Genomic DNA, 225691 nt, shown 5'->3' on the forward strand with positions numbered 1-225691 from the left:
CGGCTGTGAACAGCTCGGTGCCCCCAGCTGGGGGCACCGAGCTGTTCACAGCCGCCTCAGTTCGTCGCGCAGGCCGTCCCAGTGCTTGTCGTCGTCGACGCGCGCCGGCCTTTGCCGATTCGAGCCGCGGGTGCCCGGTCGGTACCGTGGACACGTTGCCGACCGCGGCAGTGGTAGTTGTCCCAGACTTCGTGGTCCTGGACCCGCGGTCAGGTGCCGGGGAACGCTCCCTGGGATCGGCGTCGAATGCTTCGGGTGAGGACGACGAGGCAGTCGTTGCGAACGCGGCGTCCGTCCTCATGAGGAGGGAGAAGCCAGGCCGGCCGGGCGCGGCCGCGGACAGTGTCGACCTGCCGCTCGAAGCGGCCTTTGCAGGTGGGCGGTAGACGGGCCTGTACGTCGAAGTCCGTGTCAGCCGCTGTGCGCCTTTTGGCGCCTTCGTGCTTGCGTACCCAGACGCCGGGCGGCCTGCTCGTAGACGGACACTGGCAAGACTCTTCTCGCGACCGTCGTGGACCAGACGTATGGTGGCCGGTGGAGCCCGAGCCGGTAGCGCCACGCTGCCTGCATACCGGTCCGCCTCGGAGTGGTCTCCATCGTCAGCCACTTGCGCATCGCGGCGCTCCCACCTGGGGCGCCCAGTGTGTCAGGGGTGACGAAGTGAACATGCTGCTCGCGCAGTTGCTGTTCGACCAGCTCCTGACGATGATTCTGACTCGGGATCTTCCTTACGTCGAAGTCGACGTAAACGCTTGTCAGTCGGCTGATCGCGCCACTGTCGAGCAGGTCCTCGAGCACATCGCACTCACTTCCCTCACAGTTGAGTTTCGCGAAGATCTCGTCGTCGGCCGAGGTGTTCGCCAGCAACCAGTCGGTCGCCCGTAGCAGTTCGACGGTCTCCTGCTGGGGGCACGCATCGGACTGCGTCTTGTCCGCGTAGACACTCGCTCCGAGGAGGCCACTGCCGTAGAGCGTCGTCGTTGCCTGCTTGTTGGAAAGCCCCGCAGGGACAACGGTCAGCCGCGAGTCCCGGAAGCTTCGGAGCAGGCGCTGGCAGGTGCGGGAGGGTTCGAACGAGTAGAGCGTGTCGAATCCCCACCGCGGGTCCAGGGCGATGTCCAGCGACTCCCCGTAGTGCCCGCCCACGTCGAGAAAGATTCGCACGGTGGTTTCCCTCCACGGATCTCATGCTGACTGGACGGAACCTCTGTCCATCCCAGAGGACAAGTCTTACGGCCTGCGGCCGAGAAGGTGGGTCAGACACGCCCCAGGCTCAGGAGCAGTGCCTCTGCGCATGTCGAGCGGTTCGCCTCACCGGCCACACAGGGCGCGAGAACACGGCCGGAGCCGGGAGCGGACCACGAGTTCGTCCTGCTGTCCGTCCTAGCGGTTGTCCCACCGGAAGGAGGGTCTCCTCGTGCCGAGAACGTCGTCGCGTGCCGCGGGCAGTCGCTGAGTGCTCGGTGGGATGCGAGGAGCCGGCGTCGATCGCGCAGGGGCCCGGTGCCACCAGCGTCACGAGGGCCTTGACCTGCTTCTGCCAGCCATGGCCAGGACGTCCCCGTGGACGTCGATCAGCAGCGGACACCTCCTGGCGCGTGCGACGATCCAGGCGTACGGCCCCCACTGTTCCGCTCCGTTCACCACGACGACCGGCGGCCCGCGCGGCGACGAGCGGCACCGGGGCCGGTCCACCCTCCGGCGGACCTCGGCGCGTGGCTCCACGGGCGATGGGGACATTTTCCCTGGAACTCGTCCGGCGCGGTGTGTCTCCACTTCGAGAACCAGCCCGGAGGTTACACATGGACGAGGCGTGCGGCTGAGCGCCGGGAACGCATCGAGCACGTGCGGGCCACCGGCCGCCACGTCGGTCCATCTCCTACCCGCAGGCGCGTACCGATCGTCTTTCAGGAATGGGCCGACCATCAACTACTAGTCATGCGAAGGCGGACGGTGGATGGACGTCATGACGCTCGACCGCGCGGCGGTCGCACCAAAGATGTACGGGGTTGTTGGGGCGTACCCCCGTATCTGGCACGGCAACGTGGTCGACATTGGCTGCAGAACGCGCGATCTCGAGCAGGCACTGAAACTCAAGGGACACGAGGTGCACTACATTGGGGTGGACGTGGACCCCGATGCCGAAGTGGTCGCTGATCTCGGTAAGCAGCTCCCCTTCGACGACGACTACGCGAACGTCATCACCGCGTTCGATGTGCTGGAACACACTGACGACATCCATCATGCTTTCTCGGAGCTCTGCCGAGTTGCTCGGGAGCACATCGTCATCACTCTTCCCAACTGCTACGAAGTGCGTATCCGCGTGCGGCACCTGCGGGGCAAACCCATCTCGGGGAAGTACGGGCTGCCTACTGTGGCGCCGAAGGACCGGCACCGCTGGTTCTTCTCGTTGGACGAAGCGCGGGTTTTCGTGAGAGAGGCAAGCCGTGAGCAGGGCTGGGAGGTGGCGGACGAGCGGGCGCTGGCGGGCCCCGGCAACGAACTCGTTCGCTCTGCCGTCCACCGGTGGCCCAACCTTCTCTCCCCGACGTACCTTGCGCTGCTGCGGCCGTCAGGGAGCTTGGGCGCCTGAGGCAGTCTCGAGGGGCACAGCCCTCGCCCTACGCCGCGGACTGGCACCACAGATCCGATCTGCCGACGCGTACGACAGATCGCGCATGCCCGATGGCGGCCGACCAACCGCGGAGGCGAAGCAAAACCATGCGAAACCCACTGGGGATGACTCCCCTTGTCGTCGCCGTCGCCATGGCTTGCTCGGGGCTTCTGGCGGTGGCGGCGGTCGCCGGTCCCTACCCGGCTCCCGGCGTCCTCCTGCTTGCCGGGGCAGTGCTGTTCGTCTGCCTTGCTCCCCGGGGACTCATCGTGGTGGTCACGACGATTGCTGCGGTCATCCATCAGGCGGCGTGGCCACAGCTCGGTACGTTCTTGGGAGGAACCCTCCACACGGGGGACGCTGTCTTTGTTGCCGTGTGCGTCGCCGCGCTGCTGAGGTGCTCATCGGCACCTCGGACACCGGTCCTGAAGTTCCTGGTGGTCTTTCTCCTGTTCGGAGTGGCGCGAACAGTTTTGAACAACGGCGCTGAGTCGACATTGAGTTTCGTCCGGGTGATGCAGCCGGTTGTCGCGGGGGCCGTGGTCGGTCTCGTGCTCCACCGCGACTTCGACCTGTGGCGCTTCGTGCGTTGGGGACTCCTGGCAGTTCTGGTCACGGTACCTCTCTTCGGCGATACGACGGGCCGTTGGTCCGGCCTCCCCGGCGGCCCCAACGAGGTGGCACTGGTCGCCGCGGTACTGGTGGTTCTCGGTGCGGCGGACTCGAGCAGAGCAGCGAGAGCCCTGTTTGTTCTGAGCGGGTTGGTCGGATTGTTCGGCTCACGAGGGATCGGCGCCTCGGCGGGCGCGCTGGCCGGGCTGGCCGTGCTGGCTCTCGGTCGGAGGCAGTGGAATCGGGCCGCAGGCACTCACCGGGGCGTCAACATCCTGGTCGTTCTCGTCGCGGCGGCATCCGCTGTCGTGCTCATCCCGCAGGTCCGCCCGGACCTGCACGTCACTCTTTGGGTTCACACCGTACAGGCCGAGTCCTTCTGGGGAGCTTTCGAGGCGACGAACCCGCTACTTGGCAGCGGTTGGTCACAGGTCGACCCCAGCGCACTCGTGGACGCCTACCGAAGTACGCACATCGAAGGTCTCCACAACGTCTACTTGGACATTGCTGTCTATCTGGGTGCCGTGGGAGCGAGTCTGTTCCTCGTGATTCTGTGGCACGCATGGCGCCCCCGCGACATGGCGACGCGTGCGGTTCTGGTGACAACGCTCGTGTGGTTCAACACCACCGGTGCCTACCCTTGCGCGGGCTGGGGAATTCTCGGCCTGGTCGTGGCGGCCTCAGCATGTCAGGCTTCGGCCTCCGTACAGCCGCTCGGCCACCGAGCAATGCCCGGGACGTGCGGCTCGGATCCCTGGGAGCCCACGAGGGGCCTGCCTTCCCGGGTGATTGACCGACAAGTCACCAAGTAGGGCCGCGTTCAGCGTGGGTCGGGAAGATACGCCCGTGCTCAGCGTAGTGAACACCGACGGTTCGACCGAGTCCGACTTCGTGCCCGCGCTGGAGCAGTTCCTCGGCTCGGTGGCCAACGACAGCCGGCCACCGAGCCGGCTGAGCGTTGGCTTGGCGTGTCCAGATGTGCACTTCATCTGCGACCGCAATAATGGGGCCTTCGATCGCGGAAAGTGACTCTCAACAGCAAACACGATGGCAAGCAACCGTGTGGAGGAACAACCGCGATGAGTGGCGCGTAGTCCGTCGACGCCGCACGGTGGACCGGAGCATGACTCCGTTGGCTACATGGTCGAGCTTCTCCTCGCGTCCTCTCCGGACATGAACCTCTGCCACGCTGGCCCTGGAGCGTTGCGCTACCGTCTCAGCCTCCACCGGCCCCCGTACGCCTGGGCGGTCTCAAGTTGAGAGGGCAGCCCTGCCGGGGTCCATGTACACGCAGGCCGTGCGCCGTCTCGGCACCCAGGCGCGACAGCGCTCCAAGGCACACAGAGGCTGATCCGCACCGGGAGGGACGACTGTGGCGATTCGAAGGGAGTGTCGAGAGCGATGAGGTGGCTACGGGCATGGGTGAACGTGCCTCAGAGGTTGCGCGGGGCGCGCATCGGAACCCGCTCGTACATTTCGCCACGCGCCGTGCTCCAGGAGCATGCACACATCGCCGTCGGGCAGCGAACCCTGGTCGGCCGCCATGTGGAGCTGGTCCCACAGGGCGGCTTCATCACGATTGGAAGCGATTGCACCCTGAATAACTACGTCGTCCTGTACGGCGCCGGTGGCATCACCGTGCATGACGGGTGCCGTATCGCGACCGGTGTCGTCATCGTCGCCTTCAATCACGAGTTCGGAGACCTCACACGCCCCATTCACCGCCAGCCGATCACCGCTCGGGGAATCGTCGTCGAGTCCGATGTGTGGATCGGGGCGCGCGCGATCTTGCTGGACGGGGTGACCGTCGGCCGGGGGAGTGTCATCGGGGCGGGGTCGGTCGTTACGCGCGACGTCCCGGAGTACACCGTTGTTGCGGGCAATCCGGCGCGCGTGGTGCGCCACCGAGACTCCTCGGGGGACCACGCAGCCGGCTCTACCGTCTGCTTGCGGCATCCTTGACCAGCATGCGGCGGTAGAGGCCGCCGAGTTCGTCGAGGTTGGTGGAGAAGCCGTACGTCGCGAGGACCCTTCGCCGCACTGCGGCAAGTTGCCCGGGTCCGGGCGAGGACGCCAGAGCCTCGCGCAGACCCGTTGCGAGCGAGACGCTGTCAGCCGGTACCAGCGAGACGCTGGGCCAGCCCGATGCGGCGGCCGGAATCCCACCGACGGAGGTCGCCACGACGGGGACGCCGGCGGCCGCTGCTTCCAGAAGCGTCCTCGGCAGCCCCTCGTCCCTCGACGAGATGACGAAGAGATCGGCACGTGCGAGTTCTTTCCTCACCTCATCCAGGCCGCGGGCTCCGAGGAATTCGACATGCCCCGACAGCCCCAGCCGATCGGCCTGGCGGAGGAGCTTCGCTTTCTCCGGACCGTCACCCACGATGCGCAGGCGTGTCGTCGGCACCGTCTCGACGAGCGTGGCCATTGCTGTCAGCAGCATGTCGTAGCCCTTGGACGCAACGAGCCGGCCGACAGTGAGGAGCGACGCAGTGGGCCCGGCCAGCGGAGCCCGGGTGCGCTCCAGTGGCTCCTCCCATACCGGCAGGAGCCGCGGCGGCACGAGATCGGACAGGATGCCGCGACGGGCCAGCGCGTCGGCCATCGACTGGGCGACGACTCTGCGTGCAGTGGCGCGACGGGCGAACGCGACAACGGCCCGCTCGAGCACGGCCCTGCGCCAGCGGCCGAGCGAGGCGGCCGGCAGCGCGAGATAGTCGGCGTGGATGTCCATGAGCCATGGACGCCGGACGATCAGCGATACGATCGAGGCTGACAGCCAGCCCCATGGCTCCGCTCCGTTGACGAGGACGGTCTCGCCCCTGCGCGCGGCCGCTCGGGCGAGGCGCACCCCGATCCGGACCGATCCGGCGGCCCAGAGCAGAGATCGCGGACCCGTATGGCGCGGGCGCCGCACGACGTGCATCGAGCCCCGGTCGGTCTCAAGATGTGGTCCCGCCCAGACGCACCAGGCGTGGCCGAGTCTGTCTGCCAGCGCGTTCCACGCGCGGAAGTCCGCGGAATCCTCGACGGCGGTCTGCCGGTGCCCGGAGATCGTCACGACGGTGATGCGAGACGGCGCCACGGCGGCTGCGGGTGAGTGCGGCGCGTCCATCAGTTGTCTCCTAGTCGGTAGCTGGAGAGCAGCGCGGGGAGTTCGGCCGGTGCAAGCCGGGACCAGGCATCGACTGCGGAGAGGCAGGGCACGAAGGGTCCGTCTTGAAGGTACGTCGGATGGTCGAATTCGAAGAACCGGACCTTGATGTCATGGTCGGCGAAGGCCGGCAGGTTCAGGTAGTCGCGTCCGGAAGGGCCGGCGATGTACTCGTCGGCGCCCGCCGCCTTGCACAGATCCAGGATCAGTTCGCTCTTGCTCCCCGTGGGAGCGAGCTCGCTCGCGCGGATCCGCGGCACCGTGACGCCGAACTGCGAGAGAAGCCAGTCCGCGAGGTCCAGGTTGAGATCTGCCAGCAGGGAGCCAGGTGACGCGTCGTCGATCGCCGTGAGCAGCGCTTCGAGGCGGTTCGCGCCCGGTGTACCGGACACGGCCTGGGTCAGGCGCCCGCGGTAGCGCCGTCGCCAATGGGGCGTGTCGGAGACTCGCACCTCACGGATCAGGGTGCCGAAGGGGGCGTGCACCGGGACGGTGAGCCATGTCTCCTGCCCGGCCAGCAGCACCCGGTTGCGGTTCTGGAAGTAGTTCTTCCGGTACGGGACCGAGTCGAGGACGATCCACAAGTCCGACGCCGCGACCTTGGCCAGCAGGCCCAGCCACGGCAGGTGCTCGGGCTGATGAATCGTGACCCTCACGCGAGCACTGCTTCCAGCCGCGAGACCTCGAACGCTTCGCCGTACTGTGCGCGCATCTCGTAGCCGCGGTACCGCGAGCGGGCCTCGACGCCCTCGATCCACTGCTCTCCGTACTTCTCGAGTTCTGAACGGTGGCAGCGCAGAGCCTGCAGCTTCGGCTTGATGGTGTCGTCGATGTTCATGTAGAGCTGTGGGCGGAAGCCGACGTAGCTGCGTCCGGATGGTGTGATCGGTTCGTACATGAGCACCGAGTTGTAGTACCGGCTCGCCGCGATGGTCGCGAGGGCCGTGTTCGCATGGGACCGATGGGTGTCGAACGGCCAGTGGGTGAACACCATCGTCGGACGGAAGTCGTCGACGATCTCGTTGATCGCCTCCACCACGGTCGAGTGGTTCTCCACGTCCTTCGCCGGGAACTGCAGGATATCGAGGTCCTTGACCCCGAGCGTCGCGGCGGCTTCGTACCCTTCCTCCGTCGCGACGCCGGCATCCCGGAAATGGCTGCCGTTGTAACTGGTGTACTCGGAGGTGCTCATCACGAGAAAGCGCACTTGCGCTCCGGCCAGCACCAGCCTGGCAGCGGTGCCGCCGGCTGCGAGTTCGATGTCGTCGAGGTGGGCCCCGACGAACAGGCTGCGCTCAAACATTGGATTGCTGCACAACATCAGGTCTTCCTCCTGGAGAACGTCGGCCGCCACAGCGACCGCGACAGCCACGCAGCCGGAGCGGCACCATGGAACTTGAGACAACGCAGCGTCGCGGCGAGGGCCAAGGCGACAGGTTCTGTGTCGAAATCCGCGGCTCGCTGCACGAGTTCGGATCGGGGTGTGCCGGCATCCGGCAGGCGCGCGGCGGCTACGGCCAGAGCTGCCATCCGCTCGAGATCCCCGTCGGGTGCGACGTAGCGGTCACGCAACTCGCCTGCGATGTCCGAGCAGCCGCCGACGTCGAACGAGACCCAAGGGATCCCGAGCGCCAAGGCCTCGAGTACGACTCGGGGGAAGCCCTCCTGACGTGAGGGAACGAGCACGCAGTGCGCTTGCGCCATCGCCCAGGCGGCGTCGGAGTTCGGGACTCGCCCGGCCATGAGCAGGGGCTCGGTGGTGAGTTGCGCACTCAGCGGCCCGTCTCCCAGGACCAAGAGCTCCGCCGCGGGCAGCTCCTTGCGGATCTCTGTCAGCAGGTGCGGCAGGCTGTCTGCGCCGCGGATGATGTCGAGACCATGCACATAGACGAACCGGTGAGGAGACGTGAGCCAACGCCGAACGACCTCCTGCGAAGAGAGCTCGGGCTCGACGGCCGCGAGGGCGCGCCATGCCTCCTGGTTGACGTCGTTGGCGGCGAGCAGGAGCCGGTCCTGCTCGATCCCGTACCGGTCGGCGTACTCACCGAGGAGGCGTGGCGGGCCGGTGACGACCGCGTCTACCACCCGGCGCAGCACGAAGCGATGAAGGACCCGGCCCGCGCGCGCACGAAGACCGAGGCGGCGGACGCCCGGCGGGAGGCCGGTGCCGCCCGACGACCACAATGCGACGCGCCATCCGCCCCCCAGCCGACCTGCCAGTGCCAGGAGCGCGGCCAACTTCCAGTGGATACGCACGAAGATGACGTCGACCCGTTCTCGCCGTGCCCGTGCGACAAGGCGGACGAACGCGCGTGTCCAACCGACGCTCAGCTGAAGGGCCGGCAGGTCTGCGGGGTCGCCGTACCGTACGGCGGTTGCCCGGGTCATACGCGACAGGGCGTCCACGAGGCCCGGCACATGCGCGGCGTGTCCGCTCCGCATGCCCGCCGTGGTGAAGACGTACCATATACGTAGTTCCCCGATCGGGGGCAGTGGGTCGGTCGAGAGCAGCAACTTGCCGGCTGGAGTGGTCCCACTGACATGGAAGCCCGCGCGAGTGTACAGCGCGAGGGCCGGCCCGTTCTGCGGGTCGCAGTTGATCGTGACGACACCGCACGACTGCGCGAAAAGCCGGGCGAGCATCCAGGACGCGATACCGGTGCCCCAGTGCTCGGGATGAACGGCGACGCGGTTCACATGCACACCGGTCGGCCGGCTGGAGGCAATGAGGAAGCCGACCGGCTTCCCCGCCGCCATAGCCACGAGGCTCAGTTCTGCCTTGCCGGGAAGCGCGCGCGTGAAGTTCTCGAGCTCCCACGGTTCGTCGTCGTAGTGCGCGCTGGCCAGGTGCACCCGCCGTTCCAGTTCGACGAGCGCACCGAGGGCATCGTCCGGCAAGTCTCCCAGGCGACAGAGTACTTGTTTGTGGTGACCGGCCGAGGCCGTCCCCGCCGTGCCGTGCATCGTGGGTCTCCTGATCGAGTTGTGGCTCCGCTTGCCAGACTGGCACGGCACAACGCGATGACCTGGCCCGACGAGCCGTCCGCGGAAGCCAGTGCACCCCGACGGCGTACCCATTCGGAGGGGAGTACTGCGGCGGAAAGCCGGGTGGGGCGGGAGACCCAGCAGTGCTCGGGACTTGTGGATCGGCTCTGGGGGAGCGCATGAGGGGCGTACCTTCGCGGGTGATTGATCGACACGTCACCGAGTGGGCCCGCGTTCGCAGCGTGGGACGGGAGGCAGGCCCGTGCTCGGCGTAGTGAACGGCGACCGTTCGACCGAGTCCGGCTTCCTGATCGACGAGATCGTCGGCGAGGGCAGCCGGATGCTCGCCGCCGTGTTGGAGGTCGATGGCAACCGGTACGTATCCGAGTTGGCTGCCGAGACGGACCAGGCCGGTGCTGCCTGGTGGTCCGCAACGGCCGCCACCTGCCTCGCACCGTGACCACCGCGGCAGGCCCCGTTGTGCCCGCGCTGGAGCAGTTCCTCGGCTCGGCGGCCGGGCTGTCGCCGGCCACCGTGTCCCGGCTGACGAAGCGGTGGCAGGACGACCACACCGCCTTCCAGCAGCGCGACCTCGCAGCGGCGACAACGTGCACGCGTCGGCGGAGGGTGTGCACCCCAACGTTCGGCTCGGACCGGCGCGCTTCTGCGTCCTGGTGCTGATGGGTGTGCGCCTGGACGGCACCCAGAAGCTGATCGAGTCGACCTTCTCCACCTTCAAGCTCCGCACCAAGGTCCCCCGCGGCACCGGCAGCCCGGCCGCAGCCCTCGCGAGGGTGTTCAAGCTCGTCGAGTCCGCCCAGGCCCGCTGGCGCGCGGTCACTGGATCCCCACTTCGTCGCCCTGGTCCGCGCGGGCGCCAAGTTCGAGAACGGCGTCCTGGTCGAGCGTGCAGAAGCCGCGACTGCCTGATCATGTGTCACCCGAACCCCGTCTCTAGGCAATTGCCATCGGCCGCACGAGCGGACCGCCTTACGGCGAGGTGATTCCCGCTTGCTCCGGAAGCGGCTCTGCCGTGGAAACCGCATGAGGCAGCGACCGGACGAGCGCCCGCAACACGAGGAACCAGCACGCCGTGCTCAACGCCAGCAGGCACAGCGAACCCGTGGCGTAAGCCAGTGCCATGCGTTCCGGGCCCGCCCAGAGCTGGGTCACGGCGACCAGCACGGCCAGCTGGCAGACACCCTCGGCCGTCAGGAACGCCAGCCGGACGCCGGGGAACCCCAGGGCCGTCGGCAGCACCTTGCCCCAGATCACCGTGCCGCGCAGCGCGGCCCCGGCCAGAAGTACCACCGCCGCCGTCGACAGCATCGTGTACTCGGCGCCGTACACCAGGCCCAGGAGCAGTCCGGTGAGGGGAGCCGCGACCGCCACCGCCAGCGCCCCGACTGCTCCGGTCAGCGCACTGGAGCGGAGGGCGTCCTTCATCACCGCCGTACGGCATCCATGGGCTCCGGCCAGCGCCAGGCGCGGATAGAGCTGCGCTGCCACAGGGCTGACGAAAGTGATGAAGAGACGGGCCATCGACGTGGCCACCTTCAGATACGTCACCAGTGTGGGGCCCCCGAACACCCCGGCGAGCACGGAAACGCCACTCTCCGAAGCAGCGGAGACCGATCCGGTCGCCGATGTCTTCACCAGGAACGGCATGAGGCCCGGTGGCAGGGGGACGGGCTCGACGGCAGGCGGACCGCATGCTTCGCGCACCTGCCGGACAGCGCCGGTGGTGAGCACGACCGTGGAGACCAGACCGGTCACCACGGTCGCCGTCAGGTAGCCCACCGGGCCGGCCATCAGCAGCCCGGTCAGCGTGACCAGACACCCGAACACGGCGAGCGCGAGCCGGACAGTGCCCAGCCGGAACAACTTGCCGGTGAGCGCGTAGCCGACCGAGGCGCTTCCCGCGGGTGTCGCGACACCGGCTCCGAGCACGGCGGGAACGAGCAGCCAGAGCAACTCGGACGAGAGCCATCCGGTGGCAGCGGCGGCGAAGGCCACCAGCACGCCCCCGATCGTCGCCAGCAGCCCGGAGGCGAAGTCCAGCCGGACGAGCCGGTGGTACAGCTGAGTACCGCGGCCCGCACCGCGCAATTGCTCTGCCGGCACAAAGCGCTGCTGCGCGTCCTCCAGGCGCGGGTCCCACACGACGAACCAGACCGTTGCCAGGGACTGCACGAAAAGCACCTGTCCCGCCTCGGCGCCGCCCACCTGCCGCACCAGCGCGGCGGTGGTCGCCAACGAGAGTGCCGCCTCCACCTGGCCGGCGACGGTGAGCGAGCCGAAGGTTCGCAGGTGGCGTTTCCAAGCGCGGCTCCTGCCGACCGGCCGCGACGGGTTCACGGGCTCACGGCGAGCGTGCGACCAACGGTGAGCAGGCCGGCGGCGACGAGCCCTACGGCCACCACAGTTCGCGATTCACTGCATGTGCCTCGTCCCACCTTCAGCACTCCGAACGCTCCTCAATGCCTCTGCCGGGTCATTGACGCATGCCCTCAGGGCTCTCATCCCGACTGCTTGTGTGTGTCTGTCCTTCACCACTCTGATGCAGCAACACCACGCCGGTGCGGTGCCTTCACATCGGAGCGCCCGGCAGGTGGGCTCTTACGCCATCCGGTGGTTTCGGGCAGGCGGACCGCTCGGGCACCTCACGAGGGTTATGTATGCATCTGTCGGCCCGAAAAGGTTGCGATGCGCAAGGGACGACCGAACTGACCTGAGGAGCGTGAAGAGATGACGGCCCCGTCGAGATGGCGTTCCGCCTCGCTCACTTTTTGCGAGGCGTCGTCGGACCTGCCCCGGCCGCTCCGGTGAGGACTCTTCGTCCGCGCTTCTGGGTGGAGCGAAAGGGCTGGATCCGCTTCGGCCGGCCGGCCGAAGCGGATCCAGCAGAGCCGTCGCTCCGGAGGCGGATCGCCTACGTCGTCGGGGTGGCCGCGTTGGTGTGTCTGGCCGGGGTCGGATGGATCGTGGTCACCGGCCTGATCGCCCGTTCCGAACTCCTCGCCGCGCAGCGCTCCCTGGAGGCGCTGCGGCAATCGGTCTCCGGGGCTGCGCCGAGCGCCGCACAGGCGACCGGTGCGCATGCGTCGGCGGATCCGAAGGCGGCGATGCGATCCGCGGCAGGGCATGCCGCCCGCGCTCATCGCCTCACTTCGGGTCCCGCCTGGTACGTCGCCGCGCAGGTACCTGTCCTCGGTCGGCCCCTCACCACGGTGCGCGGTGTGACGCATGCCGCCCACCGTTTGACGCACGATGTACTCCCGCCGGTGGTCAGTATGGCGACGGGAGGCAAGGACGCTCGCGACGGCGGCCTACAGGGCATGCTGTCCCGACTGGACGAGAAGGCCCCGGACTTCGAGCGGGCGGCACAGGTGGCCGCCGACACGAGAAACGACACTCATGAACTGCCCTCCCGCACATGGGTGGGGGCGGCTGACCAGGCACGGGCCCAGTTGGTGCGCCAACTGGACCGGATCGCCCCGGCAATGACCGACGCCGCCTTGGCGGCACGTGTGGTGCCGCCCATGCTGGGCGCGGACGGTCCGCGGCGCTATCTCGTGGTCTTCCAGAACACCGCGGAGGCGCGCGGCACGGGCGGGCTGCCGGGAGCGTTCGCCGTGCTCACGGTCGAGCAGGGGCAACCGCGCTTCGAGACCTTCGGCACCGACACGATGCTGGCCGAGGCCGACCCCTCGATCGATCTGGGTGCCGAGTACACGGCCCAGTACGCGCGTATGGACCCCGTCGGCACGTGGGCCAACTCCAACATCAGCCCGCATTTTCCCCATGCCGCCCGCATCTGGGCTGCAGCCTGGTACGACCACAGCGGAGAACGGGTGGACGGCGCGATCGCCCTCGACCCCAGCGGACTCGCGAGGCTGCTGCGGGCGACCGGCCCCGCCCGGATGCCCGACGGTACGGTGCTCACTGCCGACAACGCCCTGGACCTCGCGGAGCGGGACGGCTACGCACGTTATCCGGACAGCGTTCAACGCAAGTCGTTCCTCCTGAATGTGGCGCGCACGGCCGCCACATCGCTCTTGGAGGCTCTTGGCGACCCGCAGCGGCTTCCCGCACTGCTCAGGGGCACGTACGACATCATGACCGAGGAACGCCTCAAGGTGTGGAGTGCCCGGCCCGACGAGCAACGGTTGCTGATGACCAGCCCCTTGAGCGGTGCGCTTCCGGCGACGCCGGGCCCCTTCGCCGGCGTGGTGGTCAACAACGCAGCAGGTGGAAAGCTCGACTACTACCTGGACCGCGAGCTGCGCTGGATCCCCGGCCGCTGCACCCGGGAAGGGCGGCTGGTCACCGCGCAGATCACGCTCACCAACCGTGCCCCCGTCACGGGGCTTCCCGCGTACGTCACCCAGCGCGGCGACAAACCGCCCTACCCGACGCAACCCGGTGACAACAGGCTGCTGGTCTCCTACTACGCCAGCAAGGGCGCACTACTGACCGCTCTGACCGTCGACGGCCGTCCCGCGATGCTGCACAGCGGTGTCGAGCGGGGGCACCCGGTCTACACCGCCGACCTGGAACTGCCGGCGCAGAGCAGCCGCACCCTGACGTTCCGGCTCGTGGAGCCGGTCAGCCACCGCCCGCCGGTGCTCCTGCGCCAGCCGCTGGTCACGCCGTTGCGGACCCATGTGGAGCCCCACCCGGACTGCGGTGCCTGAGCGGCCCCCTCTCAGCCGACGCCCATCGCCACGGCGATACGTTCCACCGACTCCTCGATACGCCGCACGCACTCCCGCACCACTGCCTCACTGCCCCCGAGCGGGTCGGCCACGTCGTCATCGGCCGCGTCCGCCGGGGCCGCACCGCGCCGCGCGGCGGCTCCCACGACGAGAGCGGTGAACCGGGCAGCCGGATCCGCCACATCCGCGCCGTCCTCCGCCCTCACCAGCCGGGCGAACTCGCGCAGGCTGAAGGCCCGGGACAGGGCCCGGACAGGCGCCAGGCGCACGGCCGCCTCACGATGCTCCAACGCCGCCCCGAGCACCAGATCCGCACGTTCGACCAGTCCGGCCGTCAGCCGGCGGGCCCCCGTCCCCGACGGGTTCCCGCCCCGTGCGACGACCGCGGATGCGGCCGCGGCCTCCATCGGCGTGCCGGTGACAGCCCGTGTGCCTGCGCTGCTGAGATGGATCGCCTCCCGCACCGCGGCCAGCCGCTTCCTCAGCAGGCATTCGGCGAGCGGGGAGCGGTACAGATTGGCGGTGCACACGGTGAGCACACGGAATTCCGGCACGCGCGGCGTGCCGGAAGGAGAGTCACTGCCGAGCATCACGCCCGCACGTTCTGCCATGAGATCACCGTCCACTAATCGCGCACCCCGCCGGCTGCGGCGGCGTACAAATCGTCGAACCACGCTGTCGTGGCCCGCACGTCCACTGTCTCGGCGCCGGCGCGTGCCCCGGCGGCGAGCGCCGCGTGCACATCGGGTCGCATGGCCCGCAGCATGGCCTCGGCCAGCCGCCGCGACGAACCGTGCGGCACGAGAATGCCGTTCTCGCCGTCGCACACCAGGTCGGGCACTCCGCCGACGGCGGTGGACACCACTGGTACGCCCGCCGCGATCGCTTCCATGACGACCACGGGAAGGCCCTCGTACGAGGAGGACAGCACCAGTGCGTCCGAGGCGGCGACCAGACGGTTGGCCCCCGCGACCGCACCCAGGTACCGCACCTGCTTCTGCAGCCCCCGCCGGTCGACCTCGGCGAGCACTTGCTGCCGCAGGGGGCCGTCGCCGGCGAGGACCAGGAGCGCCTCGGCGTGCCGGGCGAGCACCTGTTCCGCTGCCTCGATCAGCAGCATGTGGTTCTTGGGCGTACGGAAGTTCGCCACGCACGCGAAGACGAAGGAGTCCAGGGGGATTCCGAACTCTGACCGCACCTGCTCTGCCCGCTGCGCCCAGGAGCGCTGTGCGGCCACGTCCACGCCGTGGATCCGGGTCCGTACCCGGCGCGCTCCCCGCACCGTACGCGCCTGCGCCACCTGGGGTGACACGGCGACCGTGACGTCGTCCAGCCAGCGAGTCGACCGGTCGAGCAGCATGGTGAGCGGGCGGTACCACACCGAGTGGACCGTGGACACCAACAGGGGACGGTGGCGCATCAGACGCAGGAACGGGCGCAGCAGAGCCGCCGGCGCGGGGGAGTGGACGTTGACGACGTCGGGCGACTGCCTGCGTACGACACGGACCAGCTCGGCGTAGCGCAACCACCGCGGGCAGGACCGCAGATCGACGACGTTCACCCCGCAGGCACGCAGCTCATCGGCGAGCGTCTCGGTGGAGGCACGGAGGAACACCACGGTGTAGGCGTGGTTGTCGCGAGGTGCGCCACGCAGCCGTTCCACCAGAAGGACCTCGGCGCCACCGACGTCGAGTGACTTGATGACCTCGCAGATCCGGGCCGTCGTCACCGTGCAACCCGCCGTGCGCCGCGTCTGCCCGCCCGGGACGAGAACGGGCCGGTTTCCCGCTCGCGGCTCTCGCGCAGCCGGGCCTCGACCTCCGCGAGGCGTTCCCGCGAGACCGCGAAGACGTCCGGCCCGACGGCCCCCGGGCCGGGAACCAACCGGTCCAGCTGGGGCTCGTAGTGCATGAAGTCGTATCCGTGGTCCCCGAGCCATCGGCGTACCTCGTGGACCGACGAGCCGAACCGTGCGAGGAAGGGATCGACGAGTTCGAGGAACCACACCGGCGGGTCGGCACGGGACAGCAGCTTCTCCGCTCCGCGCAACGCACAGTGTTCCGCGCCCTCGATGTCGAGCTTGCCCATGGCCCAGGAGCGGTCGGGCAGCGTTTCGCCGAGGCGTACGACCCGCGCGGACACGACCTCGCCGACGTCCTCCGGGGTCCGGATCCGGGAACCGGTGCCGCGCAGCACGAAGGGCAGCGTGCCGGGACTTTCTCCGACCGCCAACTCGTGCACCGACACGGAACTCAGCCGATTCTTTTCCAGGTTCTCGCGCAGCCTCTGCACATAGACCGGGTGAGCCTCAAATGCGTGCACCTCTCCCCGGTCCGACACGAGTTTGGCCGCCAGAAGAGTGAAAATTCCCTCGTTGGCGCCTCCGTCGATGAAACCGTCCCCGGGACGCAGATAGCGCTTCATGAAGGTCATGGCCTCGAAGTCGGGCAGACCGCCGAAATAGAGCAGGCGCCCCACCTGAGTGCTGTCAGGATGGGCCCGGAACCGCATGCCGTCGTAGACCTTCAGGTCGAAGGGCCTGCCCACCAGGCGTTTGTACGCCTGCCACAGCGCCATGCGCGCGTAAGCCCCGGGACGGTGGCCCCGGTTGGCCGGGTGGTTCCAGATCAGTCTGAGCATTTCCTGCACGGTAGTCGGCATGGGCTCCTGCTTCCGACGCAAATGGCAGTGCATTTGCCGTCCGTCTCCTGAACGAGGAGACCCGGCTGGGTCTGTGCCGTTTATATCCGGCACGACCGGGCGCGCCGGAGGCCGCCACGCGGGCTTCTCATGCCCTTGACAGAAAGTGGGCCGTGCTCCGCCTAATATCGGGTACATGTCGACCGCCATGCAGCGAATCAGCGGTTCCGAAATTCCTCGCCTGCGCGTGATGAGAGTGATCGCGCGAATGAACATCGGTGGTCCGGCCGTCCAGGTCTCGGCACTCATGCGTGGTATGGATCCCGAGCGGTTCGAGCATCGTCTGGTCACCGGATTCGTGAGTCCGGGAGAGGCCGACCACCTGGATCAGCGTGCGCCCGGCCTCCCGGTGCACCGGATCAACGGCCTGGGGCGTGCTGTGCGGCCCTCGGACGACGCACGCTGCCTCGCCGAACTCGTGGCGGCCATGCGTCGGTTCCGGCCCCACATCGTCCATACGCACACGGCGAAGGCCGGCGCGCTCGGCCGGACCGCGGCCGTGCTGGCCCGGGTGCCCTCACGAGTGCACACCTTTCACGGCCATCTCCTGCACGGCTATTTCTCCCCGGCGAAGACCAAGGTCGTGGTGACCGCCGAACGTGGGCTCGCGGCCCTCACGGACCGTCTGGTCGCCGTGGGCGGGCGGGTACGCGACGATCTCGTCGCCGCGGGTATCGGAAAGGCCGGCCAGTACACGGTGGTTCCGCCCGGCACCAGTCTCGCCCCCGCGCCCGACCCCGCGAAGGCCAGGAGCATCCTGGGACTCCCGCAGGGGGGCCCGGTCGTCGCGTACGTGGGGCGCATCACCGGGATCAAGCGTCCCGACCGTCTCCTTGCAGTCGCCCGCGAGGTGTACCGAGCCGTCCCGGAAGCCCACTTCGTGGTGTGCGGAGCAGGAGACCTCCGCCCGGACCCGGAAGCCGTCGCCGAACTCGGCGACTCTCTGCATCAGCTGGGGTGGCGCGCGGACGTCGAGACCGTGTACGCCGCCGCGGACATGGTGCTGCTGACGTCGGACAACGAAGGCATGCCGGTGAGTCTGATCGAAGCGGGCCTCGCCGGGCTGCCGAGCGTGGCCACCGACGTCGGCAGTGTCGCGGAGGTCGTGCGGGACGGAACGACAGGATTCCTGGCCGCGCCGAGGACCGCCGACCTCGCACGCCACACAGTGACCCTTCTGCGCAATCCGCAGCTGCGCGGGGAGATGGGGGCGCAGGCGCGAGCGTTCGCCACCCGGCGCTTCGGCGAGGAACGCCTGGTGGCCGACACGCAGGCCCTCTACACCTCCATCGCCGTCGCCCGCGGCTGGTGGACCGCACCCTCGTCCGAAAGGTGAGCACAGTGAACGTCCTAGTTACCGGAGGTGCCGGGTTCATCGGCGCCAACCTGTGCCGAGAGCTCGTGTCGCGTCCGAACGTGGGCAAGGTCATCGCCCTGGACGACCTGAGCACGGGCTCTGCGGCCAACCTCGCGGGAACCGACGTGGAACTGGTCGAGGGCAGCATCCTCGACGCCGGACTCCTCGACAATTTCGTGCCCGGAATGGACGCCGTCGTGCATCTCGCGGCGCGACCGTCCGTACCTCGCTCGCTGGCCGACCCGGTCGCCAGTCATCACGTCAACGCGACGGGCACGGTCGCCGTCCTCGAGGCATGCCGGCGCGCGGGCGTCCCCGTGGTCGCGGCCTCGTCCTCGTCGGTCTACGGAGCCACCGACGTCCTGCCGAAGCACGAGGATCTGGCGACTCGGCCACTGAGCCCCTACGCCGCGAGCAAGCTCGCCACCGAGGCGTATGTCCTCGCCTACGGCGCCTCGTTCGGCCTGCCCACCCTGGCGTTCCGTTTCTTCAACGTCTACGGGCCGCTGCAGCCGGCCGGCCATGCGTACGCCGCCGTGGTCCCGGCCTTCATCGACGCCATGCTGCGCGGCGCCCCGGTGCGGATCTTCGGCGACGGACTGCAGAGCCGGGACTTCACCTATGTCGGAACCGTCGTCCGGGTGCTGGCCGACGCGGTGATGCGCAAGGTCTCCTGCGACCGTCCGGTGAACCTCGCCTTCGGCACCCGGGTCACCGTTCTCGACCTCGCCCGGGACCTCATGGCCATCACCGGACTGCCGGCCGACATCCGGCACGAACAGCCGAGGGCGGGGGACGTCCGCGATTCCCAGGCGGCGGACGACCTGCTGCGCGAACTCTTCCCCGACGTCGTCCAGGTGCCTTTGGAGGAGGGACTCGCGAAGACGGTGAACTGGTTCCGCACCCTCCCCGACTATGCGGTGCGGCAGCCCGCGGAGACTGTTTCGGTGGACGTGGGCTGACGGTCGGCGTGGGTCCGGTGGATCCGGGCGCGCGGGTCGTGCCGGGAGGTGGCGAGACCGACGATCGCCACGGCGACCGACCCGAACAGGTCCGTCAGGGCACCGGCGAGTGTCGTCGACGCTGCCGGTCCCGGCGGGCTCGCGCAGGGCGGCGGCTCGGTTGTCGATTCGGGGCGATGCCCTGCACGAGCGTGGACGGGGTCGTCGCCGCCGGCCCTGGCTCCGACGTTCTCGAGGTCGGCCATGGGGCCGGCTCGCGTCCCGGCAGTTCGAATCGGCGCTGCAGGGCCCTGGGGGTCGACGCCGACGCGCGGTAGCCCGGCCTGGCGCGGCAGCACGTGCTCGACGCCGATGGGGGACGTTCGAGGCCTCGGGATGCGGCTGGAAGTTCGAGGCGGTCGTCTTCGGGCAGAGCCGCACTCGGTGGAGCCGGTGGCGGGAGCGGCCGAGGCGGCGCAGGCGCTGCGGTCCGGCAGCGGGCCGACCGTGGTGAACCCGGCCGACCCCTGACCGAACTGGCGGAGTCCTTCACCGACGTCTATCGCCGGGTGATGCCCGACTGAACGCTGCCTGTCAATGGACGACACCGGCGGCGGACAGGTGCTCGGTGCCGGCACCAGGGCGGCCGACGGGACACGGGAGGCAGGGCGTGCGGTGACCCGGAGGAGTGGGGATTCGACAGGGAGCGGTTCTACATCGGGGGCGAGTGCCTGGGACCGGCTGCCACTGTCGGCTGGCAGGCCCGGCCCCCGCCCACCGAGTGCGATGAGGTGCCGGGCCTGCGCGGCTCACCCCTCCTTGTGCTCGCGAACGTGGGTCGTGGCCGGGTCACGGAGGGCCGCAGGTCGCCACCGAGGCCGGTCACGCCGCCTCGCTGTGGCTGCTCTGAGTGGTGTTCGTCGGAACCGCGCTGTACACGGGGACTCGCAGAAGCCGGAGCCATACGACGGCGGTCACCGCGACAACCGTGATCAGCACGACCAGTTGCGGGACGGCCTTGAGCATGACCAGGACGGCTGTCAGGCTCGTCATCGCCGCGAAGCCTCCGATGGCGACCGCCACCTGCCGAACCGTCAGCCCGAGCTGCCGGAGCCGGTGTGCGATGTGGTCCTTGCCTCCCTGCAGCACAGGCCGCCCCTCCCTGCGCCGCGCCACCATGACCAATCCGGTGTCCGCGGTGACCACCAGCGTGATGAGCAGCAGACTGCCGTACCCGGAGAGAGCGGTGCTGTCCTTGTGCAGGGTCATGCTCGCGGACGACACCAGGAAACCCACGAAGAGCGCGCCCGCGTCACCGAGGAAGATGCGCGCCGGGTGCCAGTTGTGGAAGAGGAACCCGGCGCAGGCCCCGGCGAGGGCGGCGGTGACCGCGGCGGTGCCGACCAGCCCGGCGGACAGCGCGGCGCAGCAGAGGAACGCCGCGATGACCGCGGTCACGGTGGACACCACGCCATCCATGTTGTCCAGCAGATTGAACGCATTGGTGGTGAAGAGGATCCACATCACCGCGAGGACCGCGTCGACCCACGTGCCGAAGAGCACGGGATGGCCGCACCACACGACGACGACGAGCGCTGCGGCCGCCTCGACGGAGAGCCGCACCCGGATACTGAGCGGACGCAGGTCGTCGGCGAGGCCGAGCACGGCGATCACAGCGGCACATCCGAGCACGACGCCGAGGGTGGAGTCACTTCCGCCCGCGAAGTACATCACCAGACTCGCGGAGCCCGCCGTCGCCACTGCGACGGCCATGCCGCCTAGATAGGGCGTGGGGGCGACATGCACCTTACGTGCCGCGGGCTGGTCGGTGTATCCGCGCCGCACGGCGAGGAGACGCAGGGGCTCGGTCAGCAGAGCGGCGACGGCCAGAGCCACCAGCCCCGCGAGTGCCGTCACCATCCACGGACTCAGACCGGACATGGACGCGCCGCCGTCGGCCGGCCGTCGGTGGGGTCGCCGGTGTGTCCCTCGTCCGTGCGACGGGAAGCCGCCCCGGGCTCCTGCTGCGGCATTTCGCCGCGGGCGTCCGCCACGGCATCCGCGAGGATGTCGTCGAGGTTCCGCCGTGGCTGCCAGGCGGTGAGGGCCCTCAGTTTCGTCGTGTCCGGGACCCGGCGGTCCATGTCCTCGAATCCCGGTCCGTACGCCTCGTTGTAGGAGACACGCTCCACGGTCGAAGCGCTCTTCGCGCACGTGATGACGCGTGCGGCGAGATCGAGGACGCTGATTTCCTCGTTGCTTCCGATGTTGAACGTCTCTCCCTCGGCCTCCGGACGGTCGATCAGCGAGACGAGTGCAGCGATCACGTCGGTGACATGGAGGAAGCAGCGACTCTGCCGACCGGTGCCGTAGACGGTGAGCGGCTTCCCCTGTACCGCCTGTCGGGCGAATCTCGGAATCACCATGCCGTAGGCCGGGCTCTGCCGGGGGCCGACGGTGTTGAAGAAGCGCACGATCGTCGAACGCAGTCCGTACTCGCGGCGATACAGCTCGGCGAGGATCTCGTCCACCGCTTTGGCCGTGCTGTAGGACCATCGCGGCACGGAGGGACTTCCCAGAATGCGGTCGGACATTTCGGTCAGTGGCCCCGAGGAGTTCTTGCCGTAGATCTCCGATGTGCTGGCAAGAATGACCGGCCTGCCGTGGCGGTACGCCGCTTCGATGACTGTTTCGGTTCCCTTGGTATTGATGGTGAAGGACCTCAGTGGTTGCTCCATGATGAGCTTCACCCCGACTGCTGCAGCCAAGTGAATGACCCGGTCGCATTCACCTACCAGCTTTTCGACCAGCGGCGCGTCCAGCACGGAGCCGTGGATGAACTGGAAGTGTCCGTGATTGCGTGCTCCGGCAAGGTTCTGCAGGCGTCCAGTGCTGAGATCGTCGAGTGCGACGACCGGCTCGCCACGGGCCAGCAGTGCATCGACGAGATGGGAGCCGATGAATCCGGCTCCTCCAGTAACCAGGTACTTCGGATGGTCCGTCACGCCGTCACTCCATGTCTGTGGGTGGGGCATTGCCAGGGTCATGTCCACCGGCGACGCAGGGCAACGATAGCCCGGAACGGCACGAACAGCCTGAATTGATAGATCGGTTAGTCCACTTGCCCCGCCGCTCAGAGGACAAGATGACTCTGTTTGCCTGAAGCGGTGTCACTCTGCCGACACATGGTGGGGTGAGCCTGGCATACATGGCGCGTATTCCACCGCAGCATTCAGCAGGGCAGGCGAGAGGAGAGTCAGAAGTGTCGTTGTCAGTGAAAAGGGTGGTCGTTGTCGGCCAGGGGTACGTAGGTCTTCCACTCGCCATTCGTGTGGTCGAGGCCGGGCACAACGTCGTGGGTCTCGACCTGGACGAGATGCGAGTCAAGCGACTGGCGGCCGGAGAATCGTTCGCCGAGGACGTCACGTCCCCCCGCCTCCTGGCCGCCCTGAACTCGGGCCGCTACCTCCTCAGTACCGACTATGCGGATGCCGCGGGCTTCGACGTGTGTGTCATCACGGTGCCCACACCGCTGAAGAACGGCGCGCCCGACCTGAGTTTCGTGGAGAGCGCCGCAGAGGCAGTCGCACCCCACCTCCGGGCGAATGCCACGGTGATCCTCGAGTCCACCACGTACCCGTGCACGACCGAACACGTCGTGCGCCCGCTTCTGGAGGCTCACAGCGGACTTCGGGCCGGCGAGGACTTCTTCCTGGGATACAGTCCGGAACGGATCGACCCGGGAAACCCGACCTGGCGGCTGGAGAACACACCCAAGGTGGTCTCCGGGATCGATGACTCCTCCCTGCGGCATGTCCAGGACTTCTACAACGATGTGGTGGACCGTACCGTCCCGGTGAGTTCACCGCGCACCGCGGAGCTGACGAAGCTCCTGGAAAACACGTTCCGCCATGTGAACATCGCCCTGGTCAATGAGCTGGCGATGTTCTGCAGGCCGCTCGGCATCGACATCTGGGAAGTGATCGACGCGGCGTCGACCAAGCCTTTCGGATTCATGCGCTTTCTGCCCGGGCCCGGCGTCGGCGGTCACTGCCTGCCCATCGATCCTTCGTATCTCTCGTGGCAGGTCAAACAGGCGCTGCAGCACGAATTCCGCTTCGTGTCGCTCGCCAACGACATCAACAGCCATATGCCCGACCATGTGGTTCTCCGGGTGGCCAGAGGACTCAACGCGCGGCGCAAGCCGGTCAACGGCAGCCAGATCCTGGTCCTCGGGCTCGCCTACAAGAGGAACACCGGCGACGTCCGGGAATCCCCTTCCGTCGCCGTCGCCCAGGGTCTCCAGAAACTCGGCGCGCACGTCCTCGCGGTGGAACCGTATGTCGACCCGTCGCAGCTGCCCCAGGACATTCTGTGTGTCGACCTCACAGAGGAGCAGGTCGCGTCAGCCGACGCAGTGGTCGTAGCCACCGATCACGACGCCTTCGACTACGCAATGGTGGAGCGTGTCGCCGACTACGTGTTCGACGCCTGCAATCGTTGCCGTTCAGGCGCCGCCGAGCGCCTCTGAGAAGGCGCCGATGCACTCCGCCGAGGAGTATTGAGGGTAAACCGAGTGGCCGAACACGCATGCCGTGTGACCGAAATTCTCGATGTGGACCCTAAGGTGACTGTCCAAATTACTCGCTCTGATCGGGGAAGACCTTGGATTTGCACCAATACCTACGAGTCCTTTCCCGCCGATGGCGCGTCATCGCCCTGGTGGCGTTGCTGGGGACGGCGACAGGTGTCTTCACCAGTGTTGTCGCCACTCCCGAGTACCAGGCAACGAGCACACTTTTCGCCTCCCTCCAAGGTGGCGACGACACGTCCCAGCTCAACCAGGGGAACGCGTTCACCCAGGCAAGAGTCCAGTCCTACGCCGACATCGTGGCCAGCCCAGAGGTGACCAGGCCGGTCGTGAAAGCCCTCAGGCTGAACATGACGCCGAGCGAACTGGGCGAGAGGGTCTCGGCCGAGGCTCCGGTCAACACGGTGCTGGTCCGTCTGACCGTCACCGACACCCGCGCGGCACGAGCCGCCCGGATCAGCAATGCCGTCGCCGACCGGTTCGCCCGGGTGATCAGGGAGCTGGAGAGCCCCGACGGGGACATGGCCGAGTCACCGGTGCGGCTCACCGTCATCCAGCCCGCGACCGTGCCGTCCTCCCCCTCGTCACCGAAGACGACGCTCAACGTCGCACTCGGCCTGGCCGTGGGCCTGGTCCTCGGGCTGGCGATCGGCGTCGCACTGGAGACGGTGGACACGTCGATGCGGGACTCCAAGGCCCTGGCCGAGTGCCTGGCGGCCGCTGGGGGGCCACCTGTGCTGTCGAGCATCGTGCACGACTCGCGAGCCTCACGACGCCCGGTCTCCCTGCGCGACGACACGCACAGCACCCGTGCGGAGGGATTCCGGAAGCTGCGGGTCAATCTCCAGTTCGCCGAAGTGGGCAAACCGCCGAAGGTCATTGCCGTCACGAGCCCGCTGCCGCGTGAGGGCAAGAGCAGCGTATCGGTCAACCTGGCCGCCACACTCGCGGAGGAAGGGTCCAGGGTATGCCTGATCGACTGCGACCTGCGCCGCCCTTCCGTCCACTCGGCCCTCGGCCTGGTCAGGGACGCCGGGCTGACCACTGTTCTGGTGGGCAAGGCCGGGGTGCGTGAGGTGCTGCAGTCGGCGGGGTCCTTCTCGGTGCTCACCAGCGGGATGATTCCGCCGAACCCGACCCAGATCCTCGGCAGTGCCCAATTCGCGTCCGTGCTGCAGGACCTCGCCGAGGACTTCGACCACATCGTCGTGGACACCGCTCCGGTGCTTCCGTTCGCCGACACCCCGGCGATGGCGCAGGCCGTCGACGGTTACCTGCTCGTCGCACGTGCCGGACGGACGAGCAGGGGCCAGGTCCTCGACGCCCTGCGCATCCTCGAACGCGTCAACGTGCCTGTACTGGGAGCCGTCCTGAACGGGGCTCCGGCACGAGGCGACGGTGAGGCGCACGGCTACGTGTACCGGTACCAGCCGAAGCCGGAATCGAAAGGCCGCCTCTCGGCACTCGTCTCGACGCGCCTGGCGTCTGTGGGTCCCCGCCGTGGATCGTCCGCCAACGGTCACACGGCGGAGGCGCCGGCCAAGACGCGGTCGTAGAACCGGACGGCCACGGCCGGCCGTCGTGCCAGGTCCGGCGATGCCCCGACAGGGCGTCGCCGGACTTTGGCGTTTCGGGGGTGCTGGGCCGGGGTGCCACCTGCCCTTTTGGGCATGCGGCGGGGAGCCGCGCGCGGCGGTGGCACCCGGGCGGCTGCGCCATTGGGACGACCGTCGCGATTCGGTCGGGCGGGCACGCCCGATCCCGCCGGACCCGTGTGCCAGTGTGCAGCCATGCGGCTTGCGTACGTGGTCACTGTGGCGATCGTCGCTCTGGTCGGCGGGATGCTCGTCGGCTCGTGCGACACGGGCGACGGAGCCGTGGATCGCGGACGCGGCATGCCCGGGCAGACAGCGGCACGAGTCGAGCCGTTGACGGTCCGGGTCGTCGAGACCCTGCCTCATGATCCGACGGCTTTCACCCAGGGCCTGGAGATGGCCCACGGCAGGCTCTACGAGAGTACAGGCCTGGCCGGCCGCTCGACGCTCAGGGCAGGCCGGCCCGGCGCCCCGCCGGCGCAGCGCGCCGAACTGCCCCCGCCTTTGTTCGCCGAGGGAATCACCGTCGTGGGACCGACGCTCTGGCAGCTCACCTGGCAGGACGGCATCGCCATCGAGCGGGATGCCGGAACGCTGGCGGAACTGCGCCGGGTGCCGTACGAGGGGGAAGGCTGGGGGGTGTGCCACCAGCGACACCGCGGTCGGCTCGTGACGACCCACGGCACCTCCCGGCTCGTCTTCCGGGACATCCGAACGCTTGAGAAACGGGGCGAGGTCGCCGTCACCGCCGAGGGACAGCCCGTGGGACGGCTGAACGAGCTGGAATGCGTCGGCGACGCCGTGTACGCGAACGTCTGGCCCACCGATCGGATCGTGCGCATCGACGCCGACTCCGGTGAGGTGACCGGTGACATCGCCGTACCGTCACTGCTCAGCGAAGGCGAGCGACGGCACGCGGACGTCCTGAACGGCATCGCTGCGGTTCCGGGGACCGAGCAGTTCCTGCTGACGGGCAAGTGGTGGCCCAGGATGTTCCGGGTTCAGTTCGTCCCCCGCGGCGGTCGGTGAGGGGGAGTCGGGTGCCGGCGAGGGCGATGAAGGTGGGGCGTCTGCCCGCCCGGCCGCGCGGTGGTCAGCTGTTCAGCGCCGTCGCCAGTTGGGCCCGTGAGCGGACGTCCAGTTTCTGGTAGATGCGGGTCAGCCTCGCCTCGACCGTCTTCACACTCAGGTACAGCTTCGCCGCCGCCTCCTGGTTGCTCGCTCCCTGACCCACCAGCCGCGCCAGTCGCAGCTCCGCGTCCGTGAGGGCCGACAGGGCGCCGCCCCGCGTGGTGGGCACCGGCTCCGCCGGGGGAGTGGGGCTCTCCGTTGCGAGTGCCAGCCACGGTGTGGCACCCGCCCGTTCGAAGACCGCGGCCGCCGCCTGCAACGCGCTCGCGGCCGCCGACCGCCTGCGGCGGCGGCGTTCGACACGGGCCAGTGTGATCAGCGCCCGGCCGCGCTCCAGCGGCAGGCCCGCCGTGCCGTACCGTTCGGCGACCTCCGTCAGCAGCGACACCGCCTCGTCCGGGCAGCCGCTCGCGGCGAGGTGGACGGCACGCGCCCGGTCGCAGCCGAGCAGCACCGTCGTGCGGCCGAGCCGGTCGGCCACCGGGCGGACGTCCGCGAGCAGCGCCTCCGCCTCCTCCAGGGCGTCGACTGCGACCAGGGCCTCGGCGAGCTCCTCGTGCCAGCGCAGCATCGACGGATCGACGGTCGCCTGGGCACGCTCGCCGGCCTGCACCCGACGGAGGGTCTCCAGCGCGGTGGCGACGTCACCGCAGAGCAACTGGACCCGGCCGAGCGCGTAGAGGCTGCGGGACAGGAAGACGTGGTCGCCCTCCTCCTCCGACGCCTGCGCGCTGCGCCGCGCGTAACTGGCGGCACGCGCGAAACTTCCGCCGGCCGTCTCGGCGAGGGCCAGCGCGTACCAGGCGGGTCCCGGCGAGAGCCCGGCCTCCAGCGTCAGGGCGAGCGACCGGCCGGCGTGCCCGAGCGCGGCGGCGCACTGGCCCTGGCGCGCCTCGACCTCCGCGAGCGTGCGGAACAGTTCGATGGCGTCCTCCACCGAACCGCGGCGTTCGACGAGCGGCAGCAGCGCCCCCAGCTGGTCGCGGGCCTCGGTGAGGCGGTCGTCGAACATCGCATGGCGGATCGTGAGGATCTGGGCGGCGTTGCGGATGCCGAGCGGGCGCTCCACCCTTTCGAGGGCGCGCGCCTCGGCGAGTACGCGCTCCGCGTCCGGCGATCCGAGCACCCGGTCCATGCGTGCCTGCACCGTCAGTGCCTTGGCCGCCGTGCCGCGGTCGCCCACCGACGCCGCGAGCGCAGCCGACTCCACGGCCGCCGCGCGCGAACGCACCGGATCGCCGTCCGCCAGCACGTACTTGACCGCCAGCCGCAGCTGTACGGCGGCCCGCAGCGCCGTGTCGCCCTCCGAGTCCTCCATGGCGTGGACATAGATCTCGTCGAGGTCCGTCAGTCCTTGACCCGCGGTGTCCAGCACCGCGAGCCGGGCCCGCACCCGGTCGGCCGGGGACGCGTCCCGTGCCAGCAGGTCCGTCGCCGCGCGCATCGCCAGATCGGCGCGGGCCGCGCGGGCCGCCTCCTCCGCCGCGTCGACGAGCCGCGCGATGCGCTGCGGGCCGTTGAGGCCCGGAGTGGACTCGGCGGCGAGCAGGGCGAGTTCCGCGGCGAGCGTGCTGTTGCCGCGACGCCGGGCCGTCTCCGCGGCGGCCGACACCTCCGCGGCCAGCTCCTCGTCGGGGACGTCGGTGGCCAGTGCCCGGTGGCGTACGGCCTCGACCGGGTCGTCGGCGACCCCGGCGAGCGCCGCGTGGCCCGAGCTGCGCTCGGTCCAGCAGGCGTCGTGCACGAGGGTCGAGGGCAGGACGCCGGCCGAGAAGGCGACCGTGCCGTCCTCCGTGAGCCGTATCAGCGACGCGCGTTCAGCTGCCGCCAGATCCGCCTCGGCGGTCGGCCGCCCGGCCCGGCGGATCAGCGAGGCCGACGGCCGCAGGGCGAGCGCCGCGAGCAGGAGGGTCGCGCGGACGTCCGGCGGGACGGCGCCGAGCAGCGCGCGGGCGAGGTCCCGGGCGCGGCCCGACAGTGACAGGGACTCGGCGTGGTGCACCGGTGTGCGTGCGTCCGCGAGGGAGCGGCCGACGGCCAGCGCGAGCCGCGGGTTGCCGCCGCTGGCCTTGTGGATGCGGCCCGCCATGCGGGCGGGCAGGCGGTGGTGGATGAGGAGCTCGGCGATCTCGTCGGCCTGCAGGGGCGGCACGTTCAGCACGTCGGCCTCGGACGGCTCCCAGAGCGGCTCCGCCGTCGCTCGTGGTGCGGTCCGCCCGCCGGACGGGTCGCCGCCCGTGCCGTACGCGGCCGGGGTGTCGACGGCGACGGCCCGCAGTTCGGGGGGCGCCAGCCGGAGCGCGAACCGGAGCAGGTCGGCGCTCGCCGGGTCGATGCACTGGACGCCGTCGAGCACCAGCAGGGCGGGCCCGCGCGCGGCCAGGGCGCGCAGGATGCGGGCGAGGGCCAGACGCAGGGCGACCGGGTCCCAGCCGCCGTCGGGCATCGGCGCCTCACGGCACAGCATGGCGACGGCGGCGCGTTGCGGGCCGGGCAGGTCCGCGAGGACGTCCCCCTCGCCGCCCGGACCCTGCGCGGGCTGGGCGGCCGCGGCGACGGAGGCGATGAGCGCGGCCGCGGCCGCACCCGGGATGGCGCGGTCGGCGGGCAGCGCGGCCAGCCAGAGCACGGTCTCGCCCCGTGCCTCGGCGCGCGCGGCGGCGGACAGCGCGACCTCGGTCTTGCCGACTCCCGGGGGACCGGTGAGCAGCGCACGGCCGCCGGTGCTCAGCACACGGTCCAGGCGGGCGAGCAGTTCCGCGCGGCCGACCGGCTCGGCGCGGTATGCGGCCGATGTCATGAGCCCACCACCACCCTCCGGCGTGTGCGGGCCCCCTGCCCGTTCGAGCAGAGGATACGAACCCTGTCCCCTCCGTCCAGGCCCGTCGTCCGGCATACGGACAGGTCTGGACTTATGCAGCCGGACGGCGCGCTCCTGGCAGAAGCCAGGAACGCGCCGTGACCTGCGGTGATACGTCCGATCGGGTGGATCAGAAGGTGAGGCTCCAGGAGTCGATGTAGCCGGTGTCACCCGAGGCCACATCGCGGACCTGGAGCTTCCAGGTGCCGCCCGCGAGCTCGGTGGAGGCGTCGACGGTGTAGGTCGCGAGGACGTTGTCGGCGCTGTCCGAGCCGGAGGACGCCTTGAGGTTGCGCACCGTGCCGTCCGGGGCGACCAGGTCGATCACCAGGTCGCCGCGCCAGGTGTGCTTGATGTCCACACCGACCTTGAGGGCGGCGGGGGCGTTGCCGGTGCGGTCCGTGACCGCGATCGACGATGTGACGGTCGAATTGTCCGAGATCGTCACGTTGTTCGTGTTGCTGTAGACCGAACCGCCGGGGGTGGTGCCGGAGACGGCGTTCACCGTCTTGGTCGCGTCCGCGATGCCGGCGCCGCAGCCGCCCGTGCAAGTGCCGGGCAGCGGCCTGGCGTTCGCCTTGATGGCGGACTCGATGTCGGCCGGGGTCAGCGTGGGCTTGGCGGACTCCAGCAGCGCGGCGAGGCCGGCGATGTGCGGGGCGGCCATCGACGTGCCCTGGTAGGGCTTGTAGTTCTCGGTCGACTGGGTGGTGGTACCCGAGTTGAGCGTCGAGAGGATGCCGTTCTCCGGGGTGGTCACCGTGCCGGGGGTGTCCGTGGCGCGGCGGGTCTCGCCGCCGGGTGCGGAGACGTCGACGATGGTGCCGTAGTTCGAGTAGTACGACCGGTTGCCCTCGCGGCTGGTGGACGCCACGTTGATGATGTTCGCGCAGTTGGCGGGCGTGAAACCGGAGGCGTTGGTGTTGCTGTTGCCCGCCGCGACGACCACGGTGGTGCCGCGGGAGACGGCGCCGTTGATGGCGTTCTGGTAGACGCTCGGGCAGGTGCTGCTGGCGCCGCCCAGGCTCAGGTTGATGACCTTCGCCGGGGTCGCGTTGGCCGGGATGCCCGGCACGGAGCCGCCGGAGGCCCAGGTGATGGCGTCGGCGATGTCCGAGGAGGAACCGCCGCACTTGCCGAGGACGCGGACGTGCTGGACCTTCGAGCCGTACGCGATACCCGCGACGCCCTTGGCGTTGTTCGTCGTGGCCGCGATGGTGCCCGCGACGTGCGTGCCGTGCCAGGAGGAGTTGCCGGCCCGTGAACCGACGCCGCACTCGCCGTCGGTGGCGTTCCAGTCGCCCTCGTCCTTCGGGTTGCTGTCGCGGCCGCCGCCGTCACGGGCGTCGGTGGAGCTGGAGATGAAGTCGTAGCCGGCGACGGTGTTCGCGGCGAGGTCGGTGTGCGCCGCGTACCCGGTGTCGATGACGGCGACGGTCACGCCGCTGCCGGTGGTCTTGTCCCAGGCGCCGGGCACGTTCATGCCGCCGGTGGCCTCGAAGAGGTCCCACTGCTTGGCGTACTCGGTGTCGTCGGGAGTGAGGGCCATCGCGTAGGCACGGATGTCCGCCTCCACGGAGGCGACCTGCGGGTCGGCGCGGAAGGCGTCCAGGACCTCGGCCAGGTCCTTCGTGGACGCCTCGCCCCCGAGGTCGACCAGGGCCGAGCCGCCGGCGAGCCGGCGCTCGAAGGACAGGCTCTCGCCGGTCTTCCCGGCCTTCTCGGCCGCGTCGCTCCTGGCCGCCGTGTTGGACGTGGCCTCGGCGGCCTTGGACTTGTAGGTGACGATGACCTTCTCCACCGGCGCGGCCGGAGGGGTGGACATCGCCTGCGACGCCGGGGCGGGCTTCGGCGCGGGATTCGCTGGCGTTGCGGCAAACGCCACGGAAGTCGTCGCGGCAACGCCGGCGAGCGTGGCGCTCGCTGCCGCGACGGCTATGAGTCTCCGCCTGGAACCGTTCAAGGTGTTCCTCTCGAATGACGGTTTCTTTCGCCGAGCAGGCGGCGCGGGAACCGCGGTCGCGGTGTGGGGGTTGCTCCCCGCGGTTCCCCGGGCCGGGTAGCCCGCGCGCCGCCGCCGGCACGACGGCCCCCCTCTTCGGGGCCGCACCTGCAGAGCCCGATCTGCATGCACCTGACAGGCGAGACATGGAGCTCGCGAGTCAGGGGGCGGGATCTGCCGGTGCGGCAGACAGTAGGAAAAGCTGAGGTGAACGCGATACGGGGAAAACCCTTGTCCCCCTCGCCGCTCCCGGGAGGGAGAGAGGGGGACGAGGCGTCAAGGGCGGGAAACTCCCGGGGAAAGGGCGAGCCGCCCGCGGCCTGTGGCCGACGGGCGGCTCGCCCTTTCCTGCCCTGCCCGAGCGGAGGAGCGTCGGCTCCTCACCTCCACCCCGGCGACATCGTCGGTCGGGAGGCGGCTCAGACCTCGCCGAGGTCCGAGCTCAGCCAGCGCTGCGGCCGCATATGGACAACCACCTGATCACCGTGGTTCTTCCAGGCGAAGTCGACGTAACCCTCGACCTTCTCGGCCGGAAGGTAGCGGGCGGAGATCTCCACCAGCTGCTCCCGCGTGGCCGGCACGGTGTCGATGACAGGGCCTTCGACCGATACGTACCGGATGGTGGGCTCCACACGGTCGACCATGAGGCTGAACCGCCCCGCCTCCGCGATCAGCTGCCCCTTGCGGGAGTCGCGGCTCGTCATGATCCATATGTCGCCGCCCGGGGCGTACTGGTACCAGATGGGCACCGTGAGCGGCGCCCGCCCGCCGTCGTCGCCCGACTCGACCGCGAGCGCGGCGATATGGGGCTCGGCGAGGAACTGCTCACGCTCGTCACGGGAGAGGGCCACGACACACTCACTCCTTCGGTAGGCGCAACACGCAAGACGTCGGACTCCGGCAACGGAGCGCCTTGAGCCCCAACACCGTTGCCACGCCTGTCATTCCGGCGCACGTGGTCGGCCGGGCGTCAGACGATGTTCTCCGCGATCTCCGCCTGCTCGCGGGCGTTCCCGTACGCGGCGGGCGTGCTGTACGTGCGCCGCGCGACGAACCACCACACGGTGGCAAGGACCAGCACGGCCACCAGCGCGATCGAGGCGTAGTTCATCGAGCCGACCGTCACCGGGCTCGACTGCGGCAGGCAGAACAGGACCGTCACACACACCACCCACACGACGGCGACCCAGCCGATCGGCCTGCTCCAGCGGCCCAGGCTCCACGGCCCCGGACGGAAGCGGTCACCCGCCCGCAGCCGCAGGTAGACCGGGATCGCGTACGCCGGGGTGATGCCGATGACGTTGATCGCCGTGACGGCGCCGTACGCGGTCGCCGAGTACAGCGACGGCAGCGCCAGCACGCAGGCGAAGCCCACGGACAGCCACACCGCGGGCACCGGCGTCTGCGTACGGCTGCTGACCTTGCGCCACAGTGCGGAGCCCGGCAGGGCGTTGTCCCTGCTGAACGCGAACACCATGCGGCTCGCCGCCGCCACCTCCGCGTTGCCGCAGAACAGCTGCGCGACGATCACCACGAGCAGCAGGGCGGACGCGGCGCCGTTGCCGAGCGCGTCGATCAGGATCTGCGCCGGCGGCACGCCGGTCGCGGTCTCCTGCGTGCCCGCGTAGTCCTGGATGGCGAAGGTCAGGCCCGCCAGCAGCGCGAAGCCCGCGATCCACGACACCCAGATGGAACGGACGATGCCCTTGGCCGCGCTGACCGAGGCGTTCGACGTCTCCTCCGACAGATGCGCGGAGGCGTCGTAGCCGGAGAACGTGTACTGCGCCAGCAGCAGGCCGATCGCGGCCACGTAGAGCGGGTTGTCCCAGCCGGTGTCGTTCACGAACTCGCCGAAGACGAACTCGGGCGACTGGTGGTCGGACGGGACGATCGCCAGTGCGCCGACGATCAGTGCGACACCGGCCAGGTGCCACCACACACTGATGGAGTTGAGCAGGCTCACCAGCCGCACGCCGAACAGGTTCAGCGTCGCGTGCAGCAGCAGGATGCACATGAAGATGAGCATCGTGGAGCCGGGTGTCGGCTCGAAGCCCCACTGCAGATTGAGGAAGGCGCCCGTGAACAGGGCGCAGCCGTAGTCGATGCCGGCTATCGCGCCCAGCAGGCCGAGCAGGTTCAACCAGCCCGTGTACCAGCCCCACTTGCGGCCGCCGAGCCGGTCCGCCATGTAGTACAGCGCGCCCGAGGTCGGGTACGCGCTCGTGACCTCGGCCAGCGCCATGCCGACGCACAGCACGAAGAGACCGACGCCGGCCCAGCCCCAGAGCATCACCGCGGGGCCGCCGGTGCCCAGGCCGAAGCCGTAGAGCGTCATGCAGCCCGACAGGATGGAGATCACCGAGAAGCTGATGGCGAAGTTGCCGAAGCCGCCCATGCGGCGGGCGAGGACCGGCTGGTAGCCGAGTTCCCGCAGCCGCTCCTCCTCGTCCCTGGGCGGGACCTGGCCGGAGCCGGGCTGGTCCGTCGCGGGCGGTGGCGACGGCGGGGACGGCGGGGACAGGGACAACGGAAAACACCTCCGGGGAAAGGCGATGCAGGGAGCGGACGCGGACGGGACCGAACGGGCGGAAGGAAACGGGGGCGGAAGCGGACGGGGACGAGAAGCGGATGGGGACGAGAAGCGGATGGGGACGAGAAGCGGACGGGGCCGGAGCGGGGGACGGCCTCGTCAAGGACGGGCGACGCTTGCGGAAGCGGCCCTAGGGGCCGGAGCGCGCCTCCCGGGCCGCGGTGAGACACCGGGACCGGGCGCGCAGGAACACCTCCTTCGCCAGCGAGGCGTCCTGGGGATCACGAGTGCGGTACGACCACGGCGGCGGCGTGTAGTACGGGCCGAGCGCCTCGAACACCCGGCCCGCGTCGGCGAACTGCTGCGCACCCCACAGCGCGTGCGCCAGATGGCCGAGGTCCAGCAGTGAACGGCCAGCCGGATCCGCCGCGTCGAACCATCCGGCCAGCGCGCTCCGCGCCTCACGCGTCGCGTCGTCGGTCACCCAGTGCAGGTCGAGCGCCTTCTCGTGGCCGTGCTCACGGCGGTAGCGCTCCACCCGCACGTACAGCGGGAGCACCTTCACCGCCGACCCGGGCGGAGCCGAGGACGACGCCCACTGGACGAAGTTGAACGCGTCCGACAGATGCCCGCCGACCCGTCGGCCGTACACGAACTGCAGCATCCGGTGGTACGCCTCGCGGTTGTACGGATCGCGCTTGTCCGCCTGGGCCAGCAGGCCCCACGGCCCAGGGAAGAGCATCGGACCCGGCGGCGCCGCGCGGTGCTCCTCCAGCCGCTGCCCCTCGTCGAGCTGCGCCAGGGCCAGCAGGCACACCCAGGGCACCGGGTCCTCGGGAGCCGCGTGCGCCGCCGCACGGCACGCCTCCCAGCCCTCCTGCCACAGTTCGCCGGTGCGGTGATGCCCCTCGCGGTGCGCCCGCAGAGCGCGCTCCACGACCACACGGCAGTGCATGACGGCCGCCGCGGGACTCGCCGGCTCCTCCGCGCGCCATGCCTGGACCGTGTCCGATCCGGCGGCGACCGCGGCCAGCACCTGGGTCCGCTGCGTCCACACCGCCCAGTCCGTCGTGTCCGCCAGCAGATTCCGCATCGCCAGCCACCGGCCGGTGCGCAGGTCCTGGAGGGCGGCCCGGAGTTCGCCGTCGTGACCGGCCGGGTGGTACACCGGCCTGAAGGCGTCCTGCGCCATCAGCCGGCCCTCCCGTGCCGGGCCGTGCGGGGCTCGGCAGTCACGGCCCGGACCCCTCCGATCCCCTCGGTCCGTGGCAGTGCTGGGGCGGTGAGCTTAAGGTCATGGGGCCTCTTGGGAGATGGGAGGGTGAGGCGTGCGATTCCGTCCGGCGGGTGTCGGCGTCCACCGGGCCAGGGACGTGCGGGGTGGCCGACCGCCGTGGGCGAGGAGCCGGACGCCCGGCAGCGCACCGGCCGTCCGTCGTGCGGGGGCAGACGTCCGGTGGTCGACCGGACGCCGGCAGGCGATGTCACACCGACGGTGAGCTGCGCGGGCCCCCGTTCCGCTTGCCGTGACGCGCCGATCTTACTCAACCACTCGAACAGATCAAGGAGTTGCTTGATGTATCAGTGGGAAGGCAGGCCGGTCGGGCCTTGACGCGGACGGCGGTCTGCACCACGCTCGTCGGCAGCGATCAAGACTTCGATCAAGGTTTCTTCGAGCGGAGAACGGGGTGGCCGTGACAGGCCCTGTACTTGCCGTCGACCAGGGCACGTCCGGGACGAAGGCGCTGGTCGTCTGCCCCGAGCGGGGCGTCATCGGCAGCGGCTTCGCGCGCGTCGCGCCTCGCTACCGGCCCGGCGGCCGTGTCGAGGTGGACCCCCGCGCGCTGCTCTCCTCCGTCGTCGACGCCGGGCGCCAGGCGCTCGCCCGCGCGGGCGAACCGGTCATGGCCGTCGGCCTCGCGAACCAGGGCGAGACCGTCCTTGCCTGGGACCCCGCCAGCGGCGAGCCGCTCACCGACGCCATCGTCTGGCAGGACCGCCGCGCCGCACCCGTGTGCGACGAACTCGCGCCACACGCAGGCGAGTTGACCCAGCTGACCGGACTGCCGCTCGACCCGTACTTCGCCGCCCCGAAGATGGCCTGGATCCGCCGCGAGCTCACCCGCGACGGCGTCGTCACGACCAGCGACTCGTGGCTCGTGCACCGGCTCACCGGAGCGTTCGTCACCGACGCGGCCACCGCGGGCCGGACCCAGCTCCTCGACCTCGACACCACCGACTGGTCACCCCGAGCCCTCGACCTCTTCGGTCTCACGGGCGAGCGCCTCCCCGACGTCGTCGACGCCGACGGGCCGGTCGGCGTCACGACCGCGTTCGGCCCCGGCATCGCCCTCACCGGCCTGCTCGTCGACCAGCAGGCCGCGCTGCTCGCCCAGAGCGTCACGGAAGCGGGCACCGCCAAGTGCACCTACGGCACGGGCGCGTTCCTGCTGGCGCAGACCGGACCGACACCCCGTCGTGCCACGACCGGCCTCGTCAGCTGCGTCGCCTGGCGGCTCGGCGGGAACACCAGCTACTGCCTCGACGGCCAGGTGTACACGGCCGCGTCCGCCGTGCGCTGGCTCACCGACCTCGGCGTCATCTCCGGAGCGGCCGACCTCGACCCCGTCGGCTCCGCCGTCCCCGACAGCGGCGGCGTCACCTTCGTCCCCGCGCTCGCCGGGCTCGCGGCCCCCTGGTGGCGCGGCGATGTGCGCGGATCGGTCACCGGACTGGGTCTGGACACCGGACCCGGGCACCTCGTCCGCGCCCTGTGCGAGGGCATCGCCGCCCAGGTGGCGGGGCTCACCGACGCCGTGGCCGCCGACCTCGGCACCCCTCTCACCTCGCTGCGCGTGGACGGCGGGCTCACTCGCTCCGCGCTGCTCATGCAGACCCAGGCCAACCTGCTCCAACTGCCCGTGGAGGTATCGGCGTTGCCCGACGCGACCGCGCTCGGCGTCGGCGCCGTGGCCCGGCTCGGCACGGACCCGGCACTGTCACCGGAGCAGGCCGTCCCGCAGTGGGCGCCGTCCGCCGTCTACGAGCCGCGGATCGGCGCCGACCAGGCCGCCGAGCGGCTTGCGCGCTTCCGCGCCGAGGTGGACGCCCTGCTGGAGCGCTCGCCCGCGACGGCACCCGCCGTATGACCGTCACGACCAGCGGCGAGCTGCCCGGCGGCCTGCACGACGTCGTCGTCGTGGGCGCCGGTGTCGTCGGCGCCGCCATCGCCCGTGAACTGGCCCGGTACCGGCTGCGCACCGCGCTCGTCGACGCGAGCGACGACGTGGGCAACGGCACGTCCAAGGCCAACACCGCCATCCTCCACACCGGTTTCGACGCAATCCCCGGCTCTCTGGAGGCCCGGCTCGTACGCGAGGGACAGCGCCGCCTGGCCGCCTACGCCGCCGAGAGCGGCATCCCCGTCGAACCCGTCGGCGCGCTCCTCGTGGCCTGGGACGAGGAGCAGCTCACCGCCCTGCCCCGGCTCGCCGACAAGGCCGTGCGCAACGGCTGCCACGACACCCGCCTGCTGGACGCGGCCGAGACCTACCGCCGTGAACCGCGCCTCGGTCCCGGCGCGCTCGGCGCCCTGGAGGTCCCCGGAGAGTCGGTGATCTGCCCCTGGACCACGACGCTCGCGTACGCCACCCAGGCCGTACGCGCCGGAGTCGCTCTCCACCTCAACTGCCGGGTCGAGTCCGTCACCGGGGGAGCGGTCCACGAACTGTCCACGGACCGCGGCCTGTTGCGCACCCGCTACCTCGTCAACGCGGCCGGGCTCCACGCTGACGAGATCGACCGCCTGCTCGGCCACGACGACTTCACCGTCACCCCGCGCCGCGGCCAGCTGATCGTCTACGACAAGCTCGCCCGCCCCCTCGTCCGCCATATCCTGCTGCCCGTGCCGACGGCGCTCGGCAAGGGCGTGCTCGTCGCGCCGACGGTGTACGGCAACGTGCTGCTCGGCCCCACCGCCGAGGACCTCGACGACAAACGGGCGACCGGGTCCACGGCGCAGGGACTCGAATTCCTCCGCGAGAAGGGCCGGCGCATCCTGCCCGACCTGATCGACGAGGAGGTCACCGCCGTCTACGCCGGACTGCGCGCCGCCACCGGGCACGAGGACTACCGCATCCGCTCCCGTCCCGCGCAGCGGTACGTCACCGTCGGCGGCATCCGCTCCACCGGGCTGACCGCCTCGATGGCCATCGCCGCGTACGTCGGGGGGCTGCTCCGCGACGCGGGACTCGATCCCGGGCCCGCCGGGCCCCTGGAGCCCGTGCGCATGCCCAACATCGGCGAGGCGTTCCAGCGCCCGTACCAGCGGGCCGACCTGATCGCCGCCGACCCCGAGTACGGCACGATCGTCTGCCACTGCGAGCGCGTCACCCGCGGCGAGATCCGCGACGCCCTCACCGGCACACTGCCTCCCGCATCACTCGACGGTCTGCGGCGCCGCACGCGTGCCCGCGGCGGCCGCTGCCAGGGGTTCTTCTGCAGCGCCGCCGTCCGCGACCTCTTCGACGCCCACCGCGCCGGGGAGCCGGCGGGCGGAGACGCACGATGAGCCGACGTGACCCCCGGGGCGGGGGCGCCCGATGAGCCGACGTGACCTCTCCGGTGATGCGGCCGGCCCGCAGCCGCGCCGGGAACGCGCCGTCGACGTGCTCGTCGTCGGCACCGGCCCGGCGGGCCTCGCCGCGGCCGCCCGGCTCGCCGCCCACGGCGCGGGCAGGGTCGAAGCCGTCGAACGCGAACAGGAGCCCGGCGGCATTCCCCGCCACTCGCCCCACCGGGGCTTCGGCCCCCGCCACCGCCCCCTCGACGGCCCCTCCTACGCCCGCGGGCTCGTCGACGCCGCCACAGCGGCCGGAGCCGTCCTGCGCACCTCCGCCACCGTCACCGACTGGGCCGGGCCGCTCACCGTCGACCTCACCACCCCCGCGGGACTGGAACGGGTCACCGCGCGGGCCGTCGTCCTCGCCACCGGCGCCCGCGAACGTCCCCGCAGCGCCCGCCTCGTCCCCGGCACCCGGCCGGACGGCGTGCTCACCACCGGTGAACTCCTGCGGTCCGCGCACCGGTTCGGGCGCCGCGCCGGCGGCCGCGCCGTCGTCGTCGGCTCCGAGCCCGTCGCGCTCACCGCCGTCCGCACCCTGCGCGGGACCGGCGCCGAGGTCGTCGCGCTCGTCACCGACCGGGCGCACGGCCCGCTGCAGTCGCCGCACCATCGCGTCCCGGTGCTGACCGGCACCACGGTCGCCGAGCTGACCGGACGCGGCCGGCTCACCGGCGTACGGCTGCTCGGCCCGGACGGCGTCCTGCGCCTGATCGCCTGCGACACGGTCGTCTTCACCGGCGACTGGATCCCCGACCACGAACTGGCCAGGCACGGCGGCGTACCGCTCGATCCCGCCACCCGCGGCCCGGCCGTCGACACCGCCCTGCGCACGGCACGGCCCGGCGTCTTCGCCGCGGGCAACCTGCTGCGCGGGGCCGAACCCGCCGCCACGGCCGCCGACGAGGGACGGCACGCCGCAGCGGCCGTTCTGCGCCACCTCGGCGGCTCACCCTGGCCCGGTGAGGGCCTGCCCGTCCGGTGCGAGCCGCCGCTGCTGCGGATCACCCCGAACGTCGTCACCCCCGCCGCCCCTCCGCCTCCGCACGGCCGCTTCCTGCTGCGCACGGCGGAACGGCTGCCGCACGCGGTCCTCCTCGTGGAACAGGACGGCCGGCTTCTGCACCGGCAGCCGCTGCCCGGCACCGCCGTGCCCGACCGGGCTGTCCAACTGTGGCCGGGCTGGCTCGGCGGCGCGGACCGGGACGGCGGCGCGGTCCGCATCAGCGTCATGTCCGATTTCCGCCAGCCGGGCACCGTGGAGCCTCCGATACTGGCCCTATGACCATCGACGGCAGCCGGACGTCCGACGGGCGCCCCGCGCGGACACGGTCCGAGGACGTCCTCACCGGGACTCTGACCGAGGACAGCAGGTACCAGGCGGTGACCAGCCGCGACGCCCGCTTCGACGGCGTCTTCTTCTTCGCCGTCTCCACCACCGGCATCTACTGCCGCCCCAGCTGCCCGGCGGTCACGCCCAAACGCCGGAACGTCTCCTTCTACCGCACCGCCGCTGCCGCCCAGAGCGCCGGATACCGCGCCTGCCGCCGCTGCCGCCCCGACGCCGTGCCGGGCTCCGCCGAATGGAACGTCCGCGCGGACGTCGTCGGCCGCGCCATGCGGCTCATCGGCGACGGCGTCGTGGACCGCGAGGGCGTCGCTGGACTCGCCACCCGCCTCGGCTACAGCGCCCGCCAGGTGCAGCGCCAGCTCAACGCCGAGCTGGGCGCGGGGCCCATCGCGCTGGCACGCGCGCAGCGCGGTCACACCGCACGCGTCCTGCTGCAGACGACGACGCTTCAGGCCGCGGAGATCGCGTTCGCGGCCGGGTTCGCGAGCGTACGGCAGTTCAACGACACCATCCGCGAGATCTACGCCGCCACCCCCAGCGAGCTGCGTTCCGCCCGCCCGGGACGCGCCCTCGCGCAGGGCGGGGGCGCGGGCGTCCCGCTGCGGCTCGCCTACCGGGGCCCGTACGCCGCCCGCGACATGGTCGACCACCTGGCGGCCCGCGCGATCCCGGGCGTCGAGGAAGTCGTCGGCGACGACGGCTCGCGCACCTACCGGCGCACCCTGCGCCTGCCCGGCGGCGCCGGAGTCGCCGAGGTGTCCGAACGGCCGGGTCCCGGTGGCTGGCTGGAGTGCCGCCTGCACCTCGCCGACCTGCGCGATCTGACCACGGCGACGCAGCGCGTGCGCCGCTTGTTCGACCTGGACGCCGACCCCTGCGCGGTGGCGGACCGCCTCGGCGCCGACCCCGTCCTCGCCCCGCTGGTCGCGGCCCGCCCCGGCCTGCGCGTCCCGGGCGCGGCGGACCCGCACGAGGCCGCGATCCGGGCGGTGGCCGACGGATCCGCGGCGGATCTCGTGGCGGCGTACGGAGAGGAGCTGTGCGTCCCCAGCGGCGACCTCACCTGCCTCTTCCCACGCGCCGAGAGCCTGACGGAGGCCGGTACGCCGGCGCTGCGTTCCCTGGCGACCGCTCTCGCCTCCGGCGACCTGACGCTGGACCCGGGCGCGGACCGCGAGGAGACCGAGCGCCGTCTGCTCGCCCTCCCCGGCATCGACGCCGCGACGGCCGCCCGCATCCGCATGCACGCCCTCGGCGACCCGGACGTACTGCCGCCCGACGACCCGGCGCTGCCGGCCGGCGCCGACCCGGAACGCTGGCGTCCGTGGCGCTCGTACGCCCTGCAGCATCTGCGGCGAGCAGAGGACGACCGTCAGTAGACGGAGTCCAGCGGCAGCCGCACGGACACCGTGGCATCAACAGGCGGACGGGTGAACGCCGTTGCCCCCAGAACCGCCGCCCGGAACGCATTCTCGGCACGCTTAGGGGCGCCTCATCCGCCAGGGCGCAGCCGCGTTGCTCGTCACTCGTACGGACCAGCAACGCAGCGGCCCGGACGCCCGGCAGGCCGAGAGTGGAGGGCGTCGCCCATGTCGTCCGCACCGGGAGCAGCCATGACCACATTCAACCGCCGCGACGTCGGACTCAACCGCCGCGACGTCGGACTCTTCGTCCTGCGGGTCGGTACCGGCGCCGTGCTCGCCGCCCACGGCACGCAGAAGCTCTTCGGCTGGTTCGGGGGAGGCGGCCTGGAGGGAACCAGCAAGGGGATGGAGGCCATGGGGTTCCACCCGCCCAAGGGGAGCGCCCTCGCCGCCGGCCTAGCCGAGACGGGCGGAGGTGTGCTGCTGGCCCTGGGGCTCGCGACTCCGGCCGCCGGCGCCGCGGCGGCGGGCAACATGGCCGGAGCCGTCTCCGTCCACGCGCCGGCCGGCTTCTTCGCGCAGTCGGGCGGTTTCGAGTACCCGGCGTTCCTCGGATTCTCGGCGGCGGCTCTCGGCGTCGCCGGTCCCGGCCGGTACTCGCTCGACCACCTCACCGGCCACCGCTTCGACCAGCCGTGGACGGTCGCCGCCGCCTTCCTCGCCAGCGCGCTCGCGGCGGCAGCCGTCGTCGGCAAGCGCGCCAAGGACCAGGCGGAGCCGGACCCGGACGCGGAGTTCGAGGACCCCTTCGACGAGTGACCCGCGGTCCGCCGCACCGACGTCCCGTGGCCGCTCCCGCCCGTCAGGACAGGCTCGCCACCACGTCCCGTACCCGGGCGGCCAGCGCCGGCGGCAAGGGGGCGTAGTGCAGCTTCGCCAGGTGGTTCTGGCCCTCCTCGCCCGCCGTGTACGTGAGGAAGGACTTGAGGGCCGGGAGCGCCGCGGCCGGTGTGCCCCTGTCGCAGACGACCTCGTACGTGACCTGGACCAGCGGGTACGCCCCCGGGGCCTTGGTCGCGTAGTCGAACTCCACCGTCAGGTCCTTGCCCCCGCCGGCACCCACCTCGGCGGCGGCGATGCCCGCCGACGCCGCCTTCGCCGAGACGGCGACAGGCTCCGGCGCACCGGTGTCCAGCCTGACCGTGGGAATCCTCTCCTCCGCGGCGGAGGACAACTCGAAGTACCCGATGGCACCGTCCGTGGTGTACACCTGCGAGGCCACGCCGTCGGAACCCGCCGCCGAATGGCCCCCCTTGGCCTGCCACGCCTTCTCCGCCTCGTAGGGCCAGTCCTCGGGGGCCGCGGCGCCCAGATAGGCGTTGAAGTTCTGCGTGGTGCCCGAACCGTCGGAGCGGTGCACCGCGCTGATGGGGGTCGGCGGCAGCGCGACGCCGGGATTCAGCCGCCGGATCTCCGGGGCGTCCCACGTGGTGATCTCCGAGTCGAAGATCTTGGCGAGCGTCGGCGCGTCGAGGACCAGGTCCTCCACACCGTCGACGTTGTAGCCGACGGCGATCGGCCCGCCCACCATGGGCAGGTCTATGGCCCGGCCGCCGGGGCAGGACTGGCGGGACGCCTCGACCTCGTCCGGCTTCAGCGCGCTGTCCGTGCCGGCCAGCACCGTCGCACCCCGCAGGAACTGGGCGACACCGCCGCCCGAACCGATGGCCACATAGCGGATCTGCACCCCGGGGCACGCCTGCTGGTACTCCCGCATCCAGTGCCTCATCGCGTTCTGCTGGGCTGTGGAACCCGACGCCGCGAGCCGCCCCTTCTGTGCGCAGACGATGTCACTCGGCACTTTGGCGGCGGCCTGCTCGCCGTCGCCGGTCGCACCGGTCCCGCATGCGGACAGCGACGCGGCGCCTGCCAAGGCTGCCAGCCCCGCGCCGAGCCGACGCAGCCGATTGATCCGTCCCTGCCGCACGTGCGTTCCCTCCCTGAGCCAGGGACAGATGTTTTCCGACATGGATGCTCGTTCGGTGACGCCCAGGCAAACGGCGGGCGTCGTTCAGGTGTTCTTCGGTCCCGCAGTCGACACCGCGGCCTGCTGTGCCGTGGGGCGAGAGCCACTGGAGCGCCTCGCGGTCGGGGTCGGGGGCCGTCGGCGGTCAGGCCGGCGACCCCCAGGCCGTTGTCAGCCCGTCCAGCCACGCGGGCGGCAGTTCGGCGGCGTCCCACTCCTCCCGTAGCGCAGACGGCGCCGTGGCGAGTCGCTCCAGCACGGCGACGCTGGTGGGGGAGTGGATGAGGGAGTAGCGGCCGTGGATCGCGATGCTGCTGCCGGGCCCGTAGCCCGCGTAGAGCCGCTCCAGGCGTGCCCGATGGGCTGAGGCGAATTCCGCCAGCAGCCCGGCGTAAGCGGCCCGTTGCCTGGAGGTCATCGTGCCGAGGACGGCGGTGAGCACCTGTTCGGTGACCTCGGGATCGAGGTCGGAGGCTGCGGTGAACGACAGGTAGAGGGGCGTGACCGCCACCTTCGCCCGCTCCACCTCCATCCTCCGGACGGGAGGACGATGGTCGGAAGAGCCGGCCGACGGGTCGGAGCCGACGACGTGTTGCAGCGCTCGTTCGGCGATGGCGCCGAGTGCGTCGACGACGGCCTGGGCGCCGTCGAGCCGGCCGGACTCGTAGAGCTCGCCCTTGTCCCCCGGCGCGCTCCGCCCGATTCCGCTGAGCTCCCTGTGCGCGAGGGCGAGGGCACCGGCCTCGACGAGTCCGATCAGCTCCTCCGCGTCCCCGGAGTAGACGCCCGCCCGCGCGAGGAGCTGGAGGAGCGTCGTCCTGGCGTTGAGAACGCTGACCGCGTCCAGCTGTTGCCGTCCTTCACCGGCGGCATTCATCAGGTCCTCCTCATCGCATGGGCGGTGCGGTGCGCATACGTTCCCGCTTCACGGTCCTCGGCTGTCGATGCTCTCAGCTCGGTGCGGCCGTCGTTCCGCCGACTGCCCGGAGACACGAGGCGGGCTTCCCTCCCACATCTCGCGGTACCGCTTCGCCGCGGCCGGCGCGGAGCGCAGCGTGTCCGGTTGACGGGCTGTGCCGGGCCGGGGTCGGCATCCTGCTCGCTCGCGGTCAGGACGTGGCCGTCGCTGGAGTACGGCTCGCGGTGCGCACCGGGCAGGGCAGGTGTAGAGAGGAGGGGTGTTCCTGCGCCTCGTCGGTCTTCGCCGGTCGGCGCGAGGGGGCCATGCCATGGTGGCCGTCCCGATCGCGCTCATGGTGGCGGTTGTCGTGATCGACGTTCTTGCGCCGCCCGACATTCACCTGGGCCCCTTGCTGGTCGCCGCCCCGGCGATCACCGCGTCGTTCGCCGGCCCCAGGCTGACGGGGCTCATCGCCGTCCTCGCGGTGGTGGCTCAAGCGATCATCGCGGTGCTGCGCGATCCGGACGAGTTGTTCTCGGCGAACCACCAGGCACAGATCGCCGCCCTGGTCCTGGTCGGAGCGAGCCTCGTGATCTTCTGCGTACTGCGGGAGCGCCGTGCCAATGAGCTGTCGCAAGTGAGGTACGTGTCCGAGACCGCCCAGCGCGTCGTCCTGCGGCCGCTGCCCAAGCAGATCGGAGCGCTGCGGGTCGCCTCCCTCTACCTTGCTGCCGAGGCCGAGGCCCAGATCGGCGGCGACCTGTATGCAGCCGTACGCACCGGCTCCGGTACCCGGTTGATCATCGGCGACGTACGGGGCAAAGGCATGACCGCCGTCGGTGACGCCGCCCTGCTGCTCGGCGCGTTCCGGGCCGCCGCCCACCGCCAGGCGACGCTGGTCGAACTGGTCACGTATCTCGACGGCAGCGTGTGCTGGGGCTTGGCCGAGCCCGGCGAGACGGACCAGACCGGGGAGACCTTCATCACCGCCGCCATTCTGGACATCCCCGACCAGGGCGGCGTGGTTCATATGATCGACTGCGGCCACCCGCCGCCCGTTGTGCTGCGAAACGGCCGTGCCACGACGATCGATGCCTACCAGCCCGCGCCTCCGCTGGGCCTCGGTGAACTCGCGCGCCCTCGATACCAGATCGACGCATTCAAGTTCGAGGCGGGAGACCTCCTGCTGCTCTACACGGACGGGGTTGTCGAGGCCCGCGACTCCACCGGTGTCTTCTACCCGCTCACCGAGCGGATCACGGGCTGGACCGAGAGCAACCCCGACGCTTTCCTGCGTCGCCTCCGGCGTGATCTGCTCGACCACGTCGGGGGACGGCTGGGCGACGACGCCGTCATGATCGCGATCGAGCGCCATCCACACCCAGGCGATGGGGATCGCGACTGAAGATCCGGCTCGACGAGCCCGGCTCGGGCCGGCCCGGGGCACGCTGGTGGGCACGTGTCAGCGCCGACGCGTCCACGCCGATGCGCGCCGGCTTGGTCCCTCAGACGGACGCAGAGGTCTTTGCCTTGGTGATGAGCAGGTCGAGGAGCGAGAGCAGGGCGTCACGGGCGTCGTGACGGGAGCGGGCGTCGAGCATGAGGATGGGCGTGTTCGGGTCACGCAGATGCAGCGCCGCCCCGATCTCCTCCGCGGTGTACAGCTGCTCGCCGTTGAAGCAGTTCGCGGCGACCACGAACGGAAGCCCGCGGTTCTCGAAGAAGTCGACGGCCGGGAAGCTGCGGTCCAGGCGCCGGGTGTCGACCAGCACGATCGCTCCGAGAGCTCCGTTCAGCAGGTCGTCCCACATGAACCAGAAGCGTTCCTGGCCCGGCGTACCGAACAGGTACAGGACGACCCCGGCGTCGGTGAGGGTGATACGGCCGAAGTCCATCGCGACGGTGGTCACCGTCTTGGACTCGATTCCGTCGAGGTCGTCCACGCCGACGCCCGCGGCCGTCAGCCGCTCCTCCGTACGCAGCGGCTCGATCTCGGAGACTGCCTCGACCAGCGTCGTCTTGCCGACGCCGAATCCCCCGGCGATCAGGATCTTGACGGGGGCCGCTTCCCGGGCAGGGGAGTCATATACGGGCAAGGCTGTCCCTGATTCTCATGAGCAGGTGGACATTGGTGGTCTCGGCCTCCTCCAGGGGCGGCCGGTGGTGGATCAGCCCGCGGTCCGCGAGTTCGCCGAGCAGGACCGTCATCGGAGTGAGGCGCATGTGCATCCGGGCCGCGATCTCGGCGACCGCGCGCCCGTCCGGAGCCGGGCACATGGAGAGGATGGCCTGCCACTCGGTGGGCAGGCCACCGCAGGCGTCCGCGGCGACCGCCGCCGTGATCGTGGTGTCCATGGTCAGGACGGTGTGCGGGGCGGCTGTACGGCCATCGGTCAGCGCGTACAGCCGAGTCCGGCGGCGGCCTCTGTGCTGCGGGTCGTCCGGCATTACGACGTGGGCGCCTGAGTGCGTTCAGGTGTGCCCAGCCACTCACCGAGCGCCTGCGCCGTCCGCACCGCCTCGCCGCCCAGCTCCCCGAGCCGTGCCTTGCGGGAGGTCACGACGATGAGCGTGCTGCCCTCGCCGCACCCGACGATGCAGAGATACCTGTCGTCCATCTCGACCAGCTGGCGGATCACCCGGCCGCCGTCGACCTCCCTGGATATCGCCTTCATCGTGGCCGCGATCCCGGAAGACGCCGCGGCTATGCGCTCCGCCTGCGGCCTCTCCAGCAGGTAGGCGCTGAGCTTGATCCCGTCGTTGGAGAGGAGCACGGCTCCCTGGACACCGGCGATCCTGCTCAGATTGTTGTCCAGGATGCTGTAGATCATGTCGTTCGTTGTCGTCGTCATGGCTGATCCTGTCGGAGCTCTTCTTCTGCTGTCTGGGTTCCGTGTTCGTAGTCCGCCCAGGCGTCGGCCACCTCTTCGGGTGTCGCCGCGTTCTGGCCGACCACGGGTTCCGGTGCGCGTGGCTCGCGCAGTTGCTCGGCGATATGGGTCTGCGGGACCCGCTCGGGCAGGACGGGCCGCGAGTCGCCGACCGGCGCCACGGGCCGCACCGGGAGCGTGCTCTCCCGCGACCGCTCCTGCGTCCGACGGCTCGGCAGACCGGACCGCGAATGCAGGACCAGCTCGGGCTTGCGTTCATCGAGGCGGCCCGGTGCGGGGACAGGCTCGGCGGGGACAGGCTGAGGGGGGACGGGCCGGACCGAGGTGCGTGGCTGTTCCCGCTCGGTCGGCACGAGCAGCTCCTTGGGAATGATCACTATGGCCGACGTCCCGCCGTACACCGACCTGCGCAGCGTGACCCTGGCCCGGAGTTGCTCGGCGAGGTGGCCGACCACGAAGAGACCCAGCCGGTGTGCGTTCTCCGCCAGGACGGCATACGGCGGGGCCGAGTGGAGCCGGCCGTTCATCTCCTCGTAGCTCGCGGGTGTCACGCGCGGACCGCGGTCCTCGATCTCGACCGACAGACCGTCAGCCACCAGGTCCGCCCGGATGACGACCTTCGACTTCGGCGGGGAGAATCGGGTGGCGTTGTCGAGCAGCTCTGCCAGCAGGTGGCTGATCTGGCTGATCACGCGCGGTTCCACGCTGATCTCGTCCAGGGCCTGCCGCTCGATCCGCCGGAAGTCCTCGACCTCCGCCGCGGCTTCGCGCAGCAGGTCGGCGACGCGCATGGGCTCGGTGTGCGGGTCGGGGATCTCACCGCCCGCCAGGATGAGCAGGTTCTCGATCTGCCGCCGCATGCCCACCGTCAACTGGTCGGATCGCATCAACTGGGCGAGGAGCGCTTCGTCGTGGCCGAAGGTGTCCTGGAGGTCCTCGGTGAGGCTCAACTGGCGGCTGACCAGATTTCCGGTACGTGAGGCGATGCCCGCGGCAAACATGCCGAAGCCCTGTCGCTCGTCCGCGAGTGTTCTGTGCCCGTCGACCGATACGGCGACGACCCGGGCGAACGCGTCGCTGATACGTCCGACTTCGTCCTGGTCCCCGCGGACCGTGGGCAGCATGTCAGCTGGGACGGGCTGCCCCCGCTGCAGGCGGTCGACGACGTCAGGCAGCGTGTCCTCGGCGATGGTCACCGTGCGTTCGTGCAGATGGTGAAGGCGGCGCAGCACCGAGCGCGTGGTGAACACGACGACGGCGGTGACAAGCAGCAGTGCGCCGCCGCTTCCCGTGATCAGCCAGGCGACCTCTGCCTCGAGCTCCGCCGCCTCGGTGTCGGCCTGCGCGAGCAGCCCCCGCGCCCGGCCGGCGTTCAGCGTCTCCAACTGCGGCGCCCACTTCTCGTGCGCGGCCGGCCAGCCGCTGACCGCCCGGGGCAGCTTCACGCCGAATCGGGTGTCCGTGTGCTCGGAGACGACCTCGTTCTCGATGCGGGTCTTGGTCTGCCACGCTTCCGAGTGGGCCATCCGAGCGTAGAGCTCGTTGTCCTCGGCAGGCAGATACGGCACGATCCACATGTCGTACAGGTACCTGTGGGCGCCGATGGCATTGACGATGTCGGCGAACCTGGAGGTGGTCAGTTCCCTGGACGGTCCGGCCTGCGCGAGGATCGTGTCCTGCTGCGCCAGCATCTCGGAGGCCGAGAACATGGCGACGACCACGCGGCCTTCCTGAGTGAGCCCGCCGTCTTCCGTGTGGCTGAACTCGTCCTGGTAGAAGCGCACCATCTGGCTGATGACGCCGGTGTAGTAGGCGATCGTACTGTCGGCGCTGCCGCTGCGGGCGTCCGCGCGTTCGCGGTAGGCATCCAGGTCGTCGAGGCCTTCCATCACCTCCAGGAGGCGACGGTCCGCCTGCTCGGATCGCGCCCCGCCGGTGGAGGACGACCGGCGGAACTCGGCGGCTGCCCGGTCCGTGGCGGCACGCCGCTTCCGCAGGTCGTCCTCGGACACGGAAGAGCCCGCCCACCGCGCGGCAGTCATCGTCCGCTCGGCCTGCATCTCGACCATGAGGTGGTACAGGGGTACGCCGATCCGCTCACCGGCCGCCACGTCGGCGCGCAGGTGATGCGCACGCTCCAGCAACCGGTCCGCGCTGATGAAGGCCTGGACACCCATGGCCGTGGTGGGGACCACCGCCAGCCAGATGAGCAGCGTACGCAGGCGCACGGTACGCCGCCGACGAGCCGTCGACCGGCCTTGTGACCCTTCGGGTTCTATGGGAGACATCAATCCTCGGGAGCGGGGGAAAGCGGGCGGCGGACCATCAGCCGGGCCAGGCGTAGTCCTGGGGAGGGGACTTGGGGAACGCCGGGTCCGCTTCGGTGGGACGTAGGGGTGCCGATCATAACCAGCCACGCCGAGAAAGAGAGGGCTTGCGGCAGTGATCAATTGCGTGGTAATGGCCCTGGAGGCGTTGAGGGGCGGAGGCTGCGTCGGGCCAACGCGTATGTCCCCGAAGGGATCCAGTGTCGTGCACGGTGGTCACCGATCGCCTACCGCGGCCACTTCCAGAGGAGGGGGACCGAGCTTCGCGTGACGGTGCGGACGGCCCAGCTGTGGCGGTACACCCCTTCAGCGCATGGTCGAAATTTCGCCATATACAGGTGAGCAGTTCGCCGCAGTGCCCTCCGGCGACACGGGGTCGGCGAGCGCTCTCGGGCCCGCTCCGCCCGCCGCGGGGACGCGGAGCGGGCCCGAGAGGTGCGCAGGCGCGTCAGAGGGTGAGGAGCACCCCGGTGGCGCTGCGCTCGTCCATCGCCTGCTTTGTCGTCACCGGGATACGGCAGCAGGTCAAGATGGACGCGGTCCGGCACGGTCTTCACGCCGGGCGTGCGGAGGAACTCGAGATACGGGCCGACACCCTTGGCGGAGCGCAACACCGCATGATCGTCAGTCACCTCATGCAGCGTCCAGTCCATCGCCTCACCCCAGTTGTTGTCTTGGGTTCCGGGACAGGAACGACGTCGATGCCGACGGCGACCGGGTGCGGCCAGACGAGGCCGCCGGCGGGGCCGACGCAGGTGGTCACGCCGGGGCCGTAAGCACTCCAGCCGAGCGCCTCCGCCCAGAACCGGCCGACCGACGAGGCATCAAGAGCCTTCATGTTCACCATGACAGGTCGCAGTGCCATGCCGACGATCCTGTGCACCCGGTCTGCAACGACGCAGGTACCGTCGCCCGACCGAGATCAACTCGCTCACCAGAGCTCAACGTTGTCCGCCTGGCGGTCGCTCCGGCTGGGTCTGTGGGGCTCAACGACCCAGCCGAACTATCCCGAGATCGAGCGCGCCGTAGAACGTGCGGGATGCACCGACCCTTGCCCGGCAACAGGAGGCCGGCTGACGAGCGGTGGCCGAAACGCCGAGAGCCGGCCAGTTCGCTCGTGCAGCAGCCGAGGGTGATGGTCCCGTGCACCTCGGCGGCGCCACGCTGAAGATGAACTTCCGCACCCGCGGCGTCGATCTTCTGGTCTTGGTGGCCGGGGACCGGGGAGGCCGACCGGCCGTGGTCGGCGATGCCGATCGCCTTGAACGCCTGGGCAGAGCGTGTGATGCACTCGTCGGACCCGACGTCGGAATGAACGGGAACGAGGGTGGAGGAATTGCGGACCATGGGTTACACCACCGCGGAGTACGGTGCGGTCACCGTACTTGTCGGCGCCGACCGCGGCGCCTATCCCTACGGAAATTCGCTGCTTGTGCGCGGCGCGACGGCGTCGGTGGTCATCGACCCGTCGCTGTCGCTCGTCGGCGTCGCTCCACCGGCGGACGCCGTGCTGGTGAGCCACGCGCATGAGGACCACATCGCCGGCCTGGGAAGCTACGACGTCCCCGTCCACATTCACGATGGTGACCTGGAAGCGCTGCGATCCCGTGAGGTCATGGTCGCCGGATTCGGCCTCTCGCCCGAGTCCGTCGACGAGGTCGACAAGACGATGCGGGATCGGTTTCACGTACGGGGCCGTCCGGACGCGTCGGGATGCGCCGACGGCACCGCCTTCGACCTCGGCGGTCGCACGGTGACCGTCGTGCATCTCCCCGGTCACACCGCAGGCCACAGCGGATTCCTGGTCGAGCCGGACGGCTTCCTGTTCCTCGCCGACATCGACCTGACCTCGTTCGGCCCGTACTACGGCGACGTCGGCAGCAGCCTCGAGGATTTCGAGGCGTCACTGCGAAGGTGCCGGGAGATCGACGCACGCTGGTACGGCACGTTTCACCAGAAGGGTGTGATCGAGGGGACAACGGAGTTCCGGCATCGGCTCGACACCTTTGCCGGCGCGGTGGAGCGGAGGGATGCGACGCTCCTCGCCTTCCTCGGCGAACCGAGGACCCTTGAGGAGATCGTCGCGCACCGGCTGGTCTACCGGTCCCACGTCGAAGGACCCCAGGTGGGACCGGTGGAGCGGAGGACGGCGATCCAGCACCTGGAGCGGTTGCTGAAGGGGGGATTCGTCGCCGAGGTGGAGAAGGGACGGTACCGCGCGACGTGATCCCCGGATGGGACGCGGTGGTGACGCAAGCGGCGGCTTCGGGCAGGAATGGCACGCACCGTGCGGCGGCTGCGCCGCCGTTCGGGGCGTGACCGGCGACCGGTGCAGGACCGTCCAGTGGCTGCGGTCCTGCCCTGGGCTCCCCCTTTCGGTGCGAGGGATCTCTCACTGGCCGGGAGCCGGCGGCGAGACCGGCTCTTCGGATTGCGGGTGGCGTGCGAACCAGCGGGCGACAGGTTCCGCGGTCACTCCGTGCAGGATCACGCTGAGCAGGACGGTCGCGGCCGTCACGTTGACGACCAAGGCCGCGTCGTCTTTGGGGAGTTGAACGTAAGCAAGGACCGCGAAGACGATCGAGGTGACACCGCGCGGGCCGAGCCAGCCGACCGCGGCACGTTCGGGACGACTGAACCCGATTCCGGTGAGTGAGGCGACCACGGGGACGAACCGGGCCACGCTGAGCACCAGCACCGCGTAGGCGAGAACCTGGAGGGCGATCCCGTCGGCGAACGCCTCCGCGGCCAGAGAGCCGAAGGCGTACCAGGCCGTCAGGGCCAGCAGATGGCTGACGTCATGCACCAGGTCGAGTGAGTCGCCGCCGATCACGGACACGGTGTTCGCGTACCAAAGGCCCGCGACGAACGCCGCGACGAAGCCGTTGCCCCCGACGAGGACGGAGGCCGCGTAGGTCAGGAACGGCAGCGCCGGCCCCGCCAGGCGCAGGCCGGCGGGCTTGGCCCACCCGGATTCCAGGGCCCAACGCACCACCCGGGAGGCCAGATACCCGAGGACGGTGCCGACGATCGCGGCGTACACCGCGCCCTTGAGGGCGTTGAGGAGAAGGTCGGCGAAGGAGGCGCCCTCGGCGGAGACGAGGTTGGCGACGCAGAAGACGAAGAGCGGTGAGATCAGTCCGTCGTTGAAGCCGCCCTCCATGTTGAGCGCGGCGCGGACCCGCAGGGGCACGCGCTCGTCGCGCAGGAACATCAGGAGCGGGGCGAGGTCCACGGGCATGACGACGAGAGCCGTGACGACGAGCAGCCACCAGCTCGTTCCGGGGAAGACCAGGGCACCGGCCAGTGTGGCGAGGACGAGGGAAGCCGGCAGGGCGAGCCCCAGCAGGCGTCCCTCACCCACCGGGCCACGCAGCCGGGCGTAGTCCCGCGCCTCGGTGGCGTCCGTGAACAGCATCACGGCGAGGACGAGTTCGATGGTCCGCTCGAAGGTTTGGGTGTCCATGTCGAGCGGCACGACCGGATGGTCACCGCCACTGAGCAGGATGCCCGCCACGGCGAACGTGATCGGCGCGGTGATGCTCCACCGCGCCAGCCGGTCCGACACGACAGCCCACAGGAACAGCAGGGACATCAGGACGAGGAGAGCGATCACGGCGACTCGCAGGAGCGGGAGCGGGGGCGACAGACGAAGTCAGAGGTCACATCCTCGCAGGTGAGACGGAGATCCGAGGCCTGGACACCCCAGAGTCTCCGCCCCCTGACGGGGTGATCTCGCTGCGGATGTCAGGCAGGGGAAAGTGGGGCAGGCGTCACCCGTCCCCGACATGCGTGCTCCAGCCGGACCTTGACGGCCTTCGTCTGCGTGTACTGCTCCGGCGCGGCCTCGTCCAGCTCATGGCCCCCCGGACTGCTTGCAGCCGCCGAAGGGCAGGGCGGTGTCGAAGGCGTTGTAGCAGTTCACCCAGACCGTGCCCGCCTTGAGTTGGCTCGCGACGAGGTGGGCCTTGGAGACGTCCTCGGTCCACACGCCGGCTGCGAGACCGTACGGCGAGTCGTTTGCCTCGGCGATCGCCCCCGCGCCGCGCTGAACGGCGCGGCGACCCCACGGGCGGGAGGATGAGGGCGGGTGGGGGGATCTCGGCGAGGCTGAACGGGATCTCCAGTCCGTTTCGCGCCGGTCCGGGCTCTGCGACCGGTAGCTACGAGAGTGCGCGCAGGAATGGTCTGATGGTGCGGACGAGTTCCTCGGGATGATCCCACTGCGGCGTGTGTGTGCCTGGGGTGTGCACTGCCTCGACCCCGAGTTGGGCGGCGAGCCAGGTGGCGACGTCGCGGAAGAAATCCGGTGATTCCCGGCTGACCAGGACCTGGGTAGGGGTGGCGATTCCGGCGAGCGTCGCGTCGTCAGGGCGGTAAGGCTCGAACGTCCCCATCTCGGCGCTGAAAAGAGTCTCCCCGTTTGAGGCCATCCTGTGGCGCAGGTCTGGGTCCAGGCGATCCCAGTTGTCGTCGCCCGCGACGAATCGGATGAAGTGTCCTACGGCTTCCTGAGGACCCCCAGCCGCCATACCTGCTTCGACGACCGACCCGACTGCGGCCTGGACCTCGCCCGGGTTCTCCAGGACTGAGAGCAGCGGGGGCTCGTGCAGGACCGCGCCGCGGACGACGCCGGGGTGGCGGATGAGCAGGTCGAGGGCGAAGGTCGCCCCGTAGCTGTTGCCGAACACAGCGGCGGGAGCGAGCGCGAGCGCGGTAAGAAGTGCTGCGGCGCCGTCGGCCTGCTCAGCTACAGAGGTTGTCTCCCACCCACTGGGGCGGGGGCTGCGTGAGTTGCCACGCCTGTCGTAGGTGATCACGGTGAATTCATCGGCGAGTAAGCCCGCGACTCGGTCGAAAACGTCGCCGCAGGCCGAACGCGGCACGGGGCGGCGGCCGGTGGAGCGTGTGAGGGCGCTCCGCCGGCCGCCGCATGCGTGCGTCAGGCCCTGACGGGCTGCTCCGGCAACGCGGCCGCACGCCGATGTCCCGTGACGCTCCCCAGCCAGCCGAGCAGGAACGCGACGGGCAGCGACACCAGGGCGACCGTCTGCAGCGGGAACCAGGAGATGTCCCACTCGGGGAACAGTGCCATCGGGCTGCCGGAGAAGACGGGGCTCACGACCTGGAGTCCGATCGCGCAGCCGAGACCTCCGTACAGCGTCCACAGCAGCCCCCTGCGCGTGAAGCCGCGCCAGAACAGCGAGTACACCAGCGCCGGGAGCAGGCAGGAGCCCGCCACCGCCAGGGAGATCGTGGACAGGAAGCCCATGTTCCAGCCCTGCACCCACACCGCGAGGCAGATGCTCAGCACCCCGACCAAGGCGGACGCGATACGGGCCGCGGCCACCTCCCGGCCCTCGGTCGTGCGCCCGCGGCGGACGACGTTGGTGACGAGGTCGTGGGCGACCGAGCCCGCGGCCGCCAGCGTCACGCTCGCGACGACTGCCAGCGTGGTGAGGAACACCGCGCAGGAGACCAGCACGACGAGCCATGCCTCGCCCGTCTGCGCCGACGAGCCGCCCGCCAGATCGCCGGTGAGCATCAGCAGGCTGCTGGTGGCCCCGGGGTCGGCGGCGAGGATCATCGGGGCGCCGATCAGCGCCGCGGCCCCGAATCCCAGCACGGTGGTGAGCAGGCAGATGGCACCGACGACGGCGATGGTGTGGCGGACCGTACGGCGTGCCGCGGCGGCGTCGGGCGCGGTGTTGAGCTGGGTGGCGACATGGGGCATGCATGCGACGCCCAGCACCACGGTGATCATCAGGCCGATGAAGTCGAGCGTCCCCTCGACCGGGCTGCTGGCGGCGAACCGCAGGCCCGGCCGCATATAGCCCTCGGGACGGCCGCTGCCCCGCCCGGCGGCCTCGATGAGGGAGTCGGGGCTCCAGTGGAAGCGGTGGAGCAGCACCGCCGCCACGGCCACGGCCATGGCGAGCAGGATCACCGTCTTGATCACCTGGATCGCGATCATGCCGCGCATCCCGCCGAAGGCCGTGGCGCAGACGACGAGGGTGCCGATCATGACGATGGCGGTCTGCTCGGCGCCGGGACCGGACAGGCCGAGCAGCATGGCGGTGGTCCTGCCCGCGCCGGAGAGCTGGACGATCAGATACGGGACGCACGCGCTCAGCGTGACGACGGCGACCGCGATCCTGACCGCGGGCCCCGGGGCCCGCAGGGCGAACGTGTCGCCGAGGGTGAAGGTGCCGCGTTCCCGCAGCGGGCCGGACAGCAGGAGCAGGACGCCGAGCGACAGCACGGTGCACAGGGCGATGAACAGGCCGTCGAAGCCGAAGACCGCGACGGCTCCCGTCGTGCCGAGCACGGTCGCGGCGGAGAGGTAGACGCCGGTGAGGACGAGGGCGCCCTGGACGGGCCGCAGCCTGCGGCCCGCCGTGTAGAAGTCGTCGACCCGGTCCCGCTCGGGGCCGTTGAGCACGCAGATGAACAGGATCGGGACGATGAAGGCGAGGAAGCCGACGAGAACCCAGGAGCGGGTGCCCGTGTCCAGGTCGAGGGTGCCGGGGTCCCCTGCGGCGAGCAGGATCTGAGGGAGCATCAGTGCTCCTCCTCCGGCTCGTACGCGGCCTTCTCGTAGGCGGCGCGGTCGTAACGCGCCGCCGACCACAACAGGAGCGCGCCCTGCGCGAGAAGGGCGACGACGCCGAGGTTGATCTGTCCGGCGACACGGGTGGCCAGCAGGTCCTCTGCGGCGCAGGCAAGCAGGAGATGGACCGCGAAGGTCAGTCCGTTGACGAGCGCGAAGGATCTGCCCGGCCGGTGGGGCCGGGGTCTTTGACGGAACGGAGGGGTGTGCGGATGGGCGTGCTGATGGGCCATGGAGCTCTCCGGGCAGGCAGGGATGCGCGCGCATCGCCTCGCTCGGGCGATGCCTGGCGAGGGCATTGCCCTGATGGCACTGCCCCCTGATGAGGGCTCACCAGAGCACGTACCGATCAGTCAGTCCATGCGCTTCGGGCACTCCGCTGTCCGCTCCCAACGCCGTAGGAGCGCGACTGTGCTGATGCCCATTCGGCCATCCGCGGTAAGGAATCCGGCCATGGTGAAACGCGTGCCGGGAGCTGTCCACCGCCGTGAAGCCGTACGCGTGCCAGGTGGCTGTACTCCCGTTGCGGACTGCGCGTGCCAGACGGGCGTACCCCGTGCGGCTTCAGCCTTCCGGGTCGGAGTCCCGCGCGTCCCCGCAGCCGAGGACGGCCGCCGGCCCGAGCAGTTGGAGCGTGTCGAAGGCGAGCGTGAGCCGTACGAGATCGCGGGGGCGGGACAGTTCGAGACCCGTGATCTGCTCGAAGCGGCGCAGCCGGTTCAGCACCGTGTTGCGGTGGCACAGCATGTGCCGGGCCGCCTGGACCGCGGAGCCGCCCTTCTCGATCCACACCCCGAGCGTGTCGATCAGCGTTTCGCGGTCGGCGGGCTCCAGGTCGTACAGCGGCCGGAGCACCCGCAGGGCCAGCTCGGCGGACAGGTCCGGCCGTGAGACCAGAAGACCGTCGGGCAGACGGGCGTCGAGCCGCGCGACATCCCCGTCCGCGCGGCAGGTGCGCAGGGCGAGTCCGGCCATCTCCCGCGCCCGGGGCAGGTTCTCCAGGCCGTGGACGACGGGACTGATGCCGATGCGCATGCCGGGACCGGCGTCGAGGGTGGAGGCGAGCGCGTCGAGTGGGCGGTCGCCGAGGTGGGCGACGAGCACATCGCGTCCTGCGCCGACATGGCGCAGGACGCGCATGCCACGGATCTCCGGGACGGCGTCGCGTGCACGGCCGAAGGGTCGCGAGGCCCGCAGCTCCGCCACCGCGAAGCGTCCGTCGGGCGGCAGATCGAGGATCGACGCGGCGTCCTGGATGAACGCCGGGTCGTTACGGCTCTCCAGGACGGCGGCGAGGATCAGGCGCACCCGCTCGTTGTGCCGGCTGGCCACGCCCTTGGCGACGTGGCGGTAGGCGTCGGCGAGCAGGACGGCGTCGCGGTCGTTCATCTTCCACACCAGCTCCGCCACGTGCACGAGGTGACGCTGGTCGCCGAGCCCGTCCCGCTCCACGACGCTGATGATCCCGCTCCAGACCTCCGAGCCGGCGACCCGGAAGGCGTGCATCACCTCGTCGAGGGGGCGGCCCTCCTCGGCACGGCGTATGCCGAGCTCACGGGTGTAGCGCTCGATGTCCACGATGCGGCCCGGGTCCAGGGCGGCCTCCAGCCCGAAGCGGATGCCGGTGTCCGCGGACTGCCTGAGGTCGGGCGGCGAGAGTACCGGGTCGGCGTAGTGCGGCACCTCGGTGCGGATCTGGTGCACCACGGAGTCGGTGAAGGAGGTGCCCTGCCCAAGAAGCCGTCGGCAGGCGTGGTCGAACAGCTGGAGCGGCGAGGAATCGGCGGCGGCTGGGGGCAGCGGATCGACGGTGGAGACAGGAGTGACGCGGGGGCGGACCGCGCCACGGACGGAACGGGTGTGCATGGACCCTCCAGACGGACGGGGCGTGCAAGGACACCACGGCGGGTCGCCATGTCTTGTGCTGCGCGGGGCGCAGATGCGGATGCTCCACCGGTCGGCGATCGGCGTGTGGCGGCGGGCGCACCCTTCAAGGAATCCACATGCTAAGCAGTCGGTCATCCCTTGGGGCGAGACCTCCGCCAAATCGTGATGATCCACGCACAGGAGGAGGTACGGATTGTTCCCCCTCACAAGCGGGCCGCACGCCGGCTGGGAACTGACAGCGGCTCGTTCCCAGTCCATGGACGCCCTGCCCCCGCCGTGTTCTCGTAGCGCTCCCGGCCGGCGCCCGCTCGGCGAGGAGCAAGGAGAACGCCCTGATGAGCCCACCAGAGACCGAGGCCGGGACCCTCCGGGTCAGCGATCTGCACGTCAGCTACGGACAGTCCGTGCAGGCGCTCCACGGGGTGTCGCTGACCGTCCCGCAGGGCCGGATTGTCGCCGTGCTCGGCTCCAACGGCGCGGGCAAGTCCACACTGCTCCGGGCGGTCTCCGGGACCCTCGCGCTGCACCGCGGAACGGTCGACAGCGGCACCGTGCACTTCGACGGCGTACGGCTGAGCGGCGACGCCGCGCGGGCCGTCGCCGCCGGGGTGGTGCAGGTGCCCGAGGGGCGGCGGATCTTCGGCGCCCTGTCCGTGGAGGACAACCTCAGGGCCGGGTTCCTCGGGTCGGCACGCCGCTCGCGCGCCGAGCTGCGAGCCGCCCGCGAGCGTGTCTTCACGCAGTTCCCGGTACTGGCCGAACGTCGGCGGCAGGCTGCCGGGCTGATGTCCGGCGGAGAGCAGCAGATGCTCGCGATGGGCCGCGCGCTGATGGCCGGGCCGAGCCTGCTGCTCCTCGACGAGCCCTCGCTGGGCCTCGCGCCGCTGATGGTCCGGCGCGTCGCGGAGATCATCCGCGAGATCAACGCCCAGGGGACCTCGATCCTGCTCGTCGAGCAGAACGCCGCCATGGCGCTGGAACTGTCCGACCGCGCGTCGGTGCTGGACGTGGGCCAGGTACGGCTGGAGGGGGCCTCGGCCGATCTCGCCGCGGCGGACGAGGTGCGGCGGCTGTATCTGGGCGAGAGCTACGAGACCGGCTGCGGCGCGCCCGACGCCGACGCGCAGTACGCGACGTCCGCGAGCACTCCGTCCGTGACCGGACCGGGACTGACCGAGCTTGGCAGGTGGAACGGATGAGCATCGACGCGACGGTCACCACCCCCGAGGCCGCCACGGCCCCCGGACCGGACACGGGGCCCGACCCGGTCCCGGCCCTCACGGTCGAGAACCTGACCGTGCGCTTCTCCGGCCTCGTCGCCCTCGACGACCTGTCCTTCACGGTCCCGCCCGGCACGATCCACGCCCTCATCGGCCCCAACGGCGCGGGCAAGTCCACCTGCTTCAACGTCATCTCCGGCGTCTACCGAGCCACCGCCGGAAGCGTCCGGTACGCGGGCAAGGACCTCACCCGCCTCGCACCCCACCGCATCGCGCAGCTCGGCGTCGCCCGCACCTTCCAGAACATCGTGCTCACCCACGGGACCGTCGCCGACAACCTCATGCTCGGCCGCCACCGGCTGACGCGGGCGGGCTTCACGGCGAGCGCGCTGCGACTGCCGCACACGGTGCGCGAGCAGCGCCGCCACCGGGAGCGGGCGGCTGAGATCGCCGACTTCCTGGGTCTCGGCGACGCGTTCGACAAGCCGGTCGGCGGGCTTGCGTACGGCGACCGCAAGCGGGTGGAAATGGCGCGCGCGCTGTGCATGGAGCCGCAGTTGCTGCTGCTCGACGAACCGGTCGCCGGCATGCACCCGACCGAGCGCTCGGCGATGGCCGAGACGATCGCCCGGGTCCGTGACGCCCTGAACATCTCGATCCTCATCGTCGAGCACGACATGGGCCTGATCATGCGGATCGCCGACTCGGTGACGGTGCTCGACTTCGGCCGGCTCATCGCGGACGGACCGCCCGAGCGCATCCAGAACGACCCGGCGGTCATCAGCGCGTATCTCGGCACCCCGGTCCAGGAAGCAGAGCCGGGTCCAGAGCCCGGCCCGACACGCGAACCAGAACCCGGTCCGGCACCCGATCCAGAGCCCATCGCGGCACCCGAGCCGGTGGAGGAGACCGAACCGGACACCGACCCGGACCCGGAACCTGCCACGGCCGCCGCTTCGGACCCCGCCAAGGACACCGAGCGCGACTCGGAGGAAGAATCATGATCAAGCTCACTGAAACCGTCCTCAACGGACTCGCGCTCGGCTCCGTCTACGCGCTGATAGCCCTGGGCTTCGTCGTGATCTTCAAGGCGTCCGGCGTCATGAACTTCGCGCACGGCTCCCTGCTGCTCTTCGGCGGCTATGTCACGGCCCGCCTCAACGACGTCATCGGGTTCATCCCCGCCGTGCTCGTCGGCGCCGCGCTTGCCGCAGCACTGGCCGGCCTGGTGCAGCTTCTGGCCACCCGCGGCCTGCGCGGCGCGGAGATCCACACGCTGACGATCCTCACCATCGGCGTGGACGTCCTGCTCAGCACCGAACTCAACCGGCAGGTCGGCGCCGACTACCTCACCATGGGCGACCCCTGGGGCGCCCATGTGACCCGGCTCGGCAGCATCACCGTCGCCGACGCGCGGATGGCGAGCATCGTTGTCGCGGTCGTCGTCATCGCCGCCTTCTTCGCCGCCTTCCGTTGGTCCCGCTGGGGCCTGTCCATGCGGTCCGCGGCCGCCGATCCGGAAGCCGCGGCGCTGATGGGGATACGGCTGGACCGCGTACGCCTCATCGCCTGGTGCGTCGCCGGGGCACTGGCCGCCATCGCCGCCGTGTTCCTCGCCGCCTTCCCCGCACCGGGACTCGACCGCACGACCAGTCAGATAGCCCTGAGTGCCTTCCCCGCGGCGATCCTCGGCGGTATGGACTCGGCCGTCGGCGCTCTCGTCGGAAGCCTGGTGATCGGCCTCACGGCGGCGATGGCCGCCGGCTACCAGAACGAACTGAGCGTCCTGGGTGCCGGATTCTCCGATGTGGCCCCCTACCTCGTGATGGTGCTCGTGCTCCTGGTCAGGCCCACCGGTCTCTTCGGATCGAAGGAGCTGACCCGTGTCTGACACCCCCGCCCTCACCGGCACCGCCGGCACCACCGGCACCGCCGGCACCACCGGCACCACCGAAACCACCGACACCGTGACGGCCTCCGCCGCCGCTCCCCCCGATTCCCCGTCCGCCCCCGGCAGGTGGTCCGGCAAGGTCTCCCCGCGCGGGCGGCGTGCGGCCACCCTCGCCGCAGGGGTGCTGGTCCTGCTGGCCCTGCCCTTCTACGTCACCTCGTTCTGGCTCCAGACGGGCCTGTTCGCCATGGCCGCCGTCATCGGCGCCATCGGGCTGAACCTGCTCTCCGGGACGACCGGGCAACTCTCCCTTGGCCACGCCTTCTTCCTCGCCGTCGGCGCGTACGGCTATGTGTGGCTGGCGTCCGAGCCGTCCGGCACCGGCTCCAGCAGCCTGTACGGTCTCGGGCTCCCGCCCGTGCTCGCCTTCGGGCTGGCCACCCTCCTCGCCGGTGCGGTGGGCGGCCTGTTCAGCCCGATCTCCGGCCGGCTGCGTGGCATGTACCTGGGCATCGCCACCCTCGCCCTGGTCTTCCTGGGCCACCACATGATGCTCAACGCCCCGCATATCACCGGCGGGTTCAACGGCCGCTCCGTACCGCCGCTGGACATCCTCGGCTTCTCCTTCACCGACACCTCACCCGATGGTCTCACCGTCATCGGCGTCCCCTTCGGCGGGCTGGAGCGCCTGTGGTACGTCGGCCTGGCCCTGGTCGCCGTGGCCTGGCTCGTCGCGCACAACCTCCTGCGCGGGCGCCCCGGCCGCGCACTCGGCGCCGTACGCGACAGCGAGGTCGCCGCGGCCGTCATGGGAGTCCATCTCACCCGTTACCGTGCCTCGGCGTTCATCATCTCCTCGATGTACGCGGGCGCCGCGGGTGCTCTGCTGGCCCTGGTGTTCAAGCGGGTCGTCCCGGACCACTTCGGGCTCCTGCTGTCCATCGACTACCTCGCGATGATCGTCATCGGCGGCCTCGGCTCGGTCGGCGGCGCGGCCTGCGGCGCGGTCTTCGTCGCCCTGATCCCGCACCTGCTCACCAAGTACGCCGACGACCTGCCCCTGCTCACCGCTCCCGGCACCACGGGATCGGGCGTGTCCCCGGGCGACGCGGCCCGCTACCTCTACGGCACCGCGATCGTCCTCGTCCTGATCTTCGCCCCCGGCGGCCTGGCCGGACTGGCCCACAGACGGCCGCGCCGCAAGGGCGACGGCTCCCCCCGCACCCGGCGTTTCCCTCTCCGCACCCGCACCACCCCGAAGGAGCACACCCCGTGAGACACACCCGACTTGTCCCGGCCGCAGCCGTCATCGCCGCACTCGCCCTGAGCGCCACGGCCTGCAGCACCAAGAGCGGTACCGACGCGAACAACGCCGGCAGCGACGGCATCAAGACCGGCCCCGGAGTGACGGAGAAGACCATCACCCTGGGCGCGCTGACCGACCTCACCGGCCCGTACGCCTCTCTCGGCAAGAGCATCGTCAACGCCCAGCAGCTGTACGCCGACCAGCTCAACGCCTCCGGCGGCATCTGCGGCCGGACCGTCAAGATCACGGTCAAGGACCACGGCTACGACGTGCAGAAGGCCGTGTCCGCGTTCACGGAGACCGAGCCGAACGTGGCCGCGGTGTCCCAGATGGTCGGCTCTCCCGTGGTGTCCTCGCTCGAACAGGAGCTGGAGTCCAAGCACCTGCTCACGTTCCCGATGGCCTGGGCCTCCACCCTGCTGGGCCGCGACTACGTCCAGGTGGTCGGCTCCACCTACGACGTCGACATGATCAATGGCGTCGACTTCGTGGTCCGCACGGCCAAGCTGAAGGCGGGCGACAAGATCGGCCACGTCTACTTCGAGGGCGAGTACGGCGAGAACGCGCTCGCCGGTGCCACGTACGCGGCCAAGAAGCAGAAGCTGACCATCGTCGGGCAGAAGATCAAGCCCACCGACCAGGACCTGACCGCCCAGTTCACCGCCCTCAAGCAGGCCGGCGTCAAGGCGATTCTGATCAGCGCCGGCCCGCGCCAGACGGCCGCCCTGGTCGGCACCGCGGCCGCCGCGGGCTTCGCCGTCCCGGTCCTCACCAACTCGCCGGGCTTCGCCCCGCAGCTGCTGGGGACCCCGGTCGGCCCCGCCCTGGAGAAGATGCTCCACGTGGTGAGCCCCGCCCCGGCGTTCAGTGCCGACAACCCCGCGATGAAGAAGCTCGCCGACGACTACAAGGCGAAGTACCCGAAGGATCTGCTCGACGCCGGTGTCGTCAGCGGCTGGTACGCGATCAGTGTCCTCGGCGAAGACCTGAAGGCGGCCTGCAAGGCGAAGGACCTGACCCGCGACGGCATAGCGGCGGCCCACCGCAAGCAGTCCAAGCTCACGGTGCTCGGCGTGCCCCTGAACTTCTCGGACCGCGCCAAGCCGGCGACGTACCAGTCCTTCATCCACAAGCCGGCGAAGACGGCCCTCGGCGGCCTCGTGAACGTCGAACCGGCCCACGAGGTCCCCGCGGCGAAGACCTACAGCCTGCCCAAGGGCTGAGCCGCCCCGACGGTCCGGATGCTGACCGGCAGGTCAGCATCCGGACCGGGAGGAATGCCCTTCCGGTCCCTCGGCTCCCCCTGATTCAGGGGGGCCGCGGGCCGGACACCCCGCATCGGGGCGGGTGATGGAGCCGAGGGGGGTGGGGGCGCATGGGTTCGGTCAGACGCCGATGTCGAGTACCTCCCCCACCGGGCGCCGGGGTGTTGCATGGCCCGGCTGGCGTAGCCGAGCCGTATCACCATCCGCACGGCTCCGACTCCATGGACCGGATCGCGCTCGGCCGTATCGACTCCGCACAGCTACATCCGGGTCCGCGCGTACGCTCGCAATGCGTCGCGGACGAACGTCGCCCCCGCGGCGTCGTCGTACATGCCGGCGAAGCGGGGGTCGTCGACGTACATGTCCCCCAGGCCTTTCACCATCTCGATCGAGCGCTCCCGGTCGCCCTCGGCCGTGGGGGTACCCGGGATCTGGCTCAGCCACTGGACGTGCCGGGCAGCCAGTGACTGAGCGTGTTCCGATGTCGGGGAAACCCCGGCCTTCACCGCGGCGACCCATGCGGCGACGAGGTCTTCGGTGGCCTGCTTCCAGGCCCGCTGCTGGTCAAGGGACTTGCCGTGCCACCAGTCGTTGCTCACTTGGAACGCGCGCTCGCCCCAGCGTGAGATCACCTCGTCCTTGTAGCGGTCGTTGAACCCCGCCAACATCACGTCCATCCGCGGTTCTGCCCCTGCCTGCAGGGCCTCGAGCGTGTGACGCACAGACCGGATCTGCCGTTCGATGCCGTCCCGTTCCTCTTCCAGTGCGGCGATGTGGGCGCGGAGCCCGTCGCACGTGTCCACTTCGTCGGCCAGGACCTCGGCGATGGCCGACAAGCCCATGCCGAGCCGGCGCATGAGCAGGATCCGCTGGAGCCGGGCGACCGCGCCCGGGTCGTAGTAGCGGTACCCGTTCGCGCCGACCCGGGACGGGGCCAAGAGCCCGACGCGGTCGTAGTGACGCAGGGTGCGGCTGGTGATGCCGGCCCTCGTCGCGAGTTCCTGGATCGTCCACTCCATCGTTCCAGTGTCACCCGCGGCGGAGCGTGGCATCGATGATCTCCGAGCTGTCGGCGTGCAGGGCCTGCGCCGCCGTCTGCCCGGTCGCCGCCAGGTAGGTGTCGACCAGCCTGTTGCCCGCGGCGTACCCGGCGCCCATCGGCAGTCCCACCGGGGTGAGGCCGAAGCGCTCGGCGCTGGGGTCGCCGTGCACCCAGGCAGTGAAGTTCTGCATGCCTGTCACGTCGAGCCCGGTGAGCACCTTGCCGAAGATCTCGTCGTCGTGCAGGTGCGGCACCCCTATGCGGGTGGGGCCGAGCTCGTCGCCGTAGAGCTGTCGGGCGAAGGCGTCGGCCAGGCCCTCGGAGACGATGTGATCGCCGACCGTGACGGTCATCGGGTCCCACACAACCCCGCCCGGGCCGAACCGCAGGTTGTGGTGGAGTTCGTGCACGGCGGTGGCCTCCAGCCGCTCCACGTTCTCGGGGAAGGGCCAGAGCGTGATCACGATGTGGCCCGAGATGCCGCCGAACCCGGTCACTCCCTGGCAGGGACCCATGAAGTGCTCGTCACCCGGATCGCCGAGCACGAACAGCACGGTGATGTCCGGGGTCCCCAGCCCCGGCGTCGCCTCCAGCAGTACGGTGAGAGCGTCGTCGAGGGCGCGCTGCATCCGCTCCCAGGCTCCGGCCGCCGCCAGGGTTTCGAGCGCGTCGAGGCAACGCTCCTCGTCGCGGTCGACGGGGAACCCGGACGCTTCGAGGTGCATGGCCACCAGGTCGACCTCGCCGGGGTAGTAGCGGTACATGCCCCTGGTGGGCTCCAGCATCGAACGCAGCAGGTCGACGCGGTCCGCGACCGGGGCCAGCAGGATCCGCCTCATGGCGGAGCAGGTGTCAAGAACAGTGATCGACATGGCCCGGATGCTAGAAGTTGACGCAGCGTCAAGGTCAAACCGCCGGCGCTCTTCGTCGAGGTACGGCCGGCATTCCGTCACCGAGTCCCGTCATGACCGGCGGTTCGCCGCTGCGATGGACTCACGCAACTTGGTCAGCCCGCAGATCCCGCGCGGTCCGGCTCGGCGTATGGGCGGGTGCCGCTCAGTCCAGGCAGCCGCCCGGTTCTTCGCCGTGCTCGCCGCCGCCGGGCAGATCGAGCGCAACTACATCCGGGAGAAGCCCCTCGAAGGCCAGGTCACCGCAGTGGCCAGGGGCAACCACGGCGGAAGGCCCAAGGTCTTTCGACGACATGCTCACCTTTGCCATCGCGCTGAAGAACAAGGGCGTCCCTGTCCCCGAAAGAAACTGGCCATCAAGACGGGGAAGAACGCGGTCAAGCCCGTCGGTCGCCTCGCTGTACCGGGCGTTCGCCGAGGCTGAGGACCAGGACGTGCAGGGCCGGCGCGCAGGTCGTCGGCCCGCGCCGCCCCACCCGTGCCCAGCTCACCGGCCCGGGCAGCGGCACCGGCCCGGAGCTGATGGAAAGGCTCATCCGGCAGGTGCTCGACGGGACGAACGACGAGGTGATGGATTTGCTGGGCGTCCAGCACGACGGAGAGACGCCAAGTGCTCCCGATGCTGCCGCACCGCACGAAGGGGCCGACGACGGCCCGCACACCAGCGAGCCGACCGAGCTGAGAATGCAGACCCTCGTGTGCCCGCACTGCACGGTTGGGCCCGGCAGGCCCGCCAGGCCCGCATCATCGCCGCCGAGGACCGCCTCACGGTGACGTGGCACCGCCTGTCCTGCACGCACTACGCGGCCGACTCGGGTCCTGTCGGGCGAAGTGGACTGAGCGTGGTGGCGGACGGGCGGCGATGGGCGTAGACCGGAGTTATGGCTGGCACCCAGCGGGCCTGCGCAATGTGCCACGCGCCGCTGCCCTCGGACTCGGCGCCGCGGCGTCGGTACTGCTCGACCGCGTGCAAGTCGGCCTGGTTCTCACCCACCCGCAGACGACAGGTGTGCGAGAGCCCCACCCGGACGGCGAGCACCGCAGGGGGCTCAAGCCGTTCAAGCACCGACCCGAACCCCGGTAAGCCGCCGTATACCGGCGAACGACTTACGAAGGGCGGCGACCAATGAGTATCGGCAAGAAGATCGCGCACAAGGCCGAAGCGGTCAAGGGTGGCGCGAAGAAGACCGTAGGCCGTGTCACCGGCAGCTGGCACCTGCGGGCCGAAGGCCGTGGTGACCAGGTCAAGGGCAACGCCAAGCAGGCGGGGGCGAAGATCAAGGACGTTTTCAAGCACTGACCACTGCGCCCGCCCTGCCGGCCTCACGGCAGGGCCCCGGAGGTGCCAGGTATGGCCATCAGGAATGGTGCCGCCCAGGCCAGGTCCCAGGGGCGGCGTGTGTCGAACAGCCGTGCCATGGAGGTCCTGTCCAGGGTCGGACTCTCCGCGCGGGGTGTGATCTACGTGCTGGTGGGGCTGCTGGCCGTGCAGATGGGGTTCGGCGGCGGCAGTGGCAAGGAGGCCGACAGGTCCGGCGCGGTGCGGACCATCGGCGAGCAGCCGTTCGGCCGGGTGCTGCTGTGGGCGCTGGTCGTGGGGCTGGCGGCGATGGCGCTGTGGCGGCTGTCCGAAGCCGCATTCGGACAGGCGGTGACAGGCGGTGACAAGTGGACTCGTCGCCTGGGCTCTCTGGGGCTGGCGGTCTTCTACACCGTGATCTGTATCGGCGTGGTGCAGACCGCGCTGGTCGGCGGATCCGCCGGGGGCCGTCCCGGCGATGAGACGTCGAAAGACTACACAGCGAGGGTGCTGGAATGGCCCTTTGGACGGGTACTCGTTGGCGTGGTCGGGGCCGTGCTGGTCATCGTGGGCGTGGTGATCGTGGTGCGCAGCCTGATGCGGAAGTTCGAGGAGAATCTCCGTACGGGCCAGATGAGCCGGACGACGCGGCGTGTCGTCGCGGGTCTGGGCGTCATCGGCGGCGTGGCGACCGGCGTGGTCGCGGTGGCGACCGGCCTGTTCGTTCTCCTGGCCGCGGTGCGCTTCGACGCCAGCCAGGCGAAGGGCCTGGACGAGACGCTGCGTTCGTTCGCCACCACGCCCGCCGGGCCAGTGCTGCTGATCGCCGCGGCGGTGGGCCTCCTGCTGTTCGGCCTCTACTCGTTCTGCGAAGCCCGCTGGCGTAAAGCCCCTGAGCACGGCGCCTCGGCAGAGCAGCCGACCGCCGAGGCCCCGGGCTCGGAGACGCGCCCAAGTGCACCCTAGCGATGGCATCTCGTCCGATGCCGGGGGCCGCTTGTCTCCGTTCGGGCGCTTGCGCAGCGCGATCCGCCGCTCGCGGGCCGGGCGCAGGTGGGGGCGGGGCAGCGACATCGACCTGTGGCAGCGTTCACTGGGATTCGCGGCGCTCGGGTTCCTGACACTGGTGCCACTGCTGATCGTCGTGTCCGCGGCCGATCCGGCGAGCGGACGGGGGTTCGCGCAGTGGCTGGGAGACGGGCTCGGCGTCTCGCCGGCCGCCAGAGGGGAGATCGAGCGGTTGTTCGCCCTGCCGGGCCAGGCGTGGCGGACCACGACGGCGTTCGGCCTCGCCGTGCTCGCCGTATTCGGTCTGTCGTTCGGGGCGGCAGTGCAGAGCGGCTACGAGAAGATCTGGGATCTGCCCCCGGCCCGCTGGTGGGCCAGGTGGCGGCACGTGCTGTGGCTCGCCGTCCTCATCGGGGTCCTCTTCCTGTCCGCGCTCACACCCCTGTGGCGGGATTCGTCGGCCCGCGGGGTGGTCACGGTACTGAGCGGCACCCTGTTCTTCTGGTGGTCCCAGCGGCTCCTGCTCGGCGGCCGGGTCGCCTGGACGGCCCTGCTGCCCGGGGCGGTTGCCACCATGCTCGGGCTGCTCGGCCTCAGGCTGTTCTCCCGGCTCGTGTTCTCACCGCTGATCGCATCCAGCGCCGTCACCTACGGCCCGTTCGGAACCGTACTGGTCATCCAGTCCTGGCTGGTCGGCGTGGGCGTCGTCGTGTTCGGCGGCGCCCTGGCCGGCCGACTGCTCCACGACGAGCTCCCCCGCCTGGCACGGGCACTGAAACGCCGAGAGTGAGGCTGGGATCTACCGCATTCTTCGTCGAGCTCACCAGGCCGGGCAGCGGCACCGGGCCCGGAGCTGATGGAAAGGCGAACCCGGCAGGTACTCGACTCCGGCCCTCGCGGCTCGCCGTACGGCGGCCAGGCCCAGTACACCCCGCCCTGCCGCGCGACGCTGCGGGGTGTCCAGGCTGGTTCGGGCGGCCTTTGCGGGGCAGGCTGAAAAGTACAACGCCTACAGGCACACCACTGGGAGAGGGGCGCTCGGGATGATCCAGATCGCGGATATCCGAGAGTGGCGCACCCACGACGTCGTCGACGCCGCAGGTCACAAGATCGGAGTGCTGGAGGCCATCTACGTGGACACCAGCACGGACCAGCCGGCCATGGCGACCGTCCAGGTCGGGTGGCCCACCCGCCACCATCTGGTCTTCGTCCCGCTGAACGGAGCGATCGCGGGGCCCGGCTACATCAAGGTGGACTACGACAAGTCGCTGGTGAAGAAGTCCCCGGCGATCGGCACGGACGATGTCCTGCCCGCCGAGGACGAGGCCGCGGTCTTCGCGCACTACGGCCTGCCCTACCAGCCCGGCGTAAACGGCGAGCGGCAGCTCGCCCGCCGCTGACCCGCCCGTCAAGAAGGTGCCTTACGCCATGACGCTCTTCCTGATCCTCGTCATCCTGGCGATCGTGCTGGGCATCATCGGCGTCGCCGCCGAAGGACTGCTCTACCTGCTCATCATCGGTATCGCGGTCTTCGCCGCCGCCCTCATCTACCTGGTCGTGCACCTGCGGCGCTCCGGCCGCCACCACCGCACACTCCGCTGAGACACCACGGAACCAAGGACGCCCCGGACCGAGCAGGTCCAGGATCTCTTCGGTGCACCGGTGGCCGTGGGCAACGCGGTCACAGTCGCGCACCAGCACGTCGAAGACGTCACTCTCGTAGGTGTTCGCGCGGGCGAGAGGCGCCCTCGAGCTGGCCTGGCTGATCGGCTGGAAGAGCTGACCAACGGTGCAGTAGCAGGGCCGTCTCCGCTGCGTCTTCGGCGGCGAAGGACGTGCCCGCCGCCCAGATGTCGTCGTTTGCGACGGCGGTGAGGCTGGTGATTTCCCCCTTGCCGACGTCCGGCAGGGCCTGCCGGCGCCAGGCCGTGCCGTCCCACGCCTGGAACGGCGGGGACCCCGTTCTTGATGCCCTGCGGCACGGCGCGGCCGGCCGTCCATGCCTTCCCGTCGGATGTGGTCACCACCGCGTCGGGTGTCAACCGGCCCGCGGGGTCACGGTCGAGATTGCGCGTGGTCCAGGAGGTGCCGTCCCAGTGGGCCACTGTCGCGCCGACCGCCCAGATGTCACTGGCCGACCGTACGGCCAGCGCCTGCGGGAAACTGCCGTCCGGCAACGTCGACTGCTGCGTCCGGGACGTGCCGTCCGGGATGATCGTGCGCAGCCGGAACGCCCCCTGCTGTTGGTGTACTGGTGTCCGCGCAGCGAGAAGCCGGCGGTGTCGTAGTCGCCGTTCTGGTCGCACTGCCAGAACTCGATGAGCGACCCGGGCAGGGGCTTGCAGGCGGTGTCGTCGACGATGCCGCTCAGATCGAGCCGCACTCCGCTGACAGCGGGGGTGATGAAATCCGTCCGCCCGGGGGACTGCGGCTTGAAGAGCGGGCCCTCCGTCGACGCCGGGGTCTCGTGACCGTCACAGGCCGGCGTGACGGCGAGCGGGCGCCCCGCCGTGCGTGCCTCCTGCACCGGGCTCACCGGTGCCGCCAGGGCGGCACCGGCCGCACTCGTCGCCACAAGGGCGGCGGTCATGCCCACCGATTGGGTTCTCCTGGACAGGGGGCGGGCGGGGTCGAGCGGAGCGCGGCGGGGAGCCGGTGGGTCATCGGCGGTCGTCGGCCAGCGGCGGTCGTCGGCCAGCGCCGCGGCGACGTTCCGGGCGGCGCGAGCACCGCGTGGGGCTGGGGCCAGTGCACGTACGTGCCGCCGAAGTCCAGCCGGTGGCCGAAGGCCTCGCCCGTCCAGGTCCGGCCGCCGACCCTGTCGCGTGCTTCGAGCAGGACCACCGAGTGGCCCGCGACGCTGAGGTCGCGTGGAAATCGGGAGCGTCACTGATACGATCCCGAATCGTGTTCGAGAAGAAACCGACAACCCAGCCACCGACTCGCCCGACCGTGGTACAGCGCCGCGGGAAGGAGCGCAGGCGCGCCATCCTCGACGCCGCCGCGGCGCTGCTCGGCGAGAAGGGCTACGAGGCCGCCACGCTCAAGGCCATCGGCGAACGGGCGGGCATCCCGACCGCCTCCATGTACCACTACTTCGCCGACCGGCATCAGGTCGACGCCGAACTCCTGAAGCAGCACCTGAGCGAGCTCGACACGCTGATCGGCGCTGCCGTGGACAACCCGAGGGCGCAGACGCTGCCTGAGGCCGTCGACGTCATGATCGACCTCCATCTCGACTACTTCCGCGGGCACCCGAGCTGCACGGAACTGTGGTTCGCGGGACGCCACGAGACGCTCGAAGAACTGGTGCGTGCCTTCGACGAGGCGCAGGCGGAGCGGCTCTGGCGCCACCTTGTCGAGCGGGGCTTCGTCCCCGCCGACACGCCCCTGCTGCCGCTGCTGCTCGCCTTCGAGGTGGGCAGCCGGCTGTTCGACATCGCGTTCCGGCGCTCTCCCGCAGGTGACGACGCCACGATCGCCGAAGCACGCCGCCTCGTCACCGCCTACCTGGAGACGTACGTCTCCGAAGGTCCAGGGCGGCGCGGCTGACTCCGGCCGCGCCGACCGGGTGTTGACCGCCACGGCGATGCCGCCGGCCATCACGGTGCCCCAGAAGGCGAGGGTCCAGTCCGTGCCCGCCGCGTACCGCACGGCCGGCCGGTCCCCGCGTGTCACACCGCGGGCCCCAGCCCTCCGGCCACCCTCGCGTGGCGCTCAGCCGCAACTGGGCGTACGTGAGCTGGTCCCCGCCGAGTTCGACGACCGCTTCGGCGTCGGGGCGGATGTCGACGTGCGTACGCAGCATGTCGGGCAGCCTCGCGGGCGCGTCCACGTACCTCCGGGCATCGTGCACGTTCCTCACCACGTCATCCTGGGAGGAGGAATTTTGCGCGCGTGACAGGGGCGATGGGACGGGGCATGTCGGCGGCTCCAAGAGCGGCGTGGCAGGGCGAACACGCATGGGGTGGTCGTAGACGACCAAGGCATCGCCGCTCCCGGACCTCCCGAGTACGCGGTCGCGGCGATGCCCTGGTCAGGGTCGAGTCGGCGCGTGTACAGCGCCGGCCGGTGGGACGACGAGGCCCGCCGAGAGCGTGCGGACATGCTCGAACGCGTCGCCGCGCTCATCGAGACCCGAGGCGAGGACATCGCCCGCACGGATTCCCTGACCAGCGGTGTGCCGATCAGCGTCACGCGGAAGGTGGCGGCCTTCCTGCCCGCCAGGATCCGGGCGACGGCATCGGACCTGCTGAGCATCCCCCGCGTACGAGCGCTGGCGGCGAACGGCCGCGACGTCCGCCTGTACAAGGTCCCGTGGGGACCGGCCGCGATCCTCACACCGTGGAACGGCCCGAGCTTCATCCCCGCGGCGAAGGTCGTGAGTGCGGTCGCGGCGGGCTGCCCGGTGATTCTGAAGCCGTCGGAGCACGCTCCGGGCAGCGCGCAGATCATCGTCGAGTGCTTCGTCGAAGCCGGACTGCCCGCCGGCGCACTGCAACTCGTGCACGGCCGCGGCGACGTGGGCGCCAAGCTGACCGGTGACCCGCGAATCAAGATCGTTTCATTCACCGGCGGTCCGGCCGCCGGCCGTGCGATCGCCCGCGCCGCCGCGGAGGACTTCAAGGTCCTTCAGCTGGAGCTCGGCGGCAACAACCCCGCGCTCGTCCTGGACGACGCCGACGTCGAGGTCGCCGCCGACGGCATCTTCGAGGGAATGACCAAACTCAACGGTCAATGGTGTGAGGGACCGGGCAAGGTGCTCGCCCACAGGAGCTTGGTGGAGCCGCTGCTCGAAGCGCTGACCGAGCGCATCGCCAAGGTCGTGGTCGGTCATTCGCTCGACGAGAGCGTCGAGCTCGGCCCGATGTCGAACGCACCGCACTTCGCGACGCTGGAGAGCCGGATCGAAGGACTGCACGCCCTGGGAGCCACCGTCCACCAGCCGGCCCGGCTGCCGGATCTCGACGGATTCTTCCTCTCACCGACCGTCGCCGCCGGGGCCGACCCGGCGAAGGCCACCGCGGAGCTGTTCGGTCCCGTCGTGTCCGTGCACGCCGTCGATTCCGACGAGGAGGCGCTGCGCATCGCGAACGCCAACCCCTCAGGACTCGACGCCTACGTGTTCGGCGGCGATGTCGAGCGTGCGATCGAGGTCGGCGCGCGGGTGCTGTCCGGCGAGGTGCGGGTCAACGGCGCGAAGATCGCCGACCTCGGCGACGATTCCGCGCAGAGCTTCTGGGGGCCGGCCGGCATCGGCGGTCACGGCCCGGCCGAGTCGGTGCGGGTGTTCTGCGGCGACCGGGTGGTCGGCGTCGACTCGCCGGACCTGCCGCTGTGAAACGTGTCGCCCGATGACCGAACCGACCGCCGCTGGAGAACCCTCATGCTGAACCTCTCGACGCTCCTCGAAGACTCCGCCCGCTCGTTCCCGGACCGGGACGCACTCGTACTCGGCTCGAACCGGCTGACCTACCGCCAGGTCGACGCGGCAGCGAACCAGGTCGCCAACCTGCTGGTGTCCCGCGGTGTCCAGCCCGGCGACAAGGTCGCACTGAGCTGCCCCAATCTGCCCTACTTCCCCATCGTCCACTACGGCGTCCTCAAGGCCGGGGCGGTCGTGGTGCCTCTCAACGTCCTGCTCAAGGGCCGTGAGATCGCCTACCACCTGGACGACGCGGACGTCTCGGCGTACTTCTGCTTCGAAGGAACTCCGGAGCTGGCCATGGCCGCGGCGGGTCATGCCGGATACCGAGAGGTCAAGGCGGTGGAGCACTTCTTCGTCATCACCGCCGACCCGGAAGCTCCCAGTCCGATCGCCGGTACCGAGACACTCGGTCAGGCACTCGCCGGCATGAGCACCGTGTTCGAGTCGGTGGTCAGAGAGCCGACCGACACCGCGGTCATCCTGTACACGTCGGGAACGACCGGCCGGCCCAAGGGCGCCGAACTCTCCCACGCCAACACGATGATGAACGTGATGGCCTGCAACCGGCTGTTCCGCAACGAACCGGGCGCCGACAGCCAGTTGGTGTGCCTTCCGCTGTTCCACACCTTCGGTGCGACGGTGCAGATGCACGCGGGGTTCTCGGTCGCCGCGACCTTGCACCTCGTGCCGCGCTTCGCCGCCCGTGAAGTGGTCGAGCTGATGAACCGCGAGGTCATCACGTTCTTCGCCGGTGTTCCGACCATGTGGTGGGGATTGCTCAACGCCCTCACCGACGACATCGACGTCCACCGGATCGCCGGAAACCTACGGATCGGAGTCTCCGGTGGAGCGGCCCTGCCGGTCGAGATCATCAACCAGGTCGAGCAGCGCCTCGGCATCACCGTGCTCGAGGGGTAAGGGCTGTCCGAGACGTCGCCCGTCGCCACGTTCAGCGACCCCCGGCTCGAACCCCGGCCTGGCTCGATCGGCGTCCCGATCTGGGGTGTGGAGCTGAAGCTGATCCGGCCGGACTGGACGGAGGTCACCGAGGCGGGGGAGGTCGGCGAGATCGCGATCAGGGGCCACAACGTCATGAAGGGCTACTACAACCGCCCGAAGGCGACGGCCGAGGCGATCCGCGACGGATGGTTCCGCACCGGAGACCTCGCACGACGCGACGAGGACGGTTTCTACTACATCGTCGACCGCGTGAAGGACCTCATCATCCGCGGCCGTTTCAACGTCTACCCCCGCGAGATCGAGGAAGTACTGCTCACCCATCCAGCGGTGAGCCTGGCGGCGGTCATCGGCGTTCCGCACGACAGCCACGGCGAGGAGATCAAGGCATGCGTGATCCTCGAGAAGGATGCCGCCGTCACCGCCGAGGAGCTCGTCGCCTGGGGCAAGGAGCAGATGGCCTCCTACAAGTACCCCCGCATCGTCGAGTTCGTGTCGAGCCTGCCGACGACCGGCACCGGAAAGATCCTCAAGCGCGAGCTGGCCTGAGGCCGAGCAGAACCGGAACGCCATCCCCCGCTGCGTACGACGCGAAAAGGAACAGTGAGATGAGGACGGACAACGTCGAGTACACCACCTTCAGCGGGTGGGTCGACCCGCCCCGCGATGTCCGGTCCGCCCTGCGGGAAGACGTCACCTGTGAGCTCGCGGTCGTGGGCGGCGGCCTGGCGGGCATGTCGACGGCGCTGCGGCTGGCCGAGCGCGGCCGGGACGTGGTGCTGCTGGAGGCCGAGTTCTGCGGCCACGGCTCCGCCTCCCGCAACGCCGGGCAGGTGGCAGGCGCCCCGGGAGGCGACATCCAGCTCCTGAGCATGCTCTACCCCAAGCGGTTTCCCGGCATCGCTCGGTTCGCCGACAACGCCGCGCACTTCGTGGAGCAGCTGATCGAACGACTGGACCTCGACTGCGACTACGAGCCGACGGGCAACGTCTGTGCTGCCGTGTCCCGTGGGCAGATGGGTCGCGTGCGCCGCGTGACGAAGCTTCTGCGGAAGGCCGGCGCGAAGGTCGAACTGGGCACGAGCGCGGAGCTCGGGATCCCCCGCGGATTCCTCGGCGGTATGCGCGAGTCCGTCGGCGGGACGATGAACCCCGGCAAGTTCAGCCTGGGCATCCGCCGCGCCGTCCTCTCGTCGAGCGCCCGGGTCTTCGAGCAGACGCGCGTCACCGACATCACGCGGGACGGCGATCACGTCACCGTCAGGACACCCGGAGGCGAGGTGCGCGCGAACAAGATCGTGCTCGCGACGAACGCCTTCGGCGGCGAGCTGGCCATCGCTCCCAAGCGGCTCTGCGTGCCGATCTGGGTCACCGAGGTGGAGACCGAGCCGATCGATCCCGCGCGCCTGGCCGCGCTGGGGTGGACCAGCCGGTCGGGGGTGGTGACCCAACACAACATCATGGAGAACTACCGGCTGACCTCATGCAACACCATCGTGTTCGGCGTCCGCCGGCTCGAGCGGGGGAAGAACTACCCGCTTCCCCTGAGGAAGCCGGACGAGGCTGTCGTCGCCGAACTCGCACGCGCCTTCGAAACACGCTTCCCCGCGCTGGCCGACGTCGCGGCCGCGCGAGCCTGGGGCGGATGGATCGCGATCACCTCGTCGTGGCTTCCGCTCGCCGGCAATATCGGCGACAGCGTCTTCTACTCGGTCGCCTGCAATGGCCACGGCTTGGCCCAGGCACCGTACCTCGGCTCACTCATCCCCGACCTGATCGTGGACGGGGAACAGCACGAGGACTTGAAGACGCTCTGGGCGAAGAAGTCCACGTTCCCTCGTCCTTTGATGATGGGCGCTCCGGGGCTGCGGACCATCTGGGCCGTCGACCGTTTCAACGACCGGATCAACGGAAGCCGGCGGAACGCCCGACGCGGCGCGGCTCCGGTGACCTGACCGGGGCCGCGAAACGGGGCAGTGGTCGAGGCGGGATGCTCGGAGCGCGGCAAAGTACGGTACGCCGTGGCGGCATGGGATCGGTGGCGGCCGTCGCCCGGCATCGGGTGAACACGCCCCACCTCGACGTGTCCGACCCCGACGCCTACTGGCGGGCGGCCGCCCTCCTCGACACGATCGTGCTCACGCGTCCCCTCCCTGCCCGCAACGAGCTCTACGGTTACGCGGTCGCCGTGGCGTACATCGAGGCCTCCGGCGAGACCATCGACGCGAGCCAGCAGCAGTGGAGGCAGTTGATCGACGACATCAAGGCGCAGCGGCTGGACGCTTTCGACATCGCCGACCGCCTGCGATCCTGGCGGACCCGGTAGGCGATTACGCCATGCCGGGGAGAGGACGGGTGCTGGGCTGCTGACGGCCGTAGGCTTTGACGTGCAGATGCTGGGCCCCCGCGGACAGGCGAGCCGCGGGGGTCTTGGTGTGCGCCGGGTCAGGAAGACAGTTTGTCTTCGGCGGCGCGGGCGTCCGGCTGGGCGCGGACGCGGGCGAGCCGACGACGAGCCGTTGAGTTCAAAATGCTCAAGGCGCAATCGCATGCCGGCGATATCATCTGGCACTTGACGTGGATGGCCGACAGCGCCTTGCAGCGGACTGAAGTGGTGGGCGCCATGGGTGACATGTGGACTGGTGAGAAGGTGCGTCTGCGGGGCGTCGAGCCCGACGACTGGGAAGGCTTCCGCGACCTGGCTCAGCACACCGTCGATGTCCGCAATGCTGACCTGGTCGAGCCTCCCCGCTCTGAGGAGAGCTTTCGTATGTGGACTGCTGAGCGCGCTGAACGTCCGCCAGGTGGGGAAGCATTTCGGCCCCTTCCCGAGGCAACGCTGCGTGCAGGCTTCACCGCTGCTGCGGCAGCCGAGCGTGCCCAGGGCCGCGAACCTGAACTCGACGACATCGCCCTGGTGCGCTCACCGGACGAACTGGCCGGTCTGGCCGGGCCGCACGCGAACTGCTTGGAGCCGGTCGTCCGCCGCTTCTCTGGGTGCCGCTGAAATCAGGCGCCGGCGAGGAAGTAGCGTCCCCGTTCGTCGAGCTCGGCCACGCACCACAGGCCACGGGCCCGGAAGCGTGCGAGGTCGCTTCGCATGCGGGCGACGGCCTTTCGGGTGCGGACGGAGCGGACGCCGCCCATGTGGTCGATGGCCTAGTGCCAGGTGGCGCACGCCTGCTCGACGCTGCCGCGCTTGAGGTGCATCTCCGCGCCCGCGACCAGGTCCAGGTCCAGGGCGACGATGCGTGCGTAGGTGTCTGCCGGGCGGGCCGTGGCGGCCAGCGCGTAGTGCTCGGCGGCTGCCCGGTGGTTTCCTATGGTCTCGTGGATCTTTGCGGCGCGGGAGTACACCGACGCGGCCGGCGGGCCCCAGGCCAGCGCCCAGAACGGCACCTCGTCGCCGGGGGCACCGGTGAGCAGGGTGCGGGCATGCTCGGCCTCGGCCAAGGCCGCGCAGTGTTTGCCGCTCTTGGCTGGCCGGCGGCGATGCAGCGGCGCGCCCGAGGTGCAGCGTGCTGCCGATTGCATGTGCTGGCCTCGTTGGGTACCGCCATGCGCTTGCGCGCCCAGAACTGCTGGGTAGTGCAGTGGAGCCCCGGACGAACCGGTCGCTGCCATGATCGGCAGCCGGGCGAAGCGCTTTCGCGCGCGGACTTCCCGGGACCATCCTACGATGGTTCGTGGATCACTCGGGGGGCGAGCGACAGGCCGGTCGAGAGGGCCGGCAGGAAGCAGGCTCACATGGCTGAGCGGCTCAGAAGGCTGGGGTTGGTCGGCGAAATGTCGGCCGAGTTCCTCGGCACCATGATTCTCATCCTCTTCGGTTGCGGCGTGGTTGCCCAAGTGGTCGCGGGCGGAGCCCTCACGGACCCCGCGGGCGGTCTCGGAGACCACGACAGCATCGCCTGGGCATGGGGCTTCGGCGTCACCCTGGGCGTCTACGTGGCAGCACGACTGAGTGGTGCTCACCTCAATCCTGCGGTGACACTGGCCCTTGCCGCATTCAAGGGCTTCCCGTGGAGCAAGGTAGCCCCCTACGCGCTGGCCCAGACGGCGGGTGCCTTCGTGGCGGCGCTGCTGGTGCGGTGGAACTACACCGAGGCACTGGCGAAGGCGGACCCCGGCCACACCATCAAGACGCAGGGTGTCTTCTCGACGCTGCCCGCCAACGGCAACCCGAATCTGCCGGTCTACGAGTGGGGCGCGTTCCGGGACCAGATCATCGGCACTGCGATTCTGCTGCTGCTGATCTTGGCGATCACCGACCTGCTGAACACACCCCCTGGCGCCAATCTGGCACCGTTCATCATCGGCCTGGTCGTCGTGGCCATCGGTATGGCCTGGGGCACCAACGCGGGCTACGCGATCAACCCTGCCCGTGACTTCGGGCCGAGGCTGGCGAGCTTCCTCACCGGATACGGCGGAGCGTGGCGAGATCAGTACGGGAACTTCTACTTCTGGGTGCCGATCGTCGGACCGCTGATCGGCGGTCTCCTCGGCGCCTTCGTCTACAAGTTCTTCGTCGGCCGGTTCCTGCCGACCGCGGAGCCGGAGCCGCCCGGACGAGTTCCCACCCCCGAGGGTTGACCGGCCTCGCGTGAGGCCGCCAACTCCAGTCCCTCCAGGAGAAGAGGCGAAATGCCATGGCGGACTTCGTCGGCGCGGTGGACCAAGGAACCACCAGCACCCGGTTCATGATCTTCGACCACGTCGGCAACGAGGTGGCGAGGCACCAGTTGGAGCATGCCCAGATACTCCCCCGGTCGGGTTGGGTCGAACACGACCCGGTGGAGATCTGGGAACGCACCAACTCGGTAATCCAGAACGCCCTCCGGCACGGGAACCTGTCGCCGGACGACCTGGCGGCGATCGGCATCACCAACCAGCGGGAGACGACCGTCGTCTGGGACCCACGCAACGGCCGTCCGTATTACAACGCCATCGTCTGGCAGGACACCCGCACCGACTCCATCGCGGCTGCCCTTGAGCGTTCGGGCCAGGGCGACGTGATCCGCCGCAAGGCGGGACTGCCGCCGGCGACGTACTTCTCGGCCGGCAAGATCCAGTGGATCCTGGAGAACGTCGACGGTGTCCGCGAGGCGGCGGACCAGGGCCACGCCCTGTTCGGAAACACCGACGCGTGGGTTCTGTGGAACCTCACGGGCGGGCCCGAGGGAGGCATCCACGCCACCGACGTGACCAATGCCAGCCGCACCATGCTGATGAATCTAGAAACGCTGGACTGGGACGACGAGTTGCTCGGGTTCTTCGGCATCCCGCGGTCGATGCTGCCCAGCATCAACCCGTCCTCCCACCGGGAGGCGTTCGGCGTGACCCGCACCTCCCGGCCGCTGCGGGCCGCCATTCCCATCACCGGGGTCCTCGGCGACCAGCAGGCGGCAACCGTCGGGCAGGTCTGCTACTCACCCGGCGAGGCCAAGAACACCTACGGCACCGGCAACTTCCTGGTGCTGAACACCGGCACCGAACTGGTCCGCTCCGAACACGGCCTTCTGACCACCGTGGCGTACCAGTTCGGCGACAGCCCCGCGATCTACGCCCTCGAGGGTTCCATGGCGGTCACCGGGTCCGCGGTGCAATGGCTGCGCGACCAGATGAAGATCATCAAGACCGCGGCCGAGAGCGAGACGCTGGCCCGCACGGTCGACGACAACGGTGGCATCTATTTCGTCCCCGCCTTCTCGGGCCTGTTCGCCCCGTACTGGCGCTCCGACGCCCGCGGCGCGATCGTCGGTCTGGCCCGGTACAACGATGGCGGCCACTTGGCGCGGGCCACTCTGGAAGCCATCTGCTACCAGAGCCGCGACGTGGTGGAGGCCATGGAGCAGGATTCGGGCGTCCACCTGGACGTACTCAGGGTCGACGGCGGTGTGACGGCCAACGACCTGTGCATGCAGATCCAGGCGGATGTCCTCGGCGTACCGGTCAGCCGGCCCGTCGTCGCCGAGACGACCGCGCTGGGTGCCGCGTACGCGGCAGGTCTTGCCACGGGATTCTGGCGGGACACGGATGAACTGCGTACCCACTGGCAGGAATCCAAGCGCTGGGAGCCCCAATGGTCCGAGGAGCAGCGCGCGGAGGGATACGCGGGCTGGAAGAAGGCGGTGGAGCGAACGCTCGACTGGGCCAAGGTGGAATAGCCCGCCGGTTCATGGCGGCGTCGCACCGCGGGACACCAGGCGCCGGTGCACGCGGCCCACGACCGCAGCACGAGGAGGTGGGACCCATGGTGAGCCCAGTGCCTCTCTCACCCCAGGCACGGGCCCGAGCCCTTGCCGGGCTGGGTGGAGGAGAACTGGACGTCCTCGTCGTCGGTGGCGGGGTCGTGGGCGCCGGGGCGGCCCTGGACGCAGCTACCCGGGGCCTGCGAGTCGGCCTCGTCGAAGCCCGTGACTGGGCCTCGGGTACGTCCAGCCGCTCCAGTAAACTGATCCACGGCGGTTTGCGTTACCTCGAGATGCTGGACTTCCGGCTGGTCGCAGAGGCGCTGAAGGAGCGTGGATTGCTGCTGCAGTTCCTGGCCCCCCATCTGGTGCGGCCGGTGCCGTTCCTCTACCCACTGCGACACCGGGTCCGGGAGCGACCGTACGTCGGAGCCGGCGTTCTGCTCTACGACATGATGGCCGCAGCCTCCGGTACGGCCCGCGGCCTCCCCCGCCACCGTCACCTGCTCAAACGCCAGGCGCTGCGCGAGGCACCGGCGCTGCGCTCCGACGCCTTGGTCGGCGCGATCCAGTACTGGGACGCCCAGGTCGACGACGCCCGGCACACCATGTTCCTTGTCCGCACCGCGGCGGCGTACGGGGCGCTGGCCGCCAATCGCGCCCGCGTCAGTCGCTTCCTGCGCCAGGGCGAGCGCGTGGTGGGCGCCGTGGTGACGGACCTGGAGACCGGAGAGGAGACCGAGGTACGCGCCAAGCAGGTCATCAACGCGACCGGCGTGTGGACCGACGACACCCAATCCATGGCCGGCACCCGCGGGCAGTTCCACGTCCGCGCTTCCAAAGGTGTGCATCTGCTGGTCCCGCGTGACCGGATCAACTCCCGCACCGGCCTGATCCTCCGGACAGAGAAGAGCGTGCTGTTCGTCATTCCCTGGGGACGGCACTGGATCATCGGGACGACCGACACCGACTGGAAACTGGACAAGGCCCATCCCGCACTGAGCGCCAAAGACGTTGACTACCTGCTCGACCACGTCAACCGCGTACTGGCCACACCGCTGGTCGCGGAGGACGTCGAGGGCGTCTACGCCGGGTTGCGTCCACTCCTGTCCGGGGAGGCCGCGGAGACCAGCAAGCTGTCCCGGGAGCACCTGGTCGCGCACCCGGTTCCCGGGCTCGTGGTGGTGGCCGGCGGCAAGTACACGACCTATCGGGTGATGGCCAAGGACGCGGTCGACGAGGCGGCCCGCGGTCTGGACGAGAAGGTGGCCGCCTGCATCACGCAGCGCGTGCCGCTACTCGGCGCGGATGGCTATCCGGCCCTCTGGAACTCCCGCCACAGCCTCGCCCAGCGCTCCGGGCTGCATGTCGCCCGCATCGAGCACCTGCTGAACCGCTACGGCTCTTTGGTTCCCGAACTGCTCGACATGGTCGCGGATGATCCTTCACTCGGCGAGCCGCTGCCCAGTTCCGACGATTACCTCCGCGTCGAGGCCGTCTATGCGGTCACCCACGAGGGAGCCCGCCATCTGGAGGATGTGCTCGCCCGGCGTACCCGGATCTCCATCGAGTCGTGGGACCGCGGCGTGGACGCGGCAGGCACCGTGGCCGGGCTGATGGCGTCTCACCTGAGATGGGACCGAGCGCACCAGAACCGCGAGGTAGACCACTACCTCAAGCGGGTGGCGGCGGAACGCGAGGCCCAGCAGCAGCCGGACGATCAGACCGCCGACGCTGTACGGATCGGTGCCCCCGACATCATCCCGGTGCGTTGAGCTTCTCCGGCCCCGCGTCTGAAGAAGTAGGACAGCAAGGACCAAGAGGGCCAGTGCGCAAGGCGCCAGGCGCAAGGCGGCAACGGCGACATGTCGGTGCGGGACTCGAAAACCCTTACGGGCCCGCTTTCCGCTTCAACCCAGCAGCATGGGAACCATTCGTGGCTGACATCACGCTTGGTCTGGAGCCGGTAGTCGCAGCCGACAGGGGCACCCGGCTTCGTGCCGAGCTCTTCGAGCTTGAAGCCAGGGCACTCTCGTCGGAAGTTCCGCGGTGAGGTAGGTGCCGCAGGCGCAGGGGGCAATAACGGGTTGGACGGACAGGCACTGGCCGGGGAGGTCGCCCGGCGGCTGGACGGGAAGCGCGGCGCAGACCCTGTGCGGCCGACCGTGCCGCCTACATGCGGCGACGGGCGCGCGTACGCTGGTGATGTCTCGCCGAACCGGAGCGGGTGCTATGAATCCAATCACGAAGGGATCTCCCCGGCTGAATCGGAAGCCGTCGCGCCATCCGTCTGCCGGGCAGCCACGTGATCGTCCTCGAGAGTCCCTGCTGAACCCGCGCAGTATCCCCGGGCGGGTATTCCTCGTCGAGATCCTGATCATCGCGCTGCTGGTCGCGGCCGGGCTGACGTCTGTGGTCCTTCAAGCGGCGCGTGACGCCCTGCAGCAGGGGCGTCGGGAGTCGGTCGTCGCGGCCCAGGCGTTCGCGGAGGCCCCGGGCGTGGTTGAAGCGCTGCGCAGCCCAAACCCGACGGCGGTGCTGCAGCCGCGTGCGGAAGCGGCTCGGAAGAGTGCGGGGGTGGATTTCATTGTTGTCATGGACACCAAGGGGATTCGCTATACGTATCCGTACCCGGAAGAGATCGGGAAGAAGTTCGTCGGCAGCATCCAACCGTCGCTGGAAGGCCGCACCACCATTGAGGAGGCGGGCGGGCCGCCCCTGCCGGCGGGTCGGGGAACGGCCGTGCAGGCAGTGGTCCCGGTGACGGATGCCGGCGGCGAGGTCGTCGGCCTCGTGTCAGCCGGGATCACGGTCAAGAACGTGGCAAGACTGTGGATGCCGCAGCTGCCGATCACCTTGGGTGCCGGGGCGGCCGCGCTGGCGATGGCTGCCGCCGGCACAGCTCTGGTCTCCCGGCGGCTGCAGCGGCAGACCCATGGCCTGGGCCCGGCCGAGATCACGCGCATGTACGAGCACCACGACGCGGTCCTGCACGCGGTGCGAGAAGGGGTGCTGATCACCGATGCCGAGGGGCGTCTGCTGCTGGCCAACGACGAGGCGAAGCGGCTGCTGAGCCTGTCGACGTACGCGGAGGGCCGGCTCGTACGGGAGCTGGGGATGCCGGGGGAGATCACGCACATGCTGGCGTCCGGGGAGGCGGTCACGGACGAGGTACATCTGGTGGAGGGCCGGTTGCTGGCAGTGAACAAGCGGCCCACGTTCCCGCAGCGGGCCCAAGAGGGCAGCGTGGTGACGTTGCGGGACACAACGGAACTGGCGGCAGTGTCGGGGCGGGCACAGGCGGCGTGGGAGCGGCTTGACCTGCTCTACGAGTCGGGAGTGCGGATCGGGACGAAGCTCGATGTGGTGAGTACGGCACAGGAGCTGGCTCAGGTGGTGGTACCGCGGTTCGCCGACCTCGTCACAGTCGATCTGCTGGATGCGGTGCTGGAAGGCCAGGAGCCAACGGCGGAGAAATGGCGGCATCTGCGGCGTGCGGCGAGCAGCGGCGATCAGCAGATTCTGCTGCTGTACCCGGTGGACGAAAAGATCAAGCTCTCGCCGGCGACGCCACAGATGCGGGCGTTGGAGCGGGGGCTGGCGGTGCTGGAGGCGGACCTGCGGCAGGCGGGGGAGTGGCAGGAGCAGGATCCGGATCGCACGCGCGAGGCACTGGAGCACGGGGTGCATTCGCTGGTGACCGTGCCCCTGCAGGCGCGGGGTGTGCCGCTGGGCGTGGCGAACTTCTACCGGACGGGGAACTCACCGGCGTTCGAGCAGCAGGACCTGTCCTATTCGGAGGAGTTGTCCGCGCGGGCGGCGGTGGCTATCGACAACGCGCGGCGGTTCACCCGCGAGCATTCGATGGCGGTGAAGCTGCAGCGGAGTCTGCTGCCGCGGGGGCAGCCGGAACAGGATGCACTGGAGGTGGCCTGGCGGTATCTGCCGGCGGAGTCAGGGGTAGGCGGGGACTGGTTCGATCTCATCGCGCTGCCGGGCGGGCGAGTGGCGCTGGTGATGGGCGATGTCGTCGGTCACGGACTGCACGCGGCGGTGACGATGGGGCGGCTGCGCACCGCGGTACAGAACCTCTCCGCGCTGGACCTCCCCGTGGACGAGGCGCTCGGCTACCTGGACGACCTGGTCGTGCGTATGGACAACGAGGGGAGCACCGGCGAGGCTGCGGAAGCCCATGAGGGACAGGGGGTGACGGGAGCGACGTGTCTGTACGCGATCTACGACCCGATATCAGGAGCATGCACGGCGGCCCGTGCCGGACACCCCGACCTGGTAGTGGTGCACCCCGACGGGACCGTCACCTGTCCGGACGTGCCGGCCTCGCCCCCGCTCGGAGTGGGTGGCTACCCCTTCGAAACCCGTGAACTCCAACTGCCCGAGGACTCACGACTGGTGCTGTACACCGACGGGTTGGTGGAGGACCGAACCCGCGACATCGACGTCGGGCTGAGAGGGCTGCGCCGGGCGTTGGAAGAAGCCGGGAAACGCACACCCGAGGAAACCTGTCAGGCGGTGGTCGACGCGATGGTGCCGACACACCCGTCCGATGACATCGCGCTGCTGGTCGCACGTACCCGGGTGTTCCCGCCGCCGGGCGTGGCGGAGTGGGACGTGCCCCCGGACCCGGCGGCAGTCGCCTCGGTGCGGGCGCACTGCAGGGAGAAGTTGCATGAGTGGAGGGAGGAAGAGATCGGGTTCACCACGGAACTGATCATCAGCGAGTTGGTCACGAACGCGATCCGGTACGGATCACCTCCGATCAGGGTGCGACTGCTGCACGGCCGCTCTTTGACCTGCGAGGTGTCGGATGCCAGTAGCACCTCGCCGCGTCTACGCCGGGCGGCCACCTCGGACGAGGGTGGGCGAGGGCTGTTCATTGTGGCCCAGCACGCTCAGCGATGGGGAACGCGGTACACATCGGGTGGCAAGATCATCTGGACCGAACAACCTCTTGGCGACGGCGCGTCCACCACCGAGGTCAGCACACCGGCCGACGTTCTCCTTGAGCAGTTCGATGATCCCACCCTCTGACACTCCAGAGGTAGTTCGCTGTCGTCGTCGGTCAGGGGCGGCTGCTTTCGAGTGAGATGGACTGACGGAACGTCAGTAATTGCGGCAGTTCGTGACGCTGTCAGATACTTCGTACCTTGGCGCGATTCCCCCGTTTCGTTCTCGTGAGCAGGCATGCCCACAAACGGTGCCTCTTCCAGGGCGACGGCACCGACCTCCGCGTCCGGGCCGTGCGTCCAGGGCGGCCCCTGCCCGGTCTCGCGCAGGCCGCACCGATGAAGTCCGGCGCGCGCTGACGGCGCTGCTCCCGGACTTGGCGGAGGCCCTGCTGCTGCGCGAGGTTGTCGGACTGGACGACACGGCAGCCGCCCGCGTCCTCGGCGCCACAGCCGCATCTGTGCAGGACGCGGCAGACCGCGCCGCGTGGCTGGTGGCCGACTCCCTTCCGCCCCAAGCCCGATGAGCGCCGTACGGAGTGGGCCTGCGCGTGGTGCTGACGCTGGTGGCGGCCCTGCCCGCCCTCAGCTGTCGGTAGCGCTACGACAGAGCACCGTCCTGGAGCCGCCTGCTGACAGCTGCGCGCACCAAGCGCTCGGTCAACGCCTGATCCCCCTCCACCAGCCCGTTCAGCAACCCCTCGCCGCACTTGCCTGCCGCCACACCGTCGACGTGCGCGGTGGCCTGTGCGGGGCCGCGTATGGCGGAGCGCAGTGTCCGCGCCCGGTCGCGGTACTCCCCGGCCTGCTGCGGGGAGCCGGTGCGGTCCAGGGCGAGGGCGAGGCTGTCGAGGACGTTGGCTTCGCCGAGGATGTTCTGCTCGGACTCCGCGCAGAGCAGCGCCCGTCGCAGCAGTGCGAGTCCCTGCTGGGTCCGCCCCATGTCGCACAGCGCCGTGCCCGCGATCTCCAGGAGCAGCGTTTCCAATCCACCGAGCGGTGTGGTGCCGCCCAGCTCCAGGCCCTTTCGGCTCCGGTCGAGCGCCTGGGTGGTGCTGCCGAGGGTGAGGTGGAGCTGGGCGGAGTGCGCCAGAGCCAGGGCGATGGTGCGCCGGTCCCCGATCTGCTGGGCGAGAGAGCGCGCCCTGTCGTAGTGGGTCAGTGCCTCCTGTGACCGCCCGAGGCGTGCGAGTGCGAGGCCGAGATTGGTCACGGCGGTCGCCTGATCGCATCGGTCACCGGTCCGGTCGGTGAGTTCGACCGCTTGCCGCAGGCGGGATACGGCTTCGTCGCAGCGTCCGTTCTCGGTGAGGGCCCATCCCAGCAGGACCAGGATGCGTGACCGGGCGACGGGATCGGCGACGGCCTCGGCGGCTGCGAGTCCACGGGCGAGGAGAGGCGTCCAGTCGCGGTGGCTCTGAGAGGTCATCAGGGGCCATAGCAGCACGGTCAGCCGCCAGGCGTGTCGATGATCACCGAGGCTGTGGGCCAGTTGGACCATCGCTTGGAGATTGTCGGCCTCGGTGTGGTACCAGCGCATCGCCTCCACATGGGTCGTCGGCGACGGGGGCCGGACCGAGGGCGGTGGAGACCAGGCGGGGAGGTCGCAGCACGGCCGTCCGGCGGGGTCGGCCGCCCGGGATGCCGCATAGGCGGCATGCAGGTAGTGGTCCAGGAGGCGCAAGGCCTCGGCCGACCGGGCGCCCGACGTGTACCGGCGCGCGTACAGGCGTACGAGGTCGTGGCAGGCGTACCGGCCGGGAACCCATTCCTGCACCAAGTGAGCCGAGGCGAGGTGGTCAAGCGCCTGCTGGGCCGTCGCCGGGCTGCTCTCGAGGGCCGCGGCGACGGCGTGTGCCTCCAGATCGAGCCCGGGGTGCAGTCCGAACAGCGCGAAGACGGGCTCCACCGGCGCAGGCAGGGCACGGACGCTCAGCCGCAGCGCCGCGACGACATCCGTGTCCTCGGCGGAGAGCGCGGTGAGCCGGTGCCGCTCGTCGGCGAGTTCGGCGGCAAGCGCCTCCAGGGGCCAGGTGGGGTGGGAGGTCAACCGGGCCGCCACGATGCGCAGGGCGAGCGGCAGCCCGCCGCACGCGTCCGCCAGCGCGCGCGCGGCAGCGGGCGCCCGGGCGATCCGCTCCTCGCCGAGGACGGCCGTCAGAAGGCGCAGGCTCTCCGGGCCGTCCAGCACATCGAGGGTCAGGGTCCGGGCACCGTCCCGGGCGGCCAGCCCTTGGAGCCGGTGGCGGCTGGTGACCACCACCGCGCAGCCGGCGCTCCCCGGCAACAGCGGCCGTACTTGCTCCGATCCGCAGGCGTTGTCGAGGACGACCAGGACTCGCCGACCTGCCAGAGCGGAGCGGTACAGCGCCTGGGCAGCCGTCACGTCACCCGGCACCGCATCGCGGGGCAGCCCGAGTGCGGCCAGAAAGCTCTGGAGAACGGCGGCCGAGTCGGCCGGATCGTCCTCGGAGAAGCCTCGCAGATCCGCGAAGAGCTGTCCGTCGGGGAAAGCGGCGGCTGCACCGTGCGCCCACCACAGGGCGAGCGAGGTCTTGCCCACGCCGGCCGGTCCGGTCACAGTGCACACGCCGCCCGGACCTGAGGCCGCATCACTGAGGGCGGCCAGCTCCCGGGCTCGTCCCACCAGTCCGGCGGGCAGCCGAGGCAATTGCGCCGGACCGATGGCGGACACCAGTGGGCCGGCTGGGGGCCAGGGGTGCGCTGTGGCTGGTGGGTCCTCCGCCGGGCGGGCGCTTGCGCGCTCGCCACCCTCCTCTGCCTCGCCCCCGCCGTCGTGCGCCCGGTCCATGATGTACGGAGCCGGTGGCCGGGGCAGCGACGCGGCGGGCGGAGCCGGCCGGGGCCCGCCGCGCGCGGCCCGCACGAATTCCTCCAGGTCGCTTCCACCGAGGCCGAGAGCCGTGGCCAGGGCCGCGGTGCTGCGCCTCTGGGGCCGCCGGATCCGGCCGCGTTCGCAGTCGCTGATGGCCCGTACGCTGAGCCCTGACCGCTCGGCGAGCTCTTCCTGGGTCCAGCCGGCCGAACACCGCAGCGACCTGAGCAGGGGGCCGAAGGCGACGCCGTTCGGAGCCGTGCCCGAGCCAGCTGTCACCACGACCCCCTATGGCTGTGACCTCTCGGCGCCGCCACAGCCACCCCCGGCTGTTCCCGCCCTGAGCGGATCCTACCGCTCAGTAATGCCCGGGCGAGGCCGGCACTTGACGCAAGCGTCCCATTCCGGCCGCGTCCCGCCCTGGCGCCACCGGCACAACTACCTGCAGTAACAAGGGCCCGCGTTCTGCAGGTCGTCCTGCATGGTGCTTGGGGCCTCCCCGCTGATTGTCTGGTCATCGCCAAGGCCCCGTGTGAGGGGCCACGACATCACGGAGGACATGCATGACGACATTACGGACGCCCGCCATAGTGGCCGCTGCTGCGGCCGCGCTCACCGCGCTCACGGCCCCGACGGGAGCGGCGGCTGCGGAACGGACCGATGACACCGAGCACTGCGTGATCGCTGTGGATGCGCGGCCGGGACAGCAGCCGGCCTGCTTCGCGAGCTTCCGGGCCGCCACCTCCTTCGCCACCGGCACCTCGGTCACCGGCCTGCCGGAGAATCCGGCGGAGGCCATTGGCAACGGCCGGTTTTCGGCAGCCCTGAGGGGGGCCCGCGCCGACGAGACCCTGGTGACCCTCTTCGAGCACGAGAATTTCCAGGGCAACAGTTACACCTTCACCGGAAACCGCAAGTGCCAGGACGGCAACGGGGCGGACTTCCATGTCGACGCCATGCCCAACGGGTGGAACGACCGGGTCTCCTCATTCTTCAGCGGAGCCAACTGCGACATCGAACTGTTCGAGGACGGTGGCTTCCAGGGCCTGAAGGCGTACTACGTCGGCAACCGCAGCCGACTGGGTGCCATGAACGACGCGACCAGCTCCATCAAGTTCCACTGACCCAGACACCGTGTCCGCCCCCGGCCGGCCCCTCGCCGGCCGGGGGCGCGGCGTTATGGGACTGGCCCGTCCGGCGAACCGGAGAAGGCGGCCAAGGCCCGCGAAGAAAAGACGGCCGGGGGTGGGAGTGGACGACATCGTGCCCACCAGCGGCGAGTGGACGCCACTGCGGTGTGCCCCGGTCCGCACGGGAGTGCACTCGATGCGCCTCGGGGTGGGGGAGTGCGGTGCTCGTGGACGACTCATCGCGCCGCGCGCGCCGGCGAGCAGGGCATGCCGGTGGCGAAGATCGCGGAGGTGACGTTCACCAGCGACGACCGGGTCCGGGATGTGATCCACAACTTCGATGCCGACGGCTTCGCCTCCCTGTATCCCGAGTACAAGGGCGGACGGCCCAAGAGCTTCACACTGCCCGAGCGTCGCGAGCCAGACGCGACAGCACCAGCACCGCCACCCCGTGCCGGGCCAGCTTCTCCTGGGCCTGCTCCAGCCGGTCGGGGGCCGCGCGCTCGCGCAGTGCGGAGACTGCAGCCGCTCGATCGTCCCGCTCAAAGAGAACGCGCCGATTGTCGGCAGATCAGACTCATCGACATGTCGAGATGGGGTGCTTTTCGCCTGCTGAGAGGCACCCGGGGCGCGCGGCCAATCGGGCTGAGCGTCCAGCTTCATGAGGTCGGTGGAACGGCTTTGGCCGTTGTCCTGCCGGATGCGTCAACCGTGGCGTTGTCCCGAGCTTCCACCGCGGCATCCCGGTGCTGGTGGCCTGCTGTTGCTGCGGCCTTCCGGGGGCCACTCGGGCGCATGACGCATTACCGGCGAGAGGCACGAGCCGCCGACCCACTCAGCCGTGATCGATCCACTCACTCAGTCTGATCCTCACCTCGTGGTTGTGATCGGTGTGCCAGACGACCTCGCCACTGCCCTGAGCTCCCAGCGCTGGAAGGCTTGCACCGGACGGCATGGAGCCGATGTCTGCCAGCCCGACCTCATTGGGTGAACGCCGACACCGCCCTGGACGACCTGTCGGCGGACCGGATGACCGGGGTAGCGGTGCTGCGCATGCCCGCCTGACTGCCGGACGCATACGCCTCGCAGGCCGAACGGGCGCGGGGGCGCGGGTCTTGCCCGCACCACCTGCGCCCGTCATGGGCCCGGCCCGACCAGTCCCGCTTGCCGTCCTCAGCCGTCTTCCGGCATGGGGGCGGGCCGGGCCTCCTTCGTCCGTTCCGGCGTCCAGTAGTCCCGTACCTCATCCGGGCTCTGTCGCACATTGCTGCTGGTGGTTCCGGAGTCCGGCTGCGGCTCGGGGGGCGGCGCGGCCGTGGCGGTACGCCATGCGGCCACCGCTACAACTCCGGTGAGCAGGGCGGCGGCGGTGCCCCATCGGCTCAAGCTACTGCGACGCATTGGACTGCTCCTCGCCAGGATGCCGGGTTGCCGGGCTGTCAGGTTGTCAGGTGACGCTGCCCTGGGCGTCGAACATCGCCTTGACGGCGTCGTCGAAGTACGAGCTGCGGTTCCAGCCGCCCGTGGCGAGGGTGCTCATCGCTCCGTTGACGTACCCGAGGCCGTTGGCGTCGTTGAACTCCCGCAGCCACGGCCCGCCGCTCGATCCGCCGCCGAAGTCACACTGGAGTTCAATACGGCCGTCGCCCACCGCTCGCGTGGTGCCCTGGCATGCCCACTGGATCTGGCCGCCGTCGCGGTTGCCCGGGTAGCCCATAACGGTCATGGCCTGGGTGCGCGAGTAGTTCCAGCTCAGTCCGTGACCGCCGGTGACATTGACGACCTTGTTGCCGTTGAGCGGCCAGGTGGTCACCATCGCCACGTCCCGGCCGAGGTCACTGCTGCTGATCCAGCTGTTGAAGGTGCGGAACTGCTTGGCGGCGTAGGTGCCGAAGGGACGGGCACCGGACCGGTAGCGCGGCGCATAGGTCCAGTTCGTCATCCACGTGCCGCCGCTGCCCCCGTGCACACAGTGCCCGGCGGTGATCAGCATCTGCTTGGAGGGACTGTTGAGGGAACTGGCCGAACAGGTGTAGTTGAGGCCGTTGCTGGGGTTGGTGAAGAACACCTTGCCCACCGCGGCGGATTCGGTGACCAGCGGCCGGACCGTGTCCGACCGTCCCTCGGCGGGCGGTGTCGATCCCGGCTTCCCGGTGGGGCCGGCCTTGCTCTGGGCGGCGCTCGGCGACCCGGCTGTCCGGTCGAGGGAGATGGCTTTGCTCATCCGCTCCGGCGTCCAGTAGCGGGCCAGCGCGGCGGCGGCCGCCGAGTCGACCGGCGCACCGCCGGCGAGCCGCGGAGTGGCGGCGGTGGTTGCGCTGCCGGCCGGGACGGCGGCGGATCCGGGCTCGGCAGGGGCGGCGGGGCCCGCCACGGCGGGGCCCGCCCCGACCAATGCCAGCATGACGGCAGTGGCCAGCGGTAGAAGTGCCTGTCTGAGACTGCGCACGAGTGGTACCCCAAATGGTCGATGCGGACGCACATTGCTGCAGTTCTCCAGTCAATGTGCGGAGTCGAAGCGACCGTAGGTCTGGCAAGTGCCAGCGCGATAGTACGAAATGAGTCCCTCCGCTATTCACTTATCGTGCCGCGTATTCAGGTCGGTCAGGGCCCACCGCTTGCTTGCCGAATGCTTGTGTGCTGGGAGCTGACGGTGGCGCCTTGTGGTATCCGGCTGACCTGCGGGGATGTGAGTGATGTGGCTCCAGGGGCTGGATGTGTTTTTCTCTCCGAGAAAAAACGACCATGTCAGCTGTCATCAACCCGCAGGTCATATCCCTGACGCTTGAGGATTTCTGGGTCACGTTGACGCATAAATCTGAATGCCGTCTCTTCCGGGAAGGTCGACCGCCCGAATCTCCTTCATCGGGCCCTGGATATCGGACGGTTCAGCCGTCCCACCTGGTCGGCGACTCGTGGTGCTTCTTCAGGCGTAGATCATCTGCCGTGACCGGGCCGGTTCTTACGCCGAAGGCGCCGCGGACGCGATCCAGGTTGCCGACCGCTTCTACCTCTGGCAGAACCTCGGCACCGCCGTCGAACGCAGCGTGCGCCGCCACAGCAACTGCCTCAAGACAGCAGCCAGCAGGGCTGACGGCCTGCCGAACGATGCCGTCGCCGACCATGCAGAGCCCAGAAGAAGATGTCGCCGATCGAGGCCCGTATCCGCGAACGCCACGCAACCGTCCATGCTCTGCTCGCCCAGGGGCACGGCATCCGTGAGATCGCCCGAGAACTGCACATGGGCGGGAACACCGTCCGCCGCACGGCCCGCGCCGCAGCCCCGAAGAGCTCCTGAGCGGACGACACCAGCCCCGGCCCAGTCAGCTCGACCCCTACAAGCCTCACTTGGACGAACGCTGGGCCGAAGGATTCACCAACGCGATCCACCTGCACGCCGAGCTCCAGGCCCTCGGCTACCGCGTCAGCCACCAGACGATCAGCGACTACCTGCGACCGAGGCGACGCCGCCGCATCCGCGTTGTCGCTCCCGCTCCACCCGGCGTCCGGCAGGCCACCGGCTGGCTGGCCAGCACCTCAAAGACTGGGTCACCGCAACCCGCGCAGAGGATCCGCCCGGACTCCACACATTCGCCACCGGCCTGGAGAAGGACTGGGGCGCCGTCGTCCAGGGCCTGACCACCTGCTGGAACTCCGGTCCGGTGGAAGGACGGGGCAACCCCATTAAAATGATCAAACGGCAGAGTTCGGACAAGCAAAACTTCCCCTCCTCCGGAAGCGAGTCCTGCTCACCACAGCTCACGGCAGCCACCGCCACCAGGCATGACCGGCCTTGACAGAACGGCCTCATGAGTTCGAACGACGACCAGATCGCGCAGGCTGAGCGCCGCTTCGGAGTCCGATTTCCCGAGGACTACCGACACTTCCTGGCCACGGAAGGGAGCATCGCCCGGTTCGTTCCTCCTGCGGACGACTTCCTGATGATCAATGCCAGTGCTGAGCTCATCGAAGTCAATGAGGCTGGCGACTTCCAGGAGCGCTTCCCTGGGAGCATCGTCATCGGCGGGGACAGAAGCCGCGAAATGCTCACCTACGATTTCCGGCAGGAACCCCCGCCTCTGGTCCTGCTGGACGTCTCCGCTCAGGACTGGTCGTCCGCCATCCACCAGGCAACTTCGTTCTCTGCACTGCTCGATCAGTTCCCCGAAACCGGATGGAAACGGGACGAACGAACCTGAGCCCTAGCCTTCCTGACGCTCACGGAATTTGTGCCTGATCCCGCTACCCGTGAGCAAAACCAGGGCCTGAGAATGTCGATGCGAACTGGCATCGGTGCCGTCCCGTGCCGCCGTCCAGCCGCTCGCGCAGGCACGCGAGCAGGACGCCCATCGGCGCCAGTGCAAAGGGCAGCAGCACGAGCGCCACCGCAACCGGAGTGATGATGACGAGGACGCCGGTGACCCACACGTTGTCCCCGGTGGTGGCCAGCAGGCCACGCCCATCGCCTCCCGGTGGTGGCGGACCTCGTCCGGCAGCTTGGGTGCGGTGGTGTGGCAGGCGCCGTCGCTCTTCTCCAGGGCGGCGGCATCGTCAGCGGTGGCCCACGGATCGCTCACGAGGACTATGCCGTCCGGGTGATCCTTCATGGTGGCTGGACGCCCGTATCTGTCCGTTCGGTTCCGTCTCCCGACCGGACTGGAGGCTCCGTCGACAGCGACTCCAGCCGCTGATTCGCCCGTGCGGAACCCGACACCGTGCTCACTGTCAAGGCTCGGCAGGACACCCCCGTCGCAAGCATCACGACGGATCGCCGCGTACAAGTCGACCATGGACTTCGATGGCACCGTCGCAGCCTCGTCCCGCAGAGCACATCCGTGCCCCACCACACGTCCTCAAGCGTTGCCAGAACTCACAGACATCGCCAGGCATGTTCGCGCCCACACCCGTCCAGGGGCGGCACCGAAACCGGGCTCACGTCCGGGCGGGCAGGACGGCCTCATGGGTTCCACGAATGCGTCTTTTGCCAGCTCAGGACGCTGGAGTGAGGTCTCATCGTCAGGCGCTCGCGGCGCGGTCAGGTCTGACGCTGGGCGCTGTATGGCGCCAGCCTCGGCGAGCCGGGTGTCCAGGTCGGCCAGCAGCGCCTCGTCAGACCGCCGCGCGCTGATCGTAGTACGCGCGGTCCTTCTCCTTGGTGTGCCGCCAGACTGCGCCCACCCTGGTGCCGGGCATGGCAGCGACAGCCGCGAGGTTGTCCTGGGCGACACGGCGGCGGTTCCTCTTCTGCCGGTTCCACGCGAGCCTGGTCGAGGGTGTGCCTCGGCCGGGAATGAACTGAATGGCGTGCAGCTCGTGGTCGGCAGGGATGCCAGTGTCCGCGTACAGCTTCTTGCGGAAGTCGAGCAGCCGGCGCAGGGCCACGCTCCAGTGCGCGATGTCGATTTCGGCCCAGCCGTAGACGACATAGCCCGTGCTGTCCGCTACGGAGTGCCGAGCCACAGCTGGCACGGTGGGCGCGCGACACCAGCCGCGTGCCCTCGGACGAGGCAGTGCCCTCAGCCCGGAATGATCAGTGATGCGGACGGCGCCGGTGGTGGCGCCGACCGGGATGGTGAGACGCGCCGGCGTCGCACCGGGCCGTCAGCTACGTCTTGGCCGCCGTGCAACGTCGGCGGCCGGACGTCCTGGCCAGGAATGCCAGTGCGGCGGCGTCACCGACCCGCGCCAGCCGCGGTTGGCCCCTCCCACAGGCGAGACCGCCGGCAACGCCTCGCCCGCACCCCGCACACGGACATGCGCACGTCGCGGGCCACGGCACCGGGCGGGCGAGTGGACAGCGCGCAGAGCGCCGGCAGAGCGGCCGGACCGCGGGACGGATCGACTCAGCCGCCGCTCTTGCGCCTGAACGACCGCTGGCTGGCAGCCGGACCGTGCGCCGCACGCACCTTCGACGCATCCGGGTTGGCGGCAACATCGGCCGCGTCCGCCTGCGCACCGCGCTTGCGCGCCAGGGCTTCACGGAACTTGCGCTTGAGGTCGTAGTTGCCGTCGCTGTCCGGCGCCAGAGGGGACGTCTCGGGGGCAGCCGGCTCCGAACCTTCCGTAGTGACGGGCTTTGCGGTCATGGTGACCTCCTGGGTTCGGGGGTGGGCCAGCACAGCTTGTCATGCCGGGGCGCAGTGCGGGGCGCCGGCACCATCGTCCTGCTCCGCGCGGCCGAGGGCGTTCGCTTCGTAGTGGGAGGCACAGGACGGGCTTCGGGCCGGGCCGAGGGTTGTCGATCCCTTGGCCAGGAGATTCGCTGACAGGGCAACGGCTCTCAGCCGTTGCGACGCACGAGGGCGGCCTTGCGGGCCTCGGCGAGCTTGCGGGCCTCGCCGGCCTTTCGGGACTTGCCGCCGGCGCCGCGGGAGGTGTCCTTGCTGGTGCCGAGGCCGCGGAAGGGAGCGTTGCTGTTCTTGGGTCGGGGGACGGCGGGCCCGCCGTCGAGCGGGGTGCCAGAGGGAGCCTTGGCGCCGGTGATCCGGCTCAGTTCCGCCTCGCCCGAGCGCACCTTGGTGACGGTAGGCTCGATGCCGGCCCCGGCCATCATGCGGCTCGTCTCGCGGCGCTGGCCCGCCAGCACGAGCGTGACCACGCTGCCGGACTCACCGGCGCGGGCGGTGCGGCCGGCCCGGTGCACGTAGTCCTTGGGGTCGGTGGGCGGGTCGACGTTGACCACGAGATCGAGGTCGTCGACGTGCAGGCCACGGGCCGCGACATTGGTCGCCACCAGAACGGTGATCTGGCCGTTCTTGAACTGCGCCAGGGTCCGTGTGCGCTGTGGCTGGGACTTGCCGCTGTGCAGAGCCCCGGCGTGCACCCCGCTGGCCCGCAGATGCCGGGTGATCTGGTCGACGGCGTGCTTGGTGTCGAGGAACAGCAGTACGCGGCCGTCGCGGGCGGCGATCTCCGTGGTGACGGCGTAGCGGTCAGGGCCGTGGACGACCAGAACGTGGTGCTCCACCGTCGAGACCGTGCCCGCGGACGGGTCGACCGAGTGGACGACTGGGTCGTGGAGGTAGCGGCGGACCAGTTGATCGACGTCGCGATCCAGAGTGGCTGAGAACAGCATCCGCTGACCGTCGGGGTGTACCTGGTCGAGCACGTCGGCAACCTGCGGCAGGAATCCCAAGTCGCACATCTGGTCGGCCTCGTCCAGCACGGTGATCCTTACCCGTCCCAGGCGGCAGGCGTTGCGCTCGATCAGGTCGTGCAGGCGTCCGGGGGTGGCGACGACCACCTCGGCTCCCTGGCGCAGCGCGGCGACCTGCCGGCCGATCGACATGCCGCCGACGACCGTGGCCATCCGCAGCCGCAATGCCTCGGCGTACGGCGCCAGCGCCTGGGTGACCTGGAGGGCCAGCTCCCGGGTGGGCACAAGGATCAGAGCGAGGGGCTGCTTCGGTTCGGCGCGCCGCCCGGCCGTACGTGTCAGCAGCGACAGGCCGAAGGCGAGCGTCTTGCCCGATCCGGTGCGCCCGCGCCCCAGGACGTCGCGCCCCTCCAGGGCATCGGGCAGTGTGGCGGCCTGGATCGGAAAGGGTTCGCGCACCCCGAGTCCGCTCAGTGTCCGCAGCACCTCCACCGGCAGTTCCAGGTCGGCGAAGGAGACGGCCGGGGGCAGCGCCGGAGCGGTGGCCTCGGACTGGACGGGACCGCCGTGAGCGATGCCGGAGTCGTCGGGATGCTTCATGAACAGCCTTCCGCGAGGGAACGTACCGAGGAAGGCCCGGCAGGATGGAACAGCCCACGCACAAGCTGAACCGAACAGGCAGAATCGCCCACCGCGACGACCACGCAAACGCGTGACACTAACACAAGGCACGACTCGCGCCTTGGCGAACGATGCCGTCGGGTACCGGCGACTTGCTCGATCGCGTCGTATACCGTCTGCGGGGTGTGCGAGTTGGGGGGCAGGGTGCGGTCAACGCTGTACCGGAGCATGCGCAGCTGGTCGTAGGTGCGGTGCAAGCACGCTCGGAGGCCACAGGCGTCATGGGCGGCCCGGCCTAGGATTCCCTGAAGCTCTTCGTGGGGGGTCAATGACAGACAGTGGGAATGCCGGCCTGGGTCCCGGCCAGTCGCCCGGTGCTCGCGGGGGCACGACCGAAGGGGACACCGGCGCGCCGGCGAGTGTCACCGGAGGGCGGCTGCGGCGCTGGACGCGTTGGCTTCGCCGTGGACTGCGGTGGCTTCACCGCCGGATACGCGAGCGCGGACGCATCTGCCTGCTCGTCTATGGGCTGATGATCGGGTGTGTCGGTTTCGTGGACGTCTTTCGCGGACTGGACCTCAGCGTACGAATGGACGGAGCTTTGCTCCTGTGCGCTGCCGTAGTGATAGTCGGCGGCTGTACCGTCGCACTTCGCCCCGGAACTCGGGCTCCTGTACGCCGGTGGGCGCAGATCTGTGCCGACGTCGCCGTCCTCATGGTCAGCTCCTGGGTCATGTTCCGTGTCCAGTCGAACTTTGTCCTTCAGCCGGTGCTGTTCGCCACGGCCATGGTCGTCGGCTGTGCCGGTCTTCTCGCGGCCTACTTGATGTGGGGCGACGTGCGGGAGAGTCCCGAGCAGCCACCGGCCGATGCGTCATCGCCCCCAACCGTGCCAGCCGACATGCCTGCCAGGGCCACCGTGGTCGCCGGCAGAATTGGAGCCATCGGGGCCCTGCTCGCGGCCAGTCTCGCGGTACCCCAGTTCTGGTATTCCGCCCACTACGAGCCGTCGAACGCACCGCCGATCGTCTCGGTCGAGACCAGTATCGATAACGTCGAGATCCGCGGTGACCACGTGGAGTTGACCGCACAGATCACACTAGAGAACAAGGGGAAGACGCCCGTCAGGATGCTGACGTCGCTGTACGAGATCACCGGGACACCCCTCACATACCGGAAGGATCCCGTCGCGTTGAAGGACCTGCCCTTCGACGACATCCTCGGCGGAAACTATGGCTCGTCCGCGCGGCTGAGCCCCCACGCCGAGTACCACGTGCCTCAGCTCATTCAGGTGGGCCCCGTTGGCGACGACTACGCCTGGTTCGGCCCTGATGAGACGTTCAAGGTCACGCTTCAGGCGCAGGTTCCCCGCAACCAGTTCCATCTGCTGCGGCTCACCGCAGAGGTCGCCGTCTCCCGGGCCGATCGTGTTGAAGTCGAGGGTCAGCTGCAGTCAGCACGCCGCGATCTCAAGAACTGCGCCGGCGTACGGATGGCTGAGAGCCGCCGCCCTATCGCTCACCTCGGGGCTTTCGACTGGCTGACTGAGAGCGATCGAGAACTCGTGACCTTCTGGGCCGTTTCCGGCTCCAGTGACGACAATTCCCCGTGGTGGCCGGCGTTTCCATGGACGGGTGTGTCGATCCAGCATGCCGGACACGACTGCGGCCATGCCCTGGAGCCGGATCACGACGGGCTCGAGGACCGCGCAATGGTGGGATGGGCCTCTTCCGTGGGCGAAGCCGCGATGCCCGAAGAGCCTGAAGACAAGCCATAACCTTCACTGCCCGGGTGTCTGCCAGGCAGTTGCGTCGGCCCATGTTTGTAGCGGGGCGCTGAGGTGCCGGCGGTCCGCTCGCGTCCGGCAGGATGCGCATGGGCGAGCCGGGCAGTGTCCGGCCCGACCAGCTGCGCGACCAGGCCGGCCGCCTCGGCGTTCACCACGTCGCCCAGCTGGTCGCCCTCGGCGTCCGACGCCTACGTCGGCGCCGTCGCCGCCCTCTGGCCGGACGTCCTGCGCCCCTTGGACGGCTGCCGTGGCATCGGAGAGCAGCGCGCCCGGCTGCCCCGCATCGCCGCCGCCGAGCAGCCGCTGTTCCTGGCGCAAGGGTTCGCCGTCGGCCGCACCGGTCCACCCGCCGGCCCAACTGCCGCCCGCGTCAGGCGGTCTTCTGCCCCGAAGGGTTGGCGGAAGTCCACCCCTGCTGGCGGAGTCGTTCGAATCCGTCCAGGAGGAGGTCCAGCGCGAACTCGAACTCGAACTGATCGTCACAGCCTTGGCCCACGACGGATTCCTCGTCGTGGGCGACTGCCATGGCCAGCTCCGTCATGTAGGGGAACTTCCCGGCGTCCGCAGGGACCACGACCGCCTGCGCCTCCGGGTCGGGGCTCGGTGAGGCGTCGAACAACTCCTGGGTGAACCCCAGCATCCGGCTGCCCAGGGCGTGCATCACATGGTGCGTCAGATCGACGGAGAAGCCGCCGGTCCGGAACATTCCGATCACCGAGTCCATGTACGCGAGCACGACCGGCGTCGGGCGGGCTCGCGACTGCACCACTTGCGCCGCCCAGGAGTGGTCCAGGAGAGCTCGTCGCGCCGAGAGGATTCTCTGTCGGACCGCGCTCTTCCAGTCGGACCCCGGCGCCGGAGGGTCGATCTCGCCGACGACGACGTCGACCATGCCGTCCAGGAGCTGGTCCTTGTTGGCGACGTGCTTGTAGAGGGCCATAGGCACCACACCCAGCTCCTGCGCGAGTTTTCGCATGCTGAGCGCTTCGATCCCGATTTCATCGGCAAGCGCGACGGCGGCGCGCAGCACTCGGTCCCTGCTCAGAGGCGCCCGGCGCACTGCCTCCGTCTGCTGGGCCATTTCTGATCAACTCCCTGATGGATAGTCGGATTTCCCACCTTGACGAGTGTACGGCGTACACCTACCCTGGACCTTCGGTGTACGCCGTACACCATTCATGGGGTGGAGGGTCCGGGTGGACTCAACAAGAAAGACCGCTGTTGTCGCGGGTGTGTTCTTCCTTCTCACCGAGGTCTCCGCGATCGGCGGGCTCGCGCTGTACGGCCCCGCTCTGGACGGCGCCGAGTACGTCGTCGGCTCCGGCGCCGATACTCGGGTGTTCCTGGGGGCGCTGTCCGAGATCGTCCTCGTGACAGCCGTCATCGGCACCGGGGTCACACTGTTTCCCATCATCAAGAGGCAGAACGAGGGGGCCGCGCTGGGCTATGTCTGCGCTCGCCTTCTTGAAGCCGCCGTCATCGTCGTCGGCATCATCAGCGTCCTCTCGGTCGTGACGCTGAGGAGAGACTTCGCGCAAACGCCGGGTGCCGATACCGGGTCTCTCGTCACGGTCGGCGAAACGCTCGTAGCGATCCATGACTGGACGTTCCTTTTCGGGCCCAACTTCATCCTGGGGGCGAACTCGCTGGTTCTGGCGTGGTTGATGTACCGCTCGGGGCTCGTGCCACGGTTCATCGCCGTCCTGGGACTTGTCGGAGGCTCGTTGATCTGCGCTTCGGCGACCGCTGTGATGTTCGCGCTCTACGAGCAGGTCTCCCTGGTCGGGTCGGTCATGGCGATCCCAGTATTCGCCTGGGAAGTGATATTTGCCGTCCGGCTCATCACCAAGGATTCAATCCAGCTCCCCTCACCCCTGGTGACGAGTAAGACGGCGAAAACGAAAAATCGTCCTCGCCGCTTGACCCCCGCCGGCGGCCGGCTGTGCCGTCGGTCGGCGCCCTCCGTCTCGCGCCCGCACTTCGTGGTCGCTCCCCCAGACGGCCGTAGCGGATGATGCGGCGGTGAGACCTCCGTCGACACTCGCGAAGAACTCGATGAGATGCGGTTGGCGGGGCCGGACGCCATGGTTCCTCGCTGGTAGTTGCGGTATCCCGCGAGCAGAAGGTCCTGCCTGTGCTGTTCCATCGTGCTCATTGATCTCTGCCAGAAGCCGGGCCTGAGCGCCGCCGGGCCGGGCTGCGTAGCCTTCGTCAAAAGAAGAGGGAAAGGAGTTCTGCATGACGCCGAAGCAGCCCAAGACCGAGCTCGACGCCCGCTACAGCTCCGCGCTCAACCCGCGCCCGGGCGCGGAGAACGTCACCGCCACCGACTGGGCCGACGCCCAGCGCCAGCTGCGGGCCGCCGAGGTCTTCTGGATCACCACGGTCCGGCCGGACGGCCGGCTGCACGTCACGCCGCTGATCGCCGCCTGGCACGACGGGGCGCTGCACTTCAGCACCGGGCCGGGCGAGCAGAAGGCGAAGAACCTGGCCGCCAATGCCCACTGCGCACTCACCACAGGGCACAACTCACTCTCCGAAGGCCTCGACATCGTGATCGAGGGCACGGCGGAGCGGGTGACGGACCGGGCGCGGCAGGACGAGGTCGTCGCCGCGTTCGAGGCGCAGTACGGGGAGCACATCACCTCGCCGGAGGGGACCTTCTACGGCTTCGGCGACAGCATCCGCAAGGGCAACGACTTGCTGTTTGCGGTGGCACCCGGCACGGCGTATGGCTTCGGGCACGACGGCCAGGTGTTCAGCCACACCCGCTACACCTTCTAGCGGGCCTGCGCATAAGGAAGCCCCGGCCGCCAGGGGGAAAGCGTGCCGGGGGCTATCTGTGAGGGGCGGGCCACAAGCCCCGCCCGGGGTTACGCCGCGGACTCGTCGTGGGGCGTCGGGCGGCCAATCGGTGGAAGCCACAAGCGGCAGAAGTTCGAAAGCCACAGCCGGCGCCCCTGGGTGGGCCAACCATACGAAGGGCTCGCCCGGTCCCGGGGAAGAACGCAGGGAAGTTTTGACGACGGTCCTGTTCGTCTCATCGAAGCTCGATCACCGCCAGGGGTCTCTTGTGGATCGGGCCGCGTACCCTCGGCTCCGTGCCCCGCAATCCGAAGAAGCCCCGCCGGCTGGTCGCCGACGGGCGCGCCTACCTGTGCACACTCCGCCACAGCCACCGCGTGCTGGACAGCGGCCGGTCCGCGGACTGCCGCCAGACCCTCACGCTGTACCCGCAGCCGACTGGCACCGGCGGCCCGCTGCGCATCGTCTTCGCCGAGGGCCCGGGCCGGTACGTCCCGGGCGGATACGCCCTGGGCTCCGGGGACGTGGGGTACATCCGGGGCGGCTCCCTGAACCTGCACGAACCGGGCGCCGTCCGGGCCCTGCTCGACGCGGCGTCGGCCCGCGGGTGGCAGCCGGGGGGAGCGGCGGCGGTGGAGGTCGACGGCTGGCCCCTACTGGAGGCGGCGGCCGCCGCGCGAGCCGCAGACGCCGGCCCTGGAGACCCGTAGAGGGTGACTCCTCTTCGTCTGACTTCATTTTGCTGGTCAAACTCCGTTGAGACGGGACATCGGCCGGAGTGGTCCCCGGCCCTCGCACCCGGCGGATACCGTGGTGAGACCCGCCAGTTGAGCATGGTTGCGACTTCGGACATGTCCATGAGTACGGCTCGACCGTGCGCCGCGCCTGTGGCGAGATGTACCACTGCCGAGCGTCACCTGCGGCAACAACAATGGTCACGAGGAACTGCGGGTTCGCTAACCGGGGATCTGCAGCAATATTCGCGCGCCGCCTGGACCAGTCCATTCCGCGCTGGCATGGGGCGCTGCCTCCCAGGGGCTGAGGAGTGCAGGAGGGCGCCCGCTCCGGACTGCCTGGGACAGGTGTTCCATCCAGCCGTCGGCGAGCCCCTGCGGGGCTGGCTGGATTACACGCCCCAGGTGCCGCAGTGACGGTGATCACGGTGAGCCTCCGAGGAGCGTTGCGTAGGCTTGCGACGTCGTCGCGGTAGGGGAGTGGATGGGGCGGCGCAGCCCTCCCGATCCGACATGGCGACGCGTCAGGAAAGTCGGCAAGTGGTCAGCATGTGTCCTGAAAAATCTGGGGATTGCTGCCCGGACATGCGACTCGTTGTAAGGTAAGGAAACCGCACTTGACCTGCATAAACGCAGGCAGGGAGCCTACATCCGGGAGTACCTCGATGATGCGTACCATGTTCAAGTCCAAGATCCATCGCGCGACCGTCACCCAGGCCGACCTGCACTACGTCGGCTCCGTCACCGTCGACCGCGACCTCATGGACGCCGCAGACCTCCTGCCCGGCGAGCTCGTGCACATCGTCGACATCACCAACGGCGCCCGCCTGGAGACCTACGTCATCGAGGGCGAGCGCGGCAGCGGAGTCATCGGCATCAACGGGGCGGCCGCCCACCTCGTCCACCCCGGCGACCTCGTGATCCTCATCAGCTACGCCCAGGTCGACGACGCCGAGGCGCGCGCCCTCGTGCCCAGCGTCGTCCACGTCGACGCCGCCAACCGGATCGTGGCCCTCGGGGCCGACGCGTCCGCCCCCGTGCCGGGCACCGACACCGCGCGCAGCCCCCACGCCGTTGTCTGACCCCCTCGTACCACCGCCGGCGGGGACCGCCCGTCGGCGGCCCCGTCCGACGCATCGAGGAGAGAACCCCGCCGTGGGAGAGATCGAGATCCGCGACAACCGGTCCGCAGGGCTGCTGGAAGCGCACCTGGACGGGAAGGTGGCCGGCCGCATCGCGTACTTCGTGCTGGCCGGGGACACCGCCGCACTCGTCGCCGTGCACACCGTGGTCGAGCCGGGACACGAGGGCCAGGGCATCGGGGGCGCCCTCGTGCGCGAGTTCTACGCGACGGCGGCGCGCGAGAACGTCCCCGTCGTACCGCTGTGCCCGTACGCCGCGAAGTGGGCGCTGAAGCACCCCGACGAGGCGCCGGCCGCGCCCGCCGATCTCGTCCGGGAGGCCGAGGAGCAGGTCAAGGCACACCCGGAACTGTGACGGCGAAGGCACGGTGAGCCCCGGGACCGGCGGTCCCACCGCCGGTCCCGGGGCATGCCGGGACCTTGTGCGGCAGCGGGCCCGGCCCCACGGGGGGACACTGTGAGACAGAAGCACTGATGTCGGCCCGGGGGGATGCCTCAACTGCACAGGGCCTGCGCGTGACCGCGGCGCCGTGAGCCGTGATCCGATCCCTGCACGCGGGGGGTTCCCGGAGAAGTCATGGCCATTCACCGAATCGGACACGAGATCAGCGTCCTCGGCGACCACCTGCCGGTACCCGGCATCGGCTACCTCACGGTCAACGCCTTCGTGCTCCACGCGGCCGAACCCGTGGTCGTCGACACGGGACTCGGCCTGCCCGACCGCACCTTTCTCGACATGGTCGGCAGCGTCGTCGACCCCGAGGACGTGCGCTGGATCTGGCTCACGCACCCCGACCGCGACCATACGGGCGGCCTGTTCGCGCTGCTGGCCGCGGCGCCGCGGGCGCGCCTCGTGACCACGTACCTGGCGGTCGGCATCATGTCGACCGAGCGGCCCCTGCCCCTGGACCGGGTCTTCCTGCTCAACCCGGGACAGTCCCTCGACGTCGGCGACCGGGTCCTGCACGCCTTCCGGCCGCCGCTGTTCGACAACCCCGCCACGGTCGGCTTCTACGACGACAAGTCGGCCGCCTGCTTCAGCTCCGACTGCTTCGGCGCTCCCATCGCCAGCGCCGACCTCGCCGGGGGAGCCACCGCGGGCGACATCAAGGACGACGAGCTGCGGGCGGGGCAACTGCTGTGGGCCACCGTCGACAGCCCCTGGATCCACTGCGTCGACCCCGAGAAGTACGCGGCAAGTGTGCGGCCGCTGCGCGAGATGGCGCCCGAGGCCGTCCTGAGCACCCACCTGCCTCCCGCGCTCGGCCTCGCCCCGCAGATGATCGACAACATCTCCGCGGCGCCCGAAGCCGATCCGTTCGTCGGCCCCGACCAGCAGGCGCTGGAGCAACTGCTCGCCGGCTTCGAACCAGGAGGCGCCCCTCGATGAGCCCGGTGCCGGCCTCCCCGTGCGAGGCGGTACCCCTACCATTCCGGCATGCTGGCACTGCTGCACACCTCCCCGGTCCACGTCCCGGTCTTCGACGCCCTGCGCGACACGCACCACCCCGCCCTGCCGCTCCGCCACCTCGTCGACGAGGACCTGCTCGCGCGGGCCCGGCGCGACGGTCCGTACGCGGTCGAGGCCGCCGTCGCCGACGTCATCGCCGGTGCCGCCGCGGACGGCGCCCATGCCGTGCTGTGCACGTGCTCGACCATCGGCGGCGTGGCCGAGGCGTCCGCCGCCCGGTCCGGCGTCCCCGTGCTGCGGGTCGACAGGCCCATGTGCGCCGCCGCGGCCCGCGAGGAGCGGGTCGTGATCGTGGCCACCGTCGCCAGCACGGTGGAACCGACGGCGGCCCTCGTCCGCGAGGAGGCCCGCGGCCGTGAGCCACGGCTGCGGACGCTGGTCGTCGAGGACGCCTGGGAGCGCTTCGAGGCGGGAGACCGGGACGGCTACCTCGACGCTGTCGCGGCCGCCGTCGACCGGGTGCGCGACGCGGACGTCGTCGTGCTGGCCCAGGCGTCGATGGCGGACGCGGCGGCCCGGACGCGGACGGCGCTGCCGGTGCTCTCCAGCCCGGAGCCCGGCCTGCGGGCCGCGGCCGAGGCCGCGTTGTCCGCCGGCCCGGCACCGGCGCGCTCGGCGTCCGACGGCACCCCCGCGTCCGGTCCGCGGCCTCCGGTCTCGCCGCATCCGGTGGCCTGACGACTGGACCCGGCGAGGGTGGGAACGCGCACCGGTAGAGACTGGGAACGCACGACTTCGCACTCTGGAGGTCCGGCATGACCCACCCCCACCCCGACCCCGCACCTCCCGTCCCCACACCGGATCCCGGCGTGCCCCCCGACCCGGGGCCGCTGCCGGGGCCGGTGCCGACGCCGACGCCCCAGCCGGGCCCCGCACCGGATCCGATCCCCACGCCGCCGGGCCCTGCTCCGGAGCCCGTACCGCCTCCCGAACCCCAGCCGGGCCCTGCCTGACCCGGCCCCCCGGACCGGCCGCCGGCGCGGCCGGTCCGGTCCGGCCCGGGGCACGGAAGGCCGCCCGCCGGGAGGAGCGGCCTCAGTCCGACCGCACCTCGGAGCGGTCACCGCCCCACAACGTGTGGAACGAGCCCTCCCGGTCGGTCCGCCGGTAGGTGTGCGCACCGAAGAAGTCGCGCTGGCCCTGCGTCAGCGCCGCGGGCAGCCGCTGCGCGCGCAGCGCGTCGTAGTAGGCCAGCGCCGCCGCGAACCCCGGCGTCGGCACGCCCTGACGCGCCGCCGTCGCGACCACCTCGCGCCAGTCGTCCTGCGCCGCCCCGATCTCCTCCGCGAACTGCTTGTCCGACAGCAGGCTCGGCAGCTCCGGCTGGGCGTCGTACGCCGCGCGGATACGGTCCAGGAACGCCGCGCGGATGATGCACCCGGCCCGCCAGATCGCCGCGACCGCCCCCGCGTCGACGTCCCAGCCGTACGCCTCGCTGCCGGCCCGCACCTGGTGGAAGCCCTGCGTGTACGACACGATCTTGGACGCGTACAGCGCCTGCTCGACCCGGTCGGCGAACCGGGCCGCCTCATCCGCGCCCAGCGGCTCCGGCACAGGGCCGGGCAGCGCCCGCGACGCCTCGCGCAGCCCGGCGTGCCCCGACAGCGAACGGGCGAACACCGCCTCCGCGATCCCCGACACCGGCACGCCCAGGTCGAGCGCGATCTGCACGGTCCAGCGGCCCGTGCCCTTCTGCTCCGCCTGATCGGTGACCACGTCCACGAACGGCTCGCCCGTCGCCGCGTCCGTGTGCGCCAGCACCTCGGCGGTGATCTCGATCAGGTACGAGTCCAGCCGACCCTTGTTCCAGTCGCGGAACGTCCGGGCGATCTGCTCCGGTGAGTATCCGGCGACCGCGCGCAGCAGGTGGTACGCCTCGGCGATCAGCTGCATGTCGGCGTACTCGATGCCGTTGTGGACCATCTTGACGAAGTGGCCCGCGCCGTCGGGACCGACGTGGGTGACGCACGGCGTCCCGTCCGGGGCCTTCGCGGCGATCCGCTCCAGGAGCGGGCCCAGCGAGGCGTACGACTCGTCCGAACCGCCCGGCATGATGCTGGGCCCGTTCAGCGCGCCCTCCTCCCCGCCGGAGATGCCGACGCCCACGAAATGGATGCCGCGCTCCCGCAGCTCCTTCTCGCGCCGGCGGGTGTCGGCGAAGTGGGCGTTGCCGCCGTCGATGATGACGTCGCCCTCCTCCAGCAGCGGCGCGAACTCCTCGATCACCGCGTCCGTGGCCTCGCCCGCCTTCACCATCACGACCAGCCGGCGGGGCCGCTCCAGCGCCGCGACGAACTCCTCGGCCGACTCGGCCGCGACGAACGTGCCCTCGTCACCGAACTCCCCGACCAGCGCGCGCGTCCGTGCCGCGGTGCGGTTGTGCACGGCCACGGTGAGCCCGTTGCGCGCGAAATTGCGGGCGAGGTTGCGGCCCATCACCGCGAGTCCCGTGACACCGATCTGGGCTGTACCACTCATGCGTGTGCTCCTGGAGTCCGTCGGAAGATCCGTCCGTGCCGTCACTGCCCGCTGTTCCGGATACGCATACGTGCGGGCGGCCCCGGCCATTCACCGATCCTCGACGCACGGGCGGCGTTCCGCACTCTGCCCGGCCCCCTCGTGCCGCACTCGGGCACCGTTCGGACTCCGTCACGTGCGAAGCGGGCGCCGATGGGGCCCGTCGCGCCCGCGCACAGGCGGCCGACCAGCGACGACGCGCTCGGCGAAACGGGCAGGAACGGGCATACGCCGGCGGGCCATTCTCGACACCGCCCGACGGGACGGGTCGGTCGAGGTCAACGCGCTGGCCGCCCGGCTCGAGGTGGCCAAGGAGACCATCCGCCGCGACCTCCACACCCTGGAGGAGCACGAACTCGTCCGGCGCACGCACGGCGGCGCGTACCCGGTCGAGAGCGCCGACTTCGAGACGACGCTGGCGATGCGCACGACGCGCCGGGTACCGCAGAAGTCGAGGATCGCGGCGGCCGCCGCCGACCTCCTCGGTGACGCGGAGACGGTCTTCGTCGACGAGGGCTTCACCCCGCAGCTCGTCGCCGAACACCTTCCGAGGGACCGGCCGCTGACCGTGGTCACCGCCTCGCTGGCCGTGGCATCCGTCCTCGCGGACGCCGAGAAGACCGCCGTCCTGCTGCTCGGCGGCCGGCTGCGCGGCCAGACCATGGCCACGGTCGACCACTGGGCCACCCGGATGCTCGCCGGCTTCGTCATCGACCTGGCGTACGTCGGGGCCAACGGCATCTCCCGCGCGTACGGACTGACCACGCCCGACCCGGCCGTCGCCGAAGTCAAGGCGCAGGCCATGCGCAGCGCGCAACGGCGAGTCTTCGCCGGCGTGCACAGCAAGTTCGGGGCGGTGAGCTTCTGCCGCTTCGCCGACGTCGGCGACTTCGAGACCGTCGTCACCGACACGGGCCTGTCCTCGGCCGAGGCCCAGCGCTACTCCCTCATGGGGCCGCAGGTCGTCCGCGTCTGAGCCGCGCCGTCGAAGCCCCGCCACAAGAGCCATATCAGCCGCACCCGGGCCGCCGGGCGGGTTCGGCGTACCCGGAAACGCCCGTGGACACCCGAGCCGCGACGAACGATCAGGAGAACACATGCCCCACGCGACCGGTTGCCGCTGGAACGGTACGCGCAGGCCATGGAGCAGTTCCGGGCGGGCCGCGGCCGCAAGATCGTGGTGGAGCCGTAAACCGTGCCCGGCGGTGCGACTTCGGCCGGGACCGGGGCAGCTTTCCGGACACTCTCGGGCTGAAACCTTGTCACCCTCCGTATTCCGCCCCTACGTTGGCCGCCTGCGGCATGACCTGCATGCGTGACCTACATGTAGTGGGGGAGCACACCATGGCCGGAACCGGTCGGCACCGTCGATATCAGCCGAGTCGTATCAACCGCGCTTCGCTCACCGTCACCGCCGGCGGCGCCGGCATGGCGCTGCCCCTCATCGGCGCGGGATCGGCCCACGCGGCGTCCGTCGACGCCTGGGAGAAGGTCGCGGCCTGCGAGTCCACGAACAACTGGAAGGTCAACACCGGCAACGGCCACTACGGCGGGCTCCAGTTCAGCCAGGCCACCTGGGAGGCGTACGGCGGCACGCGGTACGCCGCGCGTGCCGACCTCGCCACCAAGGACCAGCAGATCGCCGTCGCCGAGAAGGTCCTCGAAGGGCAGGGCCCGCGCGCGTGGCCCACCTGTTCGGAGCGCGCTGGGCTCACTCGGGGCGCGGACGCACCGGGCATCACTCCGGCGGGACCCGCCGAGCCGGAGCGGCTGCGCGGATCCGAACGCGCCGCGTCGCCCACGACCGTGCCGACGCAGCGCGAGGGCTACACGGTCGCCCGCGGGGACTCGCTGTCCCGCATCGCGCAGCAGGAGCGGGTCAGGGGCGGCTGGCAGCGGCTGTACGCGCAGAACCGCGCCGTGGTCGGTGACGACCCCGATCTGATCTTCCCCGGCCAGCGGCTCGTCCTGCGAGCACCGGCCGCACCGGCTGCTCCGGCCGCACCGGCCGAGAAGCGCCCCGGCAACGCCGAGAAGCGCCCCGGCAACAAGGAACGCGCCGCCGGCGGAGAGCGCACCGACGCCCCGCGGTCCGGCAGCCCGGAACGCACAGCACCCGAGCGGCGCGGGGAACCCGCGGCGAAGCCCGAACAGCGGTCCCAGAAGCGGTCCGCCGAACCGCGCAAGCCCCAGCGGCAGGCGCCGAAACCGCGGACCGAGCCCAAGCCGCGTACCCCGGCCGAGGCCGCGCCCGACCGGCACGCCGGCTTCAGCGCCCCCGTGGCCGCCGGCCCGTCGACCGCGTACCGCAAGGCGGGCTCCTCCTGGTCGAGCGGGTACCACACGGGCGTGGACTTCCCCGTGCCCACCGGGACCTCCGTGAAGGCCGTCGCGCCGGGCACCGTCGTGTCGGCCGGCTGGGCCGGCGCGTACGGCTACGAGATCGTCATACGCCATCGCGACGGCAGGTACAGCCAGTACGCGCATCTGTCGGCGCTCACCGTGCGCGCCGGCCAGCAGGTGACGTCCGGCCAGCGGATCGCCCGCTCAGGATCCACCGGCAACAGCACGGGACCGCATCTGCACTTCGAGATCCGCACCGGACCCGGATACGGCTCCGACATCGACCCCCTCGCCTACCTCAGGGCCGGCGGCGTGTCGATCTGAGCCGGCGCGCTGGGCGGCGACTCGATCGCCCCGCAACGGCACGTGCCTGTCCGGTCGTCCACGGGGAGCGTGCCGGTGCGGGGGGTGGGCACCGTTGCCCAGCCGCTCGATCGTCAGCAGGATCAGCCCGCCCGCGGCCACCACACCGCAGCCGAGCGCCAGCACCGTGCCCGCGACGCCGTAGCGGAAGTCCTCGCCGAACAGCGTGATCCCCACCGCCGCGGCCACCACGGGGTTGACCACCGTGACCGTGGCGAGCGGCGCCGCGAGCCCGGCTCCGCGGTACGACGCCTGGGACAGCAGCAGCCCGCCGACCGCGAACACGGCCACGACGAGCAGGCTCGGCCACTGGGTCAGCGGCGCGGCCCAGTCCCAGTCGACGGCGACGGTCTTGGTGAACACGGAGGCGATGCCGAAGGCGACGCCCGCCGCACAGGCCAGCAGCACGCTGCGGACGATCGGCCGGTGCACCCCCTGGGCGCCCAGGAAGAGCACGGCCACGGTGCCGACCGTCACCGCCGCGAGCACCGCGCGTTCCGCCCCGCTCAGGGACTGGGAGGCGGAGCCCCCGGTGAGCGCGAGGAGCCCCGCGAGCCCGACGGTCGCCATGATCGCGCCGCGCCACGCGGTCGCGCCCGCCCCGCGTCGTACGAACACCGCTGCCATCGGCAGCGCGAACACGATCGTCAGCGCGCCGAGCGGCTGCACGACACTGAGCGGCCCGTACGCCAGCGCCACGACGTGGAGCACTGCGCCCACGCCGTTGAGCACGACGGCCACCCACCAGCCGGCGTGGTTCAGCGGCGCGTAGGTGCGGGACGGCGTGGTGGTCGCCACGTGCTCCTGGAGGATCGCCCCGGCCGCGTAGGCGACCGCGGAGACCAGGGACAGGAGCACGGACAGCGCGAGGGAGCTCATGGTGACCACCCTGTCCCCCTTCTGCTTCCACGTCGTCGTTCTTGAGCAGGCACTTGTCCGTACTGCCGCGGTAGTACGGGAAGACGTCCCGGATCCCCCTTCCGGCGGGGGCGCGGGCGGGCCGGGGGGACCACCGGCCCGCCCGCCGCACGGGTTCATCCCCAGTATCCGTTTTGCACCCTTGCCGCGCGCGGCACGGCCGGCGACGGCCGTGTCTTCGGGACACCGGTGTCGTCCGCCGCCGGACTCCGCGACATCCTTACGGTGATCCGGTGCGCCGTCACCGGATTTTCGGCGGGCCGGAACGGGTGGGAGAGTCGGAACGGGTGGGAGAGCGGGGGAGCGGCATGGATCCGACGCTGTTGGCCGAGACGGCGTCCGTCGGCGGGTTCTTCGCGCTGCGCGCGGGTGAGCCGGAGCCCGGGCACCGTCCACTCGCCGACGTGTACGCGGGCCGGAGTCCCTTGCTCACCGTGCGCGTCGACACGGTCGTCGCCGGGCTGCGCGCGCCCGAGCGCCGCGTCGCCGCCTCGGTCGCCCACCTCGGGCTCGCCGCCCGCCTGTGGTCGATGGCCCTCGGTTGCGCGGTGCTCCACGGCCGCGTGCCCGACCTCGACCCGGCCCTGCTGCACTGGGATCCGGCCAGGAGCGCGCCCGACGACCTGGTGCTGCGGGAGGTCCGCGGGCTCCCCGCGGACGCGGCCACCGTCCGCGAGACCGTGCAGCTGCGGCACCTCGTCCCCCTCGCCGAGGCAGTGCGGCGCGACACCCGTGTCTCGTCGCGGCTGCTGTGGGGCAACGCGGGCTCCGCCCTCGCGGGAGCGGTACGGGAGCTGATGACGTGGTCGCGGCGCACCGGGCGGCCCGAGGCAGCCGAGCGGGCGGCCTCGCTCGCGGGCGAGCTGTTCGCCGGCCCCGGACTGGCCGGGACGGTGCACGGTCCCGCGCAGCGGCGCCGTACCTGCTGCCTGTACTACCGCTGTCCGTCGGGCGGGCTGTGCGGCGACTGCGTGTTCGACCGTCCGCCGGGGCGCCGGCAGAGCCGAGGCCGGGCATGACGTGACGCTCGTCATTTGGCCGGCACCCCTTCACTCAGTAAAATCGCGCTTTTGAAACTCCGGCATTCGAGTGATCGAGGAACAACACAGGCCATGACCGTCACAGAGGACAGCCCGGTAGACGGACCGGGCATCGACCCCGAGCGTCTGGCCGTCTGCCTGAGCGTGCTCGAAGAGCTCGACAAGCTGGAGATCGACCACCCGGACGCCATCGCCGTGCGCCGCGCCACCGCCGGCATCTACCGGGCGGTCAAGCAGCGCCGCCGCCAGGAGCGCCGGGCCGCGAAGACCGCGCACGACAGGGCCGTCACCGAGGCCACCGCCACCGGCTCCGCCGAGCGCATCGACGACGAGACCCAGGGGCTGCTGCCGTCCTCGTCCGTCATGGGCGAGATCGCGGGCATACTCCAGCGACCCCGTTCCTGCTACATCTGCAAGACCCGCTACGTCGAGGTCGACGCCTTCTACCACCAGCTGTGCCAGAAGTGCGCGGCCGACAACCGCGCCCGCCGGGACGCCCGCGCCGACCTGACCGGCAAGCGCGCCCTGCTCACCGGCGGCCGGGCCAAGATCGGCATGTACATCGCGCTGCGGCTGCTGCGTGACGGCGCCCACACCACCATCACCACGCGCTTCCCCAACGACGCCATCCGCCGCTTCAAGGCCATGCCGGACAGCGACGAGTGGATCCACCGCCTCAAGATCGTCGGCATCGACCTGCGCGACCCCGCGCAGGTCGTGGCCCTGGCCGACTCCGTCGCCGCCGAGGGCCCGCTCGACATCCTGATCAACAACGCGGCCCAGACCGTGCGCCGCTCGCCCCAGGCGTACAGCGAGCTCGTCGCCGCCGAGTCGGCTCCGCTGCCGGCGGGCGAGCTGCCGCCCGCGCAGGTCATCGGCACGTTCGGCAGCGGCGCGGTGGACGCGGTCGCCGCCTTGCCCTCGTCCCGCGGCGAGGGCCTGAGCGCCCAGGACGTCACCGACCTCGCGCTGGTCAGCGGCTCCGCGTCCCTGGAGCGCATCGTGGCCGGCACCGCCATCGACGCCGGCGGCCTGGTCCCGGACCTGCACGACACCAACAGCTGGATCCAGACGGTCTCCGAGGTCGACCCCGTCGAGCTGCTCGAGGTGCAGCTCTGCAACTCCACCGCCCCGTTCATCCTGATCAGCAGGCTCCGCCCGGTGATGGCGGCCGCCGCTGGCCGGCGCAAGTACGTGGTGAACGTCTCCGCCATGGAGGGCGTCTTCAGCCGCGGCTACAAGGGTGCGGGCCACCCGCACACCAACATGGCCAAGGCCGCGCTCAACATGCTCACCCGCACCAGCGCGCAGGAGATGTTCGAGAGCGACGGCATCCTGATGACCGCCGTGGACACCGGCTGGATCACCGACGAGCGCCCCCACCCGGACAAGATGCGTCTGGCGGAGGAGGGCTTCCACGCCCCGCTCGACCTCGTCGACGGAGCCGCCCGCGTGTACGACCCGATCGTCCGCGGCGAGAGCGGCGAGGACCTGTTCGGCTGCTTCCTCAAGGACTACGCCCCCGCAAACTGGTAACAATCGGGCAACTCGCCCATAGCTCCACCCCCTTCGGCCGGTGCACCAGCAGGTGCACCGGCCGTTGTCCATCTGGAGGGGGTTGTTGGCGTGAATTGAGCCGCATTATCGGCCCCATCGAGCGGGGGTCCGCTCATTTGGTTACCCTGGGGTGAACGGACGGCCTCCAAGGGATCCACAAGTCCCCTTCGGTCGTCCTGGGACAGGCTTGCAACCAGGCCGCGGTCCCGCCCGAGTTGACGGCGCCACCGCGACCCAACTGCCCTTGTCCCACATACGCGACACAGAGGAGTGCGCGGTGACACCAGATGCGAAGCATGAGAAGCGGCCGTCGGAGAACGGCACCGAACCGCCCGGCAAGACCGAGGAGATCCGCAACCTCGAGGTCTGGGCCCGTTCCGCCCCCATCCGGCTGGCCGGATACGAGGAAGACCTGGCCGAGCCGCACATCCTTCCCGGCATCGACTGATCGGCGCTTCGCCCCGTGCCCCCTGCCTTCCCGGCAGGGGGCACGGGTGTGTTCACCGTGACTGCCCGCCGTCAGGACCGGGCGCGGCGCACCTGCCGTTTCAGCGCAGCCTCGTCGGCGCCAGGAAGTCCCGTATCGCGGTCCGGTGCCACCACGCCCCCGTGCGCCGCCACTCCTGCCAGGTCGTGAACCGGTAGTGGTACAGCCGCGCGCGCACCTGCACCGGCGGGGCGTCCGGGAAGGGGTTGTGCGCGAGCAGCCGCAGCGTGTCCCGGTCACCGTCCAGCAGGCGCTCCACGAAGGGCAGGAACCAGGAGCGGGCGTAGGCGGGGGAGAGCGCGGCGAACCACATCATCCAGTCGAGCCGCAGGTGATACGGCGCGAACTGGCGCGGCAGCCTGCGGACATCGCCCGGTTTGCCCTTGAAGCCGTACTCGCGCCACACCGTGCCCTCGTGGGCCACGCGCTCGTCCGTGCCCTCCACCACGATCTCGAAGCGGACCCGGCCCACCGTCCCGAACGCCCCGTACGAATTGACCAGATGGAGGGGGTCGTAGGAACGGTTCATCGCCTGGCGCCGCGAGAGCAGGTTGCGCACGGGCCGGTAGCTCAGGGCCAGCAGCCCCGCGGCCACGGTCAGCACCACAACCGCGTACCACAGCGGGGCGTCCGGCAGTTCCGGCCCGTCGGCGATCAGCGAGCCGTCGACGGCGGGCAGGGCCAGTACGATCGTCAGCCAGTTCAGCCAGGCGAAGTTGCCCGAGAGCACCAGCCACAGCTGGGTCACCACGATCAGGCCCGCGGCGACGCTCGCCACCGGTTGGGGAGTGAACAGCAGGACGGGCACCACCAGCTGCACCACATGGTTGGCGCCCGCCTCCACGCGGTGCGCGGGCTTCGGCAGATGGTGGAAGAACCAGCTCAGCGGGCCGGGCATCGGCTGGGTCTCATGGTGGTAGTACAGGCACGTCAGCTCGCGCCAGCACAGGTCGCCGCGGAGTTTGATGAGCCCGGCGCCGAACTCGACCCGGAACAGCACCCAGCGCAGCAGCCAGAGCACGACCACCGGGGGTGCGGTGCGCTCGTTGCCGAGCCAGACCGCGAGGAACCCGGTCTCCAGCAGCAGGGACTCCCAGCCGAAGCCGTACCAGGTCTGGCCGACGTTGACGATGGACAGATACAGCGCCCACAGCACCGCCCACCACGCCATCGCGGCGCCGAGCGGGACGTCGTCGGCCGCGCCGGCGACCAGCGCGGCCGACAGCAGGACGCCGGTCCAGGCGACGAGGGCGAAGAAGCGGTCCGAGTAGTGCAGCCGGAACAGGGTCGGCACCTCGAGGGCGGGCACCCGGCGCAGGAACGCCGGCACCGGCAGCATGCCCCGCTCGCCGATCAGCGCGCGGAATTGCAGCGCCGCCGAGAGGAAGGCGACCAGGTACACGGCGGCAAGAGCCCGCTGGAAAACCAGCCGGCTCAGCCAGTAGGCATCGTCGCCGAACCACTCCATCCCTCCCAGTATCGGACAGCCGCCCCGGTGATCAGCCGGCCGGGCGCCCGGCCGCGGCGGCGATGCCGCGCAGCGTGCGCCCGAGCCACCGGGCGTAGAGCCGCTGGGCCACTGGCACGAGCGGCCCGGCGAGCCGGGTGTACCAGGCGGCGGGCCGGCTGAAGGCGAGGACCGTGAACCACACCGAGCCGTCGTCGTGCAGATCGACCGTGAACGCCTCCTCGCCGCACTCCGGGTGGCCGGTCAGCGTTCCGTACGCGAACCCCGTCCGGTCCTTCTCGTACACGGCCCAGATGACCTCGCACGGCGCGGTCAGCCGCAGCGGTCCGGCGCCCACCGCGATCTGGACGCCGACTCCCGCCTCGGCCCGGTCGGCGGTGGCGCGCACCCGGGCCCCCGACCCGCGGTGCATGCCCCATCCGGTCACAGCGGCCCCGGCCGCCTCGAAGGCCGCGCGACCGCAGCCGATGCGGACCGTGTGGTGCAGATGGTGGTAGCCGTCCGGCAGCGGGCCGTGCCGGGTGGCGCCGGTCTCGGGGTAGGTGAGCGAGCCTCGGGCGTCCGGGCGGTTCATGCGGCAGTCTCCTTCAGTCGTCTCCAGGCGAGCACCGAGCAGAGCCCGAAGCCCAGAGCGTTGCCGAGGCCGTGGGTGGCGGCCATCCAGGTCAGGTTCGGGTGGGGGAGGTCCGCCGCTTCGCCGACGGCCCAGCTCAGTGCGAGCAGCATCGTCGCCACAAGCACGGCCGCCGAGACACCGAGCAGCGCCCGCGTGCCGCGGTCCCGTTCGCCGCCGCGCACGTCGCGCCAGGTCAGCAGTGCCACGGCCCACATGCCGGCGGTCAGTACCAGTGCCCCGGCCAGTTCGGCCCAGTCACCCGTGAAGTAACCGCCGAGGACGAGCAGGGTGCCGGCCGGCACGCTCAGGGCCGCGAACCGGGCGAGCCCGGTTGCGTCGGTGGCTTGGCACACCAGGCCCGCCACCAGTGCCGCCGCGAAGCCCGCGAAGTGGAAGTGGGGCACGGTGAGCGCCAGGATCGGCAGGGAGAAACCGAAGAGCTCGTGACCTGCCCGCTCGGCGACCAGCGCGACGCCCGCGACCGAGGGCGTCACCAGCGCGGTGAGCGCGGCGAACTCCGCCGGGGCGAGGGACCGCGTGCGCAGCAGCCGCCTCGGGGCCTGGGCGGCCAGCACCAGCGTGCCCACGGCGTAGACGGCGGCGAGCGCGACGGCGGCCGCGCCGCGGGGCAACCACAGGGCGACCGCTCCCGCCGACGCGAACAGCGGCCATGTCCGCCGAACGGGCGCGAGCCGGACCGGGTCGATCAGACGCAGCCCCGCGGGCACCACGAAGAGCATTCCCAGCATCACGATCAGGTTGACCAGTGCGGACATCAGGCACCCACCCCAGGCTTGAACATGTTCAATTCCTTGGAGTGGAGCCTAGAGGTTGAACTGAACGTGTTCAAGTCGCGCCCCGTCTGTCTATCCGTCAGAAATTGAGGGACATCTCGAGTTGCGGAAGGCGGGAGATCTTGGTGCGCTCACCGATGCGTCCTTTGTTCGCGGCGGTCGCCGTGCTGTGTGCAGGGCCCCTGGCTGCCGGATGCGGCGGCGAGAGCCGGGCGGCGGAATCGGAGGAGGTGCTCCTCCAGCCGCTCGCGGCCAAGGGCCCCGATCCCTTCACGGCGTCGACCGCCCTCCCCACGCCCGCCTTCGCACCGCCGCTCGTCACCGCGGCACCCAGGAGCCTGTCCGGCGCGGGGACGACCTTGCGCACCTTGTCGGGCTCGACGCCCGGGCTGTACGCCGGCACCCACGCGATCGCGAGCTGCGACGTCGAGGCCCAGGTCCGCCTCCTCGGCGGCGACCAGGACAAGGCCCGCGCCTTCGCCGAGGGCGCCGGGATCGACCGGGCGGACATCCCCCAGTTCCTGCGCGGCCTCACTTCCGTCGTACTGCGCTCCGACACCCGCATCACCGGCCACTCCTTCCGCGACGGCAAGGCGGCCGCCTACCAGGCCGTCCTCCAGACCGGCACCGCGGTGCTCGTCGACCAGTACGGCGCCCCCCGGGTGCGCTGCGCCGGCGGCAACCCGCTGAAGCCGCCGGTCGCCGTCAAGCGCACGGTCGCGACCAAGGGTGACCCGTGGCCGGGCTACCGTGCCGACCGGGCCCTCGTGATCAAGCCGGCCGTCCAGGTGGTCAACAACCTGCTGATTGTCGACACCGCCGACGGCACCTGGATCGAACGGCCCGCCGGCACCGACGGTGAGGAGGACACCCGGCCCGAGGTCCTGCCGCCCGTCGACCCCGACGAGGTGTTCATGGACCTGACGCGTTCCGAATCCGCCGGCTCCGCCGACCAGGGCGCCTCCTCCGGCGCCGTCGGCCCCGCCGGGCCCGACGGCAGGCCCTCGCCCCAGGCTCCGGCGCCCGACGTCCCGGCGCCCGACGCCCCGGCCCCCCAGGGCGCGGTGCCCGCGCCGCAGTCGCCGGCCGAACCGTGGGACCCGGTGGACGAGCCCTTCGCGGACGTGCCTCAGGACCCGCAGGACCAGGTCGAGCCCCTGCCGGCCGACCCGCCGGTCCCGGGCGCGGAGCCGCAGGCGCCGGTCGAGCCGGACCCGGTGCCGCCTTCCGAGGCGCCCGCAGGGGACGACATGGCACCGGCCCAGGACGACGTCGCGCCGGAGCCCTACCAGGGCTGAGGGGACCCTGCCCGATCCGCTCGTGGAATGCGCCGAATGATGGCAGAGTGGCTCCATGGCTGATCGGGCAGCGGGTGCCCTGTCGCTCCCCGACGACTGGCCGGCGCACGCGGACGTGAGCCTGACGCTCAATCGCATGGGCTGCTTCGACTGGGATCTCACCACCGGTCTGATGCACATGGACGAGCCCGGCCTCGACGTGTTCGATCTGCACCCGGACGAGTACGACGGCCACCCGGCGAGCTTGTCCGCCCGGGTGCCGGCGGACGAGGCCGTCCGCCTGGACAGCATGGTGGCGCAGGCCCTCAAGCGCGGGAGCAACCACTACGGCGCGTACTTCCGCATCCGCTGCCGCGACGGGACCCTGCGCTGGACGCACACCCAGGCATGCGTGCGCCGCGACGAGAGCGGTCGTCCGGTCCGCATCATCGGCATCGTGCGGGACGCGACCCAGGAGCTCGCCGACTCCAGCGCACGCGTCGAGGTCGACGAGGAGCGCCGCCGTCAGACCAGCGTCGTCGAGACCACGACGGCCGCGCTCGCCCACGCCCGCACCGTCCAGGACGTCATCGAGCTGCTGAAGGACTCGCACGGCCTCGAACACCTCGGCGCGACCAGCCTGGTGATGGGCCTGCTCGAATCCGGGAGGATCCGCCTCGTCGCCGAGGGGCCGGAGGGCTCCTTCGTCCCGGGCACCCGCTACACCCGCGTCGACGACCAGTACCCGATGAGCGAGGTGGTGCGCACGCTCGCCCCCCGGTTCATCGAGTCCAAGGAGGACTTCGCCGAGTCCTACCCCCGGCTCTGGCACGCGATCGGCGACCTCGACATCTCCGCCGCCGCCTATCTGCCGCTCATCGCCCAGGCCCGGCCCATCGGGGCACTCGGCCTGCTGTACCGCGACAAGACCGGTTTCACGCCGGAGGAGCGCAATCTGCTGGTCGCCCTCGGCAGCAGCATCGCGCAGAGCCTCCAGCGCGCCGTCCTGTACGAGCAGGAGCACGACCTCGCCGAAGGGCTGCAGCAGGCGATGCTGCCCCGCCGTATCCCGGAGGTGCCCGGCGCCCAGATCGCCGTGCGCTACCGCTCCGCCCGCCTCGGCCGGGACATCGGCGGCGACTGGTACGACATCATCGCGCTGCCGGGCGGCCGGGTCGGCGCCGTCATCGGCGACGTACAGGGCCACGACACGCACGCCGCCGCCGTCATGGGCCAGCTGCGCATCGTCCTGCGGGCGTACGCGGCCGAGGGCCACACCCCCGCCACGGTGATGGCCAGGTCGTCGGTCTTCCTCCACGAGCTCGACACCGACCGGTTCGCGACCTGCACCTATGCCGAGGTGGACCTGTCCACCGGGGTGGTGCAGATGGTGCGTGCCGGTCATGTCGATCCGCTGATCAGGAACCAGGACGGCAGCTGCCGCAGGCTGCCGGTGCCGGGCGGGCTGCCGCTCGGGCTCTCCGCCGAGTTCGGCCGGCTCGAATACACGGTCAGCACCGTCGAACTGGACCCCGGACAGACGCTGCTGCTCTACACGGACGGCCTGGTCGAACAGCCCGGCGCCGATCTCGACGACGGGATGCAGCTCCTGGCCGCCCTGGTGCACAGCGGGCCACGCGATCTCCAACTGCTCGCCGACCGGCTGTGCGAGGTCGTCGACGAGCGCGGTGGTGACGACGACGTGGCCCTCCTGCTGCTGCGCCGCAAAGGTGCCTACGCGCCTCAGGTGTTCGGCCGCCTCCAGCAGCACGTCGGACAGAACGACCCGGAGGCGCTGCGCTCGTCCCGGCACATGGTCCGAGCCGCCGTACGGGCCTGGGGTGCGCACGAGCGGGCGGACGAGGTCGAGCTGGCCGCCGACGAGTTGATCACCAACGCGCTGCTGCACACGGACGGCGGGGCCGTCGTCACCGTGCGGGTGCTGTCGGGCATCGAACGGCGGATGAGGGTGGAGGTCGAGGACCGCTCCAGCGCGCTGCCGCGCAGGCGGGACGCGGGGGAGTCGGGAGTGTCGGGACGGGGCCTGATGCTGGTCGACCGGCTGTCCGAGTCGTGGGGCGTGGAGTCGCGCGGCAGCGGCAAGTGCGTGTGGTGCGAGTTCCTCATTCCGGACCGGCCGCGGATCTGATCGCTGGCGACTGTTAACTGTCCGTGAACCGATCATACTTGACCGTAACCGTCCGGAAGATGTTGACTGCGACTCCCGGCCTCCCAGAGACATGAGGACCACGTGAGCTCTGAGCTTCTCGCCCCGCTGGACCTGGCGTTCTGGCATCTGGAATCCGCCGGTCATCCCATGCACCTCGGCGCCCTCGCCCTCTTCGGCGCCCCGCCCGGCGGCGGGGGCGCCGACGGCGTCCTCGGCCTGCTCGCGGACCGCGCCGCCGCCATGCCCCGGCTGAGGATGCGGGTCCGCGACGTCCTGCTCCCCGTCGGCGGAGCCGCCTGGAGCGCCGCCAAGGACTTCGACGTGCGACGCCACGTCCGGGACGTGTGCCTGACCGGCGACGACTTCATCGCCGAAGTCACGTCGACGGCCGGTGAGCTGATGGAGCGTCCGCTCGAACGCGGTCTGCCCCCCTGGGAGATGTACCTCCTGCGCGACCCCCGCGGCGAACGCTTCGCCGTGCTCGTCAAACTCCACCACGCCCTCGCCGACGGCATGCGCGCCGTCGCCATCGGCGCGGGCATCTTCGACGAGATCGCCGATGCCCGCCGTACCGGTACCCGCCGCACGCGCCCCGTGCCCCCGCGCTCCTGGCTCGCAGGGCCCCGCATGCTCGCCGACCTCGCCCAGAGCCGTATCGAGGAACTGGGCCGCGCGGTCGGCGTCGGCGCCTCCGTCGTACGGGCCAGCCGGCTCGACCCGCGCGGGCTGCCCGCCCTGACCGCGGCCCCGAGCGGTACGCGACGGCTCGGCACCGCCGTGCTGCCGCTGGACGACGTGCAGCAGGTGCGCCGCGTCGCGGGCGGCACCGCCAACGACGTGCTGCTCGCCGTCGTCGCCGGCGCGCTCCGGCGCTGGATGCACCAGCGCGGCGAACGGCTGCCCGCCGCGGGCCCCCGCGCCCTGGTGCCGGTCTCGCGCCGCCGCCCCGGCAGCCCCTCCGGCTCGGGCAACAAACTGTCCGCCTACCTGCTCCAGCTGCCCGTCGCCGAGCCGGACCCTCTGGCGCGCCTCGCCTCCGTCCGCGAGGCCATGGACCGCAACAAGGCGGCGGGGCCGGCGCGCGGGGCCGGAGCCGTCGCGCTGCTCGCGGACCAACTGCCGCCGCTGGCCCACCGGTTCGGAGCCCCGATCGCGGGTGGCGCCGCACGGATGCTCTTCGACGTCCTCGTCACCAGCGTGCCGCTGCCCCGATCGGCCCTGTCCCTCGGCGGCTGCCCCCTGCGCGAGATCTACCCGATGGCGCCGCTCGCCCGGGGACAGTCGCTGGCGGTGGCCATGTCGACGTACGGCGGTCAGGTGCACATCGGGCTGGTCGCCGACGGCAAGGCGCTGCCCGACGTCGACCGTCTGGCGCATGCGGCGCGGGAGGAGCTGGACGCGTTGGTGAGCCTCGTCGGCAGCAACAGATCCCGAGCGGGAATGGCCCGGTAGATCGGACTGATAGCCGGGCATGCTGCGGGATTCCCGTGCACAGGTGTTGAATCCGTCGCAGTGGTCCGATGAATATGCGGGTGATCGAAGGCCGCCCGGACCCACGGCGAAGGGGCAGCAACGGGATGCGACGCAGCACGCTCGGACGCAGCACGGTGGAGATCACCCGACTCTCCTTCGGCGCCGCAGCGCTCGGCAACCTCTACGCCCCCGTCGACCCCGAGGCGGCAACCGCCGACCTCAGCTGCCCGCCGCCGCCGAGGCCGCGGCCCGGGTCCCCGGACTCACCTTCGTGCTGGACCACTTCGGCAAGCCGCCCGTCGCCTCCGGCGAACTCGACCCGTGGGCCGGATCGGTACGCGTGCTCGCCGCGCGGCCGAACACGGTCTGCAAGCTGTCCGGCTGGTGACCGAGGCCGACCGGGACGGCTGGACCGTGGACGGCCTGCGGCCGTACGCGGACACCGTGCTCGACGCCTTCGGGCCGGATCGGCTGATGTTCGGATCGGACTGGCCGGTGTGCCGGCTCACCGCCTCCTACGGCGAGGTCGTCGACGCGGCCAGGCAGCTCACGGCCGCCCTCGGCGAGGACGAGCGACGGGCCGTGTTCGGGGCGACGGCCTCCCGCGTCTACGGACTGTGACCCGAGCCCCTGTCCCTCGGGTGTGACACCCGTGCGGGACGGGCCGCACTTGGTGCGGCGGGCCGCCCCGTGCGGCAGGGTGGAGACATGCCCGAACTGCCCGAGGTCGAAGCACTCCGAGAGTTCCTCGACGGCCATCTCGTCGGCCGCCGGGTCGCCCGTGTCATGCCGGTGGCCGTCAGTGTCCTCAAGACGTACGACCCGCCGCTGACCGCGATCGAGGGGGCCGACGTCACCGCCGTCGACCGGTACGGCAAGTGGCTCGACATCACCGCCGGCGGCCTGCATCTCGTCGTCCATCTCGCCCGCGCGGGCTGGCTCCAGTGGAAGGACGAGTTCCCCGCGACGCCGCCCCGGCCGGGCAAGGGGCCGCTCGCCCTGCGCACGGTCCTGACGGACGGCGGCGGCTTCGACCTCACGGAGGCGGGCACCACCAAGCGTCTCGCCGTGCACCTCGTACGCGACCCCGCCGATGTGCCCGGCGTGTCCAGGCTCGGCCCCGACCCGCTCGCCGACTCCTTCGACCGCGCCGCCTTCGCCGCCGTGCTCGCGGGGGAGCGGCGCCAGGTCAAGGGCGCGCTGCGCGACCAGAGCCTGATCGCCGGCATCGGCAACGCCTACAGCGACGAGATCCTGCACGCGGCGAAGATGTCTCCCTTCAAACCGGTCCACAACCTGGACGAGCACGAGACCGACGTGCTCTACGAGGCGCTGCGCACCACGCTCGCCGAAGCCGTCGAACGCTCGCGGGGCCTGGCGGCGGGACGGCTCAAGTCGGAGAAGAAGAGCGGGCTGCGGGTCCACGGGCGCACGGGGGAGCCGTGTCCGGTCTGCGGTGACACCATCCGCGAGGTGTCGTTCAGCGACTCGTCCCTGCAGTACTGCCCCACATGCCAGACGGGCGGGAAGCCGCTCGCCGACCGGAGGCTCTCGCGCCTGCTGAAGTGACGGCGCCTCCCGCTCCCCCTCCCGCCCGGCGTTCCTCCGACAAGCGCCATGCCCGCCCGCCCCCGCGCGGTACGCCCCCGGCTCAGCCGCCGATCGACAGCAGCCGCTCGCCCCGGTCGCCGCGCACCTCCCAGCGGCCGATCTCCGCCGTGTGCAGGCCGGTGGTCCCCTCGATGTCCAAAGGCCCCGCGTACCCGGGGCCGTCGGCGACGCCGTACCCGCCGGCCGGCACCCACCAGCTCAGCACCGGATGCTCCACCCCGTCCTTGCCGATCGCAACGAGCCGGCATGTGCGCGGCCCCGGCAGACCCGCCAACCGCATCGCCACCGACGTCCCCCACCTCCGGTCCTCCAGGGCCACCGATGCCCGCACGCCCGTCACGGGGTCGGACGCCACGACCCGCTGCGGCGCCGGCCGATCTCCGCCGTCCTGGGCCACGACCACGGCGGCGGGCAGGCCGACGGCCAGCACGGCCGCCGCGGCCGCCAGCCGCAGCCGCCGCCGGCGGGCGCGCCGCCGTTCCAGCGCCACGTGCTGCGTGAGCCGGTCCAGCAGGCGGGGCGAGGGGCGGGCGTCGGCACGCGCGGGACCGGCGAGTTCGGCCACGGCCCGGGCGACGGCGGTGAAGTCCGAGAGCCGGACCGCGCACATGACGCACTCGGTGAGATGCTCCTCGAAACGGAACGCATCGGCAGGTTCCAGGACGCCCAGCGCGTAGGCGGCCACATCCTCGTGCGGCTGCTGGCGGCTCATCGGGGGTCCTCGATTCCTCGTGTTACGGGCGGTCACCCTGGTATACGCAGCAGGAAGTCGCTCTGCTCAACCCGGCGGCCAGCCGCAGGACGCGATCGCAAAGGCGTACGGAAACCGGGGCGTGGTCCGCGCTCCGGGTCGCGCCTAAACTCCGCAGCATGCTGCGCGTACTGGCTGTCGACGACGAGAGACCGGCGCTCGAGGAACTGCTCTACCTCCTGCGGGCCGACTCCCGGATCCGCAGCGCCGAAGGGGCCACCGACGCCACCGAGGCGCTCCGGCGCATCGGGCGGGCCCTCGAAGCGGGCCCCGACAGCGAGGAGGCCATCGACGTCGTCTTCCTCGACATCCACATGGCCGGGCTGACCGGCCTCGACGTCGCCAGACTGCTCGCCGGATTCGCCAGGCCGCCGCTCATCGTGTTCGTCACGGCGCACGAGGGCTTCGCCGTGCAGGCCTTCGACCTCAAGGCAGTCGACTACGTCCTCAAGCCGGTGCGCAGGGAACGGCTGGCGGAGGCGGTCCGCAGGGTCCGGGAACTGGTCGTCCCGCAGCGCGACACGCAGCGCCCCCAGCCCGCGCCGGCAACGCTGCCCACGGTGGTGCCCGGGCCCGGTCCCGAGCAGATACCCGTCGAGCTGGGCGGTGTGACCCGTTTCGTACCGGTCGACGAGATCACCTATGTCGAGGCACAGGGCGACTACGCACGGCTCCACACCGCCGAGGGCAGCCACCTGGTCCGCATCCCGCTGTCCACGCTGGAGGAGCGCTGGGCCTCGCGCGGCTTCGTGCGCATCCACCGGAGCCACCTCGTCGCGCTCGGCCGCATCGACGAACTCCGCCTGGACGCCGGGACGACGACCGTGCGGGTGGGCACCGCCGAGCTGGCGGTGAGCCGCCGCCACGCGCGCCAGCTGCGCGACCTGCTGATGCTCCCGCGCGGTCCCAAGGGCTCGGGCGGGCCCGCTCCCGGCGTCCGGGGCTGACCGTTCGACGGCCGCGAGGAGCCGTTGGTCGCAGGCGTCGGGCCGTCCGGCGACGGACCTGCCCCGCTGGGCGAGGCGCCCTCCGCCGGCCTCCCGGGCCGCGCGCCGCGGACCTAACCTTGATCACGCCGGGGGAAGAAGGGGCCTGATGTCCGACATCGAAGCACTGCTGGACGAGCTGAACGGACTGCCCTCGGAGCCTCCCTCGGGCCCGGCCGATCTGGAGGCACTGCTCGCCGCCGCCCGCAGCGCGGCCGGCCGCTGGGCGGATGTGCTGGAGGGCATCCGCGAGGCGTCCAGGGGCCTCGCGGGTCCCCGTACCGAAGCGGCCCTGGAGGTGGCGTTCCGCCGGGCGGAGGAGTCGTACGTGGAACTGGAGATCGCCCTCAGCGCCTGTGCGGGCCCGCGCCCGCACTGACCGCACCCGCCCCGGCCGAGCGGGAACGGCGGCCACGGAGTCCCGGAGTCCCGGAGCTCCGGAGCAAGCCGCCCGTCGCGCCGGGCGCGTCCGCGGCCGGCTCGCCCCTACCCACCGTGATCGCCGCTGCGTAGACTCCCCATCCACCCGCCTTCGCCGACAGACGCTGGAGCGGACGGACGATGTCAGCAGAGCAGCCCCCTCGCCGCGAGGTGGTCACCGGGGTGCCGCGGGCCACGCGGCGGCCCCCCGGCCACGCGCCCGCACGGTTCGAGATCAGCGAGCAGACCACGCTCGGCACCACGTATGTGCGCTCCCTGATGCGCAGCCAGCTGCGGGCCGCCCTCGTCGCGCTCGGCGCCCTCGTGCTCCTCGTCGGTACGCTGCCGCTCCTGTTCGCCCTGCCCGCCGTGCTCGGCGGGTTTCCGGGCTCCCCGGCCCCGTTCGTCTGGGCCGCCCTCGGCTTCGGCGTCTACCCCGTCATGTGGCTGACCGCTCGCCGGTACGTGCGCCGGGCCGAGCGCAACGAACGCGACTTCACCAGGCTCGTCGAAGGCCGCTGACCGTGAACCAGACCTACGCGGTGGCCGCGGTCACCGTCGTGGTGCTCGCCACCGTCCTCATCGGCGCGCTCGGCCTGCGCGTATCCCGCACCACCTCCGACTTCTACGTCGCCTCGCGCACGGTCAAGCCGGGTCTCAACGCGGCCGCTATCAGCGGCGAGTACCTCTCCGCGGCCTCCTTCCTCGGGATAGCCGGCCTGGTCCTGCTCCAGGGGCCCGACATGCTCTGGTACCCGGTCGGGTACACCGCCGGCTATCTCGTCCTGCTCGTGCTCGTCGCCGCCCCGCTGCGCCGCTCCGGCGCGTACACGCTCTCCGACTTCGCCGAGGCCCGCCTGGAGTCCTCCGCCGTCCGCAGGCTGGCGTCCCTGTTCGTCGTCGGCATCGGCTGGCTGTATCTGCTGCCCCAACTGCAGGGCGCCGGGCTGACCCTGGAGATCCTGACCGGCGCGCCGGACTGGCTCGGCTCCCTGGTCGTCGCCGTCGTCGTCACCGGCGCCGTCGCGGCCGGAGGCATGCGCAGCATCACGTTCGTGCAGGCCTTCCAGTACTGGCTCAAGCTGACCGCTCTGCTGGTGCCCGCACTGTTCCTCGTCGCCGCCTGGGCGGGCGACGACGCGCCGCGCGCCCGCTTCGACGCACCCGCCGTGCTCCGCGCGGACACCGACGTCCGGTTCGGCGACACCGTACGCGTCGACCTGGACGGACCGCTCACCCTCGGCGTCACCGGCGCGGTCGACGAGATCCGCCACCACGGCGAGAAGGTCACCCTCGGCGAGGGCACCCACCGCATCGAGGCAGGGACCGTCCTGCGCCTGCCGGAAGGCGCGGAGGTGCCCGAGCGGACCGGTTCGGGGACGGACCCGGTGAGCTGGTCCCAGCCCCTGTCCGGCGGGCGGGACGGCTACCAGCTGTACGCGACGTACGGACTCATCCTCGCCACGTTCCTCGGCACCATGGGCCTGCCGCATGTCGCCGTCCGCTTCTACACGAGTCCCAACGGCCGGGCCGCGCGCCGGACCACCCTCGTCGTGCTCGGCCTGATCGGCGCCTTCTACCTGCTGCCGCCCGTCTACGGTGCCCTCGGCCGCATCTACGCGCCCGAACTGGCCCTGACCGGTGCCGCCGACGCCGCGGTGCTCGTCCTGCCCGAGCGGGTGATCGGCGGGCTCGCGGGGGAGCTGCTCGGCGCGCTGCTGGCGGGCGGCGCGTTCGCCGCCTTCCTGTCCACGGCGTCCGGCCTCACGATGTCGGTGGCCGGGGTCATCAACCAGGACGTCCTGCCCTCGCGCGGCGTACGGCACTTCCGGCTCGCGACCCTGCTCGCCATGGCCGTGCCGCTGGGCCTGTCCGTGGTGACCAGCAACGTGCCGGTGGCCGACGCGGTGGGGCTCGCGTTCGCCGTCGCCGCGTCGTCCTTCTGCCCGCTGCTCGTGCTGGGCATCTGGTGGCGCGGGCTCACCCCGCCCGGTGCGGCAGCGGGCCTGGTCCTCGGCGGCGGCTCGGCCCTGACCGCGGTCATGGCCACGCGGGCGGGCCTCGCACCGGACGGCTGGCCGCACACGCTGATGGCGTGGCCCGCGCTGTGGTCCGTACCGCTGGGCTTCCTGACGATGGTGGCCGTCTCGCTGGCCACCGCACGCCACATACCCGCCGGCGCGGCCGCGACCCTTGCCCGGCTGCATCTCCCGGAGGAGCTCGCCGGCCGGCCGCAGCCCGAAGGAGCGGAGCGATGACCGGTACGGAAGCGGCCGCGCTGGCCGCGGCGGGCGCCGTGCTGCTCGCCGTCGGGGCGGTGCTGGGTCTCGCCCTCGGCAGGGCAGGCGCCCGGCGCGGCGTGCGGCCGGACCTCGACCTCGGCACGCCTGTGGAGCACGCGACGTTCCACACCCTGCACACCGCGTCCCTCGCCGCCCCGCCGCTGCGTGCGGGGCTGACCGAGGACACGGCGCGCAAGGCGGCCAGGCGGTTGCGTTCCCTGCTCGGCACCGAGGCGCTGTGCCTGACCGACCGCGAGCGCGTCCTCGCGTGGGACGGGCCGGGCGCCGACCACCATGAGCGGCAGGTGATGGTGCGGGTGGCCGAGGTCCTGGACTCGGGCCGCAGCCAGAGCGTGCACTCCGACTGCGAGGACCTGGAGTGCCCGCTGCGCTGGGTGGTCATCGCGCCGCTGACCGGAGAGGAGGGTGTGCTCGGCACCCTGGTGGCCTACGGCTCGCGGGAGTCGGCGGTGCTGGTGCGGGCGGCGACCGAGGTCGCCCGCTGGGTCTCCGTCCAGCTGGAACTCGCCGAGCTCGACCGCTCCCGCACCCGGCTGATCGAGGCGGAGATCCGCGCTCTGCGCGCCCAGATCTCGCCGCACTTCATCTTCAACTCGCTCGCCGCCATCGCCTCGTTCGTCCGGACCGATCCGGAGCGTGCCCGCGATCTCCTGCTGGAGTTCGCCGACTTCACCCGCTACTCCTTCCGCCGGCACGGCGAGTTCACCCATCTCGCGGACGAGCTGCGCTGCATCGAGCAGTACCTCGCGCTCGCGGGCGCCCGCTTCGGCGACCGGCTGAAGGTGACGTTGCAGGTGGCGCCCGAGGTGCTGCCGGTGACCCTGCCGTTCCTGTGCCTGCAGCCCCTCGTCGAGAACGCCGTCAAGCACGGCCTCGAGGACTCCCGGCACGAGTGCCGCATCATGATCGCGGCCCAGGACGCGGGCTCGGAGGCGACGGTGACGATCGAGGACGACGGGGTGGGCATGGACCCCGAGGTGCTGCGCGCGATCCTGGCGGGGGAGCGGTCCACCGCGTCGGGGATCGGGCTGCTGAACGTCGACGAGCGGCTGCGCCAGGTGTACGGCGACGACTACGGGCTCGTCATCGAGACGGCCGTCGGAGCCGGCATGAAGATCACGATCCGGATCCCCAAGTACCGTGCGGGCGTGCACTTCTCGGCGGGCCGGCGCGTCGACTGAGGCCGCCCGGCCGTGGTGCGGTCCTCACCACAGGTGGATCGCCAGATGCCCCAGCGGCAGTCCCAGCTGCCAGGCCGGGGTCCACACCTGGCTCGTCTCGTCCACGCCGGCGGCGAGCGGGCGCGCCGGATGCCACGGCTCCAGGTCCCCGAGGTCGGCCGCGAGCAGTTCGGTGGTGCGCAGCCAGTCCCAGGCGGCGGTCGCCAGCGCCAGATCGGGGTCCGGGCCGCCGTGCCGTTCCCGGGCTGCCCTGGTGGCGAGCCGCTCCTCGACCCACTCCTGCCAGGGGTGTCCGTACGAGGTCAGCGACAGCCACTCCTCGATCGTGGCCGCCGAGCGCACCGCCTCCGGTGCTCCCGGGCCGTCGCACAGGTGGATGGTCAGCGCCAGGGCCCGGCGCCCCGCCCGGAACTCGAGTGAGCCGTACTCGACGAGCGCGCCGGCCCGCAGCATCTCCTCGGCCGTGTACTCGGCGCACAGCCACGCCATGGGGACCGCCAGCCCCGGTCCCCCGGCGCCGTTCGCACTCTCGCGCTGCACGCCTCCCACCCACTTTCCTCTCGACCGCGTCCGGGACTCGATGACGAGCCTCCACCGTCCAAGACGGACGGGGGCCCTTCTTTGCTCAACTCCGGCGTGACGTTCGGCATAGGGACACCGTGTGGTCGTGGTCCGTGTGCACGGAGTGCGGCACCGGGGCCGGCGGGGCGGACGGGACGGCGCGTCGGCTGTAGCCCGGCAGGGACCGGGCGAGGGCGCGCAGCGCGTAGTACGAGCGCGACTTGACGGTCCCCGGCGGGATGCCGAGCGCCTGTGCGGCCTCGTTGACGCTCAGCCCGCGGAAGTAGATCTGCACGAGCACCGCGCGGTGCTCGGGGCTCAGGGCGCCGATCGCGGCCCGGACGTCGAGGGCGAGGGCCGTGCTCTCGGTCGGGTCCTTCGGGTCCGGTGTGGTGGCGAGGACGCCGTCGCCGATCTCCGTGGGGCGCGCGAGCCGGGAGCGCCGTGCGTCGATGGCGAGGCGCCGGCCGACGGTGAAGAGCCAGGGCCGCATCGACTCGTAGGGGCCCTCGAACGCTTCCGGGTGCTGCCACGCGCGCACCAGCGTCTCCTGCAGCAGGTCCTCGGCGCGCTGCTGGTCCCCGTAGGTGAGGCCGAGCAGGAAGCTCATGAGGGCGGGGCCGTGGTCGCGCTGCAGCTCCGCCATGGCACACTCGTCGGTCGTCGCGGTCGCCGTTGCCATTGCCGAACACCCTTTCACCCGTCGGTCGCTGCCACGTGCCGTATACGAACGCATCCGGGCGCACAGCGACAGACGCCGCACAGCGGTCGTCGACGAACGGTCGCACCGAGCGGCGAGTGGTGCGGCGAACGGTCGGCCGGACCGGTACGCCCGTTGCGTGGTCACCGTCCAGCTGTTCGTCGCCGTGGCAGGAGGCACCGACCGCCTGGCGGCCGCGGGGGCAGGCCCGCCCTGGCGGCCGCGGGCGGCACATGTCCGTCCCGCAGTGGACGGACACCGTCGCCGGACGTGTCGTCAGCCTGCCCGAGGCGCTGGGGACCGATCGCGAACGCGACGACCACCGCACGGCCCTCGCGGACGTCGGCGCCGTGGTGCGCGGCCACGGCGCGCGGCACGACGGACGGACTCACCAAGGGCCGCTGAGGGCCCCGGGCACCGGCCCTACGGGACGACGGTCACGGGCCACCGGCCCGCTTTCACCAGCCGCACCGCGACCGAGCCGATGATCCGGTGGCCCGCCGACTCCGAGGCCCCCACCACCACGGCGTCCGCCTTGAGTTCGTCGGCCGCGGTGACCAGTCCCGTGTACGGGTCGCCGCGGAAGGTGTGGAACTCCCAGCGGACGTCCCAGATACCGCGCACCCGCTCGGCCGCCGTACGGATCTCGGTGACGAGGCCCTCGGCGATCTCCCCGGTCGCGACGGCCACCGGCACACCGAGCGCCGCGCCCGCGGGCATCACCGGCTGGACGTAGACGATCGCCAGCAGCGCACGCTGCCGCCGTGCGAGACCGCTCGCGTAGGCCGCGGCCCGCAGCGACGAATCCGATCCGCCCAGGCCGACGAGGATCACCTTCGGCCCGTCCGTACCGCGTTCGAACCGGTGGGCTGGATGCTCGGTCACGCCACCGAGGCTGGTACCCCGGCCGGACGGCCGCCGACGCGCCCGAGGACCCGTGCGGAGCGCCCGGCCCGCGGTACTGCTCCCATCGGGTCAATCCGCCCCGCAACCCGGTGTCGATCGGTTGCCCGCGGCGTCAGCCGTGCGAGCCATGGGCCATGGACAAGGACCAGCTGCTCCGCGGACGCCGCTCGGTGCTCCGCCTCGCCGCTTGCCTCGGCGGTGCCGCCGTCGTCGGCGAGCTGTTCGCCGGCGAGCCCATCACATCCGGGCGCACCGCGCCCTCGCCCGCCCCCGCTCCGCCCGGCCGTGCCGCGGGACCTCGGACCGCGGCACGGCCGCCGAAGGCGTCGTCCTACCGTCTGGAGCCCATGACCGCGTATCCCCCCGCGAGTCTGCGCCGCGCGGTCCCGCCGGTGCGCACGAGGCCCTTCCGCAAGGTGCCCGCGACGGACCGCACGATGGTGCTCACCTTCGACGACGGACCGGACCCGCGCTACACCCCCGGCATCCTCTCGACCCTGCGTGAACACGGCGTGCAGGCGATGTTCTTCGTCTGCGGGGAGATGGCGACGCACCACGGGGACCTGCTGCGGGAGATGGCCGACGACGGCCATGTGATCGGCAACCACACCTGGTCGCACCCGCTCGTCCCCGGCCTGGCGCCGTCCCGGATCCGTGACGAGCTGGGCAGGACGAGCGACGTCGTCGAGGAGGCGGTGGGCGCCGCACCGCTCTGGTACCGGGCGCCCTACGGAGCGTGGAACCGGCATTCCTTCGAGATCGGCGCCGAGCTCGGCATGGAACCGCTGGCCTGGACCCTGGACACGCTGGACTGGACGACCCCCGGCACCCGCACCATCGTCAGGCGGGTGCTGCAGGGCGCGGCCCCGGGTGTCGTCGTGCTCTCCCACGACGGGGGCGGCAATCGCTCCCAGAGCGTCGCGGCCCTGCGCAGGTACCTGCCGAAGCTGCTGGAGGAGGGCTACCGCATCACCGTCCCCCGTCGCTGAGCGGGTCGGCGGCCGGCGACCGGCCGGCCGCCGGCCACGGAGGCCGTGGCCGGCAATGGGCCGCGGGTCAGCGGGCCTTGACCATACGTGCGAAGACGACGACGTTGCCGTCGTAGCCGTGCGTCTTGGAGTAGCCGCCCCCGCAGGTGATGACCCGCAGCTCGGGCGAACCGGTGTCGCCGTAGACGCGGACCCCGGGGAAGTCCGTCTTGGAGAACACCTCCACGCCGTACACCTCGAAGACAGCCGTCCTGCCGTCAAGTCGCGGCACCTCGACCGAATCCCCGGGCTTCACCGAGCCGAGACCGTAGAACACCGCCGGGCCCGCCTGGTTGTCGACGTGCCCGACGATCACGGCGGTGCCGCGCTGACCGGGGGCCACGCCGTTCTGGAACCAGCCCGCGAGGTTGGGCTCCTGCGCAGGCGGTGCCGCGATCCACCCCTTCTCGTCCAGGCCGACGTCCATGATCGGCGCGTCCACCTTGAGCGAGGAGACGCGCACCCGGGTCGGGGGCGCGTACGGCAGCGGTTCGAGCGGCACGGGCAGGAACGTCTCGCCCGCGTGCTTGCCGAGCGACGCGGCGGCCGCGGGCTGCGGGGGCCCGATCCCCGCGTCGACGCCGTTCCTCATCAGCGCGATCCCGCTGAGCATGACGAGGGCCAGCACGCCCCAGGGCGAGCGTCGTCTCCGCTCGGAGCCGTAGATGTCCTGGCCCATGGTTCTCCCCTTTGTGCGCATGTGGTCACGCTAAGTGCGGTCGGCGGGCGCTGCGAGAAGGGAAGGGCGAACGGGTGGCGGCGGCCACTCGGGGTGACCCATCCGAGTAACGGGCTGATAAACATCCTAACGGTCTGTGACCTGCGGCTCCGTCAGGTGGCGGGTCGCCCGCACGGCGTGTCGCTCACTGGGGTGGACCAAGGCCGAAATGCGACGTACGTCACTGGCGGTGAGGGTTCGTCATGGGAGGCGTCCTCGTCGAATATCCCGGAGCGCCGCTCCGGAGCGTCTTCCGCTGGAGGTTCAACGATGCGTGCTACACGCGCTCTCGCGGCGACCGCGACCGCTTTCGCGGCCGTCGGGCTCTGCGCTCCGCTGGCCGCCGCCGGCGGTGGCGACGGCCCGAGGAACGTCCACGTCAGCCCGTCCTCGGTCTTCCCCGGAGGCACCCTGACGATCAGCGTCGACGGCTGCCACCGCGGTGGCGTCGTCAGCTCGAACGCCTTTCCCGACGCCGTGCTCTCCCGGAACGACGGCGGTGGCCGTGGTGGTGATGGCGGCAACTTCGGTGGTGACGGTCGGGGTCGTGGTGGTGACGGCGGGGGTCGTGGTGGTGACGGTGGCAACCGCGGCGATAACGGTGGCGGCCGTGGTGGCGACGGCGGTGGCCGTGGTGGCGACGGCGGCAACCGTGGCGATAACGGTGGCGGCCGTGGTGGCGACGGCGGCAACTTTGGCGGTGACGGCGGTGGCCGTGGCGATAACGGCGGTGGCCGTGGTGGCGACGGTGGCAACTTTGGCGGTGACGGCGGCAACCGCGGTGACAACGGTGGCGACTTTGGTGGTGACGGCGGGGGCCGTGGCGGCGACGGTGGCAACCGTGGTGATGACGGCGGTGGCCGTGGTGGCGACGGTGGCAACTTTGGCGGTGACGGCGGCAACCGCGGTGACAACGGTGGCGACGGCGGCAACCGCGGTGACAACGGTGGCGACTTTGGTGGTGACGGTGGCGGCCGTGGCGGTGACGAGGGTGACAACCGTGGTGATGACGGTGGCAACCGTGGTGATGACGGTGGCAACCGTGGTGATGACGGTGGCAACCGTGGCGGCGACGAGGGTGACAACCGTGGTGGGGACAGTGACCCCCGTGGTGGGGACGGTGGCAACTTTGGTGGGGACGGTGGCAACTTTGGCGGTGACGGTGGCAACCGCGGTGGTGACGGTGGGGGTGCGGCCACGGCCACGGCCCGCGTCCGCAACAACGCTGCTCCCGGCACTTACCACCTGACGGTCCGGTGCAACGACAGCTCGCGGACCGCCAGCGCCTCGTTCACGGTGATCCGCGCACGCGGTGCGGCGGGCGGACTCGGCGGGTCGATCGGGCCCACCGGCACCGAGATGGCGGTCGGCGCCGGCCTGGTCACCACGGCGGCCGTCGGCGGCTGCCTCTTCATCGTCCGCCGCCGCCGCACGGTCAGCGGTCAGGCCTGATCGGTCGAACCTCCCGGTCGGACCCAACCGCCCGTTGCCCCGAGTCCTGCGCGGGACTCGGGGCGGCGGGCGGTTGGGTCCGGTTGAGAAGGGCGTTGGCCGCCCATCAGTGACGGCGGTGCGCCGCGCGCCTGCGGACGACGAGGACGGTCGCAGTGGCGGCGGCCGCGACCAGGACCCCGCCCGCCACGACCTCGGTCGTGTTCATGTCCTCGAAGCTGCCGCCCAGGCCGCCGCCCACACCCGAGGGGGCGATGGTCGTCGTGGAACTCACGGTCGGTGTGGAGGTGCCGCCAGAGATCCGGAGATCGAGGGTGCCGATCCGGCCGATGCAGTTGAACTGGACCGAGTACACGGCGCCCGGTCTGGCGTCCCGGTCGACCACGGCCGTGGCCGCGCCGTTCTGGGGGATGGTGACGGCGTCGAAGACACCGGACGTCACGGTGGTCGTGCTCGGGCAGCCGCCCGCGGTCAGGGTCACGCGGCCGCCCGGGGCGACGGTCGAGGGCGTCACGCGGAAGTCGTACGGCGTGTTGTTCACGGCGAAGGCTGCGGTGGGAGCGGTCAGGGCGAGTGCGGCCGCTCCGAGCAGAGCGGCGGACGCGGCACGTATCGCGCGCATGGTCGGACCTCCGGGTCCTCGAGGAGCAGTAGCGGAACCGTTCCGCACAGGTCGGGGAGTGCTCCTCGATCACCGAAACGTTAAGAGCGGCGTGGGACGGACGCGATCGGTGTAGGTCAAACGGGGCATAACGCTGCGCCAAGCGGGGGAGATGCCGGGCGTGTCGGCGTATCGGTACGGGTCGGCGATGCGAAGGGCGACGACGCTGCTGTTCGCGGGGCCCGGCAGCATCGGGGAGAGCCGTCCTGTCCTGGACTCGTACGACGGGGCCGGACCCACACGGCCGGCGGCCGACGACGGCGCGTCTCGCGCCGATGGAATGGCCGGTCATCGCTTCACCCACCGCGCCCCGGCTCGCAGAGAGGGCGATCCTGCCCGCGGACCCGTACCGGTGCGGAACTGGTCGTCGAATGGAGGATTCGGGGCACAAGGGGAGCACAGAACTGCGTACACGGATGCGCCCCGCACGGGACCGCTGCTGTTGAGACACCGGCGCCGGAGTGACGCAAGGGCCACATGGTTGAGTTGAGTTCAAGCCATTTCCCGCACTGCCGGATCGGGGTGAATTCACCTGGTGCCACCGGGATTTCCCCATTCGTGTCCGCGCCGGCTTCGAAGATTTTTTTCGCGCGCATTGAACACAGGCCGCTCTCCCGTCCGTACCTAGGGCCATGAACGGCGCCCCCAGGCGCCGGATCCGGCTGGAAGAACTACGGGAGTGGACATGAACACCTGGCGGAACGCCTCGCTCGCGGTGACTGCGGCGGCCGTACTCGCGCTGACGACGGCGTGCGGTCAGGACCAGGGCACCGAAACCCCCGGCCAGGCGGTGGGCGCCGCGAACCCCGCGCAGCCAGGCAGCGGAGGCTACGGAGCGGACGCCGGGTACGGATCCGGCGCCGGGGGGGAGGCGGCCGCGGCCAAGCCCGCGGGCCAGCTCGCCGTCTGGGAGAGCAAGGACCTCGGCAAGGTCGTCACGGACAGCGCGGGCTTCACGCTCTACCGGTTCGACAAGGACACCGCGAAGCCGCCGAAGTCCAACTGCGACGGGGACTGCGCGAAGGCGTGGCCCGTCGTGGCCGCCGGCGGCGCGACCGCGGCGCCCGGTGTCGACCCGTCCCTGATCGGCGAGGTGACCAGGGAGGACGGCACCAAGCAGCTCACCATCGACGGCTGGCCCATGTACCGCTACGCCAAGGACACCAAGGCCGGCGACGTCAACGGCCAGGGCGTCGGCGGCACCTGGTACGCGTCCGCCCCCGACGGCAAGAAGGCGGCGCCCGGCGGCGGTGCCGAGGGCGGCGAGAAGGAGGGCGGCGAAGATGAGGGCGGCGAGGCCGCGGATCTCGCGGGCCTGTCCGTACGCAACGACCCCAAGCTCGGCGAGATCGTCGTCGACAAGAACGGCATGACCGTCTACCGCTTCATGAAGGACTCGGCCTGGCCCATGAAGACGGCCTGCACCGGCGAGTGCCTGGAGAAGTGGCCCGTCGTCGAGCCCGTCGACAAGAACGACACCGAGGGAATCCTCAAGAAGGGCTTCGTCACCTTCGACCGGCCCGACGGAATCGAGCAGCAGACCATCGACTGCTGGCCCATCTACACCTTCTCCGGCGACGCCAAGCCCGGTGACACCAACGGCCAGGGCGTCGGCGGCACCTGGTACGCCGTGTCGCCGGAGGGCAAGCCGGTCGGAGCGCCCAAGTAGTCCCCACACCGCGCCTCCGACCCGGGGCCTTTCTCGGGGAAAGGCCCCCCGCCGGCCCGCCTCGCACCCCCCAGGGTGCGACGGCGGGCCGGCCGCATGTGCGGGGTGACCGTACCGCGGTCCCGTGACGATCGGTCATGACCCGCGTACGTGACGACGACGTGTGACCAAGAACGGACCGCTAATTTCCGTTTGGGCTCGCCCTCTTGGCGGGCGATCAGTAGCCTCGGCTCGAACGCTGGCCATGGACATGGCCGATCCGCCGTGGCGACTTGTTGGAGACATCGATGGAGCGTCCCGCCTGGGCCCCGCAGAGCATCGACATATCGGTGCCGAGCGTGTCCCGCATTTACGACTTCTACCTGGGCGGCTCGCACAATTTCGAGGCCGACCGGGAAGCGGCGCGCAAGGCGATGCGGTTCATGCCGGGCCTCCCGAAGATCATGCAGGCGAACCGCGCGTTCATGCGCAGGGCCGTGAATTACGCGGTGGGCGAGGGGATCAGCCAGTTCCTCGACATCGGCTCCGGCATTCCCACGTTCGGCAACGTCCACGAAGTGGCCCGAGCGGCGGACCCCGAGGCCCGGGTCGTCTACGTCGACCACGACGCCGTGGCCGTCGCCCACAGCCGGACCATACTCGCCGGGGACGAGCGGTCGGACGTGGTCTGCGCCGACCTCCGCAAGCCGGGGCAGATCCTCGACAGCCCCGAGGTCACCGGGCTGCTCGACCTGGAGCGGCCGGTGGCCCTGCTGCTCGTGGCCGTACTGCACTTCCTCGAGGACGAGGACGATCCGTACGCCGCGGTGGCGGAACTGCGTGACGCGCTCGCTCCCGGCAGCCTCTTGATCATCACCCACGCCTCGTACGAGGGGATACCGGTCCCCGAGGACGTGGCGGGCGGCGCGGTCGCCGTCTACGACGAGATCCGCAACCCCCTGGTCATGCGCACCCGCGAGCAGATCGCGGCCTTCTTCGAGGGATACGACATGGTCGAGCCCGGCCTGGTCGCCATGCCCCACTGGCGGCCCGACACCCCCGTCGACCAGGAGGACCCATATGCCTTCTCGGGCTTCTCCGGGGTGGGGCGCAAGGCGTGAAGCCGTCGTCGCAGGCGACCGGTCCCGACGCGGAGGCGGACGCCCTTGAGGACAGACTCAGACGGTTCGCGACGATCTGGAGCCGGGCCGTCTTCCCGGTGACGTCGACGTCGCTCACCCGGCCGGAGTTGGAACAGCATCTGCTGCCGGTGGCACGGGACCTGTGCCGCGTACTGCGCGAGCGCCCGTTCAACCCGCAGTCCGGGCAGCGGATCGGCAGGTCGCTCGTCGACGCCCACTGCACGGATCCCGACGCGCTCAGCCGCACGCTCGGCGTCGTCGAGTCGTACCTCGTGCTGTACTGCGGCGACCAGGAGCAGACCGCCGAGGAGAGCAGGGCGCGCTGCGCCCGGCTCCAGCACGCCGTCGCCGCCGGGTTCGCGGCGGCGCTGCGCGAACGCACCCTCGCCGAGCAGGAGGCCATCGCCCGCTCCTCGCTGCTCGCGCGCAACGACGCCCTGGAGGCGATGCACGCCACCGAGGTCCGCTTCCGGGCGGTGTTCGACGGGGCCGCGATCGGCATCGGGATCGCCGACCTCGACGGCAATCTGCTGGAGGTCAACGACACCCTCATGCAGATGTTCGGCGGCCTCGAACACCACGTGCGCAGCCGCAAGGTCACCGAGTGGGTGCACCCCGAGGACCGGCCCCAGGTCTGGGACCTCTACCGGGAACTCGTGCGCGGCGAGCGCGAGCACTACCGGACGGAGAAGCCGTTCTACCGCAACGACGGGACGGTTCTGTGGACCAACCTCACCGTCTCGCTGCTGCGCGACGCCGAGGGAGCCCCGCAGTACCAGCTGGCCCTCCTCGAGGACACCACCGAGCGCCGGCTCCTCAACCTGCGGCTGCGTTACGAGGCCACGCACGACGCGCTGACCGGACTGCCCAACCGCACCCTGTTCTTCGAGCGGCTCGAGAAGGCCGTGTCGGCCGGTGACGGCGCCCGCTTCGGGCTCTGCTACCTCGACCTCGACGGTTTCAAGGCCATCAACGACAGCCTCGGACACGCCACCGGCGACCGGCTGCTCGTGGAGGTCGCCGACCGGCTGCAGAGCTGTGCCACCGCGCCGGGGGAGATGGTCGCCCGGCTCGGCGGGGACGAGTTCGTCGCGCTGACCACCGGACCCGACACCGAGCGCGAGGTCGACGAGCTCGCCTCCCGCATCCTCGGCTCGCTCGCCTCGCCGGTGACCGTCGACGGGCGCGAGTTCACCGTGCGCGGCAGCATCGGCATCGTCGAGGGCCCGGGGGGCGAGCGGACCAGCGCCGAGGTGCTGCGCAGTGCCGACATCACCATGTACCGGGCCAAGTCGGCGGGCGGCAACCGCTTCGAGCTGGCCGACCCGGAGGCCGACGCCCGCGCCATCACCCGGCACGGGCTGACCAACGCCCTGCCCGCCGCGCTGGAGCGCGACGAGTTCTTCATCGAGTACCAGCCGCTCGTCCACCTCGGCGACGGCAGCGTGCACGGCGCCGAGGCGCTCGTGCGCTGGTGCCACCCGCAGTACGGGGTGCTCGGGCCCGACCGGTTCATCCCGCTCGCCGAACGCACCGGGCTGATCGTGCCGCTCGGCCGCTGGGTTCTCCAGGAGGCCGTACGGCAGGCCCGGTTCTGGAGCATTCGGCACACCGACGGCGGCCCGCTGCGCATCAACGTCAACCTCTCGCCGGCCCAGCTCCAGCACCCGGGGCTTGTCGCGGACACGGTGGACGTACTGGAGCGCTCGGGCCTGGAGCCCGGCGCCCTGTGCCTGGAGGTCACCGAGTCCGCGCTCATCGGCGCCGACGAGGACCTGCTCAAGCCGCTGCGCCAACTCGCCGAGATGGGCGTGGACATCGCGCTCGACGATTTCGGCACCGGCTACTCGAACCTGGCCAACCTGCGCAGACTGCCGGTGAGCGTGCTCAAGCTGGATCGTTCCTTCACGCAGGGGATGCAGCAGCACCCCGCCGACCCCGTCGATCTGAAGATCGTCGAGGGCATCGTGTCGCTGGCGCACAGTCTCGAACTCGCCGTGACCGTGGAGGGCGTGGAGACCGGAGCCCAGGCCGAGCAGCTGCGCGAGCTCGGCTGCGACACGGCCCAGGGCTGGTACTACGCACGGCCCGGTGCGCCGGACCGCATCCACGCGCTGGTCCTGGCGGACGCGGTCTGATCCGGTGGGGAGCCCCTGTCTCTTCCGTCAAGCTCGGAGAGGATGGGCGTCATGGCGGATGAGGATCAGGGTCGGGACTGGATGGGTCGCACTTTGGTGCACTACGGCGCCTTGCACGGAGACGTCGCCGGCTTGAGGGCGGCCCTGGCGGATGGGGCGGATCCCAGCCTTGCGGACAAGGCTGGGATGACGCCCCTGCATTTCGCCGCGCAGTCCCAGGCTGCGCCGGCCGCAGAGATCCTCCTGGCGGCGGGTGCGTCCGTGGACGTCGGCGACAGCAACGGCAACACCGCTCTGTTCAATGCGGTGTTCAACTACCGAGGTGATCCGGCAACGCTCCGGCTACTGCTGGACGTCGGAGCCGATCCCGAGCTGCAGAACGCGAAGTGCGTGAGCCCGCGCGGTCTTGCCGATCCGATCGGCAACTACCACGTGGCCGTTCACGTGCCCGGTGCTGGGCAGAACCGGTAGGCGCTGGTCAGGCCTCCTGCCTCTTCGTAGGAGGCCCGGGAGGTTCCCGGCGCGGGCGGCCCCGCCGCCCCCTGATGGACGGCTGCATTACCCGGCCGAAGGCCAGGAACCGGTGTGCGGCATCGGCGAGTTGCGTAGAGTGTGCGGTCGTGACGTCGTATGAGCGCTGGTCCCTGGTCGCCTCGTTCGGTGCCCTCCTGGTCAGTGTCGTCGCCTTCGGCGCGGTGCTGTGGCAGCTCGTGATGCTGTCGCGCGCCACGACACTGGACCATGACCGACGGCGCAAGCAGGCGACGGTGGAGTACCTCGCCGCCACCATGGACAGGCGCAAGGAACTGCGCGACGAGGGCATCCCCGACGAGCGGGACCCCGCGGCCGTCTCCGCGTTGATCGGCCGAATGGACGCGGGTGACCGCACGGCGACACGGCTCGTCTACGCCTACCTGACGATCTACAACCATCTCGGCGTGGCCGCGCGGTCGGACGCGTTCGACCTGCGAGTCATCGACCGGGCATGGGGCGGCTCGGTCATCGCCATCTGGGAGGGCTACCGACCGTGGATCGAGCGCCAGAGGCATGCCCGCTGTGAGCCGCGGCTCTACGAGGACCTCGAGCATCTGGCCGCCCTGATGACTCCGCGGCGCGTCCCGGCTCCACCCGCGGGCAGGAGTGTCCCTGTGCAGAGGTGATCTTCAGGGCCGTGGCGCCTCCCGAGCTCGAGGCTGTCGCACCCTGCCGCCCCTGCCCCCGCCGCCTCAGGCCGGCGGCGTCCGGTCCGCGAAACCGTGCTCCGCCGGGCGGGCCGCGCGCTGGGCGAGCCAGCCGGACACCCGCGGACCGCCGCTGACCGCGCTGCCTTCAAGGACCGTGCGGACGTGTTCGAAGCCCTGGCGGACGTAATAGCGGTGCAGGGCCCGGTTCGTCGTCCAGGCGTCCAGCCTGACCCAGGCCGCCCGAGACCGGTACGCCCTGTCCCCGCCCCAGTTGAGCAGCCGCCCGCCGAGGTTCTGCCCGGCGTGTGTGCGGGCCACGGTGAGCTTGCTGACGTACAGCGCGGGGTCGGCCTCCTCCTCGGAGGTCCACAGCCCTTCCGGGGGGACCGGGGCCAAGGTGACGGTGGCGGCGGTCGCCCCGCCGTCGCGCACCACGAACGTCTGCCCCGCCTCGACGGCTGCCCGCAGGCGGTCTGCCGGGTAGGGACGGCGCCACTGGTCGGTACCGAGCTCACCGAGCCAGGCCGCCGCCTCGTCGCGGAAGGACAGCAGCATGGGCAGATCGTCCAGTTGTGCGCATGTGATGATCACGAAGCCTCCCCAGGATTCCACGGCCAGTTGACGCTGCTCTCATGCGCGGCCCGGCGGGGCCAGAGCATGCCACGGCGCCGTCGCTCGCCGCCCGGCCCGAATGCCCGACATGACCCCTGCCGGTCAGCGGTGTTCCAGCACGTGTCGTCACCCGGTGACACCCGTTCCCCGGCCCGGCCAGGCGGCAGCGCCCGCAGACCGGACGTGGCCGGCGGCTACGCCCGAGGAGCGGTACCGCATCCGCCCCGCTGTCCCCGACGACGACCCGGGGTCCTGCACGCCCTCCTCGAGCCGGTGGACTTCCTCAACCCGGCGATGCCGGCGGAGATCGTCCGACCGGCTGCGCACCGGCAGGCGACTCCCGGTCCAGTTCGGCACCGCGAGCCCGCTGGTCGCCCAGGAGCCGCAAGGGAAGATCGTCGCGATCGCCCACGCGATCCCCCCGGTGGAGTGGCTCCTGTCCATGGCCGACCTCCAGGCCGACGGCCAAGAGCTGCTCACCGAGCCGTACGAACGGCGCCGCGAGGTCCTGGAGAACTCGTTCACCGGGTACGGTCTGACGCCCCCATGGACGCTGTGCCCGATGACGACCGACCCGGCCGTCGCGCTGGAGTGGCTGACCTCCTGAACCCGCGTCCCTGGTGTGGAGGGCGTCGTCGTCAAGGGCAGACGGCAGAGGTATGCGCAGGGCGCCCGGGCCTGGTTCGAGGTCCGCCGTCGCGAGACGACCGAGGCCATGATCGACGCAGTCACCGGCAGCCTGGGCCGGCCGCAACTGCTCGTCCCCGGACGCTGCGACACCGATGGTCAGCTGCGTTCGGTGGCCGGACCACGCCGCTGCGGCCCGACGCCGCCCGGCAGCTCGCCGACCACTTCACCGCATCCGACCCAGGGCATCCGCGGACCGGTGTCCGGCTCAGCGTCGCCTGTCGCAGCCGGGAGATCCTCGACCCGGCGCTCCGGCTGGGCCGGCCGCTCAGGCCCGCGAGTCCAGCAGCACCCGCTGCAGCTCGCGGGCCGCACGCGGCGGCGCCACATCGCTGCGGTGGGCGAGCGCGATCGTGCGCCGCAGACCGGGGCGGGCCAGCGGCGTGACCCGCAGGTCCCCTCCGGCGCCCTCCGCGACCATGCTGGGCACGACGGCGACGCCGAGCCCCGCCCGCACGAACCCCAGCACGGCGTCCATCTCGCCGCCCTCCACCGTGAACGACGGCTCGAAGCCCTCCGCGCGGCAGGCGGCCACCGTCAGCTCCCGCAGGTCGTACCCGTGGCGGAACATCACCAGCGGCTCGCCCGCGAGATCCGCGATCCGCGCCGGAGCCGGCGGCGCCGCGGCCGCCGGTGAGGAGATCACCACCAGGTCCTCCCGCAGCAGTTCGACCGTGGTGAGCGCCGGCGAGGGCGAGGGCAGGGGCAGCACGACGAGCGCCAGGTCGAGCGCACCGCGCGCCAGCTCCCGTACGAGATCGTGCGAGCCGGACTCCTCGATCAGGATCTCGATGCCCGGGTGCAGATCGTGGAAGGTGCGCAGCACCTGCGGCAGCAGACCGGTGCACAGGCTCGGCGTGGCGCCGAGACGGACCCGGCCCCGGCGCAGCTGGGCCAGCTCCTGCACCTCGCGACGGGCCGTCTCGGTGTCGGCGAGGATGCGGCGCGCCAGCGGGAGCAGCGCGTCACCGGCGTCCGTGAGGGCGATGTTGCCCCGGGCGCGGGCGAAGAGATCGGCGCCGAGCTCCTGCTCCAGGGCCCGGATCTGCTGGGAGAGGGAGGGCTGGGAGACATGGACGCGCTCGGCGGCGCGGGTGAAGTGACGGGTTTCCGCGACCGCGACGAAGTAGCGGAGCTGCTGGAGCTGCATGGCACCACTCTAGAGCTTCCATAGGGCCAGCCTATTGATCCGAGCAGAATCATGTCTTGGACCTCTCGTGTTCTTCGCCCTAGCGTCGACGGCATGGCTCTGGCAACGCGGACGGAACGACAACCGTCCAGGACGCGCACCTTCTGGGCATCGACCATCGGCAAGAAGACGGTCATGGCCGTCAGCGGTCTGATCATGCTCGGGTATCTGGTCGCCCACATGTTCGGCAACCTGAAGATCTTCTTCGGGCCGGGCGAGTTCAACGCGTACGGCCACTGGCTGCGCACCATGGGCGCCCCGGTCCTGCACCACTCCTGGGCACTGTGGCTCGTCCGCGTGGTGCTGCTCGCCGCCGTGATCGGGCACGCGGTCTCCGCGTACCAGCTCAGCCGCCGCGACATCAAGGCCCGTCCCAGCCGCTACGTCCACAAGCGGCCGCGCGCGAGCTACGCCACCCGCACCATGCGCTGGGGCGGTGTCATCCTCGGCCTCTTCATCGTCTGGCACCTCCTCGACCTGACGACCGGCACCGTGCACACGGGCGGATTCCAGGAGGGCCACCCCTACCAGAACGTCGTGGACACCTTCTCCACCTGGTACGGCAACGTGATCTACATCGTCGCCATGCTCGCCGTCGGACTCCACATCCGGCACGGCTTCTGGAGCGCCGCCCAGACGCTCGGCGTCGGCAGCGCCACCCGCGACCGCGTCCTCAAGACCGTCGCGAACGTGCTGGCGCTCGCACTGACCGCCGGATTCCTCTCCGTACCCGTCGCCGTCATGACCGAAGTGGTGAGCTGACATGAGCTTTCTCGACTACGAGGTCGGCGCCCCGCTCGCCGACGCCAAAGCGCCCGAAGGGCCCGTCGCCGAACGCTGGGACAAGCGGCGCTTCGAGGCCAAACTCGTCAACCCCGCCAACCGCCGCGGCCACACCGTCATCGTCGTCGGCACGGGCCTCGCCGGCGGCGCCGCCGGCGCCACACTCGCCGAACAGGGCTACCACGTCGAGCAGTTCTGCTACCAGGACTCCCCGCGGCGCGCCCACTCCATCGCCGCACAGGGCGGCATCAACGCGGCCAAGAACTACCGCAACGACGGCGACTCCATCCACCGCCTCTTCTACGACACGGTCAAGGGCGGAGACTTCCGCGCCCGCGAGTCCAACGTCCACCGGCTCGCCCAGATCTCCGTCGAGATCATCGACCAGTGCGTGGCGCAGGGCGTCCCCTTCGCCCGCGAGTACGGCGGACTGCTCGACACCCGCTCCTTCGGCGGCGTCCAGGTCTCCCGCACCTTCTACGCCCGCGGGCAGACGGGCCAGCAGCTCCTCCTCGGCGCCTACCAGGCCCTCTCCCGCCAGATCGCCGCGGGCAACGTCACCCTGCACGCCCGCACCGAGATGCTCGACCTGATCGTGGTGGACGGCCGCGCCCGCGGCATCGTCGCCCGCGACCTCGTCACCGGCCGGATCTCCACGTACGTCGCCGACGCGGTCGTCCTCGCGACCGGCGGCTACGGCAACGTCTTCTACCTGTCGACGAACGCCATGAACTCCAACGCCACCGCGATCTGGCGCGCCCACCGGCGCGGCGCGTACTTCGCCAACCCCTGCTTCACCCAGATCCACCCCACCTGCATCCCGCGCACCGGCGACCACCAGTCCAAGCTGACCCTGATGAGCGAGTCGCTGCGCAACGACGGACGCATCTGGGTCCCCAGAGCACGCGGCGACCACCGCCCGCCGAACGAGATCCCCGAGGACGAGCGGGACTACTACCTGGAGCGGATGTACCCGTCCTTCGGCAACCTCGTGCCGCGCGACATCGCCTCGCGCGCCGCGAAGAACGTCTGCGACGAGGGGCGCGGCGTCGGCCCCGGCGGCCAGGGCGTCTACCTCGACTTCGCGGACGCCGTCGCTCGCATGGGACGGGCGAAGGTCGAGGAGAAGTACGGCAACCTCTTCGACATGTACGAGCGGATCACCGCGGAGAACCCGTACGAGGTGCCGATGCGGATCTACCCCGCCGTGCACTACACGATGGGTGGACTGTGGGTCGACTACGACCTCCAGACCACCGTCCCGGGCCTCTTCGCCATCGGCGAGGCCAACTTCTCCGACCACGGAGCCAACCGGCTCGGCGCCTCCGCCCTGATGCAGGGCCTCGCCGACGGTTACTTCGTGCTCCCCTCCACCGTCAACGACTACCTGGCCCGCAACCCGCACAAGGAGCCGGTCACCGTCGAACACCCGGCCGTGCAGGAGGCCGTGGCCGAGACCGAGGACCGGATCAGCCTGCTGCTCTCCGTCGACGGCGACCGCACCCCTGACTCCTTCCACCGCGAGATCGGTGAACTCATGTGGGAGTTCTGCGGCATGGCCCGCACCGAGACCGGGCTGCGCAAGGCGCTGGAGCGGATCCCGCAGATCCGCGAGGAGTTCTGGCGCCGCATCAAGGTGCCGGGCAGCGGCGAAGAGTTCAACCAGTCGCTGGAGAAGGCCAACCGCATCGTCGACTACCTGGAACTCGCCGAGCTGATGTGCCTCGACGCACTGCACCGCACCGAGTCCTGCGGCGGTCACTTCCGCGAGGAGTCCCAGACGCCGGACGGCGAGGCGGCCCGCAAGGACGAGGAGTTCTCCTACGCCGCGGCCTGGGAGTTCACGGACACGGGCCAAGCCCCCGTCCTCCACAAGGAAGACCTCGTCTTCGAGTACGTCCACCCCACCCAGCGGAGCTACGCATGAAGCTCAACCTGCGCGTCTGGCGCCAGAAGAACGCCGACGCCCCCGGCGCCATGGCCACCTACGAGGTGGAAGGGATCTCCCCGGACATGTCCTTCCTGGAAATGCTCGACACCCTCAACGAGGACCTCATCCTGCGCGGCGAGGAGCCGGTCGCCTTCGACCACGACTGCCGCGAGGGCATCTGCGGCGCCTGCTCGCTCGTCATCAACGGCGACGCCCACGGCCCCGAGCGCACCACCACGTGCCAGCTCCACATGCGCTCCTTCCAGGACGGCGACACCATCGACGTCGAGCCGTGGCGGGCGGCCGCCTTCCCGGTCGTCAGGGACCTGGTCGTCGACCGCACCGCCTTCGACCGGATCATCCAGGCCGGCGGCTACATCAGCGCCCCCACCGGATCCGCACCCGAGGCGCACGCGACGCCGGTGCCGAAGCCCGACGCCGACCTCGCCTTCGAGCACGCCGAGTGCATCGGCTGCGGCGCCTGCGTGGCGGCCTGCCCCAACGGCTCCGCCATGCTCTTCACCTCGGCGAAGATCAACCACCTCAACGTGCTGCCGCAGGGCGCCCCGGAGCGCGAGACCCGCGTGCTCGACATGGTCGCCGCCATGGACGAGGAGGGCTTCGGTGGCTGCACGCTGACCGGCGAGTGCGCGACCGCCTGCCCCAAGGGCATCCCGCTGCCGTCGATCGCGGCGATGAACAAGGAGTGGCTGCGGGCGAACCGCAAGGTCAGGCGATAGGCGTCAGGTCCGCCCCGAAGACCGTCGCGTAGTCAGGGACGACCACCCGGGAAGTGGGGCTGCACCGGCGGACCTCGGCGACGAAACCGTCGAGGTCCATCACCGGATCCCGCAGCGGCGGCCCGCTCAGCGGCCTCTCGAAGTGGTCCCAGTGCACCGGGACGACGGTCGCGGGGCCGCCGAGCGCATCCAGCAGCCGCGGGACATAGCGGTGTGTCGCCCGGCTGGAGGGCACCGCCGCCATCAGGACGTCCGGGCGCAGCCCGGCCACCGCGCGCTCGTCGACATCGCTCGCGCCCATGAAGAACACCGAAGGACCGCCCGCCACCGACAGCTGGAACGCCAGCGTGTCGCCCTCCGGCAGGTCCGAGACGGTGCGCGGGGCGCGCGGCGGCGGCGCGTGCAGCGTGCCCGGGGCGAAGTACGACCACTTCGCGTTGCGGCTGTGCCGACTGGAGACCACCTCGACCGTGTAATCGCCGAAGTCCAGCACCTCGCCGCCCTTGACGACGCTGAGCTGCGCCGCGTCGACCCCGAGGGACCGCAGCACGTGGTACGTCGTCTCCGTGCCGAAGACCCGCGCGCCGGTGGACTTCGCGATGTACGGGACGTCGTTGACGTGGTCCCAGTGGGTGTGGCTGACCAGGACGGTCTCCGGCCTGCCCGCGTGCCGGGCCACCAGGTCCTCGTCACAGGTCAGCTCCGTGTCCGGGTCGAAGCTGCCCTTCGGGCCGAACAGGCCGGTCTCGAAACGGGTGATGTACGGGTCGAAGAGGACACCGCGCCCGCCGATGCCGACCCGCCAGCCCGAGGTGCCGAGCCAGCGCAGGGTCGCGCTGTCCGCCCGTACCCGCGCGGCCGCGCCGCCGCTCGGTTCCGCCGCCCCTGCCGTCTCCGCCGCGGCGGGAAGCAGCGGCACCGTCGCTCCGAGCGCGGCGCCGCGCAGCAGCGTCCTGCGGACGAACGACCGCCGGCCGCCTTCCTCCGTGGTGTTCTCGAATTCGCTCATGACGCGCAGAAGATCAGCCCCGGGTCGTGCGCGTCCAAGACCGGAGCCGCCCATGACCCATACCGTCAGGTGTATGACACCTGGTCACCTGCTCTGTCCACCGGACGGGGCGCGCAGGAAATCCACCGCCGTCCGCGCCGCCGTGCCGATCGCCACGTCCGTCCGCGTGCGGTTCGCCACCGGATCGGGCGTGCGGGCGAAGACCGCGACCGCGTACCGCCCGCCGTCCGGGTACGCGGCCACACCGACCTCGTTGTGCAGTCCCGGCAGCGTGCCCGTCTTCGCCGCGACCCGCACGCCGTCCCCGAACCCCGCCGCGAGCCGGTGCCGGAAGACCTGACGTGTCATCAGGTCCCGTACCTGGGCGCACGCCTGCGCGGGACCGGCCTCGTCGCGCCAGATCATCCGCAGCAGCCGCGTCATCTCCCGGGGTGTGCTCGCGTTCGTCCGCGCCGGGTCGAAGACGCCGAGCGCACCGACCTCGACGGGGGACAACGCCGGGAACAGGGCGGCGAACTCCCGCTCGTCCCGCGCCCCCACCTCCGCGAGCATCGACTCCAGCAGCTGCCGGGGGCCGCCCACGATTCGCGTGCGCACGAGCCCCAGCTCCTTCGCCAGCAGGTTCACGGTGTCCACGCCCACCCGCTCCAGCAGGAGATCCGCGGCCGTGTTGTCGCTGACCGACATCGCGAAGTGCGCGAGGTCCCGCAGGGAGACCTCCACGTCGTCCAGGCACCCCGCCGTGCCCCAACCGCCGAGCCGGTGCCCGGCCGTGACCAGCACCCGCTCCCGCGGATCGAGCTGACCGGCCGCCGCCTGCCGGGCGAACTCCAGCACCAGCAGCACCTTGAACACCGAGGCGACCACGACCGGTTCGTCGGCGCCGCACCCCACGTCCCCGCCGCAGTCGATGTCCAGCGCGTGCATCCTGCCCTCCGCACCCGCCGCCGCGAACACCGCGCCCAGCCTCTCCTCGATCCGCACCCCGAGCCCCCGCCCCCTCGCCTACTGTCGTCCCGTGGATCTCTTGCGCCACCTGCGTATCTTCCTCGCCGTCGCCGACGAGATGAACTTCGGGCGGGCCGCCGAGCGGCTCGGCATGGCCCAGCCCCCGCTCAGCCGCGCCGTCCGCAGACTGGAGGACGACCTCGGCGCCGAACTCTTCGACCGCTCACGGCGACAGATCCGGCTCACCCCGGCCGGCACGGTCCTCCTCGACGAGGCGCGGGACCTGCTGGCGCGCGAGGAGCGCACCCGGGTCCTGATACGGCGTGCCCGCGACGGCGACCTCGGCACCCTGCGCGCCGGGGTGCCGCCCGACACCTCGGCAGCGGTCCTCGGCGCCCTTCTCGCGGAGTGCGCCGACCGGGCACCCGCGCTGCGGGTCGACCTCCAGGAGGTGACGACGGACGAGCAGGTGCGCCTGCTGGCGTCCGGCGGGCTGGACGTCGGCCTGGTGCACGCCCCCGTCGACGCGACCGACATCGTCCTCGGTCCCGAGACCGGCGTCGACCTCGGAGTCGTGCTGCCGAGGACGTCGCCCCTCGTCCGGCTGCCCGAGGTGGCACTCGCCGAACTCGCGGGCCACGACCTGGTCCTCTTCCCGCGCTCCACCGCACCCGGCTGGTACGACAGGACGCTCGGCATCTGCCGCGCGGCGGGGTTCGTGCCCGGCCGCGTACGGCACGCCCGTAACCCCGAGTTCCTGATCGGGCTCGTCACGGCGGGCCACGGAGTCGCCTTCGACCAGGGGCCGGTGGCCCGCAAGGAGCCCAGGGTGGCGTGGCGGCCACTGGCCGGGCGACCGCTCACGCAGCGGATCCGCGCGGCCTGGCCACGGCGGTCCCCGCACCCGGGCGCGCGGGAGTTCGCCGCGGTCGCGGCGGACGTGCTGGCGCGCGACCACACGACGGCGGTGCCGATGGGCGACGCGGGGGACGCACCGCGCCCGTGGTCGGTGGTCTTCGGCTGAGCAGGGCCGGTCGTGCCGACCGCCTCGGCCGCCGGCACGCGCCCTGACCTTCGCACGAACCGGCCCTGCACGGGGCGACAGCCGCCAGGTGCGGCGCCCACGGTCAACCGCTGTCACATCACGCCGCGCAGTCCCGGCCCGGCGGGCCGCGCTCCCTGCACCCGACGTCGCCGGTCGTTCGCCTCCTGCTGGACCATCTTGCACCGTGTCGCAAATCCCGCGGGCACGTTCGGCCTCAGCGCGGGCGCGCTCCGAGCCCTCGGCATGGTGCCGGGCCAGGCGCGCCAGCCGGTCCGCCCTGTCGATCAGGGCCCCAGCCTCGGCCGCCGTACGCAGTCCCGGGCCGGGCTGCTGTGCAGCCACCGCCGCAATCCGGTCAGCTGCCTGCGCCCGTTCACTCGCGGCCCGATCGGCCCCGTTGGCGCGCCGGATCAGTTCGGTCAGCTTCGACGAGAGCCGGGCGCAGGTCCACGCCCCGTACGGGCGTGCGTTCCGGTCGTCCCAGCGGGGATACCCAGGCTCGCCGGCCGGTTGAGACGCGACTGGCTCGGGGAGGGGCGCAGCTGGTCGCTGGCCGTCTGAGTGGCATGCGCACGTCCGCCATCGGCAAGGAGACGGAGCGCCTGCGCCCGGCCACCGGCACGCCAGACCTCCAGAGCCGCCCGTTCCACGGCGTCGCCCTGGCGACGGTTGGTGTCCAGCACCGTGCCGCCCACCAGTCGGTGGATCTCCGCGAATCCGCCGCCAGGCCCGATGGCCTGCAATTGCTGTGGATCGCCGACCCCGATGACCTTCGTGCCAGCCAGGCCGCGCCGTCACTGCGTGGGCGGGGCGCTCCGCAACGACTGAGCCGCACTGGTGCCGGTGGCCAGTGGTGGCGGCAGGGAGCAGGTCGCGGGCGCGTGGTCGACGAGACCGGCACCGCCGCGTGCGCCGTGTGAAGTCGCACGCCGCTGGTGCAGCTGCTTCGCTGGAGAAGAGGCGGTGCGGTCGCGCCGGCAAGGGTGAGGAGTGACTATGGCGGTCTGTGAAGTATGTGGCAATGACTATGCCTTGTTGTTCGAAGTTCACACGGCAGGCGATGCGGTGCACGTCTTCGACAGCATTGAGTGTGCCGCGCATCGTCTCGCTCCCATCTGCGATCGCTGCGGCTGCAGGATCCTGGGGCACGGGTTGCAGGTTGCAGGGCAGTTCTTCTGCTGTGCGCACTGCGCCCGCCTTCACGGTCATACGGAACTGGCTGATAGCGCCTGAGCCCGCCAGCGCTGTTGAGGTGCGCGGCTGCTGCTCGATCCGGTGCCCGCGACCACGCCGCTGGGCGCCCGCGCGTTCGTCGAGACCGTCGCGGCACCGATCGAGGGTGCGACCGAGGAGAGCGCAGGCTGGAACGTCACCGCCGTCCTCAGCGCCCTGGCCGACCTCGCCGGCCCCGACCTGCTGGACCGTGTCCTTGGACGGTTGCCGTCCGGCTACGCATTGCTCTTCGGGCGTGCGGCACTGCCCTGAGCCGATGTCCGACACTCGAGTCGCGGGGGCACCGGTGGCCGCAGCGGTCGGTACGCCGCCGTTCGATGAGACCAGTGATCGCTGATGGCCCGGCCGGGGTAGTGATCGAGCGCCGCACCGACGGGGTGCCCGCCTCCGTGAGGTGAGCCGCGGTCCGAGGAGTTGCGGTGCCACAGAGCGAGGAGGGCGGTCGTGCGTGCGCGAGATCTTGCCGAGCCGTACCCGTTCGTGACCACGGACGATGCCGCGATGGACGCGGCGAGGATGCTGGCCGGGCGGTCTCTGCCGGCGCTCCTTGTCCTCGACGCGGACGGGCAGCCCTACGCCATCGTTCCCGGCTCCCAGCTCGTCCGGCAGCTTCTGCCGGTCTACCTTCTCGACGATCCGCTGCTCGCGGCCGTCGTCGACGAGCGGCACGACGCCGATGTGACGGAGCGGCTGGCCGGACTGACGGTCGCGGAGTGGGCACCACGGAATCTCTTCCCGCCGCCGGTGGTCGGCCCGGACGCCCGGCCGATGGAGGTCGCCGCGTTGATGGCCCGCACCCACAGTCCGCTGGTCGCGGTCATCGAACGCGACGCCGACGGCGTGCGGCTGCTCGGCACCGTCACGGCAGCCCACCTGATGGCGCACTTCATCTCACCGCAGTGAGGTGTCTCGCCGGTCCACGCAAGGAAGACGCCGCCCCCCCCGCGTTGTCCGTCGCGGCCATGGGGCGGTCCCCCTGTCATGCGGGCGGTTGTGCCGGTGTCCTGGGCGGCGTCGATCGCTGTGGGCAGGTCGGGGGTGAGGGCGTAGAGCCTGCGTGTGCCGGAGATGGTGAGGCGGGTGCGCAGTGCCGCTGGCAGGGGGCCGGCGAGGATCGGTGAGCTTCGGCGCTCGGGTCGCGGGCCGGTGGGCGCAGTCGTAGACAGGATGTAAGCCGCACCTATCTGTGCGGGGGCGCTCAGGAGGGGTGGTCCGGCTGCTGGTCCGGGGGCGTGCCGCCCCCTTCGCCGCCGCCCTTGTTCCCGCGATCGGCGCCGTGAGCACGGCCACCGCCCTTGGCGGGCTCTACTGCCTTGCGGGACTGGCTGTCTTCCGGCGTCCCTGCTCCTTTGTCACTGCGCCGCACTTCTGGCTGCTCGGGGTTCGGCATGGCCTTCATGCCTCCTGTTCCGGCTGGTTGTTTCGTGCGTGCGGGAAACCGCCGGCACGCCGGGCAAACCCGCGTGCGGACAGCTGCCGCGCCGTGCATAGGCGCAGCCGCGCCTGGACGTCACGACAGGAGATGTGCCTCCGCTCGGCGAAGGCAGGGCCCTCGCCGCAGGCTGACCGGCAAACGGCCTGGCCGCGGGTCAGGCGGCCCAGCGGGTAGCAGGCACGGTGTTCGCCAGGCTCCCGGCCCACCTGTTTGCGCCGCTGCCCTGTGCCGCCCGCTGCCGTGTGCCGGGGCGCGGCCGGCTCCTCCATCGACCAGCCGCGCAGGGCAAGCCCCGCAGGTGTGGTGGCGTCGAGGCGGGCCCCCGGTTGGGATCAATGTCAGACCCGGCTCGTAGCGTCGAAAGCGAGGGCCCGGAGAGGCCGGGCCCCGAAAGGCACGGGAGCGGGCCATGGGCGAGATCAGTGTGGGAAGGCAGCACCTCTATCGGCTGTTGGCCGACAGCGCCGGCGCATCGTACGGGGCCCCGTACCAGCGGGCCTTCGCAGACCTCGCCAGGACACACCAGGGCCGGCCCGCCGCTGAGATCCTGCCCTTGCTGCGCCGGGCGGCCGACCAGGCCCTGCTGGAGTTCACCCCCGCCGACCTGGTCGAGCAGGCCGAAGCGATCAGCACCGGAGAGCGGTACGTCCTGCGCGTCACGGTCACTTGAAGATCCGGACCGGCGACCACCCACAGGAATCCGCCTCTCACAGTCGGTTGTCGATACGGTGTTCCCTTTGTCGTGGTTGGCGGTTACTGTCCCCGCGCGCAAGATCCCTTCAGGGGGAGCACCACAGGCATGCCGTCGAAACCGCAGCCCGGCCCGGGCGGCCGCCCGGCGTCAGCACCGGCCCCGATGGACTCACACCCGCCAGGCCTCCATCGTCGCCTTCATCGAGCGGGAAGTCGCCCGCCAGGGATACCCGCCGTCGATGCGCGAGATCGGCCAGGCGGTCAAGCTCAAGAGCACCTCGTCCGTCGCGCACCAGCTCCGCGCCGACCTCGCCGAAGCCAGCGAAGCCGTCCAGGCCAGGGCTTGGACAAGGCGTACCGCGCGATCGGCCACGCCTCATACAAGGAAGCTGCCGAGCTCCACTCCAGATACCGCGGGTACAGAAGCGCCGATTGCACAGGCCGCACAGCAGACCGCGAACCATGCCTGTCGAGTAGCCGTGATCGACCATCGCGCCCGGGTGGGCGCCGCACAGGTGGCAGTCGGGGCCCAGCGCGTCGATCAGAGCCGCGCTCAGCCGCCGGACCGGGAGCGTCTTCGCCGGCTTCGGGGGCCGGCGGTGGAATGTTCCGTAGTCGCTTCCTGGGCAGCGCTGTTCCGGCGGCACGTCGCCGAGGCTGACATCCCGTCCCGTGGCCCGCACCCACCACACAGCGTCTTCACTGCCAAAGCGCCGGTGCTTCCACCCGTTCTTGGACTTGCCTGGGCGCAGAGCATCCGGCCGTCGCGGACGAGAGGGAAGCGCCCGTCATCACCCAGCACAGACACGGTCCTCGGCCCCGTCGGCGCGGTCATCGTCGTCCTTTTCCTGCTCCTGTACCGGTGTGACTGAGTGCTTCAGTTGGCGGATCTCAGCTTCAGGGCCGTAACAGCATCGAGGTCTGTCGGCCACGGGTCACCGGTTTCCTGGGAGGACACAAGGCCCTCAGCGAGGCAGGCTGTACCCATGCGGTTGCTCTTCCGCTCGCCTCCTCGACCGGGGGACAGTCACAGCCAGGTCCTCTTCACGCTTGCGCAGGGTCTGCCCTTCGCGCTCGCACTGGCCGTGCTGGGCGTCGAGCTCTCGCCCATGCATGATCTGGTCACCGGCCCCCTCCTCATCGCAACGCCGGCGCTCGCCGCGCTGACGATGGGGCCGACAGGCACTCTCTGCGCCGCAGCCGTCGCTCTGGCCGTCAGCGTGACGACCGCCACCTACAACCAGGCGTGGGGCACCCCGCAGGTCTACGGCAACTTCCTGGGTCTGCTCGTCGTCTCCGTGGCCGGTGTCATCCTGAGTAACGCGGTGCGTACGCGCCGGCAGAGCGAGCTCGACCAGGTGCGCCGGATCGCGGTGGCAGCACAGGAGGTCATCCTGCGTCCTGTCCCCACTCGGATGGGTCCAGTGCGGGCCGCGAGCCTGTGCCTCGTGGCTGGGACCGGGGCCCAGGTCGGCGGTGATCTGTACGAGGCAGTTCATACCCCTTACGGCGTCCGCATGATCGTGGGCGACGTTCGCGGCAAGGGGCTGAATGCCATTCGCGCGGTCGCGGTGGCGCTGGGCGCGTTCCGGGAGGCCGCGCACTACGAGGACGAGCTGGTGGAGGTCATGAACCACTGCTCGGCCGCGTTGAGCCGGGAGGCCGCCGTGCCGGGCGCATTCGATCAGGAAGCTCTGATGGAGGGGTTCGTCACCGCGCTCATCGCCCAGGTGCCCGACAAACCCGTCGTGCAACTGATCAACCGTGGCCATCCGCCCCCGCTGGTGCTGCACCAGGGCAGGGCCCAGGTCCTGATGCCCACCTCACCACTGCCACCGCTTGGCTTGGAAGACCTCATCACCGGCCCTCCCGAAAAGCCCGAGACCTATCCGTTCCTACAGGGCGACCGTCTGCTGCTCTACACCGACGGCGTGATCGAAGCCCGCAGCCCCGACAACGACTTCTTCGGCCTGCCCGAGGCCATGGAAGCGGCGCACGCCCTACCCCAACCGGAGTTCCTGGACGAACTGCACCAGCACTTGCTCCGCCACACCGAGGGCCGCCTCACAGACGACGTGGCGATGATCCTCGTCGACCGGCTCGACGAACAAGCCGACACACAGGTCAACGCAGCCGGCCGCCTCCTCACGTGACAGCGATACTGGCTCGCCGAGTTCGGCATCCCGGTCCACGCCGTACGCGGCTTCGGCTCCCAGCCGTACGTGGACGTCATCCGGGCGTGGATTTCGACACGGAGCAGAGCCGGACGCCCGCCTGCCGGGCTGCGTCCAGCGCCCGGTCCAGCGGCAGCACCGGCGCTCCGGCGGGAGCCTCTTCGCAGCCGACGGCGTAGGCGTGCACGACACCGCCCCCGCCGAGCCCGCGGCCGCCGGCCTTCGCCCCCCAGGAGCCCTATCGCGGCGTGGAGTACCCCTGGCGATGCCTCTGCCACGGCTGCGGGACGAGCGCCTCGACGTTCGGCTCGATCCGGGCCGGGCAGAGCGGATGCCGACGCCGCGCCGACCTGCGGGCCGCCGCCGCGCGCCGGGAGGACCCGAGCGCGCCGTCGCCTCGATGCGCGAGGCCGGCTTCGAGCCCCTGGAGCCGTACACGACGTCCATGACGCCCTGGCGGTGCCGCTGTGCCACCTGCGGCCGCACCTCCAGCCCCACCCTGGCCAAGATCCGCAACCCAGCACGCCCGCTACGGATGGGTCCTGTTCTGCGAGCACCACGTTCCCACCGGCGACGACGCCCTCGCTGTGGAGCAGGCCGATCGGCGCCGACTGCGCACCGCCGGCCACGGCGTCTTCCTGACCGCCGCACAGCTGCCCAACGGATGGACCGAATGTGCCGGGCGCCCGGGCGTGGTTCGAGGTCCGGCGCCGCGAGACGACCGAGGCCGTCATCGGCGCGGTCACCGGCGGCCAGGCCCGGCCGCAACTGCTCGTCCTCGGACGTTACGACACCGACCACCGGCTGCGCCCGGTGGGCCGCACCACGCCGTTGCCGCCCGACGCCGCCCGGCAGCTCGCCGACCATCTCGCTGAGTCCGGTCCTGGGCATCCGTGGACCGGTGTGCGGTTCAGCGTCACCTGGGGCAGCCGCGAGATCCTCGACCCCATCCTGCTCGTCCCCGAGCTCGTCGCGGAGTTCAGCGGCGACACCGCCATCGACCGCGGCGCCTGGCGCACCCCCTGCGCTACGTGCGCATGCGCCTGGACGTCGCCACAGACGACGTGCCGCCGTTCGGCGAGGGCACCGCACCCGCCGCCGGCTGACCGGAAAGCGGTGCCGGCTGATTGCGGGGGTGTCATGGAGTGGCATTGCTGCCTCGGCCGAGATCCTTGAGGAACTGTCGTTGGCCGTCGAGGAATCGGCCCGCGAAGAGCGAGCGGGGGGAGAAGAGCGCGGTGAGAGTGGTCTTGAGGTCCGACTGCTCGATGGACTGCCTGAGCAATGAATGGGCCGCGTCCGGGTAACGCTTGACCGTCAATGCACCGCCTGCGTCCAGCACCTTGCGGTAGATGCGCTCCGTGTCGGCGGTGTCCACGTTGATGTCGTGGCCTGCGAGGGTCAGCAGCACCGGTACGCCGCGCAGGGCGCGGAGGTCTTGCGTGGCGTCCGCGGTGTAGTTCTTGGAGATGAAGCCCCAGCGATCGGCGGTCATGCCGTCCGCGTCACCGCCCATCGCCCTGACGTACTCCTCGAAGGTCGCGTGGTGTTCCAACAGCCGGCGGGTGGTGTCGCTCTTGGCGATCTCGGCCTTGGTGCGGGATGCCGATGCGCCGTCGGCGCGCAGCTCGGCGAGGAGGTTGTAGCGGCCCTGCTGGAGCCAGTTGATCGCGGGCGAGACGGCGAAGACGAAGCTCACGGGCGTCTTGGCGGCGATTTTCGGCAGGACCCAGCCCGCCTGGCTGGCGCCCCAGAGTCCGATCCGGCGGCCGTCGATGTCCGGGCGGGCGCGCGCCCAGGCGATGGCGGCGGCCGCCTCGTTGGCCCGGTCGTCCATGGACTGGTCGAGCCAGTTGCCGGGTGCGCCGGCGACGCCGGGCTTGTCCCACGACAGGGAGGCGTACCCGGCCTTGGCGTTCGCTTCCCACATGGGCTTGTAACCGTCGTCGTGGGTGGCGTCGACGGGGCCGTCGCCGTGGACGTACACGACCAGCCCGTGGTGCTTGCGGCCGTCCTTGGGGGTGGCCAGTACGCCGTTGAGGGTGTGGCCGCCGTGGCGGATCGAGACCCGCTGCTCGTCCATGTCGTAGGAGTTCTGCCACAGCACCACACCGACGAGACCGGCGGCCACGAAGAGGACCATGACGAGTGACCACACGGTGATGCGGAGCCCGCGCCGTCGGGGCTGGATCTTGGGACACATGAGATCTGACCGCCTCTGTTCGGTTTATGAGAGCTGAACCTATCCTCGAGAGAACGATCGTCATGAAGATGATAGTTTCCGTTGAAACTGCGGCGAGAAAGGGAGGCAAGGCATGGGACTGGACGCAACGGGCGCCGGCACTGGACCGGTGACGGTCCGGCGGGGCGTTCCGGCCGGAGCCGAGCGGCGGGCGGCCGAGCTGTACTGGGACGCCTTCGGCCGCAAACCCGGCCCCGCCCTGAACCCGCCGGACAGGGCGGTGCCCTTCCTCGCCGCCCACCTGAACGCCGATCGCGCGGTCTGCGCGCTTCTCGGCGGGCAGCTCATCGGCCTCGCCGGCTACCAACTCGGCGGCCGGGCCCTCACCGGAGGATCGGCCTCCGCCGTGCTGCGCGCGTACGGACATCTGCGAGGACTGCACCGACTCCTGCTCCTCGCCTTGTTCGAACGCCACCCGGCCCCCGGGCAACTCGTCATGGACGGCATCGCCGTGGACCCGGGCATACGCGGCCGCGGCGTCGGGAGCCTGCTCATAGAGGAAGTGGCCGCCGTCGCGGTGGAGCAGGACTGCCGGGAGATCAGACTGGATGTGATCGACACCAACCCGCGGGCCAGAGCCCTGTACGAGCGGCGCGGCTTCACGGCCGTGCGGACCGAGCACACGCCCTACCTGCGGGGGCTGTTGGGGTTCGGCGCGGTGACCACCATGCGTCGCGCCGTCGGAACGAGAGGAACGACAGAACTGTGAGCGCCGAGACGGACCACGTCGAGGTCCCCACCCGCATGCTCGTCCACGCGCTGATCCGCGAGGACGGCACCGTCGGCGCGGACGAGCTGTACACCGTCGCCAACACCCTGGGCATGAGCGACCAGCAGGTGCGGCTGTGCGTCAAACGCCTCGTGGCCGAAGGACGGTTCACCCACGAGGGCCGAGGCCGCAAGGCGGAGCTGCACGCGACCGCGGACACCACGCGTGCCCTCGCCCCCGACGCGGACTTCCTCCGGCACGCATTCCAGCAGGACGCCGGGCTCGCGCCCTGGGACGGTGTCTGGCACCTGGCCGCCTTCGCGGTGCCCGAATCGGCGCGCACGGCCCGGGACTCCCTGCGCGAGACGCTCGTCCACCTCGGCGGCGCCCTGCTCCAGGGCGGACTGTACGTCTGCGCCAACACCTGGGAACCGTACGTCGAAGAAGCTGCCCGCCGCCTCGGCGCCCATGACTCGCTCACCCTCCTCACCACGACGGACCTCCGCAGGGGCGATACCCAAGAGCCTGCCGAACTCGCCCGCCGCCTGTGGCCCCTGCAGGAAATCGCCGACCGCTACCACCGCCTCAGCCGCATCGCCCAGCCCCGCCTCGCCCGGCTCACCGACCCTGCCGGACTCACCCCGTCCGCACTCCTTACCATCGCGGTCGAGCTGGCCGCCGAACTCACCCGCGCCATAGAGCCCGACCCACTGCTGCCGCCTCAGCTCCTGCCCCAACCCTGGCCCGGCACGCAGGCCCGGGAGCTCATCGCCCGGTGCTGGGCGGCCCTGCACGAACGAGAACGCGGCGAAGCCGGCCCTGCCCTCTTCCGCCTCTACGCCGACATCACACGGGAAGCAGCAGACCGCGCCGCGCGCTGAAGACCGAACAGACGGCGAGGCCCGAGTACGACTCCCGCCTCGTCGTGGCACTCGACTCCCTTTCGAAGCACCCGGTACGGCGCTGTCGGCCGGCAAGGACGAATGGACCGAGAACGACGTCGCCTCTGCACAGCGGTCCGGGGGTCGTCCTGTGGTGGCTCCGGCTGCCCAGCCGGGTCGAGGAGGGAAGCCGGCAGCCAGGCCGCATGATTCACGAGAAGCCCACCGCATGACGACATGCTGCCGTCTGGCGACATGATGGCTCTGTCCGCGAGAACCGAACAGCACTTGTCACCAGTTTGGGATGCACCCCGCGCCCGCGAGCGAGTCGAAATGTTCACGGATTTCGACAGCACCGGTGCCGAGCGGGTGGCGGGCCAGGACGTGGTACGCGTCGCGCAACCGCCGGGCAGGCTGTCGATCAGCGTGCCGGCCGCGGTGAATCTCGGCGCGGCCTTTCCTGGTTCATCGATCAGCCGACAACTCGGCGAAGTCCGGGTGTCGGATACGCGGGGCAGGCGGCCGGCGGTCTGGACGGCGACGGTGTCGGCGAGCGACTTCACGACGCCGGGCGGTGGCGCCGTCCGGCAGATCTCCAGGAGCCAGGTCTCGTACTGGTCGGGTCAGGCCACCAGCACCATGGGCCCCGGCACCCGAGCAACGGGAACAACACCACCGCCTGGCAGTCGACGCTGATCGTCGCGATCCCCGCGTCCGCCGTGGGCGGCACCTACACCGGGACGGTCACCCACTCGGTCGCGTGACGCGGGGCAAAAGCTGAGGTTTCATCACATACCGGCATATGTTCGTCGGGTGAGAAGAAAAGCGATTCTTTCGTCTGCCATCGCCGTCGCCCTGGTGGGCGCGGCATCGCTGCCTGCGGTCGCCCAAGGGCCGTCGGGGGACACGACCGTGACATTCACCGTGGCAACGTCGAACCTCGTGATCGAGGTGCCCTCCTCCCGCGATCTGGGGTCCGGGTTCCCGGGGCAGACGATCAGCGGTCAGCTCGGCACCGTGGGGGTGCACGACGAGCGGGCCGCGGCGGACGCCACGTGGACAGCGACGGTGTTCTCCACGCAGTTCGACACCGGAACGGACCAGCCCACCGAGACCGTCCCGCCGAACCTGGTGGACTACTGGTCCGGCCCGGCGACCTCCACCACCGGCAACGGCGACTTCGTGCCCGGCCAGCCCACGCGTGCCGACCGGACCAGCCTGGAGCGGCCGCGCACCGCGTTCTCCCATACCTCGGGCAGCGGGAACAACAGCGCGCACTGGAACCCCACCCTGGAGATCACCATCCCGAACGAGGCCGTCGGCGGGCTCTACAGCGGGACGGTGACCCATTCGGTTTCGTGAGCCCGCGCGACGCGCGGCATGACTGGTTCGTGCGTGCGCGTGTCCGAATTCGCACGCCTCTGACCTTCTCTCATCCCCCTGTCCACAGCGACCTAGGCCGGGCGCCTTGCTCGAGACCCGCTACGGCGAGCGGGCCCTCCGTCTGCTGTAAGACGGCGGCCACGGTGGGCGGTTTACGTTGCGGGCGGTTGCCGACTGCCTGGCGGGCGCCTGCGTTGCGGCGACGCATCAGCAGTCAGCCGCCCGCGCCCACCAGCGCGGCGGCGACAGTGGCGAGCGCGGGTGCCGGAACGCTGGAGCCCGTCTCGGGCCGCCCTCCACCGCTCAGGCCCGATGCCGCCCCGGCAGCTCGCCGACCAGTGCCCGTCGATCTTCCGCTCCGTGATCTGCCGCCGGGTCGCTGTCCCGTCGGCGACGGTGCGCGGTCCGAGGGGGCGCGGTTCGAGGGGGCGCCGGGCAGCCGGGCGAGGCGGTACAGGGCTTCGTCGGCGACCTGGGTGTCGGGTGAGGTGACCGCCGCCCTTCCATCAGCCGAAGCCGTACAGGATCCCGAGGACCAGGAGCGCGGCCCGCGCGCTGAGCGCGTCCTTGATCTCGTCGAGGAAGCTCCTGTGCGGCCGTCGTGTGCCTGTGCCGTCTGTGCCATGGCCCAACGCTCGAGGGCCTCCAGGGCCGCCGCAGGCGGTGCGGGGCCGATGGCGAAAGCAGGCATGGCCCACCTGGGCGTAGACACTGTCTACCACCTTGCGGTAGACAGTGTCTATGACTGAACAGGACGAGAGCCTGCGGGCGCGGCTGGTGGCTGCGGGGGTCGAACTTGTGACCAGTAGGGGAGTGGAGGCGTTGTCCCTCCGGGAGATCGCCCGCAGCGCGGGCGTCTCGCACGGCGCTCCCCGCCGCTACTTTCCGACACATCTGTCCCTGTTGTCCGCCATCGCCCGGGAGGGCTTTGCCGACCTGGCGCGCAGGGCCGCCGAGGTGGGCAAGGCCCATGAGCAGGAGCCGCGCGCCCGGGTCGCCGAGCTGTGCCGCGTGTATCTGGACTTCGCACGGACCGACGGCGGCATGTTCGAGTTGATGTTCCGCCAGGACCTGCTGAAAAGCGGCCATCTCGGTCTGCGGGAGACCAGCCTGCCGCTCTTCGGCAGATTCGTGGACGCGGTGGCCCAGGTGCGGCCGCGCCCCGGAGAGGCCCCGCCGCAGGTCGTCGCGACCGCGTTGTGGGCGAATCTGCACGGCGTGGCTCAGTTGTGGGGCTGGGGCAGCCTTCAGCTCGCGACGGGCACCGACGACGTCGAGCCGCTGTTGCGCGCCGTGCTGGACGCCCACCTCGGTCCGGTGGCCCGGTGAGCGTGTCCCACCGCCGGATCACGCTGGCCGGCAGTGTCGTGGGGGCCGCGATCGTCGCTCTCGACGGAACGGTGCTGACCATCGTGCAGCCCACGATGCAACGAGATCTGCATGCCTCCTTCGAGCAGGTCCAGTGGACCAGCACCGGCTATCTGATCGCGGTGGCGAGCCTGCTCGTCTTCGCCGGCCGCCTCGGTGACCAGTACGGCCACCGGCAGGTGTTCGCCTCCGGGATCCTTGGCTTCGGCGCCGCCTCTGCGGGAATCGGCCTGGCGTCGGACATCGGCTGGGTGATCGTGCTGCGCGTCGCCCAGGGCGTCTTCGGAGCGCTGCTGCAGCCGGCCACTCTCGGGATGCTGCGGGCGGCCTTCCCGCCCGACCGGCTGGGGATGCCCATCGCGCTGCGCACCAGCGTCATCGCGGTGGCGGCCGCCGCAGGGCCGCTGGCCGGCGGGGCGCTCGCCGCGCAGTTCGGCTGGCGGGTGGTCTTCCTCCTCAACGTCGTACCGGCGCTGACGACCGGACTGCTCGTCCTTGCCGTACGGGATCCGGAGCCTGTGGACCCGGAGTCCGCGGAGCCGAAGGCCGCCGACCTCGAGTCCGCCGCGGCGTCCGGTTCCCGGCTCGACCCGGCCGGGGCCTGCCTGCTCGCGGTGACCCTGGTCTGCCTGGTGCACACGCTCGTCGGCATGCCGGAGGCCGGCCGGTCGGCGGCGACCGTGGCGGGATTCGCCGCGACCGTGATCTCGGGTGTCGCGTTCGTACGGCACGAACGGCGCACCCGGTGTCCGCTGGTGCCGCCGGAGGTGCTCGGGTCGGCCGCCGTCGCCTCGGCCCTCGGCATTCTGGTGGCCGGGTCGGCGGTGCTGTTCGGTGCCCTGTTCACCGGCACTTACTTCCTGCAGGACGTGCTCGGCCTCGACCCCTTCCGCAGCGCTTTGCGGGCGCTGCCCGGGGCCGTGGCGATGGTCCTGGGCGCGCCGGTCTGCGCCGTACTGCTGCGCCGTTGCGCTCCGCGCCGGACGGCCGCGGTGGCGATGGGCCTCCTCGCCATGGGTGCCCTCGAGCTCTCCGGCCTCGACCGGGCGTCGGGCGCGGTGGCGATCGGTTCCGGCTTCTTCCTGGTGGGTGCCGGTTTCGGTGCCGTGATGGTCACCGCGACGGCGGTCGTCGTGCGTCATGCGCCCGCGGAGCACGCCGGGGTGGCGGGCGGACTCCAGCAGACCGCCATGAACATCGGCCCGACGCTGGGAGTGGCCGCGGCGACCATGCTGACGGCCTTCGCCGGGGCTGCCGAAGTGCCCGGCTCCGCGACGGCGCCCACGCTGACCGTCCTCGCGGCCGTGGCGGCGGTCGGCGTGCTCCTGACGGCCGCGCTGCCGGGCCGTACCGGTGCCGCCTCGCCGCCCTTGCCGTAGTAGATCCCGCGTTCGCCCGGTTCCAGGCCTCCCTCACGTTCCGGCACTCCTCGATCTCCCGCTGGAGGCCGCGGTCGCGCAGGAAGCGGGCGACGAAGGCGCTCTTGTCCCATGAGTATCGTCCGCACTACTCCCCAGCGGACTGCGCCGAGCCCGGAGCCGTGAGGCATTCCGCGTCGGGCGATGACCGGCTTGATCCCGCGCGGCCACAGCAGGCGCCGGTACTACAGAGCGGAAGGGCCCGTCACTCGGTGACGGGCCCTTCCGCTCTGTGCGGCCGTGTACGGCTCAGGCGGCGACGGCCGCCCGGCCCGCGATGAACGTACGAGCGGTCTCCGCCACCCGGCCGCCGAGGTGCTGTGCGGTCGCGATGTCGGCCTTGTGCACGCCCTCCGGACCCTCGTCGGAGTTCGTCTGGGCGGCGGCGCCGAAGAAGAAGCCGAGGCGGTTGAGGTCGTCCTCGGAGCCCTCTGTGGAGTTCCATCCGGGCTTCAGACCGAGGTTCACCCAGTGCATGCCGTGCTGAGCGGCGAGCGTCGCGAAGTACTGCAGGGTGTGCAGCTTGTCGCCGCTCTTGGAGCCGGAGTTGGAGAAGCCGGCCGCCAGCTTGTTCTTCCAGGCGTCGGTGAACCAGCGCTTGGAGGAGTCCTCGGCGAACTTGTGGAACGCACCCGAGGCGGTCCCCATGTAGGTGGGCGACCCGAAGACGATGGCGTCGGAGCCGTCGAGCAGCTCCCACTGGGCCTCGTCGATCTCGTCGACCTTGATCAGGTGGACGGTGGCACCGGCGGCGGCCGCTCCGTCGCGGACGGCCTCGGCGATGACGGTGGTGTGGCCGTAGCCGGAGTGGTAGGCGATCGCGACAACAGGGGTGGTCACGGTAGAAGTCTCCTCGAAAGCGATGTGCTCGTCGTTGGGGGCCCAGACAAGCACTAACTTTTCTAAAGCGCAACCCAACAGTTAGCGCTGTGGTCGACCGGCTGCAGGCGGTCGCATCGTCCGTAAGCGCATCGCCGGTGTCGGCAGCGCCCGCAGGCGCCTCCGCCCGGATGGCCTCCACGGCCGGTGCCGTGCAGGTGGTTGCGCCGGGTGAGCGGATCGCGGTTGCCGGCAACGAGCTGTGGCTGACGGCGGAGGGCCTGCACGTTGTTGCCCCGAAGTCTTCGGGTACTGACAAGCCGGATGTCATTCGGGTCGCCGACGTACTCCCCGGGAAGGTCTCCACGATCGCCCGCGGCGACGCTTCCGGTGTGCTGTTTGCGGGGATCTGCCGCGGTCCGGTGACGGCGACGACCAAGGTCACTGTCAAGCTCGGGGCCCGGACCCTTCAGGCCAAGGTCGCCACCCTGGCCGGCAAGCCCGGCTGGGGTGCCTACTACGTCTTCGACGCGAAGGCGGACGCTTCTGTGAAGCCCTCGATCATCGTCCAGAGCTAGTCAAGAAGTGCCGCTGTCGCCCCCGGATGGGGCGTCAGCGGCGGCTACAGCAAGTGTCCCTTCGCGCCGCCTGTCTCTTCCCTGCCGAGGTTCAGTCGTGACAAACACCGCGGAATACCGCAGGCCGGCCAGAGCCGAACCTTGGCGAGGTCTGCTTGAGCAACGGCAGCGATGACGAATTCCACAACTTCATGACAGGCCGGTGGCCCAGCCTGGTACGCACCGCGTATCTGCTGACCGGCAGCCATCACGATGCCGAAGACCTGGCCCAAAGCGCCCTGGCCCGCGCCTATGCCAAGTGGGACAAAGGCCCTCACTCGTCTGGCGCCTGGCGGAGCTTCGAGTCCGGCTGCGCAGGGCTCCGTCATCAGCTGCACCGCGCGGGCCGGGTACGACTTGAGGCTGAAGCATGAGCCGTTTGTCCATGTCGAGGCGAAAGGTGCCGTACGGGTTGGTGCTCGACCAGAACAGCGCGGTCAGTCCGCGCCGGTCGTCATCGGTGGGCCTCGATGCCCAGGCCGGTTTCGCGAGGACCTGCTGAAGCGGCAGGGTGTTGACGTGCACGAGCGCGGACGATCTATGCGTCCAGCCCCCTCAGGACATGGTCTGAAAAGCTGCAGGCCGAGGAGGCGGCGCAAGGCACCAACTCGTCACAGAAACCGGTCGGCAAGCTGTCGGCGGGTGGTGAGGCCGAGCTTGGCGAAGACGCGCTGCAGGTGGTTGTCGACGGTACGGACGGAGAGGGTCAGCTCGGCGGCGATGTCCTTACTGGCCATGCCCCGGGAAGCGAGGAGCGCGATTTCCTGTTCTCTCGCGGTGAGCGGCACGACGCTCTTGTAAGCCCTGAGAGCGGGGGTAGTGGCCCCTTCGCAACGGTCGGCGAGGACCTCAGCGCGGACCGCAGCGGCGTTGGCTCGGCGGACCTCTCCGGCCTCCCTCAGGAGGGTGGCGGCCGTGGTTGCCGCCTCGGCCGCCAGCAGGTCCGCTCCGATTGTCTCCAGGGCATCCGAGGCGGCGATCAGTCCGTCGGGATCCTGTGCCGCCCATGCCGTTGCTAGATCCGCACGGGCACGGTGGAAGTGTCCCGAGCACTCGGCCGCGATCTCCTCCAGCCGCGCGGCGGCTGCCCGCGCACCGCCCAGCCGGACAAGATCAGTCAGCAGGATGCTTTCGAATGCGGTCTGTCCGCGCTCGAAGGCTTCCCTTGCGGCAGCCGTCAGTACGGCTCGGGCGCGGGTCAGCTCGCCCCGGGCGACGTGCACCCACGCCCTGCCCAACTTCTCCTCAGCGAGGAACACGGAGCGCGGGAGCCCTTCGTACTCGACCAGGGCCGCCTCGGCCGCTTCGAGATCACCCTGCATGGCAGCTGCCGCCGCCAAACCCGCCAGCGCTATTGGCAGGACGACCGCGGCGTGGGGCCGTGACGCGCGGGCCAGCTCCGCGTACAAGCGACGGGCCTGCGCCGGGCGACCGGCAAGCCACGAGCCACGAGCCAGATGGAAGGCCAACAGCCGGCGCTCGGGTTTCGCACTCATCTCGGAAATGCCGTCGCACGCCTGCTCGCCCACCGCACGAGCCTCGGCCAGGCGGCCGAACTCCGTCAGAGCCAGGACAAGGATGGAATGGAGCGCTGCTTCGTGCGAAGCCAATGCGGAGGACGGGCCGGCAGCGGCCGAACCGGCGGCGATGGCACGTCGGGCCCAGTCCACGGCCTCCTCCGCATGCCCCAGGCATGCCAGCGCGGCGGAGCGGATCATGGCGGCCATCAGCCAGATCTGCGGGTCTGGCGACTGCGCGACATCCGGTTCGAGGTCGGCACACAGGCTGAGGCTGTGCTGGGCATCCCCGACGGCGAAGCCTCCGGCGGCCTCGTTGTACCGCAGGGCTCGGCGGCCGGACGGGCTGGTGACCCTGCCGCGGGCGGCCTCGATGACGCCGAGGACGTCCTCGTAGGGGGCCCCTAGCCCCCAGATGAGGTTTTGGGTCCGCATCAGAACGAGGGCCAGTACTTCCGGCTCGCTGACCGCCTTTGCGTCGGCCTCGGACAGTTCGGCCTCGGCCTGCTCGAAGTCACCGGCCTCGAACAGCGTCTTTCCCAGCAGCAGCCGGACTTGGAAACTGCGGTGTTCCTGTGGGATCGCACGGAGCAGCTCCAGCGCGCGCGGGTACTGGCGAGCATGGGTGGCGAGCACTGCCGCCTGGATCAGCAGCGCTGGATCGGCAGTGCCGGTGGCCGCGAGTTCGTAGGTTGCGAGCTGGATCGCGTCTTCCCGGCGGCGCGCCCCGCACTCCTTCAGCAGCCGGACCTGCCGCAGCAGTGTTTCCCGACGGCGCTGCGTGGTCATGTCGGCGCGCAGTATCTCGCCGTAGAGGGGGTGGGCGAGCCGAACTGCGGTACGCCGACCCGCCTGCGCGACGACGATCAGTCCAGCCTCCTCCAGTTGGTCGAGTGCCTCCGGGCCGACGTCCTTGCCGAGGCGGTCCAGGGACAGCGGTTCGCACAGCGAGAGCACATCGAGCACCTGTCGGCCTTCTGACGGGGCGACGGCGAGCCGGGAACGGATCAGATCGGTAAGTCGCCGGGTCCCCGGCACCTCGTCCGCGGTCATGTCCCAGATGCCGTCGTCACAGGTCAGCGCTCCGACGTCCACTGCTCCCCGTACCAGCTCATGCAGGTAGAGCGGGTTGCCCCCACTCGTGGTGAACAGCTGATTGACCGCGTTCGTGCCAACCGGCCCGTCCAGGACCTGTTCAAGCAGGGTCTCGACCTGCTCGCGGCCGAACTCGGCCAGGTCCACCCGCCATACGGCGTCCTCGTGCCCGAGGGCGGTGACGGCCACGGCCGCCCCGTGCCCTGACCGCACTGTTCCCAGCAGGAAGGCCACTCCGGCGTCCATCAGCTGCCGCAGCAGCATCGCCGAGGTCGCATCCAACAGGTGGACGTCATCGACGAGGATCACCATGCGGGACGTCGGCGAATCCGGCTGCGAAAGCAGTTTGACCACCCTCGCGAACCCCGAGACCGGGTCGGACAAGTCGATGCCATGGGGCAGCAGATGGGCCAGAGCGCCCAGTGACACCGACGCCGCGGCGTCGGTGGCCACCGCCCGGCCCGTGCGGTGCCCGGCTTCGGCCGCCCGGCCCAGGCATTCCTCGGCCAGCCGGGACTTGCCGACTCCCGCCGGCCCGAAAAGCAGGAATCCGGTGCTGCGCGCGTCCTGGAGGACCTGGTCGAACTCCTTCATCTGGGCTTCGCGCCCCACCAGTGGCCAACGCCGCGGCATGCTGTTCCGACTCATCCCGTCCCTCATGGAGTTTCCCCGGGCGCATGAACGTTTCATGCTCTTACCGTTCCCGAGTCAGGCGAATTATGGCAGGACCGGCACCTCGAGCCCTTCCGGCTTCCAGGGCACCCGTCCTTCCTCGGTGGTGGACCGAGTGGTGAGCGCTCGGCACCCCGACGCCCTGCCGTAGACGAGTAGCCGTTGCTCTGCCGCCAGCCTCGCGTCCCCCTCAATGCTCATTCTCACCACTTTTGCGGGGAGGTTCTTGAACCCGCCCCTGTGCTCTGGCTCTCGTTCGTGAGTGAGTAGTTCTTACTCAAGTGCTGAGCGCCTCTAGTGATCCAAGCTTTCCTTCGACGTACGGGCTGGGGTTCACCAAGGCTTTGGGAGTATTGATGAGCGCACATGGTGATGTAGACATGGGTCACACGGTGGCTGGGTGGACAGGAACCTCCATCGGAACCTTGGGGTTTGGCGTCGCCGGCCTTGGCATCGTCGCTGCCTCCGGTCCTGTGATCGCAGCGGGAGTCGCGGTCATCGCTCTGTCCGTGATCGTCACCTGGGTCCTTCATCTGGCCGGTTGGGGCAAGCCGAGCGGCCCCCGTCCGGCTGACCAGTGGGAGTGGCGCGTAAAGGATCTCACTGCCCGTCGAGGGCACCCCAACTGCGTTGGCTGCCGGATAGCCGGACGGCGGGCAGTGGCCGCAGCTGAAATCGGTAAGCCGGTGCCCGAAGCAGTCGGCGCCCAGCTGTAGAGCAGTGCTCTGACATCCACAGCCTCAACCTGTAGGCATCGACTTTCTCGTCCGGTTGTCGATGCCGGCGCCATTGCGTGTGAGTTCTCTGGTCATGAGAGGGATGAATGACCAGGTGACATGGTCATGGAGGAGCAAACGCAAATTCTCGTACGCGTCGGTGGGTGATCACACAGCAGTACGTGAGTAGTTGATAATGCATGTGGATCCTGGGCATCCTGTGGCGCATAGCCACGAGCGGAGCCGACCGGGGGGAGCAGCACGTATGAGGGCTTTGGTTTTCGAGGCTTTCGGACAGGAGCTTTCGGTCCGTGAGGTGCCCAACCCTGCCCCTTCCCCTGTCGGGGCAGTGATCAAGGTTGAGGCGGCAGGACTGTGCCGGAGCGATTGGTACGGCTGGCAAGGCCACGACCAGGACATCCGCTGCCTCCCGCATGTGCCAGGACATGAGCTGGCAGGGGTGGTCGAGGAGGTGGGCTCCCAGGCCTCGAGATGGCGGCCTGGGGACCGGGTCACAGTGCCGTTCGTGTGCGCATGCGGGACCTGCGGCGCGTGCGCCGCGGGAGAGCAGCAGGTGTGCGAGCGGCAGACGCAGCCAGGATTCCATCATTGGGGCTCGTTCGCGGAGTACGTGGCAATCGATCACGCCGACGTCAACCTGGTCAGACTGCCGACGGCGATGGAGTTCACGGCTGCCGCGGGCCTGGGATGCCAATTCGCCACCGCCTTCCGCGCCGTGGTCCAGGTCGGCGCAGTTCGACCGGGTGAGTGGGTGGTGGTCTACGGATGTGACGGGATCGGACTCTCGGCTGTCATGATCGCCGCGGCCTCAGGGGCCCGGGCAGTCGCGGTGGACAGCAGTGGCGAGGCATTGGCCATCGCCGAGCGACTGGGCGCTGCCGCAGTGCACCGGATGCCTGCGAGTGGTGAGGCACCCGGCAACACCCGTGGCGTCCCTGAAGCCGTTGATGAAGTCGCCGCCGCGGTCCGGGACATCACAGGAGGGGGAGCCCATCTGTCGATCGACGCCATGGGTCACGCCTTCAGTACCGAGCTGGGGATCGGAAGCCTTCGACGGCGCGGACGGCATGTCCAAGTGCGGGCCGCCGGCGGGCTCACCGGGCTGTCGATGAACCGTGTACTGGCGTACGAGCTGGTGGTCTCGGGCAGTCACGGCATGGCCGCGCATGCGTATCCTGCAATGATGGACTTGGCGACGGTCGGCATTCTGCGGCCGGATCTGCTGATCACCAGGACTGTCGGTCTGGACCAGGCCGGGCTCGCGCTGGCCGAGATCGGCACCGTACCCGGCATCACGGTAATTCTCCCCCACGGCTAATGCCGCATCAGACTTCCCCAGAGGCTTGTCAAGCTGCGCCTGTGGCGGGTTGTGCGGATGGGAAGAGGCGTCCGTCTCGAAGTAGAGCCCAGAGAACATTGCGGATCTTCGACCCGTACTTGCCCCGGTCGACAGGGTTCGGACCTGTCAGGTCCCTCTTTTCAGGGCCGGATGTTCACCGAGTCGATCGCGCAGCGTGACCAGTCCGACTCGCCGCGGGAGCCGTGCTCATCAAGGACCAGGCGGTGGAGCCTGGCCCACACCCTGGCTTTCGTCCACTCGGCAAATCGCCGATGAGCCGTCGCCTCTGACGGTCCGAACGACGCCGTAGGCAACTGCTGGCACGTGCAGCCCGACGTGGCCACGAACACGATCGCCGCCAGCACCTCCCGGTCACCATGCCGGCGTTGGCCACCACCCTGAGGCCGCGAGGGGAGCCTCGGGCACCACCCGCTGGAACAAGTCCCACAACTCGTCCGGCACCAGCCGCTCAACGGTCCCCACCACAACCGACAGCCTACCGAACCCACCAAATGAGGTGACGTCTTAGACGATCGAGGATCTTCCGCCGAATCCCACGGGCCACCCGATGGGCTGGGTGGCCACGATCAATCCGCGGCGACCGCTGTACCGATGTCCCACGGCCGGTTCCCCACCCGGCCGGCGCGGCAGAAGTGAGTAGCGATCACTCATGCGCACCGGCTCCCGGATGGTCAGGCTGGACCGTGCTGCCTGTTCCTGGCCTGCCCTCCGCGGCGGAGCGTCGGGCACGGCATCACCGCCCGGCACGGGCTCACAGTGAAGAAAGGCAGATGGGTCACGTGAAGAATTGGTCGATTCCCGGCTTCGTGGAGACGCGGGAACTGGGGGCCGGCAGCAGCGGACGTGTAGTGATGGCCGTCGAGCAGTCCACGGGTGACCCGGTGGCGATCAAGTACCTCGATGCCCGGCTGGCAGGGGACTCCCGATTTCTCCAGGCCTTCCGCACCGAGGCGGGGCTTCTGAGGGACCTGCGCTCTCCGCATGTGGCCCGCTTCCATCGGTATGTGGAGAGCGAGGAGGGCGCCGCGCTGGTGATGGAACTGATCGACGGCCCTTCCCTGAGGACGCTGCTCCGGCAGGAGGGAGCCACCACCCCCGAGGCAGCTCTGACGGTCCTCAAGGGCTCCCTGCTCGGCCTCTGTGCCGCGCACGGGGCCGGCATCGTGCACCGCGACTACAAGCCGGAGAATGTGCTGGTCACGGGCGAAGGCGTGTCAAAGCTCGTCGATTTCGGGATCGCGGCCCGCGACGGGAGCACCCCCAGCGGGGCAGGAACCCCCATGTACATGGCACCTGAGCAGTGGCAGGGAGAGGCGGCCTCCCCGGCCACGGACGTGTATGCCGCCACCGCCACGTTCTTCGAGTGCCTGACCGGGGTGCGGCCGTTCCACGGCGAGCACCTGGCGGAGATAGCCGTGCAGCACCTGTCGGCGGAGGTACCCGTCCGGTCCGTGCCGGAGCCGGTTCGGCCTCTGATCGAGCGCGGTATGGCCAAGCGCTCACTGGACCGGCCGGCATCTGCAGCCGACTTCCTCGCTGAACTTGAGGCGGTGGCTGTCGCAGGCTATGGAGACGAGTGGGAGGAGCGGGGCCTCCACGCACTGGCGCTCTGCGCTGCGGGACTGATGGTGGGCTTGTTGGAGCCTTTCGCCGGTGGGGGCGAGGAGGCGACGACGTCACTTGCCACCACGGACCTTGACGGACCGGATGGCGCCCAGGGTGTACGGCGGCCCGGTCGGCTTCGGTCCGGGGGCGGCGCCGTGCCTGCCGGCCGGTCCGCCGGGGCGGGACGTCGCCTGCGCGTCCCTGTACTCGTCGGTGCCGGCGTGCTGGCGAGTGTGGCGGTGCTGACTGCCGTTGCGGTGAGCGGGGGTCCCTCCTCGCAGGAGGCGTCCTCGTCGTCACCGGGGTCCAAGACCCCTCCGGTGCCCGGCAAGACGATTTCGCCGTCCGCCCCAGGGCCGGCGGAGGTTTCGGCGTCCGCCTCCTCCTCGGGGTCCCCGTCCGTCTCCACTTCACCCGGCTCGCCCTCGGGCGGAGCCGATGCGACCCCCTCCGGAGGAGGCACCGCAGGCGGTGCGGCCGGGGAGGGGAAGTCCGGCGCGCCCTCCCTCGAACCCGTCGGTCCGGGAGAGCCGGCAGCGGCCACTCCCACCGGTGGCGGGTTGCAGACGCCCGCGGCGGGCTCCGTGGCGGTCAGCGGTGCGGAGATCACCCGGCTCGGTCCGGCGTCGTCGGGGCGCGCAGCCGATGCCGCGGTCGCGGTGACCACGACCGGCCCCGAACCAGTCACCCTCACCCTGACCTGGTACAACAGCGACGAAAGCGGCACTCCGGGAGAGCAGGACGGCGCCACGGAGACCTATGTGCTCAAGGGACGCACCTCATACGACCTCCGCTACACGCACACCTTCCGCAGCGACAGATGCCCGCGGTACTGGGGCCTGCGGATATCCACGACGCCGGAAGCCGGGTCAGGTGAGCCGTATCGGGACACGGGCGCCCTGGCATGCACCATCGAATTCCCCGAACTGGGCTGAGCGCTGTGTCTGGAGCTACCATGCCGGATCCCCACGACTGGCCGACACAGCGTCTCGGCCGGCTGGGGCGGGCGCCCGCGCCCCACGGCCCGGCCGACGACGGCCCTGAGTACCTGACGACAGGCTGGAGTGTCAGCTCCGGCGACTCCTCCGTCTCCCGGAGCGACGCCCTTCCCACAGCCGCGACGTTGTGGAAGACGGGTCTGTACCCCCTGAGCCCTCCCGGGGCGGGCGGTGAGGCGCCGACGGTGCTCCTGACGGACGAGGAGGAGGCCGGGGGAGCTGTCACCGCCGTGTGGCGGGGTGGCCCGCAGGTCATCCCGCCACGCCGGCGCCGAAAGGGCGCGCGGATACGGAGGTGGGTTCTGCCGGTCCTGCTCGCCGCCGCCGTGACCGCGGTCTTCCTTGCGCTGCGGGTTCTCCCGGAGCAGGCTGCCACCAAGGTCACCGAGGTCACCGTTCGCGTCGAGCCAACCGAGGTGGGCTGCAACGGTACCGCCGAGGTTGTCGCCACGGCGAGGACCAACGGTGCCCCGGGCATGATCCGCTACCGCTGGCTCCGCAGCGACGGCACCGTCTCCGGGGAGCTGACCCAGTCCGTCTCGGCCCACCAGAAGGAGGCGCGGCTCGTCCTGCGCTGGACCTTCAACGGCCGGGGTACGCAGCGGGCCGGCGCCGTCGTCGACATCCTCTCCCCGACCCCGCATACGGCCAAGGCTGCCTTCACGTACCGCTGTCGCTGAATCCGCCTGCCGCAGTCCGGGAAGTCGTCGCGCTGGTACGGCCGGTCCGGCAGGTCTCGCGCTGGTGCCGTCACCGGCGGTGCCGGCACAGGCCATGCACAGGGCCGGTTCACCTCCACAGTGCGCCGGCCCGGTTCACTACAGGTATGACATCGGGGGTCGTCGGGGCGGCCCGTGCTGCGTATCGATGTGGTTGACGGCGGCCGGTGGGCTCCCCGCAGGCACGAGGTGGGGCAGCCTCCCGGGGAGGCGGTGCCGGCCCCGGTCTGGGCATTGACCTCGCGAAGCGACGCCATCTCCCTGCTCTCCGGCCGCCCTCCAGTGCTTCAGGCCGGCAGGCGCCCGGGTGATCCCCCTGCGCGCATAGGAAGGGGCTTGACCCTCTCCACCTGGCGGAGGTGGTGCGGCGCGAGCGCCCCGAACTCCTGGCGTGTTGTCGGCGGGGAGGCCGGTCGGCCCAGGGCGCCGTCGATACAGCCCGCCATCCAATCCTGGGAGGGCGGGAAAGGTTCCACTCCATCTGTCTCTGCGTGCTCACCGCACTCCGATTCCGCCGCGCCGGTGTCGGCGGTGTTGTCAGCAGAGGCGGGAGTGCCGAGATGGGCCGCAGGTCCCCCTTGGCCGAAGCGGTAACCCTCCTGGTACTGCTCGGCGGTGCTGTCCGCGCACCCGGCTACGAGCAGCAGCAGGGAGACCAGAAGTGCAGACATGCAGTTTTTCACCTGCTGGGTGAAGCCCAGACGGTCGTACCACGCGACTGCCGCAGCGGCATCCTTGACCTGAAGAATCGGGATCACTTCCTCTTCTTCCGGGCCGTTCATCAGGCGCGCCCTCCCGAGCACGCTTCGTCAGCCGCTGCGAACAGCCCAGCGTAGCCGGCGAGTTGGAGGCCCTTACTGCGTGCCCGGTCGACCAGCATCGCGACGAGTCGTTCGTCCGACGCGGCCGACGGCATCGCACGGCCTGCCGACTCCGCGACGGACTCCTGCTCGATCGTCGTCCCGCTTACTTGGCGTCTCTCCCTTGATCAGCAGATCCGCCGTTGATCAGACACTCCCCTTCTTGGAGACGAAGTGCAGGTGGAAGCTGGTGTCGATCGGGCCCGCATGGCTCCGGCAGACGACGGAGAGATGGCCCGGTCGGCCCGGGTCGGGCACCCACACACGGCAGAGCGCGGTGGAGCCGTTGGCCGTGGCGATGAGGCTCGCGTAGCCGATGTCGGGTTCCTGGTTGGCGATGTCGACGGTGTACTGGCCGGTGGCATGGCGCTGTACGGCGACGGCCCCTGTTGTGACCGGTCCAGGGTCGTGGACGGCACTGTTGGGCAGCACCACACGAGAGTTGGTGGAGATCCAGGGCGCGGTGAGGTACGCCTCGCCGACACCGGACGCTCCCGCCAGGTTGACGCCACGGGTGTATCCGACATGGATCCGGGTGCCGCCCGGAGCCAAGCCTCCGGTGACCGCGTCGCGGCAGATCACCGAGATCTGCCGGACCGGACCCGCATCCCCAGGGATCAGCGCCCGCCCCGTCGTTCCGCACACCACGTCCGGGATCCGGCCGGTAGCGGCCTCGGCGATGGGGGCGAGGGCCGTGACGGCGAACGACTCGGGTGCCGTGCCCGGCAGATAGGGCAGGTCGACGATGTATTGACCCGGCGACGGGTGGGTGTAGGCGACACGCGCGGCACTGCCCGTGTCCTGCGGTTCGGCCAACCGCCAGTCGGAGGACACGGCACCGGGCGCGGTCGCGGCGGTCACCATCGCCCCGTGTGCCGCGCCGCGGGCGTTGTACGCGATGGTGAAGCGGCGGTCGGCCGGACGCCCTGCGCTGTCGAAGCAGGCCACGTCGATCTGCAGACCTGGATGACGGCTGGGGGTGATGCCGTCGAAGGGCATGCAGTTGCCGTCGGTCATTGCCCGTACATGAAGGCCGGCTGTCGGTGCGGTGCCTAGGTCGGGGCCTGAGAAGAAGACGGAGTATCGCCCCGTGGCGTCGTGGCGCACATGCGCCGGCATGTCGAGGGGGACGCTGCTGTGGAAGGCCAGCGGTGACAGGTCTGTGTACGTGCCCGCGGGCTCGTTGCCCGCCACGGCGGCGAAGATCGACACGCGCGGAGGGGCCGGCGATCCCGCCGCAGCGGCCGGAGCAGGAAGGGACACGAGCGTGCTCGCCGCGACGCTCGCGGCGACGGCGAGGTGAGCCGGCGAGCGCCGGAGCCTGCTGAAGAAGTGCATCGGTGGATGAATCCTTGTCCGGTCTGTCGAAGGTGGTGGGGGCCAGTCCGTGACGGTCGGCCCGGTGCCGCGCCCCGGCGAATCACGAAGTCCTCGTATGGAAGCGACAAGCACGGCCTGTCGGCGGTGAGATTCCGAAGCCCGCGTCTCTCACCATCGCCGTCCGCGGAAGGCAGCAGGTCACGGCGACGGCCCGGCCCGCCCGGACAGGCAAACACCTCGGACCTGCGGACACGCGCCACGCGCCGTGGTGCGCCTGGACGCCTGAGTTTCCCCGATCCGCATGTGGACCGGTCAGAGTAACGACTGCTCAATTTCCGTATGCGGTCCGGAAAGGCCGGCCGGACGATGCTGTGGCGCGGCTTGCAGCAAGGCGCGGCGAACGGACATGTGGCGGTGACGTTCGGGTCTGGGGCCAGCGCGCGGCTGCCGCGCGCTGGCCCCGGGAACTCTGTGCGCCTCTCGGTCCGGGCACGCGGGCCGGAGGCCACTCGCACTGATTCGGTGCTGATGCCCGTGATGGCGGATGGCTCGGTTCTGGGGCCGGGCCATCCGCCATCCCTCGGCGAGTACTGCTGGGACCCCATCAAGGGCAGGTCGGCGCAGAGTTACCGTGTGAGGAAGTCGAGGAGGATCTGTCGGCTGGTCTGGGAGGTAAGGCTGCCGTAGGCGTCGTCGAAGGCGTGTTCGGCGAACGGCAGTTTCTTGACCGTGGTGCCTACGCCCTTGGCGCGTAGGGCGTCGGCGAGGTCGTCGATGGTGGTGGGGGATGCGCTGCGGTCGCGGTCGCCGACAACGAGGAGGGTGGGCTGGAGCCCTGCGGTGACATGAGTGGTGGGCGAGACGGCGTGGTAGCGGTTCGGGTGCTGTTCGGGGGTGCCGCCGGTGAACAGTTCGGCGGCCTGGCGCGTGCCGGCGACGTCGCGTTGCCACATGTCGGTGACGTCGGTGCCGGGGTAGAACCCGACGACGGAGTGCGGGGGCTTGGGAGCGCGGCCGTCACCGGCCTTGATGGTGCCGTTCTTCAGGCGCCAGGCGGCGTCCAGGGCGAGGGTTCCGCCGGCGGACATGCCGCCCAGGGAGATTCGGTTGGGGTCGATGCCGTAGCGGCCGGCGTGGTCCTCGGTCCAGCCAAGTGCGGTGACGAGGTCCTGGGGGGCTTTGTCCCAGGTGGGCCGGTCGGGGCGGGCGAGGCGGTAGTCGATGGCGATCGCGGCGATGCCGTGGTCGGCCAGCCACCGGGCGGTGTCGCGCAGGTCGCTCTTGTCGAAGGTGTGGAAGCCACCGGCGTGCGCGAGCACGATCGCCGGGACCTTGCCCGAGCGGGTTTGTGCGGCCTTGGGAAGGTAGAGGTCGGCCTTCAGCTCCTCCCCGTCGCGCTTGGCGTAGGTGGGGGAGTCGTCGGGGACGGCGCCCGGGTAGGCGAGTTGGGTGATGACCTCGCCGAAGGAGATTCGGGTGTGCTCCTTGCCGGCGGTGGCGTACTGGACCGCGCCGATCGCCAGGGCGGAAGCGGCCGACACAGCGGTGAGCGCGGTCAGTGTCCGACCCCAGTGGACAAGACCGCTACGCCATGCCAGCACACCGAGGCCGAGCCCGACGAGAGCGAGCAGCGCGATGTGGAACGGATACTGGCCTCCCAGGACCGGCCCGATGACGCCGGCTTTCGGGATCGCTGGTATCCAGGCGCCCAGCACGATCGCTCCGTCGAGGAAGGCGATCAGCGAGGCGATCAGCGCCAGGACGACGCGGAGGATCCTGCGGACGGGCCCGGGGCGTGCCTGACGGCGGGCCGATCGGGCGGCCGGGACAGAGTGCTGGGGCGTGGACATGTTGGCGCTCCGTGAGGTGGGATCACCGGCGGCCGGATCAGGCTTTGCCGGACATGGCACCAGCGTCCCGGCCGGACCTCCTGGCCGGCGTCCCCCCACCGAGCGAAACCGCCGCCTGGCTCCCCGCGGGTACGCGCGATCACCGCGGTTTGGAGCCGGGCACCACCAGACCGTTTTCATAGGCGAGGATGGCTGCCTGGGTGCGGTCCCGAAGCTGCATCTTGCTCAAGATGCGGCCGATGTGGGTCTTGACCGTCTCTTCGGCGACCACGAGTTTCCGCGCGATCTCGGCGTTGGACAGGCCGAATGCGACCTGAACCAGGACTTCGGTCTCACGCGGCGTGAGTCGTTCGATCCGTGCCCCGGGCGTGGGCCGGGGACCGGATGTGGCGCGGGCGAACTCGTTGATCAGCCGCATGGTCATGTCCGGGGCGAGCAGGGCGTCACCGCGCGCGACGATCCGCACCGCCTCCGCGAGCTGGTCACCGGAGGCGTCCTTGAGCAGGAAACCCCCGGCGCCGGCACGCAGCGCCTCGTACACGTACTCGTCCAGGTTGAACGTGGTCAGGATCAGGATCCTGGTAGCCGCCTCGGGGCGTGCGGTGAGGCGGCGGGTGGCCTCGATGCCGTCCAGGTTCGGCATCCGGATGTCCATGACGACCACGTCCGGCTCGAGCTTCTCGGTGAGCGCGACGGCCTGCTCGCCGTCTTCGGCACACGCGATGACCTCGAGGTCTGACTGGGCGCCGAGCATGACCGAGAACGCGTCACGGACCATGGCCTGGTCGTCGGCGATCAGCACGCGGATTGTCACGGGGTCGACTCCTTGCCGGTGGGTGGGGCGGGGACAGGGAGCACAGCATGGACCTCCCAGCCGCCGTCGGACGCGGGGCCGACGGTCAGCTCGCCGCCCAGCATCGCGACACGCTCGCGCATGCCGGTCAGGCCGTGCCCTGCGCCGGGTGACGGTCCGGACGCCACAGGCGCGGCAGTGTTGGTGACGCTCAGCGTCAGCGTGTCGTGACCGTATCCGATCCGCACGACGACCTCGGCGCCGGACGCGTGCCGCAGGCAGTTGCTCAGTGCTTCCTGAACGATCCGGTACGCGGACAACTCCACCCCTGGTGGCAGGGCCCGCGCCGTCCCCCGGACCTGCGAGGTGACGGTCAGCCCCGCGGCGCGGACCGAGTCCAGCAGGTCGTCGAGTCGAACCAGGGAGGGCTGCGGTGCCGTGCCGGCCGCGTCATCGCCGGGAACCTCAAAGCGCAGCACGCCCAACAGGCGGCGCAGCTCCGTCAGAGCCTCCAGCGCGCTCGCCCGGATCGACGTGAACTCGTTGACGAGTTCCGCGGGCGGATCCGGCACACGGTAGCGGGCAGCGTCGGCCTGAACGGAGATCAGGGACATGTGATGGGCGACCACATCGTGCAGCTCACGGGCGATTCGGGCTCGTTCCTCCAGCACGGTCCGCGCGGCCCGCTCGTGGGCGGTCGCAACGAACTGCTCAGCCAGCCGGGCACGATCCTCACGCCGCCCCCGCCTGATCGACCCCAAGGCCGGCCCCACAACGAGCAACACGGTGCCAAAGGCGGTCACGGGCCAGTCCCCGACCGCCGTCCCGGACAGCTTCAGAACCAGCATGAGCAAGGCGGTGACAGCGGTCGCCACAGCCGCCGAGAAAGGACGCACCCGAAGCGACAGCAGGAACAGCACCACGGCCTGCACCGCCCACACCCACAGCCAGTTGTCGTGGGTGGGCGGATGCCCCACCACGACAACGACCGTCATGGCCATCGCGAGCCACCACGCCGGCGTCGGCCACCGCAACGCCACCACCACGGTGGCGGCGTGCACCGCAGCCAGCACATGTGCGGTGAGATCCGCGCCGGTCCCGCCCAAGGCCACAGCGAGCAGAAACACCGAGACCTGCGGGAGCCGGCTCAAGCGGCGGGGCCAGGACAGCGGCGGCAACGGCCGGGCCCTCGCAGTCAGCAGATCCGCCCGAACCCCCGACCTGTCCGGCACCAATCCGCCAACACTTTCCTTCATCGGGACATTTTCGGGCACAACAGGCGTCCTCCGAGGTCAGCGCGTGGCAATGCCCCACCGACGGTAGACAGCAACCCTTCTGAGCACATCCCCCCACAGAGCTCACCACCGCATGGCTCCCCGGAGCCATGCGCTGCTGGACACGGGGCTGCCAGTCCCCGCGTACTTCGGCGGCGAGCTTGTCGGCGAGGTCGCGGCGGGAGTGTTTGAACCGGCCCTGCAGACAGCGCTCCACGGTCCCCTCTGAGGCACCCAGCCGCTCAGCGACAGCGCCAGGTCGAGCGCTTCTCCGCCTTGACCGGGAACCGCACTTGGCCTGGCGCTGGTGGCCGGTTGAGACTCCCCGGCCACATCGCTACCTGGCGTGAACGCCTGCCTCGCCGTCGATCGCCCCACCCGGGAAGGATGCGGCGGCGGATCGCCAAGCCCTCTGGGAGACCGCTTGGGCATGGGCGACTCGCCGTCATCACCATCCCAACGGCGGCCGTACCGGTCCGGCAGCCTGCCCCAGCCCCAGTACGGCACCGGCCGGGAAGGGGTCTCTCCGAGCTCGTCCAGCGCAACATCCTGTGCCGCCGCGGCGTGTCAGTCCGGGGCAGGGGCCGCGCGATAGCCGCGGAAATAATCCACAGTGAATCGCTTGGGATAAGAGCTGGCGACCTGTCGGCCTTCAGGAAACTCGTAAATGCTGAGCATGAATTGCATAGGGTAACTGGGGGACTGGTTCGAAACCTTCACCAGCTTGTCGTCGACGAAGAAGGCGACGTGGTCCGGAGTCCATTCCACGGCATATGTATGATACTCGCGTGCATCGATGGCGAGGTGCTCCGCGGCCCACTCCTCGTGAATGGCGGGATCGCCCCATGGGTGGAGTCCCATGCCAACGGCTGTCGTGTCCGGAGTCAATTCACGGCCGAAGATCTCAAAGATGCATATCTCCGCGGAATGTTCCGGCACATCCTCATATCCGATCATCCATAGAGCTACCATGCAGTGCGGGTCGGCGGTCGCCTTCGCCCGCATCTCGAAGAACCCGTACTGAGGGGTGTAGAGCTTGCTGGGGTCCTGTGCCTCGCGCACGCGGAGGGACGGCTTGAAATGCATTTGTCCGATCGGACTCCCGACGGGGCCGGCGAACAAACCGGTCTGCAAGGAAGAAACCCTGATGTCACCGTCGAACTCAGGGCACCATGGCTTCTGTTCTTCTTCGATGAGCAGATTCAAAGCGCCCTGCTCAATATGATACCTGGCGCGCGCTGCTTCGCGAGAACTCCAGTGCGGCAAATAGTACGGCAGCCACCGGGAACTGTCCAGGTCATCGCCGTGGAAGGATTCGTCGAATTCCAGAATGTAACCCTGCTTGCTGACAGGGTTGATGACAGGCGTTCCTTCTGTCATTGCACTCTCCGTATTTCCGTGGGTGGTCGATAATGGTGATTCTGTGCAGAGAATGCACTGTATTGTGTGTCAACGACCCTGCGTGATCTCACGCGGGAACAACTGGCACAGCGGCTCCGCATGGTGTGATGCCACCGCTCGGCGCGCCGTCCAGCCGCCGTCGACCAACGGCCCTCAGGGGTGTGCTGCGCCGCATGAGCATCCCGGGCCCGGCGCCGTGCCGGAGCGATCCCGTCCGGTCCACCGGCCGATAGGCCCAGAGTGATCACGCTGTCGACGCAGCAATCCTTCGGTGACATATCTGACAGTGCATCAAATAGCGACGCGCGACGGATGTGTGTGCCGGAACACCGGGCGTACCGCAGCGCCAATCCCTGGTCGTCGCCCCTGCGTGGGAGTGGTCCATGGGGTGCAGCCTGCCGGACGGGAAGCCGCAAGAGTACTGGCAGGACTGACAGGGTGCAGGAAGTTTCTGCCATGATGGACCTGTGATGCGCAATGTGGTCGCCCTGGTCGGCGACAGAGCGGCAGCGTTCGAGCTCGGTGTGGTCTGTCAGGTCTTCGGGCTGGACCGCTCCGACGATGGCCTGCCGGTCTATGATTTCGCGGTCTGCGCACCGCGTCCGGGCCTCGTGGCCACCACGTCGGGGTTTTCCATCGATGTCGAGTACGGGCTGGAACGGTTGGCCAATGCCGACCTGGTGACCGTGCCGGCCTGGCCGGATCTCGACCGGCCTGTGCTGCCATCGATTGCTGAGGCGCTACGCCACGCGGTCGTCCGCGGTGCCCGAGTGCTGTCCGTGTGCACGGGTGCCTTCCCGCTCGCCATGGCGGGCCTGCTCGACGGGCGGCGAGCCGCAACACACTGGCAGTTCGCCGACCAGCTTGCTGAGCAGCATCCAAGCGTCCGGGTCGAGCGGGACGTTCTCTATGTCGAGGATGGGCCCATTCTCACCAGTGCCGGGGCTGCCGCCGGGATCGACGCCTGCCTGCACATCGTGCGCCGCGAGTATGGCGCCGCGACTGCCAACGCACTGGCCCGCCGTATGGTTGTACCGGCACACCGATCTGGCGGTCAGGCGCAGTACGTCGAAATGCCGGTCCCCAAAGTCGGCACCGGCTATGAGCTTTCCGACCTGCTGGACTGGATGCAGGCACACCTCGAGCGCCCTCTGACTGTGGACATGCTGGCCTCCCGGGCACGAATGTCGCCGCGGACCTTCGCCAGGAGATTCAAGGCAGCCACTGGCGCAACGCCGCACCGCTGGCTGCTCGACCAGCGGCTGCACCGAGCAGAGCAACTCTTGGAGAGCAGCGATCTGCCGGTGGAAGCCGTAGCCACTCGCTCGGGCTTCGGCAGCGCCGACGCCCTGCGCCATCACTTCACCGCACGTCGCGGAGTGGGTCCCCTCGCGCACCGGCGCTCTTTCCAGTCCAGCCGAGAGCGCCCCCCGGGAGCGGAGCAGATAGCGCCATGAAATGGCGAAGGTGATGGTCCGCCGCGCGATCGCGGAGAAGGCCCCGTTCGGCTGGGTGCCCCCGGATGCCGCCTGCCGCTAGAGCAAGGTCTGACGGCACGAGTGCGAGCAGGCCGACGTCTGCCGGGCATGGCCATCACCCGGCACGACACCATCGATTGCCGAGGTGACCAGCCTGCTCGCCCGGGCGACAGCCGACGCTGAACCGCAGTGTGTGAGTACTGCCCAACGGTTCTGTTTGGTCTGCTGGTGGTTCCGTGCCCCGGTGAGGGCAGGAACCACCAGCAGCAATGGCACGCTATGACTGCTTCAGGCCTGCTATCGGGATCCGTGGATGCACTCGGGGCCGTTGCCCGGCCACAGCGAAACGGAGTAGCCGAAGACCTGCTTGGGGTCGTCAAAGACGAAGGTCAGTGTCTCATCGGCGGGGATTCCCTTGGGGCTGATGTACACGACGTCCTTGCCGTGCTCGACCACCGAGCGAATGGCCTTGCCGAGCTTGCCGCCGGGATCGACAGGAATGGGCTTTCCAGACTTCGGCGCGGAGGCGCTGGCGGTTTCATCGTCGGTTGCCGCTGGGGGGCAGCTGGGGTCGGTCACGATGACCTTGACGCGCACGCCCATGCGGGCCAGGTCACGCTGCAGGCCTTCAACGTCTACCTTGCCTTCAGTCTTTCCGGTGATGACCTTGACCTCGCCGGAAGGCTCACGTTGCAGGGTGTAGGCGACGGTGGAGATCCGGTTGAGGGAGTTGGCCGAGGAGCCGCCGCCGGCGACGGCCGACCCGGCACCGCCACCCGGGTTCAGAACGAGAACGGCGGCGGCGACCGAGGCAGCGAGGCCGGCGGTCAGCCCGACCGGGACCCAGCGCCTGCGGCCCGTCCGGCTGGGGCGGCGCGCGGCTTCTTCCGCAGCTGCCACGTCCTGTGCTCGCTGCTCGACATGATTCTTCAGCTCGTGCATCAATCGCTCCTCGAAGCGTCCGGGGTTCATGGGGTGACCTCCAGTGGGGGCGAAAGGGAGGGAGTGGAGTCCGTTGTTGTCTGTGCGGCCAGTTCGCGCCGCATGGCGCTGCGGGCGCGGTGGAGCCTGACGCGGGCAGCCACCGGGTTGATGTCCAACGCGGCTGCGGCCTCGGCGATGGTCAGGCCGTCGACCGCGACCAACTCGAGCACGGCCCGCTGGCCCGCCGGCAGCGTGGCCATCGCGGCCAGCAGGCCGTGGCAGGCCTGCTCGGCATCGATGCGTTCTTCCAGCCGAGCGATGTCGTCGTTCTCCAGCAGCCGATGACCGGATATCCGGCTCTCGGCCACCGACAAACGAGCCGCCCTGCGGTCCTCGGCCGCAGCCACATTCCGGGCGATGCCGTGCAGCCACGCAATAGGATTTCCCAACTCCTCCCGGTAACCGGAAGCCGCCGAGATCGCCGCCAGGAACACGTCGGCAACCAGATCAGCCGCAGCAAAAGGATCACGGCTCCGCCGGGCCGCGTACCGCAGCATCGTCTGCACGTGCTCGCGGTAGAACGCCTCGAACGCCTCCGGATCCTCACCGATCCGCGCTACCTCGTAACCGCGTGGCGGGTGCCTCACATCGACTCCTTCTTTCTCCCCGTCCCTTTCACTTCCTCTTGTCGCTTCACGGCCGGTGCGTTACATGCCGGCTTCGAAGAGGTCCTGCGGCAGCTGGTGGCGTGGGTGCACTGTCCGTCACGCTGATGATCAGGACCGGCGTTTCAGGTGGTCCAGGGCGCGGCTCGGCGTCGCACACAAGAACGACTGCCCGGCCCGCTTGCCGCAGGGCACCCTATGGTGCCCGGCGGCAACGGGTAGGTCGGTACGCAGGGTCCAGCACACTAGCTCTGCGATATCACCCAGTAGCTTCCGCCGGCGCCGAAGCGAAGATGCGTGAGCGGCCGGGAGTGGGTGGTGCACGAATCCCAGAGCGGCACGTAGAGGGGGCAGAGATCCCAGTTGTAGCGAACGTCGTAGACGTTGAATCCCAGACCGTAGGAAGGACTGGCGGTACAGCTCAGGTACTTGTATGTCGGGATCCAGGGGGCGTCATACCCGGAGCAACTGGAGGAGGCGTAGGTGATGGCGCTTCCGTTGCCGCACCAGTCGGTGTGACCGGTGCCATGGAGCTGGTCCGTACCGACGCTCCTGGTGTCGTGGGACCAGCATCCGGAGGCGGCAGCCGCGGCCAGACCATTCTTGGAGTTCGCCCCGGCTGCGGAGGGATACAACGCACTGACGCTCTTGTGCGGTTTCGTGATCTCGTAGCGTGAGAGGTTCACATACTCGGCGAGTCCACGTGCTTTGACCTCTGCGGGGGGCAGTGCACGAATCATCTCGGTGCCGCCTGCCGCGTTCTTCCAGCTGACGGCAGCCGCCTCCGCGGTCTGCAGGTCGGGGTCGGGGCCTGTTGCCGCCTGGGCAGCGGGAGCGGCCATCGAGGCAGTCAGCAGGGCCGCGCTGATGAGGGTTCCGGCCTTGACGACTCGCCGCTGGTGTTGCTTTGCCATGCGCATTCTCCTTGGTTTGACAACTACTTGACGCAGCCTCATCCAAGGAGGACGCGATGGTCATGAGTAATTCCTGCTCGCTGATCGCCGGCAAGCGGTCTCTGTCGGTAAGTGGCCGTATTCGAATGAAGGTTGACTCACGCGAGGTCCCCGGGGCGGCCACGAGCTGAAGACCGCGCTCGAGGACTGGATCAAGACCCGGAACGGCATGGCAGGTGAGTAACAACTGCTCACGACAGTCATTGCAGGCAACTCCTAGGTTGTTCCCATCCATTGACGTCATGTCAGCACCGGAATTTGGGGGATACCCGCATGACTTTGCGATCACGGTTGAAGAAGGCGACCGTCGTCGGAGCGCTCGCACTGGCCACCACCGGGCTAGGGGTCTTCGCGGCGCCCTCCGCCTCGGCGGCGACGACGCCCATGTACCACATGAACTGCACGACCGGAATCTGGGGCAACCAGGGTTGGGGCACCTGCACCGGCACCGGGCGGTGGGTCGTCCGTGCCGAGTGCGCCTGGAGCCCGCTGTACTCCACCAGCGCCGGAGGGTGGACCGACGGAACGGTCACCAAGTGGACGGGCTCCTGCGCCTTCGGTGTCGAGTCCGTGCGGATCGTGGAGTACTGATCCGGTAAGGGCCGGGCAGAAGCAGGTGCGTCCGCCCCGGTGGCGGACGCACCTGCTCCGCCGTTGTTCAACCGTTCCGGCGCATCGACTGGCTTTGCCCGGCGAACGGGGTCTCACGGCTGGACACGCATCGCACATTCTCAGAGCGCCTCCCGTGGGACGCCGGGAAGCGCCTTTCTCGTATGAATGAGGGGAGAAATTCGTGTGCAGGGGGAAATGGCGGAGGACCGGCCGCAGCCGCCGGAAACCGCTTCGGCGGAGCCTGCTCCGGCCGGGGCAGGGCCGGCAGGCCGGGGGAGGGGAGTGACCCGGCGCGGCGTGCTGGTCGCCGCCGGGGCGACCGGAGTCCTTCTGGCGGTCTCCCCGGCAGATCCGGGTGTGGCCACCGACGGCGAAGGGCGGATCGCCGACCTCACCGCCGGCGACTCGGTCCAGACATCGCACGTCTACCGCAACGGCACCGTCCCGGGAGCCCACTCCGGCTCGATCGTCCTGCGAGCGGTGAAGGACGTCGAGGTACCCGACACCCTGCTCTGGAGTGACGGACAGGCCGGGAACACGCTGGTCCTCATGTCCGCTCTCGCCGGGGCGCCGGGGCCCGACTCGCGTTCCTCGGGCGTCCGCCTGTCCGGGATCGACGTACGGAACTCGCCGGTCACCTGGACCGGTGGGGAATCGGAGTCCGGCGAGTACGACATGGCGGGCTCCGGCTCTCCGAACTCCTGTCGCGGCGCCGGCCTGGCCGCGCCCCTGGGATCCCGCTACACGGACACCGCCACCGGTCGCCGATATCTGAAGACCGCCGGACCCCTGGTGATCACCGGATGGAATGGAGGAAGAGCACCCCGCCACAGGGGAGCTGGGCAGGGGCTCCGGAAGGCGGTTGCGATCCGCGGGCAGCCTGAGACGTGGGGCGAAATGCGGTTTCGGCTGACAGGTCCTGGTCTGTAGGGTCTGTCCGACGGCTTGCCCTCACGGTCGGTCCCCACTCTGCGGAAGCCGCCCCCCGGCTGGCGTGACAGCCAGGTGCTGCCCATCGAGGAAGCGGGCCGCCGTGACCCGGCCGTGAGTGCCGGCCGTCGGGGCGCACATCCCGGAGGGTTCCATGTCTGTTCGCACCCCGTGCCCCGACGTGTGGCATGGGCGGTGGCCCTTCGTGGGGCGTGAGGCCCAGACGGCCCTGCTCCGCGACGCGTGGCACGATCCCGGCTGCCACGGAGTGATCGTCTATGGGGACGCGGGCGTGGGGAAGAGCCGTCTGGCAGAGCGGTTCTGGGAGGAACTGGTGGCAGGCGGCTTCCGGGGCGGCAGGACGGTGGCCACCGCGGCGGCGGCCACGATTCCCCTGGGCGCGGTCGCTCACCTGCTGCCGCCGGGTCTTGACCTGTCGGATCCTCCCGCTGCCTTCCGGACAGCGGTCAAGGCCTTCGAGACCGGGGGGCGCGGCCGCTTCGTCATGCTCGTCGACGACCTCCACCAGCTGGACGCGGCCTCGGCGGCGTTGGTGACGCAACTGCTGACCGCGGGGGTGATGTTCCTCGTGGCCACTGTCCGATCGGGCCATGCGGCCGTCGACGCGGTACGGGCCCTGGACCAGTGCGACCGGATGCGAAGAATCGACCTGACGGTGCTTCAGTCCACGGAGACCGAGGCCGTGCTCTCCTCCGTCCTCGGCGGAAGTGTCGAGCGCCGGTCGAGCCTTGAGCTGCACCGGGCGAGCAACGGCAATCTGCTCTTCCTGAGGGAACTGGTGCTCGGCGCGCTGCAACGGGGCGATCTGGCCCGCCATGGCGAGCTGTGGCGGCTGTCGGGTCCGCCGACGGGTACCCGATGGCTCGCGGAGCGGATCGAGAACAGGCTCGCGACCGTCGACGCCGTCGGCCGCCACGCTCTCCAACTGCTCGCGCTCGCCGAGCCGCTCAGCGTGAGCGACCTCACCGCCCAGGTGCCCTCCGCCACGGTGGCCGAGCTGGAAGCAGCCGACCTGATCCACGTCCAGGCGGACGGCCGGCGCACCAGCGTGACGCTCGCGCACCCCCTGTACGGCGAGGTCATCAGCGCACAGCTTCCCGTCGTCACGCGTCGCAGCCTGCTGCGCGGTCTGCTGGAGAAGCTGGAGTCCCGCGGGACGCGCCGACGAGAGGACGCCCTGCGCACGGCGTCCTGGCAACTCGCCGCGACCGGGTCCGCGGACCCGGAGCTGATCACCGTGGCGGCCGGGCTTGCCCGCCACGGACACGACTACGAGCAGGTACTGACGCTTCTGCGAGCCCTGCCCGACACACACCGGTCGGTCAGCACCCGGATCCTCGAAGGAGAGGCCCTCTACCAGGTGGGCCGCCTCGGCGAGGCCGAGCAGATGCACTCGCACACCTACGCCCTGGCCCGCACCGACGAGGAGCGGCTGATCATCACCGTGGAGCGCACACAGAATCTGCTGTGGGGCGCGGGAAGGGCCGAGGAAGCGCTCAAGGCCCATACCGAAGGGCGCGCCGACATCAGCGACCCTCGCCTGCTCGCCGCCCTGGACATCGACCAGGGAGCGATCCACGTCATCGGCGGACAGCCGCAGGCCGGGCTGCGCCTCCTGCGGGGAGTGGAGGCCGTACCGGACGACCGGGCGCGCACCTACGGTCTCGGGATGAAGGTGCTCGGGCTCGGGTCCACCGGGCGCACGGCCGAGGCCATCGAGCTGGGGCAGGTCGCCTACGAGGAGCATGTGCGCGCCAGCACACACCTTCTCATCCAGCACCCTTCGGCGTCGCTGTCCGCCCTGTCCCTGGCGTATGCGGCAGCCGGTGATCTCGAGAACGCCCGCCGCGCCGCGGAGAGCGGCCACGCGAGCGCGGTCGAGGCGGGCGCGACCCAGCCTGCCGCCTGGCTCGCGTGGGGGCTCGGCCGCATCCACTGGCTGGCCGGCCGGGCGGCGGACTCCCGGCGCTGGCACGCCGAGGCCTTCACCGTCGCCCGTCAGCAGAACGTCTTGATCCTGCTGCGGCTCGCCGCCTCCGGACTGGCGGCCGCGGCCGCCCTCACCGGCGACACGGAGACCGCGGAGTCCGCCCACGCGGATTTCGACAGCTATCCGGACTTTCCGTTCATGGCCGGGGAAGACGCCTTGGGACGCGCCTGGTTGCTGGCCGCCAAGGGCGACCTGGTGGCCGGACGTGAGGTCCTGTACCAGGCCGCCGCCCGGGCCCGAGACGCCGAATACAGCAGCTCGGAGATGCTCCTGCTGACCGAGGCGGCACGGCTCGGCGGCGCCCGGCAGGTCTGTGAACGCCTCGCCGAGCTGGCTGCCTGCTGCGACGGGGCCTTTGCCGGCGCGCGGGCCGACCTGGTCGCCGCCATGGCCGCCCGGGACGCCGAAGCGCTGCTCGCGGCCGCCGAGCGGCTGGACGCCATTGGGGCCCACCTGCTGGCGGCCGAGGCGGCGGCCGACGCGGCCGGAATCCTTCGCGGCAGCGGCTCGGCGCGGGCGGCCACGGCGGCGGAGGCACGGGTGAGCCGGCTCACCCGGCACTGCCAGGGTGCCGTCACCCCGCTGCTGGCGCTCACCTCCGCGCCCACGCCCCTGACAAGGAGGGAATCGGAGATCGCGCTTCTCGCCGCGTCCGGGCTGTCCAGCAAGGAGATAGCCAACCGGCTGACGCTCTCCGTGCGCACGGTGGACAACCATCTGCGCCGGGTCTTCACCAAACTGGGCATCACCACCCGCCGCGAGCTGCCCGACGTACTGAGACGCGAGTGAGGCCCCCGGGCTCCGGACGGGACCTACGGGCCCACTCATCGGACTGCCCTGGTCCCGAGCTGAGCAGTGTGGGCATCAAGCGCGGCGGCCCATGCTCAACTGACGCCCCGGGTACGGGCGTACCGGCCCGGGGTGATGCCCACGACCCGCTTGAAGTGCCGGGTGAGGTGGGACTGGTCGTAGAAGCCGACGGCGGTCGCCACCTCGCCCGGCGGCCGTCCGTCGAGGAGCAGACGGCGGGCCAGGTCGACACGGCGGGACGTCACGTACTGATGGGGTGCGATGCCGAAGGCGGCGCTGAAAGCACGGACGAGATGCGTGGGGTGGGCGTGGACCAGGCGCGCGGCCTCTTCCAGGGTGATGACTTCGAGCAATCGCTCGTCGAGGAGGTCACGCAGGTTCTGGGCGACACCGCGGTCGGGCCCCGCGCTGCCGACGGCCGGCCTGGGGCGCAGGTGCTCGCGCAGGCGCTCGCCGATGAGGGCCAGACGGCTCTCGGCCTCGAACTCGTCTCCCCGGTTGGCGAGGGCTGTGTGCAGCTGTCCGACGCGTCTGCGCAGGACGGGATCGGTGAGGTCCGGGCCGTCCACCGCCGGCCCGATGAAGCTCTCGTCCAGCTGCGTCATGTCGAGGTAGAGCACGCGCTTGCGGAAGCCGTGAGGGGTGGCAGGTGAGCCGTTGTGTGGGACCTGCGGCGGGAGCAAACTGACGGTGTCGTTCGGGGTGCCGCGCTCGTGACGGTCCAGGTCGTAGCGGACCGCGCCGTCGTCGACAATCAGCAGGGTCCAGGCGTCGTGGACGTGCATGGGGTACGCGTGCTCGGTGAAGTGGGCGTGGAAGACCTCCACGACGCCCGCGACCGGCGGGCGCCAAGCAGAGATTTCCCGCGGGGCCATCACGCAAAGAACGTACAAGATGGAGAAGGCATGCATCCTCGAGTCTCGAAGCATGAGAACCAAGGATGAGACCGAGGCCGGGCCCGGGGTCGAGACCGGTGCAGGGTATGAGAACGTGCCTGTCCGCTTCGACACGAAGATCGCCGTACTGCTACGCGACGACCTGGAGCCCTGGCAGCGGCTGAATGTGACCGCCTTCGTGGTCAGCGGGCTCGGCACGGCGTCACCCGAGGTGATCGGCGAGCCGTACGCGGACGCCGACGACACCGCGTATCTGCCGATGTTCCGCCAGCCCGTGCTGGTCTTCGAGGGGACGAAGCAGACGCTCACCGCCGCGCACGGTCGTGCGCTGTCCCGTTCGCTTCCGAGGGCCGTGTTCACCTCCGATCTGTTCAGGACGGGCAACGACCGGGACAACCGGGCGGCTGTACGGGCCGTGGGCACGGACCAGCTCGATCTGGTAGGGATGGCCATCTACGGGCCGCGCAACGCGGTGGACAAGGTCCTCAAGGGCGCGCGGATGCACCCCTGAGCAAGGCAGCCTCACCGCAGAAGACCTCGCCTAAGCATCGACTGCTGTCGATCTCGACCCGACGGTGGAGCTGTCGCCGCTTACGAGCGGCAGATCCGCGACGCGGGCGAGGCGCCGGAAGGAACCGAGCAGCGCGTCGCGGTCGTACGTGCTCGTCGTCACCAGCACCTCGTCCGCGCCGGTGTCCTTGATCACCGTCTCCAGGGCGTCCGCGACCTGCTCCTCCGTGCCGGCGATGTGGCCCTCGAGCCCCGCGAGGTAGAAGCCGCGCTCCTTGTGGGTCATGGTCAGCGCCTCGATCCGCTCCGGCGGCAGCAGAGGCGGGAAGACGCCGTGCGTACGCGAGTACGCCATCGACCACGCCTCCGGCACGATGAGCCTGCGGGCGTCCTCCTCGGTCGCGGCGACCGCGACCGTGCCGGCGACGACCACGTACGGCCGCGCGGACCACTCGGACGGCTCGAAGCCGCTGCGGTAGCCCTCGACCGCGTCCAGCAGCTTCTTCCTGCCCCGCAGGTCACCGATGACCAGCGGGAGCCCGGCCCGGGCCGCGATCGCGGCCCCCTCGCCGGTGGCGAGCACGTACGGAGGAACCCCGAGACCCTCGGCGGGCCGGGCGTGCACCTGCGGATGCGCCCGCTGCCCGCCCGTGAACCAGCCCAGCAGCTCGTCGAGCTGCGCGGCGAAGTCGTCGGCGTCCTTCTTGTCCCGGCCGAGCGCCCTGCGGATGCCGTCGGTGAAGCCGACCGAGCGCCCGAGGCCCATGTCGATCCGGCCCGGGAACAGCGACTCCAGCACCCCGAACTGCTCGGCCACCACCAGAGGTTGGTGGTTGGGCAGCATCACACCGCCCGTGCCGACCCGGATGGTGGAGGTGGCCGCGGCGACCGCCGCGGCGAGCACGGTGGGCGCCGAACCGGCGACACCGGGCACGCTGTGGTGCTCGGACACCCAGAACCGGTGATAGCCCAGTGCCTCCAGCTCCTGGGCGAGGCGGACGGTGTCGCGCAGCGCGGCCGGCCCGTCGTGCCCCTCGCGGGTACGGGAACGGTCCAGTACGGACAGACGGGTGGCGGCGATCACTGAGCTCACCTTCTCCTCAACGCCGCTGAGCCGGGCGGATTCCCGCACCCGGCGGAGTCGCCGTCCGGTGTTGGCCTAGTCTCCTGCCGTGACGCGAAACACCGGGCCGCTGGCCGTATTCGACCTCGACGGGACGCTGTCGGACGCCGGGCACCGCCAGTACCTGCTGGAACGCATGCCGCGCGACTGGGACGCCTTCTTCGCCGCGGCCCCGCAGGACCCGCCGCTGCCGGAGGGGATCCGGCTGTGCAGGGAGGCGGCCGAGGAGTGCGAGGTCCTGTACCTCACGGGCCGGCCCGAGCGGTGCCGCGCGGACTCCCTCGACTGGATCGCCGCCCAGGGGCTGCCCGAAGGACGCCTGTTCATGCGGCGCAACGACGACCGGCGGCCCGCCCGCAGGACGAAGCTGGAGGTCCTGCGGCGGCTCGGCCGCGACCGGGAGATCCGCATGTTCGTCGACGACGACGAGCTGGTGTGTCAGGACGCCGAGCGCGCCGGATTCCGGGTGGTGCGGGCGCGGTGGGGCGCGAGGAGCACGAGTGAGGCGATGAAGGACGCGCAGGAGCGCGAGGGGCGTACCTAGGCCCCGCCGCGCCCGGGCCAGGCGTCAGGCGCCGTCCTCCAGGCGGAAGCCGACCTTCAGCCCGACCTGGTAGTGCTCGATCTGCCCCTCGACGATATGGCCCCTGACCTGCGTCACCTCGAACCAGTCGAGGCCCCGCAGCGTCTGGGACGCGCGCGAGATGCCGTTGCGGATGGCCTGGTCGAGGCCGTCCGGGGAGGTGCCCACGATCTCGGTGACACGGTAGGTGTGGTTCGACATGAGCGTCGCACTCCTCTCGATGCGTTCACTCCACGGTGCCCCACGGGAGGGAGTCCCGCGAGGCGTCGCATCCGGGCGACGGTGCCGTGCGACCACCCGGCCGCTGCGCCCCTCCCCTGAACGTGAGCCGGCGCGTGTGGGGGCGACCGACGCCGAGGGCACGAGGCCCCGCTCGTGCCGCCCGCGCCGGAGCCGCTGCCTGCGATGCCTGGGCTGCGCCATGTTCGCGGGGCGCTCGGAGGGCCGGCGGCCATGGCGCACACGTGCGTCGGGTGTCCTGCGCCTGATAGGCGCCCGTGGGAAGTCCCGACGCGATGCGCCGGGGAGGCGGCCATCGCCGCTGACCGCGGCGACCCGGTTCGCGTGACCGCACGCCGGTCGGAGCGGCGGTAGCCGGTGCCGCTCCGGCGCCTGCGCTGGATGGGCCGTCCGGCGCGCGAAGCGAACCGTGCGCACCACGACGCCCTCCACGGGAGAGGCCGGACGTGCGGCGCAGCTGGGGCCGCACCGACCCGCCCCCACGTCACGCCGCCAGGAGCTCCGCGCGGAACGACGCGGCCGTCCGGCGGGCCTCGCGCAGGCCGATGCGGTCGAACTCGCCCTCCAGCGCGGCGAGTTCGGCCAGGCTCTCGTCCTGCGGGCGGCCGCAGCGGAAGCGTGACCGGGCGAGGCCCAGGCGGGCCAGCGCCGCGCCCCGCGCCTCGTCCATCTCCTCGAACTCGCGCAGCGCCATTCCGTAGACGGCGCAGGCCTCCTCGTAACGCCCCGCCCGGAACAGGACGTTGCCGCGCATCTTGTGGTTGTACGCCAGCGCTCCCGCCAGCTCCATCTCCCGGCAGACGGCCTCGGCCCGCGTCAGCAGCCCGAGGGCCCGGTCCGTCGCGCCCCGCAGCGACAGCACGTCGGCCATGCCGCGCAGCGACCAGGCGCGCCCGCGGGCGTCGTCGGCCTCGGACGCGATCCGTACGCACTCCGTGAACAGCTCCAGCGCCGTGGCGTGGTCGCCGGTGTTCCGGTGCATCTGGGCGATGCCGGACATCGCCCACACCATGTGCCGCGACTCGCCGTGCGCCCGCGCCTGCCGCAGGAGTTGCTCGTGCAGGTCGGCCACGGCCGCGTAGTCGCCCTGTATCCGGCCGGTCTCGGCGAGACCGGCGAGGGCGTAGCCGTGGGCGATGCGGTCGCCCGCCGCGTCCGCGCACGAGACGGCGGCGGACAGCAGCCTGCGCGCGAGCCGCAGGGCGCCGCACTGCCGTGCCAGCGTCCCGCCGCTCCACAGCGCCCACGCCATCCCCGCCGGGTCACCGGCCTCGCGCGCACAGCGGTAGCTGTCCTGCCACGCGGCCCTCGCGTCGGCGGAGCGCCCCAGCCGCCGGTTGGCCTCGGCGAGCGCCAGTGCGGCCCGGGCCCGCTCGAGGGCCGATCCCGCCTCGTGCCGGGCGCGCAGCGCGGTGGCGAGGACCTCGTCGTACGAGGAGTTCACGCCCAGCGCCGAGCCCAGATCGCCCTGGTACTCCGGAGCGAATGCCTTGCCGTACATGTCGAAAGCGCCTCCTGACCGTGGGGGGTTCGATCAAGAAGCTATGAGCGTCGGCGCGTAGCCCGGATCAGCCTGCTGATGTGTTCGCGAGGTCGGCCCCAAGTGCTACGCGGCGGTACCGGTCATCATCACGACGGACGGGCCGCTGGCGATATCGGCCCGCACGGTCCGGCGCGGGGGTTGACCCGTCCTTTGGTCCATACCAAAATCCAGCCACACCCGTGCGAGCGCGCGCGCTTCCCCCCATGTCGGGTCCGTCATCCGTGCCCTCACGCAGAAGGTGACCCCGTGAAGAACCGCGCGCTCGTTCTGTCCACCGCTCTTGTGTGTGCCGTCACGCTCGCCGGCTGCGGGCTCGTGCCGGGCGGCTCCGGCACCCGGACCGTGCACATCTGGCTGATGAAGGACAGCGTCTCCCAGGACTTCCTCGACCGCTTCACCGAAGCCTTCGAGGAGCAGCATCCCGGCATCGAGCTCGACGTCGCCTTCCAGGAGTGGACCGGCATCGGGAAGAAGGTCACCGCGGCCCTGGCGAGCGACGACGCCCCCGAGATCATCGAGGTCGGCAACACCCAGGTCGCCCAGTACGCCGAGAGCGGCGCCCTGCGCGACCTCACCCTCGAGTCCGTCCGCGACCTCGGCAACGAGGACTGGCTGCCCGGCCTCGCGGAACCGGGCAGCGTCAACGGCTCCCAGTACGGCATCCCCTGGTACGCGGCCAATCGCGTCGTCATCTACCACAAGGACCTCTTCGCCGAGGCCGGCGTCGAGGAGCCGCCGAAGACCCGTGCGGAGTGGCTGGAGGTCTCCGAACGGCTCGACACCGCGGGCACCGACGGCATCTACCTGTCCGGCCAGGACTGGTACACACTGGCCGGCTTCATCTGGGACGAGGGCGGCGAGCTCGCCGTGGAGAAGGCCGGCGAATGGGAGGGCGCGCTGCACACCCCGGCCGCCCTGCGCGGCATGGACTTCTACAAGCGGCTCCAGTCACACGGCTCCGGACCCAAGGACGGCGACGAGGAGACCCCGCCCCAGGCCCAGGTCTTCGCCAAGGGCACGGTCGCCCAGATGATCGCGGTGCCCAGCGCGGCCACCGTCATCGAGCAGGCCAATCCCGCGCTCAAGGGCAAGCTCGGCTTCTTCCCGGTACCCGGCCGGACCGCCGCCGAGCCCGGCGCGGTCTTCATCGGCGGCTCCGACCTCATCGTGCCCGAGAACTCCGCCGAGCGGGCCGCCGCCGTCGAGGTGGTCTCCGCCCTGGCGAGCGACACATGGCAGCTCGACCTCGCCCGCACGATGAACTACGTGCCGAACAAGACCACGCTCGCCGACGAGCTGGAGGGCGAGGAGGGCACCTCCGCCATGGCCGCCGGCGCGGCACAGGGCAGAGCCACCCCGAACTCCCCGCAGTGGGCGAACGTCGAGGCGGACAACCCGATCAAGCCGTACATGACGGCCGTCCTGACGGGCCGGGACCCGCGGCGCGCCGCGCGGACCGCCTCCGACCGCATCACCGCCGCGCTGCTTCCCTGACCCGGGGCACCGGAGGGTGAACGGATCCGTACGCCGAATGCCCGGCATTCAGCGTTCGCACATCCACACTCCGCCGGGCGGTCATGTCGAATCCAGCCGGCCACGGAAGAAGTAAGGAGCCGGGCCGCCGCACCCGCGGTCCGTCCCCTTCGTCCGGCACAGGAGACCGCCATGCCAGCATCGCCCGTCGTCGCCGCCCCGGTGCCCGCCCTGATCCCGGCCCCCGCCCCCGCCCCGGCGCCGGCCCAGGCCCCCGGGGCCGACGAGCCCCGCTACATCGTCTCGCTCGCCCGGGACCAGGAGGACGTGCGCGCCGCCCAGCGGCTGCGCCATCAGGTGTTCGCCGGAGAGATGGGCGCCCGCCTCGACGGCCCGGAGCCGGGGCTCGACACCGACGCCTTCGACGCGTACTGCGACCACCTCCTCGTCCGCGAGGCGGTGACCGGCGACGTCGTCGGCACCTACCGGCTGCTGCCCCCCGAGCGCGCCCGCATCGCCGGCCGCCTCTACTCGGAGGGCGAGTTCGACCTCGCCCGCCTGGAGCCCATCCGGGACGACCTCGTCGAGGTCGGCCGCTCCTGCGTGCACCCCCTGCACCGCAACGGCGCCGTCATCGCCCTGATCTGGGCCGGCCTCGCCCGCTACATGACCCGCACCGGGCACAACTGGCTGGCCGGTTGCTGCTCCCTCCCGCTCGCCGACGGCGGCACGCTCGCCGCCGCGACGTGGGACACCGTGCGCGCCAAGAACCTCGCCCCGCAGGAGTACTGGGTCACCCCGCACAAGCTCTGGAACGCGGACGGCGTCGCCCGCCCTGCGGGACGCGTAGAACTCCCGCCCCTGCTGCGCGGCTACCTGCGGCTCGGCGCCTGGGTCTGTGGCGCCCCCGCGCACGACCCGGACTTCAACGTCGCCGACCTGTACGTCCTGCTGTCGCTGCGCCGCACCAACCCCCGCTACCTGCGCCACTTCCTCTCCCTCGCCCCGGTGCGATGAGCGTCTGGCTGCCCACGGCGCCGTGCACGCCCGAGGCGTGCGCCACCCACACGGGACGGACGGCCGCAGCGCCGCTCGCCGTGCTCCGCCTGCTCGCCGGCGTGTCGGCCGTCCTCGCCGGGGTGGTTCTCTCCCCGTTCGCGGCGCTGCTCGGCCTGCTGTTCGGCCCGCGGGCACGGCACGTGCTGACCCGGTACTGGGCGCGCGCGGTGCTGTGGGCCTTCGGCGTACGCCTGCGCGTCACCGGCGTGCCGCACGGCGAACGCGCCTCGCTCGTCGTCGCCAACCACATCTCCTGGCTGGACATCCCGCTGATCGCCGCCGTGATGCCGGGCCGGATGCTGGCCAAGACCGAGGTGCGCCGCTGGCCGGTCCTCGGCCCGCTGGCGGCCCGGGGCGGCACGCTGTTCCTCGAACGCGACCGGCTGCGCGCCCTGCCCGCCACCGTCGCCGCGATGGCCGACGCCCTCCGCGGCGGCGCCCGGGTGATCGTCTTCCCCGAGGGCTCCACCTGGTGCGGCCGGGGCCAGGGCCGGTTCCGGCCCGCCGCGTTCCAGGCCGCCCTGGACGCGGGTGCCGCCGTCCAGCCCGTGCACATCGGCTACGGGCCCACCGGCGCGGCCGCGTTCGTGGGCGACGACCCGCTCCCGGCGTCCCTGTGGCGGGTCGTGACGGCCGGTGCTCTCACCGCGGAGATACGGCTGCTGCCGCCGATCCTCCCCGGCAGCCGCACCGACCGCCGTTCACTCGCCCTGTCGGCTCAGCTCGCCGTCGACAGGCTCAGCGCGAAGCGGCCCGCCTCGTCGGTCCACCAGTGCGTCAACTCCATACCCGCAACCGCCAGTTCGCTGCGCACACCGGCCTGACGGAACTTCGCCGACACCTCGGTGCGCAGCTCCTCGCCCGCCTCGAACGGCACCACCAGATCCAGCGCACGGATCTTCACGCTGAGCGCGGAACGGGCCCGCAGCCGCATCTCGATCCACTCGTTCTCGCGGTCCCAGACCGCCACGTGGTCGAAATCGGCCGGGTCCACGTCCGCGCCCAGCTCCCGGCCGATGACGGCGAGCACGTTCTTGTTGAACTGCGCCGTCACCCCGGCCGCGTCGTCGTACGCGCGCACCAGCACGTCCTCGTCCTTCACCAGGTCGGTGCCCAGCAGCAGCGAGTCGCCCGGCGACAGTAGATCGCGCACCGACTTCAGGAACACCGCGCGCTCGGCCGGCAGCAGATTGCCGATCGTGCCGCCGAGGAACGCGACCAGCCTCGGCCCCGGCGTGCCGGGCAGCGCCAGGCCACGGGTGAAGTCCGCGATCAGCGCGTGCACAGCGAGCTCGGGCCGTTCCGCGAGCAACGCCTTCGCGGCTCCCGTCAGGGCGCTCTCGCTCACGTCCACGGGCACGTAGGTGTGCAGATCCGTCAGCGCGTCCAGGAGGAAACGCGTCTTCTCCGACGACCCCGACCCCAGCTCGACGAGCGTGCGGGCCCCGGTCGCCGCCGCGATCTCCCCGGCGCGCGCGGCCAGGATCTCCCGCTCGGCACGGGTGGGGTAGTACTCGGGCAGCCGCGTGATCTCCTCGAACAGCTCGCTGCCGCGGGCGTCGTAGAACCACTTGGGCGGCAGCACCTTCGGCGTGCGGGTCAGGCCGTGCAGCACGTCGGCACGCAGATCGGCGTCCGTCGCGTCCTCGGGCAGGGTGCGGGTCAGCAGGAACGGGCTCACTGGGTCGGCTCCTTGAGCTCGGTCAGCAGGAGATCGGCGCGCGTCGCGGTCAGCAGGGTCCGGTCCGGCACCTCCTGCCAGCGGGGATCGTCGTCGTACGGCTCCGAGGCGACGACCAGGCGGCCGCCGGAACCGGTGAGGTACCACAGGGTGTCGCCCCACGCGGTCGCGGCGATCGCGCGGCCGTCGGTGAGGAGGAGGTTCAGCCGGGAGGCGCCGGCCGCGGCAGCCGCGTCGCGCACGGTGTCGGCGAGGGCCTGACCGAGGCTGTCGCCCGCCCGCAGCCGGCGCAGCACCAGTGCCCAGATCAGGGCCGAGTCGTTGCGCGCCTCCAGCGACAGCAGCTCCGCCGTCGGCAGTGACGCGGCCAGGCCGGCCAGGGAACCCGGCCAGCCCTTCACCGCGCCGTTGTGGCTGAACAGCCAGCGGCCGGAGGCGAACGGCGCGGCCGCCGCCTCGTTGTCCGCCCCGGGCTCGGTGGCATCGCGCACGGCCGCGAGCAGCGCCTCGCTGCGCACGACCCGGGCGAGATCGGTGAAGGACAGGTCGGCCCAGATCGGCCCGGCGCGACGGTAGCGGGCGGGCAGCGGATCGCCCTCCGCGTACCAGCCGACACCGAAACCGTCCGCGTTCACCGTGCCGTAGCGCTGCCGGCGGGGCGCCCACGACTGGCGCATCAGGGCGTGCTCCGGGGCGGTGAGCAGTGCGCCCAGCGGCTCCGGCGGCCCGAGGTAGGCGAGGTGCCGGCACATCAGGCGGCACCTCCCGTGCGCACCTCGGCGTCCCGCGCGGTACGGAAACCGGAGAAGATCTGCCGGCGCACCGGCAGGTCCCAGTTGCGGAAGGTGCCCCGGCAGGCCACCGGGTCCACGGCGAACGACCCGCCCCGCAGCACCTTGTGCGCGCTGCCGAAGAACACCTCGGAGTACTCGCGGTACGGGAACGCGGCGAAACCGGGATACGGCAGGAAGTCGCTCGCCGTCCACTCCCACACGTCGCCGATCAGCTGACGCACCCCGAGCGGCGAGGCGCCCCCGGGGTAGCCGCCGGCCCGGGCGGGCCGCAGATGACGCTGCCCCAGATTGGCGTGCACCGGCTCCGGATCGGCGTCGCCCCACGGGTAGCGCCGGGAGCGTCCCGATTCCGGATCGTGCCGGGCCGCCTTCTCCCACTCTTCCTCGGTCGGCAGCCTGCGGCCGGCCCACCGGGCGTACGCGTCGGCCTCGTACCAGCTCACGTGCAGCACCGGCTCGTCCGCCGGCACCTCCTCGGTGACACCGAAGCGCCGCCGCAGCCACACCTCGCCCTCGCGCCGCCAGAACAGCGGTGCCGCGATGTCATGCGCCCGGATCTGGTCCCAGCCCTCCTCGGCCCACCAGCGCCGTTCCGTGTAGCCGCCGTCGTCGATGAACGCCTGGTACGCGCCGCACGTCACCGGCACCGTGTCGATCCAGAAGGCGGGCACGTCCCGCCGGTGCGCGGGCCGCTCGTTGTCCAGCGCCCACGGTTCCGTCGAGGTTCCCATGGTGAAAGGGCCGCCGGGCACCAGGATCTCGGCCGGAAGAGGCTCCACGGGGTGGGCGGGCGGCTCCGGCGCGGTGAGCGCCGCAGGGCCCTTGCGGAGCTGATGGGTGATCAGCATCGTCTCGTCGTGCTGCTGTTCGTGCTGAGCGATCATGCCGAAGGCGAAGGCGGCGTCGACCAGCGGAGCCCCCTCCAGCGGGGTGCGCTCCAGGATGTCCAGCACCCGGCCGCGTACGTCGGCGGCGTACACACGCGCCTCGGCCGGAGCCAGCAGCGGCAGCGACGGGCGGGACGCCCGGGGGTGCTCGAAGGCGTCGTACAGGGAGTCGATGTCCGGCCGCAGCGCCTCACGGCCGCCGACGGCGCGCACCAGCCACTGCTCCTCCTGGTTGCCGATGTGCGCAAGGTCCCACACCAGGGGGGACATCAACGGCGAGTGCTGAGCCGTCAGTTCGCCGTCGTCGACGCACGAGGTGAGGACGGCGGTACGGGAACGGGCACGGGTCAGCGCGTCGAGTGCGTCGCGCCGCAGTTCGTCGGTCATGAGACAGGCTCCCAGGGCACGGAGGAATCGAGCTGGTCGTCGGCGGGGCACCGGCCCGGCAGGACGTGGCGCTCGTGGAATGCGGCGACGCTCCCGCGCACGGCCTCGGACGCGCCCATGCGGTCCAGGGCCTCCAGCGCGACGGCGAAGCAGGTGAGGGCCGCGGCGTGCAGCTCGGGGTCGGCGAGCCCGTGCCGGGCGGCGGCCACCCACAGCGGGTTGCGCGGCGCCCGCCGCGAACCGGCGTACTCCGCCAGCGGTTTGACCGCCCGGTACACCGTCTCCGCGGCCTCCGGGTCGTCGAACAGCGCGGTGGTCACGGCGAGCGGCACCATCCAGCCGTCCTCGCCCGGCTGGGCGTCGATCATGCGCAGCTCGAGGTGCCCGCGCGGCCGGACCGGCGGGAAGAGGGTGGTCAGGTGGTAGTCGAGGTCCTCTGCCGTCGGCGGCCGCGGCGCTCGCGAGCGCAGCCACTGCCGGAACGTGAGCCCTTGCGGGGAGTCCCAGTCACCCTCCTCCCGGCGCAGGCACATCACCGGCGCGTCCAGGGCGTGCGCGGCCCAGGCGGAGCGCGGTTCCCGCAGCGGGTCCGGGGCCATCGGGCGGACGGGGTCGAGGGCGTCCCACACGGCCTGCCGGGCCGAACGCCAACCGGTGCGGCGTCCGGCGCGAACGGAGGAGTTGGCGAAGGCGGCCACGAGAACCGCGCCCAGCAGATGGGCCAGCAGCCAGCGTCTGGCGTGTCCGAGCGGGCCGGGTTCCTCCTCGCCCGCGTCCAGGCAGACCTGCACGGACGCGGAACTGCACATCATCGTGCGCCCGGCCGGACCGGAACGGTCCAGATGCCGTTCCATCGCGTCGTAGCGCGGATCGTGGAGGAGCCGGCGGGGCGGGTGCCAGGGATCGAGACCGTATCCGGTCGTGGCCAGACCCGCGGTGCGCAGCACGGCCCGTACGGCGCGCAGGTCGGCGGCGGTGGAGTCGATGCACTCCATCAGGCTCGCGGCGGGGCGGGAGCTGAGCTCCAGCTGGCCGCCCGGCTCGAACGTCAGAGCCGAGTCCAGCGTCAGGGCACGTACCTCGTCGAACGCCGCCGCGAGGCGTCCGGACGGTACGGGTGTGCGGGGCCGGTCGAGATCATGGACCAGCCACTCGACCTCCACGCCCACGGTGCGGGGCGGGCCGGTCTTGAAGCAGATACATCGGAGCAGGTCCTCGGCTTCGTCCTCCGATATCGGAGGCCCGAAGTCGCCGGTATCCGGTGGATGCATGAATCCACTCCTCCCGTCACAGGCCCTCGGCAGGGCCTGAAGCTTCAACCTAAGGCCACCGCCGCCGGTTCGCACAAGAGTGCCCTTGAGGAGCGGAAATACGGTTGCCGGTGTCCTCACTGGTCACGGAGCATGCCGCCATGAGCGCACGACTGCGGGGGATCGCGAGACAGAACGAGGAGATCGTCGCGACGGGGGGATACCGCCTGCCGGACGGCCGTGAGATACGCCTGGGGGAGGCCGTCGCCGCCGCCGTCGAGGGAACGCGGCTGTACGGCCCCGAGCCCGTCGAGGTCATGCCCGACACCGGTCGCGCGACCGGTGTCGAGGTCACCGGCGAGAGCAGCACCCAGGCGGCCCGGCGGCTGACCGCCGCGGCGCCCGGACCCTCCCCCAGCCCTCGGCCGGGGGGACCCCCATGTCCCGCTTCGGTCGCCGTGCTCAACTTCGCCTCCGCACGCAATCCCGGAGGCGGCTACGTGAACGGCGCACAGGCGCAGGAAGAGGCCCTGTGCCGCGCCTCCGCGCTGTACACCACGCTGCTGCGCGCTCCCGCGTACTACGAGCACCATCGCGCGGACCGCAGCCCGTTCTACTCGGACCGCGTCATCCACTCCCCGAACGTCCCCGTCTTCCGCGACGACCGGGGACAGCTCCTCGAAGCCCCGTACCTGGCCGGATTCCTCACCTCGCCCGCCCCGAACGCCGGAGTGATCACCCGCCGTACACCGGAGGAGGCGCACCGCATCCCCGCCGCTCTCGCCGCCCGTGCGGAACGCGTCCTGGAGGTCGCCGCCGTCAACGGCTACCGCCGCCTCGTGCTCGGCGCCTGGGGCTGCGGAGTCTTCCGCAACGACCCCGCCGAGGTCGCCGGTGCGTTCCGTTCGCTGCTGGGGCCCGGCGGCCGGTTCGCGGGCCACTTCGACGAGGTCGTGTTCGCCGTCCTGGACCGCACGGCGGGAGAGAGAACCCTCGGGGCGTTCCGCCGGGTCCTCGGCGGCGAGGCCGCGTAGGGCCGGCTTCGGCGTGCCGGCGTGAGATCCGGCCATCCGGCGTCTCGGGGCACGTGCGCGGGGCCGCCGCGGCCACGCCATGACGGGCGCCGCCAGCAGGCCCGCAGCACCCCCGTGAGCAGTTCGTCCGCACCAATGCCCTTTGTTTCCGCCGAGTTGGGGCCAGGGATGTTTCCGGCCATACGCCGGATCCGGTGCACGGCCGGTCTGGAAGGATGACGCGGGCGATGAGCCAGACACCCGAACTGCCCGTGGAACGCTCCGTCCCGACCAGTGCCGACGTCGCCCGGCTGGCCGGCGTCTCCCGGGCCACCGTCTCGTACGTCCTCAACAACACCGCGTCGGTCCGGATCAGCGAAGCCACCCGGCTGAGGGTCCGCGCCGCCGCCGAGGAACTGGGGTACGTGCCCCACGCCGCGGCCCGCAGTCTGCGCGCCGGACGCACCCGCACCGTGCTGCTGCCCACGGCCCACCTGCCGCTCGGACCGCTGCCCGGGCCCTTCTCCGACGAGTTCCAGCGGGCCCTGCGCCGCCTGGACTACACCGTCGTCCAGTACGGCAGCCTCGGCCTCGAAGGGGACGAAGCCGCGCGGGCCTGGGCCGAGTTGCGGCCGGTCGCCGTCGTGTGCCTCGGCGACGCGGAGCCCACGGCACACGGCGTGGAGGTGCTCAAACGGTCCGGTGCCCGGGCCGTCGTCACCCTCGGGCCGCACATCGTGGAGGGCGCGCACGCGCTCGTCATGGACCAGCGCGCGGTCGGCGGCTGCGCGGCGGCGCATCTGATCCGGCGCGGCCGGCGGGCCGTGGGGGTGGTCGTGCCCGAGGAGGCGGCACTGCGTCCGACCGCCGGGGCGCGCCTGGAAGGCGCGTTCGCCGCCGCCGACGGCACGGCCGCGCGCATCGTCCCGCTGACCATGGCGTACGAGGAGGAGTCGGCGGCGGTGCTCGCCGCCCGCTGGCGCGCACTCGGCCTGGACGGCGTCTACGCGTACGACGACGAGTACGCGATGCTGCTCATGCGCGCCCTGCAGGACGAGGGCGTCGACATCCCCGGCGAGACCGCCGTGATCGGCGCCGGGGACCTGCTGCTCGGCAGGCTGCTGCGGCCCCGGCTGAGCACGGTGAGCATCGACCTCGTCAGCGGGCGCCGGCTCGCCGAGCTCGTGGACCGCGTGGTACGCGAGCCGGGGACGCGGCCCGAGCGGCACGAGCTGATGGCGGTGGGGCCGGTGCAGCGCGAGTCGAGCTGACGCCGCGGGAAGAGGCGCCGGGCCCGTGGTGACGACATGCGAGCGCGGCGGGGGGTGTCTAGCGTCGCCTGCATGAGTACTCAACCGCAGCGCTTCGGGATCCTGATCCTGCCCGAGCACGTCGAGGGCGACGACCCGGTCACCGCGGCCGACAGCGCGATCCGCTCGGCCGTCGTCGACGCCACCGGCGAGCTGGGCGCCTCCGGCTACCCGCGCTACGTCGGCGACGGGGTCGAGGCCGACATCGACCCGCTGACCCGCACGGTGGAGGCGCTGCTGGTCGACGGGGCCGAGCTCGGCTACGGGCTCACCGTGCGGGTGGTGGACGCCGCGGATGCCTGAGCGGCCGCCGGCCCCGGGCGGCCGTTGACAGGGGGCGGGGACCGGCACAGACTCGGGCGACTCGATTGTGGACCATGGTTCATCAGGGGAACCTCGGTCCTGGCCCGGGAGAGAATCGATGAGTATCCGCGACGTCTACATCGTCGACGCCGTCCGCACTCCGATCGGAAAGTTCGGGGGCGCCCTCTCCTCCGTGCGGCCCGACGACCTCGCCGCCCATGTCGTCAAGGCGCTCGTGGACCGTACTCCGGAGCTCGACCCGGCGCGCATCGACGATGTCGTCTTCGGCGACGCCAACGGCGCGGGCGAGGACAACCGCGACGTCGCCCGGATGGCGGTACTGCTGGCCGGCCTGCCCGTCTCCGTGCCCGGTGTGACCGTCAACCGCCTGTGCGGCTCCGGACTCGAGGCCGTCATCCAGGCCGCCCGGGCCGTCGCGCTCGGCGACGCCTCGATCGCGATCGCGGGAGGCGTCGAGTCCATGTCCCGCGCCCCCTGGGTGCTGCAGAAGCCGGAGCGCGCCTTCCCCGCCGGCCACCAACAGCTCCACTCGACCACCCTGGGCTGGCGCATGACCAACCCGCGCATGCCCGCCGAGTGGACCGTGCAGCTCGGCGAGGGCGCCGAACTCGTCGCCGACAAGCACGGCATCGGCCGCGAGCAGCAGGACGCGTTCGCCCTCGCCAGCCACCGCAAGGCCGCCGAGGCGTGGGCGAAGGGGCTCTACGACGGCGAGGTCGTCGCGTACGAGGGCGTGGACCTGCCGCGCGACGAATGCATCCGCGACACGACCTCGATGGAGGCGCTCGCCAAGCTGAAGCCCTCGTTCCGCCCCGACGGCACGGTGACCGCGGGCAACGCCTCACCGCTCAACGACGGTGCGGCCGCGTTGCTCCTCGTCGACGAGGAGGGACTGCGGGCGACGGGCCGGGAACCGCTGGCCCGTGTCCGCGCCTCAGCGGTGACGGGCATCGAGCCGCAGCTGTTCGGCCTCGGACCGGTGGAGGCGGTGCAGCGGGCGCTGGCGAAGGCGGACCGGTCGTTCGGCGATCTGACGGCCTTCGAGCTCAACGAGGCCTTCGCCGCCCAGTCACTCGGCTGTCTCGCCGAATGGCCGGAGCTGGACCCGGCCGTGGTCAATCCGCGCGGTGGCGCCATCGCCATCGGTCATCCGCTCGGCGCGTCCGGGGCGCGGCTGGCCGGTGCGGTCGCCCACCAGCTCGCGGCGGCCGGCTCCGGCACGGGCGTCGCGGCGCTGTGCATCGGTGTGGGGCAGGGCCTCGCCCTGGTCCTCGAACGCTGACGACGGGCGCCACGCGGACGGCGGGAACTCCCGCGTGGCCCGGACACGCACGAGACGCGGACGGCCGGGGTTCCGCGAGGGACGAGCCCTCGCGGAACCCCGGCCGTAACCGTGTGTGCCGAGCGCCGCTGCCGCCGGCCGGACCGCGCCGGGTCAGCCGGCTTCCGGTGAGCCGCCGTTCTTCTGCGCCTCCTCGATCGACTTGCGCACCTCGTCCATGTCCAGCGCACGAGCCTGCCCGATCACGTCCTCCAGCGTGGCCTCCGGCAGCGCACCGGGCTGCGCGAACACGGCCACGTTGTCGCGGACGATCATCAGTGTCGGGATGGAACGGATCTCGAAGGCCGCGGCCAGCTCCTGCTGCGCCTCCGTGTCGACCTTGGCGAAGACCAGATCGGGGTGCCGCTCCGAGGCGCCCTCGAAGACGGGGGCGAACTGACGGCAGGGTCCGCACCAGGAGGCCCAGAAGTCGATCAGGATGAAGTCGTTGTCGGTCACGACCTGATCGAAGTTTTCCTTGGTGAGCTCGAGTGTGCTCATCGCCTGTCTACCTCTTCCTGGTGTCCGGTGGACTCGCCCCGCACAACGGCGCCCGGGGCCGTGCTATTCCTGCCCCTGCCCATGTGGCCAGGTCGCACACGCGGCAGCAGACTGACCCTATGACCCAAGCTGTGGAGTACGACGTCGTAGTGCTCGGTGCGGGCCCCGTGGGGGAGAACGTGGCCGACCGGACCAGAGCGGCGGGCCTGAGCACCGCGGTCGTGGAGAGCGAGCTGCTCGGGGGTGACTGCTCGTACTGGGCCTGTATCCCCAGCAAGGCGCTGCTGCGGCCGGTGATCGCCCGCGCCGACGCCCGACGGCTCCCGGGACTGAGCGACGCGGTCCAGGGCCCCCTCGACACCCGGGCCGTCCTGGCCCGCCGCGACGAGCAGGTCTCCCACTGGAAGGACGACGGACAGGCCGCCTGGCTCGACTCGATCGGCGCCCGCGTCTACCGCGGTCGCGGCAGGCTGCACGGCCCCAGAACGGTCGTCGTCGACGGACCCGAGGGCGAGCACCACGTGCTGACCGCCCGGCACGCCGTCGCCGTCTGCACGGGCAGCCGCGCCGTCGTGCCCGACCTGCCCGGCCTCAGGGGCGCGCACCCGTGGACGAGCCGTGAGGCCACCAGCGCGCGCGAGGCGCCCGGGCGGCTCGCGATCGTGGGCGGGGGAGTCGTCGGCGTCGAGATGGCCACCGCCTGGCAGGCCCTGGGCTCCCAGGTCGCGCTGTTCGCGCGCGGCGACGGGCTCCTGCCCCGCATGGAGCCGTTCGTCGGCGAACACGTCGCGGCGGCGCTCAAGGAGGCGGGCGCGGACGTGCGGCTCGGCACCTCCGTCGCGGCCGTCGACCGCCCCGGCGGCCGCACCGGGCCCGTGACGCTGGTCCTGGAGGACGGCAGCAGGGCAGAGGCGGACGAGATCCTGTTCGCCACCGGACGCGCCCCGCGCACCGACGGCATCGGACTGGACTCCGTCGGCCTGGAGGACGGCTCCTGGCTGACCGTCGACGACAGTTGCCTGGTCGACGGAACCGACTGGCTCTACGCGGTCGGAGACGTCAACCGCCGCGCCCTGCTGACCCATCAGGGCAAGTACCAGGCCCGGATCGCCGGGGCGGCCATCGCGGCGATGGCCCGGCACGTACCCGTGCTGGAGAACGACCGCTGGGGAGCCCACAGGGCATCCGCCGACCACTTCGCCGTGCCCCAGGTCGTCTTCAGCGACCCCGAGGCGGCGGCCGTCGGCCTCTCGCTCGCCGAGGCCGAGAAGGCGGGCCACCGCGTACGCGCCGTCGACTACGACCTCGGCTCGGTGTCGGGAGCGGCGCTGTACGCGGAGGGCTACCGCGGCCAGGCGCGCATGGTCGTCGACCTGGACCGCGAGGTGCTGCTCGGCGTCACCTTCGTCGGCCCGGGCGTCGGCGAGCTGCTGCACTCGGCGACCGTCGCGGTCGCGGGCGAGGTGCCGATCGACCGTCTGTGGCACGCCGTTCCGGCGTTCCCGACGATCAGCGAGATCTGGCTGCGGCTGCTGGAGACATACCGGGGCTGATGCCGCGTCACGGTGCCCGGTCCGGTGCGTCCGGACCGGGCACCGTCGTGTCCGGGCCGGGAAATCCTTGTCCGGCACCTTGACGGGCGGCTCCTCGCCCCTGAGTCTGAGAGCGCTCTCACGGAGATGGCCGACCCCCACCGACATCGACGCCGAGGAGGTGGAACATGCGTGTTCCACGGAAATCGCTCGCACTCGCGGCCGCCGCCCTGCTGTGCGCCGCGGGCTTCACCGCCGCCGGGCCGACGGCCCCGGCCGACGCCACGATCCCGGCCGACGCCCGGGCCGGCGCCGCGGTTCCGGAGACCGTGCCGCTGACCATCACCAACAACTCGGGCCGCAGTGAACCGGTCCACGTCTACAACCTCGGCACCCAGCTGAGCAGTGGCCGTCAGGGCTGGGCCGACGCCTCCGGCACGTTCCACGCCTGGCCGGCCGGCGGCAACCCGCCCACTCCCGCACCCGACGCCTCGATCACCGGTCCGGCCAACGGCCGTTCCCTCACCATCCGCGTCCCCAAGTTCTCCGGCCGGATCTACTTCTCGTTCGGGCAGAAGCTGGTCTTCAAACTCACCACCGGCGGCCTCGTGCAGCCCGCCGTGCAGAACCCGTCCGACCCCAACCGCAACATCCTCTTCAACTGGTCGGAGTACACGCTCAACGACGCCGGCCTCTGGCTCAACAGCACCCAGGTCGACATGTTCTCCGCCCCGTACGCGGTCGGCGTGAAGGCGGCCGACGGCACGGTGAGGAACACCGGCCGGCTGAAGCCCGGCGGGTACCGCGGGTTCTACAACGCGCTGCGCGGCCAGCCCGGCGGCTGGGCGAACCTCATCCAGACCCGCTCCGACGGCACCGTCCTGCGCGCCCTCGCCCCCGGCCACGGCATGGCGGCCGGTGCCCTGCCCGCAGGCGTCATGGACGACTACGTCAACCGCGTCTGGAACAAGTACGCCGGCTCGACGCTCACGGTCACCCCGTTCGCCGACCGTCCGGGCACCAAGTACTACGGACGCGTCTCGGGCGGCGTCATGAACTTCACCGACGCCTCCGGTGCCGTGGTCACCTCGTTCCAGAAGCCCGACACGGACAGCATCTTCGGCTGCTACAAGAAACTGGACGCGCCCAACGACCAGGTGCGCGGCCCCATTTCGCGCACCCTGTGTGCCGGATTCAACCGCTCCACCCTGCTGGTCAACCCCAACCAGCCCGACAGCAGCAACGCGAACTTCTACCGGGACACGGTCACCAACCACTACGCCCGCAAGATCCACGCGCAGATGGCGGACGGCAAGGCGTACGCCTTCGCCTTCGACGACGTCGGCGCCCACGAATCGCTGGTGCACGACGGCAACCCGCAGCACGCGTACATCACGCTGGACCCGTTCGACTGACGGGCCGCCGGCGCCCCGCCGGCCGACGCGGCGGCCGCTCCCGGGACCGTGGTCCCGGGAGCGGCTCGCTGTCCCTGATCACCCGCGTGAGCCGGCTCGGACGCCGACACGGATACCGGGGCGGGCGCCGGCCGGGAGCCGACGCGGTCAGACCGGCTGCTCACCCGCCATCGCCGCCGCCATCCGCAGGTGCAGCGCCGCCTCGTCCGGCCTGCCCTGCCGTTCCAGCGTGCGGCCGAGCATCAGCCGCGCGTAGTGCTCGACCGGGTCGCGCTCCAGGACGGCACGCAGCTCGGTCTCGGCCCTGCCCAGCTGCGCCGAGTGGTAGTAGGCACGGGCCAGCAGCAGCCGGGGCGCCACCTGCTCGGGCACCTCCTCGACCAGACCGCGCAGGATGCGGACCGCCGTCATGTACTCCTTGGCGTCGAAGAACAGCTGTGCCCGGTTCCACCGCTCCGCGGCCGTCCCGAACTCGTAGTAGCTCTCGCTCACGTGCTCTCCTTCCCTGGTCACGCGCTTGCCGACCCCGTCAACAGCACGGCGGGTCCTTCCATTCCACCTCAGGAAGTCGGGCCCATGACCGGACCGGGACACCGAACAGGAACTAGGTTGGGCCCATGAGCAATCTCGATCGTCAGGCCGCCCCGTCCGTGTGCGGCGGCCGGGGCTTCGTCGTTGCCGAGCCCGTCCGCGAGCTCCTGAGCCCCCGCCGAGTCCAGCTCGGCGAGTCCACCGAGGTCCGCCGGCTGCTGCCCAACCTCGGCCGCCGCATGGTGGGCGCCTGGGCCTTCGTCGACCACTACGGCCCCGACGACATCGCCGACGAACCCGGCATGCAGGTCCCGCCGCATCCGCACATGGGCCTGCAGACCGTCAGCTGGCTGCACGAGGGCGAGGTGCTGCACCGCGACAGCACGGGGTCGCTGGCGACCATCCGCCCGAGGGAACTGGGACTCATGACCTCGGGACGGGCGATCAGCCACTCGGAGGAGAGCCCCCAGCAGCACGCCCGCTACCTGCACGGCGCCCAGCTGTGGGTGGCGCTGCCGGACGCGCACCGGACGGTCGAGCCGCACTTCCAGCATCACGCCGAGCTTCCGCAGGTCACCGCCCCGGGCCTGACCGCGACGGTCGTGCTCGGCACCCTCGACGGAGCGACGTCGCCAGGCACGACGTACACCCCGATCGTCGGCGCGGACCTGGCCCTGGCGGGCGGCACGGAGGTGATGCTGCCCCTCGATCCGGACTTCGAGTACGCGGTGCTGTCCATGTCGGGCGAGGCCCACGTGGACGGGGTCCCGGTGCTCCCCGGCTCGATGCTCTACCTCGGCTGCGGCCGCTCCGAACTCCCGCTGCGCGCCGAGTCGGACGCCGGCCTGATGCTGCTCGGCGGGGAGCCGTTCGAGGAGGAGATCGTGATGTGGTGGAACTTCATCGGCCGGTCCCACGAGGAGATCGAGGCGGCCCGTACGGACTGGATGGAGAGCTCCCGCTTCGGCGAGGTCCACGGTTACGACGGGGGCCGCCTCCCGGCCCCGGCACTGCCGCCGGTGGCGCTGAAGCCGCGGGGGCGCGTGCGGTGACCTGGGGGTACGAGTAGCGGTGGCGAGACCCGTGTCGGGCATCCGCACGGGGCCCGCCCCACGCCGCTACGGGTACCTCACCACTTGGACTCCCAGTACAGGGCGTTGAAGGCGACCCGGAGCGGCGCGGCTCCGCTGCTGTCGTACGCCCAGCTGCTGCCACCGTTGTTGGAGTCCCGGACACATCCGTGCTGTCCCAACCGGTCGGCGGCCTGTCCCGGAAGAGACCGGGGAAACGACGCGACGGGTGAGCCTCCCACAAGAGGCTCACCCGTCCGTCTTCGACACTCGACTGACCCGGTCAGGTCAGGTCAGCTGGGTCTTCAGCTGTTCGTCGGAGCACCGCCTGCGTGATCGGATTCTCACTGAGCAGGTACTTTGCGGTGCACGCGTGCCTCCCAGGGCACCAGAGTCAGTGACGCTTTCAAGGGGGCGGCGTCCTGGACGTTTCCGATGACAAGGTCGGCGTGCTCCCAATCGGCGGGGAGGCGGACGTGCGCCGGTTCGCCTGTGAAGTTGCCGAGGACGAGGAGTTCCGTGTCCTCGTACCGGCGTGTGAAGGCGTACACGCGCTCGTCGTCCGGGAGCAGTGGCGTGAAGTCGCCGTGAGCCACGACGGGTTCGGTGTGTCGCAGAGCGATCAGGCGCCGGTAGTAGTGATAGACGGACGTGCTGTCGGCCATGGCGGCCTCGGCGTTGATCTCCACGTGGTCGGGGTGGACGGGGATCCACGGCTCGCCGCTGGTGAAGCCGGCGTTGGGGGAGTCGTCCCACTGCATGGGGGTGCGGGCGTTGTCCCGGCTCATGGCCCGCAGACCCTCGAGGACCCGCTCGGGATCTTCACCGCTCGCGACCGCGTGGGCGTAGTGGTTGAGCGACTCGATGTCCCGGAAGTCGTCGATCGAGGTGAACGCGGCGTTGGTCATGCCGAGTTCCTCACCCTGGTAGATGTAGGGCGTTCCGCGGTGCAGGTGCAGGTGCAGGTGCAGGTGCAGGACAGGGGCCAGCATGGTCGCGGACCGCTCGCGGTACTGCGGGCCGTCGTCGCCGAAGCGTGAGACGATCCGCGGCTGGTCGTGGTTGTTCCAGTAGAGGCTGTTCCAGCCGGTGTCGTTGAGCCCGGCCTGCCAGCGGCCGAGCGATGCTTTGAGGTCGTGCAGGCGCAGCGGCCGAACGTCGAACTTGCTGTCCCCGTGGTCGAGAGCGACGTGTTCGAACTGGAAGACCATGTCGACCTCTGCACGGGCCGGGTCGGTGAAGAGTCTGGCCTCCTCGACGGTCACCCCGGGCATTTCGCCGACGGTCAGGAGACGGTTCTCACGGCCGGCGAAGACCTCGCGGTGCATCTCCTGGAGGAACTCGTGGATGCGCGGACCGCAGTTGAAGGACGGCGATCCGTCCCCGTACCGGCGGCCCTCGGGCACATGGCCGTCGGGCAGGGCCGGATCCTTGGAGATGAAGTTGATGACGTCCATCCGGAAGCCGTCGACGCCGCGGTCGAGCCACCAGCGCATCATGGCGTACACGGCCTGGCGGACCTCCGGGTTCTCCCAGTTGAGGTCGGGCTGCTTGCATGAGTAGAGGTGGAGGTAGTACTCGCCGCTGTCCCGGTCGTACTCCCACGCCGGCCCCGAGAAGGCCGAGCCCCAGTTGTTCGGTTCGGCCCCGGGCGTACCGGGCTCCATGCCGGGGCGGGCGGGCCGCCACCAGTACCAGTCGCGCTTGGGGCTGTCCGGGCCGCTGCGGGCCTCGGCGAACCATGGGTGCTCGTCGGAGGTGTGATGGACGACCAGGTCCATGACGAGCTTCATCTCGCGCTCGTGGACGGCGGCCAGCAGTGTGTCGAAGTCGTCCAGGGTGCCGAAGGCCGGGTCGATGTCCTGGTAGTCGCTGATGTCGTACCCGTTGTCGTCCTGCGGTGACGGGGAGACGGGTGACAGCCACAGGACGTCGACGCCGAGGCCGGCGAGGTAGTCCAGGCGGCTGGTGATGCCGGGAAGGTCGCCGATGCCGTCACCGTTGCTGTCGCGAAACTGCGAGGGTAGATCTGGTAGACGACGGCCGATGTCCACCAGGGATGTGTCTCGGTCATTTGATGGAACCTCGCATCGCTCCGGAGATCACCCAGCGCTGGGCGAAGACGTACAGAAAGAGAACCGGCGCCAGCGCCATGAGGTAGGAGGCGAAGGCCACGGTGTAGTCGGTGTGGAACTGGCTCTGGAAGATGAACTGCACCAGGGGCAGCGTCTGCGCGCTGGGGTCGGAGAGGACGACCAGCGGCAGAAGGAAGTCGTTCCAGGCCCACAGGCAGGTGAGGATGCCGACGGTGGCGTTCATCGGGGCGAGCAGGGGGAAGATGATCCGCCAGAAGATTGTCCAGGTGCCGGCGCCGTCGGTACGGGCCGCCTCTTCGAGTTCCCTCGGCACCGACCGCAGGAAGCCGACGTACAGGAAGATGTTGAAGGACAGTCCGTAGACGACGTACAGCAGGATCAGCCCGGCCTGGTTGTCCAGGCCCAGCAGGGCGGTCTGCTTGACGACCGGCAGCATGATGATGGGGAACGGGACGAACGAACCGACCGTGCCCCGAGTGCTGTCCCCCTCGATGTGGATGTCCAGCACAGCGACTTCACCCACTGGGCCCGCGGCGCGGCGGCCACCGCCATCCAGGCCTACGTCCTGGGCGACGTGACGGCAACGGGCTGAGGCCGGTCACCGGTGCGGAGGTGAACAACGACCGCGACGGGGGCGGGGGAGTCGCCTCGCCCCCGTCCCACGGGCCGGTCAGGCCCCTGCCGGGTCGAGGAAGTGGAAGCCGGGCCGGGGGTGCATGAGGAAGTCGTGGTGCGAGATGTTCCACGCATAGGCACCCGCGAGGGCGAATGCCACCCGGTCGCCGGCGCGCAGACCCGGTGCCGGGACGTGACGGGCCAGGAGGTCCTTGGGGGTGCACAGCTGGCCGGTCAGCGTGACCCGGTCATGCCGGGCAGCCGGACGGGGCCAGGGGTGGGGCCAGGTGTCCACCGGGAGGACGGAGCAGGGCTGGTCGTGACCCTTGGTCGCCGGGGTGCGCAGGTGGTGCGTGCCGCCGCGGACGACGGCGAACTCCTCACCGTGGCTGTGCTTCACGTCCAGCACCTCGGTGGCGTACCAACCGCAGTACGCGGTCAGGGCGCGGCCCGGCTCGATGCGCAGGGTGAGGGCGGGGTGGGCGGCCGTGAGGCGGGCGAGCCCGGTGCCGTACGCCGTCCAGTCGAAGCGCTGGTCGGGCGCGGCGTAGTCGACGGTCATGCCGCCGCCGACATTCACCTCGGCGAGGCGGACGCGGTGGCGGGCGGCCAGCTCCGTCGCCCACGTCACGATGGATTCGGCGACCGCGAGCTGTTCGGGGGCGCGCAGGCCGCTGGCCAGGTGGGCGTGGACGCCGCGCAGCCGCAGATGCGGGTAGGTGCCGTCGCTGAGCAGGCGGACGACCGTGTCGGCGTCGGCGGGGTCGAGGCCGAACGGGGTGGGCCGGCCGCCCATCGCCAGCGAGCTGTCCGCCAGCGAGCCGTCGGACACCGCGAGGTTGAAGCGGAGCAGGACCCCGGCCTTCGCGTCCGCCCTCCGGGCCAGCTCCGCCAGCATGTGCAGCTCGTACACGCTCTCGACGTGGAAGCGTTCCACGCCCAGTTCCAGGGCCGAGGCGATCTCGGCCGGCGTCTTGCCGGGGCCGCCGATGGCCAGCGGGCGGCCCGGTACCGCCTTGCGGACGTGGGCGAGCTCCCCACCCGAGGAGACCTCGTAACCGTCGACGTACGGGCCCAGCGCGGCGAGGATCTCCGGCTCCGGGTTGGCCTTCGCGGCGTAGTACAGCTCGACGTGCTCGGGCAGGGCTGTCCGTACGGCGGCTGCGTGCTCGCGCAGCGCCGCCAGGTCGTAGACGTACGCCGGGAGCTCGTCGGCGGGCAGGGAGATGACGCGGTCACGCACCGCGGCGGTGGGGGCGGTCATCGGGCGTCGCTCCAGATGTCGTGGTCATGGACCGTTTCGGACAGCACGTCCTCGGCGAGCGGGGAGGGCAGGCGGACGTAACCGGCTTCGCGGTCGGCCTTGCGTTCCCAGCGCGTCAGCAGGTTGGCCTTGGCGGGCAGCGGTACGCCCGCGAGCAGCGCGGCGAGCCGCGGCGGGCAGCCGTACCGGTCCGCGTACGCCTGGAGGGTGGCCCGGACCTCGGCCCACAGGGCGCGCTCGGTCTGCGGATGCAGGTCGGCGACGGCGGCGAGCATTTCGGCGACGTGGTTGACCAGCAGGCAGTAGACGACCCGGTCCCAGCCGCGCTCGGCGTCGTACGTCATGGGGCCGGCGACCGCGGCGGGCAGCCCGTCGAGGGCGTCGGCGTGGTGCTGGGGGAGGAGCTTGGTGCCCTCCAGGTCGCGGAAGAGGACCTGGGCGGGCATGCCCTCTTCGTCGACGCAGACGAGGACGTTCTGCAGGTGCGGCTCCAGGACCAGGCCGTGGTCGAAGTACCCGGCCAGGACGGGTGGGACGAGCAGCTTCAGATACGCCGACCACCAGTCGAGGGCGGTCCCCGGCCCTGCCCCTTCGAGGAGCCGGGAGATGTGGCCGGGACCGGTCGGGTACTCGTCGGCGACGGCCGCCGCGAGCAGCGGGGTGGTGCCGGGCAACAGCCTCGCCGCAAGGCCCTCGCGGACGATCACGCCGAAGCCTTCGAGCAGGGCGCGGTCCGGAGCACCGTCGGGCCCCGGCAGAAGCAGGCTTCGGTAGGCGGGCTCGCGGAGGACGGCGCTGCCGGGGAAGCGGGTGGCCATGGCGTTCAGGACCGGCTCCAGCAGCCGGGTCATGGCCACCGCGCCGGACAGCTCGTAACTGGCGTTCTTGCGCAGGCAGTTGGTGATGCGGACGTTCAGGCTGAACTTCAGGAACGTCTCGCCGTCGTACAGGGTGCGTACGGACGCGGTGGCGGCGAACGGCTTCCCGGCCGGGGCCAGTTCGAGGATGTCGCCCCGCTCGACCGCCTCGCGCAGCCCGGGGTGTCCGCTCAGCATCTCGTACTGCCACGGATGGGCGGGCAGCAGCCGGTAGCCGGCCGGGACGTCGGAACGCAGCCGGTCGAGCACGTCGGCCGAGCCGCGCTCGGCGGTCTCCTGCGCGATGAGATGCTCGCGCACCGCGAGGTGGCGTAGGGGGAAGGAGGCCCCGGTCTCGGGCGCGTACGACAGCCATGAGGCGGTGTCGCCGCTGCGTGCCTTGGGGGTGGGGTGGAAGCGATGGCCGAACAGCAGCGACTGCTCGGAGGCCAGATAGGTGGCGAGCCCGTCCGTGACGCCGACGCTCGGCTGGGGCCGTGCGGCGCGTACGCCGAGGGCGGCCGTGACCGCCTGGTGGCTGGAGGTGATCTGGTCCAGGAACTCCTCGTTGCGCACGCCCGTGCGCGACGACAGCTCGTCCTGCGTGTACGCCGCGAGGCGCCGCCAGTCGATCTCCCTCCAGTCGCCGTCGCGCCGCTCCCGCACCGGCCCGGTGAAGCGGTGCGCGCCCAGCAGCGACGTACGGCGCAGGGCGACGCGCAGCAGTACGCCGCGGCGGGGCAGACGCAGCAGCAGGTGGCCGTCGGTGACGGTCCGGTGCTCAGGGCCGGGCATCTCTCGCAACAGGCAGTTGAGGAGGGTGTGGGCCACGGCGTCGTCCGCGGTGGGAAGCCCGCTGGGGGTGGCGGAGACGGGGGTGGCACCGATCGAATCGGTCAGCGGCATAAACGGCTCCAGCGGATGCGGAGAGAGCGGAGGTTCGGGGACGGAGGGCGGCGTTTCCCGTGGCCGGCCAGGGGCTTGGGGAGCGCGGGGGCGCTCATCGTGCCATCGCCGCCCGCAGGAGGTAGTTGGGGCCGGTGGTGTAGTGCTTGTTGATGTCCGCTGCCCCCGAACGCTCCTTGGTGAGCAGCGTTCCCGCGGTGACCATCGCCTTGACCGGCAGCTCGTGGGCGTCGAGCACATGGGCGCGCAGGATCCCGCCCGGCTCCCCGGCCCCGGTACCGAGCCGGTCGACGGCCTCGGTGAGCCGGTCGCGTACGAGGTCCAGCAGCGTTCCCAGCGGGGCGCGGCCCTGTCGGGCGAGCCCGAAGGCGTAGGCCCCGGTGCACAGGTGGACGGTAATGGTGGTGAACAGGTCGGTGACCGGCCTGTCGTCCTCGCCGAAGATCCGGGCGTCGTCGAAGTCGGACGGCTCCGGGGCGTCGGCTCCCAGAGTCTCTCGCATGCGGGCGGTGTTGATCCGCGGCCCGTCGTTGTCCTTGAGCAGCAGCCGTAGACGGGATCGGCCGTCCCCGTCCCGGTCCAGGACGACGGAGATGTTCTGCTGGTGGGACTCCAGCGCGATGCCGTAGCCGAAGAGCGTGGTCTGCCAGTCGAGGAGCAGGGTGAGGCAGGCGTCGAGCAGCGCGATCGGGTCGCCGCCGTAGAAGCGGTCGGCGAGGTGGTCGATCACCATTGCGCCGCTTGGTGCCTCGCTCAGCAGGGCGGCCATGGGCGTGACGACGGCGGAGTCGAGTCCGGCGGGGTAGCGGCGGGCAAGTACGGCGAGGAGTTCGTGCCCGGCGTGGGCGTACACCGTCTCGTCGGCGTGCAGAACCGTGTCGCGGAAGCGCGGCTCGCGGGCGACCACCGTTCCCAGGAGGCGCTGGCCGGCGGCGCCGTCGACGAGGGTGCCCGGCTTGATGGTGCGGCGGTTGCGCAGGCCCAGGGTGGCGGTGGCGAGCGGCAGTTTGAGGTGGAGGGCCGGGTCGGCGGCGAGAGCCACCGTACGCATCGACAGGGTCGGTACGGCCTCGAGATACGGGTGGTCGGCGAGCACGGCGCGGTCCTGGAGGCCCGTCGCCCGCAGTGCCTCGCGCAGGGGCGCTCCGACGGTGAGCGGGTGGACGGGGAGGGCGATATGGCTGTGGAAGAGCTCCGGGAGGCCGAGGATCGCCGGCGTGGGCCACCGGTCGGGAAGCCGGGCGGTGCCACCCGGGACGGTGAGGGCCTCGCGCGGCACGGCGATCCAGCGCAGCGCGAAGCGGGGGTGGAACTCTGGGGCGTAGGCGCGCAGTTGCTCTTCGTCCAGGCCGGAGCGTCCTCGCGCGGTGGGGTAGACCGGGTGGTCATGGCGGGCGGCGAGGGTGTCGTGGGCGAGTCCGCCGACGAGGCCCGTCCAGTCGGCGGGGTCGGCGCCGTGACGGCCGGTGAGACGGCCGGTGACCTCCTCGCGGGTGCGGGCGTGCAGCCGCATGGTGGCCAGGGTCTGGCGGCACTCCTCGGCGAAGGTGCCGAAGCCGGCCCGGTCGGCGGGGTGCGCGTGCGCGCTCAAGGCGGCGAGGACGTCGTCGTGGGACACGAGCTCACGGCCGTCCGACTCCCGTACGAGCAGCGGCAGTCGCGCGGTGTACCTGTTCTGGAAGCCGTCCTCGGCGACCGGGAGCAGCAGGGCGTCACCGTCCGCGTCGTGGGGGAGCCGCAGCCAGAGGCCGTCCTCCCGCTCCACCGGCGTGGAGCGGGTGCGCAGGCCCGCGACGTCCTCGCGCAGCAGCGCACCGAGCACGCGCAGCAGCAGGTCCGCCTCCGTGCCGACGGCTGTGGTGGTCACCGTCATGGAGTGAACTCCCAGCGCTGAGCGGCGAGGAAGTCGGCCACGACCCGGTCGACGGTTTCCTGGTCGGTGCCGGTGGCCCGGACCACGCCGAGGTAGTCGCGGTTCGTGTGGTACAGACCGTGCCGCTCGCCGACCTCGCGTAGTGGCCGGTACGTCAGGTTCACACCGTCCACGACGAGATCGGCGGCCGCCGGGGCCGATGTCAGCGTGCCGGCCCTGTCGGCGCAAGGGCATTCGAGCCGGGCTGCGCCGTCGGTACGGGCGCCCAGGTCGGCGGGCAGCGGCTCGCCCAGGTGCGTACGGAGTATGTGCTCGAAGAGCGGGATGTCCAGCAGTTGGGCCAGCAGCAGGTCGCACTGGTCCCCGATGGCACGGTAGTTGACCTCGATGATGCGGGCGCGGCCCTCGTGCACCACGAACTCGGTGTGGCACGCGCCGAAGCCGACGCCGAGCGCGTCGAGCTGGGCGAGGATCTGCTCCACGACCGGCTCGGGGTGGGCGGCGACGAAGGTCAGCCGCTGCTCGACGAAGTACGGCGGGGCGGACAGCCCGGTGTGGAAGCCGCCCAAAACGTGGCGTACGCGACCGTCACCGAGCGTCTCGAGGGTGTAGAGCTCGCCGGCGAGGTACTCCTCGACGACCAGCGCCGCCTCCGGGCGCCGCTCCTGGATCTCCTTGCAGCGCAGCAGCAGGTCCTCGGGGCCGTCGGCGAGCACCACGTCCTCGCTGGCCACGCCCTCGCGGGGCTTGACCACGCAGGGGAACGGCACGTCGAGGCCGGTGAGTACGGCCGGGTCCTGGCCGGCGGCCAGCTCGGTCGACCACACCGTGTCGGCCCCGGTCACGGCGAGGTGGCGGCGCATATGCGCCTTGTCCTTGGCGCGCAGCGCGGCCTGCCAGGGCTTGGCGGGGAGCCCGAAGTAGTCGGCGGCGAGGGCGGCCTGGGTCTGCAGGTGGTCGCTGTTGGTGAAGACCGCGTCGGGTGTGTGGTGGGTCGCGAGCCGGGTGATGACCGCGCGGAAGTCGCGTACGTCGCACTCCAGGACCTCGATGTCCGGGTGCGTGCGGCGGTGGGCCCGGGGCTGGTCGGTGAGCACGGTGACGTCGAGGCCGAGCCGGGCTGCGGCGGGGAGGAAGCCTTCGGTGACCGAGTCGGTGGGGTTCAGTGCGAGCAGGTACAACCGCATGGGCGGTGGCCCCTTCCGAGTCGAGGACGTGGGGACGGGCGGCGTGGGGAGAGGCCGGCGGCGGCGCAGGCACCGACCGGCCCTCGTCCTCGGCGCGGCAGCCGAAGTTAGGCAACCCTAAGTTATCAACTCCCGTGCGGCTCGCGGAAATCGACCCCCCTGATCGCCGGGGTGGGCGTTCGACTAAGGTAAGGCTTACCTTTTCATTCTGTGACGCCCGAGCTACCGTGCCGCTCCATGAAGGACTGCCGATGACCATGGCCACAGGGACCGCGACAGCCGGCCCCGTCGTGACCGCGGCCTCCGCGCTCGCCCGTACCTACCGCGAACTCGTGGCCTCATGCGAAGCGCTGAACGTGCGGATCGCTTCCGTGGCACCCGAAGTGCTCCTCGACGGGGCCGAACTGACGCGGAGCGAGAAAGCGCTGGACGCCTTCATCGACGCCGAGTCCGCCCGCATCCGGGAACATCACAGACATGCGCCCCGCAGGGACGTCGCCGCCTCCCGCGTCCTGCACGACTACCTCTGGTCCGTCAGTCTGCTGATGAGCGGCCCCTGGTACTTGGAGCGGCGCGTGCCGCGCATCGCCCCGCAGGATGTCCGCATCGACGTCGAGGCGGCCGCGTTCGCGATCGTCCCGGGTTCCGACTTCGCCTGCCTGCCCGACGACCCGGCGGCCGGGATGCCAGGTGTCCGGGTGGTGGCACACGAAGAGGCGCTGGGCGCCGAGCTGCGCGCCGCCGTCGCCGACCACGTAGGACCTTTGCTGGCGGCTGTCGGGCCCCATGCGCGCCGCAGGCCAAGGGCCTTGTGGGGCATGGCCGGCGACGATCTGGTCTCCGGGATCTGGTACCTCGGCCGCATGCTCGACCAGGAGGACCGGGCGATCCAGGCCGCGACCGAGCTGCTTCCGACGGCCGTCCCGCCCTTCCCCGGCGGCGCCGACTTCCGCCGGCTGGCAGGTCGAGACGGGCGGCGGCACCCGACCCGCACACGCCTCGGCTGCTGCATGTACTACACCTTCGACGCCGCCCAGGCGTGCTCGACGTGCCCCCGGACCTGTGACTCGGAGCGCTTGCGGAGGCTGGAGGACGCGGGCTGACCGCGGCGGAGAACGGCGGCGGGCCGGCACCGCGGCGTACGGCTTCTCCGTACACCTCCGACGCCGGCCCGGCAGAGGTCAGGACCCGCAAGGGCTGAACAGCTCACCGCGGTCGCCCTGTCGGTCAGGCGGGCGACGGGGGGTGCCTGCGCCGCGGTCAGCCGCGTGGTGAGTGCGGTGAGTCGCCGGACCAGCGCGTCGGGATCGGATCTGGTCATGGCGGTGAGCCCGATGGTCGCCGTCCCGTGACTGAGCGGTCTGAACCTGCCTGCACGGCGCACCGCGGCGGCCGCGGCGGGCACCACGGGGACACCGAGACCGCACTCGACCATGGCGATCTGTGAGGTCACCGACCGTGCCCAGTGGGCCGGGAGAGGGCTGAAACCGGCGGTTCGGCACAGCGAAGCCATGGCGTCGTGGCAGTCGGGCGAGATGTGGCGGTGAAGCCACACCCAGGTGTCACCCGAGAGCTCCGCCAGCTCCAGTGGATCGGTGGTGCCGGCCGCCGGGTGATCGGCGGGAAGGGCCGCGACGAACCGGTCGACGAACAGCGAGGTCGCCGTGGTGCCGCGTACCGGCGCGGTCTGGCGCACGATCGCCCAGTCGAGCGTGCGGTCGAGCAGGCCGGCTGCGGCCTCATGGGTGTCGATCTCCTGAGTGCGGATCTCGATGTCGGGTACGGCGTCGTGGCAGCTCGCCGACCGCCCCGTCCTGGCCTACGACGCACCGGCTGCGGTGCCACGGTCTGCGAGGACCTCGACGCCGCCTCCATCCCGTTCCTGGTGTCGTCGCCGAGCAGGAGCTCTCCGACCACGGCAACCTGCTTGACCGCTTCCTCGCACTCCCCGTGCCCAGGATTTCGTGTACGGCGAACAGAACAGCTCGCTGTCCTCCCTCCGGGCACTGGCCGCAGGCGGTGTCGAACTGGCCGATATCAGCCACAGCGCCCACTTCCCGATGTACTCCAACCCACTCGAGATGTGGTCTCGCATCGCCGACTTCGTATCACGAACCGACGTCGGCTGCTGACGGTGGTACGCACGCTGCGCGTCCGGATGCGTCCTCGCGGCGATCAACAAGAGCCCTGGGCAGCGCGGTGCTCCGCGCTGCCCAGGGCGATCGGGCCCGCCGGCCGGTGCCTGTTCAGGCGGACCCTGCCTCTCGGTGGGCGGACGGGTAGTCCTCGGCCAGGGCTCGCTCGAGGTGCTCGGTGCGGAATCCGGCGCGGACAGACCACCAGTAGCCGACCAGGGAGAGCACGAGGAGGGCCAGCAGGGGCGTACGGTTCAGGCGGCGCCGGCTCGGTCTGCGGGCCGTATGCGCCGTAGTAGGAGTGCGGCAGGATGGCCAGGAGGACGGTGATCAGCCAAATGCCGCCGTCGAGGTGCTTGCGCCCCTCAGTCGTACCGGTTGCCGACCGGACGTGCCGGAGCGGCGCTTGCCGGCGATGAACTGCCGTCCGGTGGTTTCCATCACTGCTCCAGATCTGTATCGGCCGGTCCGGCGGGCGGGGCGGTCTGCTCGCCCCACAGATCGCCGAGCGTTTAACCGTGCGGGAAGGGGTCGGTCACGTCCAGGACGAACTGGCTGAACGCGGTGATCCAGCCGCGCCCGCTGATCGTCGGCAACACGGCCTCGTACGGGCCGGCCTGGGAGGTGCCCACGAGCGTGCCGGTGATCGACTCGTGGACGAACGGTGTGTTCAGCGGGAGTTCGTGGCATAGTCGGCGGCCGCGCCACCGAGGAGGCTGCCGCTCCTATGGCGTCTGTTCACCAGCGTCCGCGTGCAGTCCAAGACACAGCCAGTTGAATGCCCGGAGCACTGGGGCGACCGCGTCGCGCGCGCGTGCCGGGGGTTCGCCGGACATGACGCGCCGTTGGATCTCACGCAGGGCCGCCCGGTGCGTCCCGGCGATGGCGCCCGCGAGGAGCGCGGGCATCGGGAGGCCGATGGTGTCCGGTGCGCCGACGGCGCTCGGCGGATGCTCGGCCAGAGCGGTCACAAGTTGGGCCTCGGCGCGTTCGCCGATCTCGCGCCCCGTCCTCGACGGCAGCACCCCCAACGTCCTGAACGCCCTCGTCCAGGGAGTCGTCACCGCCAAGCAGGAAGCCCGCGCCCTGGGCCACACGCTGGCGGTCGGCTTCAACGCCGTGCCGACCTTCGATCCGGCCGATACCTTCTGGAGCGAGCTCGCCGCCCTGGCCGACGCATGCTTCCTGGAGAGCCTGGACTACGTCGGCCTGGACTTCTTCCCCGACGTCTTCCGTCCCATCGCCCCCGACCGGCTGGCCGCAGCGGTCACCGCGGTCCTCACCGCTTTCCGGCGCACCGACCTGCCGAACGCCGGCATCCCGGACACGGTTGCGATCCGCGTCTGCGAGAACGGCTGGCCCACCGGTCCCGACCGTCCGGAGCAGAGGCAGGCCGCGGTTCTTGACATCGTCGTCCGGACCGTGGCCGCGCTCGCGGCCGACCTGAACATCGACGGCTACTCGTTCTTCGCCCTGCGGGACGCGGACAGCGGCGCAGCGGGGCTCTTCCACCGCTTCGGTCTCCTGCGCGACGACTACACCCCCAAGCCGGCCTTCGAGACGTACCGCCGACTCATCGACGAACTGGGCAACCCACCGCTCGTATCCCGGTGACGCCTCCGTCCCCTGGACGGCACCGAAGCGCTGTCGCTTCTCATGGACATCGAACACGGCACAGTGGAAGTGCCTCCCGAAGCCATGAACAACTGCTGTCGAAGCTGAGGTTCTGGCTCGCCTTCCGTGTAGGGACACGCTGAGTGATTGTTGGAGGTTGGTGCCCTGGCTGACTTGCACCGCGGCCTCCGTACTCCGCCTGCCGCCCTTGACGGCAGACCACTACCCAATTTTGAGCGCGTTCAAATATGGTTGGGTTCGGCCGAAGAGGCCGAGTGCAGGGCGGCTGCCCGAGCGCATGGGGGAAGGGGTTGGCATGGGACGACAGTTGTGGCGCTCAATCGCTTTCATAGGGGTGGTGGTGGGGCTGACGGTGTCCTGCGGCTGGGCTGCGGCGATCCACGCCGCAGAGGTTTCAGCGGATCAGGTTGAGGGGGAATGGACGAGCGAGGCGGGCACATCCCTGACCTTCCACGAGGATCACACCTTCACCACCGCGCACTTCGACGAGTTGCCCGTCGCATCAGACTGCAAGAACCCTTCGGCCTTGTCCTCTGGTCGCTGGGCGTTCTATGCCCCCACTGAAGCCGACCAGATCAACACCGCTGAAGAGACCGCCACACGCGGCACCGTGCTGTCGCTGGTCTTCTCCGCCGACGACTGCGACGTGGACGCCTACCTCTTCGGTGACGAAGGCGACCCTGTGATGTGTCCGACTGGGGACCCGGATGTCGGCTGCCCGAGTGACGGCTACCTCCACCGACACCAGCCCACGGCTTCCGGCTCCTGAAGCGGCCGCGACTCGGCCGGTCGGCTCAGGCAAGTAGTACTCGCTTCCGCAACAGCTTGAAGCCTGCGCGGCCGAACACCTGGCGCTTGAGCATCTTGATCCTGTTGACGTGTCCTTCGACAACGCCCGAGTTCCCAGGCAAGGTGAGGCCGGCGATGACGGCGTCACGGTCACGGTCTATGCCTGAGCGGCGACATCATGATGTCGGGCCTGGTGTGGGATCTCCGCATCCAAGTCCGCGAGAGTCGGGGGCGTCGCTCCCGCCCGGCCGACTGCCGCGGCCGATCCGAGAGGAGGGCCAGACATGAAGTCCACCGGAGAATTCGCACCCAATTCGAGTGTGCATGCCGAATTGGACTTCGCGCTTCCCGCTGATCCGTCCGGGTTCCGTCGTCTGGTCGGAGGGTGGTTCGTCGACGCGGTGCAGAAATTGGCCGGCCCCGCACTGAATCCCTTCGAGCCCGGTCTTGACCTGGCCGGCCGAGGGCATGTGCTCAAGGAAAGCGGAGTTCCCTTCGGAAGCCCCGGGGAGCTGTGGGGATCGCTCTGGGTCGCGGAGATGCACCGGGGTAGACGCAAGCGCTCCGGAGAAGTCTGGACACCCGCGGCGTGGGACGCCTTTCTGGACCGCCTTGACAGGGTGCCGCTGAACGCCACGCTCAGACTGAGCGTGTTGGACCCGGACGGCTACCCCGCGGCGCCGTGGTTCCAGGTGACGGCCGAGCGCGACGTGGACGCTCCCGAGTGGGTCTGCCTCATGGTCGACCGGTCGTCGGAGGACTTCTTCGCCCCGGACACCGGCCACGCCACCCAGCAGCGGTGGACCCAATTCCTCCGCCGCCGCCTGCAGGAGGCGGACCAGACGTGTCTCTACGGCTGCGTCACGGACGATGTAGAGACGACCACGCATCGCACAGCGCTTGAGGCCGCGCTCGGCCTGTTCCAGGACGAGACGCTGCCCGAGCTCGACGAGACGCTGCGCGGTTACTCATGGATCACCGTGTGCTCCCCCGGCGTTTCCAACCGCCTGGGCGGCGCAGCCAGACTTCGCGAATCAGAGGTGTTCGCCGGCATAACCCCGCTGAAGGACGGTGGCCTGGTACTCCAGGCCACACCGGACATGC

At 70.7% G+C, this 225691-nt stretch carries 201 protein-coding genes and 12 pseudogenes (1 of these 213 cut by a window edge); 118 read left to right on the plus strand and 95 right to left on the minus strand.

Features of this window, described 5'->3' with window-relative positions:
• Positions 1 to 411: 411 nt before the first annotated feature.
• Positions 412 to 1164, minus strand: coding sequence for a hypothetical protein (locus tag ACWD0A_RS00005; protein WP_451293008.1), 753 nt, complete (start codon positions 1162 to 1164; stop codon positions 412 to 414).
• A 793-nt stretch (positions 1165 to 1957) separates the two neighbouring features.
• Between ACWD0A_RS00005 and ACWD0A_RS00010 the strand changes: the two genes are divergently transcribed.
• From ACWD0A_RS00010 to ACWD0A_RS00025, 4 genes are all read left to right on the plus strand, one after another.
• Positions 1958 to 2593 carry a class I SAM-dependent methyltransferase gene (locus ACWD0A_RS00010; protein ID WP_451293010.1) on the plus strand — a complete coding sequence of 212 codons (636 nt, stop codon included), beginning with the start codon at positions 1958 to 1960 and terminating at the stop codon, positions 2591 to 2593.
• Between the two features lie 146 nt (positions 2594 to 2739).
• Complete coding sequence (locus ACWD0A_RS00015) at positions 2740 to 4038, plus strand: hypothetical protein (RefSeq protein WP_451293012.1); 1299 nt, start codon at positions 2740 to 2742, stop codon at positions 4036 to 4038.
• Between the two features lie 34 nt (positions 4039 to 4072).
• Positions 4073 to 4255, plus strand: coding sequence for a hypothetical protein (locus tag ACWD0A_RS00020; RefSeq protein ID WP_451293014.1), 183 nt, complete (start codon positions 4073 to 4075; stop codon positions 4253 to 4255).
• A 459-nt stretch (positions 4256 to 4714) separates the two neighbouring features.
• The gene (locus ACWD0A_RS00025) at positions 4715 to 5188 is read left to right on the plus strand and encodes an acyltransferase (protein WP_451293016.1); all 474 of its coding nucleotides are present in this window, start codon (positions 4715 to 4717) and stop codon (positions 5186 to 5188) included.
• Here the strand turns inward: ACWD0A_RS00025 and ACWD0A_RS00030 are convergent.
• Genes ACWD0A_RS00030 through ACWD0A_RS00045 form a run of 4 tightly spaced genes read right to left on the minus strand, consistent with a single transcriptional unit; the run spans position 5163 to position 9344 of the window.
• On the minus strand, positions 5163 to 6341 hold the full coding sequence (locus ACWD0A_RS00030) for a glycosyltransferase (protein WP_451293018.1): 1179 nt from the start codon (positions 6339 to 6341) through the stop codon (positions 5163 to 5165). The genes ACWD0A_RS00025 and ACWD0A_RS00030 overlap by 26 nt on opposite strands.
• Positions 6341 to 7036: a WbqC family protein gene (locus tag ACWD0A_RS00035; RefSeq protein WP_451293020.1), complete on the minus strand. Its 696-nt coding sequence runs from the start codon at positions 7034 to 7036 to the stop codon at positions 6341 to 6343. The genes ACWD0A_RS00030 and ACWD0A_RS00035 overlap by 1 nt, the downstream gene beginning before the upstream one ends.
• Complete coding sequence (locus ACWD0A_RS00040) at positions 7033 to 7752, minus strand: PIG-L deacetylase family protein (RefSeq protein ID WP_451293022.1); 720 nt, start codon at positions 7750 to 7752, stop codon at positions 7033 to 7035. Before ACWD0A_RS00040 ends, ACWD0A_RS00035 begins: the two co-directional genes overlap by 4 nt.
• A complete protein-coding gene (locus ACWD0A_RS00045; protein WP_451293024.1) occupies positions 7701 to 9344 on the minus strand; it encodes a GNAT family N-acetyltransferase in 1644 nt (547 codons plus the stop codon). Before ACWD0A_RS00045 ends, ACWD0A_RS00040 begins: the two co-directional genes overlap by 52 nt.
• Before the next feature lie 283 nt (positions 9345 to 9627).
• Here ACWD0A_RS00045 and ACWD0A_RS00050 point away from each other — a divergent pair.
• Positions 9628 to 10295, plus strand: a pseudogene (locus ACWD0A_RS00050) (hypothetical protein).
• Positions 10296 to 10355: 60 nt separating this feature from the next.
• Here the strand turns inward: ACWD0A_RS00050 and ACWD0A_RS00055 are convergent.
• Positions 10356 to 11621, minus strand: a complete 1266-nt coding sequence (locus ACWD0A_RS00055; protein WP_451293026.1) for a hypothetical protein — start codon at positions 11619 to 11621, stop codon at positions 10356 to 10358.
• A 689-nt stretch (positions 11622 to 12310) separates the two neighbouring features.
• Between ACWD0A_RS00055 and ACWD0A_RS00060 the strand changes: the two genes are divergently transcribed.
• The gene (locus ACWD0A_RS00060; protein ID WP_451293028.1) at positions 12311 to 14062 is read left to right on the plus strand and encodes a DUF4012 domain-containing protein; all 1752 of its coding nucleotides are present in this window, start codon (positions 12311 to 12313) and stop codon (positions 14060 to 14062) included.
• Positions 14063 to 14073: 11 nt separating this feature from the next.
• Here the strand turns inward: ACWD0A_RS00060 and ACWD0A_RS00065 are convergent, their stop codons facing one another.
• From ACWD0A_RS00065 to ACWD0A_RS00075, 3 genes are read right to left on the minus strand one after another with little or no spacing between them, the layout of a single operon-like run.
• The gene (locus ACWD0A_RS00065) at positions 14074 to 14694 is read right to left on the minus strand and encodes an arsenate reductase/protein-tyrosine-phosphatase family protein (RefSeq protein ID WP_451293030.1); all 621 of its coding nucleotides are present in this window, start codon (positions 14692 to 14694) and stop codon (positions 14074 to 14076) included.
• Between the two features lie 14 nt (positions 14695 to 14708).
• The gene (locus ACWD0A_RS00070; protein ID WP_451293032.1) at positions 14709 to 15812 is read right to left on the minus strand and encodes a glycosyltransferase; all 1104 of its coding nucleotides are present in this window, start codon (positions 15810 to 15812) and stop codon (positions 14709 to 14711) included.
• Complete coding sequence (locus tag ACWD0A_RS00075; protein WP_451293034.1) at positions 15809 to 16723, minus strand: FkbM family methyltransferase; 915 nt, start codon at positions 16721 to 16723, stop codon at positions 15809 to 15811. The genes ACWD0A_RS00070 and ACWD0A_RS00075 overlap by 4 nt, the downstream gene beginning before the upstream one ends.
• A 268-nt stretch (positions 16724 to 16991) precedes the next feature.
• On the opposite strand from ACWD0A_RS00075, the gene ACWD0A_RS00080 reads away from it, so the two are divergent.
• Positions 16992 to 18119, plus strand: a complete 1128-nt coding sequence (locus ACWD0A_RS00080) for a glycosyltransferase (RefSeq protein ID WP_451293513.1) — start codon at positions 16992 to 16994, stop codon at positions 18117 to 18119.
• Between the two features lie 5 nt (positions 18120 to 18124).
• Positions 18125 to 19102 (plus strand): NAD-dependent epimerase/dehydratase family protein, encoded by a 978-nt coding sequence (locus ACWD0A_RS00085; protein WP_451293036.1) that lies wholly within the window; start codon positions 18125 to 18127, stop codon positions 19100 to 19102.
• An 861-nt stretch (positions 19103 to 19963) separates the two neighbouring features.
• Here ACWD0A_RS00085 and ACWD0A_RS00090 read toward each other — a convergent pair.
• Both ACWD0A_RS00090 and ACWD0A_RS00095 read right to left on the minus strand, forming a co-directional pair.
• Positions 19964 to 21022, minus strand: a complete 1059-nt coding sequence (locus tag ACWD0A_RS00090; RefSeq protein WP_451293038.1) for an MraY family glycosyltransferase — start codon at positions 21020 to 21022, stop codon at positions 19964 to 19966.
• Positions 21010 to 22086, minus strand: a complete 1077-nt coding sequence (locus ACWD0A_RS00095) for an NAD-dependent epimerase/dehydratase family protein (RefSeq protein ID WP_451293040.1) — start codon at positions 22084 to 22086, stop codon at positions 21010 to 21012. The genes ACWD0A_RS00090 and ACWD0A_RS00095 overlap by 13 nt, the downstream gene beginning before the upstream one ends.
• A 257-nt stretch (positions 22087 to 22343) precedes the next feature.
• On the opposite strand from ACWD0A_RS00095, the gene ACWD0A_RS00100 reads away from it, so the two are divergent.
• From ACWD0A_RS00100 to ACWD0A_RS00110, 3 genes are all read left to right on the plus strand, one after another.
• Entirely contained in the window at positions 22344 to 23612 is a 1269-nt protein-coding gene (locus ACWD0A_RS00100) for a nucleotide sugar dehydrogenase (protein WP_451293042.1), read from the plus strand.
• 140 nt (positions 23613 to 23752) lie between these two features.
• A complete protein-coding gene (locus tag ACWD0A_RS00105; RefSeq protein ID WP_451293515.1) occupies positions 23753 to 25228 on the plus strand; it encodes a polysaccharide biosynthesis tyrosine autokinase in 1476 nt (491 codons plus the stop codon).
• Positions 25229 to 25462: 234 nt separating this feature from the next.
• The gene (locus ACWD0A_RS00110) at positions 25463 to 26296 is read left to right on the plus strand and encodes a glutaminyl-peptide cyclotransferase (protein ID WP_451293044.1); all 834 of its coding nucleotides are present in this window, start codon (positions 25463 to 25465) and stop codon (positions 26294 to 26296) included.
• 64 nt (positions 26297 to 26360) lie between these two features.
• On the opposite strand, the gene ACWD0A_RS00115 is transcribed toward ACWD0A_RS00110, so the two are convergent.
• Complete coding sequence (locus ACWD0A_RS00115; RefSeq protein WP_451293046.1) at positions 26361 to 29198, minus strand: AAA family ATPase; 2838 nt, start codon at positions 29196 to 29198, stop codon at positions 26361 to 26363.
• A 190-nt stretch (positions 29199 to 29388) separates the two neighbouring features.
• A complete protein-coding gene (locus ACWD0A_RS00120) occupies positions 29389 to 31083 on the minus strand; it encodes a S8 family peptidase (protein ID WP_451293048.1) in 1695 nt (564 codons plus the stop codon).
• Here ACWD0A_RS00120 and ACWD0A_RS00125 point away from each other — a divergent pair.
• Positions 31046 to 31321, plus strand: coding sequence for a hypothetical protein (locus tag ACWD0A_RS00125; protein WP_451293555.1), 276 nt, complete (start codon positions 31046 to 31048; stop codon positions 31319 to 31321). The two genes, ACWD0A_RS00120 and ACWD0A_RS00125, sit on opposite strands and share 38 nt — an antisense overlap.
• Before the next feature lie 358 nt (positions 31322 to 31679).
• Here ACWD0A_RS00125 and ACWD0A_RS00130 read toward each other — a convergent pair whose 3' ends face one another.
• The 3 genes from ACWD0A_RS00130 to ACWD0A_RS00140 form a co-directional block, all read right to left on the minus strand.
• A complete protein-coding gene (locus ACWD0A_RS00130; protein ID WP_451293050.1) occupies positions 31680 to 32111 on the minus strand; it encodes a pyridoxamine 5'-phosphate oxidase family protein in 432 nt (143 codons plus the stop codon).
• A 119-nt stretch (positions 32112 to 32230) separates the two neighbouring features.
• Positions 32231 to 33694: an amino acid permease gene (locus ACWD0A_RS00135; protein ID WP_451293517.1), complete on the minus strand. Its 1464-nt coding sequence runs from the start codon at positions 33692 to 33694 to the stop codon at positions 32231 to 32233.
• Positions 33695 to 33980: 286 nt separating this feature from the next.
• On the minus strand, positions 33981 to 34982 hold the full coding sequence (locus ACWD0A_RS00140; protein ID WP_451293052.1) for a hypothetical protein: 1002 nt from the start codon (positions 34980 to 34982) through the stop codon (positions 33981 to 33983).
• 502 nt (positions 34983 to 35484) lie between these two features.
• Between ACWD0A_RS00140 and ACWD0A_RS00145 the strand changes: the two genes are divergently transcribed.
• From ACWD0A_RS00145 to ACWD0A_RS00165, 5 genes are all read left to right on the plus strand, one after another.
• Positions 35485 to 36939 carry an FGGY family carbohydrate kinase gene (locus ACWD0A_RS00145; protein WP_451293054.1) on the plus strand — a complete coding sequence of 485 codons (1455 nt, stop codon included), beginning with the start codon at positions 35485 to 35487 and terminating at the stop codon, positions 36937 to 36939.
• Positions 36936 to 38360, plus strand: coding sequence for an FAD-dependent oxidoreductase (locus ACWD0A_RS00150; RefSeq protein ID WP_451293056.1), 1425 nt, complete (start codon positions 36936 to 36938; stop codon positions 38358 to 38360). Before ACWD0A_RS00145 ends, ACWD0A_RS00150 begins: the two co-directional genes overlap by 4 nt.
• Before the next feature lie 31 nt (positions 38361 to 38391).
• The gene (locus ACWD0A_RS00155) at positions 38392 to 39696 is read left to right on the plus strand and encodes an NAD(P)/FAD-dependent oxidoreductase (RefSeq protein ID WP_451293058.1); all 1305 of its coding nucleotides are present in this window, start codon (positions 38392 to 38394) and stop codon (positions 39694 to 39696) included.
• Positions 39697 to 39767: 71 nt separating this feature from the next.
• Positions 39768 to 41141: a DNA-3-methyladenine glycosylase 2 family protein gene (locus tag ACWD0A_RS00160; protein ID WP_451293519.1), complete on the plus strand. Its 1374-nt coding sequence runs from the start codon at positions 39768 to 39770 to the stop codon at positions 41139 to 41141.
• 234 nt (positions 41142 to 41375) lie between these two features.
• Positions 41376 to 41945 carry a DoxX family protein gene (locus tag ACWD0A_RS00165; RefSeq protein ID WP_451293060.1) on the plus strand — a complete coding sequence of 190 codons (570 nt, stop codon included), beginning with the start codon at positions 41376 to 41378 and terminating at the stop codon, positions 41943 to 41945.
• A 43-nt stretch (positions 41946 to 41988) separates the two neighbouring features.
• On the opposite strand, the gene pstS is transcribed toward ACWD0A_RS00165, so the two are convergent.
• Positions 41989 to 43113 (minus strand): phosphate ABC transporter substrate-binding protein PstS, encoded by a 1125-nt coding sequence (pstS, locus tag ACWD0A_RS00170; RefSeq protein ID WP_451293062.1) that lies wholly within the window; start codon positions 43111 to 43113, stop codon positions 41989 to 41991.
• Between the two features lie 184 nt (positions 43114 to 43297).
• Positions 43298 to 44029 (minus strand): hypothetical protein, encoded by a 732-nt coding sequence (locus tag ACWD0A_RS00175; protein ID WP_451293064.1) that lies wholly within the window; start codon positions 44027 to 44029, stop codon positions 43298 to 43300.
• 352 nt (positions 44030 to 44381) lie between these two features.
• Here ACWD0A_RS00175 and ACWD0A_RS00180 point away from each other — a divergent pair, with 352 nt between their 5' ends.
• Entirely contained in the window at positions 44382 to 45458 is a 1077-nt protein-coding gene (locus ACWD0A_RS00180) for a PP2C family protein-serine/threonine phosphatase (RefSeq protein WP_451293066.1), read from the plus strand.
• Positions 45459 to 45558: 100 nt separating this feature from the next.
• On the opposite strand, the gene ACWD0A_RS00185 is transcribed toward ACWD0A_RS00180, so the two are convergent.
• The 5 genes and pseudogenes from ACWD0A_RS00185 to ACWD0A_RS00205 all read right to left on the minus strand — a co-directional run.
• Positions 45559 to 46149 carry a GTP-binding protein gene (locus ACWD0A_RS00185; protein WP_451293068.1) on the minus strand — a complete coding sequence of 197 codons (591 nt, stop codon included), beginning with the start codon at positions 46147 to 46149 and terminating at the stop codon, positions 45559 to 45561.
• Entirely contained in the window at positions 46136 to 46501 is a 366-nt protein-coding gene (locus tag ACWD0A_RS00190; RefSeq protein WP_451293070.1) for a DUF742 domain-containing protein, read from the minus strand. The genes ACWD0A_RS00185 and ACWD0A_RS00190 overlap by 14 nt, the downstream gene beginning before the upstream one ends.
• Positions 46501 to 46905: a roadblock/LC7 domain-containing protein gene (locus ACWD0A_RS00195; protein ID WP_307712262.1), complete on the minus strand. Its 405-nt coding sequence runs from the start codon at positions 46903 to 46905 to the stop codon at positions 46501 to 46503. Before ACWD0A_RS00195 ends, ACWD0A_RS00190 begins: the two co-directional genes overlap by 1 nt.
• Positions 46902 to 49172 carry a nitrate- and nitrite sensing domain-containing protein gene (locus tag ACWD0A_RS00200; RefSeq protein ID WP_451293073.1) on the minus strand — a complete coding sequence of 757 codons (2271 nt, stop codon included), beginning with the start codon at positions 49170 to 49172 and terminating at the stop codon, positions 46902 to 46904. The genes ACWD0A_RS00195 and ACWD0A_RS00200 overlap by 4 nt, the downstream gene beginning before the upstream one ends.
• 560 nt (positions 49173 to 49732) lie before the next feature.
• A pseudogene (locus tag ACWD0A_RS00205) lies at positions 49733 to 50136 on the minus strand (VOC family protein); the annotation flags it as partial.
• Between the two features lie 480 nt (positions 50137 to 50616).
• Here ACWD0A_RS00205 and ACWD0A_RS00210 point away from each other — a divergent pair.
• Positions 50617 to 51498, plus strand: a complete 882-nt coding sequence (locus ACWD0A_RS00210; RefSeq protein WP_451293075.1) for an MBL fold metallo-hydrolase — start codon at positions 50617 to 50619, stop codon at positions 51496 to 51498.
• A 165-nt stretch (positions 51499 to 51663) separates the two neighbouring features.
• Here ACWD0A_RS00210 and ACWD0A_RS00215 read toward each other — a convergent pair whose 3' ends face one another.
• The 6 genes from ACWD0A_RS00215 to ACWD0A_RS00240 form a co-directional block, all read right to left on the minus strand.
• A complete protein-coding gene (locus ACWD0A_RS00215) occupies positions 51664 to 52887 on the minus strand; it encodes a cation:proton antiporter domain-containing protein (RefSeq protein WP_451293077.1) in 1224 nt (407 codons plus the stop codon).
• Between the two features lie 240 nt (positions 52888 to 53127).
• Positions 53128 to 53262 carry an aldehyde dehydrogenase family protein gene (locus ACWD0A_RS00220; protein WP_451293079.1) on the minus strand — a complete coding sequence of 45 codons (135 nt, stop codon included), beginning with the start codon at positions 53260 to 53262 and terminating at the stop codon, positions 53128 to 53130.
• Between the two features lie 172 nt (positions 53263 to 53434).
• Positions 53435 to 54157, minus strand: coding sequence for an alpha/beta fold hydrolase (locus ACWD0A_RS00225; protein ID WP_451293081.1), 723 nt, complete (start codon positions 54155 to 54157; stop codon positions 53435 to 53437).
• 56 nt (positions 54158 to 54213) lie between these two features.
• Positions 54214 to 55833, minus strand: coding sequence for a sodium/solute symporter (locus tag ACWD0A_RS00230; protein ID WP_451293083.1), 1620 nt, complete (start codon positions 55831 to 55833; stop codon positions 54214 to 54216).
• Positions 55833 to 56114 carry a hypothetical protein gene (locus ACWD0A_RS00235; RefSeq protein ID WP_451293085.1) on the minus strand — a complete coding sequence of 94 codons (282 nt, stop codon included), beginning with the start codon at positions 56112 to 56114 and terminating at the stop codon, positions 55833 to 55835. The genes ACWD0A_RS00230 and ACWD0A_RS00235 overlap by 1 nt, the downstream gene beginning before the upstream one ends.
• 331 nt (positions 56115 to 56445) lie before the next feature.
• The gene (locus ACWD0A_RS00240) at positions 56446 to 57747 is read right to left on the minus strand and encodes a PucR family transcriptional regulator (protein ID WP_451293087.1); all 1302 of its coding nucleotides are present in this window, start codon (positions 57745 to 57747) and stop codon (positions 56446 to 56448) included.
• A gap of 356 nt (positions 57748 to 58103) precedes the next feature.
• On the opposite strand from ACWD0A_RS00240, the gene ACWD0A_RS00245 reads away from it, so the two are divergent.
• The 5 genes from ACWD0A_RS00245 to ACWD0A_RS00265 are packed head-to-tail and all read left to right on the plus strand — an operon-like array spanning position 58104 to position 63408.
• Positions 58104 to 58967, plus strand: coding sequence for an ABC transporter ATP-binding protein (locus tag ACWD0A_RS00245; protein ID WP_451293089.1), 864 nt, complete (start codon positions 58104 to 58106; stop codon positions 58965 to 58967).
• Positions 58964 to 59992, plus strand: a complete 1029-nt coding sequence (locus ACWD0A_RS00250; RefSeq protein ID WP_451293091.1) for an ATP-binding cassette domain-containing protein — start codon at positions 58964 to 58966, stop codon at positions 59990 to 59992. Before ACWD0A_RS00245 ends, ACWD0A_RS00250 begins: the two co-directional genes overlap by 4 nt.
• Entirely contained in the window at positions 59989 to 60879 is an 891-nt protein-coding gene (locus ACWD0A_RS00255) for a branched-chain amino acid ABC transporter permease (RefSeq protein WP_451293093.1), read from the plus strand. Before ACWD0A_RS00250 ends, ACWD0A_RS00255 begins: the two co-directional genes overlap by 4 nt.
• Entirely contained in the window at positions 60872 to 62155 is a 1284-nt protein-coding gene (locus ACWD0A_RS00260; RefSeq protein WP_451293095.1) for a branched-chain amino acid ABC transporter permease, read from the plus strand. The genes ACWD0A_RS00255 and ACWD0A_RS00260 overlap by 8 nt, the downstream gene beginning before the upstream one ends.
• Positions 62152 to 63408 (plus strand): ABC transporter substrate-binding protein, encoded by a 1257-nt coding sequence (locus tag ACWD0A_RS00265; RefSeq protein WP_451293097.1) that lies wholly within the window; start codon positions 62152 to 62154, stop codon positions 63406 to 63408. Before ACWD0A_RS00260 ends, ACWD0A_RS00265 begins: the two co-directional genes overlap by 4 nt.
• Before the next feature lie 302 nt (positions 63409 to 63710).
• On the opposite strand, the gene ACWD0A_RS00270 is transcribed toward ACWD0A_RS00265, so the two are convergent.
• From ACWD0A_RS00270 to ACWD0A_RS00280, 3 genes are all read right to left on the minus strand, one after another.
• The gene (locus tag ACWD0A_RS00270; protein WP_451293099.1) at positions 63711 to 64469 is read right to left on the minus strand and encodes a MerR family transcriptional regulator; all 759 of its coding nucleotides are present in this window, start codon (positions 64467 to 64469) and stop codon (positions 63711 to 63713) included.
• Positions 64470 to 64479: 10 nt separating this feature from the next.
• Entirely contained in the window at positions 64480 to 65364 is an 885-nt protein-coding gene (locus ACWD0A_RS00275) for a DUF2268 domain-containing protein (RefSeq protein WP_451293101.1), read from the minus strand.
• 184 nt (positions 65365 to 65548) lie between these two features.
• Positions 65549 to 65728, minus strand: a complete 180-nt coding sequence (locus ACWD0A_RS00280) for a hypothetical protein (RefSeq protein WP_451293103.1) — start codon at positions 65726 to 65728, stop codon at positions 65549 to 65551.
• Between the two features lie 801 nt (positions 65729 to 66529).
• Between ACWD0A_RS00280 and ACWD0A_RS00285 the strand changes: the two genes are divergently transcribed.
• The 5 genes from ACWD0A_RS00285 to ACWD0A_RS00305 all read left to right on the plus strand — a co-directional run bounded on the left by ACWD0A_RS00285 (position 66530) and on the right by ACWD0A_RS00305 (position 69313).
• Positions 66530 to 66703, plus strand: a complete 174-nt coding sequence (locus ACWD0A_RS00285; RefSeq protein ID WP_078613441.1) for a CsbD family protein — start codon at positions 66530 to 66532, stop codon at positions 66701 to 66703.
• A gap of 99 nt (positions 66704 to 66802) precedes the next feature.
• On the plus strand, positions 66803 to 67669 hold the full coding sequence (locus tag ACWD0A_RS00290) for a DUF1206 domain-containing protein (RefSeq protein ID WP_451293105.1): 867 nt from the start codon (positions 66803 to 66805) through the stop codon (positions 67667 to 67669).
• Between the two features lie 49 nt (positions 67670 to 67718).
• Entirely contained in the window at positions 67719 to 68501 is a 783-nt protein-coding gene (locus ACWD0A_RS00295) for a YhjD/YihY/BrkB family envelope integrity protein (protein WP_451293107.1), read from the plus strand.
• 253 nt (positions 68502 to 68754) lie between these two features.
• Positions 68755 to 69111, plus strand: coding sequence for a PRC-barrel domain-containing protein (locus ACWD0A_RS00300; RefSeq protein ID WP_451293109.1), 357 nt, complete (start codon positions 68755 to 68757; stop codon positions 69109 to 69111).
• Between the two features lie 28 nt (positions 69112 to 69139).
• Positions 69140 to 69313 carry a hypothetical protein gene (locus ACWD0A_RS00305; protein ID WP_451293111.1) on the plus strand — a complete coding sequence of 58 codons (174 nt, stop codon included), beginning with the start codon at positions 69140 to 69142 and terminating at the stop codon, positions 69311 to 69313.
• Between the two features lie 436 nt (positions 69314 to 69749).
• Here the strand turns inward: ACWD0A_RS00305 and ACWD0A_RS00310 are convergent, their stop codons facing one another.
• On the minus strand, positions 69750 to 70301 hold the full coding sequence (locus tag ACWD0A_RS00310; protein ID WP_451293113.1) for a dioxygenase family protein: 552 nt from the start codon (positions 70299 to 70301) through the stop codon (positions 69750 to 69752).
• Positions 70298 to 70570, minus strand: a pseudogene (locus tag ACWD0A_RS00315) (FAD-dependent oxidoreductase); the annotation flags it as partial. The pseudogene ACWD0A_RS00315 and the gene ACWD0A_RS00310, both read right to left, overlap by 4 nt.
• Positions 70571 to 70618: 48 nt before the next feature.
• Here ACWD0A_RS00315 and ACWD0A_RS00320 point away from each other — a divergent pair.
• From ACWD0A_RS00320 to ACWD0A_RS00350, 7 genes and pseudogenes are all read left to right on the plus strand, one after another.
• Positions 70619 to 71263 (plus strand): TetR family transcriptional regulator, encoded by a 645-nt coding sequence (locus tag ACWD0A_RS00320; RefSeq protein ID WP_451293115.1) that lies wholly within the window; start codon positions 70619 to 70621, stop codon positions 71261 to 71263.
• Positions 71264 to 71765: 502 nt separating this feature from the next.
• Positions 71766 to 73052 carry an aldehyde dehydrogenase family protein gene (locus ACWD0A_RS00325; RefSeq protein ID WP_451293117.1) on the plus strand — a complete coding sequence of 429 codons (1287 nt, stop codon included), beginning with the start codon at positions 71766 to 71768 and terminating at the stop codon, positions 73050 to 73052.
• A 45-nt stretch (positions 73053 to 73097) separates the two neighbouring features.
• Positions 73098 to 74234 (plus strand): annotated as a pseudogene (locus tag ACWD0A_RS00330) (AMP-binding protein); the annotation flags it as partial.
• Entirely contained in the window at positions 74232 to 74645 is a 414-nt protein-coding gene (locus tag ACWD0A_RS00335; protein WP_451293523.1) for an AMP-binding enzyme, read from the plus strand. The pseudogene ACWD0A_RS00330 and the gene ACWD0A_RS00335, both read left to right, overlap by 3 nt.
• A 59-nt stretch (positions 74646 to 74704) precedes the next feature.
• The gene (locus tag ACWD0A_RS00340) at positions 74705 to 76051 is read left to right on the plus strand and encodes an NAD(P)/FAD-dependent oxidoreductase (protein WP_451293119.1); all 1347 of its coding nucleotides are present in this window, start codon (positions 74705 to 74707) and stop codon (positions 76049 to 76051) included.
• A gap of 74 nt (positions 76052 to 76125) precedes the next feature.
• Positions 76126 to 76422 (plus strand): toxin Doc, encoded by a 297-nt coding sequence (locus ACWD0A_RS00345; protein ID WP_451293121.1) that lies wholly within the window; start codon positions 76126 to 76128, stop codon positions 76420 to 76422.
• A 297-nt stretch (positions 76423 to 76719) separates the two neighbouring features.
• Positions 76720 to 76900: pseudogene (locus ACWD0A_RS00350) on the plus strand (GNAT family N-acetyltransferase); the annotation flags it as partial.
• Between the two features lie 355 nt (positions 76901 to 77255).
• Here ACWD0A_RS00350 and ACWD0A_RS00355 read toward each other — a convergent pair.
• On the minus strand, positions 77256 to 77549 hold the full coding sequence (locus ACWD0A_RS00355; protein ID WP_451293123.1) for a hypothetical protein: 294 nt from the start codon (positions 77547 to 77549) through the stop codon (positions 77256 to 77258).
• A 294-nt stretch (positions 77550 to 77843) separates the two neighbouring features.
• Here ACWD0A_RS00355 and ACWD0A_RS00360 point away from each other — a divergent pair, with 294 nt between their 5' ends.
• The 5 genes from ACWD0A_RS00360 to ACWD0A_RS00380 all read left to right on the plus strand — a co-directional run bounded on the left by ACWD0A_RS00360 (position 77844) and on the right by ACWD0A_RS00380 (position 85778).
• Positions 77844 to 78689 (plus strand): MIP/aquaporin family protein, encoded by an 846-nt coding sequence (locus ACWD0A_RS00360; RefSeq protein ID WP_451293125.1) that lies wholly within the window; start codon positions 77844 to 77846, stop codon positions 78687 to 78689.
• Between the two features lie 56 nt (positions 78690 to 78745).
• Entirely contained in the window at positions 78746 to 80263 is a 1518-nt protein-coding gene (gene glpK / locus ACWD0A_RS00365; RefSeq protein WP_451293127.1) for a glycerol kinase GlpK, read from the plus strand.
• A gap of 86 nt (positions 80264 to 80349) precedes the next feature.
• Positions 80350 to 82062, plus strand: a complete 1713-nt coding sequence (locus ACWD0A_RS00370) for a glycerol-3-phosphate dehydrogenase/oxidase (protein WP_451293129.1) — start codon at positions 80350 to 80352, stop codon at positions 82060 to 82062.
• A 457-nt stretch (positions 82063 to 82519) separates the two neighbouring features.
• Positions 82520 to 85336 (plus strand): SpoIIE family protein phosphatase, encoded by a 2817-nt coding sequence (locus tag ACWD0A_RS00375; protein WP_451293131.1) that lies wholly within the window; start codon positions 82520 to 82522, stop codon positions 85334 to 85336.
• Between the two features lie 292 nt (positions 85337 to 85628).
• Positions 85629 to 85778, plus strand: a complete 150-nt coding sequence (locus tag ACWD0A_RS00380) for a hypothetical protein (RefSeq protein ID WP_451293133.1) — start codon at positions 85629 to 85631, stop codon at positions 85776 to 85778.
• A gap of 74 nt (positions 85779 to 85852) precedes the next feature.
• Here the strand turns inward: ACWD0A_RS00380 and ACWD0A_RS00385 are convergent, their stop codons facing one another.
• On the minus strand, positions 85853 to 88366 hold the full coding sequence (locus ACWD0A_RS00385) for an ATP-binding protein (protein WP_451293135.1): 2514 nt from the start codon (positions 88364 to 88366) through the stop codon (positions 85853 to 85855).
• A gap of 284 nt (positions 88367 to 88650) precedes the next feature.
• Between ACWD0A_RS00385 and ACWD0A_RS00390 the strand changes: the two genes are divergently transcribed.
• A complete protein-coding gene (locus ACWD0A_RS00390; protein ID WP_451293137.1) occupies positions 88651 to 89211 on the plus strand; it encodes a peptidase inhibitor family I36 protein in 561 nt (186 codons plus the stop codon).
• Between the two features lie 412 nt (positions 89212 to 89623).
• Here the strand turns inward: ACWD0A_RS00390 and ACWD0A_RS00395 are convergent.
• The 3 genes and pseudogenes from ACWD0A_RS00395 to ACWD0A_RS00405 form a co-directional block, all read right to left on the minus strand.
• A pseudogene (locus tag ACWD0A_RS00395) lies at positions 89624 to 89737 on the minus strand (DedA family protein); the annotation flags it as partial.
• Between the two features lie 653 nt (positions 89738 to 90390).
• The gene (locus tag ACWD0A_RS00400) at positions 90391 to 90618 is read right to left on the minus strand and encodes a hypothetical protein (protein ID WP_451293139.1); all 228 of its coding nucleotides are present in this window, start codon (positions 90616 to 90618) and stop codon (positions 90391 to 90393) included.
• Positions 90619 to 90664: 46 nt separating this feature from the next.
• Positions 90665 to 91621 (minus strand): trypsin-like serine peptidase, encoded by a 957-nt coding sequence (locus ACWD0A_RS00405; RefSeq protein WP_451293141.1) that lies wholly within the window; start codon positions 91619 to 91621, stop codon positions 90665 to 90667.
• Between the two features lie 738 nt (positions 91622 to 92359).
• Between ACWD0A_RS00405 and ACWD0A_RS00410 the strand changes: the two genes are divergently transcribed.
• Entirely contained in the window at positions 92360 to 92515 is a 156-nt protein-coding gene (locus ACWD0A_RS00410; protein ID WP_451293143.1) for a hypothetical protein, read from the plus strand.
• Positions 92516 to 93026: 511 nt separating this feature from the next.
• Complete coding sequence (locus ACWD0A_RS00415) at positions 93027 to 93416, plus strand: SMI1/KNR4 family protein (RefSeq protein WP_451293145.1); 390 nt, start codon at positions 93027 to 93029, stop codon at positions 93414 to 93416.
• Positions 93417 to 94326: 910 nt separating this feature from the next.
• Here the strand turns inward: ACWD0A_RS00415 and ACWD0A_RS00420 are convergent.
• From ACWD0A_RS00420 to ACWD0A_RS00430, 3 genes are all read right to left on the minus strand, one after another.
• Positions 94327 to 94677, minus strand: a complete 351-nt coding sequence (locus tag ACWD0A_RS00420; RefSeq protein WP_451293147.1) for a hypothetical protein — start codon at positions 94675 to 94677, stop codon at positions 94327 to 94329.
• A gap of 383 nt (positions 94678 to 95060) precedes the next feature.
• Positions 95061 to 95303 carry a DUF5302 domain-containing protein gene (locus tag ACWD0A_RS00425; RefSeq protein WP_451293149.1) on the minus strand — a complete coding sequence of 81 codons (243 nt, stop codon included), beginning with the start codon at positions 95301 to 95303 and terminating at the stop codon, positions 95061 to 95063.
• Positions 95304 to 95497: 194 nt separating this feature from the next.
• A complete protein-coding gene (locus ACWD0A_RS00430; protein ID WP_451293151.1) occupies positions 95498 to 96913 on the minus strand; it encodes a DEAD/DEAH box helicase in 1416 nt (471 codons plus the stop codon).
• Positions 96914 to 97667: 754 nt separating this feature from the next.
• Here ACWD0A_RS00430 and ACWD0A_RS00435 point away from each other — a divergent pair.
• Positions 97668 to 98711 (plus strand): hypothetical protein, encoded by a 1044-nt coding sequence (locus ACWD0A_RS00435; protein ID WP_451293153.1) that lies wholly within the window; start codon positions 97668 to 97670, stop codon positions 98709 to 98711.
• Between the two features lie 382 nt (positions 98712 to 99093).
• On the opposite strand, the gene ACWD0A_RS00440 is transcribed toward ACWD0A_RS00435, so the two are convergent.
• Positions 99094 to 99804, minus strand: a complete 711-nt coding sequence (locus ACWD0A_RS00440) for a TetR/AcrR family transcriptional regulator C-terminal domain-containing protein (RefSeq protein WP_451293155.1) — start codon at positions 99802 to 99804, stop codon at positions 99094 to 99096.
• A gap of 115 nt (positions 99805 to 99919) precedes the next feature.
• On the opposite strand from ACWD0A_RS00440, the gene ACWD0A_RS00445 reads away from it, so the two are divergent.
• From ACWD0A_RS00445 to ACWD0A_RS00475, 7 genes are all read left to right on the plus strand, one after another.
• On the plus strand, positions 99920 to 100738 hold the full coding sequence (locus ACWD0A_RS00445; RefSeq protein WP_451293157.1) for a DUF4386 domain-containing protein: 819 nt from the start codon (positions 99920 to 99922) through the stop codon (positions 100736 to 100738).
• Between the two features lie 223 nt (positions 100739 to 100961).
• Positions 100962 to 101507, plus strand: a complete 546-nt coding sequence (locus ACWD0A_RS00450; RefSeq protein ID WP_451293159.1) for a pyridoxamine 5'-phosphate oxidase family protein — start codon at positions 100962 to 100964, stop codon at positions 101505 to 101507.
• A 317-nt stretch (positions 101508 to 101824) separates the two neighbouring features.
• The gene (locus tag ACWD0A_RS00455) at positions 101825 to 102238 is read left to right on the plus strand and encodes a hypothetical protein (RefSeq protein WP_451293161.1); all 414 of its coding nucleotides are present in this window, start codon (positions 101825 to 101827) and stop codon (positions 102236 to 102238) included.
• Positions 102239 to 102927: 689 nt separating this feature from the next.
• The gene (gene panD / locus ACWD0A_RS00460) at positions 102928 to 103344 is read left to right on the plus strand and encodes an aspartate 1-decarboxylase (RefSeq protein ID WP_451293163.1); all 417 of its coding nucleotides are present in this window, start codon (positions 102928 to 102930) and stop codon (positions 103342 to 103344) included.
• Between the two features lie 73 nt (positions 103345 to 103417).
• Positions 103418 to 103759, plus strand: coding sequence for a GNAT family N-acetyltransferase (locus ACWD0A_RS00465; protein WP_177147333.1), 342 nt, complete (start codon positions 103418 to 103420; stop codon positions 103757 to 103759).
• Between the two features lie 222 nt (positions 103760 to 103981).
• Positions 103982 to 104794 (plus strand): MBL fold metallo-hydrolase, encoded by an 813-nt coding sequence (locus tag ACWD0A_RS00470; RefSeq protein ID WP_451293166.1) that lies wholly within the window; start codon positions 103982 to 103984, stop codon positions 104792 to 104794.
• A 48-nt stretch (positions 104795 to 104842) separates the two neighbouring features.
• On the plus strand, positions 104843 to 105553 hold the full coding sequence (locus tag ACWD0A_RS00475; protein WP_451293168.1) for an aspartate/glutamate racemase family protein: 711 nt from the start codon (positions 104843 to 104845) through the stop codon (positions 105551 to 105553).
• Positions 105554 to 105910: 357 nt separating this feature from the next.
• On the opposite strand, the gene gndA is transcribed toward ACWD0A_RS00475, so the two are convergent.
• Positions 105911 to 107353, minus strand: coding sequence for an NADP-dependent phosphogluconate dehydrogenase (gene gndA / locus ACWD0A_RS00480; protein WP_451293170.1), 1443 nt, complete (start codon positions 107351 to 107353; stop codon positions 105911 to 105913).
• Positions 107354 to 107618: 265 nt separating this feature from the next.
• Here gndA and ACWD0A_RS00485 point away from each other — a divergent pair, with 265 nt between their 5' ends.
• A complete protein-coding gene (locus tag ACWD0A_RS00485) occupies positions 107619 to 108368 on the plus strand; it encodes a DeoR/GlpR family DNA-binding transcription regulator (protein WP_451293525.1) in 750 nt (249 codons plus the stop codon).
• Positions 108369 to 108736: 368 nt separating this feature from the next.
• Entirely contained in the window at positions 108737 to 110059 is a 1323-nt protein-coding gene (locus ACWD0A_RS00490) for a peptidoglycan DD-metalloendopeptidase family protein (RefSeq protein ID WP_451293172.1), read from the plus strand.
• Here ACWD0A_RS00490 and ACWD0A_RS00495 read toward each other — a convergent pair.
• Positions 109940 to 110977: a DMT family transporter gene (locus ACWD0A_RS00495; RefSeq protein WP_451293174.1), complete on the minus strand. Its 1038-nt coding sequence runs from the start codon at positions 110975 to 110977 to the stop codon at positions 109940 to 109942. The genes ACWD0A_RS00490 and ACWD0A_RS00495 overlap by 120 nt on opposite strands.
• A 347-nt stretch (positions 110978 to 111324) precedes the next feature.
• Between ACWD0A_RS00495 and ACWD0A_RS00500 the strand changes: the two genes are divergently transcribed.
• From ACWD0A_RS00500 to ACWD0A_RS00510, 3 genes are all read left to right on the plus strand, one after another.
• Positions 111325 to 112035, plus strand: a complete 711-nt coding sequence (locus ACWD0A_RS00500) for a (2Fe-2S)-binding protein (protein WP_451293176.1) — start codon at positions 111325 to 111327, stop codon at positions 112033 to 112035.
• 93 nt (positions 112036 to 112128) lie between these two features.
• Positions 112129 to 113592, plus strand: coding sequence for an SDR family NAD(P)-dependent oxidoreductase (locus tag ACWD0A_RS00505; protein WP_451293178.1), 1464 nt, complete (start codon positions 112129 to 112131; stop codon positions 113590 to 113592).
• Between the two features lie 298 nt (positions 113593 to 113890).
• Positions 113891 to 114061 (plus strand): hypothetical protein, encoded by a 171-nt coding sequence (locus ACWD0A_RS00510; protein ID WP_451293180.1) that lies wholly within the window; start codon positions 113891 to 113893, stop codon positions 114059 to 114061.
• A gap of 100 nt (positions 114062 to 114161) precedes the next feature.
• Here the strand turns inward: ACWD0A_RS00510 and ACWD0A_RS00515 are convergent, their stop codons facing one another.
• The 3 genes from ACWD0A_RS00515 to ACWD0A_RS00525 are packed head-to-tail and all read right to left on the minus strand — an operon-like array spanning position 114162 to position 116960.
• Positions 114162 to 115568: a lipase maturation factor family protein gene (locus tag ACWD0A_RS00515; protein ID WP_451293182.1), complete on the minus strand. Its 1407-nt coding sequence runs from the start codon at positions 115566 to 115568 to the stop codon at positions 114162 to 114164.
• 31 nt (positions 115569 to 115599) lie between these two features.
• Positions 115600 to 116142, minus strand: coding sequence for a DUF1990 family protein (locus ACWD0A_RS00520; protein ID WP_451293184.1), 543 nt, complete (start codon positions 116140 to 116142; stop codon positions 115600 to 115602).
• On the minus strand, positions 116139 to 116960 hold the full coding sequence (locus ACWD0A_RS00525) for a YndJ family protein (RefSeq protein ID WP_451293186.1): 822 nt from the start codon (positions 116958 to 116960) through the stop codon (positions 116139 to 116141). The genes ACWD0A_RS00520 and ACWD0A_RS00525 overlap by 4 nt, the downstream gene beginning before the upstream one ends.
• A gap of 155 nt (positions 116961 to 117115) precedes the next feature.
• Here ACWD0A_RS00525 and ACWD0A_RS00530 point away from each other — a divergent pair, with 155 nt between their 5' ends.
• The 5 genes and pseudogenes from ACWD0A_RS00530 to ACWD0A_RS00550 all read left to right on the plus strand — a co-directional run bounded on the left by ACWD0A_RS00530 (position 117116) and on the right by ACWD0A_RS00550 (position 123467).
• Entirely contained in the window at positions 117116 to 118276 is a 1161-nt protein-coding gene (locus ACWD0A_RS00530; protein ID WP_451293188.1) for a DUF6777 domain-containing protein, read from the plus strand.
• 55 nt (positions 118277 to 118331) lie between these two features.
• Positions 118332 to 120404 (plus strand): SpoIIE family protein phosphatase, encoded by a 2073-nt coding sequence (locus ACWD0A_RS00535; RefSeq protein ID WP_451293190.1) that lies wholly within the window; start codon positions 118332 to 118334, stop codon positions 120402 to 120404.
• A 102-nt stretch (positions 120405 to 120506) separates the two neighbouring features.
• Positions 120507 to 121877, plus strand: coding sequence for a wax ester/triacylglycerol synthase family O-acyltransferase (locus ACWD0A_RS00540; RefSeq protein WP_451293192.1), 1371 nt, complete (start codon positions 120507 to 120509; stop codon positions 121875 to 121877).
• A 241-nt stretch (positions 121878 to 122118) separates the two neighbouring features.
• Positions 122119 to 122519, plus strand: a pseudogene (locus ACWD0A_RS00545) (amidohydrolase family protein); the annotation flags it as partial.
• An 87-nt stretch (positions 122520 to 122606) separates the two neighbouring features.
• The gene (locus tag ACWD0A_RS00550; RefSeq protein WP_451293194.1) at positions 122607 to 123467 is read left to right on the plus strand and encodes an Fpg/Nei family DNA glycosylase; all 861 of its coding nucleotides are present in this window, start codon (positions 122607 to 122609) and stop codon (positions 123465 to 123467) included.
• Positions 123468 to 123549: 82 nt separating this feature from the next.
• On the opposite strand, the gene ACWD0A_RS00555 is transcribed toward ACWD0A_RS00550, so the two are convergent.
• Positions 123550 to 124221 carry an anti-sigma factor family protein gene (locus ACWD0A_RS00555; protein ID WP_451293196.1) on the minus strand — a complete coding sequence of 224 codons (672 nt, stop codon included), beginning with the start codon at positions 124219 to 124221 and terminating at the stop codon, positions 123550 to 123552.
• 158 nt (positions 124222 to 124379) lie between these two features.
• Between ACWD0A_RS00555 and ACWD0A_RS00560 the strand changes: the two genes are divergently transcribed.
• The 5 genes from ACWD0A_RS00560 (at position 124380) to ACWD0A_RS00580 (ending at position 129150) form a co-directional block, all read left to right on the plus strand.
• Positions 124380 to 125207: a LytR/AlgR family response regulator transcription factor gene (locus tag ACWD0A_RS00560; RefSeq protein ID WP_451293198.1), complete on the plus strand. Its 828-nt coding sequence runs from the start codon at positions 124380 to 124382 to the stop codon at positions 125205 to 125207.
• A 148-nt stretch (positions 125208 to 125355) separates the two neighbouring features.
• Entirely contained in the window at positions 125356 to 125625 is a 270-nt protein-coding gene (locus tag ACWD0A_RS00565; RefSeq protein ID WP_451293200.1) for a hypothetical protein, read from the plus strand.
• A gap of 182 nt (positions 125626 to 125807) precedes the next feature.
• A complete protein-coding gene (locus ACWD0A_RS00570; protein ID WP_451293202.1) occupies positions 125808 to 126188 on the plus strand; it encodes a hypothetical protein in 381 nt (126 codons plus the stop codon).
• A 2-nt stretch (positions 126189 to 126190) separates the two neighbouring features.
• On the plus strand, positions 126191 to 127924 hold the full coding sequence (locus ACWD0A_RS00575) for a sodium/solute symporter (RefSeq protein WP_451293204.1): 1734 nt from the start codon (positions 126191 to 126193) through the stop codon (positions 127922 to 127924).
• The gene (locus tag ACWD0A_RS00580) at positions 127921 to 129150 is read left to right on the plus strand and encodes a sensor histidine kinase (protein WP_451293206.1); all 1230 of its coding nucleotides are present in this window, start codon (positions 127921 to 127923) and stop codon (positions 129148 to 129150) included. Before ACWD0A_RS00575 ends, ACWD0A_RS00580 begins: the two co-directional genes overlap by 4 nt.
• A gap of 24 nt (positions 129151 to 129174) precedes the next feature.
• On the opposite strand, the gene ACWD0A_RS00585 is transcribed toward ACWD0A_RS00580, so the two are convergent.
• The 3 genes from ACWD0A_RS00585 to ACWD0A_RS00595 all read right to left on the minus strand — a co-directional run bounded on the left by ACWD0A_RS00585 (position 129175) and on the right by ACWD0A_RS00595 (position 131296).
• Entirely contained in the window at positions 129175 to 129639 is a 465-nt protein-coding gene (locus ACWD0A_RS00585; RefSeq protein ID WP_451293527.1) for a hypothetical protein, read from the minus strand.
• Between the two features lie 136 nt (positions 129640 to 129775).
• Positions 129776 to 130393 (minus strand): sigma-70 family RNA polymerase sigma factor, encoded by a 618-nt coding sequence (locus ACWD0A_RS00590; RefSeq protein ID WP_451293208.1) that lies wholly within the window; start codon positions 130391 to 130393, stop codon positions 129776 to 129778.
• Between the two features lie 441 nt (positions 130394 to 130834).
• Positions 130835 to 131296, minus strand: coding sequence for a universal stress protein (locus ACWD0A_RS00595; RefSeq protein ID WP_451293210.1), 462 nt, complete (start codon positions 131294 to 131296; stop codon positions 130835 to 130837).
• Between the two features lie 155 nt (positions 131297 to 131451).
• Between ACWD0A_RS00595 and ACWD0A_RS00600 the strand changes: the two genes are divergently transcribed.
• Positions 131452 to 132306: a polysaccharide deacetylase family protein gene (locus ACWD0A_RS00600; RefSeq protein ID WP_451293212.1), complete on the plus strand. Its 855-nt coding sequence runs from the start codon at positions 131452 to 131454 to the stop codon at positions 132304 to 132306.
• Between the two features lie 67 nt (positions 132307 to 132373).
• Here ACWD0A_RS00600 and ACWD0A_RS00605 read toward each other — a convergent pair whose 3' ends face one another.
• Both ACWD0A_RS00605 and ACWD0A_RS00610 read right to left on the minus strand, forming a co-directional pair.
• Entirely contained in the window at positions 132374 to 133024 is a 651-nt protein-coding gene (locus tag ACWD0A_RS00605) for a class F sortase (RefSeq protein WP_451293529.1), read from the minus strand.
• Positions 133025 to 133327: 303 nt separating this feature from the next.
• Positions 133328 to 134308 carry a hypothetical protein gene (locus ACWD0A_RS00610; protein WP_451293214.1) on the minus strand — a complete coding sequence of 327 codons (981 nt, stop codon included), beginning with the start codon at positions 134306 to 134308 and terminating at the stop codon, positions 133328 to 133330.
• A 51-nt stretch (positions 134309 to 134359) separates the two neighbouring features.
• On the opposite strand from ACWD0A_RS00610, the gene ACWD0A_RS00615 reads away from it, so the two are divergent.
• Positions 134360 to 134515, plus strand: coding sequence for a hypothetical protein (locus ACWD0A_RS00615; protein WP_451293216.1), 156 nt, complete (start codon positions 134360 to 134362; stop codon positions 134513 to 134515).
• A gap of 106 nt (positions 134516 to 134621) precedes the next feature.
• Here ACWD0A_RS00615 and ACWD0A_RS00620 read toward each other — a convergent pair whose 3' ends face one another.
• Positions 134622 to 135137 (minus strand): hypothetical protein, encoded by a 516-nt coding sequence (locus tag ACWD0A_RS00620; protein WP_451293218.1) that lies wholly within the window; start codon positions 135135 to 135137, stop codon positions 134622 to 134624.
• 724 nt (positions 135138 to 135861) lie between these two features.
• On the opposite strand from ACWD0A_RS00620, the gene ACWD0A_RS00625 reads away from it, so the two are divergent.
• The 5 genes from ACWD0A_RS00625 to ACWD0A_RS00645 all read left to right on the plus strand — a co-directional run bounded on the left by ACWD0A_RS00625 (position 135862) and on the right by ACWD0A_RS00645 (position 141264).
• The gene (locus ACWD0A_RS00625) at positions 135862 to 136845 is read left to right on the plus strand and encodes an SCO0930 family lipoprotein (protein WP_451293220.1); all 984 of its coding nucleotides are present in this window, start codon (positions 135862 to 135864) and stop codon (positions 136843 to 136845) included.
• Between the two features lie 287 nt (positions 136846 to 137132).
• Positions 137133 to 137945, plus strand: coding sequence for an SAM-dependent methyltransferase (locus ACWD0A_RS00630; protein WP_451293222.1), 813 nt, complete (start codon positions 137133 to 137135; stop codon positions 137943 to 137945).
• Positions 137942 to 140104 (plus strand): putative bifunctional diguanylate cyclase/phosphodiesterase, encoded by a 2163-nt coding sequence (locus ACWD0A_RS00635; RefSeq protein ID WP_451293224.1) that lies wholly within the window; start codon positions 137942 to 137944, stop codon positions 140102 to 140104. Before ACWD0A_RS00630 ends, ACWD0A_RS00635 begins: the two co-directional genes overlap by 4 nt.
• A 51-nt stretch (positions 140105 to 140155) precedes the next feature.
• Entirely contained in the window at positions 140156 to 140575 is a 420-nt protein-coding gene (locus tag ACWD0A_RS00640; protein ID WP_451293226.1) for an ankyrin repeat domain-containing protein, read from the plus strand.
• 149 nt (positions 140576 to 140724) lie between these two features.
• Entirely contained in the window at positions 140725 to 141264 is a 540-nt protein-coding gene (locus ACWD0A_RS00645) for a DUF4760 domain-containing protein (protein WP_451293228.1), read from the plus strand.
• A gap of 66 nt (positions 141265 to 141330) precedes the next feature.
• Here the strand turns inward: ACWD0A_RS00645 and ACWD0A_RS00650 are convergent, their stop codons facing one another.
• A complete protein-coding gene (locus ACWD0A_RS00650; RefSeq protein ID WP_451293230.1) occupies positions 141331 to 141879 on the minus strand; it encodes a GNAT family N-acetyltransferase in 549 nt (182 codons plus the stop codon).
• A gap of 445 nt (positions 141880 to 142324) precedes the next feature.
• Here ACWD0A_RS00650 and ACWD0A_RS00655 point away from each other — a divergent pair, with 445 nt between their 5' ends.
• A complete protein-coding gene (locus ACWD0A_RS00655; protein WP_451293232.1) occupies positions 142325 to 142507 on the plus strand; it encodes a hypothetical protein in 183 nt (60 codons plus the stop codon).
• Positions 142508 to 142855: 348 nt separating this feature from the next.
• On the opposite strand, the gene ACWD0A_RS00660 is transcribed toward ACWD0A_RS00655, so the two are convergent.
• Positions 142856 to 143737 carry a LysR family transcriptional regulator gene (locus ACWD0A_RS00660; protein WP_451293234.1) on the minus strand — a complete coding sequence of 294 codons (882 nt, stop codon included), beginning with the start codon at positions 143735 to 143737 and terminating at the stop codon, positions 142856 to 142858.
• Positions 143738 to 143830: 93 nt separating this feature from the next.
• Between ACWD0A_RS00660 and ACWD0A_RS00665 the strand changes: the two genes are divergently transcribed.
• From ACWD0A_RS00665 to ACWD0A_RS00675, 3 genes are read left to right on the plus strand one after another with little or no spacing between them, the layout of a single operon-like run.
• Positions 143831 to 144538: a succinate dehydrogenase gene (locus tag ACWD0A_RS00665; RefSeq protein WP_451293236.1), complete on the plus strand. Its 708-nt coding sequence runs from the start codon at positions 143831 to 143833 to the stop codon at positions 144536 to 144538.
• A 1-nt stretch (position 144539) separates the two neighbouring features.
• Entirely contained in the window at positions 144540 to 146486 is a 1947-nt protein-coding gene (locus tag ACWD0A_RS00670) for a fumarate reductase/succinate dehydrogenase flavoprotein subunit (RefSeq protein WP_451293238.1), read from the plus strand.
• Positions 146483 to 147229 carry a succinate dehydrogenase/fumarate reductase iron-sulfur subunit gene (locus ACWD0A_RS00675; RefSeq protein WP_451293240.1) on the plus strand — a complete coding sequence of 249 codons (747 nt, stop codon included), beginning with the start codon at positions 146483 to 146485 and terminating at the stop codon, positions 147227 to 147229. Before ACWD0A_RS00670 ends, ACWD0A_RS00675 begins: the two co-directional genes overlap by 4 nt.
• On the opposite strand, the gene ACWD0A_RS00680 is transcribed toward ACWD0A_RS00675, so the two are convergent.
• Both ACWD0A_RS00680 and ACWD0A_RS00685 read right to left on the minus strand, forming a co-directional pair.
• Positions 147219 to 148238 carry an MBL fold metallo-hydrolase gene (locus ACWD0A_RS00680; RefSeq protein ID WP_451293242.1) on the minus strand — a complete coding sequence of 340 codons (1020 nt, stop codon included), beginning with the start codon at positions 148236 to 148238 and terminating at the stop codon, positions 147219 to 147221. The two genes, ACWD0A_RS00675 and ACWD0A_RS00680, sit on opposite strands and share 11 nt — an antisense overlap.
• Positions 148239 to 148322: 84 nt before the next feature.
• Positions 148323 to 149165: a serine hydrolase gene (locus tag ACWD0A_RS00685; RefSeq protein ID WP_451293531.1), complete on the minus strand. Its 843-nt coding sequence runs from the start codon at positions 149163 to 149165 to the stop codon at positions 148323 to 148325.
• 91 nt (positions 149166 to 149256) lie between these two features.
• Between ACWD0A_RS00685 and ACWD0A_RS00690 the strand changes: the two genes are divergently transcribed.
• Positions 149257 to 150210, plus strand: coding sequence for a LysR family transcriptional regulator (locus tag ACWD0A_RS00690; protein ID WP_451293244.1), 954 nt, complete (start codon positions 149257 to 149259; stop codon positions 150208 to 150210).
• Positions 150211 to 150650: 440 nt separating this feature from the next.
• On the opposite strand, the gene ACWD0A_RS00695 is transcribed toward ACWD0A_RS00690, so the two are convergent.
• Positions 150651 to 150974: a hypothetical protein gene (locus ACWD0A_RS00695; RefSeq protein WP_451293246.1), complete on the minus strand. Its 324-nt coding sequence runs from the start codon at positions 150972 to 150974 to the stop codon at positions 150651 to 150653.
• A 253-nt stretch (positions 150975 to 151227) separates the two neighbouring features.
• Here ACWD0A_RS00695 and ACWD0A_RS00700 point away from each other — a divergent pair, with 253 nt between their 5' ends.
• The 5 genes and pseudogenes from ACWD0A_RS00700 to ACWD0A_RS00720 form a co-directional block, all read left to right on the plus strand.
• On the plus strand, positions 151228 to 151464 hold the full coding sequence (locus ACWD0A_RS00700) for a hypothetical protein (protein WP_451293248.1): 237 nt from the start codon (positions 151228 to 151230) through the stop codon (positions 151462 to 151464).
• A 42-nt stretch (positions 151465 to 151506) separates the two neighbouring features.
• Positions 151507 to 151716, plus strand: a complete 210-nt coding sequence (locus ACWD0A_RS00705) for a DUF2267 domain-containing protein (RefSeq protein ID WP_451293250.1) — start codon at positions 151507 to 151509, stop codon at positions 151714 to 151716.
• A 192-nt stretch (positions 151717 to 151908) separates the two neighbouring features.
• Positions 151909 to 152367, plus strand: a complete 459-nt coding sequence (locus ACWD0A_RS00710; protein ID WP_451293252.1) for a CBS domain-containing protein — start codon at positions 151909 to 151911, stop codon at positions 152365 to 152367.
• A gap of 941 nt (positions 152368 to 153308) precedes the next feature.
• A complete protein-coding gene (locus tag ACWD0A_RS00715; protein ID WP_451293254.1) occupies positions 153309 to 153569 on the plus strand; it encodes a hypothetical protein in 261 nt (86 codons plus the stop codon).
• Between the two features lie 58 nt (positions 153570 to 153627).
• A pseudogene (locus ACWD0A_RS00720) lies at positions 153628 to 153837 on the plus strand (hypothetical protein); the annotation flags it as partial.
• A 192-nt stretch (positions 153838 to 154029) separates the two neighbouring features.
• Here ACWD0A_RS00720 and ACWD0A_RS00725 read toward each other — a convergent pair.
• Positions 154030 to 154284: pseudogene (locus tag ACWD0A_RS00725) on the minus strand (endonuclease domain-containing protein); the annotation flags it as partial.
• Between the two features lie 294 nt (positions 154285 to 154578).
• Here ACWD0A_RS00725 and ACWD0A_RS00730 point away from each other — a divergent pair.
• Both ACWD0A_RS00730 and ACWD0A_RS00735 read left to right on the plus strand, forming a co-directional pair.
• On the plus strand, positions 154579 to 155745 hold the full coding sequence (locus ACWD0A_RS00730) for a PP2C family protein-serine/threonine phosphatase (protein ID WP_451293256.1): 1167 nt from the start codon (positions 154579 to 154581) through the stop codon (positions 155743 to 155745).
• A gap of 696 nt (positions 155746 to 156441) precedes the next feature.
• Positions 156442 to 156942 carry a hypothetical protein gene (locus tag ACWD0A_RS00735; protein WP_451293258.1) on the plus strand — a complete coding sequence of 167 codons (501 nt, stop codon included), beginning with the start codon at positions 156442 to 156444 and terminating at the stop codon, positions 156940 to 156942.
• Here ACWD0A_RS00735 and ACWD0A_RS00740 read toward each other — a convergent pair.
• Positions 156905 to 157969, minus strand: a complete 1065-nt coding sequence (locus ACWD0A_RS00740; protein ID WP_451293260.1) for an alpha/beta hydrolase family protein — start codon at positions 157967 to 157969, stop codon at positions 156905 to 156907. The genes ACWD0A_RS00735 and ACWD0A_RS00740 overlap by 38 nt on opposite strands.
• Before the next feature lie 112 nt (positions 157970 to 158081).
• Between ACWD0A_RS00740 and ACWD0A_RS00745 the strand changes: the two genes are divergently transcribed.
• From ACWD0A_RS00745 to ACWD0A_RS00760, 4 genes are all read left to right on the plus strand, one after another.
• Entirely contained in the window at positions 158082 to 158717 is a 636-nt protein-coding gene (locus ACWD0A_RS00745; protein ID WP_451293262.1) for a GNAT family N-acetyltransferase, read from the plus strand.
• Positions 158718 to 158752: 35 nt separating this feature from the next.
• Positions 158753 to 159598 (plus strand): PaaX family transcriptional regulator C-terminal domain-containing protein, encoded by an 846-nt coding sequence (locus ACWD0A_RS00750; RefSeq protein WP_451293533.1) that lies wholly within the window; start codon positions 158753 to 158755, stop codon positions 159596 to 159598.
• A gap of 333 nt (positions 159599 to 159931) precedes the next feature.
• Complete coding sequence (locus ACWD0A_RS00755; RefSeq protein WP_451293264.1) at positions 159932 to 160294, plus strand: hypothetical protein; 363 nt, start codon at positions 159932 to 159934, stop codon at positions 160292 to 160294.
• Positions 160295 to 160522: 228 nt separating this feature from the next.
• Complete coding sequence (locus ACWD0A_RS00760; RefSeq protein ID WP_451293266.1) at positions 160523 to 160960, plus strand: hypothetical protein; 438 nt, start codon at positions 160523 to 160525, stop codon at positions 160958 to 160960.
• Between the two features lie 527 nt (positions 160961 to 161487).
• On the opposite strand, the gene ACWD0A_RS00765 is transcribed toward ACWD0A_RS00760, so the two are convergent.
• Complete coding sequence (locus ACWD0A_RS00765; RefSeq protein ID WP_451293268.1) at positions 161488 to 161613, minus strand: hypothetical protein; 126 nt, start codon at positions 161611 to 161613, stop codon at positions 161488 to 161490.
• A gap of 109 nt (positions 161614 to 161722) precedes the next feature.
• Between ACWD0A_RS00765 and ACWD0A_RS00770 the strand changes: the two genes are divergently transcribed.
• Both ACWD0A_RS00770 and ACWD0A_RS00775 read left to right on the plus strand, forming a co-directional pair.
• On the plus strand, positions 161723 to 162310 hold the full coding sequence (locus ACWD0A_RS00770) for a TetR/AcrR family transcriptional regulator (RefSeq protein WP_451293270.1): 588 nt from the start codon (positions 161723 to 161725) through the stop codon (positions 162308 to 162310).
• Between the two features lie 2 nt (positions 162311 to 162312).
• Positions 162313 to 163728 (plus strand): MFS transporter, encoded by a 1416-nt coding sequence (locus ACWD0A_RS00775; protein ID WP_451293535.1) that lies wholly within the window; start codon positions 162313 to 162315, stop codon positions 163726 to 163728.
• 119 nt (positions 163729 to 163847) lie between these two features.
• On the opposite strand, the pseudogene ACWD0A_RS00780 reads toward ACWD0A_RS00775, so the two are convergent.
• Positions 163848 to 163952: pseudogene (locus ACWD0A_RS00780) on the minus strand (IS5/IS1182 family transposase); the annotation flags it as partial.
• A gap of 64 nt (positions 163953 to 164016) precedes the next feature.
• Positions 164017 to 164607, minus strand: coding sequence for a flavodoxin family protein (locus ACWD0A_RS00785; RefSeq protein WP_451293272.1), 591 nt, complete (start codon positions 164605 to 164607; stop codon positions 164017 to 164019).
• Positions 164608 to 164696: 89 nt separating this feature from the next.
• Between ACWD0A_RS00785 and ACWD0A_RS00790 the strand changes: the two genes are divergently transcribed.
• Entirely contained in the window at positions 164697 to 165164 is a 468-nt protein-coding gene (locus tag ACWD0A_RS00790; RefSeq protein WP_451293274.1) for a hypothetical protein, read from the plus strand.
• A gap of 155 nt (positions 165165 to 165319) precedes the next feature.
• On the plus strand, positions 165320 to 165577 hold the full coding sequence (locus tag ACWD0A_RS00795) for a sigma factor (RefSeq protein ID WP_451293276.1): 258 nt from the start codon (positions 165320 to 165322) through the stop codon (positions 165575 to 165577).
• A 237-nt stretch (positions 165578 to 165814) separates the two neighbouring features.
• On the opposite strand, the gene ACWD0A_RS00800 is transcribed toward ACWD0A_RS00795, so the two are convergent.
• Positions 165815 to 168505 (minus strand): LuxR C-terminal-related transcriptional regulator, encoded by a 2691-nt coding sequence (locus tag ACWD0A_RS00800; protein ID WP_451293278.1) that lies wholly within the window; start codon positions 168503 to 168505, stop codon positions 165815 to 165817.
• 338 nt (positions 168506 to 168843) lie between these two features.
• Between ACWD0A_RS00800 and ACWD0A_RS00805 the strand changes: the two genes are divergently transcribed.
• Both ACWD0A_RS00805 and ACWD0A_RS00810 read left to right on the plus strand, forming a co-directional pair.
• Positions 168844 to 169203, plus strand: coding sequence for an HGxxPAAW family protein (locus ACWD0A_RS00805; RefSeq protein WP_451293280.1), 360 nt, complete (start codon positions 168844 to 168846; stop codon positions 169201 to 169203).
• A 265-nt stretch (positions 169204 to 169468) separates the two neighbouring features.
• On the plus strand, positions 169469 to 170542 hold the full coding sequence (locus ACWD0A_RS00810; protein WP_451293282.1) for an alcohol dehydrogenase catalytic domain-containing protein: 1074 nt from the start codon (positions 169469 to 169471) through the stop codon (positions 170540 to 170542).
• Positions 170543 to 170600: 58 nt separating this feature from the next.
• On the opposite strand, the pseudogene ACWD0A_RS00815 reads toward ACWD0A_RS00810, so the two are convergent.
• Positions 170601 to 171049: pseudogene (locus ACWD0A_RS00815) on the minus strand (transposase); the annotation flags it as partial.
• 305 nt (positions 171050 to 171354) lie between these two features.
• Between ACWD0A_RS00815 and ACWD0A_RS00820 the strand changes: the two are divergent.
• Both ACWD0A_RS00820 and ACWD0A_RS00825 read left to right on the plus strand, forming a co-directional pair.
• A complete protein-coding gene (locus tag ACWD0A_RS00820; RefSeq protein WP_451293284.1) occupies positions 171355 to 173124 on the plus strand; it encodes a protein kinase domain-containing protein in 1770 nt (589 codons plus the stop codon).
• Positions 173125 to 173144: 20 nt separating this feature from the next.
• On the plus strand, positions 173145 to 173867 hold the full coding sequence (locus ACWD0A_RS00825; RefSeq protein ID WP_451293286.1) for a hypothetical protein: 723 nt from the start codon (positions 173145 to 173147) through the stop codon (positions 173865 to 173867).
• Positions 173868 to 174193: 326 nt separating this feature from the next.
• Here the strand turns inward: ACWD0A_RS00825 and ACWD0A_RS00830 are convergent, their stop codons facing one another.
• The 6 genes from ACWD0A_RS00830 to ACWD0A_RS00855 form a co-directional block, all read right to left on the minus strand.
• A complete protein-coding gene (locus ACWD0A_RS00830) occupies positions 174194 to 174688 on the minus strand; it encodes a hypothetical protein (RefSeq protein ID WP_451293557.1) in 495 nt (164 codons plus the stop codon).
• Between the two features lie 225 nt (positions 174689 to 174913).
• A complete protein-coding gene (locus ACWD0A_RS00835; protein WP_451293288.1) occupies positions 174914 to 176104 on the minus strand; it encodes a hypothetical protein in 1191 nt (396 codons plus the stop codon).
• A gap of 608 nt (positions 176105 to 176712) precedes the next feature.
• Positions 176713 to 177936, minus strand: coding sequence for an alpha/beta hydrolase (locus tag ACWD0A_RS00840; RefSeq protein ID WP_451293290.1), 1224 nt, complete (start codon positions 177934 to 177936; stop codon positions 176713 to 176715).
• A gap of 139 nt (positions 177937 to 178075) precedes the next feature.
• Positions 178076 to 178750 carry a response regulator gene (locus ACWD0A_RS00845; protein ID WP_451293292.1) on the minus strand — a complete coding sequence of 225 codons (675 nt, stop codon included), beginning with the start codon at positions 178748 to 178750 and terminating at the stop codon, positions 178076 to 178078.
• Entirely contained in the window at positions 178747 to 179985 is a 1239-nt protein-coding gene (locus ACWD0A_RS00850) for a sensor histidine kinase (protein WP_451293294.1), read from the minus strand. Before ACWD0A_RS00850 ends, ACWD0A_RS00845 begins: the two co-directional genes overlap by 4 nt.
• A gap of 585 nt (positions 179986 to 180570) precedes the next feature.
• Complete coding sequence (locus ACWD0A_RS00855; protein WP_451293296.1) at positions 180571 to 181383, minus strand: glycoside hydrolase family 16 protein; 813 nt, start codon at positions 181381 to 181383, stop codon at positions 180571 to 180573.
• Positions 181384 to 181874: 491 nt separating this feature from the next.
• On the opposite strand from ACWD0A_RS00855, the gene ACWD0A_RS00860 reads away from it, so the two are divergent.
• On the plus strand, positions 181875 to 182861 hold the full coding sequence (locus ACWD0A_RS00860; protein ID WP_451293537.1) for a helix-turn-helix domain-containing protein: 987 nt from the start codon (positions 181875 to 181877) through the stop codon (positions 182859 to 182861).
• Positions 182862 to 183179: 318 nt separating this feature from the next.
• Here ACWD0A_RS00860 and ACWD0A_RS00865 read toward each other — a convergent pair whose 3' ends face one another.
• From ACWD0A_RS00865 to ACWD0A_RS00875, 3 genes are all read right to left on the minus strand, one after another.
• Complete coding sequence (locus tag ACWD0A_RS00865; protein WP_451293298.1) at positions 183180 to 183824, minus strand: hypothetical protein; 645 nt, start codon at positions 183822 to 183824, stop codon at positions 183180 to 183182.
• Between the two features lie 26 nt (positions 183825 to 183850).
• A complete protein-coding gene (locus ACWD0A_RS00870; RefSeq protein WP_451293300.1) occupies positions 183851 to 184453 on the minus strand; it encodes an RNA polymerase sigma factor in 603 nt (200 codons plus the stop codon).
• Positions 184454 to 184716: 263 nt separating this feature from the next.
• Positions 184717 to 185385: a hypothetical protein gene (locus ACWD0A_RS00875; protein ID WP_451293302.1), complete on the minus strand. Its 669-nt coding sequence runs from the start codon at positions 185383 to 185385 to the stop codon at positions 184717 to 184719.
• A gap of 312 nt (positions 185386 to 185697) precedes the next feature.
• Here ACWD0A_RS00875 and ACWD0A_RS00880 point away from each other — a divergent pair, with 312 nt between their 5' ends.
• From ACWD0A_RS00880 to ACWD0A_RS00890, 3 genes are all read left to right on the plus strand, one after another.
• Positions 185698 to 186015, plus strand: a complete 318-nt coding sequence (locus tag ACWD0A_RS00880) for a hypothetical protein (RefSeq protein ID WP_451293304.1) — start codon at positions 185698 to 185700, stop codon at positions 186013 to 186015.
• 303 nt (positions 186016 to 186318) lie between these two features.
• On the plus strand, positions 186319 to 186966 hold the full coding sequence (locus ACWD0A_RS00885) for a hypothetical protein (RefSeq protein WP_451293306.1): 648 nt from the start codon (positions 186319 to 186321) through the stop codon (positions 186964 to 186966).
• A 154-nt stretch (positions 186967 to 187120) separates the two neighbouring features.
• A complete protein-coding gene (locus ACWD0A_RS00890; protein ID WP_451293307.1) occupies positions 187121 to 189766 on the plus strand; it encodes a LuxR C-terminal-related transcriptional regulator in 2646 nt (881 codons plus the stop codon).
• 95 nt (positions 189767 to 189861) lie between these two features.
• Here the strand turns inward: ACWD0A_RS00890 and ACWD0A_RS00895 are convergent, their stop codons facing one another.
• Entirely contained in the window at positions 189862 to 190662 is an 801-nt protein-coding gene (locus ACWD0A_RS00895) for an AraC family transcriptional regulator (RefSeq protein ID WP_451293539.1), read from the minus strand.
• 52 nt (positions 190663 to 190714) lie between these two features.
• Between ACWD0A_RS00895 and ACWD0A_RS00900 the strand changes: the two genes are divergently transcribed.
• A complete protein-coding gene (locus ACWD0A_RS00900; RefSeq protein WP_451293309.1) occupies positions 190715 to 191194 on the plus strand; it encodes a DUF2000 family protein in 480 nt (159 codons plus the stop codon).
• Between the two features lie 30 nt (positions 191195 to 191224).
• Here the strand turns inward: ACWD0A_RS00900 and ACWD0A_RS00905 are convergent, their stop codons facing one another.
• Positions 191225 to 192286 (minus strand): MsnO8 family LLM class oxidoreductase, encoded by a 1062-nt coding sequence (locus ACWD0A_RS00905; protein ID WP_451293311.1) that lies wholly within the window; start codon positions 192284 to 192286, stop codon positions 191225 to 191227.
• A 79-nt stretch (positions 192287 to 192365) separates the two neighbouring features.
• Between ACWD0A_RS00905 and ACWD0A_RS00910 the strand changes: the two genes are divergently transcribed.
• Positions 192366 to 192860 (plus strand): phosphatase domain-containing protein, encoded by a 495-nt coding sequence (locus ACWD0A_RS00910; RefSeq protein WP_451293313.1) that lies wholly within the window; start codon positions 192366 to 192368, stop codon positions 192858 to 192860.
• Positions 192861 to 192884: 24 nt separating this feature from the next.
• Here ACWD0A_RS00910 and ACWD0A_RS00915 read toward each other — a convergent pair whose 3' ends face one another.
• Together ACWD0A_RS00915 and ACWD0A_RS00920 are read right to left on the minus strand one after the other, a co-directional pair.
• On the minus strand, positions 192885 to 193100 hold the full coding sequence (locus ACWD0A_RS00915) for a dodecin (RefSeq protein ID WP_451293315.1): 216 nt from the start codon (positions 193098 to 193100) through the stop codon (positions 192885 to 192887).
• A gap of 523 nt (positions 193101 to 193623) precedes the next feature.
• Positions 193624 to 194640, minus strand: a complete 1017-nt coding sequence (locus ACWD0A_RS00920) for a tetratricopeptide repeat protein (RefSeq protein ID WP_451293317.1) — start codon at positions 194638 to 194640, stop codon at positions 193624 to 193626.
• A gap of 288 nt (positions 194641 to 194928) precedes the next feature.
• On the opposite strand from ACWD0A_RS00920, the gene ACWD0A_RS00925 reads away from it, so the two are divergent.
• The 3 genes from ACWD0A_RS00925 (at position 194929) to ACWD0A_RS00935 (ending at position 198038) form a co-directional block, all read left to right on the plus strand.
• Positions 194929 to 196176 (plus strand): extracellular solute-binding protein, encoded by a 1248-nt coding sequence (locus ACWD0A_RS00925; protein WP_451293319.1) that lies wholly within the window; start codon positions 194929 to 194931, stop codon positions 196174 to 196176.
• Between the two features lie 171 nt (positions 196177 to 196347).
• Positions 196348 to 197172, plus strand: a complete 825-nt coding sequence (locus ACWD0A_RS00930) for a GNAT family N-acetyltransferase (RefSeq protein WP_451293321.1) — start codon at positions 196348 to 196350, stop codon at positions 197170 to 197172.
• Positions 197169 to 198038: a lysophospholipid acyltransferase family protein gene (locus ACWD0A_RS00935; protein ID WP_451293323.1), complete on the plus strand. Its 870-nt coding sequence runs from the start codon at positions 197169 to 197171 to the stop codon at positions 198036 to 198038. Before ACWD0A_RS00930 ends, ACWD0A_RS00935 begins: the two co-directional genes overlap by 4 nt.
• Here the strand turns inward: ACWD0A_RS00935 and egtD are convergent.
• The 4 genes from egtD to egtA are packed head-to-tail and all read right to left on the minus strand — an operon-like array spanning position 197933 to position 202234.
• Positions 197933 to 198895 carry an L-histidine N(alpha)-methyltransferase gene (gene egtD / locus ACWD0A_RS00940; RefSeq protein WP_451293325.1) on the minus strand — a complete coding sequence of 321 codons (963 nt, stop codon included), beginning with the start codon at positions 198893 to 198895 and terminating at the stop codon, positions 197933 to 197935. The genes ACWD0A_RS00935 and egtD overlap by 106 nt on opposite strands.
• Positions 198892 to 199647 carry an ergothioneine biosynthesis protein EgtC gene (gene egtC, locus ACWD0A_RS00945; protein WP_451293327.1) on the minus strand — a complete coding sequence of 252 codons (756 nt, stop codon included), beginning with the start codon at positions 199645 to 199647 and terminating at the stop codon, positions 198892 to 198894. Before egtC ends, egtD begins: the two co-directional genes overlap by 4 nt.
• Positions 199647 to 200963, minus strand: a complete 1317-nt coding sequence (egtB, locus tag ACWD0A_RS00950) for an ergothioneine biosynthesis protein EgtB (RefSeq protein WP_451293329.1) — start codon at positions 200961 to 200963, stop codon at positions 199647 to 199649. The genes egtC and egtB overlap by 1 nt, the downstream gene beginning before the upstream one ends.
• Positions 200960 to 202234 carry an ergothioneine biosynthesis glutamate--cysteine ligase EgtA gene (gene egtA, locus ACWD0A_RS00955; RefSeq protein ID WP_451293331.1) on the minus strand — a complete coding sequence of 425 codons (1275 nt, stop codon included), beginning with the start codon at positions 202232 to 202234 and terminating at the stop codon, positions 200960 to 200962. The genes egtB and egtA overlap by 4 nt, the downstream gene beginning before the upstream one ends.
• A gap of 140 nt (positions 202235 to 202374) precedes the next feature.
• On the opposite strand from egtA, the gene ACWD0A_RS00960 reads away from it, so the two are divergent.
• The 4 genes from ACWD0A_RS00960 to ACWD0A_RS00975 all read left to right on the plus strand — a co-directional run bounded on the left by ACWD0A_RS00960 (position 202375) and on the right by ACWD0A_RS00975 (position 206142).
• Positions 202375 to 203247, plus strand: coding sequence for a TIGR02452 family protein (locus tag ACWD0A_RS00960; protein ID WP_451293333.1), 873 nt, complete (start codon positions 202375 to 202377; stop codon positions 203245 to 203247).
• Between the two features lie 227 nt (positions 203248 to 203474).
• Entirely contained in the window at positions 203475 to 204497 is a 1023-nt protein-coding gene (locus ACWD0A_RS00965; RefSeq protein WP_451293335.1) for a LacI family DNA-binding transcriptional regulator, read from the plus strand.
• Positions 204498 to 204569: 72 nt separating this feature from the next.
• The gene (locus ACWD0A_RS00970; RefSeq protein ID WP_177147267.1) at positions 204570 to 204839 is read left to right on the plus strand and encodes a hypothetical protein; all 270 of its coding nucleotides are present in this window, start codon (positions 204570 to 204572) and stop codon (positions 204837 to 204839) included.
• Positions 204840 to 204957: 118 nt separating this feature from the next.
• A complete protein-coding gene (locus ACWD0A_RS00975; RefSeq protein ID WP_451293337.1) occupies positions 204958 to 206142 on the plus strand; it encodes a thiolase family protein in 1185 nt (394 codons plus the stop codon).
• A 153-nt stretch (positions 206143 to 206295) separates the two neighbouring features.
• Here the strand turns inward: ACWD0A_RS00975 and trxA are convergent, their stop codons facing one another.
• Entirely contained in the window at positions 206296 to 206682 is a 387-nt protein-coding gene (gene trxA, locus ACWD0A_RS00980) for a thioredoxin (RefSeq protein ID WP_451293339.1), read from the minus strand.
• A gap of 119 nt (positions 206683 to 206801) precedes the next feature.
• Between trxA and ACWD0A_RS00985 the strand changes: the two genes are divergently transcribed.
• Together ACWD0A_RS00985 and ACWD0A_RS00990 are read left to right on the plus strand one after the other, a co-directional pair.
• Positions 206802 to 208235, plus strand: a complete 1434-nt coding sequence (locus ACWD0A_RS00985) for a dihydrolipoyl dehydrogenase family protein (protein ID WP_451293341.1) — start codon at positions 206802 to 206804, stop codon at positions 208233 to 208235.
• Between the two features lie 167 nt (positions 208236 to 208402).
• Positions 208403 to 209629, plus strand: coding sequence for a glycoside hydrolase family 64 protein (locus tag ACWD0A_RS00990; protein WP_451293343.1), 1227 nt, complete (start codon positions 208403 to 208405; stop codon positions 209627 to 209629).
• Positions 209630 to 209776: 147 nt separating this feature from the next.
• On the opposite strand, the gene ACWD0A_RS00995 is transcribed toward ACWD0A_RS00990, so the two are convergent.
• Entirely contained in the window at positions 209777 to 210121 is a 345-nt protein-coding gene (locus ACWD0A_RS00995) for a tetratricopeptide repeat protein (RefSeq protein ID WP_451293345.1), read from the minus strand.
• 125 nt (positions 210122 to 210246) lie between these two features.
• Between ACWD0A_RS00995 and ACWD0A_RS01000 the strand changes: the two genes are divergently transcribed.
• Positions 210247 to 211212, plus strand: a complete 966-nt coding sequence (locus ACWD0A_RS01000; protein WP_451293347.1) for a pirin family protein — start codon at positions 210247 to 210249, stop codon at positions 211210 to 211212.
• Between the two features lie 77 nt (positions 211213 to 211289).
• On the opposite strand, the gene ACWD0A_RS01005 is transcribed toward ACWD0A_RS01000, so the two are convergent.
• The 7 genes from ACWD0A_RS01005 to ACWD0A_RS01035 form a co-directional block, all read right to left on the minus strand.
• Positions 211290 to 211412 (minus strand): hypothetical protein, encoded by a 123-nt coding sequence (locus ACWD0A_RS01005; RefSeq protein WP_451293349.1) that lies wholly within the window; start codon positions 211410 to 211412, stop codon positions 211290 to 211292.
• Positions 211413 to 211574: 162 nt separating this feature from the next.
• Positions 211575 to 213284 carry a glycoside hydrolase family 13 protein gene (locus tag ACWD0A_RS01010; RefSeq protein ID WP_451293351.1) on the minus strand — a complete coding sequence of 570 codons (1710 nt, stop codon included), beginning with the start codon at positions 213282 to 213284 and terminating at the stop codon, positions 211575 to 211577.
• A gap of 16 nt (positions 213285 to 213300) precedes the next feature.
• A complete protein-coding gene (locus ACWD0A_RS01015) occupies positions 213301 to 213849 on the minus strand; it encodes a carbohydrate ABC transporter permease (RefSeq protein ID WP_451293353.1) in 549 nt (182 codons plus the stop codon).
• Between the two features lie 147 nt (positions 213850 to 213996).
• The gene (locus ACWD0A_RS01020) at positions 213997 to 215205 is read right to left on the minus strand and encodes a type III PLP-dependent enzyme (protein ID WP_451293355.1); all 1209 of its coding nucleotides are present in this window, start codon (positions 215203 to 215205) and stop codon (positions 213997 to 213999) included.
• Complete coding sequence (locus ACWD0A_RS01025; RefSeq protein WP_451293357.1) at positions 215202 to 216968, minus strand: IucA/IucC family protein; 1767 nt, start codon at positions 216966 to 216968, stop codon at positions 215202 to 215204. The genes ACWD0A_RS01020 and ACWD0A_RS01025 overlap by 4 nt, the downstream gene beginning before the upstream one ends.
• 94 nt (positions 216969 to 217062) lie before the next feature.
• Complete coding sequence (locus ACWD0A_RS01030) at positions 217063 to 218841, minus strand: IucA/IucC family protein (RefSeq protein ID WP_451293359.1); 1779 nt, start codon at positions 218839 to 218841, stop codon at positions 217063 to 217065.
• Complete coding sequence (locus tag ACWD0A_RS01035) at positions 218838 to 220028, minus strand: ATP-grasp domain-containing protein (protein WP_451293361.1); 1191 nt, start codon at positions 220026 to 220028, stop codon at positions 218838 to 218840. Before ACWD0A_RS01035 ends, ACWD0A_RS01030 begins: the two co-directional genes overlap by 4 nt.
• Positions 220029 to 220279: 251 nt before the next feature.
• Between ACWD0A_RS01035 and ACWD0A_RS01040 the strand changes: the two genes are divergently transcribed.
• On the plus strand, positions 220280 to 221131 hold the full coding sequence (locus ACWD0A_RS01040; RefSeq protein ID WP_451293363.1) for an iron-sulfur protein: 852 nt from the start codon (positions 220280 to 220282) through the stop codon (positions 221129 to 221131).
• Here the strand turns inward: ACWD0A_RS01040 and ACWD0A_RS01045 are convergent.
• Both ACWD0A_RS01045 and ACWD0A_RS01050 read right to left on the minus strand, forming a co-directional pair.
• Positions 221044 to 221811 (minus strand): annotated as a pseudogene (locus ACWD0A_RS01045) (LysR family substrate-binding domain-containing protein); the annotation flags it as partial. The gene ACWD0A_RS01040 and the pseudogene ACWD0A_RS01045 sit on opposite strands and share 88 nt — an antisense overlap.
• A gap of 864 nt (positions 221812 to 222675) precedes the next feature.
• Positions 222676 to 222837: a proline racemase family protein gene (locus tag ACWD0A_RS01050; RefSeq protein WP_451293541.1), complete on the minus strand. Its 162-nt coding sequence runs from the start codon at positions 222835 to 222837 to the stop codon at positions 222676 to 222678.
• A 244-nt stretch (positions 222838 to 223081) separates the two neighbouring features.
• On the opposite strand from ACWD0A_RS01050, the gene ACWD0A_RS01055 reads away from it, so the two are divergent.
• The 3 genes from ACWD0A_RS01055 to ACWD0A_RS01065 form a co-directional block, all read left to right on the plus strand.
• Positions 223082 to 223777 carry a hypothetical protein gene (locus tag ACWD0A_RS01055; RefSeq protein ID WP_451293365.1) on the plus strand — a complete coding sequence of 232 codons (696 nt, stop codon included), beginning with the start codon at positions 223082 to 223084 and terminating at the stop codon, positions 223775 to 223777.
• Positions 223778 to 224093: 316 nt separating this feature from the next.
• Positions 224094 to 224567 (plus strand): hypothetical protein, encoded by a 474-nt coding sequence (locus tag ACWD0A_RS01060; RefSeq protein WP_451293367.1) that lies wholly within the window; start codon positions 224094 to 224096, stop codon positions 224565 to 224567.
• A 304-nt stretch (positions 224568 to 224871) separates the two neighbouring features.
• Positions 224872 to 225691, plus strand: the 5' portion of a protein-coding gene (locus ACWD0A_RS01065) for a hypothetical protein (protein ID WP_451293369.1). It continues 122 nt past the right edge of the window; 820 of the gene's 942 nt are visible here — the first part of the coding sequence; its start codon is at positions 224872 to 224874; its stop codon lies beyond the right edge, outside the window.

The sequence above is a fragment of the Streptomyces sp. NPDC002867 genome, assembly GCF_053591895.1.

What these genes read in the sequence shown, in the direction of transcription:
- ACWD0A_RS00180 (WP_451293066.1), top strand. Translation starts at nt 44,382, where the DNA reads ATGGTGGCCGTCCCGATCGCGCTCATGGTGGCGGTTGTCGTGATCGAC.
- ACWD0A_RS00500 (WP_451293176.1), top strand. Translation starts at nt 111,325, where the DNA reads ATGGATCCGACGCTGTTGGCCGAGACGGCGTCCGTCGGCGGGTTCTTC.
- ACWD0A_RS00850 (WP_451293294.1), bottom strand. Translation starts at nt 179,985, where the DNA reads ATGAAGGAAAGTGTTGGCGGATTGGTGCCGGACAGGTCGGGGGTTCGG.
- trxA (WP_451293339.1), bottom strand. Translation starts at nt 206,682, where the DNA reads ATGAGCACACTCGAGCTCACCAAGGAAAACTTCGATCAGGTCGTGACC.
- ACWD0A_RS00960 (WP_451293333.1), top strand. Translation starts at nt 202,375, where the DNA reads ATGAGCGCACGACTGCGGGGGATCGCGAGACAGAACGAGGAGATCGTC.
- ACWD0A_RS00600 (WP_451293212.1), top strand. Translation starts at nt 131,452, where the DNA reads ATGGACAAGGACCAGCTGCTCCGCGGACGCCGCTCGGTGCTCCGCCTC.
- ACWD0A_RS00560 (WP_451293198.1), top strand. Translation starts at nt 124,380, where the DNA reads ATGCTGCGCGTACTGGCTGTCGACGACGAGAGACCGGCGCTCGAGGAA.
- ACWD0A_RS00530 (WP_451293188.1), top strand. Translation starts at nt 117,116, where the DNA reads ATGCGTCCTTTGTTCGCGGCGGTCGCCGTGCTGTGTGCAGGGCCCCTG.
- ACWD0A_RS00835 (WP_451293288.1), bottom strand. Translation starts at nt 176,104, where the DNA reads ATGCACTTCTTCAGCAGGCTCCGGCGCTCGCCGGCTCACCTCGCCGTC.
- ACWD0A_RS00030 (WP_451293018.1), bottom strand. Translation starts at nt 6,341, where the DNA reads ATGGACGCGCCGCACTCACCCGCAGCCGCCGTGGCGCCGTCTCGCATC.
- ACWD0A_RS00410 (WP_451293143.1), top strand. Translation starts at nt 92,360, where the DNA reads ATGTCGCCGATCGAGGCCCGTATCCGCGAACGCCACGCAACCGTCCAT.
- ACWD0A_RS00140 (WP_451293052.1), bottom strand. Translation starts at nt 34,982, where the DNA reads ATGGCGCAGGACGCCTTCAGGCCGGTGTACCACCCGGCCGGTCACGAC.
- ACWD0A_RS00875 (WP_451293302.1), bottom strand. Translation starts at nt 185,385, where the DNA reads ATGGCAAAGCAACACCAGCGGCGAGTCGTCAAGGCCGGAACCCTCATC.
- ACWD0A_RS00045 (WP_451293024.1), bottom strand. Translation starts at nt 9,344, where the DNA reads ATGCACGGCACGGCGGGGACGGCCTCGGCCGGTCACCACAAACAAGTA.
- ACWD0A_RS00285 (WP_078613441.1), top strand. Translation starts at nt 66,530, where the DNA reads ATGAGTATCGGCAAGAAGATCGCGCACAAGGCCGAAGCGGTCAAGGGT.
- egtB (WP_451293329.1), bottom strand. Translation starts at nt 200,963, where the DNA reads ATGACCGACGAACTGCGGCGCGACGCACTCGACGCGCTGACCCGTGCC.
- ACWD0A_RS00475 (WP_451293168.1), top strand. Translation starts at nt 104,843, where the DNA reads ATGCTGGCACTGCTGCACACCTCCCCGGTCCACGTCCCGGTCTTCGAC.
- ACWD0A_RS00520 (WP_451293184.1), bottom strand. Translation starts at nt 116,142, where the DNA reads ATGAACCGCCCGGACGCCCGAGGCTCGCTCACCTACCCCGAGACCGGC.
- ACWD0A_RS00805 (WP_451293280.1), top strand. Translation starts at nt 168,844, where the DNA reads ATGAGCGCACATGGTGATGTAGACATGGGTCACACGGTGGCTGGGTGG.
- ACWD0A_RS00675 (WP_451293240.1), top strand. Translation starts at nt 146,483, where the DNA reads ATGAAGCTCAACCTGCGCGTCTGGCGCCAGAAGAACGCCGACGCCCCC.
- ACWD0A_RS00825 (WP_451293286.1), top strand. Translation starts at nt 173,145, where the DNA reads ATGCCGGATCCCCACGACTGGCCGACACAGCGTCTCGGCCGGCTGGGG.
- ACWD0A_RS00535 (WP_451293190.1), top strand. Translation starts at nt 118,332, where the DNA reads ATGGCTGATCGGGCAGCGGGTGCCCTGTCGCTCCCCGACGACTGGCCG.
- ACWD0A_RS00435 (WP_451293153.1), top strand. Translation starts at nt 97,668, where the DNA reads ATGTTCCGTGTCCAGTCGAACTTTGTCCTTCAGCCGGTGCTGTTCGCC.
- ACWD0A_RS01060 (WP_451293367.1), top strand. Translation starts at nt 224,094, where the DNA reads ATGGGACGACAGTTGTGGCGCTCAATCGCTTTCATAGGGGTGGTGGTG.
- ACWD0A_RS00345 (WP_451293121.1), top strand. Translation starts at nt 76,126, where the DNA reads ATGGGATCGGTGGCGGCCGTCGCCCGGCATCGGGTGAACACGCCCCAC.
- ACWD0A_RS00895 (WP_451293539.1), bottom strand. Translation starts at nt 190,662, where the DNA reads ATGGCCCCGCGGGAAATCTCTGCTTGGCGCCCGCCGGTCGCGGGCGTC.
- ACWD0A_RS01025 (WP_451293357.1), bottom strand. Translation starts at nt 216,968, where the DNA reads ATGCCGCTGACCGATTCGATCGGTGCCACCCCCGTCTCCGCCACCCCC.
- ACWD0A_RS00305 (WP_451293111.1), top strand. Translation starts at nt 69,140, where the DNA reads ATGACGCTCTTCCTGATCCTCGTCATCCTGGCGATCGTGCTGGGCATC.
- glpK (WP_451293127.1), top strand. Translation starts at nt 78,746, where the DNA reads ATGGCGGACTTCGTCGGCGCGGTGGACCAAGGAACCACCAGCACCCGG.
- ACWD0A_RS00990 (WP_451293343.1), top strand. Translation starts at nt 208,403, where the DNA reads ATGCGTGTTCCACGGAAATCGCTCGCACTCGCGGCCGCCGCCCTGCTG.
- ACWD0A_RS00155 (WP_451293058.1), top strand. Translation starts at nt 38,392, where the DNA reads ATGAGCCGACGTGACCTCTCCGGTGATGCGGCCGGCCCGCAGCCGCGC.
- ACWD0A_RS00375 (WP_451293131.1), top strand. Translation starts at nt 82,520, where the DNA reads ATGAATCCAATCACGAAGGGATCTCCCCGGCTGAATCGGAAGCCGTCG.
- ACWD0A_RS00245 (WP_451293089.1), top strand. Translation starts at nt 58,104, where the DNA reads ATGAGCCCACCAGAGACCGAGGCCGGGACCCTCCGGGTCAGCGATCTG.
- ACWD0A_RS00015 (WP_451293012.1), top strand. Translation starts at nt 2,740, where the DNA reads ATGACTCCCCTTGTCGTCGCCGTCGCCATGGCTTGCTCGGGGCTTCTG.
- ACWD0A_RS00665 (WP_451293236.1), top strand. Translation starts at nt 143,831, where the DNA reads ATGGCTCTGGCAACGCGGACGGAACGACAACCGTCCAGGACGCGCACC.
- ACWD0A_RS00915 (WP_451293315.1), bottom strand. Translation starts at nt 193,100, where the DNA reads ATGTCGAACCACACCTACCGTGTCACCGAGATCGTGGGCACCTCCCCG.
- ACWD0A_RS00640 (WP_451293226.1), top strand. Translation starts at nt 140,156, where the DNA reads ATGGCGGATGAGGATCAGGGTCGGGACTGGATGGGTCGCACTTTGGTG.
- ACWD0A_RS00620 (WP_451293218.1), bottom strand. Translation starts at nt 135,137, where the DNA reads ATGCGCGCGATACGTGCCGCGTCCGCCGCTCTGCTCGGAGCGGCCGCA.
- ACWD0A_RS00270 (WP_451293099.1), bottom strand. Translation starts at nt 64,469, where the DNA reads ATGGAGTGGACGATCCAGGAACTCGCGACGAGGGCCGGCATCACCAGC.
- ACWD0A_RS00090 (WP_451293038.1), bottom strand. Translation starts at nt 21,022, where the DNA reads ATGTCCGGTCTGAGTCCGTGGATGGTGACGGCACTCGCGGGGCTGGTG.
- ACWD0A_RS00165 (WP_451293060.1), top strand. Translation starts at nt 41,376, where the DNA reads ATGACCACATTCAACCGCCGCGACGTCGGACTCAACCGCCGCGACGTC.
- panD (WP_451293163.1), top strand. Translation starts at nt 102,928, where the DNA reads ATGATGCGTACCATGTTCAAGTCCAAGATCCATCGCGCGACCGTCACC.
- ACWD0A_RS00750 (WP_451293533.1), top strand. Translation starts at nt 158,753, where the DNA reads ATGCTCGTCCACGCGCTGATCCGCGAGGACGGCACCGTCGGCGCGGAC.
- ACWD0A_RS00240 (WP_451293087.1), bottom strand. Translation starts at nt 57,747, where the DNA reads ATGCACACCCGTTCCGTCCGTGGCGCGGTCCGCCCCCGCGTCACTCCT.
- ACWD0A_RS00400 (WP_451293139.1), bottom strand. Translation starts at nt 90,618, where the DNA reads ATGCGTCGCAGTAGCTTGAGCCGATGGGGCACCGCCGCCGCCCTGCTC.
- ACWD0A_RS00415 (WP_451293145.1), top strand. Translation starts at nt 93,027, where the DNA reads ATGAGTTCGAACGACGACCAGATCGCGCAGGCTGAGCGCCGCTTCGGA.
- ACWD0A_RS00820 (WP_451293284.1), top strand. Translation starts at nt 171,355, where the DNA reads ATGGGTCACGTGAAGAATTGGTCGATTCCCGGCTTCGTGGAGACGCGG.
- ACWD0A_RS00890 (WP_451293307.1), top strand. Translation starts at nt 187,121, where the DNA reads ATGTCTGTTCGCACCCCGTGCCCCGACGTGTGGCATGGGCGGTGGCCC.
- ACWD0A_RS00430 (WP_451293151.1), bottom strand. Translation starts at nt 96,913, where the DNA reads ATGAAGCATCCCGACGACTCCGGCATCGCTCACGGCGGTCCCGTCCAG.
- ACWD0A_RS01030 (WP_451293359.1), bottom strand. Translation starts at nt 218,841, where the DNA reads ATGACGGTGACCACCACAGCCGTCGGCACGGAGGCGGACCTGCTGCTG.
- ACWD0A_RS00515 (WP_451293182.1), bottom strand. Translation starts at nt 115,568, where the DNA reads ATGGAGTGGTTCGGCGACGATGCCTACTGGCTGAGCCGGCTGGTTTTC.
- ACWD0A_RS00210 (WP_451293075.1), top strand. Translation starts at nt 50,617, where the DNA reads ATGGGTTACACCACCGCGGAGTACGGTGCGGTCACCGTACTTGTCGGC.
- ACWD0A_RS00175 (WP_451293064.1), bottom strand. Translation starts at nt 44,029, where the DNA reads ATGAATGCCGCCGGTGAAGGACGGCAACAGCTGGACGCGGTCAGCGTT.
- ACWD0A_RS00440 (WP_451293155.1), bottom strand. Translation starts at nt 99,804, where the DNA reads ATGGCCCAGCAGACGGAGGCAGTGCGCCGGGCGCCTCTGAGCAGGGAC.
- ACWD0A_RS00255 (WP_451293093.1), top strand. Translation starts at nt 59,989, where the DNA reads ATGATCAAGCTCACTGAAACCGTCCTCAACGGACTCGCGCTCGGCTCC.
- ACWD0A_RS00740 (WP_451293260.1), bottom strand. Translation starts at nt 157,969, where the DNA reads ATGTGTCCCAAGATCCAGCCCCGACGGCGCGGGCTCCGCATCACCGTG.
- ACWD0A_RS00930 (WP_451293321.1), top strand. Translation starts at nt 196,348, where the DNA reads ATGCCAGCATCGCCCGTCGTCGCCGCCCCGGTGCCCGCCCTGATCCCG.
- ACWD0A_RS00685 (WP_451293531.1), bottom strand. Translation starts at nt 149,165, where the DNA reads ATGCACGCGCTGGACATCGACTGCGGCGGGGACGTGGGGTGCGGCGCC.
- ACWD0A_RS00195 (WP_307712262.1), bottom strand. Translation starts at nt 46,905, where the DNA reads ATGACGACGACAACGAACGACATGATCTACAGCATCCTGGACAACAAT.
- ACWD0A_RS00745 (WP_451293262.1), top strand. Translation starts at nt 158,082, where the DNA reads ATGGGACTGGACGCAACGGGCGCCGGCACTGGACCGGTGACGGTCCGG.
- ACWD0A_RS01020 (WP_451293355.1), bottom strand. Translation starts at nt 215,205, where the DNA reads ATGACCGCCCCCACCGCCGCGGTGCGTGACCGCGTCATCTCCCTGCCC.
- ACWD0A_RS00110 (WP_451293044.1), top strand. Translation starts at nt 25,463, where the DNA reads ATGCGGCTTGCGTACGTGGTCACTGTGGCGATCGTCGCTCTGGTCGGC.
- ACWD0A_RS00770 (WP_451293270.1), top strand. Translation starts at nt 161,723, where the DNA reads ATGACTGAACAGGACGAGAGCCTGCGGGCGCGGCTGGTGGCTGCGGGG.
- ACWD0A_RS00855 (WP_451293296.1), bottom strand. Translation starts at nt 181,383, where the DNA reads ATGACAGAAGGAACGCCTGTCATCAACCCTGTCAGCAAGCAGGGTTAC.
- ACWD0A_RS00310 (WP_451293113.1), bottom strand. Translation starts at nt 70,301, where the DNA reads ATGACCGCCGCCCTTGTGGCGACGAGTGCGGCCGGTGCCGCCCTGGCG.
- ACWD0A_RS00755 (WP_451293264.1), top strand. Translation starts at nt 159,932, where the DNA reads ATGTTCACGGATTTCGACAGCACCGGTGCCGAGCGGGTGGCGGGCCAG.
- ACWD0A_RS00570 (WP_451293202.1), top strand. Translation starts at nt 125,808, where the DNA reads ATGTCAGCAGAGCAGCCCCCTCGCCGCGAGGTGGTCACCGGGGTGCCG.
- ACWD0A_RS00810 (WP_451293282.1), top strand. Translation starts at nt 169,469, where the DNA reads ATGAGGGCTTTGGTTTTCGAGGCTTTCGGACAGGAGCTTTCGGTCCGT.
- ACWD0A_RS00590 (WP_451293208.1), bottom strand. Translation starts at nt 130,393, where the DNA reads ATGGCAACGGCGACCGCGACGACCGACGAGTGTGCCATGGCGGAGCTG.
- ACWD0A_RS00840 (WP_451293290.1), bottom strand. Translation starts at nt 177,936, where the DNA reads ATGTCCACGCCCCAGCACTCTGTCCCGGCCGCCCGATCGGCCCGCCGT.
- ACWD0A_RS00150 (WP_451293056.1), top strand. Translation starts at nt 36,936, where the DNA reads ATGACCGTCACGACCAGCGGCGAGCTGCCCGGCGGCCTGCACGACGTC.
- ACWD0A_RS00450 (WP_451293159.1), top strand. Translation starts at nt 100,962, where the DNA reads ATGACGCCGAAGCAGCCCAAGACCGAGCTCGACGCCCGCTACAGCTCC.
- ACWD0A_RS00010 (WP_451293010.1), top strand. Translation starts at nt 1,958, where the DNA reads ATGGACGTCATGACGCTCGACCGCGCGGCGGTCGCACCAAAGATGTAC.
- ACWD0A_RS00860 (WP_451293537.1), top strand. Translation starts at nt 181,875, where the DNA reads ATGCGCAATGTGGTCGCCCTGGTCGGCGACAGAGCGGCAGCGTTCGAG.
- ACWD0A_RS00190 (WP_451293070.1), bottom strand. Translation starts at nt 46,501, where the DNA reads ATGCCGGACGACCCGCAGCACAGAGGCCGCCGCCGGACTCGGCTGTAC.
- ACWD0A_RS01035 (WP_451293361.1), bottom strand. Translation starts at nt 220,028, where the DNA reads ATGCGGTTGTACCTGCTCGCACTGAACCCCACCGACTCGGTCACCGAA.
- ACWD0A_RS00335 (WP_451293523.1), top strand. Translation starts at nt 74,232, where the DNA reads ATGAAGGGCTACTACAACCGCCCGAAGGCGACGGCCGAGGCGATCCGC.
- ACWD0A_RS00115 (WP_451293046.1), bottom strand. Translation starts at nt 29,198, where the DNA reads ATGACATCGGCCGCATACCGCGCCGAGCCGGTCGGCCGCGCGGAACTG.
- ACWD0A_RS00880 (WP_451293304.1), top strand. Translation starts at nt 185,698, where the DNA reads ATGACTTTGCGATCACGGTTGAAGAAGGCGACCGTCGTCGGAGCGCTC.
- ACWD0A_RS00235 (WP_451293085.1), bottom strand. Translation starts at nt 56,114, where the DNA reads ATGGCCCATCAGCACGCCCATCCGCACACCCCTCCGTTCCGTCAAAGA.
- gndA (WP_451293170.1), bottom strand. Translation starts at nt 107,353, where the DNA reads ATGAGTGGTACAGCCCAGATCGGTGTCACGGGACTCGCGGTGATGGGC.
- egtC (WP_451293327.1), bottom strand. Translation starts at nt 199,647, where the DNA reads ATGTGCCGGCACCTCGCCTACCTCGGGCCGCCGGAGCCGCTGGGCGCA.
- ACWD0A_RS00565 (WP_451293200.1), top strand. Translation starts at nt 125,356, where the DNA reads ATGTCCGACATCGAAGCACTGCTGGACGAGCTGAACGGACTGCCCTCG.
- ACWD0A_RS00670 (WP_451293238.1), top strand. Translation starts at nt 144,540, where the DNA reads ATGAGCTTTCTCGACTACGAGGTCGGCGCCCCGCTCGCCGACGCCAAA.
- ACWD0A_RS00275 (WP_451293101.1), bottom strand. Translation starts at nt 65,364, where the DNA reads ATGTCGATCACTGTTCTTGACACCTGCTCCGCCATGAGGCGGATCCTG.
- ACWD0A_RS00900 (WP_451293309.1), top strand. Translation starts at nt 190,715, where the DNA reads ATGAGAACCAAGGATGAGACCGAGGCCGGGCCCGGGGTCGAGACCGGT.
- ACWD0A_RS01000 (WP_451293347.1), top strand. Translation starts at nt 210,247, where the DNA reads ATGAGCAATCTCGATCGTCAGGCCGCCCCGTCCGTGTGCGGCGGCCGG.
- ACWD0A_RS00965 (WP_451293335.1), top strand. Translation starts at nt 203,475, where the DNA reads ATGAGCCAGACACCCGAACTGCCCGTGGAACGCTCCGTCCCGACCAGT.
- ACWD0A_RS00550 (WP_451293194.1), top strand. Translation starts at nt 122,607, where the DNA reads ATGCCCGAACTGCCCGAGGTCGAAGCACTCCGAGAGTTCCTCGACGGC.
- ACWD0A_RS00250 (WP_451293091.1), top strand. Translation starts at nt 58,964, where the DNA reads ATGAGCATCGACGCGACGGTCACCACCCCCGAGGCCGCCACGGCCCCC.
- ACWD0A_RS00715 (WP_451293254.1), top strand. Translation starts at nt 153,309, where the DNA reads ATGGGCGAGATCAGTGTGGGAAGGCAGCACCTCTATCGGCTGTTGGCC.
- ACWD0A_RS00470 (WP_451293166.1), top strand. Translation starts at nt 103,982, where the DNA reads ATGGCCATTCACCGAATCGGACACGAGATCAGCGTCCTCGGCGACCAC.
- ACWD0A_RS00865 (WP_451293298.1), bottom strand. Translation starts at nt 183,824, where the DNA reads ATGCACGAGCTGAAGAATCATGTCGAGCAGCGAGCACAGGACGTGGCA.
- ACWD0A_RS00340 (WP_451293119.1), top strand. Translation starts at nt 74,705, where the DNA reads ATGAGGACGGACAACGTCGAGTACACCACCTTCAGCGGGTGGGTCGAC.
- ACWD0A_RS00630 (WP_451293222.1), top strand. Translation starts at nt 137,133, where the DNA reads ATGGAGCGTCCCGCCTGGGCCCCGCAGAGCATCGACATATCGGTGCCG.
- ACWD0A_RS00125 (WP_451293555.1), top strand. Translation starts at nt 31,046, where the DNA reads ATGACCTTCTCCACCGGCGCGGCCGGAGGGGTGGACATCGCCTGCGAC.
- ACWD0A_RS00390 (WP_451293137.1), top strand. Translation starts at nt 88,651, where the DNA reads ATGACGACATTACGGACGCCCGCCATAGTGGCCGCTGCTGCGGCCGCG.
- ACWD0A_RS00605 (WP_451293529.1), bottom strand. Translation starts at nt 133,024, where the DNA reads ATGGGCCAGGACATCTACGGCTCCGAGCGGAGACGACGCTCGCCCTGG.
- ACWD0A_RS00405 (WP_451293141.1), bottom strand. Translation starts at nt 91,621, where the DNA reads ATGCTGGCATTGGTCGGGGCGGGCCCCGCCGTGGCGGGCCCCGCCGCC.
- ACWD0A_RS00580 (WP_451293206.1), top strand. Translation starts at nt 127,921, where the DNA reads ATGACCGGTACGGAAGCGGCCGCGCTGGCCGCGGCGGGCGCCGTGCTG.
- ACWD0A_RS00625 (WP_451293220.1), top strand. Translation starts at nt 135,862, where the DNA reads ATGAACACCTGGCGGAACGCCTCGCTCGCGGTGACTGCGGCGGCCGTA.
- ACWD0A_RS00425 (WP_451293149.1), bottom strand. Translation starts at nt 95,303, where the DNA reads ATGACCGCAAAGCCCGTCACTACGGAAGGTTCGGAGCCGGCTGCCCCC.
- ACWD0A_RS00490 (WP_451293172.1), top strand. Translation starts at nt 108,737, where the DNA reads ATGGCCGGAACCGGTCGGCACCGTCGATATCAGCCGAGTCGTATCAAC.
- ACWD0A_RS00935 (WP_451293323.1), top strand. Translation starts at nt 197,169, where the DNA reads ATGAGCGTCTGGCTGCCCACGGCGCCGTGCACGCCCGAGGCGTGCGCC.
- ACWD0A_RS00585 (WP_451293527.1), bottom strand. Translation starts at nt 129,639, where the DNA reads ATGGCGTGGCTGTGCGCCGAGTACACGGCCGAGGAGATGCTGCGGGCC.
- ACWD0A_RS00495 (WP_451293174.1), bottom strand. Translation starts at nt 110,977, where the DNA reads ATGAGCTCCCTCGCGCTGTCCGTGCTCCTGTCCCTGGTCTCCGCGGTC.
- ACWD0A_RS00830 (WP_451293557.1), bottom strand. Translation starts at nt 174,688, where the DNA reads ATGAACGGCCCGGAAGAAGAGGAAGTGATCCCGATTCTTCAGGTCAAG.
- egtA (WP_451293331.1), bottom strand. Translation starts at nt 202,234, where the DNA reads ATGCATCCACCGGATACCGGCGACTTCGGGCCTCCGATATCGGAGGAC.
- ACWD0A_RS00065 (WP_451293030.1), bottom strand. Translation starts at nt 14,694, where the DNA reads ATGGCAGAACGTGCGGGCGTGATGCTCGGCAGTGACTCTCCTTCCGGC.
- ACWD0A_RS00230 (WP_451293083.1), bottom strand. Translation starts at nt 55,833, where the DNA reads ATGCTCCCTCAGATCCTGCTCGCCGCAGGGGACCCCGGCACCCTCGAC.
- ACWD0A_RS00505 (WP_451293178.1), top strand. Translation starts at nt 112,129, where the DNA reads ATGACCGTCACAGAGGACAGCCCGGTAGACGGACCGGGCATCGACCCC.
- ACWD0A_RS00730 (WP_451293256.1), top strand. Translation starts at nt 154,579, where the DNA reads ATGCGGTTGCTCTTCCGCTCGCCTCCTCGACCGGGGGACAGTCACAGC.
- ACWD0A_RS00985 (WP_451293341.1), top strand. Translation starts at nt 206,802, where the DNA reads ATGACCCAAGCTGTGGAGTACGACGTCGTAGTGCTCGGTGCGGGCCCC.
- ACWD0A_RS00920 (WP_451293317.1), bottom strand. Translation starts at nt 194,640, where the DNA reads ATGTACGGCAAGGCATTCGCTCCGGAGTACCAGGGCGATCTGGGCTCG.
- ACWD0A_RS00970 (WP_177147267.1), top strand. Translation starts at nt 204,570, where the DNA reads ATGAGTACTCAACCGCAGCGCTTCGGGATCCTGATCCTGCCCGAGCAC.
- ACWD0A_RS00975 (WP_451293337.1), top strand. Translation starts at nt 204,958, where the DNA reads ATGAGTATCCGCGACGTCTACATCGTCGACGCCGTCCGCACTCCGATC.
- ACWD0A_RS00700 (WP_451293248.1), top strand. Translation starts at nt 151,228, where the DNA reads ATGGCGGTCTGTGAAGTATGTGGCAATGACTATGCCTTGTTGTTCGAA.
- ACWD0A_RS00680 (WP_451293242.1), bottom strand. Translation starts at nt 148,238, where the DNA reads ATGAGCGAATTCGAGAACACCACGGAGGAAGGCGGCCGGCGGTCGTTC.
- ACWD0A_RS00075 (WP_451293034.1), bottom strand. Translation starts at nt 16,723, where the DNA reads ATGCTCAGACTGATCTGGAACCACCCGGCCAACCGGGGCCACCGTCCC.
- ACWD0A_RS00800 (WP_451293278.1), bottom strand. Translation starts at nt 168,505, where the DNA reads ATGAAACGTTCATGCGCCCGGGGAAACTCCATGAGGGACGGGATGAGT.
- ACWD0A_RS00120 (WP_451293048.1), bottom strand. Translation starts at nt 31,083, where the DNA reads ATGTCCACCCCTCCGGCCGCGCCGGTGGAGAAGGTCATCGTCACCTAC.
- ACWD0A_RS00660 (WP_451293234.1), bottom strand. Translation starts at nt 143,737, where the DNA reads ATGCAGCTCCAGCAGCTCCGCTACTTCGTCGCGGTCGCGGAAACCCGT.
- ACWD0A_RS00525 (WP_451293186.1), bottom strand. Translation starts at nt 116,960, where the DNA reads ATGTCCGCACTGGTCAACCTGATCGTGATGCTGGGAATGCTCTTCGTG.
- ACWD0A_RS01040 (WP_451293363.1), top strand. Translation starts at nt 220,280, where the DNA reads ATGACCATGGCCACAGGGACCGCGACAGCCGGCCCCGTCGTGACCGCG.
- ACWD0A_RS00080 (WP_451293513.1), top strand. Translation starts at nt 16,992, where the DNA reads ATGAACATCGGTGGTCCGGCCGTCCAGGTCTCGGCACTCATGCGTGGT.
- ACWD0A_RS00360 (WP_451293125.1), top strand. Translation starts at nt 77,844, where the DNA reads ATGGCTGAGCGGCTCAGAAGGCTGGGGTTGGTCGGCGAAATGTCGGCC.
- ACWD0A_RS00300 (WP_451293109.1), top strand. Translation starts at nt 68,755, where the DNA reads ATGATCCAGATCGCGGATATCCGAGAGTGGCGCACCCACGACGTCGTC.
- ACWD0A_RS00370 (WP_451293129.1), top strand. Translation starts at nt 80,350, where the DNA reads ATGGTGAGCCCAGTGCCTCTCTCACCCCAGGCACGGGCCCGAGCCCTT.
- ACWD0A_RS01055 (WP_451293365.1), top strand. Translation starts at nt 223,082, where the DNA reads ATGGTGTCCGGTGCGCCGACGGCGCTCGGCGGATGCTCGGCCAGAGCG.
- ACWD0A_RS00555 (WP_451293196.1), bottom strand. Translation starts at nt 124,221, where the DNA reads ATGAGCCGCCAGCAGCCGCACGAGGATGTGGCCGCCTACGCGCTGGGC.